Origin of the sequence: Pseudomonas sp. CAM1A (genome assembly GCF_047501685.1) — a bacterium.
Classification (GTDB): Bacteria; Pseudomonadota; Gammaproteobacteria; order Pseudomonadales; family Pseudomonadaceae; genus Aquipseudomonas.
On the sequence record NZ_JBFNXP010000006.1, the window covers coordinates 1 to 222,166 of the forward strand.

215 protein-coding genes, 5 tRNA genes, 1 pseudogene and 1 riboswitch (1 of these 222 cut by a window edge) are annotated in these 222,166 nt (G+C 65.1%); of the genes and pseudogenes, 105 read left to right on the forward strand and 116 right to left on the reverse strand.

The genetic code is table 11. The annotated features are described in order from the left end of the window. Positions 1-240 (forward strand): PAAR domain-containing protein (locus ABZO33_RS15485; RefSeq protein WP_414536749.1); only part of this gene is annotated, 240 nt, incomplete at its 5' end. A gap of 197 nt (positions 241-437) precedes the next feature. On the opposite strand, the gene ABZO33_RS15490 is transcribed toward ABZO33_RS15485, so the two are convergent. From ABZO33_RS15490 to ABZO33_RS15510, 5 genes are all read right to left on the reverse strand, one after another. Then, positions 438-513: transfer RNA gene (locus tag ABZO33_RS15490), tRNA-Gly, on the reverse strand. Between the two features lie 64 nt (positions 514-577). Continuing rightward, complete coding sequence (gene pgsA, locus ABZO33_RS15495) at positions 578-1,138, reverse strand: CDP-diacylglycerol--glycerol-3-phosphate 3-phosphatidyltransferase (RefSeq protein ID WP_198755769.1); 561 nt, start codon at positions 1,136-1,138, stop codon at positions 578-580. Between the two features lie 33 nt (positions 1,139-1,171). Continuing rightward, positions 1,172-2,995, reverse strand: a complete 1,824-nt coding sequence (gene uvrC, locus ABZO33_RS15500) for an excinuclease ABC subunit UvrC (RefSeq protein ID WP_414536750.1) — start codon at positions 2,993-2,995, stop codon at positions 1,172-1,174. 9 nt (positions 2,996-3,004) lie between these two features. Further along, complete coding sequence (gene uvrY, locus ABZO33_RS15505; protein ID WP_023631421.1) at positions 3,005-3,643, reverse strand: UvrY/SirA/GacA family response regulator transcription factor; 639 nt, start codon at positions 3,641-3,643, stop codon at positions 3,005-3,007. A gap of 63 nt (positions 3,644-3,706) precedes the next feature. Continuing rightward, positions 3,707-4,096, reverse strand: a complete 390-nt coding sequence (locus tag ABZO33_RS15510; RefSeq protein WP_046855102.1) for a helix-turn-helix domain-containing protein — start codon at positions 4,094-4,096, stop codon at positions 3,707-3,709. A gap of 615 nt (positions 4,097-4,711) precedes the next feature. Between ABZO33_RS15510 and ABZO33_RS15515 the strand changes: the two genes are divergently transcribed. The 11 genes from ABZO33_RS15515 (at position 4,712) to ABZO33_RS15565 (ending at position 18,934) form a co-directional block, all read left to right on the forward strand. Beyond that, positions 4,712-6,019: a nucleotide sugar dehydrogenase gene (locus ABZO33_RS15515; protein WP_414536751.1), complete on the forward strand. Its 1,308-nt coding sequence runs from the start codon at positions 4,712-4,714 to the stop codon at positions 6,017-6,019. 96 nt (positions 6,020-6,115) lie between these two features. Then, positions 6,116-7,606: a glycosyltransferase gene (locus ABZO33_RS15520; protein WP_414536921.1), complete on the forward strand. Its 1,491-nt coding sequence runs from the start codon at positions 6,116-6,118 to the stop codon at positions 7,604-7,606. A gap of 16 nt (positions 7,607-7,622) precedes the next feature. After that, entirely contained in the window at positions 7,623-8,771 is a 1,149-nt protein-coding gene (locus ABZO33_RS15525) for a PilZ domain-containing protein (RefSeq protein ID WP_414536752.1), read from the forward strand. Positions 8,772-8,780: 9 nt separating this feature from the next. Beyond that, complete coding sequence (locus ABZO33_RS15530) at positions 8,781-10,229, forward strand: tetratricopeptide repeat protein (RefSeq protein WP_414536753.1); 1,449 nt, start codon at positions 8,781-8,783, stop codon at positions 10,227-10,229. Beyond that, entirely contained in the window at positions 10,226-11,671 is a 1,446-nt protein-coding gene (locus ABZO33_RS15535; RefSeq protein ID WP_414536754.1) for an alginate export family protein, read from the forward strand. The genes ABZO33_RS15530 and ABZO33_RS15535 overlap by 4 nt, the downstream gene beginning before the upstream one ends. Before the next feature lie 12 nt (positions 11,672-11,683). Further along, the gene (locus ABZO33_RS15540) at positions 11,684-13,111 is read left to right on the forward strand and encodes an MBOAT family O-acyltransferase (RefSeq protein ID WP_414536755.1); all 1,428 of its coding nucleotides are present in this window, start codon (positions 11,684-11,686) and stop codon (positions 13,109-13,111) included. 9 nt (positions 13,112-13,120) lie between these two features. Beyond that, positions 13,121-14,215, forward strand: coding sequence for an alginate O-acetyltransferase (locus ABZO33_RS15545; RefSeq protein WP_414536756.1), 1,095 nt, complete (start codon positions 13,121-13,123; stop codon positions 14,213-14,215). Between the two features lie 18 nt (positions 14,216-14,233). Next, on the forward strand, positions 14,234-14,863 hold the full coding sequence (locus tag ABZO33_RS15550) for an alginate O-acetyltransferase AlgF (protein WP_414536757.1): 630 nt from the start codon (positions 14,234-14,236) through the stop codon (positions 14,861-14,863). Positions 14,864-14,889: 26 nt separating this feature from the next. Further along, positions 14,890-16,284 (forward strand): alginate O-acetyltransferase AlgX-related protein, encoded by a 1,395-nt coding sequence (locus tag ABZO33_RS15555; RefSeq protein ID WP_414536758.1) that lies wholly within the window; start codon positions 14,890-14,892, stop codon positions 16,282-16,284. A 92-nt stretch (positions 16,285-16,376) separates the two neighbouring features. After that, positions 16,377-17,486: a polysaccharide lyase gene (locus tag ABZO33_RS15560; RefSeq protein WP_414536759.1), complete on the forward strand. Its 1,110-nt coding sequence runs from the start codon at positions 16,377-16,379 to the stop codon at positions 17,484-17,486. A 14-nt stretch (positions 17,487-17,500) separates the two neighbouring features. Beyond that, on the forward strand, positions 17,501-18,934 hold the full coding sequence (locus ABZO33_RS15565; RefSeq protein WP_414536760.1) for a right-handed parallel beta-helix repeat-containing protein: 1,434 nt from the start codon (positions 17,501-17,503) through the stop codon (positions 18,932-18,934). A gap of 144 nt (positions 18,935-19,078) precedes the next feature. Here the strand turns inward: ABZO33_RS15565 and ABZO33_RS15570 are convergent, their stop codons facing one another. Both ABZO33_RS15570 and ABZO33_RS15575 read right to left on the reverse strand, forming a co-directional pair. Next, positions 19,079-19,510 (reverse strand): GNAT family N-acetyltransferase, encoded by a 432-nt coding sequence (locus ABZO33_RS15570; RefSeq protein ID WP_414536761.1) that lies wholly within the window; start codon positions 19,508-19,510, stop codon positions 19,079-19,081. Further along, positions 19,500-19,886, reverse strand: coding sequence for a DUF488 domain-containing protein (locus ABZO33_RS15575; protein WP_414536762.1), 387 nt, complete (start codon positions 19,884-19,886; stop codon positions 19,500-19,502). Before ABZO33_RS15575 ends, ABZO33_RS15570 begins: the two co-directional genes overlap by 11 nt. 131 nt (positions 19,887-20,017) lie before the next feature. Between ABZO33_RS15575 and ABZO33_RS15580 the strand changes: the two genes are divergently transcribed. Further along, positions 20,018-21,634 carry an inorganic phosphate transporter gene (locus ABZO33_RS15580; RefSeq protein ID WP_414536763.1) on the forward strand — a complete coding sequence of 539 codons (1,617 nt, stop codon included), beginning with the start codon at positions 20,018-20,020 and terminating at the stop codon, positions 21,632-21,634. Positions 21,635-21,736: 102 nt separating this feature from the next. Here ABZO33_RS15580 and ABZO33_RS15585 read toward each other — a convergent pair whose 3' ends face one another. The 5 genes from ABZO33_RS15585 to ABZO33_RS15605 form a co-directional block, all read right to left on the reverse strand. Then, positions 21,737-22,432, reverse strand: a complete 696-nt coding sequence (locus tag ABZO33_RS15585) for a glutathione S-transferase N-terminal domain-containing protein (RefSeq protein ID WP_414536764.1) — start codon at positions 22,430-22,432, stop codon at positions 21,737-21,739. A 114-nt stretch (positions 22,433-22,546) separates the two neighbouring features. Beyond that, positions 22,547-23,317 carry an OmpA family protein gene (locus ABZO33_RS15590; protein ID WP_414536765.1) on the reverse strand — a complete coding sequence of 257 codons (771 nt, stop codon included), beginning with the start codon at positions 23,315-23,317 and terminating at the stop codon, positions 22,547-22,549. A 13-nt stretch (positions 23,318-23,330) separates the two neighbouring features. Continuing rightward, on the reverse strand, positions 23,331-23,726 hold the full coding sequence (locus ABZO33_RS15595) for a DUF4398 domain-containing protein (protein ID WP_414536766.1): 396 nt from the start codon (positions 23,724-23,726) through the stop codon (positions 23,331-23,333). Between the two features lie 307 nt (positions 23,727-24,033). Beyond that, complete coding sequence (locus tag ABZO33_RS15600) at positions 24,034-24,549, reverse strand: N-acetyltransferase family protein (protein ID WP_414536767.1); 516 nt, start codon at positions 24,547-24,549, stop codon at positions 24,034-24,036. Between the two features lie 66 nt (positions 24,550-24,615). Next, on the reverse strand, positions 24,616-25,113 hold the full coding sequence (locus ABZO33_RS15605) for a PaaI family thioesterase (protein WP_414536768.1): 498 nt from the start codon (positions 25,111-25,113) through the stop codon (positions 24,616-24,618). Between the two features lie 188 nt (positions 25,114-25,301). Further along, a riboswitch (cobalamin riboswitch) is annotated at positions 25,302-25,507 on the forward strand. A gap of 106 nt (positions 25,508-25,613) precedes the next feature. Between ABZO33_RS15605 and ABZO33_RS15610 the strand changes: the two genes are divergently transcribed. The 3 genes from ABZO33_RS15610 to ABZO33_RS15620 all read left to right on the forward strand — a co-directional run bounded on the left by ABZO33_RS15610 (position 25,614) and on the right by ABZO33_RS15620 (position 30,361). Continuing rightward, on the forward strand, positions 25,614-27,731 hold the full coding sequence (locus ABZO33_RS15610) for a TonB-dependent receptor (RefSeq protein ID WP_414536769.1): 2,118 nt from the start codon (positions 25,614-25,616) through the stop codon (positions 27,729-27,731). A 238-nt stretch (positions 27,732-27,969) separates the two neighbouring features. Then, a complete protein-coding gene (locus tag ABZO33_RS15615) occupies positions 27,970-29,025 on the forward strand; it encodes a GlxA family transcriptional regulator (protein ID WP_414536770.1) in 1,056 nt (351 codons plus the stop codon). A gap of 130 nt (positions 29,026-29,155) precedes the next feature. Next, on the forward strand, positions 29,156-30,361 hold the full coding sequence (locus tag ABZO33_RS15620) for an NAD(P)/FAD-dependent oxidoreductase (RefSeq protein ID WP_414536771.1): 1,206 nt from the start codon (positions 29,156-29,158) through the stop codon (positions 30,359-30,361). A gap of 18 nt (positions 30,362-30,379) precedes the next feature. Here the strand turns inward: ABZO33_RS15620 and ABZO33_RS15625 are convergent, their stop codons facing one another. The 7 genes from ABZO33_RS15625 to ABZO33_RS15655 form a co-directional block, all read right to left on the reverse strand. Continuing rightward, positions 30,380-31,090 carry a DUF2063 domain-containing protein gene (locus ABZO33_RS15625; protein ID WP_414536772.1) on the reverse strand — a complete coding sequence of 237 codons (711 nt, stop codon included), beginning with the start codon at positions 31,088-31,090 and terminating at the stop codon, positions 30,380-30,382. A gap of 4 nt (positions 31,091-31,094) precedes the next feature. Continuing rightward, positions 31,095-31,916, reverse strand: a complete 822-nt coding sequence (locus ABZO33_RS15630) for a DUF692 domain-containing protein (RefSeq protein WP_414536773.1) — start codon at positions 31,914-31,916, stop codon at positions 31,095-31,097. Between the two features lie 97 nt (positions 31,917-32,013). Then, complete coding sequence (locus ABZO33_RS15635) at positions 32,014-32,505, reverse strand: EF-hand domain-containing protein (protein ID WP_414536774.1); 492 nt, start codon at positions 32,503-32,505, stop codon at positions 32,014-32,016. Between the two features lie 167 nt (positions 32,506-32,672). Continuing rightward, a complete protein-coding gene (locus tag ABZO33_RS15640) occupies positions 32,673-33,233 on the reverse strand; it encodes a DUF4174 domain-containing protein (RefSeq protein WP_414536775.1) in 561 nt (186 codons plus the stop codon). 184 nt (positions 33,234-33,417) lie between these two features. After that, positions 33,418-37,938 (reverse strand): NEL-type E3 ubiquitin ligase domain-containing protein, encoded by a 4,521-nt coding sequence (locus tag ABZO33_RS15645; RefSeq protein WP_414536776.1) that lies wholly within the window; start codon positions 37,936-37,938, stop codon positions 33,418-33,420. A gap of 76 nt (positions 37,939-38,014) precedes the next feature. Continuing rightward, positions 38,015-40,375, reverse strand: coding sequence for a DNA polymerase II (locus ABZO33_RS15650; RefSeq protein WP_414536777.1), 2,361 nt, complete (start codon positions 40,373-40,375; stop codon positions 38,015-38,017). Positions 40,376-40,468: 93 nt separating this feature from the next. Next, positions 40,469-41,674: an MFS transporter gene (locus tag ABZO33_RS15655; RefSeq protein ID WP_414536778.1), complete on the reverse strand. Its 1,206-nt coding sequence runs from the start codon at positions 41,672-41,674 to the stop codon at positions 40,469-40,471. 114 nt (positions 41,675-41,788) lie between these two features. On the opposite strand from ABZO33_RS15655, the gene ABZO33_RS15660 reads away from it, so the two are divergent. Further along, on the forward strand, positions 41,789-42,700 hold the full coding sequence (locus ABZO33_RS15660) for a LysR family transcriptional regulator (RefSeq protein ID WP_414536779.1): 912 nt from the start codon (positions 41,789-41,791) through the stop codon (positions 42,698-42,700). Here ABZO33_RS15660 and ABZO33_RS15665 read toward each other — a convergent pair. Continuing rightward, the gene (locus tag ABZO33_RS15665) at positions 42,681-43,601 is read right to left on the reverse strand and encodes a LysR substrate-binding domain-containing protein (protein WP_414536780.1); all 921 of its coding nucleotides are present in this window, start codon (positions 43,599-43,601) and stop codon (positions 42,681-42,683) included. The two genes, ABZO33_RS15660 and ABZO33_RS15665, sit on opposite strands and share 20 nt — an antisense overlap. A gap of 171 nt (positions 43,602-43,772) precedes the next feature. Here ABZO33_RS15665 and ABZO33_RS15670 point away from each other — a divergent pair, with 171 nt between their 5' ends. The 6 genes from ABZO33_RS15670 to ABZO33_RS15695 all read left to right on the forward strand — a co-directional run bounded on the left by ABZO33_RS15670 (position 43,773) and on the right by ABZO33_RS15695 (position 48,399). After that, entirely contained in the window at positions 43,773-44,549 is a 777-nt protein-coding gene (locus tag ABZO33_RS15670) for a YqcI/YcgG family protein (protein WP_046855075.1), read from the forward strand. 2 nt (positions 44,550-44,551) lie between these two features. Next, positions 44,552-45,184 (forward strand): LysE family translocator, encoded by a 633-nt coding sequence (locus ABZO33_RS15675; RefSeq protein ID WP_414536781.1) that lies wholly within the window; start codon positions 44,552-44,554, stop codon positions 45,182-45,184. Positions 45,185-45,210: 26 nt separating this feature from the next. Beyond that, positions 45,211-46,311 (forward strand): hypothetical protein, encoded by a 1,101-nt coding sequence (locus tag ABZO33_RS15680; protein WP_414536782.1) that lies wholly within the window; start codon positions 45,211-45,213, stop codon positions 46,309-46,311. Between the two features lie 167 nt (positions 46,312-46,478). Further along, the gene (locus ABZO33_RS15685; protein ID WP_414536922.1) at positions 46,479-47,144 is read left to right on the forward strand and encodes a sel1 repeat family protein; all 666 of its coding nucleotides are present in this window, start codon (positions 46,479-46,481) and stop codon (positions 47,142-47,144) included. 127 nt (positions 47,145-47,271) lie between these two features. Continuing rightward, positions 47,272-47,895 (forward strand): ferric reductase-like transmembrane domain-containing protein, encoded by a 624-nt coding sequence (locus tag ABZO33_RS15690; protein WP_414536783.1) that lies wholly within the window; start codon positions 47,272-47,274, stop codon positions 47,893-47,895. A 15-nt stretch (positions 47,896-47,910) separates the two neighbouring features. Further along, positions 47,911-48,399 (forward strand): DoxX family protein, encoded by a 489-nt coding sequence (locus ABZO33_RS15695; protein ID WP_414536784.1) that lies wholly within the window; start codon positions 47,911-47,913, stop codon positions 48,397-48,399. 72 nt (positions 48,400-48,471) lie between these two features. Here the strand turns inward: ABZO33_RS15695 and ABZO33_RS15700 are convergent, their stop codons facing one another. The 3 genes from ABZO33_RS15700 to ABZO33_RS15710 all read right to left on the reverse strand — a co-directional run bounded on the left by ABZO33_RS15700 (position 48,472) and on the right by ABZO33_RS15710 (position 54,151). Beyond that, entirely contained in the window at positions 48,472-51,618 is a 3,147-nt protein-coding gene (locus tag ABZO33_RS15700) for an efflux RND transporter permease subunit (protein WP_414536785.1), read from the reverse strand. A gap of 15 nt (positions 51,619-51,633) precedes the next feature. Next, positions 51,634-52,860, reverse strand: coding sequence for an efflux RND transporter periplasmic adaptor subunit (locus tag ABZO33_RS15705; RefSeq protein ID WP_414536786.1), 1,227 nt, complete (start codon positions 52,858-52,860; stop codon positions 51,634-51,636). An 88-nt stretch (positions 52,861-52,948) separates the two neighbouring features. Further along, a complete protein-coding gene (locus tag ABZO33_RS15710) occupies positions 52,949-54,151 on the reverse strand; it encodes a TolC family protein (RefSeq protein ID WP_414536787.1) in 1,203 nt (400 codons plus the stop codon). 213 nt (positions 54,152-54,364) lie between these two features. Here ABZO33_RS15710 and ABZO33_RS15715 point away from each other — a divergent pair, with 213 nt between their 5' ends. From ABZO33_RS15715 to ABZO33_RS15725, 3 genes are all read left to right on the forward strand, one after another. Continuing rightward, entirely contained in the window at positions 54,365-55,585 is a 1,221-nt protein-coding gene (locus tag ABZO33_RS15715) for a putative DNA modification/repair radical SAM protein (protein WP_414536788.1), read from the forward strand. Continuing rightward, complete coding sequence (locus tag ABZO33_RS15720; RefSeq protein ID WP_414536789.1) at positions 55,582-56,424, forward strand: TIGR03915 family putative DNA repair protein; 843 nt, start codon at positions 55,582-55,584, stop codon at positions 56,422-56,424. The genes ABZO33_RS15715 and ABZO33_RS15720 overlap by 4 nt, the downstream gene beginning before the upstream one ends. A gap of 149 nt (positions 56,425-56,573) precedes the next feature. Then, positions 56,574-58,742, forward strand: coding sequence for a TonB-dependent siderophore receptor (locus ABZO33_RS15725; protein ID WP_414536790.1), 2,169 nt, complete (start codon positions 56,574-56,576; stop codon positions 58,740-58,742). 96 nt (positions 58,743-58,838) lie between these two features. Here the strand turns inward: ABZO33_RS15725 and ABZO33_RS15730 are convergent, their stop codons facing one another. From ABZO33_RS15730 to ABZO33_RS15750, 5 genes are read right to left on the reverse strand one after another with little or no spacing between them, the layout of a single operon-like run. Then, positions 58,839-59,594, reverse strand: coding sequence for an ABC transporter permease (locus ABZO33_RS15730; RefSeq protein WP_414536791.1), 756 nt, complete (start codon positions 59,592-59,594; stop codon positions 58,839-58,841). Continuing rightward, complete coding sequence (locus tag ABZO33_RS15735; RefSeq protein ID WP_414536792.1) at positions 59,594-60,799, reverse strand: ABC transporter substrate-binding protein; 1,206 nt, start codon at positions 60,797-60,799, stop codon at positions 59,594-59,596. The genes ABZO33_RS15730 and ABZO33_RS15735 overlap by 1 nt, the downstream gene beginning before the upstream one ends. Beyond that, positions 60,786-61,607 carry an ABC transporter ATP-binding protein gene (locus tag ABZO33_RS15740; protein ID WP_414536793.1) on the reverse strand — a complete coding sequence of 274 codons (822 nt, stop codon included), beginning with the start codon at positions 61,605-61,607 and terminating at the stop codon, positions 60,786-60,788. Before ABZO33_RS15740 ends, ABZO33_RS15735 begins: the two co-directional genes overlap by 14 nt. Next, positions 61,604-62,668, reverse strand: a complete 1,065-nt coding sequence (locus ABZO33_RS15745; protein WP_414536794.1) for an acyl-CoA dehydrogenase family protein — start codon at positions 62,666-62,668, stop codon at positions 61,604-61,606. The genes ABZO33_RS15740 and ABZO33_RS15745 overlap by 4 nt, the downstream gene beginning before the upstream one ends. A gap of 48 nt (positions 62,669-62,716) precedes the next feature. Continuing rightward, positions 62,717-63,277, reverse strand: coding sequence for a carboxymuconolactone decarboxylase family protein (locus ABZO33_RS15750; protein WP_102684087.1), 561 nt, complete (start codon positions 63,275-63,277; stop codon positions 62,717-62,719). Positions 63,278-63,379: 102 nt separating this feature from the next. On the opposite strand from ABZO33_RS15750, the gene ABZO33_RS15755 reads away from it, so the two are divergent. Next, the gene (locus ABZO33_RS15755; protein ID WP_414536795.1) at positions 63,380-64,294 is read left to right on the forward strand and encodes an AraC family transcriptional regulator; all 915 of its coding nucleotides are present in this window, start codon (positions 63,380-63,382) and stop codon (positions 64,292-64,294) included. A gap of 7 nt (positions 64,295-64,301) precedes the next feature. Here ABZO33_RS15755 and ABZO33_RS15760 read toward each other — a convergent pair whose 3' ends face one another. The 4 genes from ABZO33_RS15760 to ABZO33_RS15775 form a co-directional block, all read right to left on the reverse strand. After that, on the reverse strand, positions 64,302-65,180 hold the full coding sequence (locus ABZO33_RS15760; protein WP_414536796.1) for a DMT family transporter: 879 nt from the start codon (positions 65,178-65,180) through the stop codon (positions 64,302-64,304). A gap of 176 nt (positions 65,181-65,356) precedes the next feature. Then, the gene (locus tag ABZO33_RS15765; RefSeq protein ID WP_414536797.1) at positions 65,357-65,857 is read right to left on the reverse strand and encodes a GNAT family N-acetyltransferase; all 501 of its coding nucleotides are present in this window, start codon (positions 65,855-65,857) and stop codon (positions 65,357-65,359) included. Between the two features lie 117 nt (positions 65,858-65,974). Then, entirely contained in the window at positions 65,975-66,394 is a 420-nt protein-coding gene (locus ABZO33_RS15770; protein WP_367858849.1) for a RidA family protein, read from the reverse strand. Between the two features lie 90 nt (positions 66,395-66,484). Next, complete coding sequence (locus ABZO33_RS15775; RefSeq protein WP_031315336.1) at positions 66,485-66,697, reverse strand: PLDc N-terminal domain-containing protein; 213 nt, start codon at positions 66,695-66,697, stop codon at positions 66,485-66,487. A 127-nt stretch (positions 66,698-66,824) separates the two neighbouring features. On the opposite strand from ABZO33_RS15775, the gene ABZO33_RS15780 reads away from it, so the two are divergent. Continuing rightward, entirely contained in the window at positions 66,825-67,574 is a 750-nt protein-coding gene (locus ABZO33_RS15780; protein ID WP_414536798.1) for an SIR2 family NAD-dependent protein deacylase, read from the forward strand. Between the two features lie 18 nt (positions 67,575-67,592). Here ABZO33_RS15780 and ABZO33_RS15785 read toward each other — a convergent pair whose 3' ends face one another. After that, positions 67,593-68,060, reverse strand: coding sequence for an FAD/FMN-containing dehydrogenase (locus tag ABZO33_RS15785; RefSeq protein ID WP_414536799.1), 468 nt, complete (start codon positions 68,058-68,060; stop codon positions 67,593-67,595). 61 nt (positions 68,061-68,121) lie between these two features. Next, a complete protein-coding gene (locus tag ABZO33_RS15790; RefSeq protein ID WP_414536800.1) occupies positions 68,122-68,736 on the reverse strand; it encodes a LysE family translocator in 615 nt (204 codons plus the stop codon). A gap of 112 nt (positions 68,737-68,848) precedes the next feature. Between ABZO33_RS15790 and ABZO33_RS15795 the strand changes: the two genes are divergently transcribed. Further along, positions 68,849-69,301: an Lrp/AsnC family transcriptional regulator gene (locus ABZO33_RS15795; RefSeq protein WP_414536801.1), complete on the forward strand. Its 453-nt coding sequence runs from the start codon at positions 68,849-68,851 to the stop codon at positions 69,299-69,301. 26 nt (positions 69,302-69,327) lie between these two features. Here the strand turns inward: ABZO33_RS15795 and ABZO33_RS15800 are convergent, their stop codons facing one another. Next, positions 69,328-69,678, reverse strand: coding sequence for a hypothetical protein (locus ABZO33_RS15800; protein WP_414536802.1), 351 nt, complete (start codon positions 69,676-69,678; stop codon positions 69,328-69,330). Between the two features lie 177 nt (positions 69,679-69,855). Between ABZO33_RS15800 and ABZO33_RS15805 the strand changes: the two genes are divergently transcribed. The 3 genes from ABZO33_RS15805 (at position 69,856) to ABZO33_RS15815 (ending at position 71,945) form a co-directional block, all read left to right on the forward strand. Beyond that, positions 69,856-70,035: a hypothetical protein gene (locus ABZO33_RS15805; protein WP_186733683.1), complete on the forward strand. Its 180-nt coding sequence runs from the start codon at positions 69,856-69,858 to the stop codon at positions 70,033-70,035. A 73-nt stretch (positions 70,036-70,108) separates the two neighbouring features. Beyond that, entirely contained in the window at positions 70,109-70,489 is a 381-nt protein-coding gene (locus tag ABZO33_RS15810) for a glycine zipper domain-containing protein (RefSeq protein ID WP_046855049.1), read from the forward strand. 205 nt (positions 70,490-70,694) lie between these two features. Continuing rightward, complete coding sequence (locus ABZO33_RS15815) at positions 70,695-71,945, forward strand: aspartate aminotransferase family protein (protein ID WP_414536803.1); 1,251 nt, start codon at positions 70,695-70,697, stop codon at positions 71,943-71,945. Between the two features lie 3 nt (positions 71,946-71,948). Here ABZO33_RS15815 and ABZO33_RS15820 read toward each other — a convergent pair whose 3' ends face one another. Then, positions 71,949-72,251 carry a hypothetical protein gene (locus ABZO33_RS15820; RefSeq protein ID WP_046855047.1) on the reverse strand — a complete coding sequence of 101 codons (303 nt, stop codon included), beginning with the start codon at positions 72,249-72,251 and terminating at the stop codon, positions 71,949-71,951. A 164-nt stretch (positions 72,252-72,415) separates the two neighbouring features. On the opposite strand from ABZO33_RS15820, the gene ABZO33_RS15825 reads away from it, so the two are divergent. Continuing rightward, positions 72,416-72,844 carry a hypothetical protein gene (locus tag ABZO33_RS15825; RefSeq protein WP_414536804.1) on the forward strand — a complete coding sequence of 143 codons (429 nt, stop codon included), beginning with the start codon at positions 72,416-72,418 and terminating at the stop codon, positions 72,842-72,844. Positions 72,845-72,912: 68 nt separating this feature from the next. Further along, positions 72,913-75,027, forward strand: coding sequence for an elongation factor G (fusA, locus tag ABZO33_RS15830; RefSeq protein WP_414536805.1), 2,115 nt, complete (start codon positions 72,913-72,915; stop codon positions 75,025-75,027). Positions 75,028-75,093: 66 nt separating this feature from the next. On the opposite strand, the gene ABZO33_RS15835 is transcribed toward fusA, so the two are convergent. Beyond that, positions 75,094-76,536: a SulP family inorganic anion transporter gene (locus ABZO33_RS15835; RefSeq protein ID WP_414536806.1), complete on the reverse strand. Its 1,443-nt coding sequence runs from the start codon at positions 76,534-76,536 to the stop codon at positions 75,094-75,096. A gap of 172 nt (positions 76,537-76,708) precedes the next feature. Here ABZO33_RS15835 and ABZO33_RS15840 point away from each other — a divergent pair, with 172 nt between their 5' ends. The 17 genes from ABZO33_RS15840 to ABZO33_RS15920 all read left to right on the forward strand — a co-directional run bounded on the left by ABZO33_RS15840 (position 76,709) and on the right by ABZO33_RS15920 (position 97,751). Continuing rightward, complete coding sequence (locus ABZO33_RS15840; protein ID WP_172670884.1) at positions 76,709-77,473, forward strand: secretin N-terminal domain-containing protein; 765 nt, start codon at positions 76,709-76,711, stop codon at positions 77,471-77,473. A gap of 490 nt (positions 77,474-77,963) precedes the next feature. Next, a complete protein-coding gene (gene aceA, locus ABZO33_RS15845; protein ID WP_023630475.1) occupies positions 77,964-79,289 on the forward strand; it encodes an isocitrate lyase in 1,326 nt (441 codons plus the stop codon). A gap of 211 nt (positions 79,290-79,500) precedes the next feature. Next, a complete protein-coding gene (locus ABZO33_RS15850) occupies positions 79,501-80,163 on the forward strand; it encodes a lysoplasmalogenase (protein ID WP_414536807.1) in 663 nt (220 codons plus the stop codon). A 380-nt stretch (positions 80,164-80,543) separates the two neighbouring features. Continuing rightward, entirely contained in the window at positions 80,544-80,957 is a 414-nt protein-coding gene (locus tag ABZO33_RS15855; RefSeq protein WP_028692461.1) for an NADH-quinone oxidoreductase subunit A, read from the forward strand. A gap of 9 nt (positions 80,958-80,966) precedes the next feature. Further along, on the forward strand, positions 80,967-81,644 hold the full coding sequence (locus ABZO33_RS15860; RefSeq protein ID WP_008096180.1) for a NuoB/complex I 20 kDa subunit family protein: 678 nt from the start codon (positions 80,967-80,969) through the stop codon (positions 81,642-81,644). Positions 81,645-81,723: 79 nt separating this feature from the next. Then, complete coding sequence (gene nuoC, locus ABZO33_RS15865; RefSeq protein WP_217869188.1) at positions 81,724-83,505, forward strand: NADH-quinone oxidoreductase subunit C/D; 1,782 nt, start codon at positions 81,724-81,726, stop codon at positions 83,503-83,505. Positions 83,506-83,507: 2 nt separating this feature from the next. After that, positions 83,508-84,005, forward strand: a complete 498-nt coding sequence (gene nuoE, locus ABZO33_RS15870; protein ID WP_012313767.1) for an NADH-quinone oxidoreductase subunit NuoE — start codon at positions 83,508-83,510, stop codon at positions 84,003-84,005. Then, the gene (gene nuoF / locus ABZO33_RS15875; RefSeq protein ID WP_194791141.1) at positions 84,002-85,363 is read left to right on the forward strand and encodes an NADH-quinone oxidoreductase subunit NuoF; all 1,362 of its coding nucleotides are present in this window, start codon (positions 84,002-84,004) and stop codon (positions 85,361-85,363) included. The genes nuoE and nuoF overlap by 4 nt, the downstream gene beginning before the upstream one ends. 133 nt (positions 85,364-85,496) lie before the next feature. Next, positions 85,497-88,211 (forward strand): NADH-quinone oxidoreductase subunit NuoG, encoded by a 2,715-nt coding sequence (gene nuoG, locus ABZO33_RS15880; protein ID WP_414536808.1) that lies wholly within the window; start codon positions 85,497-85,499, stop codon positions 88,209-88,211. Continuing rightward, entirely contained in the window at positions 88,208-89,215 is a 1,008-nt protein-coding gene (nuoH, locus tag ABZO33_RS15885; protein WP_414536809.1) for an NADH-quinone oxidoreductase subunit NuoH, read from the forward strand. The genes nuoG and nuoH overlap by 4 nt, the downstream gene beginning before the upstream one ends. Before the next feature lie 11 nt (positions 89,216-89,226). Beyond that, positions 89,227-89,775 (forward strand): NADH-quinone oxidoreductase subunit NuoI, encoded by a 549-nt coding sequence (nuoI, locus tag ABZO33_RS15890; protein ID WP_003251442.1) that lies wholly within the window; start codon positions 89,227-89,229, stop codon positions 89,773-89,775. 10 nt (positions 89,776-89,785) lie between these two features. Next, positions 89,786-90,286, forward strand: coding sequence for an NADH-quinone oxidoreductase subunit J (gene nuoJ, locus ABZO33_RS15895; protein ID WP_023631348.1), 501 nt, complete (start codon positions 89,786-89,788; stop codon positions 90,284-90,286). Between the two features lie 3 nt (positions 90,287-90,289). Further along, positions 90,290-90,598 carry an NADH-quinone oxidoreductase subunit NuoK gene (nuoK, locus tag ABZO33_RS15900; RefSeq protein ID WP_023631349.1) on the forward strand — a complete coding sequence of 103 codons (309 nt, stop codon included), beginning with the start codon at positions 90,290-90,292 and terminating at the stop codon, positions 90,596-90,598. After that, positions 90,595-92,448 (forward strand): NADH-quinone oxidoreductase subunit L, encoded by a 1,854-nt coding sequence (nuoL, locus tag ABZO33_RS15905; RefSeq protein ID WP_414536810.1) that lies wholly within the window; start codon positions 90,595-90,597, stop codon positions 92,446-92,448. Before nuoK ends, nuoL begins: the two co-directional genes overlap by 4 nt. A gap of 40 nt (positions 92,449-92,488) precedes the next feature. Continuing rightward, positions 92,489-94,021 carry an NADH-quinone oxidoreductase subunit M gene (gene nuoM / locus ABZO33_RS15910; protein WP_102685132.1) on the forward strand — a complete coding sequence of 511 codons (1,533 nt, stop codon included), beginning with the start codon at positions 92,489-92,491 and terminating at the stop codon, positions 94,019-94,021. 7 nt (positions 94,022-94,028) lie between these two features. Beyond that, entirely contained in the window at positions 94,029-95,498 is a 1,470-nt protein-coding gene (gene nuoN / locus ABZO33_RS15915; RefSeq protein WP_414536811.1) for an NADH-quinone oxidoreductase subunit NuoN, read from the forward strand. A 201-nt stretch (positions 95,499-95,699) separates the two neighbouring features. Beyond that, complete coding sequence (locus ABZO33_RS15920) at positions 95,700-97,751, forward strand: TonB-dependent receptor family protein (RefSeq protein WP_414536812.1); 2,052 nt, start codon at positions 95,700-95,702, stop codon at positions 97,749-97,751. 117 nt (positions 97,752-97,868) lie between these two features. Here the strand turns inward: ABZO33_RS15920 and ABZO33_RS15925 are convergent, their stop codons facing one another. Beyond that, a complete protein-coding gene (locus ABZO33_RS15925; protein WP_414536813.1) occupies positions 97,869-98,933 on the reverse strand; it encodes an AI-2E family transporter in 1,065 nt (354 codons plus the stop codon). Positions 98,934-99,056: 123 nt separating this feature from the next. Here ABZO33_RS15925 and yegQ point away from each other — a divergent pair, with 123 nt between their 5' ends. From yegQ to ABZO33_RS15955, 6 genes are all read left to right on the forward strand, one after another. Further along, a complete protein-coding gene (gene yegQ, locus ABZO33_RS15930) occupies positions 99,057-100,391 on the forward strand; it encodes a tRNA 5-hydroxyuridine modification protein YegQ (RefSeq protein WP_414536814.1) in 1,335 nt (444 codons plus the stop codon). A 79-nt stretch (positions 100,392-100,470) separates the two neighbouring features. Next, positions 100,471-102,207, forward strand: a complete 1,737-nt coding sequence (locus tag ABZO33_RS15935) for a copper resistance system multicopper oxidase (RefSeq protein ID WP_414536815.1) — start codon at positions 100,471-100,473, stop codon at positions 102,205-102,207. Next, positions 102,200-103,102, forward strand: coding sequence for a copper resistance protein B (locus ABZO33_RS15940; protein WP_414536817.1), 903 nt, complete (start codon positions 102,200-102,202; stop codon positions 103,100-103,102). The genes ABZO33_RS15935 and ABZO33_RS15940 overlap by 8 nt, the downstream gene beginning before the upstream one ends. 68 nt (positions 103,103-103,170) lie before the next feature. Continuing rightward, entirely contained in the window at positions 103,171-103,599 is a 429-nt protein-coding gene (locus ABZO33_RS15945) for a DUF411 domain-containing protein (RefSeq protein WP_414536818.1), read from the forward strand. After that, on the forward strand, positions 103,599-104,036 hold the full coding sequence (locus ABZO33_RS15950; protein WP_414536819.1) for a YqaA family protein: 438 nt from the start codon (positions 103,599-103,601) through the stop codon (positions 104,034-104,036). The genes ABZO33_RS15945 and ABZO33_RS15950 overlap by 1 nt, the downstream gene beginning before the upstream one ends. 70 nt (positions 104,037-104,106) lie before the next feature. Beyond that, complete coding sequence (locus tag ABZO33_RS15955; RefSeq protein ID WP_414536820.1) at positions 104,107-105,105, forward strand: alpha/beta fold hydrolase; 999 nt, start codon at positions 104,107-104,109, stop codon at positions 105,103-105,105. A gap of 21 nt (positions 105,106-105,126) precedes the next feature. Here the strand turns inward: ABZO33_RS15955 and ABZO33_RS15960 are convergent, their stop codons facing one another. The 11 genes from ABZO33_RS15960 to ABZO33_RS16010 all read right to left on the reverse strand — a co-directional run bounded on the left by ABZO33_RS15960 (position 105,127) and on the right by ABZO33_RS16010 (position 114,303). After that, on the reverse strand, positions 105,127-106,344 hold the full coding sequence (locus ABZO33_RS15960; protein ID WP_414536821.1) for a hypothetical protein: 1,218 nt from the start codon (positions 106,342-106,344) through the stop codon (positions 105,127-105,129). Positions 106,345-106,416: 72 nt separating this feature from the next. Further along, positions 106,417-107,238 (reverse strand): hypothetical protein, encoded by an 822-nt coding sequence (locus ABZO33_RS15965; protein ID WP_414536822.1) that lies wholly within the window; start codon positions 107,236-107,238, stop codon positions 106,417-106,419. 13 nt (positions 107,239-107,251) lie between these two features. Further along, positions 107,252-108,418: a type III secretion system translocon subunit SctE gene (gene sctE / locus ABZO33_RS15970; protein WP_414536823.1), complete on the reverse strand. Its 1,167-nt coding sequence runs from the start codon at positions 108,416-108,418 to the stop codon at positions 107,252-107,254. After that, positions 108,408-108,905: a SycD/LcrH family type III secretion system chaperone gene (locus ABZO33_RS15975; protein ID WP_414536824.1), complete on the reverse strand. Its 498-nt coding sequence runs from the start codon at positions 108,903-108,905 to the stop codon at positions 108,408-108,410. Before ABZO33_RS15975 ends, sctE begins: the two co-directional genes overlap by 11 nt. Before the next feature lie 8 nt (positions 108,906-108,913). Continuing rightward, on the reverse strand, positions 108,914-109,861 hold the full coding sequence (locus ABZO33_RS15980) for a virulence-associated V antigen (protein WP_414536825.1): 948 nt from the start codon (positions 109,859-109,861) through the stop codon (positions 108,914-108,916). A 162-nt stretch (positions 109,862-110,023) separates the two neighbouring features. Then, positions 110,024-112,123 carry a type III secretion system export apparatus subunit SctV gene (sctV, locus tag ABZO33_RS15985; RefSeq protein ID WP_414536826.1) on the reverse strand — a complete coding sequence of 700 codons (2,100 nt, stop codon included), beginning with the start codon at positions 112,121-112,123 and terminating at the stop codon, positions 110,024-110,026. Continuing rightward, positions 112,120-112,449, reverse strand: coding sequence for a tetratricopeptide repeat protein (locus ABZO33_RS15990; RefSeq protein WP_414536827.1), 330 nt, complete (start codon positions 112,447-112,449; stop codon positions 112,120-112,122). Before ABZO33_RS15990 ends, sctV begins: the two co-directional genes overlap by 4 nt. Before the next feature lie 4 nt (positions 112,450-112,453). Next, entirely contained in the window at positions 112,454-112,819 is a 366-nt protein-coding gene (locus ABZO33_RS15995) for a hypothetical protein (RefSeq protein ID WP_414536828.1), read from the reverse strand. Next, positions 112,816-113,187, reverse strand: a complete 372-nt coding sequence (locus tag ABZO33_RS16000) for a hypothetical protein (RefSeq protein ID WP_414536829.1) — start codon at positions 113,185-113,187, stop codon at positions 112,816-112,818. The genes ABZO33_RS15995 and ABZO33_RS16000 overlap by 4 nt, the downstream gene beginning before the upstream one ends. Before the next feature lie 2 nt (positions 113,188-113,189). Further along, a complete protein-coding gene (locus ABZO33_RS16005; protein ID WP_414536830.1) occupies positions 113,190-113,474 on the reverse strand; it encodes a TyeA family type III secretion system gatekeeper subunit in 285 nt (94 codons plus the stop codon). Beyond that, entirely contained in the window at positions 113,455-114,303 is an 849-nt protein-coding gene (locus ABZO33_RS16010) for an HrpJ domain-containing protein (protein ID WP_414536831.1), read from the reverse strand. The genes ABZO33_RS16005 and ABZO33_RS16010 overlap by 20 nt, the downstream gene beginning before the upstream one ends. A 204-nt stretch (positions 114,304-114,507) precedes the next feature. Between ABZO33_RS16010 and sctN the strand changes: the two genes are divergently transcribed. From sctN to sctU, 8 genes are all read left to right on the forward strand, one after another. Continuing rightward, entirely contained in the window at positions 114,508-115,836 is a 1,329-nt protein-coding gene (sctN, locus tag ABZO33_RS16015; protein WP_414536832.1) for a type III secretion system ATPase SctN, read from the forward strand. Further along, the gene (gene sctO / locus ABZO33_RS16020) at positions 115,827-116,297 is read left to right on the forward strand and encodes a type III secretion system stalk subunit SctO (protein WP_414536833.1); all 471 of its coding nucleotides are present in this window, start codon (positions 115,827-115,829) and stop codon (positions 116,295-116,297) included. The genes sctN and sctO overlap by 10 nt, the downstream gene beginning before the upstream one ends. Positions 116,298-116,725: 428 nt before the next feature. Continuing rightward, on the forward strand, positions 116,726-117,085 hold the full coding sequence (locus ABZO33_RS16025) for a type III secretion system needle length determinant (protein ID WP_414536834.1): 360 nt from the start codon (positions 116,726-116,728) through the stop codon (positions 117,083-117,085). After that, positions 117,082-118,005: a type III secretion system cytoplasmic ring protein SctQ gene (gene sctQ / locus ABZO33_RS16030; protein WP_414536835.1), complete on the forward strand. Its 924-nt coding sequence runs from the start codon at positions 117,082-117,084 to the stop codon at positions 118,003-118,005. The genes ABZO33_RS16025 and sctQ overlap by 4 nt, the downstream gene beginning before the upstream one ends. Further along, on the forward strand, positions 118,002-118,655 hold the full coding sequence (gene sctR / locus ABZO33_RS16035) for a type III secretion system export apparatus subunit SctR (RefSeq protein ID WP_414536836.1): 654 nt from the start codon (positions 118,002-118,004) through the stop codon (positions 118,653-118,655). Before sctQ ends, sctR begins: the two co-directional genes overlap by 4 nt. A gap of 1 nt (position 118,656) precedes the next feature. Beyond that, positions 118,657-118,923 carry a type III secretion system export apparatus subunit SctS gene (sctS, locus tag ABZO33_RS16040; RefSeq protein WP_414536837.1) on the forward strand — a complete coding sequence of 89 codons (267 nt, stop codon included), beginning with the start codon at positions 118,657-118,659 and terminating at the stop codon, positions 118,921-118,923. Further along, entirely contained in the window at positions 118,920-119,708 is a 789-nt protein-coding gene (gene sctT / locus ABZO33_RS16045; protein WP_414536923.1) for a type III secretion system export apparatus subunit SctT, read from the forward strand. Before sctS ends, sctT begins: the two co-directional genes overlap by 4 nt. Then, on the forward strand, positions 119,705-120,754 hold the full coding sequence (gene sctU / locus ABZO33_RS16050) for a type III secretion system export apparatus subunit SctU (RefSeq protein ID WP_414536838.1): 1,050 nt from the start codon (positions 119,705-119,707) through the stop codon (positions 120,752-120,754). Before sctT ends, sctU begins: the two co-directional genes overlap by 4 nt. Positions 120,755-120,793: 39 nt before the next feature. Here the strand turns inward: sctU and ABZO33_RS16055 are convergent, their stop codons facing one another. The 13 genes from ABZO33_RS16055 to ABZO33_RS16115 are packed head-to-tail and all read right to left on the reverse strand — an operon-like array spanning position 120,794 to position 127,978. Beyond that, positions 120,794-120,982 carry a hypothetical protein gene (locus ABZO33_RS16055; RefSeq protein WP_414536839.1) on the reverse strand — a complete coding sequence of 63 codons (189 nt, stop codon included), beginning with the start codon at positions 120,980-120,982 and terminating at the stop codon, positions 120,794-120,796. Then, positions 120,979-121,599, reverse strand: a complete 621-nt coding sequence (locus ABZO33_RS16060; RefSeq protein ID WP_414536840.1) for an HrpE/YscL family type III secretion apparatus protein — start codon at positions 121,597-121,599, stop codon at positions 120,979-120,981. Before ABZO33_RS16060 ends, ABZO33_RS16055 begins: the two co-directional genes overlap by 4 nt. Then, a complete protein-coding gene (locus tag ABZO33_RS16065) occupies positions 121,578-122,192 on the reverse strand; it encodes a SctK family type III secretion system sorting platform protein (protein WP_414536841.1) in 615 nt (204 codons plus the stop codon). Before ABZO33_RS16065 ends, ABZO33_RS16060 begins: the two co-directional genes overlap by 22 nt. Positions 122,193-122,194: 2 nt before the next feature. Then, positions 122,195-122,929, reverse strand: a complete 735-nt coding sequence (sctJ, locus tag ABZO33_RS16070) for a type III secretion system inner membrane ring lipoprotein SctJ (protein ID WP_414536842.1) — start codon at positions 122,927-122,929, stop codon at positions 122,195-122,197. A gap of 7 nt (positions 122,930-122,936) precedes the next feature. Continuing rightward, a complete protein-coding gene (sctI, locus tag ABZO33_RS16075) occupies positions 122,937-123,275 on the reverse strand; it encodes a type III secretion system inner rod subunit SctI (RefSeq protein WP_414536843.1) in 339 nt (112 codons plus the stop codon). Then, the gene (locus tag ABZO33_RS16080) at positions 123,272-123,499 is read right to left on the reverse strand and encodes a hypothetical protein (RefSeq protein WP_414536844.1); all 228 of its coding nucleotides are present in this window, start codon (positions 123,497-123,499) and stop codon (positions 123,272-123,274) included. The genes sctI and ABZO33_RS16080 overlap by 4 nt, the downstream gene beginning before the upstream one ends. Continuing rightward, entirely contained in the window at positions 123,496-123,846 is a 351-nt protein-coding gene (locus ABZO33_RS16085) for a YscG family type III secretion system chaperone (protein WP_414536845.1), read from the reverse strand. Before ABZO33_RS16085 ends, ABZO33_RS16080 begins: the two co-directional genes overlap by 4 nt. A 2-nt stretch (positions 123,847-123,848) precedes the next feature. Next, positions 123,849-124,109, reverse strand: a complete 261-nt coding sequence (locus ABZO33_RS16090) for an EscF/YscF/HrpA family type III secretion system needle major subunit (protein WP_414536846.1) — start codon at positions 124,107-124,109, stop codon at positions 123,849-123,851. Between the two features lies 1 nt (position 124,110). Continuing rightward, on the reverse strand, positions 124,111-124,308 hold the full coding sequence (locus tag ABZO33_RS16095; protein WP_414536847.1) for an EscE/YscE/SsaE family type III secretion system needle protein co-chaperone: 198 nt from the start codon (positions 124,306-124,308) through the stop codon (positions 124,111-124,113). After that, positions 124,298-125,200, reverse strand: a complete 903-nt coding sequence (locus ABZO33_RS16100; RefSeq protein WP_414536848.1) for an FHA domain-containing protein — start codon at positions 125,198-125,200, stop codon at positions 124,298-124,300. Before ABZO33_RS16100 ends, ABZO33_RS16095 begins: the two co-directional genes overlap by 11 nt. A 1-nt stretch (position 125,201) precedes the next feature. After that, positions 125,202-126,767, reverse strand: a complete 1,566-nt coding sequence (sctC, locus tag ABZO33_RS16105; protein WP_414536849.1) for a type III secretion system outer membrane ring subunit SctC — start codon at positions 126,765-126,767, stop codon at positions 125,202-125,204. Beyond that, entirely contained in the window at positions 126,755-127,192 is a 438-nt protein-coding gene (locus tag ABZO33_RS16110; RefSeq protein ID WP_414536850.1) for a CesT family type III secretion system chaperone, read from the reverse strand. The genes sctC and ABZO33_RS16110 overlap by 13 nt, the downstream gene beginning before the upstream one ends. Positions 127,193-127,216: 24 nt before the next feature. Next, positions 127,217-127,978 (reverse strand): AraC family transcriptional regulator, encoded by a 762-nt coding sequence (locus tag ABZO33_RS16115; protein WP_414536851.1) that lies wholly within the window; start codon positions 127,976-127,978, stop codon positions 127,217-127,219. Between the two features lie 375 nt (positions 127,979-128,353). On the opposite strand from ABZO33_RS16115, the gene ABZO33_RS16120 reads away from it, so the two are divergent. Then, complete coding sequence (locus ABZO33_RS16120; protein WP_414536852.1) at positions 128,354-128,722, forward strand: CesT family type III secretion system chaperone; 369 nt, start codon at positions 128,354-128,356, stop codon at positions 128,720-128,722. A gap of 7 nt (positions 128,723-128,729) precedes the next feature. Here ABZO33_RS16120 and ABZO33_RS16125 read toward each other — a convergent pair whose 3' ends face one another. The 6 genes from ABZO33_RS16125 to ABZO33_RS16150 all read right to left on the reverse strand — a co-directional run bounded on the left by ABZO33_RS16125 (position 128,730) and on the right by ABZO33_RS16150 (position 134,164). Then, positions 128,730-129,314, reverse strand: coding sequence for a DinB family protein (locus tag ABZO33_RS16125; protein WP_414536853.1), 585 nt, complete (start codon positions 129,312-129,314; stop codon positions 128,730-128,732). An 11-nt stretch (positions 129,315-129,325) separates the two neighbouring features. Continuing rightward, positions 129,326-130,426 carry a cell division protein ZapE gene (gene zapE, locus ABZO33_RS16130; RefSeq protein ID WP_414536854.1) on the reverse strand — a complete coding sequence of 367 codons (1,101 nt, stop codon included), beginning with the start codon at positions 130,424-130,426 and terminating at the stop codon, positions 129,326-129,328. Positions 130,427-130,491: 65 nt separating this feature from the next. Further along, entirely contained in the window at positions 130,492-131,640 is a 1,149-nt protein-coding gene (locus ABZO33_RS16135) for a PQQ-dependent sugar dehydrogenase (protein ID WP_401109350.1), read from the reverse strand. A gap of 21 nt (positions 131,641-131,661) precedes the next feature. After that, entirely contained in the window at positions 131,662-131,982 is a 321-nt protein-coding gene (locus tag ABZO33_RS16140) for a hypothetical protein (RefSeq protein ID WP_414536855.1), read from the reverse strand. Positions 131,983-132,095: 113 nt separating this feature from the next. Beyond that, positions 132,096-133,061 (reverse strand): agmatinase, encoded by a 966-nt coding sequence (gene speB / locus ABZO33_RS16145; protein WP_414536856.1) that lies wholly within the window; start codon positions 133,059-133,061, stop codon positions 132,096-132,098. Between the two features lie 23 nt (positions 133,062-133,084). Continuing rightward, positions 133,085-134,164 (reverse strand): extracellular solute-binding protein, encoded by a 1,080-nt coding sequence (locus tag ABZO33_RS16150; protein ID WP_414536857.1) that lies wholly within the window; start codon positions 134,162-134,164, stop codon positions 133,085-133,087. Positions 134,165-134,266: 102 nt separating this feature from the next. Between ABZO33_RS16150 and ABZO33_RS16155 the strand changes: the two genes are divergently transcribed. Together ABZO33_RS16155 and ABZO33_RS16160 are read left to right on the forward strand one after the other, a co-directional pair. Then, positions 134,267-135,163, forward strand: coding sequence for a LysR family transcriptional regulator (locus ABZO33_RS16155; protein WP_414536858.1), 897 nt, complete (start codon positions 134,267-134,269; stop codon positions 135,161-135,163). Between the two features lie 228 nt (positions 135,164-135,391). Continuing rightward, the gene (locus tag ABZO33_RS16160) at positions 135,392-135,862 is read left to right on the forward strand and encodes an LEA type 2 family protein (protein WP_414536859.1); all 471 of its coding nucleotides are present in this window, start codon (positions 135,392-135,394) and stop codon (positions 135,860-135,862) included. A 25-nt stretch (positions 135,863-135,887) separates the two neighbouring features. Here the strand turns inward: ABZO33_RS16160 and ABZO33_RS16165 are convergent, their stop codons facing one another. Continuing rightward, a complete protein-coding gene (locus ABZO33_RS16165; protein ID WP_414536860.1) occupies positions 135,888-136,829 on the reverse strand; it encodes a carbon-nitrogen hydrolase family protein in 942 nt (313 codons plus the stop codon). Positions 136,830-136,896: 67 nt separating this feature from the next. After that, positions 136,897-137,160, reverse strand: a complete 264-nt coding sequence (locus ABZO33_RS16170) for a hypothetical protein (RefSeq protein WP_414536861.1) — start codon at positions 137,158-137,160, stop codon at positions 136,897-136,899. A 131-nt stretch (positions 137,161-137,291) separates the two neighbouring features. Here ABZO33_RS16170 and ABZO33_RS16175 point away from each other — a divergent pair, with 131 nt between their 5' ends. Next, positions 137,292-137,612, forward strand: a complete 321-nt coding sequence (locus ABZO33_RS16175) for a DUF883 family protein (RefSeq protein ID WP_094011308.1) — start codon at positions 137,292-137,294, stop codon at positions 137,610-137,612. Between the two features lies 1 nt (position 137,613). On the opposite strand, the gene ABZO33_RS16180 is transcribed toward ABZO33_RS16175, so the two are convergent. Next, positions 137,614-138,231: a tRNA-(ms[2]io[6]A)-hydroxylase gene (locus ABZO33_RS16180; protein ID WP_414536862.1), complete on the reverse strand. Its 618-nt coding sequence runs from the start codon at positions 138,229-138,231 to the stop codon at positions 137,614-137,616. Positions 138,232-138,387: 156 nt separating this feature from the next. Between ABZO33_RS16180 and ABZO33_RS16185 the strand changes: the two genes are divergently transcribed. Then, on the forward strand, positions 138,388-139,251 hold the full coding sequence (locus ABZO33_RS16185; RefSeq protein ID WP_414536863.1) for a universal stress protein: 864 nt from the start codon (positions 138,388-138,390) through the stop codon (positions 139,249-139,251). Positions 139,252-139,330: 79 nt separating this feature from the next. Further along, positions 139,331-140,197: a LysR family transcriptional regulator gene (locus ABZO33_RS16190; RefSeq protein ID WP_046854993.1), complete on the forward strand. Its 867-nt coding sequence runs from the start codon at positions 139,331-139,333 to the stop codon at positions 140,195-140,197. Here the strand turns inward: ABZO33_RS16190 and ABZO33_RS16195 are convergent. The 5 genes from ABZO33_RS16195 to ABZO33_RS16215 all read right to left on the reverse strand — a co-directional run bounded on the left by ABZO33_RS16195 (position 140,171) and on the right by ABZO33_RS16215 (position 144,176). Beyond that, positions 140,171-141,328, reverse strand: coding sequence for an HPP family protein (locus ABZO33_RS16195; RefSeq protein WP_414536864.1), 1,158 nt, complete (start codon positions 141,326-141,328; stop codon positions 140,171-140,173). The genes ABZO33_RS16190 and ABZO33_RS16195 overlap by 27 nt on opposite strands. Positions 141,329-141,568: 240 nt before the next feature. Continuing rightward, positions 141,569-142,888, reverse strand: a complete 1,320-nt coding sequence (locus ABZO33_RS16200; RefSeq protein WP_414536865.1) for a sensor histidine kinase — start codon at positions 142,886-142,888, stop codon at positions 141,569-141,571. Then, complete coding sequence (locus ABZO33_RS16205; RefSeq protein WP_414536866.1) at positions 142,885-143,553, reverse strand: response regulator transcription factor; 669 nt, start codon at positions 143,551-143,553, stop codon at positions 142,885-142,887. Before ABZO33_RS16205 ends, ABZO33_RS16200 begins: the two co-directional genes overlap by 4 nt. Continuing rightward, entirely contained in the window at positions 143,554-143,868 is a 315-nt protein-coding gene (locus ABZO33_RS16210) for a PepSY domain-containing protein (RefSeq protein ID WP_414536867.1), read from the reverse strand. Further along, positions 143,868-144,176 carry a PepSY domain-containing protein gene (locus ABZO33_RS16215; RefSeq protein ID WP_046854989.1) on the reverse strand — a complete coding sequence of 103 codons (309 nt, stop codon included), beginning with the start codon at positions 144,174-144,176 and terminating at the stop codon, positions 143,868-143,870. The genes ABZO33_RS16210 and ABZO33_RS16215 overlap by 1 nt, the downstream gene beginning before the upstream one ends. A 188-nt stretch (positions 144,177-144,364) precedes the next feature. Between ABZO33_RS16215 and ABZO33_RS16220 the strand changes: the two genes are divergently transcribed. Together ABZO33_RS16220 and queD are read left to right on the forward strand one after the other, a co-directional pair. Beyond that, positions 144,365-145,444 (forward strand): patatin-like phospholipase family protein, encoded by a 1,080-nt coding sequence (locus ABZO33_RS16220; protein ID WP_414536868.1) that lies wholly within the window; start codon positions 144,365-144,367, stop codon positions 145,442-145,444. 53 nt (positions 145,445-145,497) lie between these two features. Next, on the forward strand, positions 145,498-145,854 hold the full coding sequence (gene queD / locus ABZO33_RS16225; protein WP_023630589.1) for a 6-carboxytetrahydropterin synthase QueD: 357 nt from the start codon (positions 145,498-145,500) through the stop codon (positions 145,852-145,854). Positions 145,855-145,899: 45 nt separating this feature from the next. Here the strand turns inward: queD and ABZO33_RS16230 are convergent, their stop codons facing one another. Then, positions 145,900-146,382, reverse strand: coding sequence for a DUF1289 domain-containing protein (locus ABZO33_RS16230; protein ID WP_110700908.1), 483 nt, complete (start codon positions 146,380-146,382; stop codon positions 145,900-145,902). Between the two features lie 407 nt (positions 146,383-146,789). Between ABZO33_RS16230 and acnB the strand changes: the two genes are divergently transcribed. Beyond that, a complete protein-coding gene (gene acnB, locus ABZO33_RS16235; protein WP_414536924.1) occupies positions 146,790-149,399 on the forward strand; it encodes a bifunctional aconitate hydratase 2/2-methylisocitrate dehydratase in 2,610 nt (869 codons plus the stop codon). A 74-nt stretch (positions 149,400-149,473) separates the two neighbouring features. On the opposite strand, the gene prpD is transcribed toward acnB, so the two are convergent. From prpD to ABZO33_RS16265, 6 genes are all read right to left on the reverse strand, one after another. Beyond that, positions 149,474-150,958 (reverse strand): 2-methylcitrate dehydratase, encoded by a 1,485-nt coding sequence (gene prpD, locus ABZO33_RS16240; RefSeq protein ID WP_414536869.1) that lies wholly within the window; start codon positions 150,956-150,958, stop codon positions 149,474-149,476. A gap of 68 nt (positions 150,959-151,026) precedes the next feature. Then, complete coding sequence (prpF, locus tag ABZO33_RS16245) at positions 151,027-152,217, reverse strand: 2-methylaconitate cis-trans isomerase PrpF (RefSeq protein WP_414536870.1); 1,191 nt, start codon at positions 152,215-152,217, stop codon at positions 151,027-151,029. Between the two features lie 108 nt (positions 152,218-152,325). Next, on the reverse strand, positions 152,326-154,914 hold the full coding sequence (acnD, locus tag ABZO33_RS16250; RefSeq protein WP_414536871.1) for a Fe/S-dependent 2-methylisocitrate dehydratase AcnD: 2,589 nt from the start codon (positions 154,912-154,914) through the stop codon (positions 152,326-152,328). Positions 154,915-155,018: 104 nt separating this feature from the next. Beyond that, positions 155,019-156,146: a 2-methylcitrate synthase gene (gene prpC / locus ABZO33_RS16255; RefSeq protein WP_414536872.1), complete on the reverse strand. Its 1,128-nt coding sequence runs from the start codon at positions 156,144-156,146 to the stop codon at positions 155,019-155,021. A gap of 113 nt (positions 156,147-156,259) precedes the next feature. After that, positions 156,260-157,150, reverse strand: a complete 891-nt coding sequence (gene prpB / locus ABZO33_RS16260; RefSeq protein ID WP_028692606.1) for a methylisocitrate lyase — start codon at positions 157,148-157,150, stop codon at positions 156,260-156,262. Next, on the reverse strand, positions 157,147-157,863 hold the full coding sequence (locus ABZO33_RS16265; RefSeq protein ID WP_414536873.1) for a GntR family transcriptional regulator: 717 nt from the start codon (positions 157,861-157,863) through the stop codon (positions 157,147-157,149). Before ABZO33_RS16265 ends, prpB begins: the two co-directional genes overlap by 4 nt. Positions 157,864-158,148: 285 nt before the next feature. Between ABZO33_RS16265 and ABZO33_RS16270 the strand changes: the two genes are divergently transcribed. The 5 genes from ABZO33_RS16270 to ABZO33_RS16290 all read left to right on the forward strand — a co-directional run bounded on the left by ABZO33_RS16270 (position 158,149) and on the right by ABZO33_RS16290 (position 163,578). After that, positions 158,149-158,685 (forward strand): ATP-dependent zinc protease, encoded by a 537-nt coding sequence (locus ABZO33_RS16270; RefSeq protein ID WP_023629916.1) that lies wholly within the window; start codon positions 158,149-158,151, stop codon positions 158,683-158,685. Between the two features lie 5 nt (positions 158,686-158,690). Next, a complete protein-coding gene (locus ABZO33_RS16275; RefSeq protein ID WP_414536874.1) occupies positions 158,691-160,226 on the forward strand; it encodes an inactive transglutaminase family protein in 1,536 nt (511 codons plus the stop codon). Next, positions 160,226-161,206 (forward strand): alpha-L-glutamate ligase-like protein, encoded by a 981-nt coding sequence (locus tag ABZO33_RS16280; protein WP_102683261.1) that lies wholly within the window; start codon positions 160,226-160,228, stop codon positions 161,204-161,206. Before ABZO33_RS16275 ends, ABZO33_RS16280 begins: the two co-directional genes overlap by 1 nt. Before the next feature lie 180 nt (positions 161,207-161,386). Continuing rightward, entirely contained in the window at positions 161,387-162,730 is a 1,344-nt protein-coding gene (gene pabB / locus ABZO33_RS16285; protein WP_414536875.1) for an aminodeoxychorismate synthase component I, read from the forward strand. Positions 162,731-162,843: 113 nt separating this feature from the next. Further along, complete coding sequence (locus tag ABZO33_RS16290) at positions 162,844-163,578, forward strand: phosphoadenylyl-sulfate reductase (RefSeq protein ID WP_050705067.1); 735 nt, start codon at positions 162,844-162,846, stop codon at positions 163,576-163,578. A gap of 99 nt (positions 163,579-163,677) precedes the next feature. Here the strand turns inward: ABZO33_RS16290 and cysB are convergent, their stop codons facing one another. The 3 genes from cysB to ABZO33_RS16305 form a co-directional block, all read right to left on the reverse strand. Continuing rightward, positions 163,678-164,652, reverse strand: coding sequence for an HTH-type transcriptional regulator CysB (gene cysB / locus ABZO33_RS16295; protein ID WP_011533140.1), 975 nt, complete (start codon positions 164,650-164,652; stop codon positions 163,678-163,680). A 127-nt stretch (positions 164,653-164,779) separates the two neighbouring features. Next, entirely contained in the window at positions 164,780-165,277 is a 498-nt protein-coding gene (locus ABZO33_RS16300; RefSeq protein ID WP_046854907.1) for a universal stress protein, read from the reverse strand. Positions 165,278-165,372: 95 nt separating this feature from the next. After that, positions 165,373-166,335, reverse strand: coding sequence for a putative 2-dehydropantoate 2-reductase (locus tag ABZO33_RS16305; protein ID WP_414536876.1), 963 nt, complete (start codon positions 166,333-166,335; stop codon positions 165,373-165,375). Between the two features lie 260 nt (positions 166,336-166,595). Between ABZO33_RS16305 and ABZO33_RS16310 the strand changes: the two genes are divergently transcribed. Further along, positions 166,596-167,672, forward strand: coding sequence for a 3-deoxy-7-phosphoheptulonate synthase (locus ABZO33_RS16310; protein WP_011533136.1), 1,077 nt, complete (start codon positions 166,596-166,598; stop codon positions 167,670-167,672). Between the two features lie 62 nt (positions 167,673-167,734). On the opposite strand, the gene ABZO33_RS16315 is transcribed toward ABZO33_RS16310, so the two are convergent. Beyond that, positions 167,735-168,016, reverse strand: coding sequence for a GNAT family N-acetyltransferase (locus ABZO33_RS16315; RefSeq protein ID WP_031315036.1), 282 nt, complete (start codon positions 168,014-168,016; stop codon positions 167,735-167,737). A gap of 491 nt (positions 168,017-168,507) precedes the next feature. On the opposite strand from ABZO33_RS16315, the gene oprI reads away from it, so the two are divergent. Then, a complete protein-coding gene (gene oprI / locus ABZO33_RS16320; RefSeq protein WP_003259780.1) occupies positions 168,508-168,759 on the forward strand; it encodes an outer membrane lipoprotei OprI in 252 nt (83 codons plus the stop codon). A 243-nt stretch (positions 168,760-169,002) separates the two neighbouring features. Here the strand turns inward: oprI and ABZO33_RS16325 are convergent, their stop codons facing one another. The 3 genes from ABZO33_RS16325 to ABZO33_RS16335 all read right to left on the reverse strand — a co-directional run bounded on the left by ABZO33_RS16325 (position 169,003) and on the right by ABZO33_RS16335 (position 171,018). Next, positions 169,003-169,977, reverse strand: coding sequence for a L,D-transpeptidase family protein (locus ABZO33_RS16325; protein ID WP_046854905.1), 975 nt, complete (start codon positions 169,975-169,977; stop codon positions 169,003-169,005). 95 nt (positions 169,978-170,072) lie between these two features. Beyond that, entirely contained in the window at positions 170,073-170,354 is a 282-nt protein-coding gene (locus ABZO33_RS16330; RefSeq protein ID WP_046854904.1) for a hypothetical protein, read from the reverse strand. A gap of 58 nt (positions 170,355-170,412) precedes the next feature. Further along, positions 170,413-171,018, reverse strand: coding sequence for an arylesterase (locus tag ABZO33_RS16335; protein WP_414536877.1), 606 nt, complete (start codon positions 171,016-171,018; stop codon positions 170,413-170,415). A 10-nt stretch (positions 171,019-171,028) separates the two neighbouring features. Between ABZO33_RS16335 and ABZO33_RS16340 the strand changes: the two genes are divergently transcribed. Beyond that, the gene (locus tag ABZO33_RS16340) at positions 171,029-171,712 is read left to right on the forward strand and encodes an ABC transporter ATP-binding protein (RefSeq protein ID WP_414536878.1); all 684 of its coding nucleotides are present in this window, start codon (positions 171,029-171,031) and stop codon (positions 171,710-171,712) included. Then, the gene (locus ABZO33_RS16345) at positions 171,712-174,219 is read left to right on the forward strand and encodes an ABC transporter permease (protein WP_414536879.1); all 2,508 of its coding nucleotides are present in this window, start codon (positions 171,712-171,714) and stop codon (positions 174,217-174,219) included. Before ABZO33_RS16340 ends, ABZO33_RS16345 begins: the two co-directional genes overlap by 1 nt. 19 nt (positions 174,220-174,238) lie before the next feature. Here ABZO33_RS16345 and ABZO33_RS16350 read toward each other — a convergent pair whose 3' ends face one another. Further along, positions 174,239-175,441, reverse strand: a complete 1,203-nt coding sequence (locus ABZO33_RS16350) for an MFS transporter (protein ID WP_414536880.1) — start codon at positions 175,439-175,441, stop codon at positions 174,239-174,241. 233 nt (positions 175,442-175,674) lie between these two features. Between ABZO33_RS16350 and ABZO33_RS16355 the strand changes: the two genes are divergently transcribed. Next, positions 175,675-177,135, forward strand: a complete 1,461-nt coding sequence (locus ABZO33_RS16355; RefSeq protein ID WP_414536881.1) for a PLP-dependent aminotransferase family protein — start codon at positions 175,675-175,677, stop codon at positions 177,133-177,135. Here ABZO33_RS16355 and greB read toward each other — a convergent pair. The 4 genes from greB to ABZO33_RS16375 form a co-directional block, all read right to left on the reverse strand. Further along, a complete protein-coding gene (greB, locus tag ABZO33_RS16360) occupies positions 177,111-177,596 on the reverse strand; it encodes a transcription elongation factor GreB (RefSeq protein ID WP_414536882.1) in 486 nt (161 codons plus the stop codon). The genes ABZO33_RS16355 and greB overlap by 25 nt on opposite strands. A gap of 89 nt (positions 177,597-177,685) precedes the next feature. After that, the gene (locus tag ABZO33_RS16365) at positions 177,686-177,994 is read right to left on the reverse strand and encodes a hypothetical protein (protein ID WP_046854898.1); all 309 of its coding nucleotides are present in this window, start codon (positions 177,992-177,994) and stop codon (positions 177,686-177,688) included. A 228-nt stretch (positions 177,995-178,222) separates the two neighbouring features. Further along, positions 178,223-178,657 (reverse strand): DoxX family protein, encoded by a 435-nt coding sequence (locus tag ABZO33_RS16370; RefSeq protein WP_414536883.1) that lies wholly within the window; start codon positions 178,655-178,657, stop codon positions 178,223-178,225. A gap of 112 nt (positions 178,658-178,769) precedes the next feature. Continuing rightward, the gene (locus ABZO33_RS16375; RefSeq protein WP_414536884.1) at positions 178,770-180,176 is read right to left on the reverse strand and encodes a transglycosylase SLT domain-containing protein; all 1,407 of its coding nucleotides are present in this window, start codon (positions 180,174-180,176) and stop codon (positions 178,770-178,772) included. A gap of 158 nt (positions 180,177-180,334) precedes the next feature. Between ABZO33_RS16375 and ABZO33_RS16380 the strand changes: the two genes are divergently transcribed. The 3 genes from ABZO33_RS16380 to ABZO33_RS16390 all read left to right on the forward strand — a co-directional run bounded on the left by ABZO33_RS16380 (position 180,335) and on the right by ABZO33_RS16390 (position 183,166). Then, on the forward strand, positions 180,335-181,141 hold the full coding sequence (locus tag ABZO33_RS16380; protein ID WP_414536885.1) for a TatD family hydrolase: 807 nt from the start codon (positions 180,335-180,337) through the stop codon (positions 181,139-181,141). Between the two features lie 86 nt (positions 181,142-181,227). Next, positions 181,228-182,706, forward strand: a complete 1,479-nt coding sequence (locus tag ABZO33_RS16385) for a methyl-accepting chemotaxis protein (protein ID WP_414536886.1) — start codon at positions 181,228-181,230, stop codon at positions 182,704-182,706. A 91-nt stretch (positions 182,707-182,797) separates the two neighbouring features. Beyond that, positions 182,798-183,166 carry an Mpo1-like protein gene (locus tag ABZO33_RS16390; RefSeq protein WP_414536887.1) on the forward strand — a complete coding sequence of 123 codons (369 nt, stop codon included), beginning with the start codon at positions 182,798-182,800 and terminating at the stop codon, positions 183,164-183,166. 92 nt (positions 183,167-183,258) lie between these two features. Here the strand turns inward: ABZO33_RS16390 and ABZO33_RS16395 are convergent, their stop codons facing one another. The 3 genes from ABZO33_RS16395 to ABZO33_RS16405 all read right to left on the reverse strand — a co-directional run bounded on the left by ABZO33_RS16395 (position 183,259) and on the right by ABZO33_RS16405 (position 185,199). Continuing rightward, positions 183,259-184,056 (reverse strand): acyl-CoA thioesterase, encoded by a 798-nt coding sequence (locus tag ABZO33_RS16395; RefSeq protein ID WP_414536888.1) that lies wholly within the window; start codon positions 184,054-184,056, stop codon positions 183,259-183,261. Positions 184,057-184,138: 82 nt separating this feature from the next. Then, positions 184,139-184,906, reverse strand: a complete 768-nt coding sequence (locus tag ABZO33_RS16400; RefSeq protein ID WP_414536889.1) for a CHAD domain-containing protein — start codon at positions 184,904-184,906, stop codon at positions 184,139-184,141. Between the two features lie 14 nt (positions 184,907-184,920). Then, positions 184,921-185,199, reverse strand: coding sequence for a hypothetical protein (locus tag ABZO33_RS16405; protein WP_414536890.1), 279 nt, complete (start codon positions 185,197-185,199; stop codon positions 184,921-184,923). Between the two features lie 158 nt (positions 185,200-185,357). On the opposite strand from ABZO33_RS16405, the gene ABZO33_RS16410 reads away from it, so the two are divergent. Continuing rightward, positions 185,358-186,401: a patatin-like phospholipase family protein gene (locus ABZO33_RS16410; RefSeq protein ID WP_414536891.1), complete on the forward strand. Its 1,044-nt coding sequence runs from the start codon at positions 185,358-185,360 to the stop codon at positions 186,399-186,401. A 77-nt stretch (positions 186,402-186,478) separates the two neighbouring features. Here the strand turns inward: ABZO33_RS16410 and ABZO33_RS16415 are convergent, their stop codons facing one another. From ABZO33_RS16415 to ABZO33_RS16465, 11 genes are all read right to left on the reverse strand, one after another. Next, complete coding sequence (locus tag ABZO33_RS16415; protein WP_414536892.1) at positions 186,479-188,338, reverse strand: SurA N-terminal domain-containing protein; 1,860 nt, start codon at positions 188,336-188,338, stop codon at positions 186,479-186,481. Positions 188,339-188,518: 180 nt separating this feature from the next. Continuing rightward, entirely contained in the window at positions 188,519-188,791 is a 273-nt protein-coding gene (locus tag ABZO33_RS16420; RefSeq protein ID WP_023629739.1) for an HU family DNA-binding protein, read from the reverse strand. Positions 188,792-188,944: 153 nt separating this feature from the next. Then, entirely contained in the window at positions 188,945-191,341 is a 2,397-nt protein-coding gene (lon, locus tag ABZO33_RS16425; protein WP_102683237.1) for an endopeptidase La, read from the reverse strand. A gap of 153 nt (positions 191,342-191,494) precedes the next feature. Then, on the reverse strand, positions 191,495-192,778 hold the full coding sequence (gene clpX, locus ABZO33_RS16430; RefSeq protein ID WP_414536893.1) for an ATP-dependent Clp protease ATP-binding subunit ClpX: 1,284 nt from the start codon (positions 192,776-192,778) through the stop codon (positions 191,495-191,497). Between the two features lie 108 nt (positions 192,779-192,886). After that, positions 192,887-193,528, reverse strand: coding sequence for an ATP-dependent Clp endopeptidase proteolytic subunit ClpP (gene clpP / locus ABZO33_RS16435; RefSeq protein ID WP_023629742.1), 642 nt, complete (start codon positions 193,526-193,528; stop codon positions 192,887-192,889). 91 nt (positions 193,529-193,619) lie between these two features. Next, positions 193,620-194,933, reverse strand: coding sequence for a trigger factor (gene tig, locus ABZO33_RS16440; RefSeq protein ID WP_414536894.1), 1,314 nt, complete (start codon positions 194,931-194,933; stop codon positions 193,620-193,622). A gap of 248 nt (positions 194,934-195,181) precedes the next feature. Further along, positions 195,182-195,481: a DUF6388 family protein gene (locus tag ABZO33_RS16445; protein WP_367858415.1), complete on the reverse strand. Its 300-nt coding sequence runs from the start codon at positions 195,479-195,481 to the stop codon at positions 195,182-195,184. 151 nt (positions 195,482-195,632) lie between these two features. Further along, positions 195,633-195,708 (reverse strand) — tRNA-His (locus tag ABZO33_RS16450). Positions 195,709-195,744: 36 nt separating this feature from the next. After that, a tRNA-Leu gene (locus ABZO33_RS16455) sits at positions 195,745-195,829 on the reverse strand. A gap of 56 nt (positions 195,830-195,885) precedes the next feature. Next, positions 195,886-195,961, reverse strand: a tRNA-His gene (locus ABZO33_RS16460). A 34-nt stretch (positions 195,962-195,995) separates the two neighbouring features. Then, positions 195,996-196,072 (reverse strand) — tRNA-Arg (locus ABZO33_RS16465). Positions 196,073-196,327: 255 nt separating this feature from the next. Here ABZO33_RS16465 and folD point away from each other — a divergent pair. The 9 genes from folD to ABZO33_RS16510 all read left to right on the forward strand — a co-directional run bounded on the left by folD (position 196,328) and on the right by ABZO33_RS16510 (position 208,088). After that, on the forward strand, positions 196,328-197,182 hold the full coding sequence (folD, locus tag ABZO33_RS16470; protein WP_160290970.1) for a bifunctional methylenetetrahydrofolate dehydrogenase/methenyltetrahydrofolate cyclohydrolase FolD: 855 nt from the start codon (positions 196,328-196,330) through the stop codon (positions 197,180-197,182). 208 nt (positions 197,183-197,390) lie between these two features. Continuing rightward, positions 197,391-198,308: a citrulline utilization hydrolase CtlX gene (gene ctlX / locus ABZO33_RS16475; RefSeq protein ID WP_414536895.1), complete on the forward strand. Its 918-nt coding sequence runs from the start codon at positions 197,391-197,393 to the stop codon at positions 198,306-198,308. 19 nt (positions 198,309-198,327) lie between these two features. Then, positions 198,328-199,374 (forward strand): ornithine cyclodeaminase, encoded by a 1,047-nt coding sequence (locus tag ABZO33_RS16480; RefSeq protein WP_414536896.1) that lies wholly within the window; start codon positions 198,328-198,330, stop codon positions 199,372-199,374. Between the two features lie 249 nt (positions 199,375-199,623). Beyond that, positions 199,624-200,406, forward strand: coding sequence for an ABC transporter substrate-binding protein (locus ABZO33_RS16485; protein WP_414536897.1), 783 nt, complete (start codon positions 199,624-199,626; stop codon positions 200,404-200,406). Between the two features lie 70 nt (positions 200,407-200,476). Further along, positions 200,477-201,184 carry an ABC transporter permease gene (locus ABZO33_RS16490; protein ID WP_414536898.1) on the forward strand — a complete coding sequence of 236 codons (708 nt, stop codon included), beginning with the start codon at positions 200,477-200,479 and terminating at the stop codon, positions 201,182-201,184. After that, complete coding sequence (locus ABZO33_RS16495; RefSeq protein ID WP_401109250.1) at positions 201,181-201,894, forward strand: ABC transporter permease; 714 nt, start codon at positions 201,181-201,183, stop codon at positions 201,892-201,894. The genes ABZO33_RS16490 and ABZO33_RS16495 overlap by 4 nt, the downstream gene beginning before the upstream one ends. A 4-nt stretch (positions 201,895-201,898) precedes the next feature. After that, positions 201,899-202,717, forward strand: a complete 819-nt coding sequence (locus ABZO33_RS16500) for an ABC transporter ATP-binding protein (protein ID WP_414536899.1) — start codon at positions 201,899-201,901, stop codon at positions 202,715-202,717. A gap of 13 nt (positions 202,718-202,730) precedes the next feature. After that, the gene (locus ABZO33_RS16505) at positions 202,731-203,222 is read left to right on the forward strand and encodes an Lrp/AsnC family transcriptional regulator (RefSeq protein ID WP_414536900.1); all 492 of its coding nucleotides are present in this window, start codon (positions 202,731-202,733) and stop codon (positions 203,220-203,222) included. Positions 203,223-203,300: 78 nt separating this feature from the next. After that, positions 203,301-208,088 (forward strand): dermonecrotic toxin domain-containing protein, encoded by a 4,788-nt coding sequence (locus tag ABZO33_RS16510; protein WP_414536901.1) that lies wholly within the window; start codon positions 203,301-203,303, stop codon positions 208,086-208,088. Positions 208,089-208,131: 43 nt separating this feature from the next. Here ABZO33_RS16510 and ABZO33_RS16515 read toward each other — a convergent pair whose 3' ends face one another. The 3 genes and pseudogenes from ABZO33_RS16515 to ABZO33_RS16525 all read right to left on the reverse strand — a co-directional run. After that, on the reverse strand, positions 208,132-209,850 hold the full coding sequence (locus ABZO33_RS16515) for a putative bifunctional diguanylate cyclase/phosphodiesterase (RefSeq protein WP_414536902.1): 1,719 nt from the start codon (positions 209,848-209,850) through the stop codon (positions 208,132-208,134). Positions 209,851-209,862: 12 nt separating this feature from the next. Beyond that, on the reverse strand, positions 209,863-210,972 hold the full coding sequence (locus ABZO33_RS16520; RefSeq protein ID WP_414536925.1) for a methyl-accepting chemotaxis protein: 1,110 nt from the start codon (positions 210,970-210,972) through the stop codon (positions 209,863-209,865). Between the two features lie 174 nt (positions 210,973-211,146). Continuing rightward, a pseudogene (locus tag ABZO33_RS16525) lies at positions 211,147-211,461 on the reverse strand (PAS domain-containing protein); the annotation flags it as partial. 243 nt (positions 211,462-211,704) lie between these two features. Here ABZO33_RS16525 and ABZO33_RS16530 point away from each other — a divergent pair. The 4 genes from ABZO33_RS16530 to ABZO33_RS16545 all read left to right on the forward strand — a co-directional run bounded on the left by ABZO33_RS16530 (position 211,705) and on the right by ABZO33_RS16545 (position 215,027). After that, positions 211,705-212,019 carry a helix-turn-helix domain-containing protein gene (locus ABZO33_RS16530; RefSeq protein ID WP_046854877.1) on the forward strand — a complete coding sequence of 105 codons (315 nt, stop codon included), beginning with the start codon at positions 211,705-211,707 and terminating at the stop codon, positions 212,017-212,019. A gap of 210 nt (positions 212,020-212,229) precedes the next feature. Beyond that, the gene (locus tag ABZO33_RS16535) at positions 212,230-213,540 is read left to right on the forward strand and encodes a C4-dicarboxylate transporter DctA (protein ID WP_046854876.1); all 1,311 of its coding nucleotides are present in this window, start codon (positions 212,230-212,232) and stop codon (positions 213,538-213,540) included. A gap of 70 nt (positions 213,541-213,610) precedes the next feature. Further along, complete coding sequence (locus ABZO33_RS16540; protein WP_094011278.1) at positions 213,611-214,312, forward strand: FadR/GntR family transcriptional regulator; 702 nt, start codon at positions 213,611-213,613, stop codon at positions 214,310-214,312. A 19-nt stretch (positions 214,313-214,331) separates the two neighbouring features. Next, a complete protein-coding gene (locus ABZO33_RS16545; RefSeq protein WP_414536903.1) occupies positions 214,332-215,027 on the forward strand; it encodes a GntR family transcriptional regulator in 696 nt (231 codons plus the stop codon). Here the strand turns inward: ABZO33_RS16545 and ABZO33_RS16550 are convergent. Then, the gene (locus ABZO33_RS16550) at positions 215,009-215,971 is read right to left on the reverse strand and encodes a GlxA family transcriptional regulator (protein WP_414536904.1); all 963 of its coding nucleotides are present in this window, start codon (positions 215,969-215,971) and stop codon (positions 215,009-215,011) included. The genes ABZO33_RS16545 and ABZO33_RS16550 overlap by 19 nt on opposite strands. A gap of 130 nt (positions 215,972-216,101) precedes the next feature. Between ABZO33_RS16550 and ABZO33_RS16555 the strand changes: the two genes are divergently transcribed. Then, positions 216,102-216,743, forward strand: a complete 642-nt coding sequence (locus tag ABZO33_RS16555) for an HD domain-containing protein (RefSeq protein WP_414536926.1) — start codon at positions 216,102-216,104, stop codon at positions 216,741-216,743. Here the strand turns inward: ABZO33_RS16555 and ABZO33_RS16560 are convergent. Next, positions 216,715-217,287, reverse strand: a complete 573-nt coding sequence (locus tag ABZO33_RS16560; protein WP_414536905.1) for an isochorismatase family protein — start codon at positions 217,285-217,287, stop codon at positions 216,715-216,717. The genes ABZO33_RS16555 and ABZO33_RS16560 overlap by 29 nt on opposite strands. A gap of 150 nt (positions 217,288-217,437) precedes the next feature. Between ABZO33_RS16560 and ABZO33_RS16565 the strand changes: the two genes are divergently transcribed. After that, positions 217,438-218,442, forward strand: coding sequence for a hypothetical protein (locus ABZO33_RS16565; RefSeq protein ID WP_414536927.1), 1,005 nt, complete (start codon positions 217,438-217,440; stop codon positions 218,440-218,442). 19 nt (positions 218,443-218,461) lie between these two features. Here ABZO33_RS16565 and ABZO33_RS16570 read toward each other — a convergent pair whose 3' ends face one another. Beyond that, entirely contained in the window at positions 218,462-218,890 is a 429-nt protein-coding gene (locus ABZO33_RS16570) for a PACE efflux transporter (protein WP_414536906.1), read from the reverse strand. Positions 218,891-218,990: 100 nt separating this feature from the next. On the opposite strand from ABZO33_RS16570, the gene ABZO33_RS16575 reads away from it, so the two are divergent. Together ABZO33_RS16575 and mcpA are read left to right on the forward strand one after the other, a co-directional pair. Further along, entirely contained in the window at positions 218,991-219,869 is an 879-nt protein-coding gene (locus tag ABZO33_RS16575; RefSeq protein WP_414536907.1) for a LysR family transcriptional regulator, read from the forward strand. Between the two features lie 150 nt (positions 219,870-220,019). Next, positions 220,020-221,906, forward strand: a complete 1,887-nt coding sequence (gene mcpA, locus ABZO33_RS16580; protein ID WP_414536908.1) for a methyl-accepting chemotaxis protein McpA — start codon at positions 220,020-220,022, stop codon at positions 221,904-221,906. Positions 221,907-222,017: 111 nt separating this feature from the next. Here mcpA and ABZO33_RS16585 read toward each other — a convergent pair whose 3' ends face one another. Next, positions 222,018-222,166: the 3' end of a RidA family protein gene (locus ABZO33_RS16585; protein ID WP_414536909.1), read on the reverse strand. 226 nt of this gene lie beyond the right edge of the window; the window shows 149 of its 375 coding nt (coding positions 227-375); its start codon lies off the right edge, out of view; the stop codon is at positions 222,018-222,020.

A 222,166-nucleotide genomic window follows, 5' to 3' on the forward strand; every position in this document is an offset into this window, starting at 1 on the left:
GTAGGCCACCTGCACGAGTGCCCGCTGCATGGCGCGGGTGTGGTGGAAACCGGCAGTGAAACCTATCAGTTCAATGGCAAACCCGTTGCCCGAGTCGGGGACCGTATCAGCTGTGGGGCGCTGATCGAGACAGGGGCTACGCACTTTCTAATCGATGGCAAGTGCGTTGCACGCCAGGGCGATCGCACCAGTCATGGCGGCACGCTTGTCGAGGGCGATTCGGGGTGGCTTCTCGACTGACGGGTTACTGCTACCTTGGGGCAAGAGCCGTCATGCACCTGACGAAAGAGGCTGACAGCGAGCACGGCCACAAGCACCCCCCCACTGTGGCCGGCCCAAACACAGGAATACACCTGCAACCACCAAATCCCGGGCACAAAAAAAGAGGCCTTTCGGCCTCTTCTTTGTGATCCCAGCGACGCACTGCGGATCGAATTTGGAGCGGGAAACGAGACTCGAACTCGCGACCCCGACCTTGGCAAGGTCGTGCTCTACCAACTGAGCTATTCCCGCGTCGTGATGGGTGCCATTCTAGCGAATTCCAGAACGGCGTCAACCCCTTGATTCAAAAAAACTTTTACTTCTGCTCCGAACCTTCGCGCAGGTGCGGCCAGGCGGCCACCAGGTAGTGCACCATCGACAACAGGGTCAGCCCCGCCGCCACCAGCAACAAGCCGTAGCCCAGCACCACCCAGAAGGTCAGCAGCGGCGGGTTGGCCAGCAGGATCACCAGCGCCAGCATCTGCGCGGCGGTCTTCCACTTGCCCAGGTTCGACACCGCCACATGGGCGCGGGCGCCGAGTTCGGCCATCCACTCGCGCAGCGCCGAGACCACGATCTCGCGGCCGATGATCACCGCTGCCGGCAGCGTCAGCCAGAAGTTGGCGTGCACCTGCACCAGCAGCACCAGGGCCACGGCGACCATCAGTTTGTCGGCCACCGGGTCGAGGAAGGCGCCGAACGGGGTGCTCTGCTGCAGCCGACGCGCCAGGTAGCCGTCGAGCCAGTCGGTGGCGGCGGCGATGGCGAACACCGTGCTGGCAGCCATGTAGCTCCAGTGATAGGGCACATAGAACAGCAGGATGAAGATCGGGATGAGCAGGACGCGTAGAACGGTGAGCAGGTTTGGAATATTCATCGGTACGACTGGCTGCGAGTTGAACCCGGCATTCTACTCGCTATGCAGGCTGGCATAAATCGACTCGGCAAGCTTTTTACTGATGCCGGGGGCTTTGGCGATCTCGTCGACACTGGCGCGGTTGAGCTCCTGCAGGCCGCCGAAATGTTTCAGCAGGTCGCGGCGACGCTTCGGCCCGACCCCGGCGACGTCCTCCAGGCTCGAGGTGCGCCGGGCCTTGCCGCGCCGGGCACGGTGGCCGGTGATGGCGAAGCGGTGGGCTTCGTCGCGGATCTGCTGGATCAGGTGCAGGGCCGGCGAGTCGCCCTTGAGGGTGAACTCATGGGCCACGTCGTTAAGGTAGAGGGTCTCGAAACCGGCCTTGCGGGTCACGCCCTTGGCCACGCCGAGCAGGGTGAGATCGGTCAGGCCGAGCTCCTGCATCACCTCGCGGGCCATGTTCAGCTGGCCCTTGCCGCCGTCCACCAGCAGCACGTCGGGCAGCTTGCCCTCGCCGTCCTTGATCCGCCCGTAACGGCGCATCAGCGCCTGGTGCATGGCGGCGTAGTCGTCGCCGGCAGTCACGCCTTCGATGTTGAAGCGGCGGTAGTCGGATTTGAGCGGGCCTTCGGGGCCGAACACCACGCAACTGGCCACGGTGGCCTCACCGCTGGAGTGGCTGATGTCGTAGCACTCCAGGCGCTGCGGCACTTCGTCCAGGCCCAGTACCTGGGCCAGCGCCTCGAAACGGGCGGCCATGTGCTGGCGGTTGGCCAGGCGGGCGTTGAGGGCCTGCTCGGCGTTGGTCACCGCCAGTTGCTGCCAACGCGCCCGGGTACCGCGCACCCGGTGGCTGATACTCAGCTCGCGGCCGCGCAGGGTCTGCAGCGCCTCGGTGATGGCGGCGAAGTCGTCATGCACCACGTTGACGATCAGCTCGCCCGGCAGCTCGCGTTCAGCGTTGCCGAGGTAGTACTGGGAAAGGAACGCGGCCATGACCTCGGCCACCTCCTCCTCGATGCCCACCTGGGGGAAGAAGTTCTTGCTGCCCAGCACCCGGCCGCCACGCACGCTGATCAGGTGCACGCAGGCGCCGCCCGGGTTGACGAAAGCCGCCACCACGTCGACATCGCCGGAGCCGCCTTCCATGTACTGCTGGTCCTGGACGCGGCGCAACAGGGCGATCTGGTCGCGCAGCTCGGCGGCCTTCTCGAAGTTCAGGGCCATGGCGGCCTTTTCCATCTCGGCGTTGAGCTCGTTGCCCAACTGCTGGCTGCGGCCCTCGAGGAACATCACCGAGTGACGCACGTCCTCGGCGTATTCCTCGGGCGCCACCAGCCCCACGCACGGCCCCTTGCAGCGCTTGATCTGGTACTGCAGGCACGGGCGGGTGCGGTTGGCGTAGTAGCTGTCCTCGCACTGGCGCACCGAAAACGCCTTTTGCAGCAGGCTCAGGCTTTCGCGGATGGCTCCTGCGCTGGGGTACGGGCCGAAATAGCGGCCCTTGGCCTTCTTCGCGCCGCGATGGATACCCAGGCGTGGGAATTCCCCGTCGGACAGGAACACGTATGGGTAGGACTTATCGTCGCGCAGCAGGATGTTGTAGGGCGGCCGCCATTCCTTGATCAGCGTCTGCTCGAGCAGCAGCGCCTCGGTTTCGTTGGCGGTGATGGTGGTCTCGACCTGGGCGATACGCCCCACCAGGGCAGCCGTCTTCGGCGCAAGACCGGTCTTGCGAAAATAGCTGGCCAGGCGTTTCTTGAGGTTCTTGGCCTTGCCCACGTACAGCAGGCGGGCCTCGCCGTCGAACATCCGGTAAACACCCGGGCGACCGCTGCAGGTCGCCAGGAACGCACTTGCATCAAAAGGTTGTGACATGAGGTGTGCTTAAAGACTTGCGTCGACCATACCGTGACGGACAGCCAGCAAGGTCAGTTCGACGTCGCTGGTGACCGAGAGTTTTTCGAAGATTCGATAACGGTAAGTATTGACGGTCTTGGGCGACAGACACAACTTGTCAGAGATGATCTGCACCTTCTGGCAGCCGACGATCATCAGCGCAATCTGGATTTCCCGCTCGGACAGCGCATCGAACGGCGACCCTTGGGGCTGGAACGACTTGAGCGCCAGCTGCTGGGCGATCTGCGGGCTGATGTAGCGCTGGCCGGCGAAGGCCAGGCGGATGGCCTGGACCATCTCGTCGAGCCCGGCGCCCTTGGTCAGGTAGCCCGCGGCACCCGCCTGCAACAGGCGGGTAGGAAACGGGTCTTCCTCGCACACAGTCACCGCGACCACCTTGGTGTCCGGGTGGCTGCGCAGCAGTTTGCGCGTAGCCTCCAGGCCACCGATCCCTGGCATCTTCACGTCCATCAGGACCACGTCCGGCTTGAGCTCGCGAGCCAGTTTGAGGGCGGACTCGCCAGAGTCTGCCTCCCCCACCACCTGCAGCCCGTCGATGTCGGCCAGCATGCGTGTGATGCCGGTACGCACCAGATCGTGATCGTCGACCACCAGGACCCTAATCAAGCAGACACCTCGTCAGTGGGGCGATTGGATCCCGCCACCTTAACAAAATTTTTCACAACGAACCTAGCGCAAAGCGTCATGGAAATATGCCTGCCGGTCAGGCCGGCGCATGCGCAGCCCTTCATGGCCACCTTCTTCACCCGCGAGGCGGTTGAGCAGGTGCCACACCGCAGCCTGGTCGGCCGACGGCAGCCGGCGAAAGGCGCCTAGCAGGCGGTTCTCATCCGAGGTCAGGCTGTCCAGGGGCGCAGGGGTATGCACGCCGCTGAGCACATACAGCGCATCCACGCCGCGGCTTGCGACCGCCGCGAGGTAGTCCATGCGCGGCGTGCGTTCGCCGCTCTCGTATTTGCCCTGGGCGTTGGGCTCGACACCGCCGATATCGCCAAAAATGCGCTGGGTCAGCCCCAGGCGTTCGCGCTCTTCTCTGAGTCGCGGACCAAATCCGTTCATCTGCTTGCCTCCTTTGCATGAATGGAAGACGGGTGCATCCCGCACCCGAGTGAATGTCTGCACAATCGTCCGGCACTATGCCAATTGGATCCAATCGTTGCAAGCCATCATTGCGCCACGCGCTGGATCAGGGGGACAGAAGACACGCCATCACAGTGGGTTCAGCACTGCCGTCTGCAGGACTTGCACCGCCCGCGCAAGGGGTTTGCCGACGATGGTGGACAACTCGAAAAATACGTGACTGACATTAAACAGCCAGCAGAAACCGCGCAGAAAAAGACGCTGCAAAAGTCACGAAAACCATCGTTTTGACGCCATTATATCGACACTCATTAGATGATCATTTTTTTGACGCCCAACTTAAATTAAACTTTATCCTATTGTTTTAAAAGGGTTTTTTAACTAACGATTCAAACCTTAAGAAAATTCCAAACAAACTAATCAACAACCCTTGCCGCACTATCAGAAAACTCCTTAGGATGTAAAAAGACCACCACGAAACAGCCTGCACCGCTACCTATCTAGCGCGGCTTGATCCTGCGCGTCTGGCATTTGCATAACTTCTTGAACTGAGTATCTCGGCCGGCCTTGCGCCGCGCCTGGGGAGAGGGATCTATGAACATCAGTATCTTCGGACTTGGCTATGTGGGAGCGGTTTGCGCCGGCTGCCTGTCGGCACGCGGACACCAGGTGCTGGGGGTGGACGTCGCCCAGGCGAAAATCGACATGATCAACCAGGGTCGCTCGCCCATCGTCGAGCCGGGCCTGGAGCAACTGCTGCTCGACGGCGTGCGCCAGGGCCGCCTGCGCGGCACCACCGATGTGCAGGCGGCGATCCTCGCCACCGAACTGTCGCTGCTGTGCGTCGGCACGCCGAGCAAGGCCAATGGCGACCTCGACCTGGTGTACATGGAGGCAGTGTGCCGGGAGATCGGCGCAGCCCTGCGCGACAAGGCCAGCCGCCACACCGTGGTGGTGCGCAGCACGGTACTGCCGGGCACGGTGAAGAACGTGGTCATTCCACTGCTCGAGCAGGCCTCGGGCAAGCAGGCCGGGCGCGACTTCGGCGTGGCGGTCAACCCGGAGTTCCTGCGCGAGAGCACGGCGATCCAGGACTACGACTTCCCGGCCATGACCGTGATCGGCGAACTCGACAGCCGTTCGGGCGACCTGCTCGCCTCGCTGTACCAAGGCCTGGACGCGCCGGTGATCCGCAAGTCGATCGAGGTCGCCGAGCTGATCAAGTACACCTGCAACGTCTGGCACGCCACCAAGGTCAGCTTCGCCAACGAGATCGGCAACATCGCCAAGGCCTCGGGGGTCGATGGCCGTGAAGTGATGGACGTGGTCTGCCAGGACTACAAGCTCAACCTGTCGCGCTACTACCTGCGCCCTGGCTTCGCCTTCGGCGGTTCGTGCCTGCCCAAGGACGTGCGCGCCCTCACCTACCGCGCCAGCCAGCTCGACGTGTCGCACCCGTTGCTGGCCTCGATCATGGACAGCAACCGCAACCAGGTGCGCAACGCCTTCGACCTGGTGACCCGGGCCGGCAAGCGCCGCATCGCCCTGCTCGGGCTGGCATTCAAGGCCAACAGCGACGACCTGCGCGAGAGCCCACTGGTGACGTTGGCCGAGCAACTGATCGGCAAAGGCTACGACCTGCGCATCTTCGACGCCAACGTCGACCACGCCCGTCAGTTCGGCGCCAACCGCCAGTACATCGAACAGCAGATCCCCCACGTCAGCGCCCTGCTGCGCAGCGACCTGCAGCAGGTGATCGACGAGGCCGAGGTGATCGTGCTGGGCAACAACGACGAGCGCTTCGTCCAGGCCCTGGACGTCGGCAACGGCAAGCAGGTGATCGACCTGGTCGGTTTCATGGCCGGCAGCAGCGACACCCAACGCCACGGCATCTGCTGGTAAGGCACGCCGCCGCCCGCCGTCACGGCGGGCCCCGACCCAAGGAGCTTCAACGCCATGGAACGACAGCAACAGCGGCCTTTCGCGGCCCCGGGGCCTATGCGCGCTGCAGCCGGTTTCTGCGCCTGGGCAATGCTCGCCGGGCTCATCGCCCTGGCCGCGCAGATGGTCGCGCCGCAGTACCTGGACCCGAGCCACCACCAGTTTATCTTCATCATCGGCACCCTGGGCATGTGGCGCTACGGCAACGCCATCGTTCATTACCTGCGCGGCATGTACTTCCTGCATTGGCGCTTCCCACGCCTGCGCCGCCAGGTCGAGCGCCTGGGCGACGCGGCATTGCCATCGCACATGTTCATGGTGGTGACCAGCTTCCGCATCCCCACCCACACCACCTTCAAGGTCTACCAGTCGGTGTTCCAGGAGGTACAGCGCCTGAAGGTGCCGTGCACGGTGATCGTCTCGATCGTCGAGAAGGGCGACGAGCAGTTCATCAAGGACATCATGCGCGACGAGGTGCAGGGCCGCGACGACATCCGCCTGGTGATCGTCCGCGCCCGCGGTACCGGCAAGCGTGACGGCCTGGCCCACGCCTTCCGCGCGCTGTCGCGGCAAATGCCGCTGGACGATGCGGTGGTCGGCGTGGTCGACGGCGACACCATGATGCTGCCCGGCTGCGTCGAGCGGGCGGTCAAGCTGTTCGCCGTGCTGCCCGACGTCGGCGGCCTGACCACCAACGAGTTCTGCGAGGTCGAGGGCAGCCGCTGGATGCGCCAGTGGCACTCGATGCGTTTCGTTCAGCGGCACATCAACATGTGCTCGATGGCCCTGTCGCATCGGGTGCTGACCCTGACCGGGCGGCTGTCGTTCTTTCGCGCCGGGGTAATGACCGACCCGGACTTCATCCGCGACGTCGAGGCGGATTTTCTCGAGCACTGGCGCCTGGGCCGCTTCCAGTTCCTCACCGGCGACGACAAGTCCAGCTGGCTGAGCCTGATGCGCGCCGGCTGGGACACCTTCTACGTGCCCGACAGTCACACCCTGACCGTCGAGCACCCGCCCAGCGACAGCTTCTGGGTCGCCACCCGCCAACTGATGTTCCGCTGGTACGGCAATTCGCTGCGGCAGAACTTCCGTGCCACCGCCCTGCTCGGCCGCGCGCGCCTGGGGCTGTTCACCCTGTACGTGCTGCTCGATCAGCGGGTGTCGATGTGGACCTGCCTGATGGGCCTGACCGGCTCGGTGGTGGCCGGCCTGGTGTTCGGTATCCAGTACCTGCTGGTGTACCTGTTCTGGGTGCTGGTCTCGCGCAGCATGGTGACGGTGCTGTTCGTCTTCGCCGGGCACCCGGTCAGCCCGATGTACCCCTTCGTTCTCTATTACAACCAGATCGTTGGCTCGCTGATGAAGGTCTACGCGATGTTCCACATGGACCAGCAACGCTGGACGCGGCAGAAGACCACCCTCGCCACCGGCAGCGTCGACTTCGACGCCAGCCTCAACCGCTGGTCCTCGAAGGCGATGCTGTGCTCCTCGATCGCCATCTTCTTCGGGGTCATCACTGTGCTTCTAGAACTCTCGCAACGTTAAGGAAAGGCGCCTGCACATGAGTACCTCCAATACCCCCGCGGCCCCGGCCAGTATCGTCCACGAAGCCATTGACGAGCGTCAGTACGTGCGCACCCGCATGCACGCCCGGGTACGCCTGACCGGCGCCGGGCGCGAGCCGTTCGAGGCGGACCTGGCCGACATCTCGCTGGGCGGCATCGGCCTGCTGCACGAAGCGCCGTTGACCATCGGCGCGCTGTACGACGCCTCGATCCAGCTGCGCCTGAACCAGGTCGACCTGTCGATCGACGGCAAGGTGCGCATCGTCTCCCAGCGCGGCAAGGAGGTCGGCGCGCAGTTCGTCGACCTCGACGCGCAGAAGCGCGACATCCTGCGCTACCTGATCAGCGCCTACCTGTCGGGTGAGGTCGCCGATATCAACGGCCTGTTCAATGTGATGCAGCGCGAGAACTACATCAAGGCACGCAAGCAGCAGCAGGCCAGCGCACGCACCCCGGGCGAGCGCCTCAAGGCGCTGGCCGGCACCGCGCTGTACACCGCCGCAGGCCTGGCAGCACTGGGCTTCGTCGGCTACAAGGGCTACCTGCTGTTCTTCCGCATCCCGGCGGTGCAGGCCACAGTGGCGAGCAATGCCCAGGTCATCAGCATGCCGGACAACGGCTACGTGAAGTACCTGCTGCCGGCCGGTGCCACCGAGGTGCAGGCCGGCCAGCCGCTGGCGAACATCTCCACCCAGCTGGCCACCAGCTTCACCAGCCCTGCGGACATGAAGGCCCTGGCCGACCTTGTCCCGGGCGACCTGCAAGCATTACTGGGCCGCGCCAGCGTCGAGACGGTGATCAACAGCCCGTGCGACTGCCAGGTCTGGTACCCGTCGCAACCGCTGGACGGCTATGGTTACAAGGCCGCGCCGATGATGCACCTGCTGCCCAAGGGCGAGGCCATGTTCGTGCGCGCCAACGTGCCGTTCGACAAGCTCGCCGATGTCAGCCGCGTGCGCTCGGTGGACATGCAGGTGTTCGGCCTCGACCAGCACTTCAGCGGCAAGGTGGTGGACGCCCGCTCCGACGAGCTGAACCACAACCTGGCGCTGACCATCCAGCCGGACAGCCCGCTGCCGGCAGCGGCCTACCAGAAGGCCGTGGCGGTCGACCTGTACCTAGGTCTGCCGTTCGGCAGCAACTGAGGGCCGGTCATGAACGCCAAGAACGCCCCGCGCCTGCTGCTGGCAGGCCTCGGCCTGGTCTGGGCCGGCAGCGGCTGGGCCGGGCAGAGCCTGGAGCAGATCCGCTACGCGCTGTACAAGGACCCAAGCGCCGACGTCACGAGCGATCTGCGCGCACTCGCCGTGCGTGGCGACCTGGCCTCCAAGCAGCTGCTCGGTGACGTGCTGGCCAACAGCGACAGTGCCAGCCGCCAGGAAATCGTGAGCCTGTACCAGCAGGCCTTCGCCGACGGCCACGGCCAGATCCCGGCGCTGGCCTCGCTGGCGCGCCTGCTCGACCGCACCCCGCGCCTGCAGCGCAGTCAGGAGGCGTGGGTACGCCAGGCCCTGGGCCGCTACCCCAACGACCGTGATCCGCGCAGCACCAGCACCAGCCTTGAGGTGTTTCTGGTCTATCCGCAGCTGTTCCCCGGCGAGCGCGCCGCCGAACTGCTGGCGCTGTACGAACAGAGCTGCCTGCTCAACTGTCGCCCCGAGCTGTACCGCGCCGTGGTCGCCGAACGCCAGGGTAACCGCGCCGAGGCCGAGCGCTGGTACCAACAGGCGGCGCGCATCGACCCACGCGGCATCGAGCGCTACTACCGCTTCCTCGGCGAGCGCCAGGACCCGGCCTTCCTCGCCTTCGCCCGCAGCCTGGAGCCGGAGATGGCCAGTCTGCCGGTGGAGGTCGTGCAGCGCATCGGCGCGCTGCTGGACAGCATCCACGGCACCACCCGCGCCGAGCTGGACGCCGAGCGCGAGCAGCGCCTGAGCAGCGCCATGGGCCCAAAGGTCGAGCCGACGCCCGAGCAACTGGCCCGCGACAAGGCCAACGACCAGCTGCGCGCCGACGGCATCGCCGAGGCCCTGCGCTGGCTGGACAACGCCGTCGCCCGTGGCTACCTGCCGGCGCAGGTGTCCAAGGCCAACTTCATGATCTCCAACCCCACCGAGCACAACGCCGAGCAGACCCAGGCGCTGATCGCCCAGGTGCGGGCCAAGGACCCGACCCGGGGCAAGGCGCTGGATGCGGCGTTCTACATGGTCAACAACTGGCTGACCCTGGATCCGCAAAAGTCCCAGGCGCTGATCGACGAGCTGACCGCCGCCCATTACCCCGACGCGCAGTTGCTGCTGGGCGACCTGTACAGCAAGGGCGGCCTCGACCAGCCCGACCAGGAACGCGCCCTGGCCATCTGGCAGCGTCAGGCCGAGCAGGGCTCGACCGCGGCCTGGTACCGCATGGCCACCGTGCACCTGCGCGGCCGGGCCATCTGCCACGACCCGGTCAAGGCCTACACCTACGCCCGCATCGCCCTCGACCTGGGCGAGACCCGTGCCCGTGGCCTGATCAAGCGGCTGGACAAGACCTTGCCCAAGGATGACATCGAGCGTGCCCTGGCCGCGCGCAACGATCTGTTGAAGGAGGCCACCCTGTGAAAGCGCACCCACCCCTGCTCGGCGCCCTGCTCGCCCTGGCGCCACTCACGGCGCTGGCGGCCGAGGAAGTCACCGGCCCCGAGGCCGACAGCACCGCGCCGGTCCGCGTGACGGCCGTTGACGGCAGCGAACCGGTGATCACTTCGGAGTTCTTCAACAAGCTCACCCTGCAGACTGGCTACGGGCCGCAGGACTCCCAGGTCGGCCGCGACCGCGAGAGTTTCTACAGCCTGCGCTACGAGCCGTCGTTCGCTTGGTACTCGCCGGAAAAACGCTGGGCCAGGTGGATGGTCTATGGCCGCCTGTGGCTGAACTACGACTCCAGCCAGTCGAGCAACCTGGCCAACGAATCGACCAACAACAACGCGCGCGAACAAGCCGAGGGCTGGTACGCCGAACTGCGCGAGCTTTACGTCAAGCGCAACCTGATCGGCGACGACCCGCGTTTCTCGCTGTCGTTCGGCCGCCAACGTTTCGCCGACGACTACGGCATCTGGTGGGACGACAGCCTGGAGTCGGTGCGCTTCGACTACCAGGACACCTTCTCCGACGCTTTCGTCGCGCTCGGGCAGAAGTTCCACAACTACAACACCGACGTCAATTCGCTGGCCGCGAGCGAAGCGCGCACCCTGTACCTGATGGGCCAGTACGCCTATCGCTGGAACCCGAACAACCAGATCGGGGTGCGCCTGATGCAGGAGAACGACCGCAGCGACCACGACGTCGACGATCGCTACGACTTCAAAGGCTGGCGCTACGGACTGTTCTTCAAGGGCGACAACCTGCCCCTGGCCAGCGACTACCACCTGGAGCTGGCGGCGCTGGACGGCACGATGGACAACACCGCCGGCAACGGTGTCACCAGCACCGGCAACACCAGCCGCGGCTGGGCGGCGCTGGGCGAGGTCGGCAAGCGTTTCGAGACGCTGCCCTGGACACCGCGCGTGGCCTTGCGCGGCGGCCTGACCGACAAGCCGGACGACGACAACGACGGCTTCCGGCTCAACCCGATCCAGTCCGATCGCATCACCCGCCAGGGTTCCTACAGCACGCGCCTGACCAGTGCGTTCGTCGCCCTCGACCTGCGCAACCTGAGCTACTACGGCTTCGCCGTGGAAACCCGCCCCACCGCGCGCAGCGCCCTGGACCTGCGGGTGACCCAGCTCAATCTGCGCGACGAGGCCGGCGCCCTGCCGATCCGCATGGCCGCCGATGCCCGCGCCCGGCGCCAGAGCGAACTGAACGTCGGTTTGCACGGCAAGGGCGACAACGTCGGCCAGATGATCGACCTCAACTACTACTGGAAGATGTTCCCGGTAGCCCTCGACGGCAAGCACCTGGACGTCAACACCCTGGTCAGCGCCAGCTACCTCAACGCAGGCAGCGCGCTGGAGACCGGTGACGACTACCAGCTGAGTGTCGGCGTGGTGATCAGCTACTAAGGACCGGCCCGCATGATCTTCGCCTCCAATGTATTCCTGTTCCTCTACCTGCCGCTGTTCCTGGCCATCTACTACCTGGCCCGGCCACAGTGGCGCTCGCTGGTGATCGTTGCCGCCAGCTACGTGTTCTACGCCTGGTGGCGCCCGGACTTCTTGTTGTTGTTCGTCGCCATCACCGCCTGGAACTACGGCTTCGGCCTGTTCATCAAGGCGCGCCTGGACGCCGGCGACAAGCGCCGCGCCCTGCGCCTGCTGTGGCTCGGCGTAACCGGCAACCTGGCCACGCTCGGCTACTTCAAGTACGCCAACTTCGGCGCCGAGGTGCTGGCGCTGCTGCTGGTGCCGCTGGGCATCAACACCTGGACCCTGGAGAACATCTTCCTGCCGCTGGGCATCTCGTTCTATGTGTTCCATGCCCTGAGCTACATCGTCGACATCTACCGCAAGGATGCCACGCCCACCCGCAGCTTCATCGACTTCGCCGCCTTCGTCGCGCTGTTCCCGCACCTGGTGGCGGGGCCGATCCTGCGCTACAGCCAGCTCGCCCCGCAGCTGCGCCAGCGCAGCCACTCGCTGGAGCTGTTCTCGCTGGGGGTGTGCCGCTTCATGCTCGGTTTCATCATGAAGGTGCTGATTGCCGACCGCCTGGCGCCGATCAACGTGCTGTTCGTCGGCGAAGGCACCCTGCAGTTCAGCGACGCCTGGTTCGGCCTGGTGGTCTCGACCCTGCAGCTGTACTTCGACTTCGCCGGCTACAGCCACATGGCCCTGGGGCTTGCGCTGATGATGGGGTTCCGCTTCCCGGAAAACTTCAACCAGCCCTATGTGTCGCAGAGCATCACCGAGTTCTGGTCGCGCTGGCACATGACCCTGGCGCATTTCCTGCGCGACTACGTGTACATGCCTCTGGTGCGCAAGCGCGTGGCCGGCGCCCTGCCGGCGCTGGTGTGGACCATGCTGCTGTCGGGCCTGTGGCACGGGGCGAGCTTCGCCTTCATCTGCTGGGGGCTGTTCTTCGGCATCGGCATGGTGCTGGAGCGCAAGTTCGGCCTGGCCACCAAGGTCAGCACGCCGTACCGCCTGGGCCGCAACCTGCGCACCGCGCTGCTGATCATCCTGAGCATGCCGCTGTTCTTCACCATGGACCTGCGCCACAGCCTCGACATCTACCGAGCGCTGCTGGGCTTCAACGGCTTCGGTTCGCTGGAGCTGTACGTGCTCGGCGCCTCGAAGATGGCCATGGCCTTCGCCCTGGTGGCAGTCACCTGGCTGATCCTGGCCGGGATCAACAACGTGCGTTTCTACGCCGGCAACAAGGAAGGCTACTTCATGCGTCACGTGGGCGTGCTGCACAGCCTGCTGCTGTGGGCGGGCTTCCTGCTGGCGCTGAGCAGCCTGGCGGCCAGTTCGTTCTCGCCGTTCCTGTATTTCCAGTTCTAGGAGAGTGCCGTGTACCCCGTGATGAAGACGGCCAGCAAGGCCAACGGTGTGATCTTCGCCCTGGCGTTGGCGGCGATGTTCGTCTACTCGCTGCCGCCAGTGCTGAGCTTCGCCCGCGCCCAGAGCGACAGCTGGAACCTGTTCGTCGACGGCAAGCTGTTGCGCAAGTTCGAACAGGTCTACGACAAGCGCCTGTTCCTGCGCGAGCCTTCGCAGCGACTGTGGGCCGACGCCCAGTTCCAGCTGTTCGGCGAGGGCACCAAGGGCGTGGTGCTGGGCAAGGACGGCTGGCTCTACACCAACCAGGAATACCGCGTGCCCAACGATCTGGACGCCAGCCTGGCAAGCCAGCTGGAGCAGATCGTCAAGGTCCAAGGGCAGCTGGCCGCGCACGGCAAGCACCTGGTGCTGCTGCCGCTGCCGATGAAGCTGGATATCTATGCCAGCCACGCCGAGCGCGCCTTTGACCCGCGGGTGCACAGCCTTTACGACCGCTTCGTCGCCGACCTGCAGCTACGCCGGCTGGATGTGGTGCCGTTGCGCGAAGCCTACCTGCGCAACCTGGCCGGCCCACGGCTGTTCCTCAAGTCCGACACCCACTGGAGCCCGGACGGTGCGCGCCTGTCGGCCTACGAGCTGGCACGCCAGCGCCCGCAGTTGCTTGGCGATCAGGTGTACGTGTCGCGCAAGGCCGGCGACAAGACGGTCAAGGGCGACCTGATGAACTACCTGCAGTTCGACCATGCCCGCCTGGCGCCGCAGTTCGGTGCCAACCCGATCGAGCTGTACGAGACCCTCCAGGCCGAACAGGACAGTGGCGCGCTGTTCGCCGAGCAGACGCAAAGCCTGCTGCTGGTGGGTACCAGCTACAGCAAGATCGACGACTGGAACTTTGTCGGGTTCCTCAAGGAGGCGCTCAACCGCGACCTGCTGTCCATCGCCGTGGAGGCCCGCGGGCCGTTCGAAGCGATGGACCAGTTCCTCGCCGGCGACCAGTTGCACAACCCGCAGATCGACACCGTGGTCTGGGAATTCCCCCTGCGCACCCTGTTGGCCCACCGTCCCGGGGCGCTGACCCGCAGCGCCCAGCCCGGGCATTTCTGACGTCCCTAGGAGAACCTGATGAAGCTTTTGCCCCTGCTCACCGCCCTGGCCCTGGCCAGCGCCAGCCACGCCGCCCTGGCCGCCGAAGGCAATGCCGACCTGTACGACGCCGTGGCCCCGGCCAACTCGGCGTTCGTGCGCGTGCTCAACCTGTCCGACGGCAACGTCGAGGTGGCCCTCAGCGGCAAGCTCAACCCGCAGAAGGTCGCCCCGGGCCAGCTCAGCGGCTACCGCTTCGTGCCGGCCGGCGTGCACAGGATCGGCATCGGCGCCAAGGCCATCGAACCGACCCTGGCGGCCAACGCCGCCAGCACCGTGGTGTACGACGGCAAGCAGCTACAAGTGATCGCCGACCAGTACGTCAATGAGCCGAAGAAGGCCCAGGTGGCCTTCTACAACCTGACCCCGGCCCAGGCCACGCTGCGCACCGCCGACGGCAAGCACGAGGTGGTCAAGGCCCTGGCCAGCGGCCAGACCGGCGCACGCATGGTCAACGAGATCAAGATCGACTTCGCCGCCTATGTCGGCGGCCAGGAAGTGGCCAGCTTCGACGAACTGTTCCTCAAGAAGGGCCGCTCGTACAGCTATGTGCTGCTGCCAGGCAATCGCAGTCTGAGCCTGGCCAACAGCATCGACCCGACCGAGTGACACACCGCCGCAAGGATGACTGGCCCATGAACACCTTCCTCCCCCTTGGCCTGGCGGCCACCCTGGCGCTGACGGCCCTGCCCGGCCTGGCCGCCGAGCCCGCCCGGCCCGGTTGCGAGAACCTGCAGTGCATGGTCTGCCCGGCCCTGGCCGAACCGCAGCGCTATGCCGAAGGGCGCATGAAGCTGATGCGCCAGATCGTTCCCGGCAAGGAGCGCTGGCTGTTCCGCTCGATGGTCGACCTGACCAACGACTTCGGCATTCCCGCGCCCATGCGCCCGGAGTTCGCCCGGCTGATGGACGCGTTCCACCGCCAGGGCATCCAGGTGGCCATGGCGATCCAGCCGACCCGCGGCCTGATGCACCGCGACAAGCTCTACGCCGACCAGTTGTACGGGTTCGACTTCGAGCGTGCCAGCCGCAACCTCGACAGCTACCTGGGGCAACTGCGCCAGGGCGGCGCGGTGGTGGCGCCGATGATGCAGCTGGTGCGCCAGCCGCCCCAGGGCGAGTACTTCTTCCGCCGCGACCACCACTGGACCCCGACCGGCGCCGAGGCAACGGCCAGGCTCATGGCCGAGGAGATCCGCCGCCAGCCGTTCTACGAAGGCCTGACCAGGAAGCGCTACAGCACCGAGCCCGGCGTGATGGTGCCCAAGGACGGTACGCTGAACCTGGCCCTGAGCTACATCTGCGGCAACAACTACGGGTTCCAGTACGTGCGCGGCTACCAGACCGTGCCGGTGGCCGACAGCAGCGACGCCCTGTTCGACGAGGCGCCCGACCCCGAGGTGATCCTGGTCGGCGACAGCAACGCCGCGGCCCGCGAGGACGAGAGCAAGCAGTTCAACTTCGACGGCTACCTGAAACAGTACCTGGAGGCGGATGTCCTCAACTACGCCCTGCCCGGCGTGGGTGAGGACGGCTCGCTGCTGGAATACCTGCTGTCCGCCGACTACAAGCCCGAGGCGCCGCCCAAGCTGATCGTCTGGGAACTGCCGGCCAACTACCGCCTGGACTCGCCGTTGATGTATCGCCAGTTGGTGCCGGCGATACACGGCGGCTGCAAGGCTTCCCGGGAGATATTGGGCACGAAGCTGCAGCGTCCGGCACTGCGGGCCGGTGAGCGCATCGAACTGCTGAGCAATGCCGGCAGTGCCCGGCAGGCCGTGTCCAAGGGCTTTCTCGATATCCGCCTGAGCGACAGGAACGTCAAGGACTTCTACATCATCGTCTATTACGACAACGGCGCCCGCGACAAGGTGTGGTTCCGTCGCGAGGCGGCGGTTGGTGGCGGCCAGTACTACCTGGAACTGAGCCGGGCGCCCGAGTTCGCCGGTGCCAACCTGCTCTCGGTGTTCCTCGAACCGACCAAGGCCGGCACCGCCGCCACCGATGTGGAGACGCGCCTGTGCCTGTGAAATCGATAATAGGGGCTGCTGCGCAGCCCATCGCCGGCAAGCCGGCTCCCACAGAGGAATGCGCGGCACTTGTGGGAGCCGGCTTGCCGGCGATGGGCCGCAAAGCGGCCCCAGGGTTGCCCCTGCTGCTTGCAATCGCCCTGCTGCCCCTCCCCAGCCATGCTGCGCAAACCCTCTGGCCCGCCCGCGCCACCGCGCAGTCGGCCATGATCGCCGACTACCGCAGCCTGACCTGCAGCAAGCAACCGCCACCCCCCTATACCGGCAGCCTGCACCTGCAGAGCAAGTACGATCAGCGCGATGCCAGCAAGTCGACCTTGCGCGCCGCGCCCGACGCCGACAGCGAGCGCATAGCCCGGCAGGTCAAACAGTTCATCGCAGGCGTGATCCAGGCCGGCAAGCGCTTCCAGAAGGCGAAGAAGCCCCAGGAGGCCAACATGGCCCTGGCCTGCCAGGACCAGTGGCTGGAGCATTGGGCGCAAGCCGGAGCCCTGCTCGACCCGCACGCCAGCAACACCGGCATGGCGGCACGCAAATGGGCACTGGCGGCCATGGCCGGCGCGGTGCTACTGACCCAGGCGGCGGCCGACGGCAAGGCACCGCTCAGCCCTGTGCAACGACGCTGGTTCACCCAGCTCGGCGAACAGGTGATCCGCGAGTACGACCCGCGCCGCCAGTCCACCACGGTCTACTTCAACAACCACGACTACTGGGCCGCCTGGGCGGTGGCCGCCGCCGGCATGCTGGTGGGCCGCGACGATTTCATCCGCTGGGCCGACGGCAACCTGCGCCGGGGCCTGACCCAGGCCGTGCGCAGCGGCGACCAGGCCTACCTGCCGCTGGAGGTGGCGCGCAGCAGGCTGGCTGCCAACTACAGCCAGTACGCCCTGGTGCCGCTGGTGCTGCTGAGCGAATCGGCGCGCGCCAATGGTCTGGCCTGGAGCGACGACGACCAGCGCACCCTCGACCAGTTGGCCACCTTCGCCGCCCGCAGCGTACTCGCCCCGGACACCCTGCCGCAGCTCAAGGGTCAGCGCCAGGCCGACGTCGCGCCGTACAAGCTAGCCTGGCTGATCCCGTTCCTGGCCCGCCGCCCCGGGCATGCCCTCGCCCGCCAGCTGTACGACAGCGAAGACGGCGAGGTGGACAACTACAGCCAGATCGGCGGCCCGCTCAAGCCGGCCTACCCCAACCTGCCTTGATCAAGGACGCTCCCATGGCACCGTTCAGCCGCTTCTCCCTCACCTGCCTGGCCGCCCTGCTGCTGGCGACGACCGCCCAGGCCGCGCCGGTGATGGACACCCTGCCCCAGGCGCAGCACCAGCAACAGCTGGAGCAACTGCGCCGCCAGGCCCGCCAGGCGGTGGCCTTCGAGCAGACGCGCCGCCCGCCACCGGCGGGCCGTGCCAGCGTCAGCCTGCAACCGATGTTCTCGTCCCAGGCCGGCAGCTGGCCGTTCGAGCCGTTCGTCAACAATGGCCTGTTCCGCGCCATCGCCGGCTACCAGGCGCATCACCCGCAGGCCGTGGTACTGCGCGGTGGCAGCATCACCCTGGCGCAGCTGCACGATGCGCTGCACGACCCACGGGTCCTCAAGCGCTACAAGGATGGCTACCTGCTCAGCTACCCGCTGATGATCGGCGCCGATGCCGGGCTGGTGCTCGAGGGCGCCCATCTCTACCTGTACAGTTTTTCCGGCACCGCGCTGATCAACCAGGGCTGGTTGGGCCTGGAACGTTCGACATTGGAGAGCGTGGCCGGCGACAAACCGGGCAACACCGATCGCGCCTGGCGCCCCTTCGTGGTGGCCTGGGCCGGCAGCCATACCGAGGTGATCGGCTCGACGCTCAAGCGCCTGGGCTACAACGCCAACCTGTCCCGGGGCCTGAGTACCGCGCTGAGCACCCAGCAACCCGCCGGTACGCGCCCCGCCACGCTGCTGATCGAGGCCAGCCAGTTCAGCGAACTGTCCAGCGCGGTGGAGCTGCAACACAGCCAGGCGACCATCGCCGGCAGCCGCTTCGCAGGCTCGCAGCAATACGCCATCGACGCCCGCGACAGCCAGTTGCACCTGCACGACAACCAGGTGCAGGGCATCGACAACAACAGCGGCGTGCGCCTGCGCGGCCAGACCCGGGCACTGGTCGAGAGCAACCTGATCCTCGGCGCCGCCAAGGCCGCCATCGAAATCAGCGACCAGCGCGGCGCCGTGCTGCTGGCCGGCAACCGCATCGGCGACAGCCGTGGCCATGGCATCCAGCTGCGCAACCTCGCGCCCACGCCCGAGGCGCCGCTGCTGATCGACGACAACCTGCTGGCCAGCAGCCAGGGCAGCGCGGTGGACGCCAGCGAGGTGGCGGCCCTGGCCCTGGTCGGCAATCGCATCGGCAACACCCCGGAGTATGCAATCAGCCTGCGCAATGCCACGCCCCTGCCGGGCCCGCTGCTGCTCAGCGGCAATCGCCTGGGACAGGTGGGCAAGGCGGTGGTGCGGGTCGAGGGTGTGCGGGAGGTCGAGCTGGGGCACAATAGCTTCGACGGCAAGGCACTGTTGCAGAACCTGCTGGCCGGTGACCTGCTGGCGCTGCAGGGGCAGGTGCTGGAGGCGACGCTGGTCCAGGGGCAAGTGGTAAGGGTACGCCTGCAATAGTGCCAGCCATTTTCGGTTTACCTGAATCCTGTGGGAAATGCGTGGGAGCGGGCTTGCCCCGCGAACACCGGCAACGCCGGTGCCATGCTCCGCGCAGGCCGCATCGCGGGGCAAGCCCGCTCCCACGCAGCCCGATACATGTGCTCAGGCGACCGGGCGCTGCATCCGTACGAAACACTCATCCATACCCACTTCGACGAAGCCCCGGCGCTGGTACAGGCGCCGCGCCGGGTTGCTGCCGAACACCATCAGTCGCAGCCATGGCAGCCGGCGTTGCGCCGCCCAGCCGGCCAGTTCCTCCAGCACCCAGCCGCCAACGCCGCGGCCACGATACTCGGGCAGCAGGTGCAACTCGCGAATGAACAACGCCTGGCGATCCTGGCTGAGGCTGCAAAACCCAAGCACCTGCTCGTCCTCGACCACCAGCCACTGTTCGCGCCAGCCCCAGGCCTCGTCGAAGGCTTCCTCGATCCACAGCAGGTCGAACTCGCGGTAGTACGGCAGCATGGCGCGACGGGTGAGGTCGCGGGCAAACGTCAGGTAGTCATCACTGGCGGGGATCAGTTCAAGGGGCATAGCACACCGGTGAACTGGCCGGGCCACGGCGCTCCAGCTCATCCTCCAGCCACCGGGCCAGGACCTGGGCATTGTTGTGCTCGGTATCCTTGCCGGCGTACAGCAAAGTCAGGTTGCCTTTGCCAGCCAGGTCCAGCAGCGGGTACCAGTGTTCGGGATGGGCGGCCAGTTCCTGCTGGTAGCACTGGGTGAATCCGGCAAAGTCGATCTCGCCGGCATGCAACGCCTTGCGCAGTGCGTCGGACGGTGCCACTTCGCGCAGCCACTGGCCATGCAGGTCTTCCTTGCGCTTGTTGCGAGGCCACAGGCGATCGACCAGCACCCGCTGGCCATCGCTGGCCGCAATCGGATCGTACACGCGCTTGCAACAAATCATCGGCAACTCGCTTGGCAATTGCGAAGTGCCTTCTAGACTAGAGGTTCCGTTGACCGAGGTCACGTGGCAGTAACAGATTGTTTCTAGGATAGGAAACCTTCCCTTCTCCGTCGAAACACCCCGGAGCCATCATGACAACTCCCTTGCTGGCCAGCCAGGACGCGCTGCCCAAGCTCGACTCCCGCCCCCACCTGTCCCACCGCCCCGGACGCGCCACCCTCACCCTGTTCTTCGGCCTGCTATTCGCCGGCCTGGCCTACACCTTCTGGAGCCTCAAGCAGGATGTCAGCGCCAGCGGCACCGTGGTCACCACCGTCACCCCCTTCCTGCTGCTGGGCCTGGCCCTGTTGATCGCTCTGGGCTTCGAGTTCGTCAATGGCTTCCACGACACCGCCAACGCCGTGGCCACGGTGATCTATACCCATTCGTTGCCGGCGTCGGTGGCGGTGGTCTGGTCGGGTTTGTGCAATTTCCTCGGGGTGCTGCTCTCCAGCGGCGCGGTGGCCTTCGGCATCATCGCCTTGCTGCCGGTGGAACTGATCCTGCAGGTCGGTTCGTCGACCGGCTTCGCCATGGTCTTCGCCCTGCTGCTGGCAGCAATCATCTGGAACCTCGGCACCTGGTGGCTGGGCCTGCCGGCGTCGTCCTCGCACACGCTGATCGGCTCGATCATCGGCGTGGGCGTGGCCAACGCGCTGATGCACGGACGTGACGGCACCAGCGGCGTGGACTGGGCCCAGGCCAGCAAGGTCGGCTATGCCCTGCTGTTCTCGCCCCTGATCGGTTTTGCCTGCGCCGCCCTGCTGCTGCTCGCCCTGCGCGCACTGGTCAAGCGCCGCGAGCTGTACCAGGCACCGCAAGGCCAGACGCCACCGCCCTGGTGGATCCGCAGCGTGCTGATCCTCACCTGCACCGGTGTGTCGTTCGCCCATGGCTCCAACGATGGTCAGAAAGGCATGGGCCTGATCATGCTGATCCTGGTCGGTACGCTGCCGATGGCCTATGCGCTGAACAAGACCATGCCCAACGAGCAGGCGCTGCAGTTCTCGGCAGTCGCCGAAGTCACCCGCCAGGCTCTGGTACGGACCGCCCCCACGCCCGCCCCGGCCGATCCACGCCAGGTGCTGACCGCGTTCGTCGCCACCCCTGAAGCCAACCCCGAGCTGCTGCCGGCGCTGGCCGCGCTGACCGGCATGATCGGTGAGGAAGTCAAAGGCTACGGCTCGCTCAAGCGCGTGCCGGCCGAGGCCATGGCCAACGTGCGCAACGACATGTACCTGGCCAGCGAAGCCATCCGCCAGATCGACAAGCACCAGCTGGCCCACTACGACGCCGACACCGCCCGCCATGTGCAGCTGTTCAAGCGCCAGCTGGACGACGCCACTCGCTATATCCCGCTGTGGGTCAAGGTGGCGGTGGCCATCGCCCTGGGCCTGGGCACCATGGTCGGCTGGCGGCGCATCGTGGTGACGGTGGGCGAGAAGATCGGCAAGACTCACCTGAGCTATGCCCAGGGCGCTTCGGCCGAGGTGGTGGCGATGTGCACCATCGGCGCGGCGGACATGTTCGGCCTGCCAGTGTCGACCACCCACGTGCTGAGCTCGGGCGTGGCCGGGACCATGGTGGCCAATGGTTCGGGCATTCAACGCAAGACGCTGGTCAACCTGCTGATGGCCTGGGTGTTGACCCTGCCGGCGGCGATGTTGCTGGCGGGGTGTCTGTACTGGCTGCTCAACCAGCTCTTCTGATCCTGTAGGAGCGGCTTCAGCCGCGATCACCCGCAAATCGGGTGCCAGGCTCCGCGTTGCCTGCATCGCGGCTAAAGCCGCTCCTACAGAGGTAAGGAGCGATCAAACGGGAATTTTCAGGCCGCGCTGTACGGCCGGGCGCTCGAGGAACTGCGCCAGCACCCGCTGCACTTCCTTGAACTTGTCGAACTCCACCAGCTCCCGCGCGTTGTAGCGCTCCACCAGGTTACGCACCCAGGGGAAGATGGCGATATCGGCGATGCTGTACGCATCTACCATCCACTCACGACCCTGCAAATGGCGATCGAGCACCGCCAGCAAGCGCTTGGACTCATTGACGTAGCGGTCCCGCGGACGCTTGTCCTCGTACTCCTTGCCCGCGAAGAAATGGAAGAAGCCCACCTGGCCGAACATCGGCCCGATGCCGCCCATCTGGAACATCAGCCACTGCAGAGTCTGGTAGCGCTGGGCCGGGTCCTGGCTCAGCAACTGGCCGCTCTTCTCGGCCAGGTACTGCAGGATCGCCCCCGACTCGAACAATGGCAAAGGCTGGCCCCCCGGCCCATTGGGGTCGAGGATCGCCGGGATCTTGTTGTTGGCGCTCAGGGAGATGAACTCGGGGCTCAACTGGTCTTCGCTTTCGAAGCTGACCTTGTGCACCTCGTAGGCCAGGCCGATCTCCTCCAGCATGATCGAGACCTTGACCCCGTTGGGCGTGGCCAGCGAATACAGTTGCAGACGCTCGGGGTGTCGCGCCGGCCATTTGCCGGTGATGGGAAACGCGGAAAGTTCAGTCATGGGTGTGCCTTGCAGCGTTGAGGTTGTCGGGCATCCGGATCACCCCGACAATGCCAGCCCTGCCCAGGCGCTGCAAATGAAAAGGCGACCCGCGCATGCGGGTCGCCCACACGATCAACGCGACTTCACGGCATCCGCCCCCCGCGAGACGACCACCTCGACCCGCCGGTTGAGCTGACGCGACTGGGCGTCGCGGTTGCTGGCCACCGGATACTCCTTGCCATATCCGACGCTGACGATGCGCGCCGGATCTATCCCCTGCTGGCGCAGGGCATGGGCCACCGCCGCGGCGCGGTTCTCGGACAGGCGCTGGTTGAAGGCGTCGCCGCCGGTGGCATCGGTGAAGCCCTCGACCAGCACCTTGCGCTCGGGATTGTCTCGCAGGAACCGCGCCAGCTGCTGGATATCGCCCTGGCTGCGCCCACGCAGCTCGGCACGGCCGGTATCGAACAGCACATCGCCGAAGGTCACGACGGTGCCGCGTTCGGTCTGCTGGCCGTTGAGCGCTTTCAGCGCATTGAGCTGGGCGGTACGCACCTGAAGGCGCGCTTCGGCGCGTCGGGCCTCGATGCCCCGCATGCCGGCCTCGGCCTGGCGCAACACGATGGTCTGCTCGGCCGTCTCGATCTCGCGGTTGGCCAGGTAGGCGAGCTGCTCGACCTCAGGCGATTTGCGATTGGTCAGCGAAGCCGCCTCTGCCTTGGCCAGCGCGGCTTGCGCTTCTTGGGTTTGCAGGGCGGCCAGGCGGTGCGCCTGTGGCTTGGCCTGCAACGCCGAAAAGGCTTCGCGAGCCTCCAGCAGGTGCGGATTTTCAGGGGTGGCGGCGCAACCGGCAAGCATCAGGGCAAGCACCGACAGCGCTGGCAGCAGGGTAGGTCTGTTCATGTTCGGCTCCTTGTCATTGGCCAGGCTGGGTGGGGGCGGCATCAGGCTCGCCGAGCATTTCCTGCTTGAGCACTTCGATCCCTTGCTCTTCGATCTTCAGTTGCTCCTGGGTCTTTTGCGCCCGCGCCTTGGTTTCGGCCAGGCGGGCATCGGCCTCGGCCTGCTGGGCCAGGAGCCGGACCTGGCCGAATCGCTTCTCGCCCAAAGCGCGATCCAGGGCGCCCAGCTTGTCCTGGGCGGCGCGCATTTCCACTGGAGCGTACTGGGTTGCATCAGCGGCCACGGCACGGTTGATGGCGCTACGGGTAAGTTCGATCTGTTCGGTGGGCACCACCACGGTGGTACAACCGCCCACCATCATGAGCAGGCCGACCAGCGGCAAGGTCTTGCGGTTGAAACGGACATGCATGGAAAGCTCCTGGGCTGTGCTCGCGATCCTGTGCCGGGTAGAACTTGGCACGGGATCCTGCGGGAAATAGCTGTTGCTCATCGTCAATGACCACGGCAGCGGGTCAGTGCTGGTACTGCACAAGGAAAACGAGAGCTCAGATGTCAGACTGTCGCGAAAGCGGCGTAAGACTATTTCCAGCACGCACACAGCAGAAGAGGACTGGTCCACAGTCTGCATGAGGTCCGTCTGCATTTGATGTAGGGCCTGTCAGCGATCCCCTGAAACGTGGCGTTCCTTTCCTCGCCCGATGGCCAAGGCAAGCCTTCTAGCAGCCCGCAGGTACCCTGATCATCACCCAGTCACGGTGTCGCTCGTCACCGCAAGGGAAGATCGCCTCTCCCACCTTGCGAAAGCCGTTGCGCTGATAGAAACGGATCGCTCGGGCGTTCAGTTCATTGACGGTAAGCCGCGCCTGGCCATCAACCTGGGCGAGGGTCATGGAGAGCAATAGTTGGCCGGCGCCCGTGCCATGAACGCAAGGCAGTACATAGCAGCGGGAGATTTCCGCCAGTTGATCGGCTTCGGCAATACCCAGCTCGCCGGGCGCCAGATCGAGCATGCTGTAGCCCAGCACCTGGCCATCCCGTTCGACCACCAGCAACCGCTTGTGCGCGTGCTCCAGGTGCGCCCGGAAATGTTCAGGCTGGAGATGCTGGGCGATGTAGTGCTGCTGGGCGCTGACCGCGCTATCGGGCGGGCTGGCCAGGGCGAAGGTCGCTTGGCCGACGAGGCTCAGGGCCACGCAGTCTTCGTCACGGGCCGGGCGAATCTGGTAGGGCATGGCAACATCCTGTCGGGCAGCCGGGTCACATTCGACAATGCCAGCCACTCCCTGCCGACGCAAGGTTCAGGCGTCGCCATGGGCCAGCCGCTTGAGCTTTTCGGTATCGACCCGCACGAACACCGAATCGGCGGTGACGGTCAGTACATCCCCGGCCCAGACTTCGCAGATCACCCGTGTCTTGCGCCCCAGCTCACCCTCGACCCGGGCCTTGAGCAGCAGCTCGACGCCCATGGGCGTGGGCTTGAGGTAGGTCAAGCCAAGCTGGCCGGTGACGCAGTCGATGCGCGGCAGGCTGCCAGGTTCGCGGCCTTCGGCACGGTAGTGGCAGGCCATGGCAGTCCAGTTGGAATGGCAGTCGACCAGCATGGCCAGCAAACCACCGTAGACCAGGCCGGGCCAGCCGGTGAAGGTCGGATCGGGGGTATGCCGGCACCACAGGTGGACGCCGTCGGCGTCCCAGTGGCTCTGCACATGCAGGCCGCTGGGGTGGGAACAGCCGCAGCCGTAGCAGATGCCTTCGGGGGCGGCGAGTTGTTGCAGGGACAGGGCTTGCTCGGTCATACGCGTCCTTGGCTTGTTGGTGTTGGATAAGGAGGCTGGCTGCCGATGGTAGCGCCCTGCGCGGCCTGCGCCAATGCACGGGGCCTGCCCGCAGACATTACCTGCCTGACGGCAACCGCTCTGAACCGCGATTCAGCCACAATCAGCCCGCCCATCCAGACGATTGACTCCCTGCCCGTTCGGTGGTCAGATGCGCGCCAGTTTCAGGTGCCCTGCGCCGCCGCGCGCAAGGTGAAACGGGAAGCCGGTGAGTCGCTACCACGACAAGTCCGGCGCTGCCCCCGCAACGGTAAGCGAGCGAACCCTTCGACAGACCACTGTGCACACGCATGGGAAGGTGAAGGTTTCATGCCCCTCGCAAGCCCGGAGACCGGCCTGAGGCTTCACTTGGCAACCCGCGGTGGGCGGGCGCAGGCCGGTATTCGCGTGCGCGCCTGCGCGCGCTTCGCCGTTGCGTGTTTTCCACCGGGATCCATTCTTTCCTGCAGCAGTGGAACGACATGTCCCGTATCAACAAGCTTCACACCCTGGCGGCCTGCCTGGCCGTGTCCCTGCCGGCGCTGGCCGACGAGCAGCCCAGCCCTGCGCTCACCCTGCCGTCCACGGCGATCACCGATAGCCGCGACCCGCAGGCCGTCGACCTGGCCACCCCCACCCAGGCCGGTTCGCGCCTGAACCTCAGTGCCCTGGAAACCCCGGCGAGCACCAGCAGCATCACCGCCGCGCAGATCCAGCAACGCAACAACACCACGGTGCAGGATGCCGTGACCCGCTCGCCGGGCATCACCTTCATCGGTACCCCTGGCGATGGCGGTACCGGCTTGTCGGCGCGCGGTTTCACCGGCCAGAGTTCGGTGATGACCCTGTTCGACGGGGCGCGCCTGTACGCCGGCGCCGGCACCCTCACCTACCCGGTCGACCCCTGGATGGTCGAGCGTATCGATGTGATCCGTGGGCCTGCCTCGGTGCTGTATGGCGAAGGCGCCACCGGGGCAACGGTCAACGTGATTCCGAAAAAGCCCTTCAGCGGTGATATCCGCAATCACCTGCGCCTGGGCTATGGCTCCTGGGACCGCCAGCAACTGGGGCTGGACAGCGGCGGCAGCCTGAGCGAGCGCCTGAGCTACCGCGCCACCCTGAACCAACAGGCAGGCAACGGCTGGGTCGACCGCACCGATTCGCGCAGCCTGGCGTTCTCCGGCGCGCTGCGCTTCGATGCCAGTGACGACCTGAGCTTCACCCTGTCCCACGAACGTGGCGACGCGCAACCTGCCAACTACTACGGCACGCCGCTGATCGACGGCCATCTGCGCAGCAGCGTGCGCAACAAGAACTACAACGTCAGCAATGACCAGCAGCGCTACCACGATGAGTGGACACGGCTGACCAGCGACTGGAACATCAGCGACAGCATCAGCGCCAGCAACCAGCTGTACTACATCAAGAGCCGTCGCCACTGGCGCAATGCCGAGGAATACGCCTGGGATGCCGGTGTGATCCAACGCGGCAGTTTCCTGGAGATCAAGCACAACCAGGAGCAGATCGGCGACCGCCAGAGCTTCACCTTCGATCACTCGCTGTTCGGCCTGGCCAGCAAGACCGTGGTGGGCGCCGAGTACAACAAGATCCGCTTCAACATCGACAGCAACTCGCCCTACGAAGATGGCTACACCGACCCGCTCGACCCTTGGCGGCCGGCCCCCGGCGGGTTCCACAGTGCCGATCCGACGCGCCCGCAGACGCTGTCGAAAACCAGCACCTTCTCGCTGTTCGCCGAAAACCGCACGCAACTTACCGAACGCCTGTCGCTGGTCACGGGCATACGCCGCGACCAGAACCACATCGACCGCAACGACCTGGTGAAGGACACTCGCGAAGACCAGAGCCTGCGTGGCGGCAACTGGCGCGCCGGCCTGGTGTACGCGCTGACTGACGACCTGTCCGTGTACGGCCAATACTCCACCAGCGAGGATGGTGTCGGTGACCTGCTGACCTTGCGCCCGGAGCAACGCCTTGAACTGACCGAAGCCAAGCAGACCGAGTTCGGCCTCAAGCAACGGTTCTGGGACGGACGCGGTGAATGGACGGTGGCGGCCTACCACATCGTCAAGAAGAAGCTGCCGGTGTACGACGTGGTCTCCAAGCGCAGCCAGCAGGCAGGCCAACAGACCTCCGACGGCCTGGAGGCAAGCCTGGAGCTGGCTCTGGGCAACCAATGGCAGCTGTCGGGCAATGCAGCCTTGGTGCGCGCCAAGTACGATGATTTCACTCAACTCAGCCGAGGCGTTTCCTACGACCGGTCTGGCAACCACCCGCAGGACGTCCCACGTCGGACCGCCAACCTGTGGCTGAGCAAAGGCTTCGGGCAAAGCGTCGACACCGGTATCGGCCTGCGCTACGTAGACGCCCGCTATTCCAGCGCCGCCAATGACCAGCGCGTGCCGGGCTACACCGTGGTCGATGCCAACATCGGCTGGCAGGTGCTGCCCGACGTGCGCCTGGGCCTGCAGGTGAACAACCTGTTCGATCGCGCGTATGCCCAGTCGAGCTACAGCGGCGAACAGTGGCTGCTGGGCGCGCCGCGCTCGTATTTCGCCACGGTGGACTACAGCTTCTGAGGCAGGCGTTGCGCACTCAGGCTCAAGAACGTAGATCATTGATCTAACTGGGGCTGCGTGGGAGCGGGCTTGCCCCGCGATGCGATGCATGGCACCGGCTCAGCCGGTGTTCGCGGGTCAAGCCCGCTCCCACGCTGTTCGTGCATAGCCTCGACGCCTGCGCCTGTCGCGCGGTGCTTGATCGGCGCCGCGTCAGATGCTCGACTTAGCTCTACGCCTCCGTTACAAGCAGCGTGCCATGACCGACATCCCGCAGATTCCCACAGCACCCGTGCACGCGCTTGACCAGCCGCGCACCCTGCTGTTCCTCGCCTACCCGCAGATGGGCCTGCTCGACCTCACCGGCGCGCAGACAGTGTTCTGGGCCGCGACCAAGGCCCGCGCCGCGCGTGGCCTAGCCGGCTACCGGGTGGTCACCGCCAGCCTCGAGGGGGGCCTGGTGGCCACCGCCGAGGGCCTGGCCGTCGCCACCGAGCCACTGGCCCCCTGGCTGCACGAGCCCTTCGATACACTGGTCGTACCCGGCGCGCCGGAAATCGTCCGCACCCTCCCCGATCACACCGAGCTGGTCGCCTGGCTGGCCCAGGCTGCCCAACGCGCCCGACGCACCGCTTCGGTGTGCAGCGGCACCTTCTTGCTGGCCGCCGCCGGCCTGCTCGATGGCCGCCGCGCCGCCACCCACTGGGCGATGTGCGATGCCCTGCACCGACGCTTCCCGGCCATCGAGGTGGATGCCGAGTCGATCTTCGTGCAGCAGGATCAGGTGTGGACTTCGGCCGGAGTCAGCGCCGGCATCGACCTGGCGCTGGCCCTGGTCGAAGCTGACTGTGGCCGCGAGGTGGCGATGCAGGTGGCTCGCGAATTGGTGGTATTTCTCAAGCGCCCCGGCGGCCAGGCGCAATTCAGCGAACTGCTCAAGGCCCAGGGCGAGGACAGCGACACCTTCGAAACCCTGCACCTATGGCTCAGCGAGCACCTGGGCGACCCGCGGCTGACGGTCGAGCGGCTGGCCGAGCAGGCGCGCATGAGCCTGCGCAATTTCACCCGGGTGTACAAGCACAAGACCGGGCGCACCCCGGCCAAGGCCATCGAGGTGTTCCGCCTGGAGGCGGCGCGCCGCTTGCTGGAAAACGCCGACCAGCATATCGAGCAGGTCGCCCGCCAGTGCGGGTTCGGCAGCGAGGAGCGCATGCGCCTGGCGTTCCAGCGCCACCTGGCGGTGACCCCGCGGGACTATCGGGCACGCTTCGCCCGCAGCGTGCCGCTGGCCGAAATCCAGGGTTCTTTGGCCTAGGGGCAGACCAAGGGCGCGCTTAGCATCTGCACACGCCTGTCGGGCCACAATCCAGGCTCACCCACAAGGCGTACCCTTTTTCCACTGCCGCAGCGACAACATCGACAATCGCGGCATCCAGGAGCCCCTCATGAAACAGATCCTGATCATCGGCGCAGGCTTCGCCGGGCTGTGGAGCGCCCTCGGCGCCGCCCGCCTGCTCGACCTGCACAAACGCGACGACGTGCTGATCACCGTGCTCGCACCCCAGGCGGAGCTGCACATCCGCCCACGCTTCTACGAACCCGACGTACACACCATGGCCGCGCCCTTGCAGGCGGTATTCGACGCGGTCAACGTGCGCTTCGTCAAAGGCACGGCCTACCACATCGACCAGGCCAACCAGCAGGTGGCCTACCGGCAAGCGGGTGGCATCGAGGCCAAGCTGGGTTACGACCGCCTGATCATGGCCTGCGGCAGCCTGCTCAACCGCCCGGCGCTGGAAGGCTTCGACCAGCACGCCTTCGATGTGGACAAGATCGACTCGGCCACCCGCCTGGAAGAACACCTCAAGTCCCTGGCCGCCCGCCCCGACAGCCCCGCGCGTAATACCGTGGTGGTGGCCGGTGGCGGTTTCACCGGGATCGAGACCGCCACCGAGCTGCCCAGCCGGCTGCGGGCGATCCTTGGCGACAAGGTCAAGCCGCGCATCGTCGTGATCGACCGCGGCGCGAAGATCGGCGCCGCCCTGGGCGACGGCATCCGCCCGGCCATCGAACAGGCCTCGGCGGCGCTGGGGATCGAGTGGGTCTGCGGCGCCACGGTGGCCTCGGTGGATGGCGGCGGCGTGCTGCTGGACAACGGTGAACGCATCGCCGCCAACACCGTTGTGTGGACGGTCGGCTTCAAGGCCAACCCGCTGACCGAGCAGATCAGCGGCGAACGCGACCGCCAGGGCCGCCTGCACGTGGACGGCCAGCTCAAGGTCATCGGCAACCCGGATGTGTATGCCGCAGGCGATGTGGCCTATGCGGCCTGCGACGAAGTCGGCAACTTTGCCGTGATGTCCTGCCAGCACGCCATCCCGCTGGGCCGCTACGCCGGCAACAACGCCGCCGCCGAGCTGATCGGCGTGGCGCCGATGACCTACAGCCAGCCCAAGTACGTCACCTGCCTGGACCTCGGCGCCTGGGGCGCGGTGTATACCGAAGGCTGGGAGCGCACCGTCTCGCCGCCGACGGACAAGGCCGAGGCCAAGCAGCTCAAGCAGCAGATCAATTCGGTATGGATCTATCCGCCGGCCGCGGATCGCGCGGCAGCGCTGGCGGCGGCCGATCCGTTGATCCCGGTGGCCTGACGTTACATCTGCGCGCACCTACAGGGCGTCTCGAGTACCGACGATGATGCCCTGCTCACGCAACTGTTGCAGCATCTGCAGCCCCTGCCGCAGGTGCTGCTCCCCCAGCGCCCGCAAGCGCTCGCTCCCGGTGCCGGGCAAGCCCGCCAGCAGTTGCCAGGCCAAAGGCGCCAACCGGGCGAAGCGCACCTGCAGGTCGGCGTCGCGGTACACCAGCAACAAGGTGGGCTGCTCCGGCGCCTCGTCGGGCTGATACTCGGGGCCGATGTGCTCCACCGGCCAACGATAGGCCAGCACCCGGGCCACGCACGACAGCAGCGGCTCGCCGGCCAGCAGGTCGCCGTCCGGGTCGTGGGGCGGATCCTCGGCATCGCTCAGGTACAACTGCGCCTCGATCCATTCGTAGTGCGCCAGCTCCAGCTGCCAGGGGGCGTCCGGCGCGACGCCCTGCAGGTAGTCGATGAAGGCTTCGGCTACTTCGGTGAACAGCGGCGTCTGGCTACGGTAATGGGCGTAGAAGTCACGCACCCGCGCATGCCAGCGCTCATCGCCAAGGGTCTGGCGCATCACCGGAAAACTGCCGGCCAACAGCCCTTCGATGGCACCGTAGAACAATTCGCGGTAGACCTTCAGGCGCCGCGCCTCGATACCGGGCGGCGGCGGGTTGCCGACCGGGTCGCGCAGGTGGCGGGCCAGGGTGAACTGCTGGTGGCGCAGGGTTTCGGTCATGCTCTTACGCTCCATGGGCACGTTGCACGTCGCGAATGCGCGCCGTCTCGGCCAGCAACTCGGCCAGCGGCGGGTAGTTGAAGTCGCGCTCGAGCACGGTGGGTTGCGCGCCGAAGCGCTGGCAGGCGTCGGCGAACAAGGCCCAGACATCCTCCTTGACCGGCGCACCATGGGTGTCGACCTTCAGGTCCGGTGCCTCGTCGTAGTGACCGGCCACGTGCATGCCCACCACCCGCTCGCGGGGAAGGCCGGCGAGGAAGGCCCGGGCGTCGTAACGGTGGTTGCAGGCGTTGACGAAGACGTTGTTGACGTCCAGCAGCAGGTCGCAGTCGGCCTCGTCGAGCACGGCGCGGACGAAATCCAGCTCGGCCATCGCCTGGTACGGTGCGGCGTAATAGCTGATGTTCTCCACGGCGATACGCCGGTCAAGCACGTCCTGGGCCTGGCGAATACGTGCCGATACATGGTGGACGGCCTCTTCGGTGAACGGAATCGGCATCAAGTCATAGAGATGACCGTCGTCGCTGCAATAGCTCAGGTGCTCGCTGTACATCCGCACCTGATGGTGATCGAGGAACTGCCGGGTGCGCTGGAGGAAGCCGAGATCCAGCGGCGCGGGGCCGCCCAGTGACAACGACAGGCCGTGGCAGGCGATGGCGAAGCGTTCTGCCAGGCGCGCCAGGCCCTGGCCGAAGGCGCCGCCGACACCGATCCAGTTCTCCGGGGCGCATTCGAGGAAGTCCACCGCACCCGCCTCCAGGGTCAGCAGGTCGGGCAGCAGGCCGCGGCGCAGGCCAAGACCGGTGTGCAAGATATGTTGGGTCATGATCGGAAGGGTCCGTATGGCAGGGATCGGCATCGCGGGACCAGCCCGCCCCCACAAGGCAAATGCCGGTGGGAGCAGGCTGGCCCCGCGACAGGCTTCAGGACTCGCCGGTCAGGTGGCTGAACAGCCCGTCGGGCATCGCCTTGCCGTTGGCCTTGTAGATCGCCGCCAGGTGATCGTGGGCCTCCTGCTCGGAAATGAAGCCATCGTGGTTGCGGTCGATCTTGTCGAAGTCGGCCGCGCGGTCCTTGGCCACCGCCAGGAACTCCTCGCGGGAGACCTTGCCATCATGGTTGCTGTCGGTGCGGGCGAACGAGGCGTCGCCGCACTTGCCCTCACCGCATTTGCCCTCGGCACCGGCCTTGGCGCTGGCACCACACTTGCCCTCGCCGCATTTGCCTTCGCTTTGCGTGGCCTTGCCGCTGGCACCGCACTTGCCCTCGCCACACTTGCCTTCGCCAGGGGTCTTGGCAGCGGCCAGCTGGTAGCCCTGGGCCAACGGTTCTACCGCGAAGGCGCTGTTGCCCAGGACCATGCCGCCGAGCAGGGTGGCGCCGAGCAGGCCGAGGGTTTGACGGGTCGTTTTCATGGTGTCGCTCCACTGTGGTTGGAAAGTGGAGCCATTGAGCCGCAGCGGTGTGTCGCCGATGTATCGGACAGGGCGATGTTTTGTATGGCAGTGGGTCGGGGTGATGCGCAGATACACAGTGATACACGAAAGGCCCCCTGCTGGCGCAGGAGGCCGTGACAGAGGTTTCAGTCCTCCAGCGGCTTGGGCGGCGCGGCGGGTTTGCCGGGCTTGCTCGGCTTGACCTTGCTGTCCTTGGCCTTGGGCTCGGCTGGCGCCGCTGCCACGGGCTCTGGCGCGGTCACCGCCTGCTCGCTGGCCGGCAGCTCATCTACTGCCTTGAAAATCACTTTGGGGTCGAGTTTTTCGCCTTTGTCGTCGTCCTTGAGCACATGGCGCTCGCCGTCCTTGCCCACCAGGATCACCTTGGTGCCCTTGCTCGCCCCCAGCTTGAGTTCGCGGATCAACGCCATGGTGGTCTGCTGCTCGAGATTCTTGTCCTCGCGCTTGCCCATCATGTTGGCGACGCTGTACAGCACCAGGCCACGCTCCTTGAACCCGGCCTGGGTGGCGGAGTCTTTCAGCGCCTCTTCCAGGCCGCGCAGGGTCGGGTCGGCGGAACTCGGGGCAATGACCACCAGTGGCCTGGCCTTGCCCAGTTCCTTGGCCAGGGGCGCGTCGCTGTCGGCGGCGTACAGAGGGCCGGCGACGGCGAGCAAAGTGGCGAGGGTCAGTGACCGGACGAGCATGCGTATCTCCTTGTGTTCTCGTTAAACCAAAAGACTACGGATCAGGGAGAAAGATCCGGCGTGGGAGCCTAAACCAGCTGGCCAGCCACCGCTGTGAGCAAAAGGTTACTGGCCATTACCAGCCCCGCTGCAACGCCGTTTACGCAATGAGCATAGTCCAGATGACCGCGCTGGGATCGCGCCCCTAGGGCCACTGGTTCAGCGCTTCGACCGTCAGATCGAACTTTCTCTGGTACGCCCACTGCTCGGCTTCCTCCTGCAAGGCAGCAAATTGTGCGGCCGACGCAGACTCCGCCTGCAACACATCCAGCCTGACGTGATAGGACGCAGGGAGCTGCAGGCGGCTCTTGCAGGTGTCGGCGACATACGTCTGCCAGAACTCCCGTTCAAGCATCCACACCGCGAGGGTGTCCGCCGTCTCAGCGCTGAGGACCAGTTGCCGGGTCCTGGCGACGTCTTCAGGCAATACCTGGACGACACCGGCAAAGCGCATGGTGCGCACACCAATAGGCAGATCCAGCGCGTCGCGCAGCCCCAAGCAATAGGCCAGCGCCACTTCCAGCGATTCCCGCCGGCCCTGCTCGGTGCGCGAGGCATCCTGCCAGGCGTGGTACTTGACCTGTTCGAGCCGCCACAAACGCCTCGCCAGCCTGACCAGGGATGCTCCACGTTCAGCCTTGGGCGTATGGTGCACGGTCTGCCACAACAACTTGCGCACTTCCAGGTCGCTGAGTACTGCGGTCGCGTTGTCCGCGCAGTTTTCCACTACCGCGTTGTCGAGCAGCTCTCTGGCGAGTTCGGCGTCGTCCATCATGCTTTCCATCAGGTCAAGCACGCGGGCTGACAAGTAGTTGAAGGTGCCAATCCCCTTGAAGTCGGCCGAGCGCGTCAGCGCCGCCAGCAATTGGATGAAGTTGGCCGATCCATCCATGATATCCACACCCGACCAGGCAGTTGCCATGCTGTCACGCAGTTCACCATCCATGCGGTCCAACCAGCGCAGATGATGAGGTACCTGGCTATCGTAGGGCGTTTCCCACTCTTCCTGCCAACTGATGCTCTGCCGTTCAGCTATCGGGTTGCCGGTCAAGTCCACACACCCTTCGCGCCATAGCTCAGATTGCAAAAAACCTTCGGGCAACCGCCCGATGGCGTTGTCGGTCAAGTCGAGCAAATACAATTGAGGGATCTGTAATACACCAAAAGGTACAGCTTCAAGCTGTGCACGGCGCACGTGCAGTTCGCTCAACTGGGTCATGGTCAGCACTGAAAGTGAGCCGCCCAGTGGATTGCCCGAAAGGTTCAGATAAACCAGCGACCGACAAGTGCTGAGCGTTGCCGCCTGAGCGGAATCCAGGGTGATTCGATTATCAGAGAGATCCAGAACCCGCAGCGTGGTTTTCAACGCCAGGGCGAAAGGCAAACGCTGCAATTTGCTACCTGTCACTTCCAGCGCGCGTAAACAAGGGAAAGCCCGCAGGAACTCGTCGGGCAACGCCTTGAGTTTCAATGCGCGCAAGGCGAGGCTTTGCACATGCGGAAAACTGACCTGTGCCGGCAAGGGCGGCAGCGAACGCAGCGGCTCTCCGGTGAAGGTCCAAGTGATATCCAACTGCTGACCCGCGGGGTCGATATGAACCGGGACAACTTCTCGCCAGCACGCCAACATCGCCGACCTGAAACGGCCCCGCGCCTGTCGATCACCGGCCAGAAGCCCACCCTGCTCCCACTGTTTCAAGCTGTCCCCCAGCAGCTGCGCCTGTTGCTCGAGCACAGCCAGCTCCTCACTGACCGGGCGCCCTGCCAGATGCATCCTGAGCAGCCAATCCTGAACCTGTGCATCGCTGAACACCGGATAGAGATCGCGCAACCGGGCAACCAGCGAACGCGGCCGGGTAGTCGACCTGGGCAAACTACTCATACTATTACCGCCCAGGGGGTAACCGATCCGGCCATCATCGAGCCGGTGTGGCGTGATCAAACCCGTGCCTCTCTCCCCCATACCCAGCAGTCGGGCAATCAGTCTTCTCTGCGCCGAGGCCTGCCGCGCCAGCATCGCACGCAAGCTGGGCGCATAGGGCTCGACGAGCCCCAACGCGTCAATATCCTCAGGTTCCAGGGCCTCGACCAGCACACCGAACAACTCCCCCGGCCCCGTCAAGCCAACCCCCAGGGCATCCTCCAGCATAAACTGTCCATCCCGGTGAACCAGCCTGAAGCTGCGCCCATCGCCCCCGGTCGTCAACAGCGGCCTGAGGGCATCGCCATCGAACAGCCGCCAGTGCGGCCTTTTCCCCCAGCCGCCGATCTCCTCCAGCATGGCCAGGGCGACCCTGGCCAGGTCGAGGTCCTGTGGTGTATCGAAGAACAATGCCTCGCAGGCACGGGCAATCCGGATGCGCAACATACTGACCCTTGCGGCCTGCACCAGCTGGAACGGCAAGCGATGTGTCCGTGCCAGGTAATCGCGATCGGCCTGGGTGGCCGTGCCCAGCAACTGCTTGGCGGCAAAGCGATGCAAGCGTGGAAATACCTTGCGTATTGCCAGGACCGACGCGTCGTCGGTGACCTGCGTCTCATCGTACAGTTGCCGCAGCACGGCCCGTCGCTGCGCCCAGACTTCGTCGGCCAAGGCCTGCCCTGTCTTGCCTGCCGCACCCGGCAACGCCTTGACCTTGCCCAGCAGTCCATGGTAGTCAGTCCCCTGCGCCGTGCGCAAAGCGCTGACCAGATCCCGAATGCGCCGCTCGATCAACAAACGACTCACAGTGTCAGCCAACTCGGGCTCTGGTGCCTTGCCGTAAACATGCAAAGCCCGCAGGTGGTCGGTATTCAGGCCATGGATACTCATCGCTTGATCGATCTGGGCATCGTCCAGCTGACGAAACGGACCCTCGAGGCGGCGAAACATGCAATAGGGGTCCTCCCACTCAGCCGGTTGCTCGCTCCATACCCGCCAGGCCCCGGCCCCGTTGCTACGCAGCACTGGCCCATGCCCCTGGCGCGGCAGCAGTTGCCACTGCTCGTCGCTCGCGCGCTGACGTACCTCGAAGTAATGCCCCTCCATGCTCACCCAACTACGCTCACCGAGCCGATACACACCTTGCTCGTCGAGGCTGGCAAACGCTGGCGGCGCGGCACCGCGAAACGGCGTCACATCGCCGTTCCAGAGTTTGTCACCGCCCTTTTCCAGACGCGCAGGCACCAGCTTGTCCAGCGCATTCCAGGCTCGGCTCACGCCACCGGCCACTGCGGCGGTCGCACCGATAACAGCCACCGTCTTGGCGATACTCAGCACATGATCCAAAGCGGCGCTGGTATCGCCGTCACGCCAGTCCTCAACTGCATGGAACAGCTCATCGAGCAGATCCCAGACCATGACTGCCAGCAACAGGGCGCCCAAGGCCGGTACGAAAAACGCGGCCAGGCTCAGGAACGTCCAACCCTCGGCCTCCAACTGCTGACGATATTCGCGCTGAAGCTGCCGATCGATCTTCCGTGCGGGCACGGCGATCACCTCGGCATCGTCCTTGATCTGCTTGATATGGGCCTGGGCCAGCTCATCGAACAGCGGCAGCGCATAAGCCGCCATATGCTGGTCCATCTCTCGGGTGGCGAAGTCGGCGACACCCTCCAGTTTCGCCGCCACCTTGGCGAAGAACCGATGGCTGTCACGACGACGCACGAAACGGCTGAAGAACTGCTGGTAGGGCTTCTTGCGCAGGCGCCTGCCCAGTATCCTGCGGGTGAACGCCTCAAGATCGACGCCCACACTCCAGGGGCCATGCGGGTCGCCTGGAATGTAGACCAGCACCCGCCGGCTGAAGTTGAACAACCAGCCTTCGTGGATCACGTCGAGTACCACGATCTGTTGCAGGTCGCACCCAAACGCTTGCATCTGCCTGGCAATCACCGGGGCTTCACCCAACGTGCCTGACGTGCCCTTCTGGTACAACTCGATGACCAGCGCCAGTTCGCCGGCATTCAACACACCTTCGGCTTTGGCCTTGCACGCAGCGATCAACATCTCGCTGCGGTAACGGTCCTTCAAGGTTGCACTGACGCCATGGCCGCTGGCGGTATCCTTGGCTGGCGCCTTGAGGATGCTATCCAGATGCTGCTGGTAGCGCGTGCCCAGATCCAGCGTTCGACACAGCCCGGCAAACTCGACGGCGGTTGGGCGCCGGAGCTTTTCGCCCTTGAGATCGACAACTGCGTTGTCGCGCGGCTGACCGCTCGAAACGGTCTCGGCCTCGGAAAAGTTGTACAGCGCCGCTTCGAGCAGGGGGATGTCGTAATAGCTTTTTACCATCTGTGGCTGGCGTCCGGCAGCCCCTGCAGGTTTGGGTGACACCGCAAAGTAATAGACGCGAAAAAACAACTGATCGATAAGTGCACTGGTTCCGAACGCTTCGCGCATTGCTCGTTGCAGCAAGGGCCTGGCAAACAGGTCGATGCCCTGTATCGGGGTAAGATCGGCACTCAAGCGCTGGCGACAGCACAGGCTGGTCTTGAATGCTTCGTGCAGCGCCGTGTGTTGTGACTCGTAAAGACCGCTGGCTGGGATGTCCTGGTCCGTTGGTTTGACCACCTTCAGCTTGCCGATCCAGTCCGGTAAGCGCTCGGCGATCAAACCGTCCTGATAGGCCTGCTCCAGTGCGAGCGTGTCCACGGCCCCGCGCTGCTGATCGAGAGTGTTGTCCATTTCACGCTCCTCAATGATTGAGGCGCGAAGCTAGTCGTTCGGCGGCCGCCCTTTGCGCTAGGTGATTACCACCCGCTCAAAAAAGCGGCAGTTGCCGGTTGATCAAGGCACTGAAATCGTCACCCACGAACGGCAAAATGGCATCCGCCACGGGTTGCAGTTGGCGGCTCAAGTAATGCTCGTAGTCGATCGGCGCCTGCAGGTTCTCCAGTGGCTCGGGCCCGGCCGTGGTGATCAGGTAGCTGATCCAGCCGCCACGCTGATACTGCCTGGGCCGCCCGAGGCGGCTGTTGTAGTCGTCCGCCAGGCGCGCGGCGCGCACATGCGGTGGCACATTGCGCAGGTAGTCGGCCAGTGGCCGGCGCAGGCGCTTGCGGTACACCAGCAGCGCGTCCTGTTCACCGGCCAGGGTGCGTTGCACATACTGACGCACATAGTCACGGTACGGCTGGCCGCGGAAGATCCGCCCATAGAGCTCCTGCTGGAACTGCCGAGCCAGCGGTGACCAGTCGGTGCGTACCGACTCCAACCCCTTGAAGACCATGTCGTCGCGGCCATCGGCGCGCTCCACCAGGCCGGCATAGCGCTTCTTGCTGCCCTCATCGGTGCCACGGATGGTGGGCATCAGGAAACGCCGATAATGGGTTTCGAACTGCAGTTCAAGGGCGCTCTCCAAGCCCATGGTCTGTAACAGGTGGCCACGCCACCACTGGTTGACTTCGGCCACCAGTTCACGCCCGATGCGCGCTGCATCCCCTTCGCCATGGGCCTCCTTGAGCCAGACGAACGTCGAGTCAGTGTCGCCATAGATCACGTCATAGCCCCGCGCTTCGACCAGCGCCCGTGTCTGGCGCATGATCTGGTGCCCGCGCAGGGTGATCGACGAGGCCAGGCGCGGGTCGAAGAAGCGGCAACCACTGGAACCGAGCACACCGTAGAAGGCGTTCATGATGATCTTCAGTGCCTGTGAAAGCGGCGCATTGCCTGCACGCTTGGCCGCCTCGCGGCCCTGCCAGACCCGCTCGACAATGGCCGGCAGGCAATGCTGGCTGCGCGAGAAACGCCCGCCGCGAAAGCCCTCCACCGAGTACGTGTCGTCCGGCTGGTGCAGGCCTTCGATCAGCCCCACCGGGTCGATGAGGAAGGTGCGGATGATCGAGGGGTACAGGCTTTTGTAATCGAGCACCAGCACCGAGTCGTACAGCCCGGGCCGCGAGTCCATGACGAAGCCGCCTGGGCTGGCCTCACCCTCGACACTGCCCAGATTGGGCGCGACATAGCCCAGGCGGTGCATGTGCGGGATGTACAGGTGGCAGAACGCGGCCACCGAACCGCCGCTGCGGTCCACGGCAAGGCCGGTGACCGAGGAGCGTTCGAGCAGGAACTCCAGCAGGCGGGTATGGGCGAAGATCCGCGTGACCAGTTCGCAATCCTTGAGGTTGTAGCGGGCCAGGGCCGGCTTGTCCTCGGCAAAGCGACGGTTGATCTCGTCCATGCGCTGGTACGGTGTGTCGATGGCCTTGCCCTCGCCCAGCAACTGTTGCGCGACGCTTTCCAGGCTGAACGAGGAAAAGTTCCAGGTCGCCGAGCGCAGGGCCTCGATACCGTCGATCAACAACCGGCCAGGCGCCTCGGCGAAGAAATGGCTGCGGCTGCCATGCTCGCGCAGGTGCAGCGGCGCGCCGTCGCGGCCCAGGCACAGCGGCACATTCAGGCGCTGGGCATGCTCGTGCAGCAGGCGCAGGTCGAACTGCACCAGGTTCCAGCCGATGATCGCATCGGGGTCGTGGCGGGCCAGCCACTGGTTGAGGCAGGTGATCAGTTCAGCGCGGTCGCTGCAGTATTGCAGGTCGAAATCCACCTCTGCGGCCTCGCCGTTGGCCGGGCCCAGCATATAGACCTGACGCTGGCCGCAGCCTTCCAGGGCGATGCTGTACAGCTCGCCACGCTCGCTCGTCTCGATATCCAGCGACACCAGGCGCAAGGCCGGGCGATAGCTGGAGTCGGGCTTGAGCTGGGCATCGAGCAAGGTGCCCTGATCGTCGGCGCGGCCATCGAAACGCACCGGCGCGGTGATGAAGCGCTCCATCAGGTAGCGATCCGGCGGGCGGATATCGGCTTCGAACACCTCGATGCCAGCGCCGCGCAGGCGCTTTTCCAAGGCGATCAGCTGGCGGTGCTGGCGGCAGTACAGGCCCATGACCGGGCGCAAGTCGAAGTCACGCAGTTGCAGCGGCTTGAGTTCGACGCCTTGCTCATCGGCCAGCAGCAAGCGCGCGTGTTCAGCCTGGGCGGCGGGCAGGAAAGCCACCGAGGGCTGCGGGGCCAGGCGCACGCGCCGGGGCCCCTGGTCGGTGGCCAGCCAGAACTCCACGCAGGTGCCTTCGGGCGTGTCATGCCAGTGGCGGGTCAGGACGAAGCCTTGTTGCAATTGCACTGCGGGGAAACCTCGGATCGCTGCGTTGTTCGCACCCGCTAATTGTAACTGTCCTGTCGTCAGAAATGCTGCTTAGCGGATACGGACGTCGGGCTAACGGGCGCCGGCGGCGAACCCGGCTCGGCGCCCGCCCAGCACCAGCAACCATGCCAACCCCACCAGTGTCAGCACCACCACGCCAAACGCCCCGACCCCGGCGCCCACCAGCAACAGCCCGCCGATGATGCCACCCAGGGCGATGGCGCTGTTCCATACCGTCACCAGCATCGACTGCGCCACATCGCCGCCTTCGCCCGCCGCATCGGCGCAGGCCGTTTGCAGCAGCGTCGGCGCGCCGCCGTAGGTCAGCCCCCACAGCGCCACGCTGACGTGCACCAGCCAGGGTGCGCCTTGCACCTGTCCCAGGGCCAGGGTCGCCAGGGCGAAGCCGGCCAGGCACAACAGCACCAGCCCACGCAGATGCCGATCGACTCCCAGGCCGATCAGGGCGATGCCGGCCAGCGAAGCCAGGCCGAAGGTCATCAGCACCTGGCCGACCGCGTCGGCCATGCCCACTGCGGCCAGCAACGGCACGATGTAGGTGTAGAGAATGTTATGCCCGAGGATCCACGCCAGAATCACCAACAAAACCCGTGCCACGCCCGGGGTGCGCAGCACCGCCAGTGCTGCGGGGCGCTTGCCGGCGGCCTGTCCGGGAAAGTCCGGCACCGCCCGCAGCACCCAGGCGACCAACAGCAATGCAGCCAGGGTCACCATCACGAAGGTTGCCCGCCACCCCATCAATGCCCCCAGCCAGGTACCGATGGGCAGCCCCAGCGACAAGGCAATGGGCTGCCCCAGCATCGCCACCGCCATGGCCTTGCCCTGCTGGGCCGGTGCCACCATGCGCCGCGCATGGCCGGCGATCAGGCCCCAGGCCAGGCCGGCGGCGGCACCGGTGCAAAAACGCAGGAGCAAGGTGAGCATGTTGTCCGAGGACAACGCGGTCAGCCCGTTGAACACGATGAAGCCGCCAATGGCCAGCAGCAATGCCCGACGGCGCCACCAGCCTTGGGTCAGCGTCACCAGCGGGATGGCCGTGAGCAACGAACCCAAGGCATAGGCCGTGACCCATTGTCCGGCCATGGCCTGGCTGATCTGCATGCCGTCGGCGATCTGGTCGAGGAGGCCGGCTGGCAAAGTCTCGCTGAGGATGGCGATGAAGCCGGTCAGGGCCAGCGCCAGCAAGCCGCTCAGGGGCAGGCGCGTGGCGCTGGCGGCGGATGCGTCGGCGCAGGCCGCCGGGGAAGGTGAATGCATGATGGTCTCCGGATTGTCGAACAGGCAGGCATCTTGCGCCGCCGGGTTATTGCGGAAAAAGCCGGGTACAATTCCGCTCAGCAAGGACATCAATGTCCGCAATCGGAGCGCAGCATGGACAGCCTCAGTGGCTTCATGGTCTTCATCCGGGTCGCCGAAGCCCGCAGCTTCGTCGCCGCCGGCCAATCGCTGGGGATCAGCGCGTCAGCCGTGGGCAAGCGCGTGGCTCGGCTGGAGGAGCGGCTGGGGGTGCGCCTGTTCCACCGCAGCACGCGCAGCATCACCCTGACCGCCGAGGGTACGCTGTTTCTCGAACGCAGCCGGCGCATCCTGGCCGAGATCGAGGCCACCGAGCAGGCACTGTCCCAGGCCAGCGGGGCGCCGCGCGGGCGCCTGCGGGTGAGCCTGCCGCAGGTGACCGGGCTGGTGATGCCGGCGCTGGCCGAGTTCATGGCGCGCTACCCGGAGATCGAACTGGACCTGGACTTCAGCGACCGCATGGTGGATATCGTCGGCGAGGGTTTCGACGTGGTGATGCGCGGCGGCCAGCCGCTGGATTCACGGCTCAACGCCAAGTTCCTCGGGCACTTCCAGCATCGCCTGGTGGCGTCCCCCGAATACCTGTGCGAACGCGGCACGCCGCAGCACCCCCGAGAACTGGCCGGACACAGCTGCCTGCACTATCGCTTCCCCAGCAGCGGCAAGCTGGAAACCTGGCCGCTGCGCCGGGAACACCCCGAACAGGACTACACCATTCCCATCTCGATGGTCTGCAACCACGTCGAGACGCGCATCTGCTTCGCCCTCAACCACCGTGGCATCACCTGCCTGCCGGACTTCAGCGTGCGCCGGGAGCTGGCGGCCGGCAGCCTGGTCAGCGTGCTCGACCCCTTCATGGAGCGGCGCGGCAGCTTCTACCTGCTGTGGCCCTCGGGGCGGCAGATGCCGCCCAAGTTGCGGGTGTTCATCGACTTCATGCTCGAGCGGGTGCTGCCGGCCACCGACCTCAGCCGTACAGGTAGCTGATGTCCTTGTGCGACAGCGGCGGCACCTGCGCCACCAGGTAGTCGCGCAACTTGTGCATCTGGTGGGCCTTGGGGCTGGACTTGAGCCAGGTCATGTAATAGCCGTCGCCGGTGGCCACGGCGTGGGGGAACGGCGTGGCCAGGTTGCCGGCGGCGAGATCGGCGCTGGCCAGCACCAGGTCGACCACCGAGATGCCCAGCCCTTGCTGAGCGGCTGAAATACCCTGATCGAGAGTGTCGAACACCTGGCCCTGGTCGATGCTGATGTCCAACGCGTCCATGCGCGCCAGCCAGCGTCGCCAGTCGCGACGGTCCGGCGAGGGGTGGAGGAATTCGCAACTGGAGAGCACCGACAGTTCCGGCCGCGCCTGCTCGAGGTAACTCGGGTGGCACACCGGGATCAGCCATTCATCGAACAGCTTGAGGCTCTCCACATCGGCCGCGAAACGCCCGTTGCCCAGCAGGATGGCGCAATCATAGGGTTCGGAATAGAAGTCCACCGCATCGATGTCCATCCACACGCTGGACAATTGCACCGAACAGCTGTTGTCGACCTTCTTGAAACCGTCCAGGGCCCGGAGCAGCCAGCGCACGGTGAGCGTGGACGGCGCCTTGAGCCGCACGCCGTAGCGATCCTGGCGCAACAGCGCACAGGCATTCTCGATGATCTTGAAGCCGACCTTGAGTTCCTGGGCCAGCAGGCGGCCAGGCTCGGTCAGGCGCAGCTTTGGGCCGCGGCGCTCGAACAGGTCGCAGCCGAACAGGGCTTCGAGGGTCTTGATGTGGTGGCTGACCGCGCCCTGGGTAAGGGCCAGTTCCTGGGCCGCGCGGGTGAAAGAGCCATAGCGCGAGGCCACTTCGAAGGCGCGCAAGGCGTGCAAGGCTTGAATCCGTTCCGACATGGCGCCTTCCAGAGCATGAGTGAAGCTAATAGTAGGTCATAGATCCAGGCGTTTTACAACGCAGGACCCATCTCCGAAAATGCCGGTAAATAACAATTATATATAACCAACCTGCACGGATATGACGAAAAAGTTCTATTAACGCTGCATTCGGATCTACCTGGGGAAATCATGTTTACGGGTTATGGAATCTGCTATCGCCTGGATGCGCTAGAGCTCGCCGACGAACATGTCCAGAACCGCCACCACTGGACACACAAGACCATAGAACACTTCAAGGAAACCCTGGCCAACCCTGACTTCCCCTGCCTGTTCGGGCGCAAGGCAGTCACGGCGCGCACCTGCCATATCGTTTTCGCCCGCGCCGCACGGCTGGCCGAGGATATCGCCGGGGGCCTGGCCGACTACATCGCCACCATCACGCCGATCCCGCTCAAGCAGCGCATCGGCAACCCGTTGCTGGTGTTTCTCGAAACGGCCGCCGACTCCTCGCTCGAGGCACAGCAGGCGCTGGCCTGGGATGTGCTACGCGAGGTCCACGCCCGCGATACGCTGCCATGGCCCGAGGAGATCCCGCAGGACCCGCATGACACACGCTGGTCATTCTGCTTCGCCGGCATGCCGCTGTTCATCAACATGAGCTTCCCCGCCCATCGTCTGATGAAAAGCCGCAACCTGGGCCCGCACATTGCCTTCGTCATCAACCCGCGAGAGAGCTTCGACGAGGTCGCCAGCGCCGGTACCGAGAGCGGCCAGCGCATCCGCGCGCGGATTCGCGAGCGGGTGCGCCACTACAACGACGGCGTCATGCCCCAGACGCTTGGCTTCTTCGGCCAGGACGACAACTTCGAATGGAAGCAGTACCAGTTGCAGGAGCCCGGCTCGCCAAGCCCGGCACGCTGCCCGTTCCATACCCACGCAACAGCTGAACCCCTTACCGAGAACTGAACGTGAATACCGCACTGACCGCCACCTATGCCCTCACCGTCCTGCTGCTGATCGCCACGCCCGGCCCGGTGGTGGCCCTGATCGTCAACACCGCCGCCGCCTCGGGCTCGCGCAAGGCCCTGTTCACCGCGGTCGGCACCAACTGGGCCTCACTGGTGCTGATCGGCGCGGCCGCCTGGATCATCCTGACCAGCGCGGCCATCGACAAGGCCTGGCTCAGCGGCATGAGCCTGCTGGGCTGCCTGTTCATCGGCTACATCGCCCTGGGTACCCTGCGCGAAGCGCTGCAGGCCCCGGCCGAGGGCGACACCCAGGCCGCAACCGCCGTGCAACCGGGCCGTGGCGGCCTGCTGCAGGGCTTCATGGTGGGCATCTCCAACCCCAAGGACATCATCTTCTTCATCGCTTTCTTCCCGCAGTTCATCCAGATCACCGAGTCGTTCGGCAAGAGCATGGTGGTGCTGTCGCTGCTGTGGATCGCCATCGATTTCGCCGTGCTCAGCCTGTACATCTTCGCCATTGGCAAGATTGCCTCGCCGCGCAGCAACCGCCTGATCAGCCTGGCCTCGGGCGTCGCCCTGCTGCTGATCGCCGCTGTCGGCCTGGCCTACAACATCAGGGAACTGGCCGCCTGAGCCTGCCCTCACACCAAGGAGCGCCCATGACACCGACCGACAGCGCCACTCCCGGCAGCATGGGCACGCCCGACCCCCTGGCAGAGGATTACCAGCGTTTCCTGCAACTGGGCAGCCGCCGGGCGCCGCACACGCTGTACGTGCATGAGCGCGGCTACCGTTCTGGCACCATCAACACCGACGCCCTGGGCATGCGCTACAGCCATTGCGCCGGCAAGCGCTTCTCGGTGGCCGAGCGCGGCGGCGCGGCGCGGGTCAACCTGCTGGTGGGCGGTTCCACCGCCATGGGCATCGGCGCCAGCTCCGACGAGCACACCGTGGCCTCGTACCTGTCGATGCTGACCGGTGAGATCTGGCTGAACCTGACCGGTTGCGGGCTCAATGCCACGCAGGAACTGCTGATGTTCCTCACCCACCAGCACCGCTTCGGCCAGATCGGCCATGTGGTGGTGCTCAGCGGCCTCAACTCGCTGGCCCAGGAGGCCCTGGCCGAGGTACTGGCCGGCGCGCAGGACCCGCATCGGGCACAGGCCTATCAGGACTTTCTCAATCGCTTCAACGAAGGGGTGCAAGCCACCGGCGAGGCACGCCGAGAGTCGCTCTGGCAGCGCCTGGGCCAGGTTCTGGCGCCAGCACGGCAACCGCGCTGGCCGGACATCGAACCGCTGTCCAGCCCCGACAAGCGTCTGATCCGCGCCGCCGATTGCGTCGGCCGCACCCTGCGCCAGTGGGACCGCCTGCTGGCCGACGGCCACACCACCCTCACCTTCATCCTCCAGCCACTGCTGCCCTGGTGCCGCGAGGTCGTACCCAGCGCCGAACAGGCCATGCTCAGCGAACTCGAGCGCCAGCCGTCGAATTTCGATCGCCTGCTCGGCGACACCTTCGACAGCCAACTGCACATGGCTTTCTTCCGCCGTATCAAGAACCAGGCCGAGCCGGTGCCGTGCTATGACATGAACAGCATGCTCAGCAGCTCGCCGGTGTTCAGCGAACACCTGTTCGTCGACCGCCTGCACTTCAACGACCTGGGCAACAACGCGCTGGCCAAGGTGATCACCGCCAAGCTGGGGCTGGCCCAGGAACGACAGGCCCTGCGCAAGGTCGCGCCGATCAAGCTGGTCTGATGGCCGTACGCCGGGCTTTCGGCGAAGGGGCGCGGATGGATAGAATACGCTGTCGTCGCTCCTGATTTGCCCGAGGCAACCGCGTAACTGCCATGACCATCCCTGCCGTCTCTTCGTTTCCGGCCCGCCGTCAGGGTCGCAGCCATCGCGCCAACCTGGCCGTGGCAATGCCGTTGCTGCTGGCCGCCGCCGGCGCCCCGGCCCTGGAAGTGAACATCGACCCGCATGCCGACCTGCTCTACCGCCAGGCATTGCCCCTGCTGGAACAGGCCGACAACCAGGACGACAGCGCCAGCCCGCTGCGCACCGCCATTGGCGACCCCGAGCTCAGCCGCCAGGGCCAGGCCATGGCGCACACACTGCCCACGGCCGTGGCGCTGCTGAAAAAATCCGTCGCCCTCGGCCACCCGGTGGCCCAGTACCGCCTGGCGCTGTACTACACCACCTATTTGCCGGCTAACCAGATCGCCGAGGCCGCCTGCCCATTGCTCGAAGCCAGCCTCAAGCAAGGCTTCGCCCCTCCCGCGCTGGCCATCGCCCACTGGTGCACGCCCTACAATGCCAGCACGGCGTACCGCGAGGCCCTGGAGGCAGTCCCGAGCATGGCCACGCTGTATGCCGCCTACTATCCGCAGCCGGCCACCCGCCTGGCCTGCAATCGCAGCCGGCCGCCTGGCCTGCAACTGCAGTGGGGGCGTCAGCGTGACTACCAGGCCGAGATCTACCGGCTGCTGGGCGAACTCGACCCGCGCCAGCGCCAGGCCTTCCTGCAAAAGGCGGTGGAGATCAATGGTTGCGCGACGGCGCAGCAGCGTCTGACCAGTAATCGCTGAGCGCCGCTACACAGCGATACACAACCCCGCCCTCCTCGACATACTGTCGATACCCCGCCAGCACAGACTTCCGGCCACACAGCGCGACGGCAACCCGCCGTCGCCGAGTACGCCGGGAACCCTGCCCATGAAAGCGTTACCACTGCCCTCTGGCTGGAAGCTGTTCCACGCCCTCGCGGCCCTGACCCTGCTAATGACCGCTGTGGTGCTCATCACCCATCCGCTGGGGGCCGACGGCCTGCGCAGCGCCATTCGCGCCACGGCACGCAGTTCCTTCGCACTGTTCCTGCTGACCTTCCTGGCCTCGACGCTGGTCACCCTGCTACCCGGCCAGGCCAGCCGCCAGTTGCTCCGCGAACGGCGCTACCTGGGCCTGGCCTTCGCCTTCTCGCATACTGTCCATGGCATGCTGATCTACCTGTATGCGCAGCGCTACCCGGAGTTGTTCTGGGCCGGGCGCAGCGCGGTGGCAAATATCCCGGGCTCGGTGGGCTACCTGTTCATCCTGTTGCTGACCCTGACTTCGTTCAAGGCACCTATGCGCCTGCTCGGCCCACGCCTGTGGAAAGGCCTGCACAGCACCGGCACCTGGGTGCTGGCGGCAGTGTTCTGCCTGTCGTTCTACAAGCGCATCCCAATGGGCGGTTGGTACCCACTGGCGTTCGCCCTGATGTTCGCCGCCATCACCCTCAAGCTCATCGCCAAAAAGGCCCAGCGCTCACGCCGGGCCGCCCCTGCCCTGTCGCACTGACACAAGGAGATCACCATGCTGACAAACACCTTGACTCGCCCGTTCATGGTCCTCGACCGGGCCGGCAGCTGGAGCGCCGACCTGCCGCTGCGCCTGTTCCTGGCCTGGGAATTCTTCGAATCGGGTCTGGAAAAATTCAACGGCAGCAACTGGTTCGCCGACCTGCAAAGTAGTTTCCCCTTTCCGTTCGACCTGCTGCCGGCGGGCCTGAACTGGCAACTGTCGATGTGGGCCGAGCTGCTTTGCCCGTTGCTCCTGCTGCTCGGCCTCGGCACCCGGCTGGCCTCGGCGGTGCTGATGGTGGTGACCGTGGTGGCGATCGCGGCGGTGCACTGGCCAAGCCAGTGGTCGAGCCTGGCGGAACTGGGGCGGGGGTATGCGATCACCGACCAGGGGTTTGGCAGCTTCAAGCTGCCGCTGATCTACCTGGTGGCGTTGTTGCCACTGCTGTTGAAAGGCTCTGGAAGGTTGAGCCTGGACCACTGGCTGTGGCGTCGGCGTTGAAGCATCGCGGGGCAAGCCCGCTCCCACGCAGGCATTCACGTAGTGGGAGCGGGCTTGCCCGTTGATAGAGACTCACACAGTCTCGGCCTCATCGCGCCGGTGCGCCCACTGGTACAACGCGGGCAGCACCAGCAAGGTCAGCGCCGTCGACGACAGGATGCCGCCGATCACCACCGTCGCCAACGGTCGTTGCACCTCGGCACCGGTGCCGGTGGCCAGGGCCATCGGGATGAAGCCGAGCGATGCCACCAGCGCGGTCATCAGCACCGGTCGCAAGCGAGTCAAGGCGCCCTCCTCGACTGCGGCGCGCAGGCCGCGCCCTTCTTCGCGCAGGTTGCGGATGAAGGCGATCATCACCAGACCATTGAGCACCGCCACACCGGAAAGCGCGATAAAGCCCACGCCCGCCGAGATCGACAGCGGAATGTCGCGCAGCCACAGCGCCAGCACGCCACCGGTGAGGGCGAAGGGAATCCCGGTGAACACCAGCAGACCGTCCTTGAGGTTGTTGAACATCATCAGCAACAAGGCCATGACCAGCAGCAACGACACCGGCACCACTACGCGTAGGCGCTCGGCCGCCGATTGCAACTGCTCGAACTGGCCGCCCCAGCGGGTCCAGTAGCCCGGTGGAATCTGCACCTGGTCGATCAAGGTCTGCGACGCCTCCTCGACGAACGAGCCCAGGTCACGCCCGCGCACGTTGGCACTGACCACCACCACGCGTTTGCCGTCTTCGCGGCTGACCTGGTTGGGGCCCAGCTGCAGGTTCAGCGTGGCCACCTGGGACAACGGGATGAAACCGATCTGCGCAGCGCCCGCGGCGGCACTGGCCGGTACCGGGATAAGCAGGCTCGACAACCCGTCGACATCGGTACGCAGCGCCTCGGACAGGCGTACCACCATGTCGAAGCGGCGATCGCCTTCGTACAGGGTACCGGCGGTACGGCCCCCCACGGCGATGGCGATGGCATCCTGTACATCGCCCACGTTCAGACCGTGGCGGGCGGCCTTGTCGCGGTCAATATCGATAGTCAGCACCGGCAAGCCGGTCGTCTGCTCGACCTTTACCTCGGAGGCCCCCGTCACTTGCTGCAAGCTGGCGGCGATCTGCGCGGCGGTGCGGTTGAGCACTTCCATGTCGTCACCGAACACCTTCACCGCCACGTCGCTGCGCACCCCGGAAATCAGCTCGTTGAAGCGCAACTGGATTGGCTGCGACAGTTCGTAGTTGCTACCCGGCACGCTGGCCGCCGCCTGCTGTACCTCGGCGATCAGTGCGTCACGCGATTTATCCTGATCCGGCCACTGCTCGCGCGGCTTGAGCATCACGTAGGCGTCGGAAATGTTCGGCGGCATCGGGTCGGAGGCGATCTCGGCGGTGCCGGTGCGCGCGAACACTCGCTCGACTTCCGGCACCCGCTCGATGATGGTCTTCTCCAGGCGCTGCTGCATGTCCACCGACTGCGACAGGCTGGTGCCCGGCACGCGCAGGGCCTGCAGGGCGAAGTCGCCTTCGCTGAGGCTGGGGATGAACTCGCTGCCCATGCGGCTGGCCAGCACGCCGGACAGCAGCACCAGGGTGGCGGCGCCGGCAAAGGCCAGGTTGCGCCGGCCCAGCACCCATTCCAGCACCGGGGCATAGCGGCGGCGGGCGGTGCGCATGACCACGCCCTCTTCTTCCTTCACCTTGCCGGTGACGAACAGCGCGAGTGCCGCCGGGACGAAGGTCACCGAAAGGATCATCGCCCCGAGCAACGCCATCACCACAGTGAAGGCCATGGGGTGGAACATCTTGCCCTCGACCCCGGTCAGGGCAAAAATCGGCAGGTATACCACCATGATGATCAACTGCCCGTAGATCAGCGGCCGGCGCGCCTCGCGGGCGGCGGCAAACACTTCGTGGAAGCGCTCGGAACGGGTCAGCATGCGGCCATGATGCTGCTGGGCATGGGCCAGGCGGCGAATGGCGTTTTCGACGATCACCACCGCGCCGTCGACGATGATGCCGAAGTCCAGCGCCCCCAGGCTCATCAGGTTGGCGCTGACCTTGTTGCTGAACATGCCGGTGAAGGTGAACAGCATCGACAATGGGATGACCATGGCGGTGATCAGCGCGGCGCGGATGTTGCCCAGGAACAGGAACAACACCGCGATGACCAGGATCGCGCCCTCGATGAGGTTCTTCTTCACCGTGGCGATGGCTTTTTCCACCAGGTTGGTGCGGTCATAGACGGTGATCGCCACCACGCCCTTGGGCAGGCTGCGGTTGATCTCCTCGAGCTTGGCCGCCACCGCCTGGGACACCGTGCGGCTGTTCTCGCCGATCAGCATGAACACCGTGCCCAGTACCACTTCCCGGCCGTTCTCGGTGGCGGCGCCAGAGCGCAGCTCCTGGCCCAGGCCGACCTGGGCCACGTGGCTGACGCGGATCGGCGTGCCGTCGACGCTGGAGATGACGATGCTGGCGATGTCCTCGGCCGAAGCCACCTGGCCCGGGGCGCGGATCAGCAATTGCTCGCCATTGCGTTCGATATAGCCGGCGCCGACGTTGGCGTTGTTGCGCTCCAGGGCGGCGATCAGGTCGTTGAGGGTCAGCTTGTAGGCTGCCAGGCGCTTGGGCTCCGGGGCGATCAGGTACTGCTTGGCGTGGCCGCCGATGCTGTTGACTTCGGCCACGCCAGGCACATTGCGCAGCTGCGGCTTGATGATCCAGTCCTGGATCACCCGCAGGTCGGTGGCGGTATAGGGTGTGCCGTCGTCCTTCAGCGCGCCTTGCGTGGCCTCGACCGTCCACAGGAAGATCTCGCCAAGGCCGGTGGAGATCGGCCCCATGGCCGCCTCGATGCCCTCGGGCAACTGCTCGCGAGCCACCTGCAGGCGCTCGTTGACCAGTTGCCGGGCGAAGAAGATATCGGTGCCGTCATCGAAGATCACCGTCACCTGCGACAAGCCCGAGCGCGACAGCGAGCGGGTCTGCTTCAGGCCCGGTAACCCGGCCATGGCGGTCTCAATGGCGAAGGTGATGCGCTGCTCGGTCTCCAGCGGCGAATAGCCGGCCGCGGCGGTATTGATCTGCACCTGCACGTTGGTGATGTCGGGCACGGCGTCGATGGGCAGTTTCTGGTAGCTGTGGATGCCCACGGCGGCCATCAGCACCACGGCGAGCATTACCACCAGGCGCTGCTCGATGGCGAATTGGATCAGGCGTTCGAACATGGAAGGCGTCCCCGGTCAGTGGCTGTGTTCGGCCGAGCCTTTGCCCAGCTCGGACTTGAGGACGAAGCTGCCGGCGGCGGCCACTTCGGTACCGGCGGCCAGGCCTTCACGGATCTCCACTTGGCCGGCATCACGCCGGCCGGGCTTGACCGGGCGGGCCGCGAACCCTTCATCGGTGCGGGCGAACACCACGGTCTGCGCCTCCCAGGTCTGCAGGGCGCTTTCCGGGACCACCACCGCAGCGTCGAAACGCTCGACCGTAACCGCGATATTGACGAACAACCCGGGGCGCCAGGCGCCATTGGGGTTGGCCAGGGTGGCGCGCACGGTGGCGGCGCGGTTCTGCTCGCCGAGCAGGCTGCCGACGTAGTTGACCTTGCCCTCCACCTGGGCGCCGAGGTCCGGCGCGCTGACGCTGACGCCACGGCCACTGACCACCTTGTCCAGGTCACGCGGGGCCACGGCGAAGGTAGCCCAGACCCGGCTCAGGTCGGAGAGGGTGAAGGCATTGCTGGTCTCGTCCACCACCTCGCCCACGGTCAGGTGCTTTTCCACCACCACCGCGTCGAACGGTGCGCGCAGCTCGTAGCGGTTGCCCTTGCCGGCCGGCGCCACCGCGGCGACCTTCTGCCCGGCGTTGGCGGCGGCGATTTCGGCCTCCTGCAGCGCCTGGCGGGCCAGCAGGTAGTCCTGCTCGGCACTGATGCGCTCCTGCCACAGCTGTTTTTCACGCGTGAAGGTCAGCCGGGCCAGCTCCAGGCGCCGTTGCGCCGCCTGCTGTTCGCTACGCAGCTCGGAGATCTGCTGGCTGGCGATCACCGCCAGCACCTGGCCGCGCTTGACCGCCTGGCCCAGCTCGGCCTGCACCGACTCGACCACGCCAGGAACCCGTGGCACCACATGGGCGGTGCGATCTTCATCGAAACGGATTTCACCGGGGAAGCTGATGGCGGTGCCCAAGGTGCGCGGACCGGCGGTGGCCAGCTGCACGCCGGCGGCGCGGATCTGCTCGGCAGTCAGGTGCAGCTGGCCCTCCTCCTCGCCATGCCCCTCGCCTGCGGACTCGCCGTGGCCATGGCCGTCGTCCTTCTCTTCGTCATGGCCGTGGCCGGCTTCGCCGTGGTCGTCATGTTGGGCCTGGCCGCTGCCGGCCTTGCCGAGGGTGCCGGTCCAGGCCGCGCCACCGAGGCCGATAACGGCCAGGGCAGCGGCGAGGATGGCGAGCTTGCGTGGGTTGGTCATTGTTGCTCCTGCTGGAAAAGTCGTTGCAGTTCTGGGCCCATCGCGGGGCAATGCGTGGGAGCGGGCTTGCCCCGCGATGGGACGAGGCTCAAAGCTCGCCGTAGATGCGTTCCACCTGCGCCCGGGCATCAGTGGCCTGGGCCAGCGCCTCGAGGTACAAGCCCCGCGCCTCGATCAGCGTGCGCTGGGCATCGAGCACATCGAGGAAGGCGAACTTGCCCATCTCGAAACCTCGGGTGGCGGTGTCCACTGCCTGCTGGGCGGCGGGCAGGATGGTGCGGTCATAGGCCTGCACCTCGCCCATGGCCGTGCCCCACTGCGCCAGGGCGCTGCGGGTATCGCTGCGCAGGCGCAGTTCAACGGCGTTGCGCAGGTCGCGGGCCTGGTCGGCGCGGCGCGCGGCGGACAACACGTTGCCCTGGTTGCGGTCGAACAGCGGCAGCGGCATCGACAACCCGACTACGTTGACCCGCTCACGGTCCTCGCGGCTGTACTGGCTCCCCAGGCTGACGGTCAGGTTGGGGATGCGCTGGGCCTTTTCCGAACCGAGGCTGGCGTCGCCGCGCTCGATCTGCGCCGCGGCCAGGCGCCATTCGGCGGTCTGCTCGACCGAGGCCAGCAGGCGCTCGGCCTTGGGCGCCGGGCCTGGTGAGAGCGAGGTGGCGTCAAGTTGGTCGAAGCCGGCCTCGGCGCTGCCGGTCAGCCGCGCCAGGGCTTGATTGGCCACCGTGCGTTCGGTTCGCGCCCGGCGCACCGCCGCTTCGGCCTGGGCCAACTGCACCTGGGCACGGGTGGCCTCCACCGGCGAAGACTGCCCTGCGCGCACCCGCCCCTCCACCACCCGCAGCCCGCGCTCGGTCAGCGCCTGTGACTGCTGCGCCAGCTCCAGCGCGGTCTGCGCCCGCAAGGCGGCATGGAAAGCCTGGATCACATCGGCGCGCAGGCTGTTGCGCTGGCGCTCGAGCTCCAGGCGGGCGACCGCCTGGCCGGCCTCGGCGACCTCGATCCGCGCACCGCGCTTGCCGCCCAGCTCCAGGGCCTGGCTGAGGGTCACGGTGGTGGTACTGGTGTCGCGGCGGGTGTCCTCGACCTCCCACGACAGCTCGGGGTTGGGGATCAGCCCGGCCTGGCGGCGCTCGCCTTCGGCGATACCGATCTCGCGGCCGATGGCGGCGAAGTCCGGGTTCTGGGCAAAGGCGGCGTCGAGCGCCTGGTCCAGGCTCAGGCCCTCGGCGCCGGCAGGGCCGGCCAGCAACAGGCAGAGCAAGGCTATCTTGCGGGGGATGGGCACGGTGGAAGTCCTCGTCGACAAGCGGCGGAATGCTTTGGCGAGGGACTTTAGGGAGCCTTGGTTATCTGGGGGGTGGCGTGAAGATTACAATTCTGTAATCGAGCATTGCGGCGCTCCGCGGGGACCTGGCGGATCAGAAGCCCTCGGCAAAGGCTTGCCATCAGGCTAATCCCGAAATACTGTATGAATATTCAGTATTCAGCGGACCACCCCATGCAACTCATCGCCAAACTCGGCATCCTCGCCGACGCCGCCAAGTACGACGCATCCTGCGCCAGCAGCGGCGCGCCCAAGCGCAGCTCGCGTGGCCGCGACGGCCTCGGCGCCACCGATGGCATGGGCATCTGCCACAGCTACACCCCCGATGGCCGCTGCGTGTCGCTGCTCAAGGTGCTGCTGACCAACTTCTGCCTGTACGACTGCCAGTACTGCGTCAACCGCCGCTCGAGCAACGTGCCGCGGGCACGCTTCAGCCCCGAGGAGGTGGTGCGCCTGACCCTGGACTTCTACCGGCGCAACTGCATCAGCGGCCTGTTCCTCAGCTCAGGCATCATCCGCTCGGCCGACTACACCATGGAGCAGCTGATCCGGGTAGCGCGCCTGCTGCGCGAAGAACACGCCTTTCGCGGCTACATCCACCTCAAGACCATCCCCGACGCCGACCCGCTGCTGATCGAGGAGGCCGGGCGTCTGGCCGACCGGCTGAGCGTGAACATCGAGCTGCCCACCGACGCCAGCCTGCAGCGCCTGGCCCCGGAAAAGCGCGCCAGCACCATTCGCCAGGCCATGGGCGTGATCCACCACGGCCAGCAGGCCGTCGCCGGCGAGCCGCGGGCACCGCGCTTCACCCCCGCCGGACAGAGCACCCAGGTGATCGTCGGCGCCGACGCCACCGACGACAGCACCTTGCTGCGCAATGCCGAATCGCTGTATCAGGGCTATGGGCTCAAACGGGTCTACTACTCCGCCTTCAGCCCGATCCCCGACAGCCCTTCCAGCGTACCCCTGGCCGCGCCGCCGCTGCTGCGCGAGCACCGCCTGTACCAGGCCGACTTCCTCCTGCGCGGCTACGGCTACAAGGCCGGCGAACTGTTGGCCGAGGCCGGTAATCTGGCCCTGGACATCGACCCCAAGCTGGCCTGGGCGCTGGCCAACCGCGAGGTGTTCCCGCTCGACGTCAACCGCGCCGAGCCGGCGTTGCTGGCGCGCATCCCCGGTATCGGCCTGCGCAGCGTGCAGCGCCTGGTCGCCCTGCGTCGGGAGCGGCGCATCCGCTACGACGACCTGATCCAGTTGCGCTGCGTGCTGGAGAAAGCCCGCCCGTTCATCGTCACCAGCGACTACCACCCGGCCCAGGCCGAGCTGCGCAGCGGCCTGCTGCGCGCCCGCCTGCGTGAACCCCAGGCGCCCGTGCAGATGGGGCTGTGGGGATGATCGCGCTGGATTGCGGCGATGATTTCGCCACCTGGCGCGACCAGGCCCGGCAACTGCTCGGCCACGGCATCGACCCGGCCACGGTGACCTGGGGCCAGGGCTGGATGGACGACCTGCTGGCTGTGCCCACGCCCCTGCCCGCAGGCCCCGGCCCGTTCCACGCGCGGGTGCCGGCGGCGCTGCTGGCCCAACTGGAACAGGCCGGGCGCTACCGCGGCGAACAGCGCTGGAACCTGTTGTACGAGGTGCTGTGGCGCGTCGCCCACGGCGACCGCACCGCGATGCTGGCCGGCGACCGCCTGGGCAGTGAACTGCAACGGCGCATCCGCCAGGTCGGCCGCGAGGCTCATCACCTGCATGCCTTCGTGCGCTTCGTGCCACTGCCCGAGGCGCTGGCCGAGCAGTTGCAACTGGACCTGGTGGCCTACCACGAACCCGCGCATGACATCCTCGACAGCGCCAGTGCGCACTTCGCCGAACGCCTGGGCCGCCAGCGCTGGCTGATCGCCACGCCGCGTGACGGCATCCGCTACGACGGCGCGCAACTGGACTACCGCCGCCAGTGCCCGGAAGACTGGCGGCAATGGGCGCGCAATGCCGACGACCCCGGGGCCGAACTGTGGCTGGCCTACTACCGGCACACCTTCAACCCTGCCCGGCTCAACCCCGGCGCGTTGCGCCAGCATCTACCCGGACGCTTCTGGCGCCACCTGCCCGAAGGGCCCCTGATCCCCGAGCTGGTGGGCCAGGCGCGGCACGGCAAGCAACGCGACGGCCAGGCACTGGAAATAGGCAGGCAACAAGGTAAACGGATTGGCGCAGGAGGCACTGACCGATAGGTACGGCTCTAGGCAAACCAATCCATTCGAATAGAAAATGTGAAAATTTCATCATTTTCAATGCATACGCCCTGTTCTTGACTGGGCAATCCCGACATACTTATTGCTAATCGTTCTCATAAGCGCTAGTAATAAGGATAAAGCTCGGCATGTCATCGCTTCCCTCGACCCACCGCTTCGTGCCCGCCCGCAACCTGCTGGCCATGGCCATCTGCATGGCGATCCTCACCCCCGCGCTGGCAGCCGAACAGGCCCCCGCCGTGATCGAACTGGGTGCCACAGCCATCGACGACAGCAGCCTGGGCAGCACCACCGAGGGGTCGAAGTCGTACACCACCGGTGCCATGTCCACCGCCACCAAGCTGCCGTTGACCATGCGTGAAACGCCTCAGGCGGTGACGGTGATCACCCGCCAGCGCATGGATGACCAGGGCATGACCAGCATCAACGACGTGGCCAAGTACACGCCGGGGCTGTTCCTCAACCAGTCCAATGGCCCGGGCCGGCAGACCTACAAGGCCCGTGGCTTCGACGTCGACAACATCATGTATGACGGCATCCCCAGCGCCTACACCGGCTGGGTGGTCGGTGCCCAGCCGAACCTGGCGATGTTCGATCGAGTGGAAGTGGTGCGCGGCGCCACCGGCCTGGTCACCGGTTCCGGCACGCCCTCGGCGGCGATCAACCTGGTGCGCAAGCGCCCGCTGGCGGAGCAGAAGGTCACCCTCACCGGTGCCGCCGGCAGCTGGGACAACTACCGCGGCGAGCTGGACGCCTCCAGCCCGCTCAACGACAGCGGCACCCTGCGCGGCCGCGTGGTGGCCTCGTACCAGGATGCCAACGGCTTCCGTGACGGCCAGCAGGAGGACCACGGGCTGTTCTACGCGATCACCGAGGCCGACCTGGGCGAAGACACCACCCTCACCCTCGGCCTTTCCCACCAGAAGGACAAGACCAACGTGTTCTGGGGCGCGATCCCCACCGCCCTGGACGGCCATCACCTGGACCTGCCGCGTTCCTACAACCCGGCCACCGACTGGGAGGTCAAGGACCAGGAGATCAACACCCTGTTCGCCGAGGTGCGCCAGCGCCTGGCCAATGACTGGAAGCTGCAGGTCAACGCCACTTACAGCGAGCAGAACGCGCTGTTCCGCGGCTCCTACCAATCGCGCTGGGACTTGGCCAAGCCCCTGAGCCGGACGGTCTACCAGGCAGCCCACGACGAGAACCAGCTGGGCCTGGACACCTTCGCCAGCGGCCCGTTCGAAGCGTTCGGGCGCACCCACGAGCTGGTGGTCGGCGCCAGCAAGCGCATCTACGACATGACCGAGCGCAACTACAGCCCCTACGACATGGACTACCCCATCGACGGCGGCAAGCCCGACTTCCTGCACACCGGCAGCAGTCGCTACCTGATCAACCAGGAGGGCGTATACACCACCACCCGCCTGAGCCTGGCCGACCCGCTCAAGCTGATCCTCGGCGGGCGCCTGGACTGGTACGACTACGACAAGCGCGGCAGCAACGATGGCGACTACAAGGTGACCCGCAACGTCACCCGCTATGCCGGCCTGATCTACGAGCTGGACGAACACCACTCGGTCTACGCCAGCTATACCGATATCTTCCAGCCACAGGACAGCCAGGACAGCAGCGGCACCCCGGTACGGCCGATCGAAGGCAAGAACTACGAGGTAGGCATCAAGGGTGAATACTTCGATGGCGCGCTCAATGCCAGCCTTGCCGTGTTCCGCATCGACCAGGAAAACCGCGCGGTCGAGGTGGACGACAAGAGCGTCTGCCGAGCGGGCCAGTTCACCTGCTACGAAGCCTCCGGCGAGGTGCGCAGCCAGGGTATCGACTTCGAGGTGCAAGGCGCGCTGACCGAGCAATGGCAGATCGGTGCCGGCTACACCTACGCCCGCGTGCACACCATCAAGGACGCCAAGAACCCCGCCAACGTCAACAAGCCGCTGTCCTCCGACACCCCCGAGCACCAGCTCAAGCTGTTCACCACCTACCGCTTCCAGGGTCCGCTGGAGAAACTGCGCGTCGGTGGCGGCATCACCTGGCAGAGCCGTATGTACAACGATTTCAGCGTGGCCGATGGCGGCCGCTACCGCCTCGAGCAAGGCGCTTATGCGGTGACCGACCTGATGGCCGGCTACGCGGTCAACCAGCACCTGGACCTGCAGCTCAATGCCAACAACGTGTTCGACAGGAAGTACTACTCGTCGATTTCCAGCTCGGTGAACTACGGGGGCGACACCTTTGGCGATCCGCGCAACCTGATGCTGACCGCCAAGTACAGCTTCTGACCTGCTCAGGCGCAGGGATGCGCTTGATACCCTGATTGAATGCGGATTTTGTGGGCGCTGCGTTATGCCGCCCCCACAAATCCGCGCCCTCTTTCCTCAGGCATGCACCCAGCGTCGATGCAGCGCCCGCGCCAAGGCATCGAGCATGAACCCCAGTGCGCCGATCAGCAGCACCATCGCCATCAGTTCCGAATAGGCCAGGCGGTCGCGGGTGTCGAGGATGAAGTAGCCAAGGCCGGCACTCACTCCGAGCATTTCGCACGGCACCAGCACGATCCACAGAATGCCGATGGCCAGGCGCACGCCGGTCAGCACATGGCCGATCACCCCGGGGATGATCACCTTGCACAACGTCTCCCAGCGCGTGGCGCTGAGGCTGCGGCTCAACTGCAGCCAGCGCGGGTCGAGCTGGCGCACCCCGGCGGCGGTGTTGAGCAGGATCGGCCACAGCGCGGCAAAGGCCAGCAGGAAGTAGATCGGCTGGTCGCCCACGCCCATCAGCATCACCACCACCGGCATCCACGACAGCGGCGAGATCATGCGCAGGAACTGGAACGCCGGCGTGGTCGCCGCCTCCAGGTGGCGATAGCTGCCCACCAGCAGACCCAGCGGCACGCCGATCAGCAGCGCCAGCAGCAGGCCGACGAGGATGCGCTCGAGGCTCACCCAGATATGCCCGTAGACCTCGCCCTGCCCCAGCAGCTCGACCAGGCTTTGCAGCGTGGCCTGGGGCGCGAAGCGCGCCGACAGGCCATCGGCGGCGCCGAACAGGCGCACCCCCGCCCACCACAGCAACAGCAACGCCGCCAGGCCCGCCAGGCCCAGGGCGCAATGCACGACATGCCTGCGCATCAGACCGCAAACTCCTCGCTACGCTGGAAGTTCTCGGCAATGCCGAACGCCGCCGGCCCACCCACCGCGGCAATGGCGTTGCGTACGAAGCGATCATCCACCAGGTCGCGAGCGGCCTGGGCCGGGTCGAGGGCGGCGAGAAAATCGCTTTCGCCGACGATCAGGGTGTTCTTCAGGCGCTTGACCAGTTCTTCGGTGTAGCTGGGGAACGGGTAAGGCTGGAAGTCGATACGCTTCTCGTCCCACTGCTGGTGCTGGATCGCGCCGCTGGCGATGTAGCCGGCACGGTCTTCGGCAGAAGGCGCCAGCACCTTGGTCAGCACCGCCGGCTCGTGCGGGGTGTACTTGTTGGGGCCGGCCTTGGACAGCAACGCCGCGGCCTCGGCACGGTGCTCGCGGGTCCACTGCTGGGCCTTGACGATGGCGTTGACGACCTTCTGCGACCACTCCGGGCGATTGTTCAGGTCGTGCTCGTGCATGAACACCACGCAGCAGGCATGGTTGCGCCAGACATCGCCGGTGAAGCGCTGCACGCGGCCGACCTTGAGGTTCTCGGCCAGGGCGTTGAACGGCTCGGCGACGATATAGCCGGCGATGCGCTTGCTGGCCAGGGCCGGCGGCATATCCGACGGCGGCAGCACCAGCAGGTTGACTTCGTTGGCCGCCAGCTGCGCGGTGGCGGGCTTGGACACCGGTTTGAGGCCGTTGTCGGAGAGCATCTGCTGCAGCACCACATTGTGGATCGAGTACCAGAACGGGATGGCCACGGTCTTGCCACCGAGCTGCTTCATGTCGGTGATGTCCGGGGCCACGGTCAGGCCCGAGCCGCCGACATGGTTCCAGGCCACGACCTTGGCCGGCACCTTGCTGCCGTAGCGCGCCCACACGGTCATCGGCGACAGCAGGTGGATGACGTTGACCTGGCCGGAGATGAACGCCTCGATCACCTGCGCCCAGCTGCGCAGCAGCACCGGGCGCTCGGCCTTGATGCCCTCGGCCTCGAACAGGCCGTTGTTGTGCGCCACCAGCAGTGGCGTGGCGTCGGTGATCGGCAGGTAGCCGATGCGCACCGGCGCGTCCGGCTCGGCGGCGGCGCGAGCCTGCAGGCTCGACAGCAACGGCACGGCGCCGGCGGCAGTGAGCATGGCGCTGAGCTTGAGAAAATCGCGGCGGGACGTGGTGGAACAGCAGTCATCCATGCACATGGACAGCCTCCGAGGGCAAGGGGGATGGAGTAGGTTCGGCTGTGCGGCTTGCCCGCCGAAGGGTCTTGAGGATTTCGATGCGCAGCGCGCCCAGTTCCTCGACCCGCTGCGCGCGGGGCTGCGGCAGGTCGATGTGCCACTGGCCGAGGGTGCGCGCCGGGTGGTTGCCCAGTAGCAGCACGCGATCAGACAGCAGCAAGGCTTCGTCGATATCGTGGGTAATCAGCACGGCAGCGGTATTGTGGGTGGCGATCAGTTGCAGCAGCAGTTGCTGCATGTCGGCGCGAGTCACCTCGTCCAGCGCGCCGAACGGCTCGTCCAGCAACAGCACCTCGGGCTGGCGCGCCAGGCAGCGGGCCAGCGCGGTGCGCTGGGCCATGCCGCCGGACAACTGCGCCGGGTACTGGCCACGGGCGTGGGCCAGGCCCACCGCGTCGATCGCGTGGTCGATCCGTGCGCGCCGCTCGGCCGCCGCCAGCTTGGGCTGGCGGGCGAAGTCGAGGCCGAAGGCGACGTTCTTCTCCAGGCTCAGCCAGGGCAGCAGGCTCGGGTCCTGGAACGCCACCGCCAGGCGCGGGTGCGGCCCCTGCAGTGGCTCACCGCGCAGCCGCACGCTGCCGCCACGGGGCTGCTGCAGCCCGGCCAGCACGCGCAACAGGCTGGACTTGCCGACCCCGCTGGGGCCTAGGATGGTCACCACCTCGCCCGGCGCCAGCGCCAGGTCGAACTGCTCCAGCACCGCCTGCCAGCCACCGTCGCGCGGGTAGCCCAGGCTGATGTCACGGGCTTCGAGCAGCACCTCGGTCATGCGCTGGCCGCCTGGCGTTGCAGTTCGGCGCGCAGCTGCACCAGGCTCGGGGTGACGATCGGCACGAACGCCGACTCGCGCCAACGGCGGGCGAAGCCTTCGCCATAGGCGGTCAGGTAGGCCTTGCCACCGCTGGCCTGAAGCTCCATCTGCACAGCGTCGGCGGCGCACTCGGCGAGGGTGATGCGCAACTTGAACAACGCGGCCGGTTGCCCCTGGAAACGCCCGTCGAGCAGGCCCTGCTTGAGCTCGCCGACGGTATTCTCCAGGCGCTCCTTGAGCACCTGGCGGGCCTCTTCGAGGAACGAGCCACGACCTTGCAGATGCTCCTGCACTTCATCCAGCGCACGCCGGGCGAGGCCCATGGCCATACCGCACTGCAGCGCCAGGAACGCCGGGCGCACCTTGGGCAGGAACTCGCGGGCGTTGTCATGCAGCAGCCAGTCGCGGGCCAGGGGCACCTGGTGGAACGCCAGCGCCGCGGTGTTGCTCGACTGCAGGCCCATCAGTTGCAGATCGTCGGAGCGCTCCAGGCCCGGCGCATTGGAGGGAATGGCGACCACGAACGGTGCGCCGCCGGCGTCATCCTCGATGGCCGCCGCCACCACGAAACCGCGCTTGCGCAGGTTGGTCACCCAATGCAGACGGCCTTCGAGGTTCCAGCCATCGGCCGCGGGGCGGCCACGCACCTGCAGGGCCTCGATGCCGGAGAGGAACTTCATGGCATTGGACAGGCCGGTGGCCCCGGCGAGTTCGCCCTTGAGCAGGTCGGGCAGCAGCCGTTTGCACAGCTCACGGTTGGGGCTTTGCAGCAGGTATTCGATGAAGGCGCGCTGGCCCCAGCAGACGAAGGCCGCGGCCAGCGAACGGCTGGCGATGGCGGCGATGGCCTCGACCGCCTCGCTGACGTCGCCGCCCGTGCCACCCAGGGCCGGGTCGACGCCGATGCGCAGCAACTGCGACTCGGCGATCTGCGCCAGCACCAGGTGCGGATCGCACTGGCCCTGGTCGATGGCCTCGGCATTGGCATCCAGCCATTGTCGAAATGCATGGTCAAGCATGTCCCTAACTCCTTGTGAAACGCCGGGCACGCCGGCATCAGGCCTCGGTCAGGCCGAAGGCTGCCAACGGTATTTGCCGAGCTCGTCGTTGAGCGGCGTCTGGGCGAACACATTAGCAAAGTTGCACAGGGTTGCGAGGCTGATACCGAGAATCACTTCCAGCGCGTTGCCTTCGCTGAAACCGGCTTCACGGAAGGCCTGGTAGGTGGCGTCGCTGACGTTGCCGCGGGTGGCGATCACTTCGCGGGCGAACGCCGCCAGGGTCTCGTAGCGGGCGTCGGGCAGCTCGCCGCGGGCGCGCAGGGCATCGACCACTTCCTGGGGCAGCTTGGCCTTGTTCAGGGCTACGGCGGTGTGGCCAGCGACGCAGAAGTCGCAGCCGTGCTGGGTGGCGGCGATCAGCTGCACCACTTCGCGCTCGGCCAGGGTCAGCTCGGACTTGCCGTTGAGCGCCGAGACGGTGACGTAGGTTTCCAGCGCCGCCGGGGCGTTGGCCAGGATGCCCAGCAGGTTGGGGATGAAGCCGGAGTTCTTCTGTGCGTTCTCGAGGAACGGGCGGGCGGCTTCCGGGGCGGTCTGCAGGCTGTGTAGAGTAATGCGCGCGGACATGGAGTGGTCTCCTTTGATGTAGGTCGCTACAGTCTGTTGGTTATAAGAAGTAGCATCCATATTCATCAGTCGCCTTTCCTTGCTCCAGAGTCCTTGCATTAGATGATTTCTTCCAGCCCCCTTGTCGATTGGTTATTAGAGAGCCTGGAGCTCGATGCCAGCCTGTTCCATGTGGGCCGCTACTGCGGCGGCTGGCACGCCAGCACACAGGGCCTGGGCCGGGCCAGTTTCCACCTGGTGGTGCAGGGCCATTGCTGGCTGCACATCGATGGCCAGGCGCAGCCGCTGCGCCTGGAGAGCGGCGATGCGGTGTTCCTCTTGCGTGACCTGGCCTATCGATTGTCCGGCGACGAGAATGCCGCCGACGCCTGTGCCCAGCCGCGCCGGAGCATGCAGGCGCTGGACCTGGAAGCCGGGGACGGCGTGGGGCTTGTGTGCGGCTTCTTCCACTTCCAGTCGGGGCTGTCGTCGTTGATCGTCGACGGGCTGGCGGACTGGATCCTGCTGCGCGCCTGCGACCCCGCCGGCAGCGCGGCGCGGGCGCTGTTCGGGCTGATCCTCGAGGAGTGCCGGCGCCCGCAACCGTCCCAGGCGCTGCTCGAACGCCTGACCCACCTGTTGTTCCTCTATGTGCTGCGCCAGCAGGCACACGACGGCCAGGCGCTGGGCGGGCTGGTCGCCCTCGCCCGCCAGCCGGCCTTCGCCGGCTTGCTGGAGCGTTTGATCGAGGCACCAGGCCAGGCCTGGACGCTGGAGGCCATGGCGGCCTGCGCGGGGTTGTCACGCTCGGCGTTCTTCAAGCGCTTCAACGAACTGGCCGGGCAATCCCCCGGGCAGGTGCTGCTGGCGCTGCGCATGCGCCATGCCTGCCAGTTGCTCAAGGCCGGCAACACCGTCGAGCAGGTAGGCGCACAGGCCGGGTATCAGTCGGTGGCGGCATTCACCCGGGCCTTTGCCAAGGCCGTCGGAGTGCAGCCGGGGGCGTACCGCAAGCAGCACGAAGGACGCGCGGGGTAAGGGCCTTTCAACGCCGCCGCTGCATCCAGGCAGCCCCCAGCCCGCTGAGGCAGATTATCGCGATCCCCGCCAGGCTCGTGCCGTCCGGCACCTGTGCGAACACCACCCACCCCAGCAACCCGGCGAACACGATCTGGCAATAGCTGAACGGCGCCAGCAACGCCGGCGCGGCATGGCGGAACGCCTGGGTCAGCAGCAGGTGCGCGGTCATCCCGCAGCCGCCCAGCGCCAGCATCAGCGGGACATGCGGCCACTGCGGCGTCTGCCAGAAGAACGGCACCAGCGCCGTCATGATCAGCGTGTTGCACAAGCCCGCGTAGAAGTTGCTGGTGGTCGGGCTGTCATGGGCCGCCAGCTTGCGCGTCAGCAACTGATAGAAGCAAAAGCCCAGGGCCGAACCGAAGGGGAACAGGATCGCCGGGGTGAACATCGCCCCTCCCGGATGCACCACTACCAGCACGCCGACGAAGCCCATGACCACCGCCAGCCATTGTCCCGGGGTCACCCGCTCCCCGAGCAGCGGCACCGACAATGCGGTGACCAGCACCGGGGCGAGGAAGTTGACCGAGGTGGCTTCCGCGAGCGGCAGGTATTGCAGCCCGGCGGTGAACAGCAGGCTGGTGCTGAGCAGGCTCAGCGCACGCAAGGTCTGCAACAGCGGCCGGCGGGTGCGCAGTACCGCAAGGCCGGCCTTGGGCAGGAAGATCCCGGCCATCAGCAAGGTGTGCACCAGGTAACGGACCCACACCACCATGATCACCGGATAGATCCCGCCGAGGAATTTCGACAAGCCGTCGTGGCTGGCGAACAGGAAGGTGGCCACCACCACCAGGGCGATACCGCGCAGCGGCTGGTTGACTCCGGACAACGGTGTACTGGAACTCATGGGGCTCTCGGGCGATTGCCCCGGCATCGCGCCCGGGCATGGGCGGATTCTAGAAGAGAAGCCAGAGGGTGGACAAAGCATTGTGGTCCAATCAGTACATTCCGTTCGCTGATCGGCCACTTTCCCACATCCCTTCGCTGCCTGCGAGGGCGCAAACCCTGCTGGTGCTCGCCCTTTCAGTGCAATCGCCGGGTCACCAGGAAGTTGCGCAACGACGGCTCGTCATCCAGGGCAATCTCCCGCACCGTACGGGGCAAGTCGGCCACTACCGCCTGACAGAACGCCAGGGCCGGGGCATCCTCGCCGTAGCACCGCACCAACCAGTCGCCTTGACCCTCCCACAGCGTGCGCCGCGCGACCGCCAGGCCCACGCCCTGGCGGCGATACTTCTTGAGCACGAACAGGTCGGCCAGCTCCCAGGCGTCAATGCCGGGCAGCTCGCTGCGCTCGATAAGCAGGAAGCCGGCGATGAAACCGTCCACCAGTATCAGGCTGGCGCTCCAGCCCGGGGTTTGCCAGTAGCGGCTGAAGTGCGGCTCGTGGAGGTAGAAGCGCCCATCCGCCTCGACATCTTCCTGCTCCCAGTCAGAGGACTCGTAGGCGTAGAACTGGTAGAGGTTGCGCACCAGGTCGGCATGCTCGGGGCCGGTCTGGAGCAGTTCGACAGGGAGGGTCATGGAACAGGCTCGATGAATGCGGGAGCGCGAGTCTACCTCGGCGCTCAGGCGTTTGCAGCGCGGCGGCGGCGCATCCATCCTCGCGGCTCGTTGCCACGACGATGGATGCGGGTTTTGTCACGCCTGCGGCAGGGCCGCCACCGCGTCCACTTCCACCAGCATGCCGTCCAGCGCCAGGCGCGGCACCGGGATCAAGGTGCAGGTCGGGGTCATCCTGCCGCCCCAGGCACGCTCGGCCTCGGCCACCCACTGGCGCAGCCGTGCCTCGGAATGGTCAACCACCAGCAGGGTGAGCTTGCACACGTGCTCCAGCGTTGCCCCACGGGAAGCCAAGGCGATCTTCAGGTTCACCAGGGCCTGACGCGCCTGCTCGTCGAAACGTGCCGACAACTTGCCCTGCAGGTCCTCACCGCCTTGACCTGCGATATACAGCAGGCGGCTGCCGGCGCGTACCTCGGCGACGTGGGAATAGGCATTGCCACTGGGGTCGTAGAGGCCCTCGGGGTTGCTCAGGGCAAAGGCGGCTGGCTGGGTCATGGTATCGCTCCATCGATGGAAAGAGTGGCCGAGTATCAAACCTCAGGTTAAGTCGAGGTCAAGCCCCGCCCGCCACACCTTGATCGGCGCCTATTTTTCCTGCAACACCGCCCTGCCCTTCACCGCGCGCGGCCCACGCCAGGCCCAGAACAACAGGCCCGGGAACGGCGCGTAGACGACGAACACCACCCATAGCATTTTGCGTTCGGCGCGCCGGTCGCTACCGATGATGTGCCAGATGGCCCAGATTTCCAGAAGGATGACGACGAGCGCGACAACGAACCAGATTGTTCCGATTTCCATGAGTCTTCTCCTATTGGCTGTACTGGCTTGGGTTGTCGCGCGCGCCGAGGGTTCACTCGGATCTTGTCCGGCCCATGGCCCACTGGCACAGTGATCGGCCGCCCTGCACCGCACCCTGGGAGCCCTCATGCCATTCGATCCGACGCTGCTTGCCCAGGCCCGCCACGTGGTGGTGTTCACCGGAGCCGGGGTGTCCGCGGAAAGTGGCATCGCCACGTTTCGCGACAAGCTGACCGGCCTGTGGGCGCGCTTCGACCCGGCGCAGCTGGCCAGCGCCGAGGGCTTTCGCGCCGACCCGGCGCTGGTCTGGGGCTGGTACCAGATGCGCCGCGCCGGGATCGCCAAGGCCACGCCCAACGCAGGCCACCTGGCCATCGCCGCGCTGGCGGCGCAGGTGCCGAAACTGACCCTGATAACGCAGAACGTCGATGACCTGCACGAACGCGCCGGCAGCCGCGCCGTGCTGCATCTGCACGGGCGGCTGGATGCCTTTCGCTGCCTGGACTGCGCGCGCCCGGCGGATGAGCCCGTGGCGCTGCCCGAGGAGGCCACTCACGGCTGCCGTATGGAACCACCGCGCTGCGCTTGCTGCGCCGGGCCGCTGCGCCCCGGTGTGGTGTGGTTTGGCGAGATGTTGCCCGAGGCGGCGCTGGAGCAGGCATTCACCGCCGCGCAGCAGTGCGATGTACTGCTGTCGGTAGGCACCTCAGGCCTTGTACAGCCGGCGGCCTCGATACCTCGCATGGCACTGGCGGCAGGGGCAACGGTGGTGCATGTCAATCCGCAGCCTGTGCCCTGCGAGCACCCGCGGGCGTTCATGCTGCCCGGCAAGGCGGGCGAGGTCCTGCCGCAACTGCTGCGCCAGGCCTTCGCCTGAGCTACCGGGCAGGCCGGTTCAGCGGCCAGCCTGGTCCAGCGCAGCCTTCAAGGCATCGGCATCGGCGTAGCTGTTGCGCGCTGCCATCACGCCGTGATCCAGCGCCAGCCACAGCACCTTGCCTTCGTCCCCGGCATAGCGGCTGGCGACCCGGCCTTCGCGGTCGAGCAGTACCCGATAGCTATAGTCGCGCATGGCCGGGATGGCGAACAGCTTGCTGATCAGCGCCGGCATGCGCTGGATATCCGCGACGAACACGGCATGCCGCGCCTCCAGGTAGCCTTTGGGCTGCTCGGCCAGGGCCGCATTGACCAGCTTGGCACCATCCATGTCGCGGGCGACCAGCAGGATGCGGGTGTCGGCCCCCAGGCTGTAGGGCTGGTCGTACTGGTCGAGCAAAGTCCAGGGCGCGAGGGTTTCGCCAGGTTGCGCGGCGTGGGCCACGAGCGCCAGCAGGCTGAGCAGAAGTGCGGCGGCGTATTTCATGAGGGTCGAGTCCGGTTCGTGAGGGCCGTCAGCATAGCCCAAGCCGCCGCCGTTGACAGGCTCAGCGCAATTGCCCGGCAATCAGCCCCACGGCAATCAGGATCATCACCGCGCCAGACAAACGCCCCACTGCCTGCGCCGCGGCGGGCCGGGTGCGCAACACAGCCTTGGCACCAAAGCCGACCATCAGGTAGATCACCAGCGAACTGCCCAGGTGCACCAACCCCAGCAGCAGGATCTGCAGCGGCAACGGCCAGCTCGACTGCGGGTCGGTGAACTGCGGCAGCAAGGCCAGGAACAGCAGGAACACCTTGGGGTTGAGGCCGCTGACGCACAGGCCCTTGAATGCCCAGCGCGACCCCGAGTCCTGTTCACCACCCGCGCCCGCTTCGGGTACTGCCGGGCTCAGCAGCAGGTTGCCGCCCAGCCACAGCAGGTAGATGCACCCCGCCAAGGTCAGCAAGGTCAGCGCCAGCGGGTGACCGGCAATCAGGCTGCCGACCCCGGCAGCCACCACCAGGGTGACGAGCAGATGCCCCGACAGCATGCCCGCCACCGCCGGCACGACCCAACGCCCGCGCATGCCGGCCGAGATGGCGTAGGCCCAGTCGGCGCCGGGGGTGATCACGAACAGCAGGGAAACGGCCCAGAACGCCGTCAGTACACTCATGGCCATTTCGAGCCTTCCTTTCACACAGGTTTCGGTGAAAGAAAGACTACGGATATCGCCCAGGGATTTTCTTTCGTATATTCCCCGGAACAAGCCAAACATTGGAAGAATCTTCCCCATGGATCGAACCGATCGAAAGATCCTTGCCGAGCTGCAAAAAGATGGGCGCCTGTCAGTGACCGACCTGGCCGAGCGTGTGGGCTTGAGCCTGTCGCCCTGCCACCGGCGCCTCAAGGCGCTGGAGGACTCAGGCGCCATCCTCGGCTATCACGCCCGCCTGGCCCCAGCAGCTCTGGGCCTGAACTTCGCCGCGCTGGTGTTCGTGACCCTGCGCGAGGTGACCCGCCAGCCGGTGGCGGACTTCGAGGCGGCGCTGGGGGAGATACCGCAGATCGTCGAGGCCCAACGCCTGTTCGGCGACCCCGACTACCTGCTGCACGTGGTGGCCAGGGACCTGCCGGCCTTCCAGAAGCTGTATGACGAGCAACTGACCAGCATTCCCAATGTGAAACGCCTGAGTTCGACGCTGGTGATGAAGGAAGTGATTCAGGACCGGCTGCTGCCGATGTGACCCCGGGGCCACTGTCCGGATGCGGCCTACAGGCAGGTGGCGGCTGCCGCGCGCCGGCGCAGGGCCATGCCGTCGTTCTTCTGCGCGTAGTAGTCGACCCGCGTGCCGCCGGCCTGGGCGTAGACGTCGACGAACGACTCGGCCTCGCGGGTGTACACCGTGAAGCCGCCTTGCTTGCGGGCCTCCAGGTAGCCGCTGGCGTCGACCCCGAAGGTGTTCTCTTCCTGCCAACTGAACTGGATGCACTGGGCCACCAGATCCGGCGTCTTGTGCGAATCCAGCTGCGCGGTGGGTGCGCCGCTGCGCGCCGCTTCCATGGTCGACGATGCACAGCCCGCCAGCAGCAGCGCCACGGTGATCGGCAGAATTGCTCGCATGTTCCATCCTCGGGACAAAAAAAGAAGGTGACTCTAGCACTGCCGGGGCATCAGGTGAATCACCGCCGCCGTTCATCGCCGCCGCAATAAAATCTTGCGCGACAAAGAACCAAATTGACCGCCTCGTGTCTCAGGATGTACCGCGTAAACCCTTGCGGATCAAGGACCTATAACGTGATGAAACGCTTTGCAAGCCTTTCCATGGTCGCCACCCTGCTGCTGCTCGGTGGCTGCTACAGCAACCATTACCACGACGATGACGATGGCTGGCGCGACCGTGACCGCGGCCACCGTCACCACCATCGCCATGACCGCGACGATGACGACCGCCAGTACCGTGACCGCTACTACCGCTGAAACGTCCTTGCAACCCTGACTCGCCGCGACCGTGCGGCAATCTACCCCTGATGACTCCCCTGAGGTTCATAACATGCGTCTGACTCTGCCTTCCCTCGCCCTCGGCCTGCTGCTCTGCCAGGGCGCTTTCGCCGGTGACGGCACCGCAGCCATCGGCGGCGGCCTGGGTGGCGCCCTCGGCAACGTGGTGGGCAAACAGATCGGCGGCAGCACCGGTGCGGCCATCGGCGCCGGCCTCGGTGGCGCGGCCGGCAGCGCGGTGGGCGCGCGCAAGGGCAACCGTACCGAAGCGGCCATCGGCGGTGGCCTGGGCTCGGCGGGCGGTTCGCTGATCGGCGGCAAGCTCGGCGGCTCCAACGGTTCGACCATCGGTGCCGGCCTGGGCGGCGCGGCCGGTGGCGCCATCGGCAACCACATGGGCGACAACAACCGCAAGCACAAACGTCGCCACTGATCCCGACGGTCGACGGCTCGAAGCCAAACAGCAAAAGGCGGCTGCCCCTAAGGGACAGCCGCCTTTTGCTTTGGCGCGATTCCAGCGCTAGCCAGCGCCCCGCAGAAATTCATGAATCAAAGGAATGACAGCAATCCAATAAATCGTTTGCGGATAACCCGGCACGCTTCGATATTCACGCCATCGAATCACAGGCGCCGCGCACATGAATCAGCCAAGCATCAGCCAGTCCATTGCCATCGTTCACCCGATCACGCTTTCCCATGGTCGCAATGCCGAAGTCTGGGATATCACCGGCAAGCGCTACATCGACTTTGTCGGCGGCATCGGCGTGCTCAATCTGGGCCACTGCAATCCGGCGGTGGTCGAAGCGATCCAGCAGCAGGCCACGCGCCTGACCCACTACGCCTTCAACGCGGCGCCCCACGGCCCCTACCTGGAGCTCATGGAGCGCCTGCGTGAATTTGTCCCGGTCAGCTACCCGTTGGCCGGCATGCTCACCAACAGCGGCGCGGAAGCGGCGGAAAACGCGCTGAAGGTCGCCCGCGGCGCCACCGGCAAGCGCGCCATCGTTGCCTTCGACGGCGGCTTCCATGGCCGCACCCTGGCCACCCTCAACCTCAATGGCAAGGTTGCCCCATACAAGCAACGCGTGGGGGAACTGCCAGGCCCGGTCTATCACCTGCCCTACCCCAGCCCGGATACCGGGGTGAGCTGCGAACAGGCGCTCAAGGCGATGGAGCGCCTGTTCAGCGTGGAACTGGCGGTGGAGGACGTGGCGGCGTTCATCTTCGAGCCGGTGCAGGGTGAAGGTGGTTTCCTCGCCCTTGATCCGAGCTTCGCCCAGGCCTTGCGCCGCTTCTGCGACAGTCACGGGATACTGATCATCATCGACGAGATCCAGTCCGGCTTTGGCCGCACCGGGCAGCGTTTCGCCTTCCCCCGATTAGGTATCGAGCCGGACCTGCTGCTGCTGGCCAAGAGCATCGCCGGTGGCATGCCCCTGGGCGCGGTGGTCGGCCGTCAGGAGATCATGAACGCGCTGCCCAAGGGCGGCCTGGGCGGTACCTACTCGGGCAATCCGATTGCCTGTGCGGCGGCCTTGGCGAGCCTTGCGCAGATGACCGATGACAACCTCGCCACCTGGGGCGAACGCCAGGAACAGGCCATCGTCGCACGCCATGCACGCTGGAAAGCTGCAGGATTGTCCAGTTCGCTCGGCCGCCTGACCGGTGTCGGCGCCATGCGCGGGCTGGAGTTCGTCAACGGCGATGGCAGCCCGGCACCGGCGCAGTTGGCCAAGGTGCTGGAGGCGACGCGTGCCAAGGGGTTGCTGCTGATGCCCAGTGGCAAGGCGCGGCATATCATCCGCCTGCTGGCGCCGCTGACCATCGAGGCCGAGGTGCTCGAGGAAGGGCTGGATATCCTCGAGCATTGCCTGGCTGAGCTGGGGTAAGGCTTACAGGCCCAGCTCTTCGGGGGTGGGCATGTCGCATTCGAAGGCGATCCAGCCGCCTTCGAGTTCGGCGTGACCGTTGACGATCAGGCCGTAGTAAGTGAGGCCGTTCTCCAGCGTGACGCAGATGTGCGTGGCGCCTTTTTCCGGTGCCGCGAGCGTTCCGACGAAATGCACCTTCTTCAGCACTTCGGTTACCGCCTCGAGGCCCACGCGCATGTTGCTGTTTTCCGAAGCCTCGGTGTCGCCCCCACGGTCTTCGGCGCTGACGGTTACGGTGGCGATGTAGGGGTACTTGCTGCTCAAGCGGGGTTACCTCGGGGTATTGGGGCGGATAGTGGCGCCAAGGGTACGGCAGACGACCGTGGTTGTCTCTAGCGCCCTCATCGCGAGGCCTGCAAAAGGTGATCTGAATGCCCCGATCTGTTAGGGTGCCCGCCGATGCACGCCAGACCACGCGAGGATACCGAGTGAGCGCCGAACAACCCCTGATCGCCGACCTGTTCGAGGTCGACAAACGCCTGACCCTCAAGCCCGTCGTGGACTTCAACGCCTACCTGCGCAACGCCTTCGGCGACGGCCCCTGCCGCTGCCACCGCTGCGTCGAGGGCAATGGCGACGAGAGCACCTACAGCCACCGCCACAGCTTCGAACTGGAAGGCCGCACCCTGCACCGGCGCTTCGCCAGCACCGCCGGCAGCGACGTGCTGATGGTGCTGAAGAAGGCCTGGCTGTCCTACACCAAGGCCGAACTGATCACCGTCGGCGCACTGGACATGGCCACCCTCAAGGCCTTCACCGACGCTGCCCTGCACGAACGCCTGCTGGCCCTGCTGCCGGCCAGCGGCCTGGCCCGCGAAACCGACGGCCAGTGGCAGTTGCAGGTGCTCGCCGACTGACGGTCGCCCCGGCAGGATTCTCCCGCTCTGCTACCGTGGGAGAATCCTCACCCCGCAGGTGACCCGCCATGGCCCGCACGACCCCCATCGAGCTGTACCGCAACATCGGCATTGTCGCTCACGTGGATGCCGGCAAGACCACCACCACTGAGCGGATCCTGTTCTACACCGGGGTCAACCACAAGATGGGCGAGGTGCACGACGGCGCCGCGACCATGGACTGGATGGCTCAGGAGCAGGAGCGCGGCATCACCATCACCTCGGCGGCCACCACGGCCTTCTGGCAGGGCTCGACCAAGCAGTTCGAGCACAAGTACCGTTTCAATATCATTGACACCCCCGGCCACGTCGACTTCACCATCGAGGTCGAGCGCTCGCTGCGCGTGCTCGACGGCGCGGTGGTGGTGTTCAGCGGCGCCGACGGGGTCGAGCCACAGTCCGAGACGGTGTGGCGCCAGGCCAACAAGTACCATGTGCCGCGCCTGGCCTACATCAACAAGATGGACCGTCAGGGCGCGGATTTCCTGCGTGTGGTCAAACAGATCGACCAGCGCCTGGGCCACCATCCGGTGCCGATCCAGCTGGCCATCGGCAGCGAGGAAAATTTCATCGGCCAGATCGACCTGGTGAAGATGAAAGCCATCTACTGGAACGATGCCGACCACGGCACCAGTTACCGCGAAGAAGAGATCCCCGCCGAACTGCAGGCGCTGGCGGACGAATGGCGCGCGCACATGATCGAAGCCGCCGCCGAAGCCAATGACGAACTGACCATGAAGTTCCTCGAAGGTGAAGAACTGACCGTCGACGAGATCAAGGCAGCCCTGCGCCAACGCACCATCGCCAACGAGATCGTGCCGACCATCCTCGGCTCATCGTTCAAGAACAAGGGCGTGCCGCTGATGCTCGACGCGGTGATCGACTACCTGCCCGCCCCGTCCGAAATCCCGGCGATCAAGGGCACCGACCCGGACAACGAAGAGAAGCATCTGGAACGCCACGCCGACGATAACGAACCGTTCTCGGCCCTGGCCTTCAAGATCGCCACCGACCCGTTCGTTGGCACCCTGACCTTCGCCCGGGTGTATTCCGGCGTGCTCAGCTCCGGCAATGCGGTGCTCAACTCGGTCAAGGGCAAGAAGGAGCGCATCGGCCGCATGGTGCAGATGCACGCCAACCAGCGCGCCGAGATCAAGGACGTGTGCGCCGGCGATATCGCCGCGTTGATCGGCATGAAGGACGTGACCACCGGCGACACCCTGTGCGACATGGACAAGCCGATCATCCTTGAACGCATGGATTTCCCCGACCCGGTGATCTCGGTGGCGGTGGAGCCCAAGACCAAGGGCGATCAGGAGAAAATGGGCATCGCCCTGAGCAAGCTGGCCCAGGAGGACCCGTCGTTCCGGGTCAAGACCGACGAGGAAACCGGCCAGACCATCATCTCCGGCATGGGTGAGCTGCACCTGGACATCATCGTTGACCGCATGCGCCGCGAGTTCAACGTCGAGGCCAATATCGGCAAACCTCAGGTGGCCTACCGCGAGAAGATCCGCAACACCTGCGAGATCGAAGGGCGTTTTGTTCGCCAATCGGGCGGGCGCGGCCAGTACGGCCATTGCTGGATCCGCTTCGCCCCGGGCGACGAAGGCAAGGAAGGGCTGGAGTTCGTCAACGAGATCGTCGGCGGCGTGGTGCCGCGCGAGTACATCCCGGCGATCCAGAAAGGCATCGAGGAACAGATGAAGAACGGCGTGCTCGCCGGCTACCCGCTGATCAACCTCAAGGCGGCGGTGTTCGACGGCTCGTACCACGACGTCGACTCCAACGAGATGGCCTACAAGATTGCCGCCTCCATGGCCACCAAGCAGCTGTCGCAGAAAGGTGGCGCGGTGCTGCTGGAACCGGTGATGAAGGTCGAGGTGGTGACGCCCGAGGAGTACCAGGGCGATATCCTCGGCGACCTGAGCCGGCGCCGGGGCATGATCCAGGATGGCGACGAGACCCCGGCCGGCAAGGTGATCCGTGCCGAGGTGCCGTTGGGCGAGATGTTCGGCTACGCCACCTCGATGCGCTCGATGACTCAGGGCCGGGCGAGCTTCTCGATGGAGTTCACCCGCTACGCCGAGGCGCCGGCGAGCATTGCCGATGGGATCGTCAAGAAGAATCGCGGGGAGGCATAACGCAAATCGCGGGGCAAGCCCGCTCCCACCAGACGTCACGTGGGAGCGGGCTTGCCCCGCGATGCGTCAGTGCTGCTCCCCTGCCCGCTTGAGCAGCTTCTTGCAGCGCTCGGAAAGGTGCACCACCCGCAAATGCTTGCCCGCCTTGGCATAGCGCTCACGCAGGGTCTTGAGCGCCGCGATCGCCGAGTAGTCGACAAAACTCAGGTGCTGGCAATCCAGCGTGACCTTGGCCGGATCGTTGGCCGGATCGAACTGGTTGAGAAACGGCGTCGTCGATGCGAAGAACAGCGTGCCATGCACCTGGTAATGCTTGCTCCCCTCGGCGTCCTCATGACTGTCGGCATACAGCTCGCGCGCGTGCTGCCAGGCAAAATTGATGGCCGCGATGACGATGCCGAACAGCACCGCCGTGGCCAGGTCGGTGAACACCGTGACCACGGTCACGGCGATGATCGCCAGCACATCGCTCACCGGCACCTTGTGCAGCACCCGCAGCGACGCCCAGGCGAAGGTCTGCTGGGCCACCACGAACATCACCCCCACCAGCGCCGCCAGCGGAATACGCTCGATCAACGGCGACAGGAACAGCACGAACAGCAGGATCATCACCCCGGCCACCACGCCCGACAGTCGGCCACGACCATTGGAGCTGAGGTTGATCACGGTCTGCCCGATCATCGCGCAGCCGCCCATGCCACCGCACAGGCCCGAGACCATGTTGGCCGCGCCCAGGGCCACGCACTCGCGGTCCGGGTAGCCGCGGCTCTCGGTGACCTCGTCGGTGAGGTTCAGGGTCAGCAGGGTTTCCAGCAGGCCGACCATGGCCATCAGCACCGCGTAGGGCGCGATGATTTTCAAGGTCTCGAGGTTCCAGGGGATGTCCGGCAGCGCCAGTGTCGGCAGGCCGCCGGCGATGTGCGCCATATCGCCGAGGGTGCGGGTTGGCAGACCCAGCAGATAGACCAGCAGGCCGACGCCGAGGATCGCCACCAACGCTGGCGGCACGGCGCGGGTCAGCCTGGGAAGCACGTAGACCACCAGCATGGTCAGCGCCACCAGGCCGATCATCAGGTACAGCGGCGCGCCGCTGAGCCAGTGCTCGCCTTCCTTGAAGTGCTCCAGCTGGGCCAGGGCGATGACGATGGCCAGGCCGTTGACGAAGCCGAGCATCACCGGGTACGGCACCAGGCGCACCAGTTTGCCCAGGCGCAGCGCGCCGAACAGGATCATCACCAACCCGCCCAGCAGCACCGTGGCCAGCAGGTATTGGACGCCGTGCTGCACCACCAGGGCGACGATGACCACCGCCATCGAGCCGGCGGCGCCGGAGATCATCCCCGGGCGGCCGCCGAACAGCGCGGTCAGGGTGCAGATGATGAAGGCGCCGTACAGGCCCATCAGCGGGTTGAGGTGGGCCACCAGGGCGAAAGCGATGCACTCCGGTACCAGGGCGAACGAAGTGGTGAGGCCGGCGAGCAGGTCGGCGCGTAGGCGTGCGGGTTTCATGGGGGTCCTGTAAGCAGCCCCGGCGCAGAACGTTGTGTGGGAGCGCCTGAGGAGTGAGCCTGAAGTCGAGGGCCGCGATGTTACGGAATTTGCCTGACTACAACCACTGAAAAGCCGACCTGTGCCTGCCGCTGTGATCCACAACCAGCAAGATGCCAACAAATTTGCCATCATGTCCATTCCACCCGCGGAGATCATGGACATGCCGCTACGCCCCCTCCTCGCCTCGCTGCTGCTGGCCGCCAGCCTTACCGCCCAGGCCGCCACCGAGGTCATTCCCCTGCAACACCGCAGCAGCGCCGAACTGCTGCCCGCCGCCCAGTCCTTCCTCGGCAAGGACGGCAGCGTCAGCACCTTCGAGGACAAGCTGATCGTCAACGCCAGCCAGGAACGCATCGACGACCTGCGCGCCCTGCTGCAACAGCTCGACACGGCGCCCAAACGCCTGCTGATCAGCGTCGACAACAACGACAGCAACTTCCAGGACAACCGCGGCAATGCCCGCGTGATCCACTACGGCACCGCCAACCGCGAAGGCGGCATGCAGCAGGTGCAGGCCAGCGACGGCCAGCCGGCGCTGATCCAGGTGGGCCAGAGCATCCCCGTCACCAGTAGCTCCACCGACGGTTACGGGCGCATCCAGAGCAACACCGAATACCGCAACGTGACCCAGGGTTTCTACGTCACGCCACGCCTGAGCGGCGACACGGTTCGCCTGCAAATCAGCACCAATAATGATCGAATGAGCCAGGAACGTGCCGATGTAGTGAAAGTGCAGAGCACCGACACGACCGTCACCGGCAAGCTCGGCGAGTGGATCACCCTGGCCGGGTTCAACCAGCAGAGTCAGTCCGAACGCAGCGCGTCAAGCCTCAGTTACAGCACCCAGCGCGGTGAAAACATGACTTTGCGGGTCAAAGTCGACCTTCTCGACTGACCCCAGACAATTCAAGGCCTCGACCAAGGGCCTTGAAACTGACCGCCAAGTCGCATTAGACCAAATATGTAGTAAGCCGAAAAAAGCACTACAAAGTGTTTGACAGGCTCTTTTCGCCAAGGGCATGATGGCCTCGCTCCCGCTAATCAGAGGCCCTGGCAAGGGTCTTCGAGGTGCGTTTCTCCCACCGTGGAGGCACCTCGTGTCCATACGGCCCACAAGGCGGTTCGACGGGATTGCGACTGCAACGAAGAAGTTGTCCCGAGGGACGGAAGCGCATCACCGCAGTTCTGGCAATCGCGTCGCACCGCAGCAAGGCATCCACGAGCCAACCTGCAGGGCACACCTTCGCCTGGCCTGCCCACCCTTCCCCTTCGCACTTCCCCGTTCGCCGCCGCACTCCCCCGGACAGCACAGCCTGGCCCTCTGACCCGCGTATCCGAGCATCAGCACAATTACACTCAAGATCGATGCGACGAGGTTTATTTCCATGGCACTGACACGCGAACAGCAAATTGCAGCCCTCGAGAAAGACTGGGCCGAAAACCCGCGCTGGAAAGGCGTGACCCGTACCTACACCGCCGCCGATGTCGTTCGCCTGCGTGGCTCGCTGCAACCGGAGCACACCCTGGCTCGCCAGGGCGCAGAAAAACTGTGGAAGCTGGTCACCCAAGGTGCCCACCCGTCCTTCCGCCCAGAAAAAGATTTCGTCAACTGCATGGGCGCCCTGACCGGCGGCCAGGCAGTGCAGCAGGTCAAGGCCGGCATCCAGGCCATCTACCTGTCCGGCTGGCAGGTTGCCGCCGACAACAACTCGGCCGAGTCGATGTACCCCGACCAGTCGCTGTACCCGGTTGACTCGGTGCCGACCGTGGTCAAGCGCATCAACAACTCGTTCCGTCGCGCCGACCAGATCCAGTGGAAAGCCGGCAAGAACCCAGGCGACGAAGGCTACATCGACTACTTCGCACCAATCGTGGCTGACGCCGAAGCCGGTTTCGGCGGCGTGCTCAACGCCTACGAGCTGATGAAGAACATGATCGAAGCGGGCGCCGCCGGCGTGCACTTCGAAGACCAGCTGGCCTCGGTGAAAAAATGCGGCCACATGGGTGGCAAGGTACTGGTACCGACCCAGGAAGCCGTACAGAAGCTGGTGGCTGCCCGCCTGGCCGCCGACGTTGCCGGTGTACCGACCATCATCCTGGCCCGTACCGACGCCAACGCCGCCGACCTGCTGACCAGCGACTGCGACCCGTACGACCAGCCGTTCGTGATCGGCGACCGTACCCGTGAAGGCTTCTACAAAGTCCGCGCCGGCCTCGACCAGGCGATCTCCCGCGGCCTGGCCTACGCGCCGTATGCCGACCTGATCTGGTGCGAAACCGCCAAGCCGGACCTGGACGAAGCCCGTCGCTTCGCCGAAGCGATCAAGAAGGAATACCCGGACCAACTGCTGTCGTACAACTGCTCGCCTTCCTTCAACTGGAAGAAGAACCTGGACGACGCCACCATCGCCAAGTTCCAGCGCGAACTGTCGGCCATGGGCTACAAGCACCAGTTCATCACCCTGGCCGGTATCCACAACATGTGGCACGGCATGTTCAACCTGGCGCACGACTACGCCCGCAACGACATGACCGCCTACGTGAAGCTGCAGGAGCAGGAATTCGCCGACGCCAGCAAAGGCTACACCTTCGTGGCGCACCAGCAGGAAGTGGGCACCGGCTACTTCGACGACATGACCACTGTGATCCAGGGTGGTGCTTCGTCGGTGACCGCTCTGACCGGTTCGACCGAGGAAGAACAGTTCCACTGAGTTTGCTGAACTGTTGAAAAAAAAGGCCCGGGGCTTGTGAAAGCCCCGGGCCTTACTTATTGCCTGCGCCTCCCTCATCGCGGGGCAAGCCCGCTCCCACGCAGGTTCCACGACCGCAACGTGGGAGCGGGCTTGCCCCGCGACAGCGCCGGTACAGGCAATACCGCAGATCAGGTCTATGCTTGTGGCTACCCAGCAGCAAGGACCGCCCATGCCTCGTCCAAGCCACCTGATCCTGATCGCCACCGCAGCCGCCGCCCTCTATTTATATGCGCTGGCCAGCGACAACGCCCTGCTTGGCCTGCTGGTCAAACCCATTCCGGTACTGGCCCTGATCGCCTGGCTGGCCAGCACGCCCACCACGCCCTACCGTCGCTGGATCATGATCGGCCTGGCCTTCTCGGTACTCGGCGACATCCTCCTGGCCATCCCCCGTGATCTGTTCGTGTTCGGTCTGGCCGCGTTCCTCTGCGCCCACCTGGCGTACCTTCGCGGTTACTGCAGCCTGACCCAGCGCCCAGCCTACCCCTCACTGACCCTCGCACTGCTGGTGGGCGCCTCGCTGTTCGGCCTGCTAGCCAGCCATGGCCTGGGCCCACTGCTGATCCCGGTGGCGCTGTATGCCCTGGCGATCGGCTGCATGCTCTGGCGCGCACTGGCCTGTGGCGGTGTCGCCGCACTGGGTGCCTGCGCCTTCGTCTTCTCTGACAGTTTGATCGGCATCGACCGCTTCGTCAGCCCGTTCGCCGCTGCCGAGTACCTGATCATCCTTTTCTACTGGCTCGGCCAATGGCTCATCGCCGCGTCGGTCAGCCGCAGCGCAAACGTCAAAGTATTGATCCAGAGCGGTACGCGCAGCGTCGGAAGCTGCTAGAACGAGAGTTTTTCGCATTTGCAAGTAGGCAAATCGGCAGATGAACTTTGCAAGGCCCAGAACAGCTAAAACAGTGCAGTCCAGGTTAAATGATATTAATTATCATTACGCAACTAGCCAGTCATTACGCGGGGTAAGAAACATAATTAACAAATCCGCGTGCAATGCCCGAAACTCAAGGGTTTCAGCCAGTTACGAAAGATTTTTGTTCTTAAAACTACGAATAAATTTGCAACGGAAATTTTACTTGCACTGGGTTTACCCATAAAATCAGCGCGATTGATTCAGCTGCGACATTTGGTCACTGCGTCTGCGACACCACGTCGCCGCTCTACTTATTTCAGACTGCAGAGCTGGGTCTCTGTATAAGGATTTCTAGCATGTCCGATTCGGCAGGACTCATCGCCCACAACTGGGGCTTTGCCATCTTCCTCCTGGGTGTCGTCGGCCTGTGTGCCTTCATGCTCGGCCTGTCCAGCCTGCTCGGTAGCAAGGCCTGGGGTCGCGCCAAGAACGAACCCTTCGAATCCGGCATGCTGCCCGTCGGCAGCGCCCGCCTGCGCCTGTCCGCCAAATTCTATCTGGTCGCGATGCTGTTCGTGATCTTCGATATCGAAGCCCTCTTCCTGTATGCATGGTCTGTGTCCGTCCGCGAAAGCGGCTGGACCGGATTCGTCGAAGCTCTCATTTTCATAGCAATTCTGTTGGCAGGTCTTGTCTACCTATGGCGCGTCGGGGCGCTCGATTGGGCTCCCGAAGGTCGCCGCAAGCGGCAAGCGAAGCTGAAACAATGAGGCTTTGGCATGCAATACAATCTCACCAGAATCGATCCGGACGCACCCAACGAGCAGTATCCGGTCGGTGAGCGGGAAACCGTCACCGATCAACTGCTGGAAGACCAGGTCCACAAGAACATCTACATGGGGAAACTCGAGGATGTGCTGCGTGGCGCGGTCAACTGGGGTCGCAAGAACTCCCTCTGGCCGTACAACTTCGGCCTGTCCTGCTGCTACGTGGAAATGACCACGGCCTTCACGGCGCCCCACGACATCGCCCGCTTCGGCGCCGAAGTCATCCGGGCCTCGCCGCGTCAGGCCGACTTCATGGTCATCGCCGGTACCTGCTTCGTGAAGATGGCGCCGATCATCCAGCGCCTGTACGAGCAGATGCTCGAGCCCAAGTGGGTCATCTCCATGGGTTCGTGCGCCAACTCCGGCGGCATGTACGACATCTACTCGGTCGTTCAGGGGGTCGACAAGTTCCTCCCCGTGGACGTGTACGTGCCTGGCTGCCCGCCGCGCCCCGAAGCGTTCCTGCAAGGCTTGATGCTGCTGCAGGAGTCGATCGGCCAAGAACGACGCCCGCTGTCCTGGGTGGTTGGCGATCAAGGCATCTACCGTGCCGAAATGCCAGCCCAGAAGGACCTGCGTCGCGAACAGCGCATTGCGGTAACCAACCTGCGCAGCCCCGACGAAGTCTGATCCAGCGACCTGCCGCCCGCTCCCGAAGGAGCCGGCGGCCTGGCTTCATTCTTAACGCTGACCCAAAGCGACCGAGACCATGACAGCGGACAACGCTATTTATATTCCGCCTTACAAGGCTGACGACCAGGATGTGGTCGTCGAACTGCACAACCGATTCGGCGCCGACGCTTTCGTCGCCCAGGAAACCCGCACCGGCATGCCGGTACTGTGGGTAAAGCGTGCCCAGCTCAAGGAAATCCTCACCTTCCTGCGCAACGTCGCCAAGCCGTACAGCATGTTGTACGACCTGCACGGCGTCGACGAGCGCCTGCGCACCCAGCGCCGCGGCCTGCCTGCCGCCGACTTCAGCGTGTTCTACCACCTGCTGTCGGTCGAACGTAACAGCGACGTGATGATCAAGGTGTCGCTCAGCGAAGGCGACCTGAACCTGCCGACCGTCACCGGTATCTGGCCCAACGCCAACTGGTACGAGCGTGAAGTGTGGGACATGTTCGGCATCGACTTTGCCGGCCACCCGCACCTGAGCCGCATCATGATGCCGCCGACCTGGGAAGGTCACCCGCTGCGCAAGGACTACCCGGCCCGCGCCACCGAATTCGACCCCTACAGCCTGACCCTGGCCAAGCAGCAGCTTGAAGAAGAGTCGGCACGTTTCAACCCCGAAGCCTGGGGCATGAAGCGTTCGGGCGCCAACGAGGACTACATGTTCCTCAACCTCGGCCCCAACCACCCTTCGGCCCACGGTGCCTTCCGTATCGTTCTGCAGCTGGACGGCGAAGAGATCGTCGACTGCGTACCGGACATCGGCTACCACCACCGTGGTGCCGAGAAGATGGCCGAGCGCCAGTCGTGGCACAGCTTCATCCCCTACACCGACCGTATCGACTACCTCGGCGGGGTGATGAACAACCTGCCGTACGTACTGGCGGTGGAGAAGCTGGCCGGCATCCAGGTGCCGCAGAAGGTCGACGTGATCCGCATCATGCTCGCCGAGTTCTTCCGCATCACCAGCCACCTGCTGTTCCTGGGTACCTATATCCAGGACGTCGGCGCCATGACCCCGGTGTTCTTCACCTTCACCGACCGCCAGCGCGCCTACACCGTGATCGAAGCGATCACCGGTTTCCGCCTGCACCCGGCCTGGTACCGCATCGGTGGCGTTGCCCACGACCTGCCGCGCGGCTGGGACAAGCTGGTCAAGGACTTCGTCGAATGGCTGCCCAAGCGCCTCGACGAGTACACCAAGGCCGCCCTGCAGAACAGCATCCTCAAGGGCCGGACCATCGGCGTCGCCGCCTACAACACCAAGGAAGCCCTGGAATGGGGCACTACCGGTGCCGGCCTGCGTTCCACCGGTTGCGACTTCGACCTGCGTAAAGCCCGCCCTTACTCCGGCTACGAGAACTTCGAATTCGAAGTGCCGCTGGCCCACAACGGCGATGCCTACGATCGCTGCATGGTCCGTGTCGAGGAGATGCGCCAGAGTATCCGCATCATCGACCAGTGCCTGCGCAACATGCCGGAAGGCCCGTACAAGGCGGACCACCCGCTGACCACGCCGCCACCGAAAGAGCGCACCCTGCAGCACATCGAGACCTTGATCACCCACTTCCTGCAAGTCTCGTGGGGCCCGGTCATGCCGGCCAACGAGTCGTTCCAGATGATCGAGGCGACCAAGGGCATCAACAGTTACTACCTGACGAGCGACGGCGGCACCATGAGCTACCGCACCCGGATCCGTACCCCGAGCTACCCGCACCTGCAGCAGATCCCTTCGGTGATCAAGGGCAGCATGGTCGCGGACCTGATCGCGTACCTGGGCAGTATCGACTTCGTTATGGCTGACGTGGACCGCTAAGCATGAACAGCACGCTTATCCAAACCGACCGTTTCGCCCTGAGCGAAACCGAGCGCTCGGCCATCGAGCACGAGATGCACCACTACGAGGACCCGCGCGCGGCGTCCATCGAAGCCCTGAAGATCGTCCAGAAAGAGCGCGGCTGGGTGCCGGACGGCGCCATCTACGCCATCGGCGAAGTGCTGGGCATCCCCGCCAGCGACGTCGAAGGCGTGGCCACCTTCTACAGCCAGATCTTCCGCCAGCCGGTCGGCCGCCACATCATCCGCGTGTGCGACAGCATGGTCTGCTACATCGGCGGCCATGAATCGGTGGTCAGCCAGATCCAGAGCGAGCTGGGCATCGGCCTCGGCCAGACCACCGCTGACGGGCGTTTCACCCTGCTGCCGGTGTGCTGCCTGGGTAACTGCGACAAGGCCCCGGCGCTGATGATCGACGACGACACCTTTGGCGACGTGCAGCCCGCTGGCGTCTCCAAGCTGCTGGAGGGTTACGTATGACCATCACTTCCTTCGGCCCGGCCAACCGCATTGCGCGTTCGGCCGAAACCCACCCGCTGACCTGGCGCCTGCGTGATGACGGCGAGCCGGTCTGGCTGGCCGAGTACGAATCGAAGAACGGCTATGCCGCCGCGCGCAAGGCGCTGGCCGACATGTCCGCCGACGACATCGTGCAGAGCGTCAAGGACTCCGGCCTCAAAGGCCGTGGCGGCGCAGGCTTCCCCACTGGCGTGAAGTGGGGCCTGATGCCCAAAGACGAATCCATGAACATCCGCTACCTGCTGTGCAACGCGGATGAAATGGAGCCGAACACCTGGAAGGACCGCATGCTGATGGAGCAACAGCCCCATCTGCTGGTCGAGGGCATGCTGATCAGCGCCCGCGCCCTGAAGGCCTACCGTGGCTACATCTTCCTGCGTGGCGAATACACCACTGCGGCGAAGAACCTCAACCGCGCCATCGACGAAGCCAAGGCCGCTGGCCTCTTGGGCAAGAACATCCTCGGCAGCGGTTTCGACTTCGAGCTGTTCGTGCACACCGGTGCCGGGCGTTACATCTGCGGTGAAGAGACCGCGTTGATCAACTCGCTCGAAGGCCGTCGCGCCAACCCGCGCTCCAAGCCGCCCTTCCCTGCCGCCGTCGGCGTGTGGGGCAAGCCGACCTGCGTGAACAACGTCGAGACCCTGTGCAACGTGCCGGCCATCGTCGCCAACGGCAACGACTGGTACAAGTCGCTGGCCCGCGAAGGCAGCGAAGACCACGGCACCAAGCTGATGGGCTTCTCCGGCAAGGTGAAGAACCCGGGCCTGTGGGAACTGCCGTTCGGCGTCACCGCCCGCGAGCTGTTCGAAGACTACGCCGGTGGCATGCGCGACGGCTTCAAGCTCAAGTGCTGGCAGCCTGGCGGCGCCGGTACCGGCTTCCTGCTGCCCGAGCACCTCGACGCGCAGATGTATGCCGGCGGCATCGCCAAGGTCGGCACCCGTATGGGTACGGGCCTGGCCATGGCGGTCGACGACAGCGTCAACATGGTCTCGCTGCTGCGCAATATGGAAGAGTTCTTCGCCCGCGAGTCGTGCGGCTGGTGCACCCCATGCCGTGACGGCCTGCCGTGGAGCGTGAAGATGCTGCGCGCACTGGAGAACGGCCAGGGCCGCGCCGAAGATATCGAGACCCTGTTGGGCTTGGTCAACTTCCTCGGCCCAGGCCGTACCTTCTGTGCTCACGCACCGGGTGCCGTCGAGCCATTGGGCAGTGCCATCAAATACTTCCGCTCGGAGTTCGAGGCCGGTGTGGCGCCAGAAAGCGCTGGCACCCTGCGCCCGAACCTGGCGAAGCCGATTGTAGTCGGCGCATAAAAAGATAGAACGCGGGTGGTCCGTGCCACCCGCCGGCCTTGCAGGCTCGCCGTAAAGATTGGCGATGAGCCGCAGGCCCACCGATTTCCATTAGCCACGCCCGCTCACGCGGGCCAACGAAGAACTTTGAACAATGGCCACTATCCACGTAGACGGCAAAGCGCTCGAAGTCAACGGTGCAGACAACCTGTTACAGGCGTGTCTGTCACTCGGCCTCGACATCCCCTATTTCTGCTGGCACCCGGCGCTCGGTAGCGTCGGCGCCTGCCGGCAGTGCGCGGTCAAGCAGTACACCGACGAGAACGACACCCGTGGTCGTATCGTCATGTCCTGCATGACCCCTGCCTCCGACGGCACCTGGATCTCCATCGAAGACGAAGAGTCCAAGGCGTTCCGCGCCAGCGTCGTCGAGTGGCTGATGACCAACCACCCGCACGACTGCCCGGTGTGCGAGGAAGGCGGTCACTGCCACCTGCAGGACATGACGGTAATGACCGGCCACAACGAGCGCCGCTACCGTTTCACCAAGCGTACCCACCAGAACCAGGACCTCGGCCCGTTCATCGCCCATGAGATGAACCGCTGCATCGCCTGCTACCGTTGCGTGCGCTACTACAAGGACTACGCCGGCGGCACCGACCTGGGCGTGTACGGCGCCCACGACAACGTGTACTTTGGTCGCGTCGAAGACGGCGTGCTGGAAAGCGAGTTCTCCGGCAACCTCACCGAGGTCTGCCCGACCGGTGTGTTCACCGACAAGACCCACTCCGAGCGCTACAACCGCAAGTGGGACATGCAGTTCGCCCCGAGCATCTGCCATGGCTGCTCCAGCGGTTGCAACATCAGCCCCGGCGAGCGCTACGGCGAACTGCGCCGCATCGAAAACCGCTTCAACGGCTCGGTAAACCAGTACTTCCTGTGCGACCGTGGCCGCTTCGGCTATGGCTACGTCAACCGCAAGGATCGCCCGCGCCAGCCACACCTGGCCGATGGCACCAAGCTGTCCCTCGACGCCGCCCTGGACAAAGCCGCCGACCTGCTGCGCGGCCGCACCATCGTCGGCATCGGCTCGCCACGCGCCAGCCTCGAGAGCAACTACGGCCTGCGTGAGCTGGTCGGTGCCGAGTACTTCTACTCCGGTATGGAAGCTGGCGAACTGGCCCGCGTACGCCTGGCCCTGAACGTGCTGAACAACAGCCCGCTGCCAGTGCCGACCCTGCGCGACATCGAAGACCACGACGCCGTGTTCGTGCTCGGCGAAGACCTCACCCAGACCGCCGCCCGCGTCGCCCTGGCCGTGCGCCAGGCCACCAAGGGCAAGGCCGAGGCCATGGCCGACGCGATGCGCGTGCAGCCTTGGCTGGACGCCGCGGTGAAGAACATCGGCCAGCACGCGCTGTACCCGCTGTTTATCGCTTCGCTGGCTGAAACCAAGCTGGATGACGTTGCCGAAGAGTGTGTCCACGCCGCCCCTGCGGACCTCGCCCGCATCGGTTTCGCCGTGGCCCATGCCATCGACCCGAGCGCGCCTGCCGTCGCCGGCCTGGACGACGAGGCCAAGGCCCTGGCCCAGCGCATCGCCGACGCCCTGGTCGCCGCCAACCGCCCACTGGTGGTCGCCGGCACTTCCCTGGCGGATCCTGCGCTGATCGAAGCCGCCGCCAACATTGCCAAGGCCCTGAAGCTGCGCGAGAAGAACGGTTCGCTGAGCCTGGTCGTGCCTGAAGCCAACAGCATCGGCCTGGCCATGCTCGGTGGCGAGTCCGTCGATGCCGCGCTGGACGCGGTCATCAGCGGCAAGGCCGACGCCATTGTCGTGCTGGAAAACGACCTGTACGCCCGCGTTCCCGCCGCCAAGGTCGACGCAGCCCTGGCCGCGGCCAAGGTGGTGATCGTTGCCGACCACTCGAAGACCCCGACGGTCGACCGCGCCCATCTGGTGCTGCCTGCCGCCTCGTTCGCCGAAGGCGACGGCACCCTGGTCAGCCAGGAAGGCCGTGCCCAGCGCTTCTTCCAGGTGTTCGACCCGCAGTACCTGGACAGCAGCATCCAGATCCACGAAGGCTGGCGCTGGATGCACGCCCTGCGTGCCACCCTGCTGAACAAGCCGGTGGACTGGACCCAGCTCGACCACGTCACCAGCGCCTGCGCCGAAGCCGCGCCGCAACTGGCCGGCATCGTCAACGCAGCGCCTAGCGCCGCGTTCCGCATCAAGGGCATGAAACTGGCGCGTGAACCGCTGCGCTACTCCGGCCGTACTGCCATGCGCGCCAACATCAGCGTGCACGAGCCGCGTACCCCGCAAGACAAGGACACCGCGTTTGCCTTCTCCATGGAAGGCTACTCGGGCTCGGCCGAACCGCGCCAGCAAGTGCCGTTCGCCTGGTCGCCGGGCTGGAACTCGCCGCAGGCCTGGAACAAGTTCCAGGACGAAGTCGGTGGCCACCTGCGTGCCGGTGACCCAGGCGTGCGCCTGATCGAGTCGCAAGGCGACCGCCTGAGCTGGTTCAGCGCCATCCCTGGCGCGTTCAACCCGGCTCGCGGCACCTGGACCGCGGTACCGTTCTTCCACCTGTTCGGCAGCGAAGAGTCCTCCTCCCGCGCCGCCCCGGTGCAACAGCGGATCCCGGCCGCCTATGTCGGCCTGGCCAAGTCCGAGGCTGACCGCCTGGGCGTCAACGACGGCGCGCTGCTGAGCCTGAACGTGGCCGGCGTGTCGCTGCGCCTGCCGCTGCGTATCAATGAAGAACTGGGCGCTGGCCTGGTTGCGTTGCCCAAAGGCCTGGCCGGCATTCCGCCCGCCATCTTCGGTGCAGCCGTCGAAGGCCTGCAGGAGGCAGCACAATGAGCTGGTTCACCCCCGAAGTGATCGACGTGATCATTCAGGTCGTCAAGGCCATCGTGGTGCTGCTGGCCGTGGTGGTCTGCGGCGCGCTGCTCAGCTTCGTCGAGCGCCGCCTGCTGGGCTGGTGGCAGGACCGCTACGGCCCGAACCGGGTCGGCCCGTTCGGCATGTTCCAGATCGCCGCCGACATGCTGAAGATGTTCTTCAAGGAAGACTGGAACCCGCCCTTCGTCGACAAGATGATCTTCACCCTGGCGCCTGTGGTGGCCATGAGTGCGCTGCTGATCGCCTTCTCGATCATCCCGATCAGCCCGGGCTGGGGCGTTGCCGACCTGAACATCGGCCTGCTGTTCTTCTTCGCCATGGCCGGCCTGTCGGTGTACGCCGTGCTGTTCGCCGGTTGGTCGTCGAACAACAAGTACGCCCTGCTCGGCAGCCTGCGGGCGTCGGCGCAGACCGTGTCGTACGAAGTGTTCCTGGGCCTGGCGCTGATGGGCGTGGTGGTGCAGGTGGGTTCGTTCAACATGCGCGACATCGTTGAATACCAGGCCAACAACCTGTGGTTCATCATTCCGCAGTTCTTCGGCTTCTGCACCTTCTTCATCGCTGGCGTCGCCGTGACCCACCGTCACCCGTTCGACCAGCCGGAAGCGGAACAGGAACTGGCCGACGGCTACCACATCGAATACGCCGGCATGAAATGGGGCATGTTCTTTGTTGGTGAGTACATCGGCATCATCCTCATCTCGGCGCTGCTGGTAACCCTGTTCTTCGGTGGCTGGCACGGTCCGTTCGGCATCCTGCCGCAAGTACCGTTCCTGTGGTTCGCCCTGAAGACCGCGTTCTTCATCATGCTGTTCATCCTGCTGCGCGCTTCGATCCCGCGCCCACGCTATGACCAGGTGATGGACTTCAGCTGGAAGTTCTGCCTGCCGCTGACCCTGATCAATTTGCTGGTGACCGCTGCGATCGTGCTCTACAACACGCCAGCCGTCGCGGCCCAGTGAGGATTTGACCCATGTTCAAGTATATCGGCGACATCGTTAAGGGCACCGGCACCCAGCTGCGCAGCCTGGCAATGGTGTTCTCCCACGGGTTCCGCAAGCGCGACACCCTGCAGTACCCCGAAGAACCCGTGTACCTGCCGCCGCGCTACCGCGGCCGCATCGTCCTCACCCGCGACCCCGATGGCGAGGAGCGCTGCGTGGCGTGCAACCTCTGCGCGGTGGCCTGCCCGGTCGGCTGCATCTCGCTGCAGAAGGCCGAGACCGAGGACGGCCGTTGGTACCCCGAGTTCTTCCGCATCAACTTCTCGCGCTGCATCTTCTGCGGCCTGTGCGAGGAGGCGTGCCCGACCACCGCGATCCAGCTGACTCCGGATTTCGAAATGGCCGAGTTCAAGCGTCAGGACCTCGTGTACGAGAAAGAAGATCTGCTGATCTCCGGCCCCGGCAAGAACCCTGACTACAACTTCTACCGTGTTGCGGGTATGGCGATCGCTGGCAAGCCGAAGGGCTCTGCACAGAACGAAGCCGAGCCGATCAACGTGAAGAGCTTGCTCCCATAAGGACAGAAAGATGGAATTCGCTTTCTACTTCGCATCCGGTGTCGCCGTTGTCTCCACGCTGCGCGTGGTGACCGGCACCAACCCCGTGCACGCCCTGCTGTACCTGATCATTTCGCTGATCTCCGTGGCGATGATCTTCTTCTCCCTCGGTGCGCCGTTCGCTGGCGCCCTGGAAGTGATCGCCTACGCCGGCGCCATCATGGTGCTGTTCGTCTTCGTGGTGATGATGCTCAACCTCGGGCCGGCCTCGGTTGCCCAGGAGCGTGGCTGGCTCAAGCCGGGCATCTGGGCGGGGCCGGTGATCCTCGCCGCGCTGCTGCTGCTGGAGCTGCTCTACGTGCTGTTCGTCACCCCGTCGGGCGCTGCCATCAGCGGTACCACCGTCAGCGCCAAAGAGGTCGGCATCAGCCTGTTCGGCCCTTACCTGCTGGTGGTCGAACTGGCCTCGATGCTGCTGCTCGCGGCAGCCGTCACCGCCTTCCACCTGGGCCGCAACGAGGCGAAGGAGTAAATCATGGGTGCTATCCCTCTCGAGCATGGTCTGGCGGTCGCCGGCATCCTGTTCTGCTTAGGTCTGGTTGGCCTGATGGTCCGCCGCAACATTCTCTTCGTGCTCATGAGCCTGGAAGTCATGATGAACGCCGCTGCCCTGGCGTTCATCGTCGCCGGTGCCCGTTGGGTCCAGCCCGACGGCCAGGTGATGTTCATTCTGGTGATCAGCCTGGCAGCCGCCGAGGCCAGCATTGGCCTGGCGATCCTGCTGCAGCTGTATCGCCGCTTCCACACTCTCGACATCGATGCTGCCAGTGAGATGCGCGGATGAACCTTATCTTCCTGACGTTCGTATTCCCCCTGCTCGGCTTCCTGCTGCTGTCGTTCTCGCGCGGCCGCTGGTCCGAGAACCTGTCGGCGCTGGTCGGCGTCGGCTCGGTCGGCCTGTCGGCGGCCACCGCCGCCTACGTGATCTGGCAGTTCAACGTCGCCCCGCCTGAAGGCGGCGCGTACAGCCAGCTGCTGTGGCAGTGGATGTCGGTGGACGGCTTCGCGCCGAACTTCACCCTGTACGTGGATGGCCTGTCGGTCACCATGCTGGGCGTGGTCACCGGTGTCGGCTTCCTGATCCACCTGTTCGCTTCCTGGTACATGCGTGGCGAAGCCGGCTACTCGCGCTTCTTCTCGTACACCAACCTGTTCATCGCCAGCATGCTGTTCCTGGTGCTGGGCGACAACCTGCTGTTCATCTACTTCGGCTGGGAAGGCGTGGGCCTGTGCTCGTACCTGTTGATCGGTTTCTACTACAGCAACCGCAACAACGGTAACGCGGCACTCAAGGCCTTCATCGTCACCCGTATCGGCGACGTGTTCATGGCCATCGGCCTGTTCATCCTGTTCGTCCAGCTGGGTACCCTGAACGTGCAGGAACTGTTGGTGCTGGCGCCGCAGAAGTTCCAGGCGGGTGACATCTGGATGGTCCTGGCGACCCTGATGCTGCTGGGTGGCGCGGTCGGTAAATCGGCCCAGCTGCCACTGCAGACCTGGCTGGCCGACGCGATGGCCGGCCCGACCCCGGTTTCCGCGCTGATCCACGCCGCGACCATGGTGACCGCAGGCGTGTACCTGATCGCCCGTACCAACGGCCTGTTCCTGCTGGCGCCGGACGTGCTGCACCTGGTTGGCGTCGTGGGTGGCGTGACCCTGGTCCTGGCCGGCTTCGCCGCCCTGGTCCAGACCGACATCAAGCGTATCCTCGCCTACTCGACCATGAGCCAGATCGGCTACATGTTCCTGGCCCTGGGCGTCGGCGCCTGGGACGCGGCGATCTTCCACCTGATGACCCACGCCTTCTTCAAGGCTCTGCTGTTCCTTGCCTCCGGTGCGGTGATCGTCGCCTGCCACCACGAGCAGAACATCTTCAAGATGGGCGGCCTGTGGAAGAAACTGCCGCTGGCCTACGCCAGCTTCGTGGTCGGTGGCGCTGCCCTGGCCGCCCTGCCGATCCTGACCGTGGGCTTCTACTCCAAGGACGAGATCCTCTGGGAAGCCTTCGCCAGCGGCAACAGCGGCCTGCTGTACGCAGGCCTCGTGGGCGCGTTCATGACCTCGCTGTACACCTTCCGCCTGATCTTCATCGCCTTCCACGGCGAAGCCAAGACCGAAGCCCACGCCGGCCACGGCATCAGCCACTGGCTGCCGCTGGGCGTGCTGATCGTGCTGTCGACCTTCGTCGGCGCCTGGATCCACCCGCCACTGGCAGGCGTGCTGCCTGAAAGCGCCGGCCACGCCGGTGGCGAAGCCAAGCACTCGCTGGAAATCGCTTCGGGCGCCATCGCCATCGCCGGTATCCTGCTGTCGGCCCTGCTGTTCCTGGGCAAGCGTCGCCTGGTCACCGCGATCGCTAACAGCGGTATCGGTCGCGTCCTGTCGGCCTGGTGGTTCGCCGCCTGGGGCTTCGACTGGATCTACGACAAGCTCTTCGTCAAACCTTACCTGCTGATCAGCCACATCCTGCGCAAGGATCCGGTTGACCGTAGCATCGGCCTCATTCCTCGCCTGGCTCGCGGCGGTCACGTCGCCATGAGCAAGACCGAGACCGGCCAGCTGCGCTGGTACACCGCTTCGATCGCCGTCGGTGCCGTACTGGTACTCGGTGCCGTGGTAGTGGCCGCGGTATGACCATGAATCTTGCGACTTTGCCAAAGGAAACCAACCCGTCATGATTTTGCCTTGGCTGATCCTGATCCCCTTCATCGGCGGCTTCCTGTGCTGGCTGGGTGAGCGCTTCGGCTCCACCCTGCCGCGCTGGATCGCGCTGCTGACCATGTCCCTGCTGCTCGGCATCGGCCTGTGGCTGTGGGCGAACGGCAACTACACCCTGGCCCCGGCGCCGGGCGCCGAACCGGCCTGGGCCCTCGAATACAAGGTCGAGTGGATCAAGCGCTTCGGCATCAGCATCCACCTGGCCCTCGATGGCCTGTCGCTGCTGATGATCCTGCTCACCGGCCTGCTCGGTGTACTGTCGGTGCTGTGCTCGTGGAAAGAGATCCAGCGTCACGTCGGCTTCTTCCACCTCAACCTGATGTGGATCCTCGGCGGCGTGGTCGGCGTGTTCCTGGCGCTGGACCTGTTCCTGTTCTTCTTCTTCTGGGAAATGATGCTGGTGCCGATGTACTTCCTCATCGCGCTCTGGGGTCACAGCTCCTCCGACGGCAAGAAGACCCGGATCTACGCGGCGACCAAGTTCTTCATCTTCACCCAGGCCAGCGGCCTGATCATGCTGGTGGCGATCCTCGGCCTGGTGCTGGTCAACTACAACAGCACCGGCGTGATCACCTTCAACTACAGTGACCTGCTCAAGGCCGAGCTGCCGGCCGGTGTCGAGTACATCCTGATGCTGGGCTTCTTCATCGCCTTCGCGGTGAAGCTGCCGGTGGTGCCGTTCCACTCCTGGCTGCCTGACGCTCACGCCCAGGCGCCGACCGCAGGCTCCGTGGACCTGGCCGGTATCCTGCTGAAGACCGCGGCCTACGGCCTGCTGCGCTTCGCCCTGCCGCTGTTCCCGAATGCTTCGGCCGAGTTCGCGCCGATCGCCATGACCCTAGGCCTGATCGGCATCTTCTACGGTGCCTTCCTGGCCTTCGCGCAAACCGACATCAAGCGCCTGGTAGCCTTCTCCAGTGTCTCGCACATGGGCTTCGTACTGATCGGCATCTACTCCGGCAGCCAGCAGGCCCTGCAGGGCGCGGTGATCCAGATGCTGGCCCACGGCCTGTCGGCCGCCGCGCTGTTCATCCTGGCCGGCCAGCTGTACGAGCGCCTGCACACCCGTGACATGCGCGAGATGGGTGGCCTGTGGCACCGCATCGCCTACCTGCCGGCCATCAGCCTGTTCTTCGCTGCCGCATCGCTGGGCCTGCCGGGCACCGGCAACTTCGTCGGCGAGTTCCTGATCCTGATCGGCAGCTTCGCCCACGTCCCATGGATCACCGTGATCGCCACCACCGGCCTGGTGTTCGGCTCGGTGTACTCGCTGATCATGATCCACCGCGCCTACTTCGGTCCGGCCAAGGCCGACACCGTGCTGGCCGGCATGGACAGCCGCGAGCTGATCATGGTGCTGGGCCTGGCTGGCCTCTTGATCCTGCTGGGCGTGTATCCGCAGCCGTTCCTGGACACCTCTGCCGCCACCATGAGCGGTGTGCAGCAGTGGCTCGGTTCCGCTTTCACTCAACTCGCTTCGGCCCGGTAAGAGCGCTATGGAATTCACCACTCAACACTTCATCGCATTGGCGCCGATGCTGATCACCACCCTCACCACGGTAGTGGTGATGCTGGCGATCGCCTGGAAGCGCAACCACTCGCAGACCTTCCTGCTGTCCACCGTGGGCCTGAACCTGGCCCTGCTGTCGATCCTGCCGGCGCTGAAGGTCGCGCCGCTGGCGGTCACCTCGCTGGTGACCATCGACAAGTTCGCCTGCCTGTACATGGCGATCATCCTGGTGGCCACCCTGGCTTGCGTGACCCTCGCCCACGCCTACCTCGGCGAAGGCTCCAAAGGCTTCCCGGGCAACCGTGAAGAGCTGTACCTGCTGCTGCTGATGTCGGCACTGGGTGGCCTGGTGCTGGTCAGCGCCAACCACCTGGCCGGCCTGTTCATCGGTCTGGAGCTGCTGTCGGTGCCGGTCTACGGCCTGGTGGCGTATGCGTTCTTCAACAAACGCTCGCTGGAAGCCGGCATCAAGTACATGGTGCTGTCGGCCGCCGGTTCCGCCTTCCTGCTGTTCGGCATGGCGCTGCTGTATGCCGACGCCGGCGCCCTGACCTTCGACCAGCTGGGCAAGGCCCTGGCCGCCACCAGCATGCCCAGCCTGCTGGCGCAGCTGGGCCTGGGCATGATGCTGGTTGGCCTGGCCTTCAAGCTGTCGCTGGTGCCGTTCCACCTGTGGACCCCGGACGTGTACGAAGGCGCCCCGGCGCCGGTGGCCGCGTTCCTGGCCACCGCAAGCAAGGTCGCGGTGTTCGCCGCGGTGGTGCGCCTGTTCATGCTCTCCCCTGCCGCCAGCAGCGGCGTGCTGAGCACCGTGCTGGCAGTCATCGCCGTGGCCTCGATCATCATCGGCAACCTGCTGGCGCTGACCCAGAGCAACCTCAAGCGTCTGCTCGGTTACTCGTCCATCGCCCACTTCGGCTACCTGGTCATCGCCCTGGTCGCCAGCAAGGGCCTGGCCCTGGAAGCCATGGGCGTGTACCTGGTCACCTACGTGATCACCAGCCTCGGCGCCTTCGGCGTGATCACCCTGATGTCCTCGCCGTACGCCGGCCGTGACGCCGACGCCCTGTACGAGTACCGCGGCCTGTTCTGGCGCCGTCCGTACCTGACCGCGGTACTGACCGTGATGATGCTGTCGCTGGCCGGTATCCCGCTCACCGCGGGCTTCATCGGCAAGTTCTACATCATCGCCACCGGTGTCGAGTCGCACCTGTGGTGGCTGGTCGGCGCCCTGGTGATCGGTAGCGCCATCGGCGTGTACTACTATCTGCGCGTCATGGTCACCCTGTACCTGGTCGAACCGAACCTGCGTCGTCACGACGCCCCGCTGAAGTGGGAACAGCGCACCGGCGGCGTGATGCTGCTGGCCATCGCCATCCTCGCCTTCGTGCTGGGTGTGTACCCGCAGCCACTGCTGGAGATGGTGCAGCAGGCTGGACTGCAACTGATTGGTTGATCATTACCATGATGTGAAAAACACCCCGCCCCGGCGGGGTGTTTTTTTATGCGGCCCTATCGCGGGGCAAGCCCGCTCCCACGCCATTTTGCTCGGCGTGGGAGCGGGCTTGCCCCGCGATTGCGTTTACAGATCGAGCACTGTGCTTCGTCTGCCCTTTGCAGCGTCAGACTCCCGCACCCGATCTGGAACCCCGTCCCCATGCGCCCCACCCTCCCCTACTCCCTGCTGGCCCTGTTCGTCGCCGGCACCGCCCAGGCCGCCAATCGCGTCGAACTCGACCAGGTACTGATCCAGGACCGGCAACAATCCGAACTGGAAGCCGCCGCCGATCACCTGCGTGAAATCCCCGGCGCCAGCAACCTGGTGGACATGGACAAGGTGGGCCAGGGCCGGGTGGCCAGCAACCAGGACGTGCTGGCCTACCAGCCGGGGGTGTTCGCCCAGTCGGCGGGCAACGACGGCATCAAACTGTCGATCCGTGGTTCGGGCATCAACCGCGCGCCGGGCGCCCACGGCTCGGGCGTGTACACGATGTTCGACGGTTTGCCGCTGACCGGCCCGGGCGGCACGCCCTACGAGCTGTTCGAACCGTTGTGGCTGAGCCGCGCCGAAGTGCTGCGCGGTGCCAACGGTTTCGACCAGGGCTCGCTGGCCCTGGGCGGCGCGATCAACTACGTGACCCACACCGGCTACGATGCCGCGCCATTGCAGGTGCGCTACGAAGTCGGCAGCCGGGGCTACCAGCGCCGGCACATCAGCTCCGGGCAAGTGCTGGGCAACCTCGACTACTATGTGGCCCTGACCGATGCCGAGTACGACGGCTACCAGGACCACAGCAGCGGCAGCGCCAAGGGCATCGCCGCCAACGTCGGCTACCGCTTCAACCCGAACCTGGAGACGCGCTTCTACCTGCGCTACCGCGAGACCGAGAACGACCTGGCCGGGCGCCTGACCAAGGACCAGATCAAGCACCATCCCCGCGCGGCCAATCCAGCGTACCTGGCCCGCGACGACAGCCGCCCGCAACCGGGCAGCACTTGGGTCGGCAACAAGACCACCTTCTTCCTGGATGACGATTCGCGCCTGGAGGCGGGGCTGGTGTATCACGACTACCCGATGGACCTGCGCGAAGGCCCGATGCGCCTGAAGGTCGCCTACACCGATGTCAGCGGCACGCTGAACTACTTGCGTCGTGACACCCTGTTCGGCCATGAGAGCAAGACCACGCTAGGCTGGCGCACCACCAAGCACCTGCCCAACAGCGGCGCCTCGCAGTTCGCCCGACCCGGCGGCGACAATTTCGGGGCCCGCAGCCGCGACTTCAGCTACCAAGGTTCGGACACTGTGTTGCATGCAGGCAACGATCTGGAGCTGATCCCGAACCTGTGGCTGACTACGGGCCTGGCAATGATCTACACCCGCCGCGAAAGCGACGTCACCTATCCAAGCAGTGGCGGCAAGGTCAGCCAGCATGACTGGGACTATGCCCCACGCCTGGGCCTGCGCTACGACATCCGCCCGGACCTGCAGGTCTACGGCAACCTGAGCCGCTCGGTGGAGCCGCCGCACCCGTGGTCGCTGGTCTGGAGCGCGCCGGTAAACAACCAGCCGATGAAAATGCAGAACCAGACCGCCACTACCCTGGAACTGGGCGCCCGCGGCGACTCGGCACTGGGGCGCTGGGACCTGGCCTGGTACTACGCCCAGGTACGTCATGAGCTGCTGAACGTGGAAGTCGTGCAGGGTCTGCCATTCAAGGAGTTCAACGCCAGCCCCACCGTGCACCAAGGCATCGAGGCCGGCCTGGACAGCCTCCTCTGGGAGCAACCCGGCACCGGCAAGCTCAGCCTGCGCCAGGCCTACACCTTCAGCGACTTCCACTACCGCGACGACGACAAGTTCAACGACAACCGCCTGCCCGGCATCCCCATGCACTACTACCAGGCCGAACTGCGCTATGACTGGCCGAGCGGCTTCTACGCCGGGGTGAACACGCAGATGGCCTCCAAGGTGCAGGTGGACTACGCCAACAGCTACCACGCCGACGCCTACGCACTGCTCGGCGCGCGCCTGGGCTGGGATTCGCCCAAGCGCGACTGGCAGACCTGGCTGGACCTGCGCAACCTGACCAACAAGCGTTACGCGGCGACGGTGACGCCGGGGTACAACGATGGCGGGCAGGACATCGCCCGCTCGACGCCGGGGGAAGGGTTCGGGGTGTATGCGGGGGTTTCCTACAGCTTCCGATAATCGCAAATCGCGGGGCCAGTCGCATCGGCGCACCGCCGCTCCCACGCCGTCTCCATAGGGTTGGAGATCTGGAAGTCACTTATCGTGCGTGGGAGCGGGCTTGCCCCGCGATGGCCCTCATGAAGGCAACTGCACCTGCGGCTTGGTCGAGGCAAAGATCGCCCAGCTGGAAATGAACAGCGCCGCGATCAACGGCCCGATCACAAACCCGTTGAGCCCGAACACCGCCAACCCGCCCAGGGTCGAGATCAGCACCAGGTAATCCGGCATGCGCGTGTCCTTGCCCACCAGGATCGGTCGCAGCAGGTTGTCCACCAGGCCGATCACCAGCACCCCGAACGCGGTCAGCACGATCCCCTTCCACAGCGCCCCGACCAGCAGGAAATACACCGCCACCGGCGCCCAGACGATCCCAGCGCCCACCGCCGGCAGCAACGACAGGAAGGCCATCAGCACCGCCCACACCAGCGCACTGGGGATATCCAGTATCCAGAAGATCAAGCCACCCAGCGCACCCTGGGTGATCGCCACCAGCAGGTTGCCCTTGACCGTGGCCCGCACCACGCGCTTGAACTTCAGCTGCAGGCGGCGTTTCTGCTGCTCGGGCAGTGGCACCGCCTGGCGCACCTTGCGCGCCAGCTCCGCGCCCTCGCGCAGGAAGAAGAACAGCAGGTACAGCATGATGCCGAAGCTCACCAGGAACTCAAAGGTGCCCTGGCCGAAGCTGAACGCCTGGCTGGCGAGGAACTGGCTGCCCTGAGTCGCCCACTTGGTGATCTTGTCGCGCAGGCCATCGAGGTTGCCCATGCCCATGCGGTCGAGGAAATGCTGGGCATAGGCCGGCAACATGTCCTTGCCCCGTTCAATATAGCCGGCGATATCCAACTGGCCGCTCTCGATGCGCTGGTACAGCGCGGTCCCTTCCTGCACCAGCAGGGCGCTGATGATGATCACCGGCAGCACCGCCACCAGCAGGCAAGTGCCTAGGGCCGCCGCCGTGGCCAGGTTGCGCCGCCCGCCGCACCGCAACAGCAGATAACGTTGCAGCGGTGCGAAAAGGATGCCAAGGATCACTGCCCAGAAGATTGCGCCGGAATACGGCAACATGATCCAGATGAAGGCGATAGTCACCAGTGCCAACAACACGGTCAGGGCTTTGTTCTGCAATACGGTCTCGTTCATCGGCATTCCTCGAGGGCTCAACCATTTAGTGCGCTGCGCATCGGTAAAAGTGCCGTTGACCCAGATCAATACCTGCACGGCGCCGCCGCCTTAGCATCCGCGCCTTTTGCCCCGGTGCGCACCATGACCTCTCTCGCCACGCCCGAACTGCTCGCCCCCGCCGGTACCCTCAAGACCATGCGCTACGCCTTCGCCTATGGCGCCGACGCGGTCTACGCCGGCCAGCCGCGCTATAGCCTGCGGGTGCGCAACAACGAATTCGACCATGCCAACCTGGCGCTCGGCATCCAGGAAGCCCAGGCCCAGGGCAAGCGCTTCTACGTGGTGGTCAACATCGCCCCGCACAACGCCAAGCTCAAGACCTTCCTCAAGGACCTGGCGCCGGTGATCGAGATGGGCCCGGATGCGCTGATCATGTCCGACCCTGGGCTGATCATGCTGGTGCGCCAGCACTTCCCGCAGATGCCCATCCACCTCTCGGTGCAGGCCAACACGGTCAACTGGGCCAGCGTGAAGTTCTGGCAGGGCATGGGCCTGACCCGGGTAATCCTGTCGCGAGAGCTGTCGCTGGAAGAGATCGAGGAGATCCGCCAGCAAGTGCCGGAGATGGAGCTGGAGGTGTTCGTGCATGGCGCGCTGTGCATGGCCTACTCCGGGCGCTGCCTGCTGTCGGGCTACCTGAACAAGCGCGACGCCAACCAGGGCTCCTGCACCAATGCCTGCCGCTGGAAGTATGAGGCGACCCCGGCCACCGAGAACGCCACCGGCGACATCGTCCGCGAATTCGAACCCACGCTGGGCATCGGCGCCCCCACAGACCAGGTGTTCCTGTTGCAGGAGTCCAACCGCCCGGGCGAAGAAATGCCGGCATTCGAGGACGAGCACGGCACCTACATCATGAACGCCAAGGACCTGCGCGCCATCCAGCACGTCGAGCGCCTGGCACAGATGGGCGTGCATTCGCTGAAGATCGAAGGCCGTACCAAATCGCACTTCTACTGCGCCCGCGCCGTGCAGTCCTACCGCCAGGCCATCGACGACGCAGTGGCCGGGCGGCCATTCGACCGCGGCTTGATGGTCAACCTCGAATCCCTCGCCCAGCGTGGCTACACCGAAGGCTTCCTGCGCCGCCACGTGCACGACGAGTACCAGAACTACCAGCGCGGCAACTCGGTGTCCGAGCGCCAGCAGTTCGTCGGCGAGCTGACCGGGGTGCGCGTGGACGGACTGGCCGAAGTGAAGGTGAAGAACCGTTTCGCCGTGGGCGACCATCTGGAACTGATGACTCCGCGCGGCAACTACCACTTCGACCTGCACCGCCTGTGCGACCGCCAGCAGCAGGCCATCGAGGTGGCGCCGGGCGATGGCCATGTGGTCTACCTGCCGATCCCCGAGCAGGTGTCCCTGGAGTTCGGCTTGCTGATGCGCGACCTGGAAGGCGCCGAGGCCGCTGCCTGACAAATCTGTAATCCGCACCTCAGGTGGCTGACAGGCGCTGGCGGCGAGGATGGTGGCAGTTTCGTAGCGAGAGCACGCCATGCCACCGACTCCAACCCGCCGCACCTTCGTCAAGGGCCTGGGTGCCGCCACTGCCCTGGCCGGCCTCGGCCTGTGGCGCCCGCTGGCCCAGGCAGCAGAGGGGCGCTTGCCGCTGCACGACCTGAGTGGCCAGCAGTTCGAACTGTTCATTGGCCAGACCCCGGTCAACATCACCGGCCGCCCGCGCACCGCGCAGACCATCAACGCCAGCCTGCCCGGCCCGCAGCTACGCTGGCGCGAGGGCGACACCGTGACCCTGCGCGTGCGCAACCGCCTGGACCAGCCCACCTCGATCCACTGGCACGGCATCATCCTGCCGGCCAACATGGACGGCGTGCCGGGCCTTAGCTTCGCCGGCATCGAACCGGGCGGCGACTATCTCTACCAGTTCACCCTGCGCCAGAGCGGCACCTACTGGTACCACAGCCACTCCGGATTGCAGGAGCAGGCCGGCGTGTACGGCGCCATCGTCATCGAACCCCGTGAACCTGAACCGCATAACTACCAGCGCGACCATGTGCTGCTGTTCAGCGACTGGTCGGACCAGGCGCCGGAAGTGCTGATGGCCACCCTGAAGAAACAGTCCGACGCCTTCAACTACCACAAGCGCACGGTGGGTGACTTCATCGACGATGTCGCCGAAAGCGGCTGGCGCAACACCCTCGACAACCGCTGGGCCTGGGCGAAGATGCGCATGAGTCCCACCGACCTCGCCGACATCAGCGCCGCCGGCTATACCTACCTGCTCAACGGCCAGCCACCGGACGGCAACTTCACCTGCCTGTTCGAGCCCGGCGAGACCGTGCGCCTGCGCCTGATCAACGCCTCGGCGATGACCTATTTCGACTTCCGCATTCCCGGCCTGAAGCTCACGGTGATCGCCGCCGATGGTCTGCCGGTGACCCCGGTGACCGTGGACGAGCTGCGCATCGCCGTGGCCGAAACCTATGACGTGCTGGTCACCGTGGGCGACCTGCCCGCCTACACCTTGTTCGCCCAGAGCATGGACCGTACCGGCTTCGCCCGTGGCACCCTGGCCCGCGCCGCTGGATTGCAAGCTCCAGTACCCGAGCCGGATCCACGCCCGGTGCTGAGCATGGACGACATGGGGCATGGCGGCATGGGCGAGGTGGACCATTCGAACATGCCAGCGATGGACCACGGCAGCATGGCGGGCATGGACCACGCGGCCATGGCCGGCATGACCATGATGCAAAGCCACCCCACCAGCGAGACCGACAACCCGCTGGTGGACATGCAGACCATGGCCCCCCGCGCCAACCTGGCCGACCCTGGCATCGGCCTGCGCGGCAATGGTCGCCGGGTGCTGACTTACGCCGACCTGCGCAGCCCCTACCCCGACCCGGACGGCCGCGAGCCATCGCGGGACATCGAACTGCACCTGACCGGGCACATGGAACGCTTCGCCTGGTCGTTCGACGGCATCAAGTTCAGCGATGCTGAGCCGCTGCGCCTGAAATACGGTGAGCGAGTACGCATCACTCTGGTCAACGACACCATGATGACCCACCCCATCCACCTGCACGGCATGTGGAGCGACCTGGAGGATGAACAGGGCCGCTTCCTGGTGCGCAAGCACACCCTCGACATACCGCCCGGCAGCCGCCGTAGCTACCGTGTGACCGCCGACGCCCTGGGCCGCTGGGCCTACCACTGCCACCTGCTCTACCACATGGAGACCGGCATGTTCCGCGAGGTACGGGTCGATGAATGAGAACCGCAATCGCCGCATCGTCACCGCTGTCGCGCTGCTGGCCCTGGCCAGTGAACGGGCTTTGGCCGCGACCATGGACCACATGAAGCATGGTGGCATGCCGATGGACCACGGCCAGATGGACCATGGCGCCATGCCCATGGACCACAGCCAGATGAACCACGCGGCGGCACCTCCCAGCCAACCGCGCACGCCCCTGCCGGTGATCACCGACGCCGACCGCCGCGCCGCCTTCCCGCCGCTGCCGGGGCATCAGGTGCACGACCGGGCAACCAACTGGGCAGTGATCGTCGACCAGTTGGAGTACCAGAACTTCGAAAACAGCGGCGCCCTGAACTGGAACGCCAGCGCCTGGGTTGGCGGCGATATCGACCGCTTGTGGCTGCGCAGCGAGGGTGAACGCGAACAGGGCAAGACCCACAAGGCCGAGCTGCAGGCCCTCTGGGGCCACGCCATCAGCCCCTGGTGGGAACTGGTCGGCGGCGTGCGCCAGGACTTCAAGCCCGCCAGCGGCCAGGCCTGGGCAGCCTTCGGCATCCAGGGTACGCCGCTCTACGGCCTGGAGCTGGAAGCCACCGCCTATGCCGGCGAGCGGCAGCAGACTGCGCTGCGCCTGGAGGCTGGTTACGCTATATTGCTGACCAATCGCTGGATCCTCGAACCGACCGTCGAAGCCAACTTCTTCGGGCGCAGCGACGCCGGGCGCGAGCAAGGCTCGGGGTTGGCCGAAAGCGAAGTGGGCCTGCGCCTGCGCTACGAGATCACCCGTGCGTTCGCGCCCTATGTCGGCGTCAGCTTCAACCGCCTGCACGGCAGCCGCGCCGACCAGGCCCGGGAGGATGGCGAGGATATCGGTCAGACCCGGCTTGTAGCCGGGGTCCGCCTGCGTTTCTAGCGTTTGACGCCGCGTCCACAAGGCCGCGCTGATCAACCCGATGTGTTCTGTTCCACAGGAGCTTCACCATGCTGCGCAAACACCTGCTCACGCTCGGCCTGCTGGCCATCACCGGCCTGGCCCAGGCCGCCGAGACCATCGACGTCTTCCGCGACCCCAACTGCGGTTGCTGCAAGGAATGGATCAAGCACCTGAGCGACAACGGCTTCACCGTCAACGACCATGTCGAGCCGAACATGAGCGCGGTCAAGCAGCGCCTGGGCGTGGCGCCACGCCTGGCCTCGTGCCACACCGGGGTAATCAACGGCAAGTTCGTCGAAGGCCACGTACCCGCCGAGCAGGTACGCCTGCTGGCCAACCGCGCCGACCTCAAGGGCCTGGCCGTGCCCGGCATGCCCATGGGCTCGCCAGGCATGGAGATGGGTGACCACAAGGACGCCTACCAGGTCATCGGCGTGACCCAGGACGACCGGGACACCGTGGTCGCCAACTACTGATGCTCAGCCTCTGGGCGCTGTTCCTCAGCGCCTTCGGCGCCGCGACCCTGCTGCCACTGCAATCGGAGGCGGTGCTGGTCGGGCTGCTGCTGCGCGACCCGCAAGCCTGGGCAACCCTGCTGCTGGTCGCCACGCTCGGCAATGTGCTCGGTTCCATCGTCAACTGGCTGCTGGGCCGGGCCATCGAGCACCTGCGTGACAAGCGCTGGTTCCCGTTCAGCGCCGGCCAGCTGGAGCGCGCCCAGCAGCGCTACCAGCGCTGGGGGCAATGGTCGCTGTTGCTGAGCTGGATGCCGGTGATCGGCGACCCGCTGACCCTGATCGCCGGGATCATGCGCGAACCCTTCTGGCGCTTCCTGCTGCTGGTCACCCTGGCCAAGGGTGGGCGCTACATCGTGGTGGCGATCATCACCCTGGGCTGGTTTCATACCGGGTAACACCTTTCACGACGGGTAACCGCCAGCGGCTGCTACAGTCGCACTTTTCCTACCTGGACGGAGTGCTCCCATGCTGCGCGCAACTGCACTGGCCTTGGCCTGCCTCATCAGCGGCGCGGCCATCGCCGCCGAACCGCCTACCTATGGCAAGCAACTCGAAGGCTTCGCCTACCCATACCCGTTGCAGCACTTCGACTTCCAGTCCCAGGGCCAGGCCTTGCAGATGGGCTACATGGACGTGCCCGCCAAGGGCAAGGCCAACGGCCACAACGTGGTGCTGATGCACGGCAAGAACTTCTGCGCCGCCACCTGGGAAACCAGCCTCGATGCGCTGAGCCAGGCCGGCTACCGGGTCATTGCCGTGGACCAGGTCGGCTTCTGCACCTCGAGCAAGCCAGCGCACTACCAGTACAGCTTCCAGCAACTGGCCGACAACACCCATGCGCTGTTGGCCAACCTGGGGGTGGACAAGGCCATCGTACTCGGCCACTCCACCGGCGGCATGCTCGCCACCCGCTATGCCCTGATGTACCCGCAACAGGTGGAGCGCCTGGCCATGGTCAACCCCATCGGCCTGGAGGACTGGAAGGCCCTGGGGGTGCCCTACCGCACCGTGGATCAATGGTACGCCCGGGAGCTGAAGCTCGACGCCGAGGGCGTGCGCAATTATGAGCGCGCCACCTACTATGCCGGGCGCTGGAAGCCCGAGTACGAGCGCTGGGTGCAGATGCTGGTGGGGCTGAACAAGGGCCCGGGGCACGAGGCGGTGGCATGGAACTCGGCGCTGATCTACGACATGATCTACACCCAGCCGGTGGTGCACGAGTTCAAGGACCTGAAGATGCCGACGCTGCTGCTGATCGGTGACCAGGACACCACGGCCATCGGTAGCGATATCGCCTCGCCCGAGGTCAAAGCCATGCTGGGCAGGTACAAGACCCTGGGACCGCAGGTGGCCGGGTTGATTCCGAAGGGTGAACTGGTGACATTCGAAGGGCTCGGGCATGCGCCGCAGATCGAGGAACCCGGGCGGTTCCACAAGGCGCTGATCGACTGGCTGGGGCGCTGAGGCCCCAGGCCAGTACTGACGCTAGGCCCCGCGAGCCACAGGCAGCGCCTCGAGTTGGCGAACGGCGGAGCTACATCGTCTCTCCAGCGTATCGGTCATCGCGATCGCCCGGAAACCTGCAAGCGGCGCGGGCTCCTGCTTCAGATGCCCGAAAATTTCGCCGAAGGTATGGCTCTGCCCCAGCGCGGTGTGGTTCAGCACCATCGCGGCGACCTTCTGCTCGGGCACACTGCCCTGCCCGGCCAGCGACTCGAAATGCCCGAACAGTCGAGACAGCGGGCCCACAGGATCCTGCAGCGACTTCATCACCGAGTGGAAGTCATCGAGCTTCGGTAGTTTGCCGTCAGCGCCGAAGCCGAACTTCACCTCTTGCAAAACCTTGGCAGGATCAATACCGCCATCGGCCAGTACCTCGGATGGCGCAACCCGTTCGATAGCCTGTGCCTGTGCCTGTACCGCATCGCCCTCGCCACTGGCGACCAGTGCCGACCCCGTAACCCGCGCCGCGCCATTCGCCTCTTCGCTCTTGCTTGCCGCTGGCGGCGCAGGCTGTTGCGCAAACCGCTCGATGAACTGTGTTTCGACATCCTTGACGAAGGTGACCACTGCGGCGGCCCCCACCTGATCAGGATCAGGGAACTCGGCGAATCGCGCGGCAAGGAACCCTACCGCATCGAGGACCTTGCCAGCGGCCTGTCGATCATTACGCATCAGTTCGATGTTGGCCGGGGACTGCGATTCGATGAACGAATAGCCGTTGCTGATATCGAGCTTGTTGATGCTTATATCTATCCGCAACTCGGCGACGAGCTGCCCAAGCATGGCGACATTCGAGAACAGGCAACTGGTGTTGCGCATGACATTGCTGCCAGTCAGCTGCTCTGTATAAGTGGCCATGAACTGTTCAAGCGAGAGCTTTTCCAGCTTGGCCGTTATTCCGCTGGCTTGCGACCTCATGACCTCAGGCAGCCCCTTGACCATCCCCGCGTTCAACGAATTCATCACACCCGGCGCCGACGCCGTGGCCTGTTTGGTAACCGTCGCCATACCTGTGCGAAAGCCAAGAAACTCGGCAACGGCAATGAACAGCCGCATCAGGATGCCATGTTTCTGCGGCTCCTCGTGACGGGCCAGGCGCTGCGCGGACTCCGTGGTCTTGACCTGTGCGCAGTCACTGCACTCGTTGAGTGGGTTCAGGCTGGCACCCAACACCCAACCTGTGGAAACCGAATCAATCACTCTGCAAACCTCTTTCAAAATACGGGTAAAAAGGACCGCGTCCTCAGTCGATATGCATGCTTCTCGACACGCTCAAGCCATAACACCCGCGGCTCTGAAACCCTGGTTGTCGTTACGCAGGATCTCCTGGATGAGCTGACGCACCTGGTCGATCACTTTCGCCAGGTCATCGGTGTAGCGCTGGAACAGTTCCTTCTGGTTGCCGGCAACCGTCGCTTCAAGCTCCTGCTCCTTGGCCCACACGTCCTGCAGCGACTTGATGGCGTGGGCGATGCCGGTGCCGAACGCAGCCCCGCTTTGCGCCACACCATTGAGCGTGTGCAGGGTGGTGTTGCGGGTATCGATACCGTTCTGCAGATGCCTGACCTCGATACGATTCGAGTCGATCTGTTTCTTCGAGGCCATTGCCACCTCGCCAGGCTGACCATACCTGGCTGTATGGCTGGCCTGCTCCAGGCTCTTGATCGTGCGCGCATCACCCAGGTTTCGGAGCATGCCGGTGGTGCCACTGGCCAACGTGAAAACACTCAAGGCACCACTGACAGCCGCCGAGGCGAACAGCGCATTGCTGGCGGTTCTCATCCAGCCGATCTGTTCCTTGCTCGCCTGCACGCTGACTTCAGCCTGGGTTCTGCGCCCTTGCGCGTTACCGTCGCGTACCTGCATGGCAGCGCGCAGAATAGCCAGCAGGCTCTGAAGATCCTGACTGCAGGGCATCGACTGTGGCGCATCCAGGCCGACTTGCCCTGGTGGCGCGCCGATCTTCGCGTTCGCTGCCGGACAGGGCATGGCCAGCATCGCCCACAAAGGTTGAGCGGCCTTCTGTCCCTCGATGAGCGGAGATGGAGAACCCAGGGCGGGCAAATGATCGATGTTGCTGATAGACAGACTCATGATTGCTCCTTGATCAAGCGATGACGTTTCGACAGGCGATATCCGCGCAGGCTTTGTGGCGTGCGCTCAGCATTTCCAGCAGTTGCTCGAAGCGTTGCTGCTTCTTTGCCAGTAGTTGTTCAAGTTCCTTGGCCAGTTGCTCGAGATAGCCGTGGCCCTGTTCCAGCACCAGGCGCATTTCGCCCAGTTGCGCCTCGCTGCGCAGCGCCAGCCCTTGCATGACCGAACTGGCCGCCTCAGCCGCGCCCGACAGCGTAGCGGTCGCCATGCTGGCGCCGGTCATGGTCATCTGCAGCCTGGCCCGGGTGCCCGCGCTGGCAACCGACGAGCCCCCGCTGGAGGCGACACTCTGGATTTTCTGGCCCACCGACAGGGCAACCTGTGCAGCCTTGCCACTCACCTTGCCGGCCAATTTGGCCGCGACCACCGCAAGGCTGCCACCACAGGTCAGCACTACCGAGGCAAGGGCCAGGGCGACTTCCACCGCCATCAGCACAGGCCCGAGGTACTTCATCACATCTTTTGAGATATGCCCGTCCTCGGCCGCCTGGTTCAACGACATGGACACTATCCCCATGACGCCACCGGCGATCATCAGGGCGCCCGCCACGGCGCCCAGCCCCGTCGCAACCATCACCGTGCCGACCACAATGGACACGATGGCCGCCGCCCAGCCGAAGACTTTGGCAAACACGCTCGCCGTGCCGGCATCCTGGTGGCTCTGGGTCACTTCTGCCATTTTCTGCGCGTTGAGCGTCATCTGCTGGCGGTTCTGTTCGGTCATCTGCCGAACCTGCTGCAGGTTGAGTTCGGTCTGGCGGGTGCCCAACCGGCTCAGCAGTTCAGTGAGACGGATATCCAGCTCGGCATCGGAGATCTCTCCGGCGAGCTGCCCGAGTAACAATGCTCCGACATCGGGAACCGTGGCCAATACCGGCTGCATGAGGCGCCCGGGGTCGACACTTTTATCGAGCAGGCCGTGGAGGTCCTTTCCTGTTGCCAAGGATTCCTGCATTACAGGAGGGTCCAACCTGACACAGCGCTCAGGGCGGGATGGCGTGTCTACCGAGGCCATGCCGGTATCGCCTGGCAAGCGGACGGCAGTGCCCGTCATCGGCGTTTCCATCTCGCTTGCAGCCGCGATCGTCCGCGGTTCAGCGATGAAATATTCAGTTCGCATGGCTCGCAGCCTCCCTCTGTCGCAATGCCTCAAGCAGCGCCTGCGCCCTGCTCGCCAAGCTGCCCTGTTCACCGCTCTCTGCCAGGGCCTGCGCATGTTCGTAGCCGCTGCGCGCCGAAACCAGGTCACCCAGATGCTGCTGGCATTCCGCGGCATGCAAGCAGAAGCGTGGATCCTGCGGCGCGAGCATTGCGCCGTAGGCGTAGGCCGGCAACGCCTCCTGATAACGCTCCAAGGCCTGGTAGCTGGCTGCCACCCCGAGAAATGCCCGGGCGTCGTAGTGGTCGAGCGCCACCAACCCCTTGAACATCGTCAAGGCATCCTCCAGCCGTCCTGCCTGGTAGAAGCCGTATGCCTGGGCATAGAGCGTTTCAAGCTGTGCCGCGCCAACCCCGCGCAACATGGCGAACGTGCCGCCCTCGGTGAAGAAGCTTTCAATCGCTTCGGCCTCGATGGCATCGGCGCCTGTCTGTTGTGCTGCAGTCATCAATCACCTCAGTTCTGCATAATCTTCGACAGCATCGAGAACCACGTCTCGACGAACTTCATCATCACCTCGGTGGAGGTGGTGTACCGCGACCCCACGTCATTGAGCAGGGTGGTCTGCTCGGTCACCTTGTCGTTGACGATACGGGTGCGATCGCTCAAGGCCTGGGAGAAGTTGGCCAGCGGGTTGTTGTCCTTGTCCCAGGTGTATTGCGATTTCAGGTCGTTCATCGGTCCGCTGACCTTGTGCAGAAGGCGATCATTGCCATGCTGCGAAATGCCAAAGGGCGTGCCAGCCAGGAACTGCCGCACCGTCACGGCTGCATTGCCGTACAAAGCAAGCAATCGGCGTTCAGCGCTGGTTTCCCAGGCAGCCGCATCCAGGTCGTACAACTTCGGGTCGAAGAGGTTGAAGCCCGGATCCTGAAGATCGAAAGTGCCCTTGTCCGCCATGACCACGTTGACCTTGGACTGGATCACGCTGAAGATTTTCAGCTCCGCAGTGAGGCTCTTGAGTTGCTCGCTGAGCTCGCTGCGCTCGGTTTTCTGCTTGCGCATGCGCAAGCCCATCGCTGCCATCACCAGCTCGTCCATGCGCAGCCGTTCGCCCAGGTTCACCAGCTGCAGGGGTGCGCCCGGCAACCACGCCGCATAGGCTTCCAGCAACTGGATCAGCGCATCGACTGGCTGGTCGGGCAGCGGATGCGGCAGCAGGCTGTCGAAGTAGGGCCGGCTCTGCGCCAGTCGCGCCTGCCCCTCGGGGCCCAGCAAGGTCTCGATGACCTGCCGCCGGTGCTCGCGGCTCAAAGGCAGGCCTTGATCATCCGCAGCCGTGATCGCTTTCTGGTCGAGAAACCGCTCCACCCTCTGAATGTCGACCCAGATCTGCGGGGGGGCCACGCGATCGACTGGCGGCAAGGGGGCTGGGCGATTGAATGCGTCGATAGAGCTGTTCATCATCTGTTCCCGGTTGGCTGGATACCCCGTCTCGAGGTGAGGCTGGCCATGACCAGGCTGAGGTACCGACAGATGAAGTCTATTGGGACGGTGGCGGTCGTTCCGTCAGGCTCGGCCGCGATTTTGTAGTTCAGGGGTACGATTTCTGACGCCAGAATGGCGTCAGCCAATGCGCCCTAGTGGCTGGATGTTGATCTGCGTGGTGAGTTCCTGAAAGGACAGCACGGGCAGGTCGGCATAAACGCCTTCGACCAACTTGCGCACATAGCGCCGGATGTCCATGGACACGACCAGCACGGGCCGTGCCTGGGCTTCATGCAGGTTGCCCACCGCAGCCTTGACCTGGGCGAGAAAGGCATCGCTCTGCGCAGGTTCCAGGGCCAGGTAGCTGCCGGCGCTGGTCTGGCGGATGCCGTTGCGGATCATCTCCTCGACCGCCGGGTCGAGCAGGTAGGCCGGCAGCAGGTTGTGGCCACTGGCGTACTTGTAGCAGATGTAGCGCTTGAGGCTGCTGCGCACATATTCGGCGAGCTGCACCACGTCCTTTTCCTTCTGCCCCCATTCGACCAGGGCCTCGAGGATCGAGCGCATGTTGCGGATCGAGATGCCCTCACTCACCAGCCGCTGAAAGACCTCGGTGATTCGCTGCAACGGCAGGATCCGCTGTACTTCCTTGACCAGCTCGGCATAGCCCTGCTCCATCTGCTCCAGCAGGTAGCGGGTCTCCTGGATGCCGACGAAATCCCCGGCGTATTCACACAAGACATGGGACAGGTGCCAGGCTAGTACCTGGTCGACTGCCAGGAAGGCACAGCCGGCACGCTCCAGACGATCACGCAGGTCCCGCTCCACCCAAAGGCTCGCACGCCCAGGCAAGAGCGCCTCGCCCTCTACGTAAGGCACGCCGACAAGCTCCAGCTGGCTGAGCCTCTCCTGAACCAGAAGACACCCAGGCATCAGCTTGCCTCGCGCCACCGGCACTTCCTGCAACAGGATGCGGTACTCCCCGGGGCCGAGCGCGCTGTTGAAACGCAGGCGGATACCTGGGAACGGCACGCCATGGTCCAGATAGAGCGCCTGCCGGACCCGTGCCAGTTCATCGTTCAACGAGGCGGCCTCCAGGGCGGCTTGCAAGCCGCTGTCCACATCGATGAGCAAGGGCACCGTCAGGGCAAAGAACTGCGGGTCGGTACCAGACTTCGCCTTGCCTGCGGGTTTCAGCGCTGGCGCGCCGGCACCATTGGCCAGCAACGCCGGCAGGCCGCCAATGCCCTGCCGGACTGCCTCTTCGGCACATCGCTGGCGGATCGCCCACCAACCACCGCCGCCGACCATCAACGCGAGAATGAAGAACGTGACTGTCGGGAAGCCCGGGATAATCCCGAACAACCCCAGCAACGCCCCACCGATCAGCAGCGCCTTTGGCTGCGCCATGACCTGGCTGCCGATATTCGCCCCCAAGTCGTGGGCGCCTTGACCGTCGCGGGTGACGATGATTCCCGCGGTGATGGCGATCAACAACGCCGGCACCTGGCTGACCATGCCGTCGCCGACGGTGAGTACCGCGTAGAGCTGCAGCGCATCACCCGCGCTCATGCCCTTCTGCATCACGCCGATGGCCAGCCCTGCCAGCAGGTTGACGATGATGATCACCAACCCGGCGATGGCATCACCCTTGACGAACTTCATCGCGCCATCCATGGCACCGAACATCTGGCTGGCCTTCTCCACCTCGCCACGGCGCTCACGGGCTTCGTTGACGTCGATGACCCCGGCGCGCAGGTCGCCGTCGATGCTCATCTGCTTGCCCGGCATGGCGTCGAGGGAAAACCGCGCGCTGACTTCCGCCACCCGCTCGGCGCCCTTGGTGATGACCAGGAACTGCACGATGGTGATGATCAGGAACAGGATGCACCCCACCACCAGGTTGCCGCCCACCACGAAGTCGCCGAAGGTCTGCACGATCTGCCCGGCATCGGCCTCCAACAGGATCATCCGCGTGGTACTGATCGACAGCGCCAGGCGAAACAGCGTGGTGACCAGCAGCACCGAGGGGAACACCGAGAAATGCAGCGGCGAGACCACGTACACCGACATCATCAGCAGCACCACGGCGATGGTGATGTTCAGGGCGATCAGCAGGTCCAGCAGCAAGGGCGGCAGCGGCAGGATCATCATGAACACTACCGCCAGCAACATTACGGCCAGCATCAGGTCCTTGCGCGCGCCGATCTGGCCGAGTATCCGGGTCAGCTGCTTCATGGGCGTGCCTTGCGACGCTGGTACTCGGCATAGGTGGCCTGGGCCTGCGCCAATCGGCCAGCCATTTGCTGTGCCTGGCTCAGGCACAGCCACAAGGGCGGCCGCAACTCGCCTGCCTCACGCAGCGCCAGGCACTGCCGCTCGGCGCCCGCCCAATCGCCCAGTTCCAGCGCCACCACCACGGCGGCCCGACACCCGGCGCGATGCCGGGGATCGGCGCGCAACAGCACCTCCAGCAACACCCGCGCCCGCTCGGGCCGACCGCATTGCAGATGCAACCAGGCCAACAGCTGCAAGACATCCTGCTGTTCGTTCGACAATCTCATGTGTTCACACCTTGAGCAGGAAGTTAACGCAACACTCCAGCGTGCGCCGTTCGGCCAGCAGCGCTTGCACCAGTGCCGCCGCCTCTGGGTCCCCGGGAATCTGCGACGCAAGCAGCTGCTCCGCCAACGAGCCCAGCGCATGGGTGAAACTTTGCGGGTCGTACAGCCTGCGCAGTTCATGCTCGGGCCTGGCGTACGCCAGCCGCAGGCGTGCCGCCTGATGCTGCGGGTAAAGCTCATGCAAGTGCGCCTGCACCGGCTGCCCCTGCATAGGAAACGCGTCGCACCCTGGCTGGGCGAGCGCCGCATCGGCTGGCGCCCATGGCAGCCAGGAACCGTCGACCTGCCGAGCCGGCTCTATAACGCTCATGCCGCCAACACCTCGGTGCGTACCCGCGTCAGCAAGCGATAGGCCCGATGCAAGGCCTGCTCGGTCAAACCGTGTTCGTCGAGACCTGCCAGCAACACCAGACGATCGTCGCCAAGCAGCCCACAGCGCAGCAGGCAGCCGCAGCCCTGGTGTTCGTACACCTGTCTGAGCGCACACTGCATGGCGCGCTCGAACAGCGCCCCGTGCACGGAAAAATCCAGCCACAGCGTCAACTGCCCCGCTAACCGTTCGAGCTGCAGAACGTCGGCACCTGGCAGCTCCAGGCGCAGCAACGGTTCCTGCGGATGCGCGGGCGCCACACCCAGGTCGCGACAGAACCGGGCAACGGCTGCCGTGCACAGATCCATGCTCATGCCTCCCGCGCGCCGCACAGCAACGCCTCCTCATCGTCGACGGCCTGATCCATGGCCAACTGCCAGAGCGCCAACAGATGCTCGCGTTGCGCCTCGTCGTTGAAGACTTGCACGGGCAGCAGACGGAAGATCCGCTGCAACTCCCGCAGGCAATGGATACGTTGCACCTGCGGGCCAAGCGGCAACGCCGCGAGCAGGCGCTGGATGTCCTGCACCGTCGCCCAGCGTTTGTCGATCAACGCCAACAGGTCGCTGACCAGGTCAGAAGGTCCGTACGCCACTGGGCTCTCCGGCAAGCTGGCGGAACAACGCGACAGTGTCGCCTTCCAGTTTCTTGAGCGCCTGCACCAGCTTCATGTCGCTGATGACCTGTTGCAGCCGGTTGCTGTCCAGGCTCGAGGACGCCCCATTGATATGGCTTGCCAGGCCGTTGAGCATGAACTGCGCGATATCACCGATGGCGGCATCGCCAAAACGCGCACGCAGCTCGTCCCAGGCATGCCTGAGCCCGCGATAGTCGCACAGGAAATCGCAGTACACGCGGCGCAGCGCCCCAACTTCTGCCACCCCCTGCGCCTGCGTCGCCTGGGCCAGCGGACCGATCTCGATACCCAGCTCGATCGCCTGGCCGTCGCTCTGCGTCATGCTTGCCATGGCCTGGTCCAGTTTGTCGGCCAAGCCATGCCCATCGACCGACGTGCCCAGCGCGTCACGGGCATAGGCCAACGCCAGGTAGCGATGACAGGCCGGCGCGGAAAATCCATCCAGGCGGGCCTGCAGCTCACCCGGGGTCAACTGAGGGTGCTGGCGCAACCAGGCCACCAGCTCATCCAGTGACCGACGCTGCACATCCGGCACCTTGGCCAGCATGGCCTCGGCCTCCTGTCCCGCGCGCAATCCCAACTGGCGCGCATCGGTGATGCGGCTGCGGGTACTGAGCCGCGCGTTGGCCAGTGACGAGAACGCCATGGATACCTCCTCCACCATGCTCGCCTGCTGCGCCATCGGTGCCACCTGCCGCGCTTGCAAGGCCGGCTGCCCCTGCGCCTCCCAACCGGACACCATGGCCAGCGCTGGTTCACTGCGTAAAAAGCCGACGCCTTCGCTCATCCCCACCTCCTCGTCGCATCAAAGAATGAGCACCATGCTAGAGGCAAGCTCAGCGCCCCACTGTTGCCGCTGGCCGCTTCTTTTTAGCCTGTCGCCAGGCGCGACAAGGGTCGACCGAAAACTAAAAACATGCGCCTCACAGTGAAATCCGCTGCCGGGCAGGCTACCTAGAATGGCGCCCATCTTCGTGCCGCAACCTTTCCCATGCCGCCATCGCTGCTCCAGACTCCCCAGGCCCTGCTGGCCGCCGTGAACAACGCCACCTTGGTGCAGGTCAACGGCAAGGTCACCCAGGTCACCGGCACCCTGATCCGCGCTTTGGCGCCCGGTGTACAGGTCGGTGAGCTGTGCCGGCTGCGCAGGCCGGGCGGCCAGCCTGAACTGCTGGCCGAAGTCATCGGCCTGCAGCAGGACCAGGCGTTGCTCGCCCCGCTGGGCGACATGCAGGGGCTGTGCACGCGCACCGAGGTCTGCCCCACTGGCGGCATGCACCGCATAGGAGTAGGCGAGCACTTGCTGGGGACGGTGCTGGACGGCCTGGGCAACCCTCTCGACGGCAGCGCGCCGGCTACACCACAAGCCTGGTACCCCGTGCATCGGGACGCGCCATCGCCACTGAGCCGCAAACTGGTCGATACCCCCTTGAGCCTGGGCGTGCGCTGTATCGATGGCCTGCTCACCTGCGCCGAAGGGCAGCGCACAGGCATCTTCGCCCCCGCCGGTGGCGGCAAGAGCACGCTGCTGGCCACGTTGCTGCGCAACGCAGAGGCGGACGTGATCGTGCTCGCCCTGATCGGCGAGCGCGGCCGCGAGGTAGGTGAATTCATTCACCACGAACTCGGCGAACACGGCCTGCGCCGTGCGGTGCTGGTGGTCGCGACCTCTGACCGCCCGGCCATGGAACGCGCCCGGGCGGCCTTCGTCGCCACCAGCGTCGCCGAATATTTCCGCGACCAGGGCAACAAGGTCCTGTTGCTGATGGATTCCCTGACCCGCTTCGCCCGGGCCCAGCGGGAGATCGGCCTGGCCGCGGGCGAACCGCCGACCCGGCGCGGCTTCCCGCCTTCGGTATTCGCCCAGTTGCCGCGCCTGCTGGAGCGCGCAGGGCAATCGGCCAAGGGGTCGATCACCGCGCTTTACACGGTGCTGATGGAAGGCGACGACCTGAACGAGCCGATCGCCGAGGAAACCCGCTCGATCCTCGATGGCCATATCGTCCTGTCCCAGGCCCTGGCAGCCGCCAACCACTACCCGGCCATCGACGTGCTGCGCTCGGTCAGCCGGGTCATGAACCAGGTCGTCAGCCCGGAACACAGTGCCGCCGCCGGGCAACTGCGCGAATGGATGGCCCGGTATGAGGAGGTCGAACTGCTGCTCAGGATCGGTGAATACACGCAGGGTCAGGACCCGCTCGCGGACCAGGCCATCGGCAAACGCGAAGCCATCCGCGCCTGGCTGTGCCAGCCTTGCGAAGAAAACGTCTCGCTGCGACAGAGCCTCGACCAACTGCTGGAGATCACCCGATGCCCCTGACCGCCCTTGCGAAAATCAAGCAACGCAGGCTTCAGCGAACCGAGCGTGAAGCGCGAAGCCAACTGGCCCTGCTACAGGCGGCAGAAAGAGCCAAGGCACAATCCGTCGAGTCGTACCTGGCGTTTCAACGCAGGTCTCGCGAAGAACAACAGCGCCTGTTCGCCGCGCATGTCGGCCAGTTGATCGACTGTCGTGCCTTGGAGCACTGGCGCCGGCAGGTCGGCCTGCTCGGTGAGCGCGAAGCGAGCCTGCATGGGCAAGTCGTTGCCTGCGAGGAGGCACTGACGCGCCGGTACACGGCACACCAGCAGGCCCAAGCGCAGCTCGCCAAGACTCGGCAAACAAGGGACAGCTTCGTCCAACTGCGGGACGAGGCAAACCAGCATGCCACGCAATTGGCGGAGTGCAGGCAGGAGCTCGAGTTGGAGGAACACTTTTTCCACGGAGGCTTGCAACCATGAAGACCCTGCCTGTGGCTGCATTACTGCCCCCCTCGACTGACACGCCTCGCTCACCGCCCCGGCACAGCCAGCGGCTGTTGTTCGAACAGCTGCTGCTACCGCCGCCAGACAGGCATGGCATGCCTCGAGAACCTGGCCATCTGGGCCCTGGCTATCCATGGGTGCCCGCCCTGCCCCGGGCAGACCATTATCCACCTGCGCCTGAACCACCTGCGCTAACCGAGGACTCAGTCAGTCATCCGCTCACCTCGACGGCGACCGAAGAAACCGAGGCGCTCCGGCCCACTGGCCCAGGCTTGCCCGAGGCCAGGCATCAAGACGTTTGCGAGCACACCGACAGCCTGCCGGGGCGGCTGCAACCACACGAAAGCGCCATGCCGGCCCCGGTTCATGCCATGACCTGTGAGCGTGCAGTGGTAGACAGGGCAATGTCCTCCCCAGGCTTCACACTCAGCGAAGACCTGCAGACACTGGTGGATCGCCTGCAGCTGCAACTGCTCGGTTGCAAGGCCGACAACCGCGAACTGGCCCTGCTGCGTGCTCGCTTGCCGCAGCTCGGCCCAGTCGAGGTGCACATGCGCCATGTGGGAGCAAGCTTGCAGGTGGAGATCCAGGCCGCGCCAGCGAGTCTTCGGCAGTTGCAAGTGGCCTGCGCGGACCTGCTCGATCGCCTGCAACGGCTTGATCCTGCGCAGCAGGTCAGCCTCGGTTTTGCCGCCAACGGCGGCGGCGAGCAGGGTTCACGCAACCGGCGCCACGTGCTCGACGAGTGGTGGCCCGAACCATGAGCCCAGCGAGCTTCCCACCCGCCACCCCACAGGAGCTGCACCTGCAACGACTGCTGAGCCATCGCCAACGCAATTATGTCGACGCAGAGCGCCAGGCCTTGCTGGATATCGCCGCTTGCGAGGGCGACCCCGACCTGGCCGTACTGGTCGATTGGCAGGGCTTGCCGGCGCGCCTGCTGTGCCGTCGGCAACAGCTGGCGCAATGGCTGGCGCCGCAATTGCAGGACGCCGATTTCGCCAGCCTGCCGGCGCCATTGCAACTGGCGTTGCTGCAACGGGACAGCCCTTGGCTTCCTGGCCTGCAATGCCTGGGTATCGAACAGGCAGGTGTCTGCCAGGGCACGGCGTGCCTGCAAGTATCGCTGAAGAATGGCGCAAGCGCGCTGACCTGCTGGGTGCAGGGCAATTCCGAGCGCCTGCTGGCCACCTTGCCGCGACGCCCGTTGCGCGAACGCCTGAACATCGCGCTGAACCTCTCGCTGCAATGGCGCCCCCTCGAACTGTCGCTGCACGCGCTGCGTGGCCTCGGCATGGGCGACATCCTGCTGCTGCCCCCCGCCACGCCAGTGCCACCCCGATTGCTCGGCGTGCTCGACGGCCACCCCTGGGCAGAACTGCTGCTCGACGACACACATCTGGAGCTAGTCCGCATGCACGATTCGTTACCGCTGCCCGATACCGCACTGGGGGAACTGGAGCAACTGCCGATTGCGGTCAGTTTCGAAGTCGGTCGCCAGACCCTCGACCTGTACACGCTGTCGACCCTGCAGCCAGGCGCCCTGATCGAGCTGCACAGCCCAGTGACGGCCGAGGTGCGCATTCTCGCCAACCAACGCTGTATCGGCAGCGGCCTGCTGGTGCGCATCGACGACCGCCTCGGGGTGCGCGTGACCCGGCTGCTGGAAAACGACCCGACATGATCCAACTGCCGGACGAACTGAGCCTGATCCTTGGCCTCGCGCTGCTCTCGCTGGCCCCCTTCATCGCGGTCATGGCCACCTCGTTCCTGAAAATGACCGTGGTCTTTTCGTTGCTGCGCAATGCCTTGGGTGTGCAGCAGATCCCACCCAACATGGCCCTGTATGGCTTGGCGATCATCCTCAGTATCTACGTCATGGCGCCGGTGGGCATGGCTACCTACGACTACCTGAATGCCCATGAGACGACCCTCGGTGATGCCCACTCGATCGAACGTTTTCTCGACGAGGGCCTGGCACCGTTTCGTGGGTTTCTCGACAAACATGTCAACGAACGCGAGCGCACCTTCTTCCTCGACAGCACTCGCCAGTTGTGGCCCAGCCACCACGCCGAACAGGTCGACGGCAACAGCCTGCTCGTCCTGCTGCCCGCGTTCACCATCAGCGAACTGACCCGGGCCTTCGAGATCGGTTTCCTGATCTACCTGCCGTTCATCGCCATCGACCTGATCATTTCCAACATCCTGCTGGCCATGGGGATGATGATGGTGTCGCCAGTGACCATCTCGCTACCCTTCAAGCTGTTGCTGTTCGTCCTGCTCGATGGCTGGGGGCGCCTCTCCCATGGCCTGGTGCTGAGCTACGGGGGCTGAGATGAGCAGTACCGAAGTCCTGCACTTCGCCAGCCAGGCGCTGTGGCTGATATTGATCCTGTCACTGCCGACGGTGCTCATGGCCGCGGTGGTGGGCACCCTGGTGTCGCTGGTCCAGGCCCTGACCCAGGTGCAGGAACAGACCCTGGGCTTCGTCGCCAAACTGGTCGCGGTGGTCGTTACCCTGTTCGTCACCGCCGACTGGATGGGCAGCGAGCTCTACCGCTACACCGACCTGGTGCTCGAGCGAGTGTTGTGGGTGCGATGACTGTCCAGGCGCTTGAACAGGCCCTGCTGAACTTCAGCCTGATCCTGCCCAGGCTGTTCAGCTGCTTCATCGTGCTGCCGATCCTCGGCAAGCAGGTACTGGGCGGCGCGTTGGTACGCAATGGTGTGGCGTGCTCGCTGGCGCTGTTCATCTACCCCTGCGTGGCGGGCACGCTGCCGCCAGGCCTGGATGGGCTGCAACTGGGGCTGCTGATCGGCAAGGAAGTGCTGCTCGGCTTGCTGCTCGGTTTCGTCGTGTGCATCCCGTTCTGGGCACTGGAGGCCTGCGGCTTTCTCATCGACAACCAACGCGGCGCGACCCTGGCGTCCATCCTCAACCCGTTGCTGGGCAGCCAGACCAGCCCCACCGGAGCGCTGCTGCTGCAGACCCTGGTCACCCTGTTCTTCACCGGTGGCGCCTTCCTGGGACTGCTCGGCGCATTGCTGGGCAGCTACGCCAGCTGGCCGGTGGCAAGCTATTACCCTCAGATCAGCGACCAGTGGAACGCGTTCTTCCTGGCCCAGTTCGGCTACCTGATGACCCTGTGCATACTGTTCGCCGCCCCCCTGCTGATCGCCATGTTCCTCGCCGAGTTCGGCCTGGCACTCATCAGCCGTTTCGCCCCGACGCTGAACGTGTTCATCCTGTCCATGCCGGTCAAGAGCCTGGTCTGCAGCGCGTTGCTGGTGCCCTACCTGTACCTGCTGATGGAGCAGGCCCAGGATCAGGTGTTCAGCGCGCTGTACGCGGTACGCCTGCTCGGCCCTTTGCTGGAGCAGCCATGAGCGCGGAGAAGACCGAACATCCCACCCGCGCCAAATTGCGCGATGCACGACGTAACGGCCAGGTGGTCAAGAGCAAGGAGCTGGTATCCAGCGTGCTGATCCTGAGCCTGGCCGTATTGCCCCTGGGCTTTCCCGACTATTTCCTCGGACACCTGCGAGCGCTGATGCTGCTGCCCGAGCCCTTGCTCCACCTGCCGTTTCGCCAGGCATTGGAGGTGATGCTGCAGCAGTTGCTGCACGCACTGCTGTGGCTCACCCTGCCGTTCCTGCTGACCACATTGATTGCCGCCAGCGCGGGCAACCTGCTGCAGACCGGTTGGGTTTTCAGCACGCAATCGCTCTCACCCGACCTGAAGAAGGTCAGCCCGGCAGAGGGGTTGAAGCGAATCTTTTCGGTCAGGAACCTGCTCGACTTTTGCAAATCTTCGCTCAAAGTGCTGTTGCTCGGCGCACTGGTGCTCGGCCTGCTCAGCGATAACCTGCACGCGTTGCTGCGGGTACCACTGTGCGGCATCGCCTGCATCCTGCCCGTGTTGGGCAGCCTGCTGGGCCAGCTGATCGGCGTCTGTGCCGTTGGTTTCATGGCGATTTCAGCGGTCGACTACGGCCTGGAGCGCAGGCAGCATCACCGGCAGTTGCGCATGAGCAAGGATGAGGTCAAGCGTGAGCACAAGGAGCAGGAAGGCGCGCCAGAGCTCAAGCGCGAGCGCCGCAAACGCCACCGTGAACTGCAGCAAGGGACGTTGCGGGCGGACGTCAGGCGTTCGTCGGTCATCGTCACCAACCCGACCCACATCGCCGTGGGCCTGCGCTACCAGGCCGGGGAAACCCCGTTGCCGCTGGTCACCCTGAAGTACACCGACGAGCAGGCCCTGCGGGTGCGCCGGATCGCCGAGGAAGAAGGCGTGCCTGTGCTGGAACGCATCCCCCTGGCCCGGGCGCTGTTCGCCGACAGCCTGGAGGAGCAATACATCCCCGGCGAGCTGATACAGCCGGTCGCCGAGGTGATCCGCTGGTTGCAGGCGCAAGAGAAGACGCCGGTCTGAATAGGTTTTGCTTGTTTCTGCAGGCCTGGGGGCCAAGTGCTACACCAAGATCCCACGCTGCGGCAATGGCCGGCGCACGGGCAAGATGTCCTCCCGCACAGACGGTCGAGCAGGCTGACGAAGCTGCGCCCAGAAGACCAGGAGCTGCGCATCGCGCTCCTGGTCATTGCGGATGACCCGCGAAGCGGCGGCCAGCACCGCCTCATGGCCATGTTCGAGCGGGCTCATGCGGATCCAGCTCCTTGCAACAACACTCGCTGCAAAGCGCTCAACTGCCCTTCGATGCTGGCGTCGATGACGCAGCCTTCGGTTTCCAGCCGACAACCGCCGCGTGCAAGCCGAGCATCAGCGCAGATTTCCAGGGGGCCCGTGTCGGGATACTGCTCGAGTATTTCATCGATACGCAGTCGCACCTCGAGTACCTGGTCAGGGTGCACGTGCAGGATCAGCTCCTCCCGTGAGCGAACCTGCGCCAACGCCTGACGTGTGGCCGCGAGCGTCAGCTCGATGTCCGGGTATGCCCCCAGCACCTTGGCCACCGCCTGGTACACCACCTCGCTCATCTGCCGGTCGGCCCGGCGATAGAATTCGTCACAGCGCAATCGCACACTGTGCACCAGCGCCGCCTGCTCGACCGCGGCCATTTCCAGCCCGACCTCCCGCCCAAGTCGATGCTGCGCCTCGAGCACCGCATCAGCCTGGGCATCGATGTCGCTGGCCCGCTGGCGGGCGCTTTCGATCAAGGCAGCGGCCTCAAGAAAACGCTGGTAGTCAGCGCCGCGCAACACGGTACAGCCTGGTTCGACCATCGGCCGGCAATCATTCAGTTCAATAAATGGCAACATTCCGGGCTCCTGTCTCGGGCCACTTTCAGGCAAAGGGTGCGCGCCAGGGCGCGCTGGTCGTCGCTCATCGGCCAGGTCGGCAATGCCCCGATGCCAGGCAGCCGCAGGGCCAGGCGCCGGGCAAAACCGGGATCGATTCCACCGCAGGCCTGTAGCCAGAACGCCAGGCCCTGCACGGGCAATTCCACGTCCAGCGCGCCGCTTGGCAGCGCCTGCTGCCAGCCTGGTGGCCATGGGCCGATGATCAGCCGCCATTTCTCCAGGCAATAGCGCCGGCCCTGGTCGCCGAGCGCCTGACGCAAGCGCGCCTGGCCGGCCCGGTCGAGCAGTCGCACGATGGCCTGGCCATGCAACAACCCGCCAACAGTGGCCAGAACACGTTCGAATGCTGGCTGCGGATAGAGGGCCAGCCCACCCAGCCGTTCCGGTATGTCAAAGGGTTCGGCCAGGTCCAGCGCCGACAGCAACCAACCATTGATCGAACTGTCCCCACGCCAGTGTGGCAAGGCCTGGGCCACCTGCCGCAACGGTTCAGGGCAATGAGCCTGGTGCAGGTAACGCGCTGGGCAGTAGCGAAGCTGAAACGGGGTCATGCTCATGCCCGCTGGCGCCACCACAGGTACTGCGCAAGATTGCTCAATACCAGCATTCCCAGCAAAGCCCCGACCAGCCCCAGAAGACGCAGGCGCGAACTCTCCAGTACGTGAATCGACAACAGCGTTGCATGACGCTCCCCAGGCCACAGCTGACGAGCCTGCGTGGAAGGCACCAGCACCACACTGATGCGGTCGTAGTCGAGGCCTTCGATGCTGTTGCTCAACAGCTGTTTCATCTGCCCGATGTACAGGTCCAGCGCAGCGTCCGCCGCATGCTTGATGAAGATCGACGCCGAAGCCGCACGGGCCGATGCCCGCAGGCTGTCGCGGGGCTCGGGCAACACCACATGCACCCGCGCCACCAGCACGCCATCGATTTCCGACAGGGTGCGCGACAACTCCTGGGACTTCACATAGGTCAGCCGCGCGTGCTCCTCCAGCGGCGACGAGATCAGGCTGTCCCGGGGGAACACATCACTGACCGTGGAGAACATCTCCCGTGGATAGCCCTGGCGCTTGAGCGCAGCTACCGCGTGGCCGATGTCGGCCTCGCCGATCAGGATCTTCACCTTGCCGTCCTTGTCCTGCGCCTTCACCGCATCGATGCCCTCGGCATCCAGCACCGCAAGCATTTCATTGGCTTCGCGCTGGCCGAGGCCCAGGTACAACTCGACCTTGCACCCGCCCAGCAGCAGTACCGTCACAAGCAGCAAGCACTGCCATGGATTCTTCACAGGGCACCTACTGGGCTTTCATCAGGGTTTCGATGTTCTGCGTGGTGCGCCCCACGCCCTTGGCAATCAGCTCGACCTGGAGGTTGGTGCGTATCAGCGCCCAATGGGCATCCATCAATGCCAGCGGATCACCCACGCCCGCGACCAGGCTGGCATGCGTGCCCTGCCTGGCTTCGGCATGTTGCTGGCCGAGCTGTGCGACCTTGTGCAGCAACCCCTCCTCAGGGCTGCCGGCACTGCTGGATAGCGCCTGCTCGAACTCGGCCACCTGACGGGAGTCGACGTCCGGTGCCGCCAGGGACTGCAGATCGGCGACCACACGGGCCACCTCGGCAATGCCATTCATGTGTCGCTCTCCACTGTGAAGGAATCGTTGAGCAGCTCCATCGCCATGGCCAGCACTTGCAGACGCTGTTGCTCTGCCACTGCCGGACCCCGCATATGCTCCGGGGCGCCTGGCGCCTGCTCGATCAGGCAGGCCTGAAATGCAGCAGCGTCCCGAGCCGCAGGAGCGGGCTGCGGGATCGAAGCTGTTTGCGCACTCGTCAGCAACATGGTCAACCCGTTCATGCCACCACCTGGGCACGCATACACTCGGCAAATCGGATCAGATCGCAATCCTCGCTCTGCGCCATGCGCTCAAGCCGCCGTTCCAGCGCCGCCATGTAGCCCAGCTGGCGCTCGCACAGCGCCAGCCACGGGCCGAGGGATGGCCAGGGCGCCTGATTGCCTTCTGCCAGGGCCTCCTCGCAGCGTCCCGCCCCCATCAGGCCGGCGATGCGTATCGCACAGGCGGCTTCCATGGTTTGCGGCTGCCGGGCAAGCCAGCGCGCAATCGCCATCGCTTCGTCATGGTGATGGTGCTCAACACCCAGCAAGCCCAGGCGCGCCATCAGATTATTCACCGAGTACTCCATGCTCAGAACTTCTGCAGGATGCTGCTGATGGTGTTCTTGAAGGTCTGGCCCAAGGTCGCATCGACCTGGAACACGTTGGACCAGATGTTCGAACGGTGGCGCATGTCGGCCAGCAACGCGGGGTCGTCGCTTTTCTCGTTGAGTTTCCTGAGCGACTCGAGGACGGCCTTGTTGGCCTCTCGCGCTTGCTTGACCATGCCGTCGTGGACCATGTCCATGGTGTTGCTGTTGCCGTCGTGGAATCCGCTGCTGATGCCTGTCATTTCAATGTTCCTTCAGTTTTTCCAGGATGTTCAAGGCCGCTTCAAGGGCCGTTCGCTCGTCGTGCAACGCCTGGAATGCCGTGGGCGGCAAGGGGCGCGACATCTGCTCGGCGCGGGCCTGCCGCGCTTGCTCCAGCACCCTGTACATCCAGGCGCGCGTTAGTGGGTCACGTGTTTCCTGCAACAGCTCATCCATCATCGACGGGGGGCTCCTTCAGATTGATCGAGTAGTCCTGCCTGCCCTTGCGCAATGTGATCGCCTGACCATCGATCGCCAGGATGCGGATACCGGAAGGCATCAGCGCGCCTACCGGATAGCGGCGGTTGTCCGTCAGCGTCACGTAGGGCACGCGCCCCAGTGACACCGCGCGCAGCGGGAAATCGAGTTTCCCGGGTACAGGTGCCCTGCCCTCATCGACCAGCTTCAACAGCGGATGCTCGCCGAATGCCCGGCGGAACTGGCGTTGCAGGTTGAGGAAGTCCTGATGCTGGCTGCCCTGCAGTGCCCCACGCAGTACCAGGGTGTCACCGCGGTCCTCCAGGGTCAGCGCATCCTCCAGTCGCCATTCGCGCAGCAGTTGCGCCAGCCGCGTCCGGGCCTGTGGAACGGGCAGGCTGTGTGGCACGACCTGGGGATCGGCTGTGCCCGCTGTGCCCTGGGCTTCGGCCTCTGGAATCAGCAATCGTGTGAGCAGCGCCAGCAACAGCAGCAAACCGGCGCCCGGGATCATGAACCAGCCAGCCCGCAATCCAGGCCGGGATACCGATTCGGGAAGCCGCTCGGCAAATACCTCGCCTTCTGTACAGAATGCCCAGCACAACGGGCCACAACGCTGAATGGCCAGTGCTTGCAACTCGACATCCGCGGCTACCGTCACCCCGGCCTGTGTAGGCGGTTCGGTGGTTCCCCATTCCAGCAGGCGTACTCCGCCAGGCTCTACCATCAGCACCAGGTGAATGGCGGCGATCCCCGCGTCCACCAGCACCAGATCGGCTTGCGCCGGGTCGGCGCCGATGACCACCCGGCCGGGCGCCAGGGACACTTCGGCCCCCGCATTCAGGCCACTGTAGACCCGCAGCTTGCAACTCATCTCAAGAGCGCTCATCACGGGCAGGGCCTGCCTTCAAGCCATTGCCGACACTTGCAAGCCCAGAATCAATCAGCTTCGGCTCGATCAGGAACAGCCGAACCGATCGGCGTGTGCTGCTGGACTGATAGCGAAACAACGCCCCCAGGAACGGAATGTCTCCCAGCAGCGGGACCTTGCGCAGGCTTTCACTCGTCTCGTCGCGGTGGATGCCACCAATCATCAGGCTCTGCCCCAGGTCGACCCGGGCCAGCGTGTCGATGACCGTGCGACTGATCGTGGGTATGCCATCGGGGCCCGTGCTGTTTGGCTTCTGGCTACCGTCCTCGATATGCAGGCTCAGGCTGATTTCCGGCCGGTCCGCACTGCGGATCAGGCGTGGGGTCATCTTCAACAGAGTGCCGTAGGTGATCGCCTTGAGCTCGGCGACGCGTTCGCCCAGCACCCGGACATAATAGGTTTCGCTGTGGTCGAGCACCGCCAGGGTGTTTTCCTGGGTCAGCAAGGTCGGCCGCGACACCACCTGGGCGCGCCCTTCTCCCTGCATCAGCATCACCTTGGCCAGCAGCCGGTCCACACCCCGACTGTCGACCAGGCTGCCGGCCAGCGCCCCCTGCGCCAGGCCTGCGCTGGTGCGGATGTCGATCAGCTGGTGCTTGCCAGTGCCAATGCCGACCTGCCACTCCACCCCCAGCTCAGCCAGATGCTCCGCGTTGATGTCGAGGATCGTCAGCCCAACCTCGATGCGTGCCGCCGGGCGGTCCAGCGCCGCCACCAGGCGCCGGTACATGGGCATGCGCTCGGCGTGGTCACGCACGATGATGGCATTGAGCGATGCTTCGGCCTGGACAACGGCTTGACCGGAGCGTACTGGCGCCTCCTGCGCCACAGCCTGGCCTTCGACCGCCCGCACATCGGCGTTCGTCAGCACCCGAGAGAGGAGCGTGGCCACGCCGGGTACCGCCACCTTCTGGTCGCGGTAGTCGATTTCACGGTCTTCGGCGACCGCATGCCTGAGCGCGATCACCTCGACGCTCAGGCTGCCACCGCGTTCGTCTTGCAACACAGCCTGCTGCTCCAGCGCCTTGGCGGTCTGCTCGACACGGTCGAGATAACGCGGCGGGCCCGAGACATACACCAGCCGTCCACCCGCCGCGGCGCGCCAGGCGAAGCGCGACGTCCAGCCGCCACCCTCCTGCAGGGCGGCGCGCAATTGCGGCTCGCGCACTTTGTCCAGGTGGACAAGGCGGGTCTGTAGTTCACTGGACTTGTCGACATAGAGCACCGCGCCGTCGTAGTACCAGGCCAGGTTGAACAGCACGGCGACCTGTTCGAGAAACGCCTCCGGGTCCGGCTGCTCGAACGTGGCGCTCACCTGGTCCCTGACCTTGTCGCTGACCACCACCGCCCCCTGATAGGTGGCGGCGAAGTTGCCCAGCAGGTCACGCAGGCTCTCGCCCTGGGCAACGTAGTGGAACGGCTCCTGGGGCCAATCCAGTGGCTCGCCCTGGGCTGCAAGGCTGGCCAGCAGCGCCGTCAAGCCGGCGGCAAGCGACCTCAAGGCAACCATACGCGAGCGCCTCTGTGGGTCACAGGCACTGGATCAGCCTGTTGCTCGCACAGGAGGGCGAGCAGGTCGACCTGAGCACCCAGCACATGATCCAAGGTGTCAAGATTGGCCTGGGGCAGATCTACCTGCGCCTCAAGCAGCGGCTCTCTCGCGGGTGTAAGCACCAGCCTCTGCGGACAGTGCCGCGCCCACACCGTCAGCATGCCCATCAAGCGGCGCAAGACTTGCGGGTCGAGTGTGTCGCCTTGGCCAGCGAGCGACGACAGCGAACTGCGAATCAACAGTTGTGTGCCTTGCGGTTCGAGGTACAGGGTGTGCCCCTCGATGCACAGGTGGAAGTCACCGCGCTCATTGGCCAGCCAGGGTGGCATGCCCAGTTGTCGGGCCAATCGGTTCAAAAGTGTGTTCATGCGGGCATCGTCCATGCAGCTTCAGGGGCAGAAAGGTTGTCAGCCACGGCGAGCATCGCTGGGGGTACGGCCGAACCGCCGGCGGTAGCTCTGGCTGAAATACGACTGGCTGGAAAAGCCGCTTTCCATGGCGATGTCGACAATGCTCATGCGCGTGTTAAGCAGCAGATGGTGCGCGTGGACGATCCTGCGCTCGGTGATCCAGGCCCGTGGCGAGCAGTTGTAGAGGGTGTTGAACAAACTCTTGAACGCCGTCAGGCCCAGGCCGAAGGCCTGGGCGTACTGGTCCAGGTGCCACTCGCGCAGATAGTGCTGTTCCATGAATGCGTGCAGCCGATCGACATTGCGGTTGCCCTGTTGCCGCAATGCCGCCAGCAAGCTGCGCCCCTGCGGCCCGAAGATGAGCAGCAATAACAGCTCCTCCAGGCGCAGCATCGCCAGCATCGACGAAGTGCCTTCGCCACCGAGCGCCGACAGGCGAATCACGCACTCCTGTGCCATCGTGCAGGGTCGAAGCCGGAGGGTGTTCACGCCCACCTCGTCACGGCGTTCGAGGTGCGCAAGGTCTTTGCCATGGCGCTGAACGAACGCCTGCACGAAGTTCACGTCCAGCGGCAACCACAGCACTTCGCATGCCTGCCACTGGGTCGCCACCAGGTAGGTGCCACGCTTGACGAACAGCAGCTCGCCTGCCTTTAGGTGAATGATGTCGTCCTTTTCGCGAAGCGCCAGCTCACCCGCCACCACTGCGTAGAAGCCTTCGTGCCCCTGGGACGCGAACCCCGCCCCGACAACATCCAACTGCCGACCTTGCACACACCAGCCCTCAACTGGAGAAATCCCTATCACGCGAGGCCCTGCTTCCCGTAGGACCCTTTACGCATCGTCGGGCGGCAGATCGTGCAAGATTCGAATGACCGTGCAGCCCTTGCCTCGGCGATGCAGACAGAGGCACAGACTACGGCGCCTTCCCACGAATGAACGCAGGGATTGTCCTCACCAAAGGGGAGGCTATTCGCCATCACTTGTAGGAAATTCATCAGACCTGTAAGGCAATGCGAAGTACGCCGTGGCCGAACAGCAGCAAGTCCAGCAGCTAAAAAATGGCGACTACACCCGGTATCTTGCAGGATATGCACTGACTACCGTGGCAAGCCCTTTGATCGAGAGCTCGCCATGTCAGGCACGAACTATGACTATGCATTGACCCAGCTGTACGCTGCCCTGAAGCTGGAGCCCCCATTGACCTTCGAGCCGGTGATCAGCCTGCGGGTGGGTTCTTTTGTGTGCAATGTCACCGAGCACCCGGCGGACCACTTGCTGATGTTCATCGAACTGCCCGCAATCGACGACATACGCTGGGGCGAACAGAACCTGTTCTGCCAGGACACCTGCAAGCCTGTGATCGGTGTCGACCCGCTCACCGACATGCAAATACTGTGGAATCGCCAGCCCCTGGTGCAGCTGGACCGCGCCATGGTGCATCACCAGCTGGAGCAACTGGTGCAGGCCGCCCACGATCTGGTGGGTGACAAAACAGCCTGAGCGCCGCTCAGCGCTGCCCCCAGACCTGTGCCTCACTCCAACCCAGCGCGGCAAAATCCGCGGATCGCAGTGAGGCCTCTTCTTCGCAGAAGAATTCGTCCAGCTGCGGTGGCCTGATCGCCGTGTCGCTGAGCATCGCGTGGACCTGGCCGCGATGGTGGATCTGGTGCTCGAACAGGTGTGACAGCAAGCGCAAACGTTGCTCCTGTTGCACCCGGTCCGGTCGCACGATGCTCACATAGCGCCGCAACTGGTCGTCGCGCAATTGCCGGCAATAGGCGATCAGGCGCTGGTCGGCCTGGGCCTGCTGGGCCTGCAGGTCGGTGCAGGTGGCGAAAGGCTGCTCGGGTTGGAAGAAGCGCTCACCGTCCGGGTCCGGCGTTTGGCCGCGCTGCTCGCACTCCAACGCGTCCAGGTAGAACCAGTCCACTGTCAGCAGGTGGTTGAGGGTAGCCTTGATCGACGGGAAGAAACTGCAGCGGGGGGCGACGAACTCGTCCTGGGTCAGTTGCATGCAAGCCTTGTACAGGCGGTGGTTGGCCCAGCCATTGTTGTAGGCCTGGGTCAGCAGATGATGCGACAGCGGCTCCATGGTCGGCTCCTTCAGGCGAAGCGTTGCAGTTGCATCTCCCGTAGCCGGCTCAGGGTCCGTTGGTACGGGAACGCCAGATACCCTTGAGTGTAGAGCGCTTCCAGCGGCACCTCGGCCTCCAGGTACAACAACACCCGACGGTCGTAGCATTCGTCCACCAGGGCAATGAAGCGCCGCACGCTGTCATCCTTCGGCGCCAGCATTGGCAACTGGCGATCACCGGCCTCGACGCGGGCGGCCCCGTCCTCGGTACCGCGGGCAATGCGCCCGGCCTGCTGGACGCCACCCAGCGCCGGAATGCCGCTGACCAGAATCGCCGCAAAGCCGTCGCACAAGGCCATGAAGTCCATGGCGGCCAGGGGCTGCTCGCACAAGTCGCCGAAGCGGCACCAGATGGCCTGCTTGCTGCGACGAAGCACGCCGATACGCCGGGAGCCAAGCTGCAGCGGCTGATCACTGCCTGGATCGTCCGGGCTCAACTGCTGGAACACCGCCTCGAGCGCGCTCGGCCACCCCGGCTTGCTGACCCAATAGCGTTGCTGTTGCAGGCCGGGATGCAGGCGGTGGTCCTGCTCCCCCGCCACCGCCAGCACGCGCATGTGCCGCTCGATGGCGGCGATGGCCGGCAGGAACCGCTCACGGTTGAAGCCGTCGCGGTACAGTTGGTCAGGCGGCTGGTTGGACGTGGCGACGATCACCACACCGTGATCGAACAACACCTGGAACAGACGGCCGAGGATGATCGCATCGCCAATATCGCTGACGAACAGCTCGTCGAAACACAACACCCGTATCTCTTCGGCCAGCGCTCGGGCCAGGGCCGCGAGCGGGTCGGCGGTGCCATTGAGCTGGAACAGGCGCTGATGCACCCAGGCCATGAAGTGGTGGAAATGCTGGCGCCGGGCCGGCAGTTGCAGGCTGCGATGGAACAGGTCCATCAGCCAGGTCTTGCCCCGACCGACCGGGCCCCAGAGGTACAGGCCTTGCGTCGGCTTACCCTGATGCAGGGCATCGAAGCAGGCCTGCAAGGCAGCCACAGCCACTGCCTGGGCCGGGTCCGGGAAGAAGCCACGCTCGGCGAGCGCCTTGTGATAGAGGGATTCGGGAGTCATGCCGCGCATGGTACGCCATCGCGAGGCAAACCCGCGCCCCCGACCTTGCTCCAGGCGAGGGACAATCAGCCCTCTGTCAGCCCCACCTTCAGCAAGGCGCCATCCTTGGCATCGGTCAGCACGTACAGATAGCCATCCGGCCCAACCCGCACGTCGCGAATCCTGGCCTTCAGATCACCCAACAGCCGTTCTTCATGCACGACCTTGTCGCCATCGAGCTTCAGCCGGATCAACTCCTGTGTCGCCAGCGCGCCGATGAACAGGTTGTGGTCCCAGGCCTTGAACGTGGGGCTGTCGTAGAACGCCATACCGCTGATACCCGGCGACTTTTCCCACACATGGTGCGGGTCGACCATGCCGTCGACGTGCTTGCCCTTGGCCTCTGGGATCGGCAGCAACGAGTAGTTGATGCCGTGGGTGGCGATCGGCCAGCCATAGTTCTTGCCCGCCTTGGGGATGTTGATCTCATCGCCGCCACGCGGGCCGTGCTCGTGGGTCCACAGCTTGCCGGTCCAGGGATTCAGCGCCGCACCCTGCTGGTTGCGGTGGCCGAACGACCAGATCTCCGGGCGCACGTTGTCGCGGCCGACGAAGGGGTTGTCCTTGGGTACCTCGCCGTCGGGCAGAATGCGCACGATCTTGCCCTGCAGCTTGTCCAGGTCCTGCGACGTGGCACGCTGGTTGTTCTCGCCCAGGGCGATGAACAGGTAGCCGTCACGGTCGAACACCAGCCGCGAGCCGAAGTGGTTGCCTTCGGACAACTTGGGCTGCTGGCGGAAGATCACCGTGAAGTTCTCCAGGCGCGACTGGTCCTGGGTCAGCTGGCCACGGCCGACGGCGGTACCGGCCTTGCCATCGCTGCCCTCCTCGGCATAGGACAGGTACACGGTTCGATCCTTGGCGAACTCAGGCGAGAGCACCACATCGAGCAGGCCGCCCTGCCCCTCGGCCCAGACCTTGGGCACGCCGGAGAGCGGCGGCCCGACCTTGCCCTCGGCGTTGACGATACGCAGGTTGCCGGGGCGTTCGGTGACCAGCATGTCCTTGCCGCCGGGAAGGAACGCCAACGCCCAGGGATTACGCAGGCCGTCGGCAACAGTGCTGACGGTCAGCCGGCCCTCTTCGCTGGGGTACTGCTGCTCGGCGGCGGCCTGCGCCAGCAACGGCAGCAGGCTGGCGGCGGCCAGGGTGGTCAACCAGGTGCGTGGGGTCATGCTCGCTTCCTTTGCAAGGGCTCACGGCACGCGCGGTGAATCGCGTGGCGGCCGGGTGGGTTCCAGGTTCGGGGTCTGCTGCTCGCGGCGCAGGTTTTCGCCGTTGCCGATACCACGGTTGTCGAGGGTGGGCGGACGCGGATTGGGTTGCGTGGACGGGCCGCGCACGGGCGGTGTTGCCGGCACGCTGCCCTGCCGACTGTTGGGGTTGGCGCGCATGATCGGGCTGTTGTAGGGGTTGTTGCTGTCGTTGGCGGCAATCAGTGGCGGCGCCAAGGGCGCGGCCTGGAGTGGCAACGCCAGCAGCAGGCCGAGGCCCAGGATTGGCAGTGTGGGATTCATGCTTCACCTCCGGTACGAAAAGGCGCGCTCGAAGGTTGGATAGCCTACGGCGCGCAGGGTTCGACGCAAAAGGATGAATTTGGGTCCTGATGTTTCAGTATGCGCCCCTGGCGTTACCCGGCGCTATCCACCTTGTGCCGCGCCGCATACAGGCACAGCATCTCCATCGCCAGGGTCGCGCCGGCCAGCGCGGTGATATCGGCATGGTCATAGGCCGGCGCCACCTCGACCAGGTCCATGCCCACCAGGTTGATCCCGCGCAACCCGCCGAGTATCTCCAGCGCCTGCACCGTGCTCAGGCCGCCGCATACCGGCGTGCCGGTGCCGGGTGCGAAGGCCGGGTCCAGGCAGTCGATATCGAAGGTCAGGTACACCGGCCGGTCGCCTACCCGCTGGCGGATCGCCGCGACAATCGCCTCGGTGCCCTGGCGATGCACCTGGCGGGCGTCGAGAATGGCGAAGCCCTGGCTGTCGTCGTTGGTGGTGCGCAGGCCGATCTGCACCGAGCGCGCCGGGTCCACCAGCCCCTCCCGCGCCGCATGCCAGAACATCGTGCCATGGTCGATGCGCTTGCCCTCCTCGTCCGGCCAGGTGTCGCTATGCGCGTCGAAGTGAACGAGTGCCAGCGGCCCATGGCGACGGGCATGGGCCTTGAGCAGCGGATAGCTGATGAAGTGGTCGCCACCGAGGGTGAGCATGGCGCAGCCGGCCTCGAGAATGTGCTCGGCGTGGGCCTCGATGCTTTGCGGCACCGAGGCCGGTGTGCCACTGTCGAACGCGCAATCACCGTAGTCGATCACCGCCAGGTGGTCGAACGGATCAAACGCCCAGGGCCAGTGCCGGGCCCAGGCCTGTTGCACCGAAGCGGCGCGGATCGCCCGCGGACCGAAGCGCGCGCCGGGGCGATTGCTGGTGGCGGTGTCGAACGGCACGCCGCTGACCACCACGTCGACACCGCGCAGGTCGCGACTGTAGCGGCGCCGGGAAAAACTGGTGATACCGGCGTAGGTGCTCTCGGCGGCGGTGCCGTAGAGGCTGTCACGGGTCATGGCCTGGTCGTTGTCCTGGGCGAGTTCCACGGTCTGTCTCCTGTCGTTGTTGTTCACTGGCGGCTGCGGAAGGTGGTCCACAGGCGGTTGCGCTGGCGCAGGTCGGCCAGCGCCATGCTGCGGTCGGCGAACAGGCGCTGGCGCACCTCGGCCGACGGATAGATGTCCGGGTCGTTGCGGATCGCCGCGTCCACCAGCGGGGTAGCGGCCTGGTTGGCGTTGGCGAAGAACAGCGTGTTGGTCAATGCCGCCACCGAGTCGGGGCGCAGCATGAAAGCGATGAAAGCGCGGGCCGCCTCGGGATGCGGTGCGTCCTTGGGGATCACCAGGTTGTCCTGCCACACCAGCGTGCCCTCGCGGGGGATGCGGTAGATCAGCTCGAACGGCTTGCCGGCACGACGGGCCTGGTCGGCGGCCATGGCCGCGTCACCGTTGTAGGTCAGCGCCAGGCACACGCTGCCGTTGGCCAGGTCGTTGATCTGGCGGCCGTTGGCCACATAGCTGATCGACGGCTGCAACTGCTGCAACAGCGCCTGGGCGGCGTCCAGGTCGGCCTTGCTCTGGCTGTACGGGTCCTTGCCCAGGTAGTTGAGGGTCAGGCCGATCACTTCCTGGGGCGAGTCCGGCATGGCGATGCCGCAGTCTTTCAAGCGGCTGGCGTACTCAGGCTTGAACAGCAGGTCGAGGCTGTCCAGCGGCACGTCGCCCAGGCGCTGGCGCACGGCCTCGACATTCACCCCCAGGCCCAGCGTGCCCCAGGTGTATGGCACGGCGTGGCGATTGCCGGGGTCGGCCTCGGCCAGCTTGGCCAACAGGTCCGGGTCGAGGTTGGCGTAGCCAGGCATCGCCTGCGCCTCGAGCGGCTGCAGGGCACCGGCCTTGAGGGCCCGGGCCAGCACCGTGGCCGACGGCACCACCACGTCGTAGCCGCTGCCACCGGTGAGCAGCTTGGTCTCCAGCACCTCGGTGGTGTCGAAGGTGTCGTAGCGGACCTTGTAGCCGGTCTCCTTCTCGAAACGTTCCAGGGTCTGCGGGGCGACATAGTCGGCCCAGCTGTACAGGTTGACGACCTTCTCTTCGGCCTGCAGCGGCAGGGCGATCAGCAATGAAAGCAGGCACAACGTCGAACGCATGGCGGACACCTCGGCATAGGGGTGGATGCCGCCAGCATGCCTGCCGGGTTACATTGCAAAAATGGCAACTTTGCTAAGCTGACATTCACCAGGAGCAATGTGATGCTCGGACAATTGCACGACCCGGACCTGCACCTGCTGCGGCTGTTCGTCACTGTAGTCGAGGCCGGCGGCTTCAGCGCCGCCCAGGGAGTGCTCGGGCTCAGCCAGCCCAGCATCAGCCAGCAGATGGCGAAACTGGAGACCCGCCTGGGTTATCGCCTGTGCAGCCGGGGCAAGGGCGGCTTCCGGCTGACCGAGAAAGGCGAGTTGCTGTTGCAGGCCACCCGCGGCCTGCTGCTGCAGATCGAGCAGTTCCGCCAGCAGGCCAACGGTGTTGCCGGGCGCTTGCTGGGCAGCGTGCGCATCGGCCTGGCCGAGAACCAGGACCGGGACGTCAGCCTGCGCCTGGCCCAGGCCATCGCGCGGTTTCGCCAGCGTGACGAGAGCGTGCGCCTGGAACTGACCAGCGCGCCACCGGCCGAACTCGAACGCTTGCTGCTGGAGCAGCGCCTGGACTGCGCCATCAGCTACTTCTCCGGCAACCAGGCGGCGTTCGACTACCTGCCGCTGTTCGAGGAGCGCCAGAGGCTTTACTGCGGCCAGGGGCACGTGTTGTTCAGCCAGGCCCAGGTAACCCGCGAGCAGTTGCTCGAGGCCGACCAGGTGAGCCACCCCTATCGTTTTCTCAAACAGGGCGAGCCCTTCCAGAGCCGCCACAGCATGGCGGTGGCAGAGCAGATCGACAGCGCGCTGACATTTATCCTGTCAGGGCGACATATCGGCTTTCTGCCGTGTCACTGCGCCGCGCCCTGGGAAGCCCAGGGCCTGTTGCGGGCGCTGGATACCGCGCTGGATTTCGTGGTGCCGTTCACCCTGGCCAGGCATCGCGGGCAAACACCCGGTGAGGCGCAGCAAGCCTTCATGGAAGACCTGCGCATGACATTCGGCTCGCGTTAGGGTCTGTACGAAATGTGTCTGCGCGAAGGCCAGACAAGGCGAAACGGGGGGAGGAAGCGGAGTGTACTGGAGTACATGAGCATTCCGAGCCCCGTTTCAACGCAGTATGGGCGAGTGCAGATACATTTCGGACAGAGCCTAGGCCCGGAACGTCGGCAGGACCGGCTTTCATCGCCGCCACGCATTTGCGACACTGCCGACTCGCCCGTGCCACAAGGCCAGATCCCCATGTATGCCCGCGTCTGCCTGATCCTGCTGCTGACCCTTGGCCTGAACGCCTGCGCCCTGTTCCAGGGCCGCGACCCGCTGAACATCAGCGTGATCGGTATCGATCCGTTGCCTGGCCAGGATCTGGAACTGCGCATGGCGGTGAAGATTCGCGTACAGAATCCCAATGAAACCCCGGTGGACTTCAACGGCGTCGCCCTCAACCTGGAGGTCAACGACCAACCCCTGGCGGCCGGGGTGAGCGACCAGCGCGGGCATATCGGCCGCTACGACGAGGCGGTGCTGGTGGTGCCGGTGAGCGTCACTGCCTTCGCCTTCCTGCGCCAGGCCTATGGCCTGAGCCGGGTGGACTCGCTGCAGGGCCTGCCCTATGTATTGCGCGGCAAGCTGGCGGGAGGGCCGCTCGGTACCGTGCGCTTTACCGACAAAGGCACGCTTGACCTGCCAACGGCCGCAGGCCCCGCCCGGTAATCAGCTTTACCGGCAGACTGGCAGATCACTCGCCTGCGCTGGATAAACCGACGAAACGTACTCCGGGCCGCGGAGTCTCGTCCACGCTGAGCTCGAACACATCCGGCCGCGCATAGTGGCCGACCACGTCGAAGTCGTAGCGCGCACGCACCAGTTCATCGGTATCGACCTCGGCGCAGAGCAGGCCACGCTCGCCCACCAGCGGCCCGGCCAGCACCTCGCCGAGCGGGCCGACGATCACGCTGCCGCCGTTGATCAATGGTCGCTCGGCCGGCCAGTTGGCCACCTCCAGGCCCAGTGCGGCGGGCGAATCCTGCACCTGGCAGGCGCTGATGACAAAGCAGCGCCCCTCGGCGGCGATATGGCGCATGCTCACCTGCCACAGCTCGCGCTCGTCCACTGTCGGCGCGCACCACAACTGCACTCCTTTGGCGTACATCGCGGTGCGCAGCAGCGGCATATAGTTCTCCCAGCACACCGCCGCGCCGATGCGCCCGGCACGGCTTTCGATTACCGGCAGCGTGGAGCCGTCGCCCTTGCCCCAGATCAGCCGCTCGGTGCCGGTGGGCATCAGTTTGCGGTGCTTGGCCACCATGCCGGCATGCGGCTCGAAGAACAGCACCGTGCAATACAGGGTATTGCCGCTGCGCTCGATCACGCCAATCACCAGGCTCGCCCCGGTACGTACCGACAAGCCGGCCAAGGCGTCGGTCTCGGGCCCCGGTACATCAATGGCGTTGGCGAAATAGCGGGCGAAGGCTTCACGCCCCTCTGGCAGGCGATAGCCGAGCTGGGTGCCGAACCCTTCGCCTTTCGGATAGCCACCGAGCAAGGCCTCGGGCATCACCACCAGGTTGGCACCGGCGTCGCGGATGGCCTGCTCGTAGTCGAGGATCTGCGCCAGGGTGGCGGCCTTGCCGCCAGGCAGCGAACCGATCTGCAGGGCGGCGACGATGGACTTGGGCATCGAGGGAACTCCAGTCAGGAAGGTCTGTTGGATTCTCCAGCGCAGGCGTTCGGGGTGTTCGTCTGGCTCAGCGGTTGGCGCTGGCAGCGGCCATCATCTTGTTCACTTGGCTGCGTACCAGCTGGTTGAATTCCGGCGGCGACATGCCGTCGAGTTCAGCACGCACCCACTCGGCCCACTTGCCCTTGCGCCGCGGCTTCTCGGCGATCAGACGCGCCGCCTCGCCCTTGGCCTTGCCCAGGTTGTTCTGCCAGTAGTCGAACAAGCGGGCCTTTTCTGCCTCGATCTGCGCCCGTTCCTGGAAGCTCATGTTGGCCAGATTGAAACTCATCGGGTATTACCTGCCGCTGGAAAATGGGCGCTATCTTACACTGCGTCGACGCGCCACCGGTACGCCGCTGCAACTTTCCCGGCAGCGTGGCATCCATTGTTCAACGCCCAACCCTTCACGAGGATGTGTACATGGCCAGGAAAACCGCTGCGCAAGGCAACAACGACCAGATCAAGGATCAGGTGTTCAGCGAACTGCAGGCATTGATCGAGGAATCCGAGAAGTTGCTCAGCGACAGCGCGTCGCTGGTCGGCGAGGAAGCCGAAGGCATGCGCGCGCAGTTGGGGCTCAAGTTGCGCCAGGCGCGCGATGCCACCAGCCGCCTGGGCCAGAAGGCGCAGCCGGTGGTCGAGGCGACCCAGGAGTACATCGGTGGCCACCCTTGGCAGACCGTGGCGGTTTCTGCAGGCTTCGGCCTGGTGGTCGGGCTGCTGCTCGGTCGCCGGCAATAACTCAGGCGGCTTGCGCCTGGGGAATACCGCTGTGGAAGCGCAGTTCCTGGTCGGGCGAGGTGATCAGCCCGACCTCCGCTTCGCGCACCTGCTCCACCACCTGGGCAATGTCCGCTTCGTCGCCATACTGGTGGGCCAGTTTCAAATAGCCTTGATAGTGCCGCGCCTCGCTCTTGAGCAGGCCGTGGTAGAAGGTGCCGAGCTCTTCGTCCAGGTGCGGCACCAGGGCGGCAAAGCGCTCGCAGCTGCGCGCTTCGATGAAAGCCCCGACCACCAGGGTGTCCACCAGTTTCACCGGCTCATGCGCCCGCACCAGCCGCCGCAGGCCCGAGGCATAGCGCCCCGCCGACACCGGCCGTAGCGGCACGCCGCGACGTTTCATCAGGCGCAGCACCTGCTCATGGTGCACCAGCTCCTCGCGGGCCAGACGCGACATCATGTTGATCAGGTCGAGGTGGCTGTTGTACTTGGCGATCAGGCTCAGCGCCGTGCTGGCGGCCTTGAACTCGCAATTCTTGTGATCGATCAGCAGGGTTTCCTGGTCGGCCAGTGCCGCCTCGATCCAGGCGTCAGGGGTACGGCAACCGAGGAAGGCGTCGATTTCAGGAATCAGGGACATGGTACTCACAATCACACAGGACATCGGCAGGACCGGCGATTATACCGGCGAGCGTGTCGAGTACCAGTGACTATGCTTGATACATATCAAGCGGCGGCGTGAGCGGCGCCGTCTATAGTCAGGCATTGGCCGCCATCCTGAAGGGAGCTCACGCCCATGCAAGCCGTACGCAGCATCCTCGTCGTCCTCGACCCCGAGCACGCCCACAGCCGTGCCCTGACTCGGGCCAAACTGATTGCCGGGGTGACCGGTGCGCGCCTGCACCTGCTGATGTGCGACAAGAAGCAGGACCACAGCGCGCTGTTGAGCCTGCTAAGCAGCCAGTTGCATGACGACGGCTATGACAATGTCACCCATGAGCAGAAGTGGAAGGACAGCCTGCACCAGTCGATCATCCATGTGCAGCAAGCGGAAGGCTGTGAACTGGTGATCAAGGAGCACCGCCCGGACAATCCCTTGCGCAAGGCACTGCTGACCCCCAGCGACTGGAAGCTGCTGCGCGAGTGCCCCTGCGCGGTGCTGATGGTCAAGAGCGAACGCCCCTGGACCGGCGGCGTGATCCTTGCTGCGGTGGATGTGGGCAACCAGGACGAGGCCCACCGCCTGTTGCACGCCAGCATCATCGACCACGGCTATGACATCGCCAGCCTGGCCAAAGGCCAACTGCACGTGATCAGCGCCCATCCATCGCCGATGCTGTCGGCTTCCGACCCGGTCTACCAGCTCACGGAAACCATCGAAAAGCGTTATCGCGAAGCGTGCTCGGCGTTCCAGGCGGAGTTCGATATTACCGATGACAGGCTGCATATCGCCGAAGGTCCGGCCGACGTACTGATTCCCTATACCGAGAAAAAACTCGACGCCGTGGTGACCATCGTCGGTACCGTGGCCCGCACCGGCATCTCCGGGGCGCTGATCGGCAACACGGCGGAAGTGGTCCTGGATGCGCTGGAAGGCGATGTGCTGGTGCTCAAGAGCGAAGAGGCCACGGCACACCTGGCTGAGCTGGCGCGTGGCTGAACAACCCAGACATCAGCCCCGCCCCAAACCGGTGCAATGTCTCTAGAATAGGCTGCCTCCCCGTCACAGAAGCAGCACCATGGACATCGATCAGGCCCGCACCTTCCTGGAAATCGTCCGCTGCGGCAGCCTGGTCGCCGCCGCCGAACGCCTGTTCGTGTCGCAGACGGCGATCAGCGCCCGGGTCCAGCGTCTGGAACAGCAGCTCGGCTGCCAGCTGTTCGTGCGCAGCCGCAACGGTGCCAGCCTGACCGCCGATGGCGAGGCGTTCGTCAGCTATGCCAACCAACTGGTGCAGACCTGGGAAGCCGCGCGCCGTGACCTGCCGCTACCCCAGGGCTGCCAGCAGGTACTGCATGTGGGCGCCGAGGTGAGCCTGGGCAACCCGATGCTGCTCGATTGGGTCAGCGCCCTGCATCAGGAACTGCCCAGCCATGCCATCCGCAGCGAGGTCAGCGATGGCGAAGCGCTGCTGCGCAAGGTTGAGATGGGCTTGCTCGACGCCGCGCTGGTCTACCAGCCGACCTATGGCCCCGGCCTGCAGGTCGAACAGCTGATGGAAGAGAAGTTGATCCGTGTGCGCCGGGTCGATGCGCCCGATCCGTACATCTACATCGACTGGGGTGAAGCGTTCCGCCGCCAGCATGATGCCGCCCTGCCCGACCTGTCACGCCCGGCCCTGAGCTTCAACCTCGGGCCCCTGGCCCTGCAGTTCATTCTCGAGCACGGCGGCAGCGGCTATTTCCGCACCCGGGTGGTCCAGGCCTACCTGCAAAGCGGGGTGTTCGAGCGCGTGCCCCAGGCGCCGGAGTTCACCTACCCGACCTTCCTGGTGCATGCCCGCGAACGCGACAGCGAGGCGTTGCAGCAGGCCTTCAGCGTGTTGCGCCGGCTGGTGGCCGCTGGCGAAAGCGACTGGTCACAGCGCTGGGACCCGGTGATCTGAGCCCTGCGCCGCGGCCGTGAGCAGGTGCCGCTTGAGGCCAGCGATCAGGTCGGTCTGGGTGATCACCCCCACCAGTTTTTCGTCGTCGAGCACCGGCAGGCAGTGCAGCCCCTGTTCACTGAGCAACGGCAACAGGCGCTCCAGCGGATGCTGGCTGCCGACACTCACCACCCGGCGGCTCATCACCTGCTCCAGGCGCACCACCTTGCGCCGGAACAGGCCGCGCCAGCTGAAACGCCCACGGGCCATGGCCGGGCCGACCAGGTCGCTGAGGCTGACGATCCCCACCAGGCGCCCCTCTTCCAGTACCGGCAGGGTCTTGAGGTGATGGCCGGACAACAGCTTCCAGGCCTGTTCGAGGGTGGTGCGCGGTGTTGCCCACTGCACGTCGCGGGACATCACCGAACTGGCGGTGATGCCGCCCAGGCTGCGGTGCAGGGCGTGCTGCTCGGTGGCCAGGATGATCCGCTCCAGCTCGTCACGGGTGACATCGACGAACTCGCCGATCTCCTCCAGGGCCTGGTCCAGGTCCCCGGCACTGATGCCGACCCGCTCGCCCGGCAGCGGGTCGTGGGTGTGGTGCAGGTCGCGGCGCGGGGTCGCGCCCTTGGGGTAGCGCACGCCGGTCAGACGGTTGTAGAGCACGGCCACGCCGACCAGGATCAGCGCATTGAGCAATACCGGCTCGAGCAGGTGATCACCCATGGCCACCAGCCCCGGATCGGCCAGCACCGCGCTGGCCGCCACGCCGCCACCGGGCGGGTGCAGGCAGCGCAGCAGGCACATTGCCAGGATGGCGATGCCCAACGCCGCCGCCGCGACCCACAGCCCATCGCCGAAGGCGTGGCGCATGGCCAGCCCCACCGCAGCCGCCAGCGCATAGCTGCCCAGCACGGGCCAGGGTTGGGCCAACGGGCCGGAGTGCACGGCGAACACCAGCACCGCCGAGGCTGCGAGCGGGCCCAGCAGATGCAGGGCGATCGATGGCCCATAGGCCAGGCTGCACAGGTAGCCGGCGAGAAACAGGCCGAGCAGCCCGCCAAGGCCTGCGCGCAACCATTCTCGGGGAGGGATGTTCAGCGGCGCCGGGAGCAGGCGCTGCAAGCGGGATTCGGGACGCGAGGCAGACATCGAGGTGATTGGATCGTGTTCTTCTGATTGTAAAAAGAAAGCCCAGCGCGACCGGCCTGGGCCCTGTGTTGCGCAATGCAGTGGCGCAAGGGGGCTCCGTCCTTGGAGAGATGGAAACCGCAAGGTTTCGTGGCCGGCATTGTGCCGGGCGCGGGTGGCGCTGGGCCAATTCAAAAAACTGCGGCTGTACTGCAATTTTTTTGCAGGTTTGATCTGCTCCCCCAGCAGGAGCGGCTTGATTCAGCGGACCTTGCGGGGCAGCTCGATACTCACCCGCAATCCGCCCAGCGGGCTTTCCAGCAGCGCGATGCGCCCACCCCAGGCCTCGACGATGTCGCGCACGATGCCCAGCCCCAGGCCATGGCCATCGACCTGCTCGTCCAGCCGCGAGCCGCGCTCGAGCACTTGCAGGCGTTGCCCCTCAGGGATGCCCGGGCCATCGTCATCGACCCACAACTGGTAACCCTCGGTGGTTGGCGCGATGCCCAGGCGCACCTCGCTGTCGGCCCATTTGCAGGCGTTGTCCAGCAGATTGCCGAGCAGCTCCAGCAAATCCTCGCGGTCCCAGGGCAGCAACAGGCCTGGAGGCACGTCGCGCTCGAGCAGCAGGCCTTCGCCATGGATCATCCCCAGCGTCGCCAACAGCCCGGGCAGTTCGGCATCGCAGTCGAACTGCGCGCCGGGCAAGGCATCGCCGGCCAGGCGCGCGCGGTTGAGTTCGCGGGCCAGGCGTTGCTGGATCTGCTCCAGTTGTTCGCGCATCTGCGCGCGCACCTCGGGCAGCGCCTGCAGGCGTTCGCTGGCAGCCAGGCTGACAAGTACCGCCAGCGGCGTCTTCAAGGCATGACCGAGGTTGCCCAGGGCATTGCGCGAACGGCGCAGGCTGTCCTCGGTGTGGGCCAGCAGGTGGTTGATCTGGTCCACCAGCGGCTGCAGCTCGCTTGGGACCTCGGCGTCCAGTTGCGAGCGCTGGCCCTGCTGCAACTGGGCGATCTGCTGGCGCGCCCGCTCCAGCGGGCGCAACGAGCGGGTCACGGTGAGGCGTTGCAGCACCAGTACCAATACCAACGCCACCAGGCCCAGGCCCAGGCCGATCTGCTGCATGTGCCGAAAGCCCTCGCGCACCGGCGAATAGTCCTGGGCCACGCTGATGGAGATGTCCTGCCCCAGGCGTCGGTAGTCGCCGCGATAGGCCAGCAACTGCTGGCCCTCGGGGCCCAGTTCGTGGCCATCGTCCAGCCCCGGCTTACCCGGCTTGGGCATGTCCAGGTCCCACAACGAGCGCGAGCGCCAGGTGCCCTGGTCGAAATCGATGCGGAAGTAGTAGCCCGAGAACGGCTGCTGGTAGGCCGCCGACAACCGTCGCTCGTCCAGTTGCAGACCAGACGGGCCGCGCACCAGCGCCACCAGCAGGTTCTCGCTCTCCTTGCGCAGGCCGGCTTCAAGGTAGCGCTGCAGGCCGGCCTCGAACAGCCACAGGGTCAACTGCGCCAGGGCCAACCCCACCACCACCAGCACCGCCACCAGGCCCAGGCTCAGGCGCGCCTGGATCGACTTCACGCGGCGCTCCCGGCGTACACGTAGCCCTGGCCGCGACGGGTCTCGATCACGCTGCGGCCGAGCTTGCGCCGCAGGTGGTTGACGTGGACTTCCAGCACGTTGGAATCGCGTTCGGTTTCGCCGTCATACAGGTGCTCGGCGAGATGGCTCTTGGACAGCACCTGCCCCGGGTGCAGCATGAAATAGCGCAATAGGCGGAACTCGGCGGCGGTGAGCTGGACCTCGACACCCTCACGGCTCACGCACTGGCGCGATTCGTCCAGGTGCAGGCCGGCCGCTTCCAGTTTCGGCTGGTTGGCCAGTCCCTTGGCCCGGCGCAACAGGGCCTGGATGCGCAGTTGCAGCTCCTCGGGGTGGAAAGGCTTGCTCAGGTAATCGTCGGCCCCGGCCTTGAGGCCTTCGATTCGCTCAGCCCAGGAGCCACGGGCGGTGAGGATCAGCACCGGGGTGGCCAGGCCGCTCGCGCGCCATTGCCCCAGCACTTCGAGCCCCGGCAGCCCGGGCAGGCCCAGGTCGAGGATGATCAGGTCGTAGGGTTCGCTCTGGCCCTGGTACACCGCATCGCGGCCATCGGCCAGCCAGTCGACGGCATAACCCTGGCGCTGCAGGGTGGCGGTCAGTTCATCGGCCAGGGGGACATTGTCCTCGACAAGCAGCAGGCGCATTCAGTCGTCTTCCTCGTCTTTGAGCAACTCGCCGGTACGGGCGTCGAGCTTGATCTCGCGTACCACGCCGGCCGGGGTCAGCAGTTCGACCTCGTACTCGTAGCGCTCGTGCTTCTCTTCCAGTTCCGCCTCCAGCAGTCGCGCCCCGGGGTAACGCCCCAGGGCGGACTCAAGCAATTGCTCCAGCGGCAGGATGATGCCCTTTTGCCGAAGCTCCAGGGCTTCATCCTGGTCCAGGTCGCGCGCGGCGGCCAGCGAACAGACGGTCAACAGGGCCAAGGCCAGGTAGCGTGCCGTTCGCGGTAATGCAGGCATCAGTTGTCTCGCTCGTCCTTCAGGACTTCACCGGTCTTGGCGTCCAGGGCCACGTCCCATTCGACGTTCTGGGCATCACGCAGGTCGACCTTGTAGATGTAACGGCCATACTCGTCCTCGAGCTCCGAGTCGGTCACAGTGGCGCCGGGGTGCTTGGCCACGGCGGCAGCCTTCAGTTCGTCCAGCGACTTGATGGTCTTGGCATTCACCAGCTTGACCACTTCGTCGGGCTGCACATCCTTGGCGAAGGCGGCATTGGCACCGAAAGCGAGGGCGGCGGCGGTGAACAGGGCAGTCAAAGTTTTCATGAGGTTCTCTCCAGCGAGATGTGTAATTTGTCTACGGGGTTAAGATTAACCACCGGTCCTTAACTCAACCTGAAAACAGCGCATGATAGCGCAGCTTGCGGCCTTGTCGCGGCCACCTAGGGCGGTGATGGCATCGCGCCTCGCGGTAAAGCCCTATACTGCCCGCCTGCCCTGCCCGAGACCCCGCCATGAGCGCCATCCACATCAAGTACCCCGCTCTGACCTTCAAGGCCGGCCAGCGCGCCCTGCGGCAGATCCGCGAGCGCGGCCTGCAGGCCGCCGATGTCGGTGTGCTGCCGGGCGCCGCCGGTGGCCCCAAGCCGCTGGGGATCCAGGGCCTGGACCTGGCGTTGTTTGGTGAGTGGCTGCCCACCGCGCCACGCCAGCGCGCGCTGATCGGCGCCTCGATCGGCTCCTGGCGTTTCGCCAGTGCCTGCCTCGACGACCCGGTGGCCGGTATCCGCCGCCTTGGCGAGCTGTATACCGAGCAGGATTTCGCCAAAGGCGTGACCCCCAGGGAGATCAGCCAGAGCTGCCAGCGCATGCTCGACGACCTGCTGCAGGGCCGCGATGGGCAGATCCTCGCCAACCCGCACTATCGCCTGAACATCCTGGTGGTGAAGAGCCACGGCCAGCTTGCCCACGACCACCGCGGCCGTCTGGGCGTGGGGCTGGGCTCGGTGATCGCCAGCAACCTGCTGGGCCGCTCACGCCTGGGCCGGCATTTCGAGCGGGTGATCCTGCATGATGAACGTGCCGCGCCACCGCTGGAGGCGCTCACCGACTTCCCCTCGCGCAGCCTGCCGCTGGACCTGGCCAACCTGCGCCACGCCCTGCTCGCCTCAGGTTCGATCCCGATGGTCATGGAAGGCGTACGCGACATCCCCGGCGCGGGTGCCGGCACTTACCGCGACGGTGGCTTGCTCGACTACCATCTGGACCTGCCCTACCGCGGCGACGACCTGGTGCTCTACCCGCACTTCTCCGACAAGGTGGTGCCCGGCTGGTTCGACAAGGCCCTGCCCTGGCGCAAGGGCGATGCCACGCGCCTGCAGAACGTACTGCTGATGACCCCGTCGCCGCAGTACCTGGCCGCCCTGCCCTACGGCAAGCTGCCGGATCGCAACGACTTCAAGCGTTTCATGGGCGATGCGCCGAGCCGCAAGCGTTACTGGTACAAGGCCATCGCCGAAAGCCGGCGCCTGGGCGACGAACTGCTGGAGCTGATCGCCACCGGGCGGTTGCAGGATCGGTTGCAAGCCTTGTAGCGGGCATGCTGGTAGACTGCGCGCATCGTTGATTCACACAGAGTTATGCCAGCGTGGAAATCTTTAAGGAATTTACCTTCGAATCGGCTCACCGCCTGCCCAACGTCCCTGCCGGCCACAAGTGCGGCCGCCTGCATGGCCATTCGTTCAAGGTCGCCCTGCACCTGACCGGCCCGCTCGATCCGCACACCGGCTGGATCCGCGACTTCTCCGAGATCAAGGCGATCTTCAAGCCGATCTACGAGCAGCTGGACCACAACTACCTGAACGATATTCCCGGACTGGAAAACCCCACCAGCGAAGTGATCGCCAAGTGGATCTGGGACCAGGTCAAGCCGCTGCTGCCCGAGCTGTCCAAGGTGCGCATCCATGAGACCTGCACCAGCGGGTGCGAGTACACCGGCGACTGATCGAATGCCCTGTCGCGGATAAATCCGCGACAGAGCCGCAAGACCTCAGCCCTGCTGCCCGCTCTCCAAGGCATCACGCAGAAAGCTCGGGGCGATATAGCGTTGATAATGCGCCTCGGAGAGCAAAAAGAATTCCCGGTCGATGGCATCGCGCAGCTGTGGCAGCTCCCAGTCGCGGAACTCCGGCAGCAGCGCCATCCCGTAGGCCTCCAGGTCGCGAATCATCCGCGCCCCGCGGGCGATCAGCTGGTAGGCCCAGCAATATTCCGACTGCTGTGCCACATAGCGGATCGAACGCTGTTCGAGCTGCTCGCGCAAGCGCGCTTTGTCGAACACTTCCAGCTTGGCCATCATCACCTGCACCAGCAGTTGCTCCAGGCGCAGCCACACGGCGCGCTTCTGCTCGTCGTCGTAGCCGTTCCAGTGGATCACTTCGTGGTGGAAGCGCTTGCAGCCGCGGCAAACCAGGTCTCCGTAGACGGTGGAGCAGAGGCCGACGCAAGGCGTCTTGATGGATTGGTTGGACATGTAAAAACAACGGCTTGGCGGTGGAACACGGCCCCATGTTAGCCCTTTGTCTAACCAGGGTCACCCGTTAAAGTCTTCTTCGCCGCCTTACTTTCGGCTAATTTTTGCCGTAGAATCACTCCGCCTTTTCAAGGCAACCATGTCCGTTGGAAGCTGTTTTCAAAGCGTCACGAGCACAGTTCATCCGGTAGAACGGCGTTGGCCCTGTCCATGCGAGCGCATGGCCACGGCCAACCCCTCATCAGCCTTCCGTTCTACAGGCGTAAAACTTTGAAAACAGCTTCTGTAAGGATTCTCTGCGACCCTGGCTTGCCGGCTCAAAAAGCCGTCTTCAGCGCATGGGTGCAGAAGAATGCTGGATGAGCGTCCCGGACTCCCTTTAGGGACCACTGATGAGGGTAATAACTGTGCTTGAAGCCTACCGCAAACACATCGAAGAGCGTGCCGCTCTGGGTATCGTGCCCCAGCCGCTGAACGCCGAACAAACTGCAGGCCTGGTCGAGCTGCTGAAAAACCCGCCGGCCGGCGAAGAAGCCTTCCTCGTAGACCTGATCACCAACCGCGTTCCGCCTGGGGTGGACGAAGCCGCCTACGTCAAGGCTGCCTTCCTCTCCGCCGTGGCCAAGGGCGAGACCAAGTCCCCGCTGATCGACCGCAAGCACGCCACCGAGCTGCTGGGTACCATGCAGGGCGGCTACAACATCGAAACGCTGGTCGCGCTGCTGGACGACGCCGAACTGGGCGCCGTCGCGGCCGAACAGCTCAAGCATACCCTGCTGATGTTCGATGCCTTCCACGACGTGGCCGAAAAAGCCAAGGCGGGCAATGCCCACGCCAAGGCCGTGCTGGAATCCTGGGCTGCCGGCGAGTGGTTCACCTCGCGCCCGGCGATCGCCGACAAGTACACCCTGACCGTGTTCAAGGTGCCTGGCGAAACCAACACCGACGACCTGTCCCCCGCCCCAGACGCCTGGTCGCGCCCTGATATCCCGCTGCACGCCCTGGCCATGCTGAAGATGGCCCGCGACGGCATCGAGCCTTCGCAGCCAGGTTCGGTCGGCCCGCTGGCCCAGATCGAAGCCGTGAAAGCCAAAGGCTTCCCGGTCGCCTACGTCGGTGACGTGGTCGGTACCGGTTCCTCGCGTAAGTCCGCCACCAACTCGGTGCTGTGGTTCTTCGGCGACGACATCCCGTACGTGCCGAACAAGCGCGCCGGTGGTTTCTGCTTCGGCACCAAGATTGCCCCGATCTTCTACAACACCATGGAAGACGCCGGCGCCCTGCCGATCGAGTTCGACTGCACCAACCTGGCCATGGGCGATGTCATCGACGTCTACCCGTTCAAAGGTGAAGTGCGCCGCCACGACAGCGACGAACTGGTCACCAGCTTCGAACTGAAGACCGAAGTGCTGCTCGATGAAGTCCGTGCTGGTGGCCGTATCCCGCTGATCGTCGGCCGTGGCCTGACCGAGAAGGCCCGTGCCGAACTGGGCCTGGGTGCTTCCGACCTGTTCAAGAAACCCGAGCAGCCCGCCGCTTCGACCAAGGGCTTCACCCTGGCGCAGAAGATGGTCGGCCGTGCCTGCGGCCTGCCGGAAGGCCAGGGCGTGCGCCCGGGCGCCTACTGCGAACCGAAGATGACCACCGTCGGCTCCCAGGACACCACGGGCCCGATGACCCGCGACGAGCTGAAAGACCTGGCTTGCCTGGGCTTCTCCGCCGACCTGGTGATGCAGTCGTTCTGCCACACCGCGGCCTACCCGAAGCCGATCGACGTCACCACCCACCACACCCTGCCAGACTTCATCCGCACCCGTGGCGGCGTGTCGCTGCGCCCAGGCGACGGCATCATCCACAGCTGGCTGAACCGCATGCTGATGCCTGACACCGTCGGCACCGGTGGCGACTCGCACACCCGCTTCCCAATCGGCATCTCGTTCCCGGCCGGCTCGGGCCTGGTGGCCTTCGCTGCCGCCACCGGCGTCATGCCGCTGGACATGCCGGAGTCGATCCTGGTCCGCTTCAAGGGCAAGCTGCAGCCTGGCATCACCCTGCGTGACCTAGTGCATGCCATCCCTTACTACGCCATCCAGAAGGGCCTGCTGACCGTCGAGAAGAAAGGCAAGAAAAACGCCTTCTCCGGCCGCATCCTGGAAATCGAAGGCCTCAACGACCTGACCGTCGAACAAGCCTTCGAGCTGTCCGACGCCTCGGCCGAACGCTCCGCCGCCGGTTGCACCATCAAGCTGCCGGAAAAGGCCATCGCCGAGTACCTGCAGTCCAACATCACCCTGCTGCGCTGGATGATCGGCGAAGGCTACGGCGATGCCCGCACCCTGGAGCGCCGCGCCCAGGCCATGGAAGCCTGGCTGGCCAAGCCTGAGCTGCTGTCGGCCGACGCCGATGCCGAGTACGCCGAAATCATCGAAATCGACCTGGCCGACGTCAAGGAGCCTGTGCTCTGCGCGCCGAACGACCCGGACGATGCCCGCCTGCTGTCCTCGGTACAGGGCGAGAAGATCGACGAAGTGTTCATCGGCTCGTGCATGACCAACATTGGTCACTTCCGCGCTGCCGGCAAGCTGCTGGACAAGGTCAAGGGCGGTATCCCGACCCGTCTGTGGCTGGCCCCGCCAACCAAAATGGATGCTCACCAGCTGACCGAAGAAGGCTACTACGGCATCTACGGCAAGGCTGGCGCGCGCATGGAAATGCCAGGCTGCTCGCTATGCATGGGTAACCAGGCACGTGTGCAGACCGGTTCGACCGTGGTCTCCACCTCGACCCGTAACTTCCCGAACCGTCTGGGCGACGCCACCAACGTGTACCTGGCCTCGGCCGAGTTGGCGGCTGTCGCTTCGATCATCGGCAAGCTGCCGACCGTCGAGGAGTACATGCAGTACGCCAAGGACATCGACAGCATGGCTGCCGACGTCTACCGCTACCTGAGCTTCGACCAGATCGCCGAGTTCCGCGAAGCCGCGGCCAACGCCAAGATCCCGGTGGTTCAGGCGTAAGCTGAGCAGTACGTTGTAGAAGAAAGCCCCGGTAGCGATACCGGGGCTTTTTTGTTGGATCTACGACCTTGTCGTCAGATCACGAACAGATCGACGAACCTGTGCACCGGCATGGCCTCCAGAGCCTGCTGATCCTTGCACACAGCCAAGATTTGCTCGCACCGCTGCCGCGCAAACCGCGTCGCCAGGTTCTCCCTGAACTTCGCCTCCAGCAACGGCATCCCCTCCTCCCGCCGGCGCCGATGCCCGATCGGGTACTCCACCACCACCTGCGGCGTGTGCGAGCCATCCTTGAAGAACACCTGCACGCCATTGGCGATGGAGCGCTTGTCGGCCTCCAGGTACTCACGGCTGAAGCGCGGCTCCTCGACGATCACCATTTTCTCGCGCAGACGGTCGATGCTCGGGTGCGCGGCATGGAAGGCATCCTCGTAATGCTCGGCCACCAGGTCGCCGAAGATCAACGGCACGGCGGTCATGTACTGCAGGCAGTGGTCACGGTCCGCGGCGTTGGCCAGCGGCCCCTCCTTGGAAATGATGCGAATCGCCGACTCATGGGTGGTGATGACGATCCGGTCGATCTCGTGCAGGCGGTTGCGCACCTGCGGGTGCAGGGTCACCGCGGCCTCGCAGGCGGTCTGGGCGTGAAACTCGGCGGGGAAGCTGATTTTGAACAGCACATTTTCCATCACGTAGCTGCCCAACGGCTGCGGCAGGCGCAGTTCACGCAGCGGCTCAGGCTTGAGCGCCAGGTCCTTGTTGGTGTGGCTGAACGACACATCGTAGAAGCCCCACTGCCTGGCGGTCAGCGCACCGGGCACGCCCATCTCGCCACGCAGGGCGATATCAGCCAGGCGCACGCCGCGGCTGGAAGCATCCCCCGCCGCCCATGACTTGCGCGAACCGGCGTTGGGCGCATGGCGGTAGGTGCGCAGGGCCTGGCCATCGACGAAGGCGTGGGACAGCGCCGACAAAAGTTGCTCGCGATTGGCGCCCATGAGCTTGGCACACACTGCTGTCGAGGCGACCTTGACCAGCAGCACATGGTCCAGGCCAACCCGGTTGAAGGCGTTCTCCAGCGCCAGCACGCCCTGGATCTCGTGGGCCATGACCATGGCATCGAGCACCTCGCGCATGGCCAGGGGCGCCTCGCCGTTGGCCACGCGCTTTTGCGACAGGTGATCGGTGACCGCCAGGATGCCACCGAGGTTGTCCGAGGGATGACCCCACTCCGCCGCCAGCCAGGTGTCGTTGTAGTCCAGCCAGCGGACGACGCAGCCGATGTCCCAGGCCGCCTTGACCGGGTCGAGGCGGTAGCTGGTGCCCGGCACGCGGGCGCCATGGGGGACGATGGTGCCTTCGACCAACGGGCCAAGATGCTTGGTGCATTCGGGGAAGCGCAGGGCCAGCAGGCCGCAGCCCAGGGTATCCATCAGGCAGTGGCGGGCGGTGCTCAGCGCCTCGGGGGATTCGACGCAGTAGCCGAGCACATAGTCGGCGAGGGTCTGCAGGACCTGGTCGTAGTCGGGGCGGGTGTTGAGGTCTACGTTTGCGCTCATTCGTGGCTCCTTGATAACAGGGGCCGCAAAGCGGCCCCGCTCAACGAATGCCGAGCACTACTGATGCCTTAGAAACTGTCACCGGGCACGCGTACCCAGCCCTCCATCAGCACCCGAGCGCTGCGGCTCATGATTGCCTTGGTCACGGTCCACTGCCCGTCCACCTGGCGCGCCTCGGCCCCGACCCGCAGTGTCCCGGACGGATGACCGAAACGCACCGCACTGCGTTCTCCGCCACCGGCAGCCAGGTTGACCAGCGTCCCGGGAATCGCCGCGGCGGTACCGATAGCCACCGCTGCGGTGCCCATCATCGCGTGGTGCAGCTTGCCCATCGACAACGCACGCACCAGCAAGTCGATCTCTTCGGCAGGCACGGCTTTGCCACTGGAGGCAGTGTAGGTGCTCGGCGCCGCGACGAAGGCCACTTTCGGCGTGTGCTGGCGCCCGGCGGCCTGGTCGATATGTTCGATCAGCCCCATGCGCACCGCGCCATGGGCACGGATCGCCTCGAAACGCTGCAATGCGGCGGCATCGCCATTGATGGCGTCCTGCAACTCGCTGCCGGCATAGCCGATATCGGCGGCATTGACGAAGATAGTCGGGATACCGGCATTGATCAGGGTCGCCTTGAAGGTACCAACGCCCGGCACCTCGAGGTCGTCGACCAGGTTGCCGGTGGGGAACATTGCCCCGCCCCCGCCATCCTCGTCGGCGGCCGGGTCAAGGAACTCCAGCTGCACCTCGGCGGCCGGGAAGGTCACACCGTCGAGTTCGAAGTTGCCGGTTTCCTGCACCTCGCCCTCGGTGATCGGTACATGGGCGATGATGGTCTTGCCAATGTTGGCCTGCCAGATCCGCACGGTAGCGATGCCATTGCGTGGAATGCGGCTTGCATCGACCAGCCCACCGCTGATGGCGAACGAGCCGACCGCGGCGGACAGGTTGCCGCAGTTGCCGCTCCAGTCGACGAAGGCCTTGTCGATCGAGACTTGGCCGAACAGGTAGTCGACGTCATGGTCGGCCTTGAGGCTTTTCGACAGGATCACCGTCTTGCTGGTGCTGGAGGTGGCGCCACCCATGCCGTCGATCTGCTTGCCGTACGGATCGGGGCTGCCGATCACCCGCAGCAGCAGGGCGTCGCGGGCCGGGCCTGGGACCTGCGCGCGCTGAGGCAAGTCTTGCAGGCGGAAGAACACGCCTTTGCTGGTGCCGCCACGGATGTAAGTGGCGGGGATTTTTACCTGTGGTGCATGTGCCATGGTTATTGTTCCTTTTCCGTCCGTGGGAGCGGGCTTGCCCCGCGATGGCGACGTCTTGGCCATCGCGGGGCAAGCCCGCTCCCACGAGCCGCTATGCATTCATCTGCGTTATGCGGCGCCTTCCAGGAAGTCCTGGGCAAAGCGCTGCAACACCCCACCCGCCTCATAGATCGATACTTCTTCGGCGGTATCCAGGCGGCAGGTCACCGGCACCTCGACGCGTTCGCCGTTGCGCCGCGTGACCACCAGGGTCAGCGTCGCCCGCGGCTTGCGCTCGCCCAGTACGTCATAGGTCTCGCTACCGTCCAGGCCCAGGGTGTTGCGGTCGGTGCCCGCCTTGAACTCCAGCGGCAGCACGCCCATGCCCACCAGGTTGGTCCGATGGATGCGCTCGAAACCTTCGGCGACGATGGCCTCGACGCCCGCCAGACGCACGCCCTTGGCCGCCCAGTCACGGGACGAACCCTGGCCGTAGTCGGCACCGGCGACGATGATCAGCGGCTGCTTGCGCTGCATGTAGGTCTCGATGGCCTCCCACATGCGGGTCACCTTGCCTTCCGGCTCGATGCGCGCCAGCGAACCCTGCTTCACGCTGCCGTCATCCTTGCGCACCATCTCGTTGAACAGCTTGGGGTTGGCGAAGGTGGCGCGCTGCGCGGTGAGGTGGTCGCCACGGTGGGTGGCGTAGGAGTTGAAGTCCTCCTCGGGCAGGCCCATCTTCGCCAGGTACTCACCCGCAGCGCTGTCGAGCATGATCGCGTTGGAAGGTGACAGGTGATCGGTGGTGACGTTGTCCGGCAACACCGCCAGCGGTCGCATGCCGCGCAGGGTGCGCTCACCGGCCAGGGCGCCTTCCCAGTACGGCGGGCGGCGGATGTAGGTGCTCATCGGACGCCAGTCGTACAGCGGCGCGACCTTCGGTCCCTTGTCTTCCTCAATGGCGAACATCGGGATGTACACCTGACGGAACTGCTCGGGCTTGACCGAGGCACGCACCACGGCGTCAATCTCTTCATCGCTCGGCCAGATGTCCTTGAGGCGGATTTCCTTACCGTCGACCACGCCCAGCACGTCTTTCTCGATGTCGAAACGGATGGTACCGGCGATGGCATAGGCCACCACCAGCGGCGGCGACGCGAGGAACGCCTGCTTGGCGTAGGGGTGGATACGCCCGTCGAAGTTGCGGTTGCCCGACAGCACGGCGGTGGCGTACAGGTCGCGATCGATGATCTCCTGCTGGATCACCGGGTCGAGCGCGCCGGACATGCCGTTGCAGGTGGTGCAGGCAAAGGCGACGATGCCGAAGCCCAGTTGCTCCAGCTCCTGCTCCAGCCCTGCTTCCTTGAGGTACAGCTGTACCGCCTTGGAGCCTGGCGCGAGCGACGACTTGACCCACGGCTTGCGCACCAGGCCAAGCTTGTTGGCGTTGCGTGCGATAAGGCCAGCGGCGATCACGTTGCGCGGGTTGCTGGTGTTGGTGCAGCTGGTGATGGCAGCGATGATCACCGCGCCATCCGGCATCTGCCCCGGCACTTCTTGCCATTGCCCGGCAATGCCCTTGGCCGCCAGGTCGCTGGTGGCCACGCGCGCATGCGGGTTGGACGGGCCAGCCATGTTACGCACCACGCTCGACAGGTCGAAGCTCAGGGTGCGCTCATACTCGGCCTTGGCCAGGCTGTCGGCCCAAAGGCCTGCGACCTTGGCGTAGGTTTCTACCAACTGCACCTGCTGGTCATCACGGCCGGTCAGCTTGAGGTAGTCGATGGTCTGTTGATCGATGGCGAACATCGCCGCCGTGGCGCCGTACTCCGGGGCCATGTTGGAGATGGTGGCGCGGTCGCCCAGGGTCAGCGCACTGGCGCCGGCACCGTGGAATTCGAGGTAGGCGCCGACCACCTTCTGCTTGCGCAGGAACTCGGTCAAGGCCAGTACCAGGTCGGTAGCGGTGATGTTCGGCGCCAGGCGTCCGGTCAGCTCGACGCCGACGATCTCTGGCAGGCGCATCCACGAGGCGCGGCCAAGCATGACGTTTTCCGCCTCCAGGCCACCGACACCGATGGCGATCACGCCCAGGGCATCCACATGCGGGGTGTGGCTGTCGGTGCCGACGCAGGTGTCGGGGTAGGCCACGCCGCGGTCGTTGTGGATCACCGGCGACATCTTCTCCAGGTTGATCTGGTGCATGATGCCGTTGCCCGGCTGGATCACGTCGACGTTCTTGAACGCTTGTTTGGTCCAGTTGATGAAGTGGAAACGGTCTTCATTGCGGCGATCCTCGATGGCGCGGTTCTTGTCGAACGCCTGCGGGTCGAAGCCTCCGCATTCCACTGCCAGCGAATGGTCGACGATCAGTTGCACCGGCACCACCGGATTGACCGCGGCCGGGTCGCCGCCTTTGTCGGCGATGGCGTCGCGTAGGCCGGCCAGGTCGACCAGGGCGGTCTGGCCAAGGATGTCGTGGCACACCACGCGGGCCGGGAACCAGGGGAAGTCGAGGTCGCGCTTGCGCTCGATCAGTTGCTCGAGCGATGCGTCGAGGGTGGCCGGATCGCAGCGACGCACCAGGTTTTCGGCCAGTACGCGGGAGGTATATGGCAAGCCGTCATAAGCGCCGGGCTTGATCGCCTCGACCGCGGCACGGGCGTCGAAGTAGTCCAGGGCAGTGCCTGGCAGGTTCTTGCGGAATTGGGTGTTCATATCGTTATCAGGCTCGGTCACGGTTTACCTGGGCAGGCATCGGCAGATTTGTGGGAGCGGACTTGCCCCGCTCCCACAACAGACCTACGGCCTGTCTCTTCTGATCAGCGCAGCTCGATCGGCACGAACTGACGCTGCTCGACGCCGACGTACTCGGCGCTCGGGCGGATGATGCGGTTGTTGGCGCGCTGTTCGAACACGTGCGCGGCCCAGCCGGTCAGGCGCGAGCAGACGAAGATCGGGGTGAACAGCTTGGTCGGGATGCCCATGAAGTGGTACGCCGAGGCATGGTAGAAGTCGGCGTTGGGGAACAGGCGCTTCTGCTCCCACATGGTCTTGTCGATGGCCTCGGAAACCGGGTACAGGACCTTGTCGCCCACCTCGTCGGCCAACTGCTTGGCCCAGCCCTTGATCACCTCGTTGCGCGGATCGGACTCTTTATAGATCGCATGACCGAAGCCCATGATCTTGTCCTTGCGCTCGAGCATGCGCAGCAGCTCGGCAGTGGCTTCCTGCGGGCTCTGGAAGCGCTCGATCAGCTCCATGGCCGCCTCATTGGCACCACCGTGCAGCGGACCGCGCAGCGAGCCGATGGCGGCGGTCACGCAGGAGTACAGGTCGGACAGGGTCGAGGCGCAGACCCGGGCGGTGAAGGTCGAGGCGTTGAATTCGTGCTCGGCGTAAAGGATCAGCGAAACGTTCATCACCTTGACGTGCAGCTCGCTCGGTTTCTTGCCGTGCAGCAGGTGCAGGAAGTGGCCGCCAAGGGTGTCTTCGTCGCTGCTGCAGTCGATACGTACGCCGTGGTGGGTGTAGCGGTACCAGTAGCACATCACCGCCGGGAACAGCGCCAGCAGGCGGTCGGTCTTGTCGCGCTGGGCGTCGAAGGTCAGCTCCGGCTCCAGGGTGCCGAGCACCGAGCAACCGGTACGCATCACGTCCATCGGGTGTGCATCGCGCGGGATGCGCTCGAGCACTTCTTTCAGCGCTTGCGGCAGGTCGCGCAGCCCCTTGAGCTTGCGCTTGTAGTCGGCAAGCTCGGCCTTGCTCGGCAGCTCGCCGTAGAGTAGCAGGTAGGCCACTTCCTCGAACTCGGCGCCTGCGGCCAGGTCGCGCACGTCATAGCCGCGGTAGGTCAGGCCGGCGCCGGCCTGGCCGACGGTCGACAGCGCGGTCTGGCCGGCCACCTGGCCACGCAGGCCCGCGCCACTGAGTACTTTTGCTTCGGCCATGGTGTTTCTCCTTTCTTGAATTTGTTATCGAAGTCTTGCTGGCTAATCCTGGTGAGTCGTACCGGGCCTATTGCGGGCAAGCCCGCTCCCACGAGCCCGGTACTGGCATTCGCTTACCCTTTCTTCTGCGCGAACAACGCGTCGAGGCTCTGCTCGAAGGCGTGGTAGCCGATGGCATCGTAGAGCTCCATGCGGGTCTGCATGGTGTCGATCACGTTCTTCTGCGTGCCGTCGCGGCGCAGCGCGGTGTAGACGTTCTCGGCCGCCTTGTTCATGGCACGGAAGGCCGACAGCGGGTAGAGCACCAGCGACACATCGACCGAGGCCAGTTCCTCGGTGGTGTACAGCGGCGTGGCGCCGAATTCGGTGATATTGGCCAGGATCGGCGCCTTCACCCGGTCGGCGAAGGTCTTGTACATCGAAAGCTCGGTGATCGCCTCGGGGAAGATCATGTCGGCGCCGGCCTCGATGCAGGCGGCAGCGCGGTCCAGCGCGGCATTGAGCCCTTCCACCGCCAGGGCGTCGGTGCGCGCCATGATCACGAAGCTGTCGTCACTGCGGGCATCCACGGCCGCCTTGATGCGGTCGACCATCTCCTGCTGCGAGACGATCTCCTTGTTCGGGCGATGGCCACAGCGCTTGGCGCCGACCTGGTCCTCGATATGAATGGCCGCGGCGCCGAACTTGCTCATCGACTTGACGGTGCGGGCGACGTTGAAGGCCGAGGCGCCAAAGCCGGTGTCGACATCCACCAGCAGCGGCAGGTCGCAGACGTCGGTGATGCGCCGTACGTCGGTGAGCACGTCGTCCAGGCCACTGATACCCAGGTCCGGCAGGCCCAGGGAGCCGGCAGCGACACCGCCGCCGGAGAGGTAGATGGCCTTGAAGCCGGCGCGCTTGGCCAGCAGGGCGTGGTTGGCGTTGATGGTCCCGACCACCTGCAGCGGATGTTCGGCGGCGACCGCGTCACGGAAACGCTGGCCGGGCGTGCTCTTCACTGTCATGACTCACCTCGTGGGCTATTGTTGTCGGCACCCTGGTAGTGGCGCTCGATATTGCGTTTGGACGCGCCGATGTGGCGGCGCATCAGGAGTTCTGCAAGCTCACCGTCGCGGGCTTCGATGGCATCGAGGATACGGTGGTGTTCGGCGAAGGCCTGGCGCGGGCGGTTGGGCGTGGAGGAAAACTGAATGCGGTACATGCGCACCAGCTGGTACAGCTCGCCGCAGAGCATCTTGTACAAGGTCTGATTGCCGCTGCCCTGAATGATCCGGTAGTGGAAGTCGTAGTCGCCTTCCTGCTGGTAATAGCCCTGCCCGGCCTGGAACGCGGCATCGCGCTCATGGGTATCGAGTACATGGCGCAGTTCGTCGATGGCGGCCTGGCTCATGCGCTCGGCGGCCAGGCGGCAGGCCATGCCTTCCAGCGACTCACGGATTTCATACAGCTCGATCAGCTCGGCATGGCTCAGCGACACCACCCGGGCGCCGACATGCGGCACGCGCACCAGCAGGCGCTGGCCTTCGAGGCGGTGGATGGCTTCGCGCAGCGGGCCGCGGCTGATGCCGTAGGTACGCGCAAGCTCTGGCTCGGAAATCTTGCTGCCGGGGGCGATCTCGCCCTTGACGATGGCGGCCTGGATACGCCGGAAGACATGCTCCGAGAGGGTCTCGGTCTCGTCCTGCGGCACTGCCACGGCCTGGGATGCATCCAGCATAATTGTCGACACCTTGCAAATCAATGACGGCAAAACTAGCTAAATAGAGAGCGGCAGTCAAAGACAAAAAGAACATTGTCGACAATCGTCTAATAACGAACTAACCAAGCTCACCCGCGGTCAGATCGCGGGCGCGCTGGCGTCAAGGCACCGGCGTGATAGAATGCCGCGCTCCTTCGGGAGCATGGATAGTGTGTCTGTCATCATTTCATGCCCATGACAGATCAATGAGGACGCTTGGCCAGTCGCCTTGCCCTGAACTTTGCACAGCACCGCGCCAGGATTATGAGACTCAAACCCGCTTCATTGCTGCTCTGCCTGACCCTGCTGCCGGCACTCGCGCCCGCGGCCGAAAAGACCGTGTACGGTCTCAACGAATACGCCCGCCTGGGCGACCTTGACCTGGAAGTGGCAGCCAAGCTCGATACCGGCGCCAAGACCGCCTCGCTCAGCGCCCGCGACATCAAGCGCTTCAAGCGCAACGGCGAGAGCTGGGTGCGCTTCTACCTGGCCATCGACGCCGCGCACAAGCACCCCATCGAACGTCCCCTGGCCCGCGTCAGCAAGATCAAGCGCCGCGCCGGGGACTATGACGCCGACTCGGGCAAGGCCTACACTGCCCGTCCAGTCATCGAACTCGACATCTGCATGGGCCAGACACGACGCACCATCGAGGTCAACCTCACCGACCGCAGCGCCTTCCAGTTCCCGCTGCTGATCGGTTCCGAGGCCCTCAAGCACTTCGGTGCGCTGGTCGACCCAAGCCTTAAATACGCGGCCGGCAAACCTGCCTGTGCCACCGAAGCTCCCAAAGCAGAGTAATTCCGATGCGCTCTCTTACCCTCCACCTGAAAGTCCTGATCACCGTCCTGGTGGTGCTGGGCATCGCGATCACGGCCTACCAGATCTTCGCCCTCGGCATCCCGGTGACCGAGGACGAGACCGATGACCTGTGGAACATCGACGCCAAGGTCGAGTTCGTCGCCAGCGCCAAGGACCCGGTCAAGGTGCAGATGTTCGTGCCCCCGCTGAACCGTGACTACGTGAGCCTCAACGAGAGCTTCATCTCCAACAACTACGGGGTCAGCGTCAACCGCGCCGACGGCAACCGCAAGGTCACCTGGTCAGCCCGTCGCGCCAGCGGCAACCAGACCCTCTATTACCGCCTGGTACTGACCAAGCGCTACAGCAACGAGAAGGCCAAGATCAAGGGCCCGACCTTCCGCGACAGCCTCGCGGTCGAAGGCCCGGAGAAGATCGCCGCCGAAGCACTGATGGCACCGATCCGCCAGCACTCGGCCGACGTCGAGACCTTCGTCAGCGAGACCATCAAGCGGGTCAACAACGCCAACGACGACAACGCCAAGCTGCTGCTGGCCGGCGACAACTCGCCGCTGAAGAAAGCCCAGGTCATCGACCTGCTGCTGTCCATCGCCCACGTCCCGCTGGAGAAGGTCCACACCATCCGTCTGGTGGCCGACACCCCGCAAAGCCCTGAATTGTGGCTGCGCAGCTTCAACGGCAACGACTGGCTGTACTTCAACCCGGAGACCGGCGAGCAAGGCTTGCCCAGCGATCGCCTGCTGTGGTGGACCGGCGACGACAACCTGATCAGCGTCGATGGCGGCAAGAAGGCCACCGTCACCTTCAGCATGAACAACAGCGAGATGAACGCCATCCGCCTGGCCAAGCTGACCGACGAGAACACCGACGCCGACTTCCTCGAATACTCGCTGTACGGCCTGCCGTTGCAGACCCAGCAGACCTTCATGATCATGGTGATGATCCCGATCGGCGTGCTGGTGATTCTGGTGCTGCGCAACCTGATCGGCATCCAGACCCTCGGCACCTTCACCCCGGTGCTGATCGCCCTGGCCTTCCGCGAGACGCAACTGGGCTTCGGTATCATCCTGTTCACGGTGATCACCGCCCTGGGCCTGTCGCTGCGCTCGTACCTGGAACACCTCAAGCTGCAGATGCTGCCGCGCCTGTCGGTGGTGCTGACCTTCGTCGTGGTGCTGATCGCCGCCATCAGCCTGTTCAGCCACAAGCTGGGCCTGGAACGCGGGCTGTCGGTGGCGCTGTTCCCGATGGTGATCCTGACCATGACCATCGAACGCCTGTCGATCACCTGGGAAGAACGTGGCGGCGGCCATGCCATGAAGGTAGCGATCGGCACCCTGTTCGCCGCCTCCATCGCGCACCTGCTGATGACCGTTCCGGAAGCCGTGTACTTCGTCTTCACCTTCCCGGCGGTGCTGCTGATCCTGGTGGGCTTCATGCTGGCGATGGGTCGCTACCGCGGCTACCGCCTGACCGAGCTCGTGCGCTTCAAGGCATTCCTGAAGAAGGCAGACGCCTGATGTTCGGCCTGATCAAGACGTGGAAAGCCCTGGAGGCCCGGGGCATCATGGGTATCAACCGGCGCAACGCGGACTACGTGTTGAAGTACAACAAGCGCCACCTGTACCCGATCGTCGACGACAAGATCATCACCAAGGAGCGCGCCCTGGCGGCCGGCATCCATGTGCCGGAGATGTACGGCATCATCGAGACCGAGAAGCAGATCGAGAAGCTCGACGAGATCATCGGCGGGCGCAGCGACTTCGTCATCAAGCCGGCCCAGGGCGCCGGCGGTGACGGCATCCTGGTGATCGCCGACCGCTTCGAAGACCGCTACCGCACGGTCTCGGGCAAGATCATCAGCCATGAGGAGATCGAACACCAGATCTCCAGCATCCTCACCGGCCTGTACTCGCTCGGCGGGCACCGCGACCGTGCGCTGATCGAGTACCGGGTCACTCCGGACCAGATCTTCAAGAGCATCAGCTACGAGGGCGTGCCTGATATCCGCATCATCGTGCTGATGGGCTACCCGGTGATGGCCATGCTGCGCCTGCCGACCCGCCAGTCCGGCGGCAAGGCCAACCTGCACCAGGGCGCCATCGGTGTCGGTGTGGATCTGGCCACCGGCCTGACACTGCGCGGCACCTGGCTGAACAAGATCATCAGCAAGCACCCCGACACCACCAACGCAGTGGATGGCGTGCAACTGCCGAACTGGGACGGTTTCATGAAGCTCGCCGCCAGCTGCTACGAGCTGTGCGGCCTGGGCTACATCGGCGTGGACATGGTCCTGGACCAGGACAAGGGCCCGTTGATCCTCGAGCTCAACGCCCGCCCCGGCCTGAACATCCAGATCGCCAACGACTGCGGCCTGACCCAGCGCACCCACGCCATCGAAGCGCACCTGGAGATGCTGGCCAAGGAAGGTCGCAGCGAGGATGCAGAGCAACGCGTGAAGGTCTCGCAGGGCCTGTTCGGACACGTTCATCCAGGCTGACAGCTCGTGGGAGCGGGCTTGCCCGCGATTGGCATCAAGGCAGCCTGCGCTATCGCGGGGCAAGCCCGCTCCCACGACACTCGTCTTGGCGCAACATCTAAATGTCGTTGCCAGCGCTAGGCGCATCCCCCCCACAGGTCTACAATCGCCTCCCTCGCTTTTTCATCGCCGTCCACTCTGATGCCGACCTGTACGCTGCACCCCCTGCCCTACCAGCCCGACCCCGCCTTCTACTTCGAACGCCTGCGCCGCGCGCCCGGCGCGATCCTGCTCGACAGCGCCCGTCCGGGTGCCGAGCGCGGCCGCTATGACCTGCTCAGCGCCTGGCCCCTGCAACAGCTGCAGGCACGCAGCGATGAAGACGGCCAGGCTTACCTGCAACGCCTGCGCCAGGCACTGGCAGACCTTGGGGAAGCGCAACTGCCCGAGGGCTTCGAGCTGCCGTTCGCCGGAGGCCTGATCGGCTACCTGAGCTACGACTTTGGCCGGCGCCTGGAGCAATTGCCGACGCACGCGGTCGACGACCTCGGCCTGCCCGACGCCCGCCTGGGGCTGTATGCCTGGGCACTGGTGTCCGACCATCGGCTGTGCAGCAGCCAGCTGGTGTTCCACCCGCGCCTGCCCGAGGACGAGCGGCAACGGCTCATCGCGCTGTTCGAGGCCAGCACCCCGGACGCTAGCGCTGACTTCCACCTGCTAGCGCCCATGACCGGCGATCTTCGCCCCGAGCAGTACCGGGCGGCGTTCGACCAGGTACAGCGCTACATCCAGGCCGGCGACTGCTACCAGATCAACCTCACCCAGCGCTTCCGCGCCCCCTGCCAGGGCGACCCATGGCGCGCCTACCAGGCCCTGCGCGCCGCCTGCCCGACGCCGTTCTCCGGCTACCAGCAGCTGGATGAAGGCACGGCGCTGCTGAGCTTCTCGCCCGAGCGTTTCATCCGTGTCAGCCAGGGCGAGGTCGAGACCCGCCCGATCAAGGGCACCCGCCCGCGCTCAGCCGACCCGCATGAGGACGCCCGCAACGCCGCCGAGCTGCTGGCCAGCCCCAAGGATCGCTCGGAAAACCTGATGATCGTCGACCTGCTGCGCAACGATATCGGCCGTACCTGCCAGACCGGCTCGGTGAAGGTGCCGGAGCTGTTCAGCCTGGAGAGCTACCCCAACGTCCACCATCTGGTCAGCAGCGTGGTCGGCCAGCTGGCCGCCGGCAACGACGCCCTGGACCTGATCGCCGGCAGCTTCCCCGGCGGCTCGATCACCGGCGCCCCGAAGATCCGCGCCATGCAGATCATCGACGAGCTGGAGCCGACGCGCCGGGCGCTGTACTGCGGCTCGCTGCTGTACCTCGACGTGCGCGGCGAGATGGACAGCTCAATCGCCATCCGCAGCCTGCTGGTCAAGGACGGCCAGGTCAGTTGCTGGGGCGGTGGCGCGGTGGTGGCCGATTCGGATTGGCAGGCCGAATACGAAGAGTCGATCGCCAAGGTGCGGGTGCTGATGGAAACGCTGCAAGCCTTGTAACACTCCGTGGGAGCGGGCTTGCCCCGCGATCGCCAGGCGTCTGCCCCGCCATTTTTTGTTACCATCTGACCACTACGAGCGCACAGCGCCACTCACCCGATGGAAACCGCCTGATGAGCCAACCCTTCGACGTCGCCGCCCTGGCCGCGACCTACGCCAGCAAGTCCCCGCAGGAGATCCTCAAGCTCGCCTTCGAACACTTCGGCGACGACCTGTGGATCTCCTTCAGTGGCGCCGAGGATGTGGTGCTGGTGGACATGGCCTGGAAGCTGAACAAGCAGGTCAAGGTGTTCAGCCTCGATACCGGTCGCCTGCACCCGGAAACCTACCGCTTCATCGATCAGGTGCGCGAGCAGTACAACCTGCCGATCGAAATCCTCAGCCCGGACCGCGACAAGCTCGACCCGTTCGTCAAGGAAAAGGGCCTGTTCAGCTTCTACAAGGACGGTCACGGCGAGTGCTGCGGCATCCGCAAGATCGAGCCGCTGCGCCGCAAGCTGGCCACCGTCAGCGCCTGGGCCACTGGCCAGCGTCGCGACCAGAGCCCCGGCACCCGCAGCCAAGTGGCGGCCCTGGAGATCGACAGCGCCTTCTCCACCCCGGAGCGCACCCTGTACAAGTTCAACCCCCTGGCGCAGATGACCAGCGAGGAAGTCTGGGGCTACATCCGCATGCTCGAGCTGCCCTACAACAGCCTGCATGAGCGCGGCTTCATCAGCATCGGCTGCGAGCCGTGCACCCGCCCGGTGCTGCCGAACCAGCATGAGCGCGAAGGACGTTGGTGGTGGGAAGAGTCGACCCAGAAGGAATGCGGGCTGCACGCGGGCAACCTGATCAGCAAGGCTTGAATCCAGCGGCAAGCTTCTAGCTGCAAGCTACAAGAAAAGAGCAGACCGCGTACGGACTGCTCTTTCTTGTAGCTTGCCGCTTGCCGCTTGCAGCTGCTTTCAGTGCACCGGCAGCTCGACACCCTCAAACAGCTCTTCGAGTTCCTGCTTGTTATGGCACTGGATCGCCTTGGCCATCACCTCACGGGTCAGGTGCGGCGCGAACTTCTCGATGAAGTCGCACATGAAGCCACGCAGGAAGGTGCCGCGACGGAAGCCGATCTTGGTGATGCTGGCCTCGAACAACTCGCTGGCATCCAGGCACACCAGGTCGCTGTCGAGTTTCGGGTCCACCGCCATCTTGGCGACGATACCCACGCCCAGGCCCAGGCGCACATAAGTCTTGATCACATCGGCGTCGGCGGCGGTGAACACCACCTTCGGCGTCAGGCCACGGTGGTTGAACGCCTCGTCGAGCTTGGAACGGCCAGTGAAGCCGAATACATAGGTGACGATCGGGTACTCGGCCACTGCCTCCAGGGTCAGCTTCGGCAGCTTGGTCAGCGGGTGCCCCTGAGGCACTACCACGCAACGGTTCCACTTGTAGCACGGCATCATGATCAGGTCGCCGAACAGCTCCAGCGCCTCGGTGGCGATGGCGAAATCGACGGTGCCGTCAGCCGCCATCTCGGCGATCTGCATGGGCGAGCCCTGGTGCATGTGCAGGGCGACTTCCGGGTACTGCTTGATGAAATTGCTGATCACCGGCGGCAGCGCATAGCGCGCCTGGGTGTGGGTGGTGGCGATCGACAGGGTGCCCTTTTTCTCGTTGGAGAATTCCTGGGCGATCTGCTTGATGCTTTCGACCTTGCGCAGGATCTCGCCGGCGGTATTGATGATGCGCTCGCCCGCCGGGGTGACGCGGGTCAGGTGCTTGCCGCTGCGGGCGAAGACTTCGACGCCAAGCTCGTCCTCGAGCAGGCGGATCTGCTTGCTGATCCCGGGCTGGGAGGTGTACAGGCTCTGCGCCGTCGCGGAAACGTTGAGGTCATGGTGCGCCACTTCCCAGATGTAGCGCAGTTGCTGAAGCTTCATAGATATCCCTCAAAGGCGGTAGGTCACCGGCGCGCCGGCAGCAACGAGTTATAACTATATTAGTGGCTAGAGAAATAAATCTAGAACTATTTTGTTACGTCCGTAGGAAAAAGCCCTACCGCCAGGTTCACACTTTCCTACGCCCAAGATGCTGGGCCAACGGCACCATGTACACCGGCACCGGCGACAGCTGCAGCAGCCGCACCGCCGTGCGACCGATCGGCACGTCCACCCCTGCCCCCGCGCTGTGGCTGCCGAAGATCAGCAGGTCGACCGCCAGGCGCTGGGCCTGCTCGAGGATCACCTGCGCCGGGTCGCCTTGACGCACCCGTACCGCACGGATCAGCGCCAGGTCGGCGACCTCGCCCAGCTCTTCGCGAAAGTTCTCCAGTACCCGTTGCTCGATGTTGGCCATGACCGTCGTCACGCCTTCACTGTGCAATGCATCGAGGGTCTGCTCATCGAGGTAGCTCTGCAGCAAGGATTCGGCGAACTGGCCCATGGGCTCCACGGCATGGATCACATACAGCTCCGCGTTGAAGGTCCGCGCCAGGGCCAAGGCGTGCTGCATGACGAAGGGCGCGTAAACACCGAGGTCTGTAGCGAACAGCATGGAACGGATCATTCGACCTCCTCGACTGCCGCTTCGGCAGAGCAAGCTTGAGCTTAGCAGCGCCATGGGCCGTCGCCTGGCCGTCCGGCGCACAGCCGCCGCGGCTTTCAGGCCTGCCGGTTACGCCGGTCGAGAAACGCCAGTGCCTGGTACAACGCCTCCATGCGCGGCAACTCACACCCCGCCGCGCGTGCGCGGGCCAAGGGTTCGGCGTAGATCGCCTGCAGCTCCAGCGGCCGCTGCAAGGCATGGTCGTGGTACATGCTCGGCCAGTAGTCCGGCATCTTCTCGGTGACGCGGAACAGGTGCTCGGCATAGCCCGCCGGCAGCTCACGGCCACAGGCCTTGGCGCCCGCCACCACTTCGGCCATCAGCGCCTGGATCAGCGCACGGCTGTCGGCATCGCCCATCAAGGGTGTGGTGCTGGCCTGCAGCAGCACCGAAAGGCCGTTGTAGGGCACGTTCCACACCAGCTTCTGCCAACGCGCCTGGTCGAGGTCGGCCATGGCCTGGGAGTCGATGCCCGCAGCCCGGAACAGGGCCGCGCCCTCCTCCACCACGACCGCTGCATCACCTTGTGCGGGCCCACTGTGATAGCCCAGGTTCACCGCGCCCAACGACTGGTGACGGATCACGCCGGGGCGCTCGCGGTTGACACAGATGAAGCACAGCCCGCCCAGCAGGTGCATGTCCGGGCGCAAGGCCGGACGCAGTTGCTCCTCGACCCCAAGGCCGTTCTGCAGCAACACCACCCTGGCCTGCGGCGCTGCGGCTTGCACGATCAAGGGCGCCAGCTCGGCATTGCTGGTGGCCTTGGCCCCCACCAGCAGCCAGTCGCAAGGCGGCATGTCGGCGGCAGAGGCGTAGGCCTGCACGGGCATGCGCACCTGGCCATGCACGGCGCTGTCGAGCTGCAGCCCCTGCTCATGCACGGCCTGGTATTCACTGCGCAGCAGAAAGTGCACGTCGAAACCGGCGCGGGCCAGCATCAAGCCATAGAAGCCACCGATTGCGCCGCTGCCGATGATGCCGATGCGGGGATTGCCAGCCTGAGGGTCGAGGGATGCCATGCCGTGCTCCTGGTCAAGCGTCATTGTTATTGGTCAGCCACTATACCCAGGTGTCGCCGCCACGGTGAAATCGTCCCGCCAGGCAGCGAGCTCGCGCGCAAATGCCGCCTGGCAGGCAAAAACCCCGTATCGACGGGGCCCAGCCCATTGTCGCGCCCCCGCTAACGCGCTAAGGTTCGGCCTCCCCGCTGCGAACAATCTGCTGCTGGGCCGCACGGGGATTGCTGGCGGCCGGCACCCGTGACCTGACGAGTAACACGATGGCTGATTTACCGATCGATGACCTTAACGTTGCCTCCAACGAGACCTTGATCACCCCTGATCAGCTCAAGAAGGAAATCCCCCTCAGCGCCAAGGCCCTGCAGACCGTGACTGCCGGCCGTGAAGTGGTGCGCAATATCCTCGACGGCAAGGACCATCGCCTGTTCGTGGTGGTCGGCCCGTGCTCGATCCATGACATCAAGGCCGCCCACGAGTACGCCGAGCGCCTGAAAGTACTGGCCGAGGAAGTTTCCGACACCCTGTACCTGGTCATGCGCGTGTATTTCGAGAAGCCGCGCACCACCGTCGGCTGGAAAGGCCTGATCAACGACCCGTACCTGGATGACTCGTTCAAGATCCAGGACGGCCTGCATATCGGCCGCCAGTTGCTGCTGGACCTGGCCGAGAAAGGCCTGCCCACTGCCACCGAAGCGCTCGACCCGATCTCCCCGCAGTATCTGCAGGACCTGATCAGCTGGTCGGCCATCGGCGCGCGCACCACCGAATCCCAGACCCACCGCGAGATGGCCTCCGGCCTGTCCTCGGCGGTCGGCTTCAAGAACGGTACCGATGGCGGCCTGACCGTGGCAATCAACGCCCTGCAATCGGTGTCCAAGCCACACCGCTTCCTGGGCATCAACCAGGAAGGTGGCGTGTCCATCGTCACCACCAAGGGCAACGCCTACGGCCACGTGGTACTGCGCGGCGGTAACGGCAAGCCCAACTACGACTCGGTGAGCGTCGCCCTGTGCGAACAGGACCTGGCCAAGGCGAAGATCAAGCCGAACATCATGGTCGACTGCAGCCACGCCAACTCCAACAAGGACCCGGCCCTGCAGCCACTGGTCATGGAGAACGTGGCCAACCAGATCCTCGAAGGCAACCAGTCGATCATCGGCCTGATGGTCGAAAGCCACCTGAACTGGGGCTGCCAGGCCATTCCGAAGAACCTCGACGAGCTGCAGTATGGGGTGTCGGTCACCGACGCCTGCATCGACTGGGCCGCCACCGAGAAGACCCTGCGCAGCATGCACGCCAAGCTCAAGGATGTGCTGCCCAAGCGTCAGCGCGGCTGAGAAATCGCGCAAACGAAAACGCCGGGCAATGCCCGGCGTTTTCATGTGTGCGTGCTGCCAGGTCAGGCCTTGCTCGAATGACGCTGCTGGCGCTCCATGTAGCGCTCGACATAGGAGCACGACGGGATGACCGTGTAGCCCATCTGCTCGGCGTACTCCAGGGCCTTTTCGGTCAGCGCGGCGGCAATCCCGCGCCCGCGCAGGGCGTTGGGAACGAAGGTGCGATAGATGTCCAGCGTCTGCTTGCCCAGGTCCATGTACGTCAGGTAAGCCCGGTGACCGTCCACGGTGGTCTCGAACTGATGACCGGCCTGGTCATGGTGGATGGTCAGCGTTTCGCTCATCACTACTCCTCGCAGGTCTTTTCGGCAGACCCTTACCTTACCGATGTGGTTTATCCGGCGGAGGAACCTCCACGCCACCTGTTGCCCCTTGGACAGCAGCACGACCTGGATCGTTCTGCGCCGATGGCACCCTCAAATAGTAGGCGGCGCCAGCAAGAATGCTCAAGCCGCCCTGAATGAAAATGCTGACAGCAACGTCTGCAGCGCCGGGCAACAGCAACCGGATGTTGTAGGGCTAAGACGCTGACCGACAGTTAAAGTCACCCTTAGTTCAACAAAAAAGTTCCTGTACTACAATCGCTTGCGAACGCTGGCCAGGGTTTTCACAGTTTGTTTACAAACCCCGTCACCGGAGGCCTCGGCAGCATTTTTTTTGCAGTTCTTGCGCTCAGTCAGTTTACTTACTACAAGTAATGGGTACTATGTACGCCGGCCAGTTTCTCTTTTCCGAGAGATGGCTATTTAATAGAAAGTCCTTGAAGGGGAACACGATGAACAACGTTCTGAAATTCTCTGCTCTGGCTCTGGCCGCAGTTCTGGCTACCGGTTGCAGCAGCGTATCCAAAGAAACCGAAGCTCGCCTGACTGCTACCGAAGACGCAGCAGCTCGCGCCCAGGCTCGTGCAGACGAAGCCTACCGCAAAGCTGACGACGCTCTGGCAGCTGCTCAGAAGGCTCAGCAGACCGCTGACGAAGCCAACGAGCGCGCTCTGCGTATGCTGGACAAAGCCAGCCGCAAGTAATAATCCTCACGGATTGTTATGGAGCCGACCCACTTGTGGGTCGGCTTTTTTATTGCCTCGAAGAAAGCCTGTTGCTGCGAGGCCAAACAACAGGGGCCGCTTTGCGACCCATCGAAGGACTCGCCCACTCCTACAGCGCAGCGCACGACCTGTAGGAGCGGGTCTTTCCCGCGATGGACCGCAAGGCGGCCCCTGGAATTGTACGAAAAGTGCCCTGCTAGTTAGTTACCCGTGGGCAATCGCTTACTGCAATTCCGGTGGAATGCTCGACACCATCGGCGCGCTTGCACCATTGGTGGGCACGGCGATCTCGACCGGCATGCCATCTTCGGCGGCAACCACATCGCGAACCATGTCCCAGTTCATGCGCAAGTTGTTGGCCAGGTCTTCACGCTTGAGCAGCGCGTTGATGACGGCGGTGTGCTTGTCGACCACCGACGGATTGCCGTGATCGTCCAGCGGCGTGTGGGCTTCCAGATAGACTTTGCCCGCACTGATACCGAACTTGTACGGCTCGTTGATGATGCGTACCGGCGTGCCCACCGGGACCATCTTCGACAGCGTCAGCACATTGTTGTTGAGCATGCGGAAGCAGCCGTGGCTGGTGCGCATGCCGATACCGAACTTCTTGTTCGAACCATGGATCAGGTAGCCCGGCACCCCAAGGGTGAACTTGAACGGACCCAGCGGGTTGTCCGGCCCGGCCGGCACCACGGTCGGCAGAATGTCGCCATCGGCGGCGTGCTCGGCACGGATCGAGGCCGGCGGGGTCCAGGTCGGATTAGGCGTCTTGGCGGTGATCTTGGTGTTCGCGATCGGCGACCCCCAGCCCTCGCGACCAATACCCAGCGGGAAGGTATGCACCACGTTCTGCCCTTTCGGGTAGTAGTAGAGGCGGTACTCGGCCAGGTTGATGACGATGCCTTCGCGCGGCCCCGGTGGCAGGATATAGCGGGTCGGCAGGATGATCTCGGTACCGGCGCCCGGCAGCCACGGGTCGACGCCGGGGTTGGCGGCGATCATTTCCAGGTAGCCCAGGTCGTTGGCGGTGCCGATGTCGGCGAAGGTGTCTTCGTACTTGGCCTGGATGGTGTGGACCTGGCCGACGACGTCCTCACCGGGGGGTGGCAACGGCAGTTCCAGCGCAACAGCGGGGCCTGTCGCCAGCAAGGCGGCCAGGGTCAGGCTACGGGTGACGGCGGGAAAGCGCGGCAACATCCGGGAAATCCTTCGAAAGGTCAGTCAAGGGAATCGATTGTACACCCGCGCCGAAACAAGCGGGAGGCGCAAGCATTTCAGATGATGAAAGGCGCTCAGAGTTCCGGCCACACCGGACGCATGCCACGCCGCTGGGCATCGAGGATTGCCTTGCACAGCTCACACAGGCGCTCGTCACGGTAGATGGCCCGCTCGACGCCCGACCAGCGCGGCTGCGCGGGCAGCAGGCCACCGCACAAGGTGCGGTCGACAGGCACGCCGAGCTCGAGCTGGCGGGCGGCGAGGTGGATGCGCACTTCCTGGCAGGCAAACAGGTCGAGCTGCTCGTCGGGCTCGATCAGTTGGTAGGCGTACAGGGACCAGGCAGGGCGCGGCATCGGGGGCACTCGAAACGGGGGGCGCAACATTAGCCGAAAGCGGCCCCCGATAAAAGCGTCACAGCAAGGGTTTTATCGCCGGCCAGGCATTTTCCAGCAAGCGCTGCTGGGCGGTGGCTGCAGGGTGGATGCCATCGGCCTGCATCAGCTCCGGCACCCCGCCCACGCCTTCGAGGAAAAACGGCACCAGCGGCACCTTTTTCTCCGTGGCCAGTTGCTCGTAGACCTGGGCGAACGCCGTGGTGTAGCGCACACCGTAATTGGGGGGCAGGCGCATGCCCAGCAGCACGACCTTGGCCCCCGCGTCGCGGGACTGGTCGATCATTGCTGCAAGATTCTGTTGCAATTGCTGCGGTGGCTGCCCGCGCAGGCCATCGTTGCCACCCAACTCCAGCACCACCAGGTCCGGCTTGTGCGCTGCAAGCAGCGCCGGCAGCCGCGCCTGGCCACCCGCGCTGGTGTCGCCACTGATGGAGGCATTGACCACCTGGTCGTCAAAACCCTCCTTGCGCAGTTGCTGTTGCAGCAGGTTGACCCAGCCCTGGCGGGTATCCAGGCCAAAACCGGCGCTGATACTATCGCCCACGACCAACACTGTTCCCGCCGCCGCGCCCTGGGCCAGGCAACACAGGGCCAGACCGGCACTCAACCACCACATTCGCATCGGATTCTCCATGGGCCCCAGCATTCTCGTTGCGCAGAACCTTAGCAAAGTGGTCCCCAGCGCGGAAGGCGACCTGACCATCCTCCACGCGCTCTCCCTCGACCTCGCCCAGGGCGACAGCCTGGCCATCGTCGGTGCCTCCGGTTCCGGCAAGTCCACGCTGTTGGGCCTGCTCGCCGGGCTCGACCGCCCCAGCGCCGGCAAGGTGATCCTCGCCGGCCACGATCTCGGCCCCCTCGACGAGGACCAGCGCGCCCGGGTACGCGCCGAGCACGTCGGCTTCGTGTTCCAGTCGTTCCAGTTGCTCGACAGCCTCAACGCCTTGGAGAACGTCATGCTGCCGCTGGAGCTCGACGGTCGCCGCGATGCCCGCGAGCACGCTCACGGCCTGCTCGAACGGGTCGGCCTGGGCAAGCGCCTGAGCCACACCCCGCGCCAGCTTTCCGGCGGCGAGCAGCAGCGGGTGGCGATCGCCCGCGCCTTCGCCGCGCAACCGGCCGTGCTGTTCGCCGACGAGCCCACCGGCAACCTCGACAGCCACACCGGCGAGCGCATCAGCGACCTGTTGTTCGAACTGAACCAGGAGCGCGGCACCACCCTGGTGCTGGTGACCCACGACGAACGCCTGGCCAAGCGCTGCCGCCGCCTGATCCGCCTGGATGCCGGACGCCTGGTGGCGCCCCTGGAGCCCTGATGACCCGCCTATCGTTCCCACGCCTGTGCACCCTTGCGCTGCGCCAGTTGCGGCGTGACGCGCGCGCCAGCGAAGTACGCGTGCTGTTCTTCGCCCTGCTGGTGGCGGTGGCGGCCAGTACCGCCATCGGCTACTTCGGCGCGCGCCTCAACGGCGCCATGCAGTTGCGCGCCAGCGAGTTCCTCGGCGCCGACCTGGTCCTCCAGGGCAGCGCCCCGCCGAGCACGCAGCAGATCGCCGATGGCACGGCGCTGGGCCTGCGCCATGCGCGGGTGGTGGAGTTCACCAGCGTGGTTGGCGGCGACAGCGGTATCCAGCTTTCCAGCATCAAGGCGGCCGACCCCGCCTATCCGCTGCGCGGCCAATTGCGTAGCGCCCCGGCGCCCTACGCCGAGGAAGCGCACGGCGGCGGGCCGGCGCCGGGGGAAGCCTGGGTCGAACCGCGCCTGCTCGCGGCGCTGGGCCTGGCCATCGGCGACAGCATCGACGTCGGCATGAAGACCCTGCGCATGAGCCGTGTGCTGACCTACGAGCCCGACCGCGCCAACAATTTCTACAGCCTGACGCCGCGGGTGCTGATGAACCTCGCCGACCTGGACGCCACCGGCGTGATCCAGCCCGGTAGCCGGGTCAGCTACCGCGACCTGTGGCGCGGTGATATCGACACCTTGCAAAAGTACCGGCAGACGGCGGAAAAAAGCCTGGCCACCAACCAGCGTCTGCTCGACACCCGCGACGGTAACCGGCAGATCGGCGGCGCACTGGGCAAGGCCGAGCGTTACCTGAACATGGCGAGCCTGGTGGCGGTGCTGCTGGCCGGCGTCGCCGTGGCCCTGTCGGCCAGCCGCTACGCCGCGCGGCGCCTGGATGCCAGCGCCCTGCTGCGCTGCCTGGGCCTGTCCCGGCACCAGGCCCTTGGTCTTTACAGCCTGCAACTGGCAATGCTCGGTGTCGCCGCAGCAGTCATCGGCGCGCTGCTCGGCTGGATCGCCCAGCTGGGGTTGTTCCGCCTGCTCGAAGGCCTGCTGCCCAGCCAGGTGCCACCCGGCGGCCTCACCCCGGCGCTGGCCGGCATCGGCACCGGATTGGTAGCCCTGGCCGGCTTCGCCTTGCCGCCACTGGCAGCCCTGGGTCGCGTGCCGCCGCTGCGAGTGCTGCGCCGCGATCTGCTGCCACTGCCACCGAGCAGCTGGTTGGTGTACGGCGCTGCACTGCTCGCCCTGGGTCTGATCATGTGGCGCCTGAGCCTGGACCTGCTGCTGACCTTCGCCCTGCTCGGCGGGGGGCTGATCGCCGCCTTGCTGTTGGGTGGATTGCTGTTGCTCGGCCTGCGCAGCCTGCGCCGGTTGCTGGCCGGCGCGCCGCTGGCCTGGCGGCTCGGGCTCGGGCAGTTGCTGCGTCATCCGCTGGCCGCCGCCGGCCAGGCCCTGGCCTTCGGCCTGATCCTCCTGGCAATGGGCCTGGTCGCCCTGCTGCGGGCGGAACTGCTCGACACCTGGCAGGCACAGTTGCCCAAGGATGCACCCAATCATTTCGCCCTGAACATCCTGCCCGACGAGCGCCAGCCGTTCGCCGAGCGCCTGGCCCAGATCAACGCCACCGCCGCGCCACTGTACCCGGTGATTCCCGGGCGCCTGACCCATATCAACGAGCAGCCGGTGCGCCAGCTGGTCAGCAAGGAGTCCACCGGCGAACGCGCCGTCCAGCGCGACCTCAGCCTGACCTGGGCCGCCGAGCTGCCCCAGGGCAACGCCCTGAGCGCCGGCCAATGGTGGCAGCAGGCACCCGCCAACGATGAAGCCCCCGGGGTTTCGGTGGAGGCGGAGCTGGCGCAGAGCCTGCACCTGCAACTGGGCGACCTGCTGACCTTCGACATCGGCGGCCAGCAACGCCAGGCCCGGGTCAGCAGCCTGCGCAGCGTGCACTGGGACAGCTTCCAGCCCAACTTCTACATGATCTTCCAGCCGGGCACCCTGCAAGGCCTGCCCACCACCTACCTCACCAGCTTCTACCTGGCGCCGGGCCACGACCAGGAGATCGTCGCGCTGTCCCGGGCGTTCCCGGCGGTGACCGTGCTGCAGGTCGATGCGCTGCTCGCCCAGCTGCGCAGCATCCTCGCCCAGGTCACCCTGGCAGTGGAGTACGTGCTGTTGTTCGTGCTGGCCGCAGGGCTGGCGGTACTGTTTGCCGGCCTGCAGGCGACCCTCGACGAACGCATCCGCCAAGGTGCCCTGCTGCGGGCGCTGGGCGCGGCACGCCCGCTGCTGGTAAAGGCAAGGCGCATCGAGTTCGGCCTGCTCGGCGCCGCCAGCGGCCTGCTCGCGGCACTGGGCTGCGAGCTGATCACCTTCGGCCTGTACCGCCATGCCTTCGACCTGGCCTGGGCACCGCACCCGGCGCTGCTCCTGCTGCCGCTGCTAGGCGCGCTGCTGATCGGTGCCGCTGGCGGCTATGGCACCCGGCGGGCACTGAACAGCAGCCCGCTGGCCGTGCTGCGCGAGGGTTGAGCCCTGCACAGGCCAGGGTTCAGGGCTGGCTGGCCTGCAAGCGACCGCGCAGGCGCTGTCGGCCCACCACCCCCGCCATGCACACTACCGGGGCAGCGACGGCGATCGCCAGATGGTTCAGGTCCAGCGGCGGGATACAGCTGAGGAACAGTGAGTACAGGGCGCCGGCCATCATCTGCAGAAAGAAGAACTGCCCCGACGACATGCCGATGTCCTGGCTGACGCAACGCAACAACCCTGCCTGCGTGATCGGAATGACCATGCCGGTACAGACCAGCAGCGCGCTCATCGGCAGCAGGAACACCAGCGTCCCCGGCCCCACCAACAGCAGCCCCAGGGACAGGCCGATGCAACCTCCCAAGCCGATCATCGCGGCGAGCGCCAGCAGCGCGTCCAGGTCGTGGGTCTGGCTCAGGCGCCTCGCGATGGTGCTGCCTGCCACATAGCCACAGGCACAGGTGCCGATCAGCGCGCCATACTCCAGTTCACTGAAGCCCAGCACCTGCTGGAAGGCATGGGACGACGACGACAGCAGCGCGAAGTAGCTCATCCACACCAGGCTGATGCAGGCCGCATTGCGCCGATAGTCAGGGTTGCCCATGTTGCGCCGGTACACGCGCCAGATGGCGCCAACCGAGCCGATCGGCTGCCCGCCGCCTGCCGTGGGCCGGGTCAGGCCGACGAACACCAGCAACACCAGCAGGTTGAATGCACCGGCACACAGCAGCACCCCGCGCCACCCCAGCTCAGGCAGCACAGCACCGGCCAGCAATGGCACCACGCAAGGCGTGACGGCAATGGCCGAGGCCAGGGTGCTCAGAACCGGCAGACGCTGCGCTTCGGGGTACACCTCCCTGGCGACCAGGCGTGTGGTCACGGTACTGACGCAGCCGCCCAGCGATTGCAGCAAACGGCCGAGGATGAACAGGGTGAAGCCCTCGGCGCTGGCCGCCAGCAAGGCGCCGACCATCGCCAGTGCCAGACCGCCCAATTGCACGGCCCTGGGGCCGAACCGATCGGAAAGCAACCCGGCCATGATCACCGATATGGCGTAGCCGACCATGTACACCACCAACGTGTTCTGCACGCTCGCCATCCCCACATGGAGATCCTGGGCTAACCGCGTCGATGCCGGCACCATCACGCCCAGCCCCACCTGCGGCACCACGACGGCGCTCAACAGCGCCAAGGTCAACCAGGGACTCGCACTCGGCGCACTCATGCCAGCATCACCTGTTCGTAGTGCGGGGCCAGCAACATGGGCAACAACTGCAGAACCGTCATGAATCGTAGACTCCTTATAAAGAATGAGTACCGGTTCAGCCTGCGCCTGAAAGCACAACGGAATCGGGCGCGCCTCTATGCGCACCGCAACAAAATGTTACGTGGATTGAGCTTAGGGACTGCGCTGGCTACCATGAAGGTCCATTAAGCCTTCCTGCATGTGGACCACTTATGGCCAGAGGCAAACAACCCCTTGCCCTTGACCTTGCCCTGCCGTTCGAGCTGTCCGCCAAACCTTCGGCCCGCAAGCACCAACTGCTGTATGCCTTTCTGCAAGATCTGCTTGCCTGTGGCCATCTGGCGCCCGGCACACGCCTGCCTTCCACCCGCACCCTCGCCCTGCGGTGGGGAGTGGCGCGGGGCACTGTCGAGCTGGTTTTCGAACAACTCGCCCTGGAAGGTTGCATCCTGCGTCGACAAGGCGTGGGCTCAGTGGTCGCACCGCTGCGTCCCGACACGCTGATCGCGGCCAACGACCAGCCCCTGGCCCCGTTCCCTTGCCCCCGTGAACCCGCGCCCTGCGCCAGCCCTGCCCCCCTGCCAGAAGCCCGGCTGCAGACGGGCGTGCCCTTCGTCGCCCGGCTGGCAGACCCGACGCTGCTTGAACAGCGTCATCTGCAACTGGCTGCCGATGCCCTTGCGACAATCACCGAGAGCGTTCCGCACGCAGGTGACATGGTGCTGCGCAAGGCTATCGCGACACACATCCGTCTCTATCGGGGCATCGAGTGCGACGTCGAGGATATCGTCGTGACCCAGGGCATTCGCCACACCCTGCACTTCATCAGCCAGTGGCTGGAACAGGACGACGCCATCGCCCTTGAGGATCCGGGCTACTCCTGGGCCGCACGCCTGTTCGAACAGACCGGCAGGCGTGTGATCTGCGTCGCCGTGGACCAGGCAGGCCTGGACGTCGAACAACTGGCCAGGCACGACAACGTCCGCGCGGTGCACACCACCCCCGCGCACCAGGCTCCGCTAGGCATCTGCATGAGCGTCCAGCGACGCCAGGCGCTGCTGGACTGGGCACAGGCCCGCGATGCCTACATCGTCGAGGATGATTACGACAGCGAATACAATTATGCCTGCGCGCCACTGCCGGCGATCAAGGCGCTCGACCAGCATGACCGGGTGCTGTTCTGCGGCAGCTTCAACAAGACCTTGTTCAGCGGGCTGAGGCTGGGCTTCGCGGTTGTACCGCGAACCTTGCGCGCACGGTTCATCGACTGGCTGGCGGCAACGGGGCAGACACCGGGGATCATCGCCCAGCGGACGGTGCGCCAGTACCTGCTGCGCGGTCACTATGAACGGCACCTGCGCATCGCAAGACAGACCTACCAACGCCGCCGAGACCTCTTGCTCGAACGTCTCGCAAAAGAGCCAGGCATGACCGTCAGCGGCGAGCAATCCGGCCTGCACTTCGTCCTCTGGTTGCCCTATGGCGTCAGTGAGCAGGCGTTCTGCGAGCAGGCCCGGCAACGCGGGCTGGTGTTGCAGCCGATCGGCCTGTTCTGCCGCAGGCACACCTGGCCCGCCGGCGTGCTGATCGGTTATGCAGCGCTCACCGACGAACAGATCGCAGCAGCGGCACAGGTGCTGGTAGAGGTCTATCGGGCATCGCTGCCCGGGTAGCTGATGCGGTTGACGTACCAGGTCGCCTCACCCGTGGGGGTGTGCACCACCACCTCGTCGCCCTCCTCCTTCTTGAGCAGCGCCCGGGCCATGGGCGAGTCGATGGAGATATAGTCGTTGCGCCCGTGGATCTCGTCATAGCCGACGATGCGAAAGCGCAACTGCTCACCGTCATCGTTCTCGATGTCCACCCAGGCGCCGAAGAACACCTTGCCCTCCTGCTGGGGCGAGTACTCGACCACCTTGACGTCTTCCAGGCGCTTGCGCAGGTAACGCACGCGGCGGTCGATCTCGCGCAGCAGCTTCTTGTTGTACTGGTAGTCGGCGTTCTCGCTGCGGTCGCCCAGCGAGGCGGCCCAGGTGACCTTCTGGGTGATTTCCGGGCGATAGACCCGCCACAGATGATCGAGCTCCTTTTTCAGGGCCGCATGACCTTCGGTGGTAATGATATTGGTGCTCAACAAATGTCTCCTCAGCGCATCCACAGCAGGCGCAAGGCGCCCACCGAGAGACCGAGCTTAACGAAAAACGCCTGGCCGCGACACGCCGCTCAACGGCGGGTGATCAGCCCCTGGCGGGCGATGCGGGTGAGCTGGCCGATGACCTCGTCGGCATCCTGCGCCGCGGGAGCCTGGATCACGGCCAGGTCGAAGCGGTCGTTGCCGTACTGATCGAGCTGGTCACAGCTGTCGGAGAACTGGATGAGGAAGGCACAGGCCTGGCCCTTGCGTCGGGAGAAGCCATCGAGATTGCGCAAAAGCGTGGGTTGATGCTGGCCGCCGAGCAGGATGCGCGGGGTACGGGAAGCCTGGTTCTTGGCCAGGGGGGTCAAGCAGACACTGGTACGTGGGCAACTCATGGAGTCTCTCTCCGCCTCGCTGATCCCGCTGGGCAGCGGTGGGAGGCGTCACCGAACCAGCGCTTTAGCGGTATTTCGGAAGACCCGTCGAGGGCCCTTCCTGCGCCCCGCAAGTAGCTGTTTAAATCGGCGCAATCGGTATGCTAGAGGGACACGCCGCAAGTTACAAGCTGCAAGTCGATCGCGTTGACCACTTGCAGCTTGAGGCTTGAAGCTTGCAGCTTTGTTTCAGCGTGCGATCACACGGTCCAGCGACAGGCGACCCGCGCCTTCGATCAGCACCGCCACGGTGCCGGCCAGCAGCGCCAGGGCGAATTCATAACCGTTGTTGGACATGAACAGGCCGTTGCCGATATGCACCGAGAAGATCGCCACTACCAGGGTCACGCTTAGCGCCAGCGCAGCCGGGCGGGCCAAAAGTCCGACCACCAGCGCCAGGCCGCCAAAGAACTCGGCGCTACCGGACAGCAGGGCCATGAGGTAGCCCGGAGCCAGGCCGATGCTTTCCATCCATTGGCCGGTGCCTTCCAGGCCGTAGCCACCGAACAGGCCGAAGAGTTTCTGCGCGCCGTGGGCCATGAAGATGACACCGACCAGGATGCGCACGACGCTCAGGCCGTAGCCGGCGCGGGTGGTGAAAAGGGCTTTCAGGGAGTGGTTCATGAGGTGCTTCCTTGTTTGAGCAGGTGTGTGTTGGATGGGCGCCATAATAATCAAATCATCGAATAATAAAATCGCAATAATCGCGTAAATCATATCGAATAATTAGATTCGATTAGCGCTTGGCCACCCGCTCCAGGGAGGCACGCTCGCGGTTGAACGCAAGGTAGTACTTGTTGACGCTGTTGACGAAGTTCACCGGCCCCATGCCCACCTGCTCCATGGCGATGCGCTCGGTCTGGAAGAACCACTGGTTGCCATTGAGCCCCCGTCGCCGGGCTTCGGCGCGCATGGCCTGGACCCGCTCCGGCCCGAGGTTGTAGGCGGCCAGGATGAACGCCATGCGCTCGCGCTCGTTGAGCTGGGGGCTGGCGAAGAACTTGCGGCGGATCAGCGCCAGGTAACGGGCACTGGCCTGGACATTGCCATCCACCGTGGCAGTGTTGCTCACGCCTACCCGCTGGGCCGCCGACGGCGTGATCTGCATCAGCCCGTGGGCGCCACCGGTGCCCCGCGCCTTGGGATCGAGGGTGGACTCCTTGAACGCCAGGGCGGCCAGGTTGAGCCAATCGAACTGCTGGTCGCCGCCATGTTTCTGCAGCACCGGGCGCAACGCGGCCAGGCGTTGGCGGTCCTGGCGGGCCAATGGATTGTGCACCCGATACTGGCGCCGGTAGATACGCTCGAACGCCGCGTCCTGGTTGTCGGGCGCGCGATAGGTGGCCAGGAAGCTGTCCACCGCCGTGCGCAACATCGGCGCATCCTTACGCAGATACCAGCGCATGGCCTGGGGCGGGGCCAGTTGCAGCTTGCTGTCGACCCGCAGGCGCGGCATCACCCGTGCCCAGCGCTGGGCGATGGGGCGCTCAACCACGGTCAGCGGATAGATGCCAGCCTGGACCATCTCCAGCACATCCTCCACCGCCAGCGTCGGGTCGACCCACTCCACCTTGATCGGTGCCCGCTTGCGCAGTGCCAACTGCTGGTTGATCGCCTCGATCGCCGGCCCCGCGGCACTGGCGGTGGTCAGGGCGATGGTGCGCCCGGACAGCTGTTCGGCACGGTTGTAGCCGCGCTCGCCCTTGCGCCCGACCAGTTGCAGGGGAACCTGGTCGAGCACGGGTGCGCTGGCCTCGACGCCGCGCACCACGCCAGGGTCGAGCAGTTCACCGGGCGCGGCAAGATCGCCCTCGCCGCGCTGCAACGCACCGACTAACTGCTCCTTGGCGCGGGGGATGATCTTCAGGGTGATTTCCTGGCCGTCGGCGACCCGGGCATTGAGCGCGTGCTCCAGGGCCCGCAGGCGGTAGTACTCGATCCCGACCGGTTCACCCTTTACCTCGCCGGAACTGTTGCGGCTCTGATTGACCAGCACCCGAAGCACCTTGCTCGAGCGGATCTGCGCCAGGTCACGGGCCTGGCTGGCAGGCACATGCTGTTGCGGCCCCGCTTCGCCGGCAACGACCGGCCCGGCTGCCAGCAACCCGGACAGCAACAGGCTGGTGAAAAGGGTTCGCACCATGGCGGTAAGGGTCCGAGGGCGGTTGGCAGGCACCATGCGCTGTAATCGATCCGTGATAAATGACCGCAACAGACCACGGCAAACGTTTGAAGTTCTTGGTTTTTTCGCGATATCGCGGTTTTTGCTATGCTGGCCGCCCCGCGGCAAGAGGTAGCACCATGCAACTGATCGATATCGGCGTCAACCTGACCAACAGCAGTTTCCGCGACCAGCAGGCCGCTATCGTCGAGCGTGCCGTGGAAGCCGGCGTGGCACAGATGGTCCTTACCGGCACCAGTCTGGATGTCAGCGCCGAGGCGCTGGAACTGTGCCAACGCCTGGACCAGCCCGGCCAGCGTCTGTTCAGTACTGCCGGCGTGCACCCCCACGATGCCAGCCACTGGAGCGCCGACAGCGAACGTCAGCTGCGCGATCTGCTCGCCCAGCCGCGGGTCGTGGCCGTGGGCGAATGCGGCCTGGACTTCAACCGCGACTTCTCCCCTCGCCCCGCCCAGGAAAAGGCCCTGGAGGCGCAGCTGGCGCTGGCGGTCGAGTTGCGCCTGCCGGTGTTCCTTCACGAGCGCGAGGCCAGCGAGCGCCTGCTGACGATCCTCAGGAGCTACCGCGACCACCTGAGCGCGGCAGTGGTGCACTGCTTCACCGGTGAACGCCAGGCACTGTTCGCCTACCTCGACATGGACCTGCACATCGGCATCACTGGCTGGATCTGCGACGAGCGCCGTGGCACCCACTTGCACCCGCTGGTCGGCAACATCCCCGCAGGCCGCCTGATGCTGGAAAGCGACGCGCCCTACCTGCTGCCACGAAGCCTCAGGCCCAAGCCGAAGAACGGCCGCAACGAGCCCGCGTTCCTGCCCGAAGTGCTCCGCGAGGTGGCGCTGCACCGCGGTGAAACGGTGGAACACACCGCCGCCCACACCAGCGCCTGCGCCCGCGCGTTCTTCGGCCTGCCTGAGGTTTCTTGACGCATATCAACGAGGTCCCTGGCCTTGGCGGGCACAATGATGGCACCTTGCCAATAATGTTTCCGCCAACTCAGAGAAGACCTACCATGGGTGCCTGGCTTAGCAACGTTTCCCTCAAATACAAGTTCTGGGCCGTCAACGCAGTGGCCTTCGTCACCACGCTGATGCTGGTGCTCTATGCCGTGCACCTGGAGCAGCAGGCCCGCGCCAGTGGCGCCCAGGCGCAAGCGCAGGCCCAGGCCGAACTGCTCGCGGCCTGGCCCGCCGGACAGGCGCTGCCCACCCAGGCCAACCTGATCACCTGGCGCAACGGCCAGACACCGCAGTTTGCCGACGAACCACTCGAGGCCCTGCGCGATGCCCAGGGCTGGGTCGAGCTGCCCAGTGCCTGGATCCTCGGCGACAACCCGCTGCGCGGCGCCCAGGTACTGCGCCGGGACGAGCAGCACATCGCCGTGCTTGCCCAGTCCGCCAGCCTGCGCCAGGTCTTTTTCGACCGTTTCAGCAACTATGCCGTGTGCGTGCTGATCCTGATGCTGGCGATGCTTTGCGCCTCGCAGTTGCTGATCCGCTTCCTGCTCAGCCAGCTCAACACCCTCAAGGACGTGATGCTGCACGTGGAAAAAACCGGCGACCTCTCGGCCCGGGTGCCGCTGGCCTGCGGCGACGAGGTCGGGCAGATGGCCGGTGCCTTCAACGCCATGCAGACCACTTACCACCGCGTGGTCAGCACCGTCGCGCGCACCGCCGCGCAGCTGGACTCGGGCGCCGCGCGCCTGGCCGGCAGCATGGACGAGGTGCGCCACGGCATGATCGGCCAGCAGAGCGAGACCGACCAGGCGGCCACCGCGATCAACGAGATGACCGCCACGGTGCACCATATCGCCCAGCACGCCGGCGCCACCCGCGACCTGTCGCAGACCGCCGACACCCTGGCCGGTAGCGGCCAGGCCGTGGTCAGCCGCGTGCAGGACTCGATCGCCGGGCTGTCCAGCGGTGTGCAGCAGACTGCCGAGATGATCCGCCAGCTGGCTGACGACAGCCAGAAGATCAATGGCGTGGTGGGGGTCATCCACAGCATTGCCGAACAGACCAACCTGCTTGCCCTCAACGCCGCCATCGAGGCCGCCCGGGCCGGCGACCTGGGCCGCGGCTTCGCCGTGGTCGCCGACGAAGTGCGCAACCTGGCCAAGCGTGTGCAGACCTCCACCGACGAGATCACCACCATGGTCGCCGACCTGCAGGCCGGCACCCGCGACGCGGTGGATTTCATGCAGGAAAGCTCGTACAAGGCCGACGATTGCGTCAAGCAGGCGCGCGAGGCCGGCGAGGCCCTGGCCGAGATCACCAGCGCGGTGGCGCAGATGCGCGAAAGCAACACCCAGATCGCCGTGGCCGCCGAGCAGCAGAGCCAGGTCGCCGAGGAGATGAACCGCGCCGTCGTCAGTATCCGCGACGTGACCGAAGAGACCGTGCAGCAGACCGTGGGCTCGGCCACCACCAGCAGCGAACTGGCGACCCTTGCCGGCGAACTGAACAAGGCCATCGGCCAGCTCAAGCTCTGACCCTTACTGGCTATGGTCACCATAGCCAGCCTCGATTGGCCCCGCTGCGGGGGCCGCACTAAGCTTTGGACAGGCCCCTGAGGATCTGTCCATGAGCAAACGACTGCCCAACCTGCCCGCCTGGCAATGGCGCGGCTACCACCACAATCACCGCCACCCCACCAACCTGGTGCTGCATCTGATCGCCGTGCCGCTGTTCATTCTGGGCGCGCTGCTGGTGTTGTCGGGGCTGTTCGCGCTGGACCTGTCGCAGATCGCCGTGGGCGTCATCGCCCTGGTGGCCGGGCTGGGCCTGCAACGCCAAGGGCATCGCCTGGAAGCCGAGCAGCCCGAGCCGTTCAGCGGCCGCAAGGATGCCGTGCAACGCCTGCTTACCGAGCAGTTCATCACCTTCCCGCGCTTCGTGCTGAGCGGCGCCTGGTGGCGGGCCTGGCGCGAACGCAACAAGCATCGTCACTGACCGATAGACATCGCGGGGCAAGCCCGCTCCCACGCCATGCAATGACACTTGTGGGAGCGGGCTTGCCCCGCGACTGACTTGATGAAGATGGCTCAGGCGAACACCGTCACCGTCTGCCGGCTCAACGCCAGCAATTCTCCTTCGGCCGTCCACAACGCCGCGGCCGCATGCCCATAGCCATCACGGGCATACTCGGTCTCGACCACATAACGGCACCAGTCGAGGGTCGACAGCTGCGGCGTGGGCTGCACGAACTCGATGGTCCAGGTCAGCGTGCTGCCGGCGGCGGGCTGTTTGAGATACGGCAGCAGGCTGGGCGGCCAGGCATCGACCAGTGCCAGCAGGTGCGCCACCTCCACAGGGCCCTCGGCGATATCACGCAGGCGTACCCAACCGCCCATATGCCGTGAGTCGTTGCCACTGAACGGCAGGCCGCCCACCGCCCAGCGAAACGCCACGTGCTGCATGAATTCCGGCGTAATGCCCTTGATGAAGGGCAACTCCGGTGCCGCCTCCTGCAGCGGCTTCATCGGCATCGCGGCTGGCGCCTCGACGGCCACCACGGAAGGACGACCGGCACCGAAACTGCCCTGCACCAGGGTCACCACCTGGCCATCCTGCACGGCGCGTCCGAGCAAGGTGCTGACCGCCTTGCCCTCGCGCAGCACCTCCACCTCCAGGCTTATCGGCACATCCGGCGCCGCCGGGCCGACGAAGGTGATGGCCAGCGAACGCACCGGGCGGTTGTCGCCGAGTTTCTGGCGCATCGCCTCATGCACCAGCGCCGCCATCAGACCGCCGAACGCGGCGCGCCCCTGGGCCCAGCTGGCCGGCACGCTGACGGCTTCGGGATGCGCGCGTGCCGCGGCCAGCAATTGAGTGAAGTTCATGTGCCTGGGCTCCTGCGGGAAAAGCCCGATAGTAACCAGCGCGCGCGCCAGCGGCAGCCCGCATATCGGTCATTTGCCGGAACTAACGGCGCGTGACGGCCTTGCGCAGGGCTTCCAGAGTGATGTCCGACTTGCCTTCGGCGGCGTGCAGTTCGTGCTCCCAGGCTACCTTGCAACCTGCCAGGTCGCTGTGCTCACGCACCTGCAGCAACCACTGCACCCGATCATGCCAGTCGCCCAGGTCGCCCTGGGCTTTCTTCAGCAGGCGCTGGAGCTTGCGACCGGCATGATCAAGCTGCGGATAAGCCTCGTCGCCATAACGCACCCGCTTGATCAGCAGACGCAGGCGGTGGCGGTCGTGGGCCGGATCGGCCAGCGCCTTGGCAAGCTTGTGCCACTGCTTGCCCAGTCGTTTGTCGATGCGCTTTTCCAGCCCTTGCGCCAGGCCTTCACGGTCGGCGGCGCGCAGGAACAGGGGAAAGGCATCGAGAATCGCCAACACCCGACTCAGTTGCGGGCAGGTCGCGACACTGGCGAAGGTCCGCGCCCCGCCCTCCTGGCGGCGCTCACCAGCCTGCACGTGGCCGCGCCCGATCAATTGTGCAGCCAACACCTCACGGTCGCGCAGCGGCGTGGTGAGCGTGCCGAGCGCCCCCGCCGCGTCTTCCAGTTGCTCCACGCCCGGCAGGCCGCGTAGCGGCCGCAGCAGGCTGCGCAGGCGCCGCAGCGTGGTACGCAGGTCGTGCAGCGCCTCGCTGTCGGTATCGGCGGCAAGGCGCTCGCGGCAGGCCAGCAAGCCCACCTGCAAACAGAACACCCGGGAAACCACATGATCGAGCATGGCGGACATCTGTCGCTCCTTGGTCAACGCCCGGCGCGGGACTCACGAATGTAGAAGCGCGCCTTCTCGGCTTTGCTGGTACAACCCTCGAAGCCCTCGAACTGCTGCTGGGTCTTGGCACCGGTCAGCAGCGACAGCGCCTTGGAATAGCTCACGGTGCCGGCGAAGCCCTCGGCCTTGGCCAGGTCCAGTTCCTTCCAGGCGGCATCTAGCTGGGTTGCGCAACTGTCGCGATAGGCCGTCTTGCCCGCACAGCCGGCCAGGGCCAGGGCAATCAGAGGAAGGGTGATCCAGGCTTTCATCGGTGATACCTCGAGGGTGAAAAACTAAGGTGGCCGTTCGACGGCAAAGCAAACGAAAAGTGCCCTGCTCAGCGTAGTCCAGCACGGACTACATTGAAGCACAGGCGGCATTGGGTGCATTGTTGGACCATGGTTGCACAGGCGCAGGGAGAAAGATCATGGGCAAACGCGTGGCATTGGTGCTCGGCTCCGGTGGGGCACGAGGATACGCGCACATCGGCGTGATCGAAGAGATCGAACGACGTGGCTACGAGATCGCCTGCATCGCCGGTTGTTCCATGGGCGCGGTGATCGGCGGCATCTACGCCGCTGGCAAGCTCGACGAGTACCGCAACTGGATCGAGAGCCTGGATTACCTCGACGTGCTGCGCCTGGTCGATGTCAGCTTTCGCCTCGGCGCCATTCGTGGCGACAAGGTGTTCGGGCAGATCCGCAAGATCGTCGGCGAGATCAACATCGAGCAGTTGCGCATTCCCTATACGGCAGTCGCCACCGACCTGACCAACCAGCAGGAAATATGGTTCCAGGAGGGTTGCCTGCACCAGGCCATGCGCGCCTCGGCGGCCATTCCCAGCCTGTTCACCCCGGTGGTGCAAGGCAATCGCATGCTGGTCGATGGCGGCATTCTCAATCCGCTGCCGATCGTCCCGGTGGTGTCCAGCCACTGTGACCTGATCATCGCCGTCAACCTCAACGCCACCAACCAGAAGCAGTATCAGTTGCCGGTGATCGAGCGCCCGGCGGCGTTCAAGATGCGTTTCGACGCCTTGATCAGCTCGCTGGGGTCGCGCCTGCCGTTTCGGCGCAAGCCGGCCGAACAGCTGATCCGCCTGGAGCAGGAGATCGTCGCCGAAGGGCTCGCCGCAGCCAACCCCTGGCTGGGCGAGAGCGCCGAACCGCAAGGCCAGCAGCCGGCGGCGGCGCCGCAGAGCGAAGGCGCGCCCAAGTCGGCCACCGGCTCGTTCATCGTCGACAACGTCGGTCCGGCGTCCTTGCTGGACCTGATCAACCAGAGTTTCGAAGTGATGCAGACGTCGTTGGCGCAGTACAAGATCGCCGGGTATCCGCCGGATGTACTGATCAACGTTCCCAAGCGGGTATGCCGCTTCTTCGAGTTCTACAAGGCGCCGGAGCTGATCGCCCTGGGGCGGGAAATTGCCCGGGATACGCTGGACAATCATGAGGGGGTTCGGCGCTCCTGAGGCCATCGCGATGGCGCCATCAAGCACACAAACGAAACAGGCCGCATAAGCGGCCTGTTTCGCGATCAGCACACGACTCAGTAGCGGGTGATGTCGGCACTGCCTTCAAGCAGCTTGCGATAGGCCGCGAAGTCCTGCGAGCCGGCACGCGATGCGAGGTAGCGACGGATCTGCGCTTTCTCTTCATCGGTGGCGGCGGCACCTTCGTTGACGCCCTTCAATTGCAGGACCACCAGGCTGCCATCGCCCAGCACTACGCTGCCGTAGACCGGCTTGTCCTTGGCCGCTGGCTTGCCGAGGCGGAACACCGCCTGCAGCTCGGCCGGGTCGATGCCGTCCTGGCCACGGGTGACCGCTTCATGGAGCTTCCAGCCCTGGCCCTCGGCCTTGACCGAGCCATCGCGCAGGCCGGCGATCAGCTTGCCAGCCTTGGCCTTGAGCTCGGCAATCGCCTTTTCTTTGGCCAGGTGCTCGCTGATGTTCTTGGCCACGGCCTCCAGCGGCAATTGCTCAGGCTTGCGGTGCTCCTTGACACGCAGGACCACCACGGTCTCCGGATCCAGCTCGATGGCGTTGCTGTTGGCGCCCTCTTCGAGCACCTGCTCGCCAAACGCGGCCTGGATCACCGCACGGTTGGCGGTGATGCCTTCACCGCCCTCGCGACCGAAGGCCGCCGAGGTGTGCACCTTCAGGTTCAGATCCTGGGCCGGCTGGGCCAGGTCGGAGGCTTCGAAGGCGGTGTCTTCGAGCTGCTTAGTGGCCTCTACGAAGCGCTGCTCCACCTGCTGGGTCTTCAGCTCGTGGGTCAGCTTGTCCTTCAGGCTGGCGAAGCTCGGTACGTCCGGCGCCTGCACGCCCAGCAGCTTGATCAGGTGGTAGCCGAACTCGGTGCGCACCGGTGCCGATACCTGGTCCTTGTTCAGCTTGTACAGCGCGTCCTCGAAGGCCGGGTCGTATACGCCAGGGCCGGCGAAGCCGAGGTCACCACCGGTGTTGGCCGAACCTGGATCCTGGGAGAATTCCTTGGCCAGTTTGGTGAACTCCTCACCCTTGTCCAGGCGCTGCTGGATCTCTTCGATGCGGGCCTTGGCCTTGGCATCGTCAGTCTTGTCGTTGACCTCGATCAGGATGTGCGCGGCATGACGCTGCTCGCCGAGATTGGCGATTTCCTTCTCGTACAGCGCCTTGAGCTCGCCGTCGTCGACCTTGACCTGGTCGAAGAAGGCCGACTTCTTCAGCTCGAGGTAATCGATGACCACTTGATCCGGGGTCATGAATTCCTTGGCGTGCTGGTCGTAGTGCGCCTTGACCTCGTCATCGCTGACCTTGACCGCGGCCGGATCGGCCTTGAAGGTCTGCGAAGCGAAATCACGGGTCTGCCTCTCGAGGCGGGCGAAGGCCTCGACCTGCTTGTCGGTGACGAAGCTGCTGCCGGCAAGGCCGGTGCGCAGCTGGCCGATGAGCATTTCCTGGGCGAGCATCTCGCGGAACTGCATGCGCCCGTAGCCCATCTGGCGGATGACCGAATCGAAGCGCTCGGCGCTGAACTTGCCATCGACCTGGAATTCAGGCGTCTGCAGGATCAGCTGATCCAGCGCGGCCTCGGAAAAAGCGAACTTGGCGTCTTCGGCACCCTGCAACAGCAGCTTGCGATCGATCAGCCCCTTGAGCGCGGCTTCGCGCAGCATCTTCTCGTCCAGCAGCGCAGGGTCGAAATCCTTGCCCAACTGTTGCATCAGCTGGCGGCGCTGCATGTCCACGGCCTGGCTCAGCTCGTTCTGGCTGATGGTCTGGCCGTTCACCTTGGCGGCGTCCTGGCTATGGCTGGCGGCCTGGAAAATGGCCTCGAAACCGGTCAACGCCATCAGTACGACGATGAGGCCGATGATGGTCTTGGCAATCCAACCTTGTGAATTGTCCCTGATATTCTGCAGCATGCGTCCCCCAGAAACGGCTGTACCACTGCGTCGACAACCGCGGAGCGTGGGTAGAATCCTGATAGAAGAAAGGCGCATCCAGTGGATGCGCCTTTTCGAAGCGAGCGTGCCAGCGGGAACGTTTGCGACCCGCCGTCACGCGGTCGGCCCTGGCGAGGCCCGGGCCGGCTGAAAGACGACTTAGTTGACGGCGTCTTTCAGGCCCTTGCCAGCTTTGAAGCCAGGAACCTTGGCGGCAGCGATCTTGATCGCCTTGCCGGTTTGCGGGTTACGGCCGGTGCGCTCTGCGCGCTCCTTGACCGAGAAGGTGCCGAAGCCAACCAGGACAACATCGTCACCGGCTTTCAGGGCGCCTTGAACGGATTCGATCACTGCGTCCAGCGCACGGCCGGCTACAGCTTTCGGGATGTCAGCGGATGCGGCGATAGCGTCAATCAGTTCCGACTTGTTCACTCTAAGTCCCCTTATTTCTCTATTGAGTTTGTTTCTAAGTATGTAATGAAAAGCTTATGAAACGAGCGCTGGGTGGCCTGTTGACACTGGCGTGCCGCTTTATAGCAAGGGGCCGAAAATGCTGTCAACCAAAGCCCCCCAGCGAAATACGTACTAGTGCGTGCTGATTCTTTCCTTAGCATCGCCGTCGCGCTTCTCATCTTTCGCGACAATCTCCGGAGCCACATCTGGCAAGGGCTCCGGGGCGTATTGCAGCGCAATTTGGAGGACTTCGTCAATCCATTTGACCGGTTTGATCTGAAGATCCTGTTTGATGTTTTCCGGAATCTCCTTCAAGTCGCGAACATTCTCTTCCGGAATGATCACCGTCTTGATCCCGCCACGGTGTGCCGCCAGGAGTTTTTCCTTGAGCCCGCCAATGGCCAGGACCTGACCACGCAAGGTGATCTCACCGGTCATTGCGACGTCGGCACGAACCGGGATCTGGGTCAGGGCCGACACCAGCGCGGTGCACATGCCAATACCGGCGCTCGGGCCATCCTTGGGCGTGGCACCTTCGGGCATGTGGATGTGAACGTCGCGCTTTTCGTGGAAGTCTGCAGCGATCCCCAGGCTTTGAGCGCGGCTGCGCACCACCGTCTGCGCGGCAGTGATCGACTCGACCATGACGTCGCCGAGCGAACCGGTCTTGATCAATTGCCCCTTGCCGGGAATGACCACGGCCTCGATGGTCAGCAGTTCGCCACCCACCTGGGTCCAGGCAAGGCCGGTCACCTGGCCGATCTGATCCTGCTGCTCGGCCAGGCCGTAGCGGAACTTGCGCACGCCCAGCAGCTGCTCGAGCTGCTCGCCGGTCACCTTGACCTTCACCTGCTTGGCGCCGGTGTGCTCCTTGACCACTTTGCGGCAGACCTTGGCAATCTGGCGCTCCAGGCCACGCACGCCGGCCTCGCGGGTGTAGTAGCGAATGATGTCGCGGATGGCCGAGACGTCGACCTCCAGCTCATCCTTCTTCAAACCATTGGCCTTGACCTGCTTGGGCACCAGGTACTTGACCGCGATGTTGATCTTCTCGTCCTCGGTGTAGCCCGGCAGGCGGATGACTTCCATGCGGTCAAGCAGCGCCGGCGGGATGTTCATCGAGTTCGAGGTGCACAGGAACATCACGTCCGAGAGGTCGTAGTCGACCTCCAGGTAGTGGTCGTTGAAGTTGTGGTTCTGCTCGGGGTCGAGCACCTCCAGCAACGCCGAGGCCGGGTCACCGCGCATGTCGCTACCCATCTTGTCGATCTCGTCGAGCAGGAACAGCGGATTGCGTACACCGACCTTGGTCATTTTCTGAATCAGACGACCGGGCATCGAACCGATGTAGGTACGACGGTGGCCACGGATCTCGGCTTCGTCCCGCACGCCCCCCAGGGCCATGCGCACGAACTTGCGGTTGGTGGCGGCGGCGATCGACTCGGCCAGCGAGGTCTTGCCCACGCCAGGTGGACCGACCAGGCACAGCACCGGGCCACGGATCTTCTTCACCCGCTTCTGCACGGCGAGATACTCGAGGATGCGTTCCTTGACCTCTTCCAGGCCATAATGGTCCGCGTCGAGAATCTCCTCGGCCTTGGTCAGGTCCAGGCGCACCTTGCTCTGGGCTTTCCACGGCACCTGCACCAGCCAGTCGAGGTACGAGCGCACTACGGTGGCTTCGGCCGACATCGGCGACATCTGCTTGAGCTTGTTCAGCTCGGCCTGGGCCTTGGCCAGGGCGTCCTTGGGCAGGCCTGCGGCGTCGATGCGCTTTTTCAGCTCCTCGACTTCGTTGTGGCCTTCGTCGCCATCGCCAAGCTCCTTCTGAATGGCCTTCATCTGCTCATTCAGGTAGTACTCGCGCTGGCTGCGCTCCATCTGCTTCTTCACCCGACCACGGATGCGTTTCTCGACCTGCAGCAGGTCGATCTCGGCATCGAGCAGCGCCAGCACGTGCTCGACGCGGGCCTGCAGGTCGACGATCTCGAGGATTTCCTGCTTCTGCTCGATCTTCAACGCCATGTGCGCGGCCATGGTATCGACCAGGCGACCAGGCTCTTCGATGCTGTTGAGCGAGGACAACACTTCAGCTGGGACTTTCTTGCCCAGTTGCACGTATTGCTCGAACTGCGACAGCAAGGTGCGCACGAAGACCTCGGACTCGCGCTCGGCGGTCTCGACTTCGTCGATCAGGCTGACTTCGGCACGGATATGGCCATCGACTTCGTTGAAGCGCTCGACAGCGCCACGCTGCTCACCCTCGACCAGCACCTTGACGGTGCCATCGGGCAGCTTGAGCAGTTGCAGCACGGTAGCGACGGTGCCCACGCGATACAGGGCGTCTTCGCCTGGATCGTCGTCGGCAGGATTCTTCTGGGCCAGCAGGAGGATCTGCTTCTCGCCCGTCATCGCGGCCTCGAGGGCCTCGATGGACTTCTCACGCCCCACGAACAGTGGGATGACCATGTGCGGGTAGACGACAACGTCGCGCAATGGCAAAAGAGGCAAGTCGAGGGTGGTCTTCATGATTTCGCCTCTACAGCGGCCATGTGGCCGGAAACCGTTGGAAATGGTGCTTGGGGCTAATGTGGGGGCAGCCCTGGGAAATTACAAGCGCCCAGGCCATGAAATGCAAAAAGGGGCCAAAAAGGCCCCTTCCTGTTGCTACCCCGTTCCCGATCAGGCGTCGGGAGCGGCCTTGGCTTGCGGCTCGCTGTTCTCGTAGATCAGCAGCGGCTGCGAAGAGCCTTCGATGACGCTCTCGTCGATCACCACTTTGCTGACATCCTTCTGCGAAGGAATCTCGTACATGGTGTCGAGCAGCACGCCCTCGAGGATCGAACGCAGGCCACGGGCGCCGGTCTTGCGCTCCAGAGCTTTGCGCGCAACGGCCTTGAGTGCATCGCTGCGGAACTCGAGGTCGACGCTTTCCATCTCGAACAGCCTGGCGTATTGCTTGGTCAGCGCGTTCTTCGGCTCGGTGAGGATCTGCATCAGCGCAGCCTCGTCCAGCTCGTCCAGCGTCGCCAGAACCGGCAGACGGCCGACGAACTCCGGAATCAGGCCGAACTTGACCAGATCGTCCGGCTCGACCTCACGCAGCGACTCGCCGACCTTCTTGCCCTCTTCCTTGCTGCGCACTTCGGCACTGAAGCCGATGCCGCCCTTGGTGGAGCGGTTCTGGATGACCTTTTCCAGGCCAGAGAACGCGCCACCGCAGATGAACAGGATGTTGCGGGTATCAACCTGCAGGAACTCCTGTTGCGGGTGCTTGCGACCGCCTTGCGGCGGCACCGAGGCAACAGTGCCCTCGATCAGCTTCAACAGCGCCTGCTGCACGCCCTCGCCCGAGACGTCACGGGTGATGGACGGGTTGTCCGACTTGCGCGAGATCTTGTCGATCTCGTCGATGTAGACAATGCCCATCTGGGCCTTTTCCACGTCGTAGTCGCACTTCTGCAGCAGTTTCTGAATGATGTTCTCGACGTCCTCACCGACATAACCAGCTTCGGTCAGGGTGGTGGCATCGGCAATGGTGAACGGTACGTTCAGCAGGCGCGCGAGTGTCTCGGCCAGCAGCGTCTTGCCCGAGCCGGTCGGCCCGATCAGCAGGATGTTGCTCTTGCCCAGTTCGACTTCGTCGCCCTTCTTGTCACGCTGGTTCAGGCGCTTGTAGTGGTTGTACACCGCTACCGCCAGCACCTTTTTCGCGCGTTCCTGACCAATCACGTACTGGTCCAGGATACCGCTGATTTCTTTCGGCGAGGGTAGCTTGTGCGCGTTGCTCTCGGCCTGGGCTTCCTGCACCTCCTCACGGATGATGTCGTTGCACAGGTCGACGCACTCGTCGCAGATAAATACCGAGGGGCCGGCAATCAACTTGCGCACTTCGTGCTGGCTTTTGCCGCAGAAGGAGCAATAGAGCAATTTGCCGTTGTCCTCGCCGTTACGGGTGTCAGTCATTCGATCGATCCAATCCGGTAGGCTTGAAACACAAGATGAAGGCAATCGCTGGCTTTTTCAAGTCCGCGGGTAGGCGCAATCTGCACCTACCCGCTCTGGCGCATTGCTTCAGGATGCCAGTTGCCGCTTGTCGTAGACCGAGTCGATCAGGCCGTACTCGGCCGCGCGCGCAGCGCTCATGAAGTTGTCACGCTCGGTGTCGCGCTTGATGGTTTCCAGCGGCTGGCCGGTGTGATGGGCCAACAGCTCGTTCAGGCGCGCCTTGATGTTGAGGATTTCCTGGGCGTGGATCTCGATATCGGTCGCCTGGCCCTGGAAGCCGCCCAGCGGCTGGTGAATCATCACCCGCGAGTTGGGCAGGCAGTGGCGCTTGCCGGCTGCACCAGCGGCGAGCAGGAAGGCGCCCATGCTGCAGGCCTGGCCGATACAGATGGTCGAGACGTCCGGCTTGATGAACTGCATAGTGTCGTAGATCGACATGCCAGCCGTCACGGAACCGCCTGGGGAGTTGATGTAAAGATGGATATCCTTGTCCGGGTTTTCCGCCTCAAGGAACAGCAGTTGCGCCACTACCAGGTTGGCCATGTAGTCCTCTACAGGGCCAACCAGGAAGATCACGCGCTCCTTCAGGAGGCGCGAATAGATGTCGTAGGCGCGTTCGCCACGGGCGGACTGCTCGATAACCATCGGGACCAGGCCGCCCGCGGCCTGGATGTCAGAGCTCTGCTGAATATAAGAATTGCGGGACATGTCCTGCACTCACTCCCAAATAGTCATGGCTTGAATACGCACAAGCCAGCGCGAAGGCTGGCTTGTGGGGGTTTCCTACGAGAGTAGCCTGTTACTCAGCGTCGGCGGCTGCCTGGGCTGGCTTCACGGCTTCTTCGTACGAGACCGATTTGTCGGTCACAGTCGCTTTCTGCAGGACAGTATCTACAACTTGTTCTTCCAGTACAACCGAACGCACTTCGTTCAGTTGCTGGTCGTTCTTGTAGTACCAGGCGATGACCTGCTCAGGCTCCTGGTAGGCCGAGGCCATCTCTTCGATGACTTCGCGAACCTTGGCTTCGTCCGGCTTCAGGTCGAACTGCTTGACCACTTCGGCAACGATCAGACCCAGGACCACGCGGCGCTTGGCCTGCTCTTCGAACATCTCGGCTGGCAGCTGCTCAGGCTTGATGTTGCCACCGAACTGCTGAACGGCCTGCACGCGCAGACGGTTGACTTCGTTTTCCAGCAGGGCTTTCGGCACGTCGACCGGGTTGGCGGCCAGCAGACCGTCCATGACCTGGTTCTTGACCTTGGTCTTGATGGCCTGGCGCAGTTCACGCTCCATGTTCTTGCGAACTTCGGCGCGGAAGCCTTCCAGGGTCGACTCCTTGATGCCGAACTGGGCGAAGAAGGCTTCGTTCAGTTCTGGCAGCACAGGAGCCGAAACGCTGTTGACGGTAATGGTGAACTCGGCGGCCTTGCCTGCCAGGTCCAGGTTCTGGTAGTCCTCTGGGAAGGTCACGTTGACCACGCGCTCTTCGCCAGCCTTGGCGCCAACCAGGCCTTCTTCGAAGCCTGGGATCATGCGGCCAGAACCCAGCACCAGCTGGGTGCCCTTGGCCGAACCACCGGCGAAGGCTTCACCGTCGATCTTGCCGACGAAGTCGATGTTGACCTGGTCGTCGTTCTGCGCGGCGCGCTCGACGGCTTCGAAGCGGGTGTTCTGCTTGCGCAGGACTTCCAGCATGTTGTCCAGATCGGTGTCAGCCACTTCGGCGCTCAGGCGCTCGACGGCGATCGAATCGAAACCGGCAACGGTGAACTCAGGGAAGACTTCGAAGATGGCGACGAACTCGAGGTCCTTGCCTTTTTCGAACGATTTTGGCTCGACGGCAGGCGCGCCGGCCGGGTTCAGCTTCTGCTCGACGATGGCTTCGTAGAAGGACGCCTGGACCAGGTCACCGAAGGCTTCCTGACGGGCATCGGCCTCGAAACGCTGGCGGATCACGCTCATCGGCACCTTGCCCGGGCGGAAGCCCGCGATCTTGGCGCGCTTGGCAGTCTGCTGCAGACGCTTGTTGACTTCGTTCTCGACGCGCTCGGCCGGAACGGCGATGGTCATGCGGCGCTCGAGAGCGGAAGTGTTTTCAACAGAAACTTGCATGGATATTCCTCGTTGCACAGACGTTAGCCGGCGATAACCCGACTCCAGAATCAAGGGCAAACATTCTAGTGACTCGCGCACCAGAAGTCACCCCACCCGGATTGTCGGCGAAACACGCCGGTCGATTTCCTTGGAAGGCCCGCACGACGGGGCGTCGAGCCTATTCATGTAACGACCGCGCGCCACCTCGAATGCCGCGCAGTTGTAAAACCTTGTCAAACAAACAACAGCCTGGGCGATCGCCAGTTTTATTGCGGTTCGATCTCGTTGAACTGGCAGTATTCTTCCCAAGCCAGGCCCAACGCCTCGGCCACCTCGCGGTGCACCTCCAGGCGCATGGCCTGCAACTGCTCCGGCGATTCGGCGATCAACTGCAACGCGTACTCCCAGGGCTGGACACCCTGCTCCTGGGCTGCATCCTCGAACGCCCATTCGATCTGCTGGGCCTGCTCGCGGGCATCCAGCTCACGGACTTCTTCGAGCAACTGCGGATTGGCCTCGGCGAAACGCTGCAGCGCCAGGGCCTGGCGCGCCTCTTTTGCAATCATTTGCGCAACTCCTCTGGCAGCCTGTTCGGCCAGGTATTCAACCGGCTGAAATCTAACAGCTTTTATCGCCTGACCACCAGTAGCCACAGGCACTGGATGGCAGAAACAAAAAAGGCGCCCGATCATTCGATCTGGGCGCCTTCTTCAAATATGGGGTGGACGATGGGAATCGAACCCACGACAACCGGAATCACAATCCGGCGCTCTACCAACTGAGCTACGCCCACCATAATGCAGTGTTGCGGTACAGCCTTACAGAAACATGGTGCGGACGAAGAGACTCGAACTCTTACAGCTTGCGCCGCTGGAACCTAAATCCAGTGTGTCTACCAATTTCACCACGTCCGCATGAAACGCTTAGAACAAGGGCGCCGGATCATTAATCGAGGCGCCCCTGAAAAATCTGGGGTGGACGATGGGAATCGAACCCACGACAACCGGAATCACAATCCGGCGCTCTACCAACTGAGCTACGCCCACCATAACGCGCTGCTGCTTACTTGCCCGAGCCTAATGGCGCACCCGGCAGGACTCGAACCTGCGACCATCCGCTTAGAAGGCGGATGCTCTATCCAGCTGAGCTACGGGCGCTTAAGCTTCCAGCCAAACCGAACAAGCGAATCACTTATTCTGCCCGGCTTTGCCAACCCGTGCCAGGCAGTGCCCGACAAGTGCGGCGAATCTTATAGGCGACCCTGAGAGGCGTCAACACCTTTCGCAAAAAAATTTAAATTATTGAAGGGGTTAGGGGATTTGCCCGACCACCCGCCTTTGCCCTTGGGCCATGTCGTGCGAGAATGTGCGCTTCTTATATATGTTCCCTTCTCGATGGTTAATCACGCGTCTATGACTGCACACCTTATCGATGGCAAGGCGATCGCCGCCAACCTGCGCCAGCAGATCGCCCAACGTGTCGCCGAGCGCCGCCAGCAGGGCCTGCGCACGCCAGGCCTGGCGGTGATCCTGGTCGGCAGCGACCCGGCCTCCCAAGTCTATGTCTCGCACAAGCGCAAGGACTGTGAAGAGGTCGGCTTCATTTCCCAGGCGTTCGACCTGCCCAGCGATACCACGCAGCAAGCTTTGGCCGATCTGATCGACCGGCTCAACGACGACCCGGCAGTCGACGGCATTCTCCTGCAACTGCCACTGCCGGAGCATCTGGACGCCTCGCTGCTACTCGAGCGCATCCGCCCGGACAAGGACGTGGACGGTTTCCACCCCTACAACATCGGCCGCCTGGCCCAGCGCATCCCGCTGCTGCGCCCGTGCACCCCGAAAGGCATCATGACCCTGCTGCACAGCACCGGCCAGGACCTGTACGGCATGAACGCGGTGATCGTCGGCGCGTCCAACATCGTCGGCCGGCCGATGGCCATGGAGCTGCTGCTGGCCGGCTGCACCGTCACCGTCTGCCACCGTTTCACCAAGGACCTGGCCGGCCACGTCGGCCGCGCCGACCTGGTGGTAGTCGCTGCCGGCAAGCCGGGCCTGGTCAAGGGTGAGTGGGTCAAGGAAGGCGCCATCGTCATCGACGTCGGCATCAACCGCCAGGAAGACGGCAAGCTGGTCGGCGACGTGGTCTACGAGACCGCCCTGCCCCGCGCCGGCTGGATCACCCCGGTGCCGGGCGGCGTGGGCCCGATGACCCGGGCGTGCCTGCTGGAGAACACCCTGTATGCGGCTGAAGAGCTGCACAAGTAATTAAGGTGTTCCGGCAATAAAGAAAACGGCGCCCTTCGAGGCGCCGTTTCTCTTTGACTCCCGCCCCACCAAAACCGCATACAGCCGATTTGGCTGCCAGCCCATCCACTTCAGCTGTTTCTGGCTGCCCCCCACTCACGCTTCAGCCGGGATCTCTTCCCGATCCCCCCGACAATGGTCACACAGCCCACCTGTGGATGCGTGCCCAATGCAAACAACAAATACCGTCCTCATGATTCGCCCGGCGCGGTTCGCCTTCAACCCCGACACCGCCGCCAACAACCGCTTCCAGCAAGCGCCGCTGGACCCTGAGACCGCCAGCGCAAAGGCCCTGGAAGAGTTCGACGGGTACGTCGACAGCCTGCGCCAGCACGGCGTCGACGTACTGGTGGTGCAGGACACCCCGGAGCCCCATACCCCTGACTCGATCTTCCCCAACAACTGCTGGAGCAGCCATGCCGACGGCAGCCTGGTGCTCTACCCGATGGAGGGCAAGAACCGCCGCCTGGAACGCAGCAAGGGTGTACTGGGCGTGCTGAGCGAACGCTTCGCCATCCAGCGCACCATCGACCTGAGCCCGCTGGAGCAGCAGAATCTGTTCCTCGAAGGCACCGGCAGCATGGTCCTGGACCGCGAGCACCGCATCAGCTACGCCTGCCACTCCGGGCGCACCCACGAACGCGCCCTGCGCCAGTTCGCCGAGCACCTGGACTACCGCCTGTGCCTGTTCCACGCCATGGACCGCCAGCAGGCGCCGATCTACCACAGCAACGTGATGATGAATGTCGGCCGCCAGCTCGCCGTGGCCTGCCTCGATGCCCTGCCCCACCCAGACGAACGCCGCGCACTGGAGCATTCGCTGCGCGACACCGGCAAACAGGTGCTGGCGCTGAACTTCGATCAGCTGGAGAACTTCGCCGGCAACATGCTCGAGGTCCACGACCGCGACGGCCGCTCGCTGCTGGTGATGTCGCGCAGCGCCTGGCGCTCGCTCGGTGCGCAGCAGCGCCGCCAGGTCGAGCGCCACAGCCATCCGCTGGTGGTGAACATCGACCATATCGAACGCATCGGCGGCGGCAGCGCCCGCTGCATGCTCGCCGAAATCCACCTGCCCTCGCGCCACTGACCCGCCAAGGAGAACCATCATGACCCGCTACATCGACGTAAATGACCTCGCCCGCCTGGTCAACCGCAAGGGCCTGCCCACCTGCCTGGCCGAGATGGCCGAGTACATCCGCCAGGACTACCTGCGCTGGCACGACTTCGAGAAATGCGCGCGCCTGGCCAACCACTCGCCGGACGGGGTGATCGAGCTGATGCCGGTGTCCGACGCCAGCCTGTACGCCTTCAAGTACGTCAACGGCCACCCGAAGAACACCCACAACGGCCTGCTCACCGTGATGGCCTTCGGCGCCCTGGGCGATGTCGATACCGGCGCACCGGTGCTGCTCAGCGAGATGACCCTGACCACCGCGATCCGTACCGCCGCCACCTCGGCCCTGGCCGCCCGCTACCTGGCGCGCCCGGACAGCAAGCGCATGGCGCTGATCGGCAACGGCTCGCAAAGCGAGTTCCAGGCCATCGCCTTCCACACCCTGCTGGGCATCGAGGAGATCCACCTGTTCGACATCGACCGCGGCGCCTCTGAAAAGCTGGCAGCCAACCTGGCCGGCTACCCGCAACTGAAGCTGACCATCGCCGGCAGCGTGGCCGAGGCAGTACACGGCGCCGACATCATCACCACGGTCACCGCCGACAAGGCCTACGCCACTATCCTCACCCCGGAGCTGATCGAGCCGGGCATGCACCTCAATGCCGTGGGCGGCGACTGCCCGGGCAAGACCGAGCTGCACCGCGACATCGTCGAGCGTGCCCGGGTGATCGTCGAGTACGAACCGCAGAGCCGGATCGAAGGCGAGATCCAGCAGATGCCCGCCGACTCGCCGACCACCGAGTTCTGGCAGGTGGTCGAGGGCAGCGCCGCAGGCCGTGAGAACGCCGGGCAGGTCACGTTGTTCGACTCGGTCGGCTTCGCCCTGGAGGACTACTCGGCGCTGCGCTATGTGCTGGACGTGGCCCGCGCTCTGGACATCGGGCATGACATTGCGCTGGTGCCTGAACTGGAGAACCCGAAGGATCTGTTTGCCTTGCTGCAGCCAAAAGGGCTTGAGCGCAAGGCCAGTGCTGCCTGACCGAACATGCGGGGCCGCCTGGCGGCCCCAATCACCGAAACGGCTGTCGCACATCCATAAATCTTTGTCGGAACAGCCGTTTCGGCTGCAAGTAGCCCACCAACAGCCGAATCCGGCCTCCCATGCGCTGGCAAACGACACAAAAAACCTGTCTATCTCGCGCATTCTGAGCGCGACCAATGAGTCACCGACGGACCTACACGCATCAACCGCCCTACTACCAATAACAACACCCAGGGACCCAAGACCATGTTCTCCATGCGAAAACGCCTCGGCGTGCTGCTGTTCTCGTTGTGTGCCACCAGCGCTGCCCAGGCCAAGGAGTGGACCGAGATCCGCTTCGGCGTCTTCCCCGAATACCCACCTTTCGAATCCGTCGCCGCCGATGGCAGCCTGCAAGGCTTCGACATCGACCTGGGCAATGCCATCTGCGCCAAGCTGCAGGTCAAGTGCACCTGGGTGCACAACGAGTTCGACGGCATGATCCCGGCCCTGCGCGCCCGCAAGTTCGACGCCATCATGTCCTCCATGGCCGTCACCCCGGCACGCCTGAAGCAGATCGACTTCACCAGCCGCTTGTTCCTCAGCCCCACCTCGGTGATCGTGCGCAAGTCGGCCGACTTCGGCGACACCACCGAATCGCTCAAGGGCAAGCAGGTCGGCGTGCTCCAGGGTTCGCTGCAGGAAGCCTACGCCCGTGCCGTGCTGGCGCCGCAGGGCGCGCAGGTCAAGGCCTACCAGAGCCAGGACCAGAACTACGCCGACCTGATCAATGGCCGCCTCGACGCCACCGTCACCGACAAGCTCGAAGCCCAGCTCAACTTCCTCTCCAAGCCCGAAGGCGCCGACTTCAGGAGCGGTCCGGCGATCAAGGACCCAACCTTACCGCTGGACATCGCCATGGGCCTGCGCAAGAGCGATCCCGAACTCAAGGCCCTGCTCGACAAGGGCATCGCCATGATCCATGCCGACGGCACCTACGCCGAGATCCAGAAGAAGTACGTCGGCGACGTGGATATCTACAACGAGTGACCCGGCGGGCCGCCTGCCTCCCTGTGGGAGCGGGCTGGCCCCGCGATAGCCTCCCCGCGAGATCCCTCCTATGCACGACTTCCTCACAAGCGGCCTGCAAGGCTTCGGCCCGCTGCTGGCTCAGGGCACCTGGATGACCCTCAAGCTGGCCCTGCTGTCACTGGCACTGAGCCTCACACTGGGTCTGGTCGGTGCCAGTGCCAAGCTGTCGCGATCCAGGCTGCTGCGCCTCCCGGCCACCCTCTACACCACGCTGATCCGCAGCGTCCCCGACCTGGTGCTGATCCTGCTGATCTTCTACAGCATGCAGATCTGGCTCAACGACCTGACCGAGATGCTGGGCTGGGACTATGTCGAAATCGACCCGTTCAGCGCCGGGGTAGTCACCCTGGGCTTCATCTACGGCGCCTACTTCACCGAGAACTTCCGCGGCGCCATCCTCAGCGTACCCACCGGGCAGCTGGAGGCCGCCACCGCCTATGGCCTGAGCCGGGCACAGCGGTTTCGGCTGGTGCTGTTCCCGCAACTGATGCGTTTCGCCCTGCCGGGGCTGGGCAACAACTGGCTGGTATTGCTCAAGTCCACCGCGCTGGTGTCGATCATCGGCCTGGCCGACCTGGTCAAGGCCGCGCAGAACGCCGGCAAGACCACCAATGACATGCTGTTCTTCCTGTGCCTGGCGGGCCTGGTCTACCTGGTCATCACCACCTTGTCCAATCGCCTGCTCAAGCACCTCGAGCGGCGCTACAACACCGGCATCAAGGAGCTGGCGCGATGATCGAACTCCTTCAGGAATACGGCCTGGCCTACCTCTATAACGATGGCACTGGTCTGTCGGGCCTGGCCATGACCCTCTGGCTGTTTCTGGCCAGCATGGTGCTGGGCTTCGCCTTGTCGCTGCCCCTGGCCCTGGCGCGTACTTCGCGTCATGCCTGGCTGCGCCTGCCGGTGCAGCTTTACACCTTCGTATTCCGCGGCACGCCGCTCTATATCCAGCTGCTGATCTGCTACACCGGGCTCTACAGCCTGCAGGTGGTACGCGACCACGCCCTGCTCGACCAGTTTTTCCGCAACGCGCTCAACTGCACCTTGTTGGCGTTCGTGCTCAACACCTGCGCCTACACCGTGGAAATCTTCGCCGGGGCCATCCGCAACCTGCCGGCCGGCGAGCTGGAGGCGGCCCAGGCCTATGGCCTGCGCGGCTGGAAGCTCAACCTGTTCCTGGTGCTGCCCGCCGCCCTGCGCCGCTCGCTGCCGGCCTACAGCAACGAGCTGATCCTGATGCTGCATGCCACTTCGCTAGCCTTTACCGCCACCGTCGCCGACATCCTCAAGGTCGCCCGCGACGCCAACGCCGCAACTTTCCTGACCTTCCAGGCCTTCGGCGTGGCCGCCCTACTGTACATGCTGCTGTCCTTCGCCCTGGTCGGTCTGTTCCGCGTGGCCGAACGGCGCTGGATGCGCTTCCTTGACCCTGTACGAGGCTGAACCCATGAACGCTACCGCACTGCCACTCACCACCTTCGAACAGGCACCTACAGCCCGTGCCCATGCCGGCACCCTCAAGCTCAGCGTCGAGGGCCTGCACAAGTACTACGGCGAGCACCAGGTGCTCAAGGGCGTCTCGCTGCAGGCGCGCAAGGGCGACGTGATCAGCCTGATCGGCGCCAGCGGCTCGGGCAAGAGCACCTTCCTGCGCTGCATCAACTTCCTCGAGCAACCCAATGCCGGCAGCATCACCCTCGACGGCCAGACCCTGCAGATCAACCCCGGCACCCGCACCCCGCCGCCGGCCCAGTTGCAGAACCTGCGCACACGCCTGGCCATGGTGTTCCAGCACTTCAACCTGTGGAGCCACCTGACGGTGCTTGAGAACATCTGCCTGGCGCCGCGCAAGGTGCTGGGTGTCAGCGCCGGCGAAGCCGAGGCGCGGGCGCGCAAGTACCTGGACAAGGTCGGCCTGCCGGCCCGCGCCGCCGACCAGTACCCGGCGTTTCTCTCCGGCGGCCAGCAACAGCGCGTCGCCATCGCCCGGGCGCTGGCCATGGAGCCGGAAATCATCCTGTTCGACGAGCCCACCTCGGCACTCGACCCGGAATTGGTCGGCGAAGTGCTCAAGGTGATACAGACGCTCGCCGAGGAAGGACGTACCATGCTCATGGTCACCCATGAAATGGGGTTCGCCCGCCAGGTGTCGAGCCAGGTGCTGTTCCTGCACCAGGGCCTGGTCGAGGAAAACGGCAGCGCCGAGATCCTCGACCGGCCACAGAGCGAGCGCCTGCGGCAGTTCCTCTCCAACCGTCTCAAGTGAAGTCAAGCCGTATATGGATAGCAAGGCCATCAGCTCCACCGCGGCACCGCTGGATCGCATCGACGAAGCGATCATCGACGTGCTGCGCCACCACGGAAGGATCACCTACGAAAAGCTCTCCACCCTTGTGCACCTGACCCCCAGGCCCTGCCTGGAGCGGGTGCGCAAGCTGGAGCGGCGCGGGGTTATACGCGGATACGGGGCGATCATCGACCTGCAGCAGGTTTCCCCTGGGCTGTCGCTGCTGGTACTGGTGGCCTTGTCCAACCAGAGCGGGCGCTCGGCGCAACGGGCCTTCGAAGCCACCGTGCGCGCCTGCCCGCAGGTCTACGAGTGCCAGCTGATCAGCGGGCACTTCGACTACAGCCTGCGCATGCGTTGCCGCGACATGGAGCATTACCGGGTGCTGACCGAGACCTGGATGAACAACGACGAGCTGCATATCGACAAGCTGGTGGCGCACCCGGAACTGGCGGCGGTGAAGAGTACCGCGCCGCAGGTGTAACACCGCGGCGGTACCCGGCTACCCCGCTGCGCGGCATCCCCTTCGCTAGCCTCGCTGCTTTCCCCACAGGAGAGCAGCATGCTTTTTTCGTCGCACCTGAGCGTCATCCCCCAGCGCCACCCAGACTGGCACAGGCAGGCCAGCCCCGGGCAACGCGCCTACCTGCGACAACGCGTTCTCGCCAGCTACCGCGCCAGCCGCAATGTGGCCCAGGCGCTAAAGCCGGTAAAGGCCATCGATGCCTTTTGCCGCCCATTGCTGGAAACCGCCCTCGCCCACTGGTTCCCCGGGGCCGCGCTGCCAGCGCTGGACGATGCCGTGCTCTGGAATGTCGCCGAGGGACGCCAGATGCCCTGGCTGGAGGCCGCCCTGCAGAACTTCGAGGCGCACGCCAAGGTGCGACTTTACCGCGCCGGTCATACCAACCATCAGCTCCCGCTCGACAGCGCACGCTTCGTCAGCGGTGTGCGCAACCTCGACCTGGGCCAGCGCTACCTTGACCACCTGGGGGCGCAGGTGGACACCGACGTCTTTCGCGCCCTGCTGCGCAGACAGGACCGCGCCGCGTTTGCCGCCGAGCTGACCGAGGCACGGCTGCGTGGCCGGATCGACAGTCGCGGCGAATGCCTGGGCGAGGTGGTGCTGTCCGGCGCCTGCGCGCTGACATTCGATGACGGTGTACGCCATGTGCAATGCGGGTATCTCAGCCTGTTCGGCATCCCGCTCGGCGGCCCCCTGCTGGTGCGCCTGGAGCCCGTGCAGGCGCAGGAGCCCTGCCTGCTGTACCTCCCCGGCCATGCCCAGGCGATCCGCCAGTACCCCTCCCTGCAGGCCCTCGGCCAAGCGCTGACCGAGGCGCTGTGGCAACACCAGGAGCGCGCCTTCTTCAGTCGCTATGTCAGCCAGGCGCAGCAGGCGCAGTTCGTGTCGCGGCTGCGCGCCACGCTCTACCCCCGCTACCCCTATGCCGGCCTGCAGGCCGGGCCCCTGGTACTGGAAAAAGGCCAGCGCTTCGATTGGCTCAATCGGATGTTCCCGTCCCCCACCGACCTCTGGCAGGAGACCCTGGACAAGAACGCGCGATTGCCGATGACCTTCACCCCCTGGCCGGGCAACGCCTTCGAGGCAAGGGCACGCACTCAGGTCCAGCGCCAGCTGGCCGATGCCGCCTGCCTTGCGGTGCCCGTCGCGCAACGCGATGCCACGGCATTGCGGACACGCATCGAAGGCTGGCTGGGGCTGGGGATGACAGTGCTCAATATCGCCGCGTTCTTCGTGCCGATGCTGGGCGAGGTGATGATGGTGATCGGTGGCGCGCAGTTGGTCGGGGCATTCCTCGACGGCGTGCACGCGGCAAACGAGGGCGATGTCGAGGGCGCCATCGCGCACCTGTTCGATGTGCTGGAAAACCTCGCCCAAGTGGCCGCATTGGGCGCCGCCGGCGTGACTGCCCAACGGCAGGGGTTACTGCATGAATGGATACCGGTCGAGCGAGCAGGGCAACGGCGCCTGTGGCAAGGCGACCTCACCCCGTTTACCCGGCCGCGCCCCTGGCCAGCGGGCGCCCGGGCGGGCCGCGACGGGCTGTTTCACTGGAACGCAAAACACTGGCTGCAGCACGATGGGCAGGCCTTCCCTCTCGAACCCGCCGGCAAGGGTGGCTGGCGTCTGGCCAAGGCCCGTGGCGTGCAGCATCGGCCGGTACTGCACGGCGACGGCTACTGGTTGCTGGACCACGAACAACCCCTGGGCTGGAATGAGCAGCAACTGCTGGAGCGCGCCTGGCCGGCCGGCGCAGGCCTCGAACCACAGGCCCGGGCACTGCGTTGCAGTGGCTACGACAGTGCCGTGATTCGACGGGCACTGACCAACCGTCGGGCCTTGCCAGCGCTGCTCGCCGATAGCTTCGAAGCCTTCAGCGGCCAGGCTGGTGAAGGCCAAGCTAGCGCGCTGCCAGGTAGCGAGGTGCTGAGCCGCGACTTCCCCGGGCTCAGCCCTCGAGCCTGCAACGAAATCCTGGCCGAGGCCGCCCCCACTGATCTCAGCAGGCTCGCCACCCTCTCGCGGGTGCCCCTGGCGATCGCCGAAAAGGCCCGCCTGTACCTGCGCGAGATCCGCATCAACAAGGCGCTGGCACGCCTGCACCTGGAAACGGGCAGCGCGCTGGACCGCGACGCCCTGGTGTTCCGTGCCCTGGAGCGCCTGCCCGGCTGGTCCGGCGAGGTGCGCCTGGAACTTTGGGAAAACGGCCAGCTGCAGGAGGCCGCCGGCAAGCCGGGGCAGTCGGTCAAATCGTTATGGCGATCGTCCGCGCGCTATGAGCCCCGCGATCAACAAGGCCAGCCGCTGGCCAGCGCCGGCGACCTGTTCCAGGCCATCCTGCAGGCCCTGCCCGACAGCGAGCGCCAGGCGCTGGGGCTGCAGATCCACGATGCAGCCCGATTGCGTGAAACGCTGTTCGAACTGGCCGCCGGCAACCGTCGGCAAACGGCCCTGGACCTCGGTATGGCGCCCGTGCGCCCGCTGTATCGCCTGCCAACGCGCCTGCCTGGTAATGGCCGCCTGGGGTACCGGCTCAGCGGCCATGGCCGTCACGGATGGCTCAGCGCGGATGAACTGTTCGATCAACTCTACCCGTCCACACAGGAGGGCGACCGCGAGCTGCTGCGCACCGCCTTGCGGCAACAGGCCGGCCCCCGGCCAGGCGCCTTCACGCAACTGCTCGAGCGTTTGCGGGCCGAGTATTCCCAGCTGGACGAAAGCCTGCGGCGCTGGGTACACGATGCCGATGGCATTGAAGTAGGCGGCCTGGAGCAGCGACGCGTGCATCGCGGGGTCATGGCCGAGCGCATCCGCACGGCCTGGCGCCGCGACAACCCGCCTGACACCCTCGCCAACTTCGACTACGTGGTCCTGCTTGTGCACGGCCTGCATGTGGGCGATTTGCCTACCCTGCCCGTGCAGTTGCCCCATGTCAGGCAACTGACCGTGAACGGCCTGGCGGGTGGTGAAAGCACCAACCTGAACGGTTTCCTCCACGCCTTCCCCCAGGCGCGCTACCTCGACCTCTCGGAAAATGCCCTGAGCGGCCTGCCTCCGTTTCTCGGCGAACTGTCCGCCCTGGAGACCTTGGACCTGTCGGAAAACCGCCTCGACCTCGACGGTGACGACGCTCTCGCCACGCTGGCACGGCTGACCCGCCTGGTGCACCTGAACCTCACGGCTGCGATCGACACCCTGTCGGTGCGCACCCTCGAACAACTCGGCAGGCTGCCTGCACTGAGCACCCTCCAGGCGGATGTCAACGAGCTGGAACTGGGCGCCGCCCACTTCCTCGCACTGCAACGCTGGCCCTCGCTGCGCGTGCTGTTGCTGGGCCAGAACCAGATCGAGCTGGACGAGGCCGCGCGCACCGCGCTTGCCGGACTGAATCGCCTGAGCCGCCTGTCATTGAGCGAAAACCCGCTGGAGCTGGCACCGGACGTCAGCGGCTGGACAGCGCTGGAAGAGCTGGACCTGGAAAGCACCGGCATCGTCGAATGGCCGGCCGGCCTGCAGCAACTGCTTGAACAGCACCCTCTGGCACTGCGCGAACTGGACCTTAGCCGCAACGGCCTGACCGAGGCGCCCGACCTGACCGGCAGCAGCTTCGCCAGCGCCATCCGCGCGGGAGAAACCGATCTGTTCTATTCCTTCCTGGGCAACCCGTTCACCGACGCGGCCCTGGAGCGCCTAAATAGCGCAGGCCTGGACACCCCTGCATACGCCGGTCCCCCCCCGCAATGGTCCGAGGACTGGCCGCAGGTGCTGCTGGACCACATCGCCGAGACCGCGCCGGAACCACAGTGGGCGCCCTTGTACGAGCTGTTCCAGCGCCTGCCCGACACGGTTGACTTCCAGCGCAACCCGGCCGCCCTGCGCCAGCGCATGCAACAGGTGCTGCAAATACTCGTCGATGCCCAAGCACCCGGCGATACTTGGGGCCAGGCGCAATTGCAGCAGCAGATCAATGACCTGCTCAACGATGCCGGCCAGGCTTGCGTCGACCAGACCAGCCTGCTGTTCCAACAGGTCGAGACAGAGGTCATCGTCTGGCGCGCCGCAAGCCGCGCCAATCCAGGCACCGCTGATGAACAGGTCGCCGTCGGCTGCGCCAGGGGCATGCTCCGCCAACACCTGCTCGACGCCAGGGTCGGCGACCTTTACAACGCTCGGCTCGCCCGGCGCCAGGCACTGCGTGAGGGGCAAGCCGCCGTGCCGCCGCTGCTGGCGGGAGACGATATCAGTGACGCGAGCCTGAGCGAGGCAGACTACCTGCTCGACGAAGTGGAAATGGCCCTGCATGCACGGATGCACCTGCGTGACGCCCTTGGGCTGCCGCCACAACCCCAGGACATCGCCTTCGACTACCTGGCACGAATGAGCGAGGGCACCTTGCAAGGTTTGGCCAACACCGTGCAGGCCGCCAGCGATGGGCCGCACCTGGTCGATTGGGTGGTTGACCAGCCGTTCTGGCGCGCCTGGCTGCAGCGCCTGCAGCCGCAGGCGTTCGAACAGTTCGAACACACCTGGGCGGGCGCCTCGGAGTATTTCGACACACTCAGCGAAGCCAGCACGACATTCGGCGCCTATGTCGGCTCGACGGTCCCACCCATCTTTGTGCAGGCACTGGAGCGGGAGGTACCCGAGCTGACCTGGCGCATCGAAGGCGTGCTGCAACGCATCGACCTGGTGTCGAACCGCTATGCGAACGAGAGCGCGCTGTACCAGCGCATTGCCGCGCTGTTGCTGAACAGCCGCGATGGCGCCAGGCAAACCTTGCTGCGACAGCTGACCACGACCATGGTCCAGGCCAATCCGCGGTAACTTGGCAGGCCTGGTGAACGCGGCCACACAAAGGCTGTGTCGATCAGCTAGCCGAGAGCGCCGGCTCTGCCGGCGCTACACCACACCACTGCGCTGGCTGGCGGTACGCGGCCACCCACCCCGCCACCGCCTCCACCGGCATCGGCCGGGCGATCCCGTAGCCCTGCGCCAACTCGCACCCCAACTCCATCAGCACCCGCCCGTGCTCGATCGTCTCCACCCCCTCGGCCACCACCTCGCGACCGAACGCCCGCGCCAGACCAATCACCGCACCGGTCAGGGCCAGGTCGTCATGGTCATGGAGGATGTCGCGCACGAAAGACTTGTCGATCTTGATGGTCTGCGCCGGCAGGCGCTTGAGGTAGCTCAGCGAGGAGTAGCCGGTGCCGAAATCATCCAGCGAGAAACGCACGCCCAGAGCCCGGCAGGCATCCAGGCAGCGGCCGACCCGCGGCAGGTTGTCGATCGCTACCGACTCGACGATCTCCAGGTCCAGGCGCCCTGGCGACACCCCGGGATGGCTCGCCAGCAACCGCTCCAGGCGCTGGGCGAAGTCGCCGCGCTGCAACTGGCGGGCGGCGATGTTGACGCTCAGTGACCAGTCGCGCCCGGACAGCTGCCACTGCTGCAACTGGGTCAGGGCCTGGTCGATGACCCACTCGCCCAGCTCGACGATCAGGTCGGTCTGCTCCACGAAAGGCAGGAACTCCCCCGGCGGCACCGGCCCCTTGGACGGGTGCATCCAGCGCAGCAAGGCCTCGAAGCCCACCACCTGGCCACTGCACATGTTCACCTTGGGCTGGTAGTGCAGGCACAGTTCGCCCAGGCGCAAGGCCTGCCGCACCCGCGCCACGGTCTGATGGGTGGCCTTGAGTTCGAGTTCCTGGGACACGTCGAACAGGTGGTAGCGATTGCGTCCACGCTGCTTGGCCACGTACATGGCCTGGTCGGCGTGGCGCACCAGGGTGTCGGCGTCCTCGTCATCCTGCGGGAACAGAGTGACGCCGATGCTCGCGCTCAGGCTCAGCGCGTGATCGCGCACCACATACGGAGCGGCCAGCGCCTGGAGGATGCGCCGTAACGCGGCGTCGAGCTGCTGCGGACCTTCGATATGCCGCAGGATCAGCACGAATTCGTCCCCCGACAGGCGCGCCACCGCATCACCACCGCGCAGGATGTTCTGCAGGCGTTGGGCGACCTCCACCAGCAGCAGGTCGCCGGTGGCATGGCCGTAGCCGTCGTTGACCGCCTTGAAGCCATCGAGGTCGAGCATGCAGACAGCCAGGGGAATGCTTTCGCGCCGGGAGAACGCCAGGGCCTGGTTGAGCAGGTCGGACAGGTAGGCACGGTTGGGCAGGCCGGTCAGCACGTCGTGCCCCACGCGCCACTGCAGGGTGTGCAGCAACTGGCGCTTCTCGGTGACGTCGAAGCGGATCGACACGTACTTGCGCACCTTGCCGGTGTGCGGGTCGATCAGCGGCACCATGGTGCTGTCCACCCAGTACAACGAGCCGTCCTTGGCCCGGTTGCAGATCTCGCCCTTCCACACCCGGCCGGCGGCCAGGGCGCGCCACATCTCGAGGAAGAAGGTCGGTTCGTGCAGCCCGGAATTGAGGATGCGGTGGTTGGCCCCCAACAGCTCCTCGCGGCTGTAGCCGGAGATGCTGCAAAACTGCTGGTTGACGTAGGTAATGCAACCGCGCAGGTCGGTTTCGGAAAAGATCGCGGCCGCGTCCACGGCCGCGCGGTAGTTGTCGTCCATAACCTTGGCAACCTAGCGGTTGAAGCGTTCCACCAGGGCGCGCAGCCCGGCGCACACCTGCTCGAGCTCCGCGCCGCGCACGGCGGCGGCATTGGCGTGGCGCGCGCTTTGCTGGACCGTGCCCGCCACCCCGTTGATCTGCCGCGAGACATCCTCGGCAACGCTGGATTGTTCGTGCGACGCCGCGGCCATCTGCTGGCTCATGTCACTGATGCGTTGTACCGCGTGGCGAATGCCTTGCAAGGCTTCCTGGGTCAGGGCGACCTGGGTCACGCCCTGTTGCGCACCCTCGATACCCTGGCTGGCGATGTTCACCGCCTGCTCGGCGCCACCGCGCAAACTGTCGATGATCGCCTGGATATGCAGGGTGGATTGGCGGGTCTTGTCAGCCAGGGCGCGGACTTCATCGGCGACCACCGCAAAACCGCGGCCCTGCTCGCCAGCCCGGGCGGCTTCGATGGCAGCGTTGAGCGCCAGCAGGTTGGTCTGCTCGGCGATGGCACGGATCATCCCGGCCGCCTCGGCTATGGCACCGGTCTGACCGGCCAGGTCGTTGACCGCCTGGTTGATCTGCCCGACCGTGCCGGCCAGGCTCTGGATCGCCGCCCCCGTGGCGTCGGCCACCTGGCTGCCCTGCCCGGCCAGCAGGTACGCGGTCTGCGCCTGCTCGGCAGTCAGTTGCACGTGGCCGGCGACCTCGCCAATCGAGGCCGCCATCTCGGTCATGGCGGTTGCGGTCAGGTCGGTCTCGGCGCGCTGTTCGAGCAACGCCGATTCGGTGTTGCGCGACAGCCGCCCGGCATCCTGGGCAGCGCCGGCCATCTGCGCGGCTAGGTCACTCAGGCGGGTAAGCGCGGTTTTCAGGCGCGCCTCCTCGCTGATCAGGATCAGTTCCAGCTGCCCGGCGGCGCCCGGCAGGTCGCTGTAGGTCAAGGCCGCGACCGGGTCGCTGAAGGTGTTGTCCGCCACCTGGACGATACGCCGCAAGTGGCGCCTCATACGCCTTTGTGCCCACAGGCCGACACCCGCGAACAGCGCCAGTGTCAGGCCTTGGGCAGGCAGCTCGGGCAGCAGCTGGTTGCCGGCGATGGCCACGGCTCCCGCCAGCAGCGGCAGCGCCATGGCCCGACCGAGCAATGCCAGGCGCCGGGCCGGCGACAGCGCCGCCCTGCCCTCGCGCAAGCGGGCATACAACGCTTCGGCACGGGCCACCTGTTCGCGGGTCGGGCGCACGCGCACTGACTCGTAGCCAATTACCTTGCCATTCTCGAGCATCGGCGTGACGTAGGCGTTGACCCAGTAGAAGTTGCCGTTGCGGCAGCGGTTCTTGACGATACCCATCCAGCTGCGGCCGGCCTTGAGGTACTGCCACATCAACTCGAACACCGCCTCGGGCATGTCCGGATGGCGCACCAGGTTGTGCGGGCTGCCGATCAGCTCGTCGTGGCTGTAGCCGCTGATGGCGGCGAACTCGGCATTGCAGTAGGTGATCAGGCTGGCCGTGTCGGTCGCCGAAATCAGCCGCTGGTGCTCGGGAAAGCTTTGCTCGACCGGATTGACCGGCAGGTTCAGACGCACGATGTGACTCCATTCATACACAGCCCGACGCATGACCTGACAGGAGGCCAGGGGCGCCGGAACCGTTCATCCTGGATCAGTTCCAATGTCCGACAACGCTTGCACACGGGCCGGCAGATGGCCGGATCGCCCTGGACAACTACTTGAATGACTGATCAATCAAAGCGGCGAATTCTACGAATTCCATCACATTTTGCAAATAAAGGTGACGAATCATGGCGTTGCGCCATATCGACATATATCGTTAAGTGCTTGATTCTAAATGGGAATTGAGCGATGACGAGAACAGGTCTAGGTCCAGCCCTGCGCCGCTACCGCAAACTGGCGGGCTTCACTCAGGCGCAACTGGGCGAGCGAACCGGCTTCGACCCCAAGACCATCAGCCGCTTCGAAACCGGCACCTACACCCCTAGTATCGAGTCGTTGGTGAGCTTTGCCGAGGCGCTGGGGGTCAAGCCAAAAGCGTTTTTCACCGACCCCGATGACGTGGAAGAACAACGCGCGTACCTCTTCGGCGTCATTCACAACGCGCCACCAAAAGACCTCGGCAAGCTGATCGCCGCCGTCGATCAGGTGCTCGCCAAACCGTGAAATCCCCCCCCGCACCACGCTAGAGCAGACTGCCCGTCCGCGCACCACAACCGGTCAGACCGGTAAGGCCAAAAACCCTTGCAATGTCGGAAAAATCGGCGTTTTATAGCCCTCGCAGTGAACAAACCGGTAAGACCACAATAATTAAGTCCTGCACTCTTTCGCTCCGTGTGGCTTGGGGGGCAAGGACACCGACCAGAGACTCCTCCCATGCTCAAATGGTGTTCGCGTTCGATTTTCCTCCAGGTTGTACTCGGCCTCGCCCTCGGCGTGATCTGCGGCCTGAGCTTCCCCGACCTGTCCCTGCAACTCAAACCCCTGGGTGACGGCTTCATCAAGCTGATCAAGATGCTTATCGGCCTGATCGTGTTCTGCGTGGTGGTCAGCGGCATTTCCGGCGCCGGCGACCTGAAGAAGGTCGGGCGCATCGGCCTGAAATCGGTGATCTACTTCGAGGTGCTGACCACCCTGGCGCTGGTCATCGGCCTGGTGTTCGCCTTCTCAACCGGCATCGGCAGCGGCGCCAACATCCACCTCGACCAGCTGTCCAGTGCCGATGCCGGCGCCCTGGCCGACCGTGGCGCGCATATCCACGGCACCACCGCCTTCCTCATGGACCTGATCCCCACCTCGGTGGTGGGTGCCTTCGCCGACAACAACATCCTCCAGGTACTGCTGTTCTCGGTGCTGTTCGGCAGCGCCCTGAACCTGGTCGGTGAGTCGGCCTCGGGCATTTCCCGGCTGATCAACGAACTCAGCCACGTGATCTTCCGCATCATGGGCATGATCGTGCGCCTGGCCCCCATCGGCGTATTCGGCGCCATCGCCTTCACCACCAGCAAGTACGGCCTGAGCTCGCTGCAGCACCTGGGTGGCCTGGTGGCGCTGTTCTACCTGACCTGCGCCGGCTTCGTGCTGATCATCCTCGGCACGGTGATGCGTCTGTCCGGGCTCAAGCTGCTGCCGTTCATCAAGTACCTGCGCGAAGAACTGTCCATCGTCCTCGGCACCGCCTCCTCCGACGCCGTGCTGCCGCAGGTGATGCGCAAGCTCGAGCACCTGGGCATCGGCAGCTCCACCGTCGGCCTGGTGATCCCCACCGGCTACTCGTTCAACCTCGATGGTTTCTCGATCTACCTGACCCTGGCCATCGTGTTCATCGCCAACGCCACTGGCACGCCGCTGGCCATGACCGACCTGCTGACCATTCTTCTGGTGTCGTTGGTGACTTCCAAGGGCGCCCACGGCATCCCAGGCTCGGCCCTGGTGATTCTCGCCGCCACCCTGACCGCAGTCCCGGCGATCCCGGTGGTCGGCCTGGTGCTGGTGCTGGCCGTGGACTGGTTCATGGGCATCGGCCGGGCGCTGACCAACCTGATCGGCAACTGCGTCGCCACCGTGGCCATCGCCCGCTGGGAGAAGGACATCGACCTGGAACGCGCCAACAATGTGCTGGCCAACAAACCCGGCTTCGCCCCGGCCACCCGCAAACAGGGCCAACCCCATCAACAGGAATTCTAAGCCCAAGGCCGCCGGCGCCCCGCGCCGGCCCAGCAAGGGCAAAGATGCAGCGTCAACCAAGGAGCGAACCGTGATCAGCTCTTCGACCGTAGTCAATTCAGTGGTGGAGAAACTCCGCCAGGCCCTGGCCCGTGGCCAGTGGCGCAGCGGCGACATGTTGCCCGGCCAGCGCGAGCTGGCCGAACAGCTGGGCATCAGCCGGCCCAGCCTGCGCGAGGCGGTGATCGTGCTGGAAACCCTGGGGCTGGTGCGCTCGATGCCGGGCAAGGGCGTGCTGGTGCTCGATGCCGACGCCAGCCAGGCGCAAGAGCCGGACACCATCGCCGAGGCCAGCCTGGCCGACGTGCTCGAGCTGCGCTACACCCTCGAGCCCTTCATTGCCGGCCTGGTGGCGCAATCAGCCGGCAGCCAGGACATCGGCCAGTTGCGCCTGACCCTGATGGACATGCGCGAAGCCCTCGATGCCGGCGACAGCGAGGCCGGCATCAATGCCTACATCGCCTTCCACGAGGCGCTGTTCGCGCTGACCACCAATCCGATCTTCCAGAGTGTTGTGCAGCAGACCGGCAACGCCCTCAAACAGAGCGCCGACATGCTGCGCAACTCGCCCGAGCACCTGGCCGCGCGCCTCAGCGAAAACGAGGCGGTGGTACGCGCCATCCGCGAGCGCAACAGCGCCAAGGCCAGCCAGCAGATGCGCCAGCACATCCTCGCCGAGGGCCAGCGCATGGGCATCGCCCTGAATATCCCGGACGACCAACCAGGCAACTGAACAAAGAAGGAGAGCGACCATGACCGCCTGCGCCCAAGCCGCCCCCCGCCTGCCTGCCCTGCTCGGCGCCGGCGAGACCCGCCTGTCGGCGGAGCAGATCTACCCCCGGCTGTTCGATGCCATCCTCGAACAACGCCTGCCACCCGGCAGCGCCCTGCCCGAGCAAGCGTTGGGCAATGCCTTCGGCGTCAGCCGCACGGTGATCCGCCGGGTGCTCGGGCGCCTGTCCGACCAGCAGGTGGTGGTGCAGCGCCCCAGCCATACCGCGCACCTGGCCGCCCCCGACCCTGAACAGGCGCGCCAGGTGCTTAGCGCCCGGCGCCTGGCCGAGACCACGCTGATCGGCCTGGCCACCCAACGCGCCCGCCCGGCGCAGATCCGGCAGTTGCGCCAGCTGGTCGAGCGCGAGCGCCAGCACCATGAACGCGGCGAACGCTGCACGGCGATCCGCCTGGGCGGCGAGTTCCACATGAAGCTGGCGCAGATGGCCGCCAACGCGCCGCTGGCGCGCTTTCTCAATGGCCTGGTACCGATGACCTCGCTGATCATCGCCCGCTACGAGTCACCGTGCTGCGAGCACTGCGCGTGGCAGGAGCACGCGGCGATCATCGATGCGGTGGAAAGCGGCGACGGCCAGGCCGCGCTGGGCCTGATGCATGAACATCTGGACCGCCTGGAAGCCAAGCTCGACCTGGATCAGACCGGCCGAGCATAGCGCTTGCGGTATTCGGCGGGGGTCACCCCGACATGCCGCATGAAGGCCCGCCGCAGAGTGTCAGCATTGGCGAAGCCGCACAGCGCCGCCACTTGCTTGGGCGCTTCCAGCCCGCCTTCCAGGCGTTCGCGCGCCGCATTGACCCGCGCCAATTCCACCCAGGCCGCCGGGGTCATGCCTACGTCGGCCTGGAACAGCCGGGCGAAATGCCGCGGGCTGAGGCCGACCCGCGCCGCCAGCTGGGCGACAGCATGATCCAGAGCCGGATTGGCCGCCACATAGCGCTGCAACCCCTGTAACGCCGAACGCCCCGCCGTCGACGTGGCGCCCTGGCGGCTGAACTGCAGCTGCCCGCCGGGGCGTTTGAAATACATCACCAGCTGGCTTGCCACCTGCTTGGCGACCTCGCGGCCCAGGTCTTCCTCCACCAACGCCAGGGCCAGGTCGAGCCCTGCGGTGACGCCTGCGGCGGTGCGCACCTTGCCGTCGTGCACCTGGATCGCGTCGGGCTCCACCGTGACCTGCGGATAACGCTGTGCCAGCGCCTCGGCCACCGCCCAGTGCGTGGTGATGCGCCGTTCATCGAGCAGGCCGGCAGCGGCCAGGGCGAAGGCGCCGGTACAGACCGAGCCGTAGCGCCGGCTGCTGTCGGCATGCTCGCGCAACCAATCGAGGATGCCGCTGCGCAGGTGCTGCCCGGCGGCGAGGGGCGTGCCGGCAATCAGCAACGTGTCGAAGGGGCCAAGGGCATCGCCGATCCAGCCGTCGGGCAACAGCCTGGCACCCGACGAGCTGACCAGCGGCCCGGGCTCGCACGCCAGAAGCGACAGGCGATAGGCCTCCCGCCCGGTCTGGCGGTTGGCCTCGGCAAACACGTCGAGGGGACCGCAGGCGTCGAGCAACTGCACGCCGGGCATGGCGAGGATGGCAAGGGTGATGGGCACACAAACTCCTGCGCACTGTACGCTCAAGGCACGTCTGAAGACAGCCGACAATGGCAGAATTTGATGCTTTACGTCAATTGAGGACATTCGCATGGCGCGGCAAGCTGGCCACCTCACCCACGAAGGAGCCATCACCATGTCTATCGCCGGCATCCACATCCCCGACACCGCCATGACCCGCGAGATCACCGAGCTGGTCCGCGACAGCGCTTCGCCGCTGCTGTTCCACCATTCCAGCCGCGTCTACTATTTCGCCGCCCTCGCCGGCCGGCGCCTGGGCCTGGAATACGACGCCGAGCTGCTGTACTGCGGCTGCATGTTCCACGACATGGGCCTGACCCACACCCACAGCAGCGACTGCTGCCGCTTCGAGGTCGATGGCGCCAACGCCGCCCGCGACTTCCTGCGGCAGCACCGCATCGACGAACGCGACATCGAACGGGTCTGGACGGCCATTGCCTTGCACACCACGCCGGGCATCCCCGAGCACATGCACCCGCTGATCGCGCTGGTCACCGCTGGCGTGGAAACCGATGTGCTCGGCCTGCACCACGAAGGCCTCGTCGCAGGCGAGCGCGACGCCGTGGTGGCGGCGCATCCGCGCGGCGAGCGCTTCAAGGAAGCAATCATCCAGGCTTTCTACGACGGTATCCGCGACAAGCCGCAGACCACGTTCGGCAACGTCAAGGCAGACGTCATCGCCGACAAGGAGCCGTCATTCCTCCCGGGCAATTTCTGCAGCATCATCCGCCAGTCGTGCTGGCCAAGCTGAACGCCACGGCCTCGACACCGGGCAGGATCTGCACCTCATCTCCCAGCGACCACTCCGCCGCCCGGGCTGCCAGGGCGGCGGGCACTCCCGGCGAGCCGCCAGGGCCGGGTGGCACGTCGTAGGTGGCGTGGGCATCGTGTGGCAACAACACCTCGAAGCCTCTTCGCAGCGCGGCTCGGGCGGTGGCCGCCAGGCACATCTCCGAGAGCAGGCCGCCCAGGGCCAGGTGGCGGACCCCAAGTTCATCGAGCAAGGTTTGCAACCCGGTTTCGAGGAAGCCATCGTCCTCGGTCTTGAACAGCACGTGCTCAGCCCGCGCCGGCGGGAAATACAACTGCCAGCCGGCACTGTGCGGGGCATCCGGGCTGCCCGGCGCACCGTCGTTCTGCAGGAAGATCACCGGCACCCCGGCCTGGCGGGCGCGGCCGAGCAAGCGGGCGATGCTCTGCTGCAGGGCCAGGTGGCCAGGTACCGCATCGGCGCCCTCCATGAAAGCGCACTGCACATCCACCAGCAGCAAGGCATCGGCCTCGGCACCCTTCATCAGCAGCTCTCCTGTTCGCGAACGCAATGCCGAGCATAGCGCAATGAACATGTCATCCAGCCCGCGATGAGGTCCTCAAGACAAACCTATACTTCGGATAATCACCAGCCTCTCGTCAAGGGGGCAGTCCGCGTGAAGTCGATCCTCGCGATGGTTCCGCTCTGCCTGCTGCTGGCCGTCGCCGGCTGCGCCGGCAAACGCCCACCTGCCCCGCCCCCGCCGCAGAACCTGCCACCAGCCGTCTGGCAGCGTATCGACCAGGACATCATCGAGGCCTCGGTCGCCGCAGCGGGCTCGGCCAACGACTACGCCCGGCGCTCGATGCGCGTGTGGAAAGAGCAAGTGCAGCAACGCACCGAAAACGACTTCATCCCTTGGTTCACCGGTTACTGGACCCAGCAATGGCTCACGCTCAAGGTCGCCTGGTACAAGATGAACAGTGGCAATGGCCAGGAACCCGCTGAAAAACGCCTGGGCCTGTATCTGCAGGAACAGTACCGCGAGCGGGTCATCGACCCGGTGGCCGAACAGATCAACCCCGAGGGTATCCGCGACCGCGCCAGCGAGCTGTACCTGCAACTGCTCGGCCAGCAACTGCCGACCATCATCCAGCGCTACAACGCCCCGCCCGAGCAGTTCAGTCAGCGCCTCAACCGCATCCCGATCATCGCCCTGGGCCCGCCGGATGCACGCAACGCCTCGCTCTACCAACTGCTGCGGGCCAAGTCGCTGGACCAACAGCTGGCCTGGCAGTCGCTGCGCCAGCACCTGCACCAACAGGCCGCCAAGGCCCCCGGGCAGACCGAGGCAGGGTTGTCGTCGGTGGCCACCCAGGCCAGCGAGAAACTCGGCGCCACCCTGGCGCCACGCGGTGCCGCCAGTGCCATCGCGGCGGCGGTGGGCAAGGCGGCGGGGGCATTGATCTCAGTGGCTGCAACCGGCTACGGCATCATCACCCACGACCGTGAACAGCCGCAGATGGTCGAGCAGCTGCGGGTGATCCTCAATGTGGCGCTGAACCAGGAATGGCAGGAGCTGATGGAGAATCGCCAGAGCGGCGCCATGGCCGGGGTGTATTACCTGTCAGGGCAGGTGGAGGACAGCTTGCTCGGGAGCCGGTCGCAGGAACCGTTGCTGATTCGCCTGCCGCCATGACCCCGCGCAAGTGGCTCGTTCAGGCAGTCGCCAGCGCCGAAGTCGGCAGCCCGAAGATGCGGTCGAACGCCCAGTTGTAGACGAAGGTGTAGCACGGCACCAGGATGATGAATGCCAGATCCACCATCAACGCCTCCAGAAGGGTCATGTCCAGCCACCAGGCAATCAGCGGGATCAGGTACACCACCAGGGTCAGCTGGAAGCCGATGGCATGCGCCACCCGCCGCCCGAGGCTGCGCCCGCGGGTGGCCTGGCGGCTCTCCCACCACTCGAAGAGGCTGTTGTAGATGAGGTTCCAGGCCATGGCGATGGTGGTGATCATCACCGCCAGGGGCCCGGTGTGCGAAGCCTGGGTGTCGGACAGGTAGGCCAGGCCCAGGGTCGACATGCACAGGCCGATCAGTTCATAGAAGGTCACGTAGACCAGTTTGCGTTTGAGTCCTTGCACGGGATTACCTTGTTGCGGATATGACGAAGGCGCGCAGAATGCATCAACAGGCTTGACAGAAAAAGTCGGCAGCTTTCAGATTTACTGAAAGGAGACTGCCATGAACTTTTCCAGCGATACCATCCTGCTGTTTCTCGCCGTGCTCGACCGCGGCTCGTTCTCGGCTGCCGCGCGAGCGCTCGGGCGTGTCCCCTCGGCGGTGAGCATGGCCATCGGCAACCTCGAGGCAGAGCTTGGCTACCCGCTGTTCGAGCGTGGGTCACGGGAGGCACGCCCGACCGCCCAGGCCCAGGCCCTGGAACCCCATGCCCGGTTGATCGCCGAACAACTGGGGCTGTTGGAGGTACATGCGTTGGAGCTTTCGCGTGGGCTGGAAAGCAGCCTGGCCATCGCCGTAGTCCCGGATATCGACCAGCGCCCGTTGCTCGGGGCCATCACCCGCCTGGGCGAGCGCTACCCGCTGCTGGACATCGAACTGCTCGCCGCCCCGCAGGAAGAGGCCCTGCAACTGCTCGACAGTGGCCGGGTGCATCTGTGCCTGGCCTTCGCCGGGCTGCAGGTGGACCCGCGACGCAGCTTCCAGCACATCGCCCTGGAGTCGCTGGTGGCCACCCTGTCGCCACACCACCCCGCGCTGCGCGAAGGGCGCATCCGCAACCTTGAAGACCTGGTCAACCTGCGCCAGATACTGGTGTGCAGCCGCGACCTGCCGTTGAGCGATCCCCGCTCGCTGATCGGCACCTCGCACTGGCGCACGGACAGCCTGGACCTGGCCCTGCAGATGGTCGAGGCTGGCCTGGGCTGGGGCGACCTGCCACTGGCGCGGGTGGCGCCGCTGCTTGCCGACGGACGCCTGGTGCGCCTGCAATTCCAGAACACCCGCAACGAACTGCAACTGCCGGTGAACGCCTTCTGGCTCAAGCAGCAACCCCTCGGCCAGGCGGCCAGGACGTTGGTGAGCCTGTTGGCTTCGAAATGATTTGTCACCCTGGCAGGCCAATTCGGCCAACTACTGCGACATTTAGTCTTTCAACATTTTTCAGAATCGGCCGATAGCGTTGCAACAGGCTCCGCCACTCGTGCCACAAGCACGCGGCGCCCTCCTTTCACTGGCTCAAGGTCTCGAAACATGAACCTGAAATTCCGCCACAAGATCCTGCTCAGTGCCTGCGCCGTCGTCGTACTGGCCTTCGCCCTGTTCACCCTCTACAACGACTACCTGCAACGCACCACCATTCGCCAGAACATCGAGTCGTCGGTGCGCCAGGCCGGCGCGCAGACCGCCAGCAGCGTGCAGAACTGGATGAGCGGGCGCATCCTGGTCCTGGAAAACCTGGCCCAGGACATCGCCCAGCAAGGCGCCGGCAGCAACGTGCCGGGCCTGGTCGACCAGCCGTCGTACACCAGCAACTTCCAGTTCACCTATTTCGGCCAGAACACCGGCCTGTTCACCCAGCGCCCCGACGCCAAGATGCCTGACGGCTACGACCCGCGTCAGCGCCCCTGGTACACCCAGGCCGTGGCCGCCAGCCAGACCATGCTGACCCCGCCCTACATGGCCGCAGTGGGTGGCCTGGTGGTGACCATCGCCATGCCGGTCAAGGCCAAGGGTAGCGGCGAGCTGATCGGCGTGGTCGGCGGCGACCTGAGCCTGAACACCCTGGTCGACATCATCAACGCCGTCGACTTCGGTGGCCTTGGCCACGCCTTCCTGGTCGACCGCAATGGCCAGGTGATCGTCAGCCCGGACAAGGACCGGGTGATGAAGAACCTCAAGGACATCTACCCAGGCTCCCCGCTGCGTGTCGAGTCCGGCATCCAGGAAGTCAGCCTCGATGGCAAGGACCGCATCATCTCCTTCGCCCCGGTGGACGGCCTGCCGTCGGCGCAGTGGTACATCGGCCTGTCGATCGATAAAGAAAAAGCCTACGCCCCGCTGAGCCAGTTCCGTACCTCGGCCATCATCGCCATGCTCATCGCCGTGGCCGTCATCGCCGGCCTGCTCGGCCTGCTGATCCCGGTGCTGATGCGCCCGCTGACCACCATGGGCCGCGCCATGCAGGACATCGCCGAAGGCGAAGGCGACCTGACCCGCCGCCTGACCGTCGAGCAGAAGGACGAGTTCGGCGAGCTGGCCACCTCGTTCAACCGTTTCGTCGAGCGTATCCACGCCTCGATCAGCGAAGTGTCCTCGGCCACCCGCCTGGTGCATGACCTGTCGGAAAAGGTCGTGGTCGCCTCCAACGCCTCGCTCACCGGCTCCGAAGAGCAGAGCATGCGCACTAACAGCGTCGCCGCGGCGATCAACGAACTGGGCGCCGCCACCCAGGAAATCGCCCGCAACGCCGCCGACGCCTCGCAGCACGCCAGCGGCGCCAGCGAACAGGCCAACGGTGGCCGCCAGGTGGTCGAAGAGGCGATCAGCGCCATGACCGCCCTGTCCGAGCGCATCAGCGAGTCCTGCGAGCAGATCGAGACCCTCAACGCCAGCACCGACGAAATCGGCAAGATCCTCGACGTGATCAAGGGCATCTCCCAGCAGACCAACCTGCTGGCGCTCAACGCCGCCATCGAGGCCGCCCGTGCCGGTGAAGCCGGGCGTGGTTTCGCCGTGGTTGCCGACGAAGTGCGCAACCTGGCCCACCGCACCCAGGAATCGGCCGAAGAGATCCACCGCATGATCACCAGCCTGCAAGTCGGCTCGCGTGAGGCGGTGCACACCATGAACACCAGCCAGGTCTCCAGCGAAGAGACCGTGCAGGTGGCCAACGAGGCCGGTGAGCGCCTGGCCAGTGTCACCCAGCGTATCGGCGAGATCGACGGCATGAACCAGTCGGTGGCCACCGCCACCGAAGAGCAGACCGCCGTGGTCGAGAGCCTGAACCTGGACATCACCCAGATCAACGCACTGAACCAGCAAGGGGTGGAGAACCTCAACGACACCCTGCGCCACTGCGACGCCCTCAGCCAGCAGGCCGGGCGCCTGAAGCAACTGGTGGGCAGCTTCCGCATCTGACCTGCCGCCCGCTCCTGTACGCGTTACAGGAGCGGGCTCACTTCGCGATCACGACCTTCGATCACAATCGGCAAATGCGCAGACGCGCTTCAGCTACTCGCCAAAGCCCCCTCACTCGCCAACGAACGCCTGCACCTCGATCTCCACATCGACCCCCAATGCCAACGCCGATGCCACCGTCGAACGCACCGGCAGCGCCGCGCCAAAGAACTCTTTGTAGGCCTCGTTGAAGCCGGCGAAATGGCTCATGTCCGACAGCC

What these genes read in the sequence shown, in the direction of transcription:
- pgsA (WP_198755769.1), bottom strand. Translation starts at nt 1,138, where the DNA reads ATGAATATTCCAAACCTGCTCACCGTTCTACGCGTCCTGCTCATCCCG.
- uvrC (WP_414536750.1), bottom strand. Translation starts at nt 2,995, where the DNA reads ATGTCACAACCTTTTGATGCAAGTGCGTTCCTGGCGACCTGCAGCGGT.
- ABZO33_RS15510 (WP_046855102.1), bottom strand. Translation starts at nt 4,096, where the DNA reads ATGAACGGATTTGGTCCGCGACTCAGAGAAGAGCGCGAACGCCTGGGG.
- ABZO33_RS15515 (WP_414536751.1), top strand. Translation starts at nt 4,712, where the DNA reads ATGAACATCAGTATCTTCGGACTTGGCTATGTGGGAGCGGTTTGCGCC.
- ABZO33_RS15520 (WP_414536921.1), top strand. Translation starts at nt 6,116, where the DNA reads ATGCGCGCTGCAGCCGGTTTCTGCGCCTGGGCAATGCTCGCCGGGCTC.
- ABZO33_RS15525 (WP_414536752.1), top strand. Translation starts at nt 7,623, where the DNA reads ATGAGTACCTCCAATACCCCCGCGGCCCCGGCCAGTATCGTCCACGAA.
- ABZO33_RS15530 (WP_414536753.1), top strand. Translation starts at nt 8,781, where the DNA reads ATGAACGCCAAGAACGCCCCGCGCCTGCTGCTGGCAGGCCTCGGCCTG.
- ABZO33_RS15540 (WP_414536755.1), top strand. Translation starts at nt 11,684, where the DNA reads ATGATCTTCGCCTCCAATGTATTCCTGTTCCTCTACCTGCCGCTGTTC.
- ABZO33_RS15550 (WP_414536757.1), top strand. Translation starts at nt 14,234, where the DNA reads ATGAAGCTTTTGCCCCTGCTCACCGCCCTGGCCCTGGCCAGCGCCAGC.
- ABZO33_RS15555 (WP_414536758.1), top strand. Translation starts at nt 14,890, where the DNA reads ATGAACACCTTCCTCCCCCTTGGCCTGGCGGCCACCCTGGCGCTGACG.
- ABZO33_RS15560 (WP_414536759.1), top strand. Translation starts at nt 16,377, where the DNA reads ATGGGCCGCAAAGCGGCCCCAGGGTTGCCCCTGCTGCTTGCAATCGCC.
- ABZO33_RS15565 (WP_414536760.1), top strand. Translation starts at nt 17,501, where the DNA reads ATGGCACCGTTCAGCCGCTTCTCCCTCACCTGCCTGGCCGCCCTGCTG.
- ABZO33_RS15570 (WP_414536761.1), bottom strand. Translation starts at nt 19,510, where the DNA reads ATGCCCCTTGAACTGATCCCCGCCAGTGATGACTACCTGACGTTTGCC.
- ABZO33_RS15575 (WP_414536762.1), bottom strand. Translation starts at nt 19,886, where the DNA reads ATGATTTGTTGCAAGCGCGTGTACGATCCGATTGCGGCCAGCGATGGC.
- ABZO33_RS15580 (WP_414536763.1), top strand. Translation starts at nt 20,018, where the DNA reads ATGACAACTCCCTTGCTGGCCAGCCAGGACGCGCTGCCCAAGCTCGAC.
- ABZO33_RS15585 (WP_414536764.1), bottom strand. Translation starts at nt 22,432, where the DNA reads ATGACTGAACTTTCCGCGTTTCCCATCACCGGCAAATGGCCGGCGCGA.
- ABZO33_RS15590 (WP_414536765.1), bottom strand. Translation starts at nt 23,317, where the DNA reads ATGAACAGACCTACCCTGCTGCCAGCGCTGTCGGTGCTTGCCCTGATG.
- ABZO33_RS15595 (WP_414536766.1), bottom strand. Translation starts at nt 23,726, where the DNA reads ATGCATGTCCGTTTCAACCGCAAGACCTTGCCGCTGGTCGGCCTGCTC.
- ABZO33_RS15600 (WP_414536767.1), bottom strand. Translation starts at nt 24,549, where the DNA reads ATGCCCTACCAGATTCGCCCGGCCCGTGACGAAGACTGCGTGGCCCTG.
- ABZO33_RS15605 (WP_414536768.1), bottom strand. Translation starts at nt 25,113, where the DNA reads ATGACCGAGCAAGCCCTGTCCCTGCAACAACTCGCCGCCCCCGAAGGC.
- ABZO33_RS15610 (WP_414536769.1), top strand. Translation starts at nt 25,614, where the DNA reads ATGTCCCGTATCAACAAGCTTCACACCCTGGCGGCCTGCCTGGCCGTG.
- ABZO33_RS15615 (WP_414536770.1), top strand. Translation starts at nt 27,970, where the DNA reads ATGACCGACATCCCGCAGATTCCCACAGCACCCGTGCACGCGCTTGAC.
- ABZO33_RS15620 (WP_414536771.1), top strand. Translation starts at nt 29,156, where the DNA reads ATGAAACAGATCCTGATCATCGGCGCAGGCTTCGCCGGGCTGTGGAGC.
- ABZO33_RS15625 (WP_414536772.1), bottom strand. Translation starts at nt 31,090, where the DNA reads ATGACCGAAACCCTGCGCCACCAGCAGTTCACCCTGGCCCGCCACCTG.
- ABZO33_RS15630 (WP_414536773.1), bottom strand. Translation starts at nt 31,916, where the DNA reads ATGACCCAACATATCTTGCACACCGGTCTTGGCCTGCGCCGCGGCCTG.
- ABZO33_RS15635 (WP_414536774.1), bottom strand. Translation starts at nt 32,505, where the DNA reads ATGAAAACGACCCGTCAAACCCTCGGCCTGCTCGGCGCCACCCTGCTC.
- ABZO33_RS15640 (WP_414536775.1), bottom strand. Translation starts at nt 33,233, where the DNA reads ATGCTCGTCCGGTCACTGACCCTCGCCACTTTGCTCGCCGTCGCCGGC.
- ABZO33_RS15645 (WP_414536776.1), bottom strand. Translation starts at nt 37,938, where the DNA reads ATGGACAACACTCTCGATCAGCAGCGCGGGGCCGTGGACACGCTCGCA.
- ABZO33_RS15655 (WP_414536778.1), bottom strand. Translation starts at nt 41,674, where the DNA reads ATGCATTCACCTTCCCCGGCGGCCTGCGCCGACGCATCCGCCGCCAGC.
- ABZO33_RS15660 (WP_414536779.1), top strand. Translation starts at nt 41,789, where the DNA reads ATGGACAGCCTCAGTGGCTTCATGGTCTTCATCCGGGTCGCCGAAGCC.
- ABZO33_RS15665 (WP_414536780.1), bottom strand. Translation starts at nt 43,601, where the DNA reads ATGTCGGAACGGATTCAAGCCTTGCACGCCTTGCGCGCCTTCGAAGTG.
- ABZO33_RS15670 (WP_046855075.1), top strand. Translation starts at nt 43,773, where the DNA reads ATGTTTACGGGTTATGGAATCTGCTATCGCCTGGATGCGCTAGAGCTC.
- ABZO33_RS15680 (WP_414536782.1), top strand. Translation starts at nt 45,211, where the DNA reads ATGACACCGACCGACAGCGCCACTCCCGGCAGCATGGGCACGCCCGAC.
- ABZO33_RS15685 (WP_414536922.1), top strand. Translation starts at nt 46,479, where the DNA reads ATGCCGTTGCTGCTGGCCGCCGCCGGCGCCCCGGCCCTGGAAGTGAAC.
- ABZO33_RS15690 (WP_414536783.1), top strand. Translation starts at nt 47,272, where the DNA reads ATGAAAGCGTTACCACTGCCCTCTGGCTGGAAGCTGTTCCACGCCCTC.
- ABZO33_RS15695 (WP_414536784.1), top strand. Translation starts at nt 47,911, where the DNA reads ATGCTGACAAACACCTTGACTCGCCCGTTCATGGTCCTCGACCGGGCC.
- ABZO33_RS15700 (WP_414536785.1), bottom strand. Translation starts at nt 51,618, where the DNA reads ATGTTCGAACGCCTGATCCAATTCGCCATCGAGCAGCGCCTGGTGGTA.
- ABZO33_RS15705 (WP_414536786.1), bottom strand. Translation starts at nt 52,860, where the DNA reads ATGACCAACCCACGCAAGCTCGCCATCCTCGCCGCTGCCCTGGCCGTT.
- ABZO33_RS15715 (WP_414536788.1), top strand. Translation starts at nt 54,365, where the DNA reads ATGCAACTCATCGCCAAACTCGGCATCCTCGCCGACGCCGCCAAGTAC.
- ABZO33_RS15720 (WP_414536789.1), top strand. Translation starts at nt 55,582, where the DNA reads ATGATCGCGCTGGATTGCGGCGATGATTTCGCCACCTGGCGCGACCAG.
- ABZO33_RS15725 (WP_414536790.1), top strand. Translation starts at nt 56,574, where the DNA reads ATGTCATCGCTTCCCTCGACCCACCGCTTCGTGCCCGCCCGCAACCTG.
- ABZO33_RS15730 (WP_414536791.1), bottom strand. Translation starts at nt 59,594, where the DNA reads ATGCGCAGGCATGTCGTGCATTGCGCCCTGGGCCTGGCGGGCCTGGCG.
- ABZO33_RS15735 (WP_414536792.1), bottom strand. Translation starts at nt 60,799, where the DNA reads ATGTGCATGGATGACTGCTGTTCCACCACGTCCCGCCGCGATTTTCTC.
- ABZO33_RS15740 (WP_414536793.1), bottom strand. Translation starts at nt 61,607, where the DNA reads ATGACCGAGGTGCTGCTCGAAGCCCGTGACATCAGCCTGGGCTACCCG.
- ABZO33_RS15745 (WP_414536794.1), bottom strand. Translation starts at nt 62,668, where the DNA reads ATGCTTGACCATGCATTTCGACAATGGCTGGATGCCAATGCCGAGGCC.
- ABZO33_RS15750 (WP_102684087.1), bottom strand. Translation starts at nt 63,277, where the DNA reads ATGTCCGCGCGCATTACTCTACACAGCCTGCAGACCGCCCCGGAAGCC.
- ABZO33_RS15755 (WP_414536795.1), top strand. Translation starts at nt 63,380, where the DNA reads ATGATTTCTTCCAGCCCCCTTGTCGATTGGTTATTAGAGAGCCTGGAG.
- ABZO33_RS15760 (WP_414536796.1), bottom strand. Translation starts at nt 65,180, where the DNA reads ATGAGTTCCAGTACACCGTTGTCCGGAGTCAACCAGCCGCTGCGCGGT.
- ABZO33_RS15765 (WP_414536797.1), bottom strand. Translation starts at nt 65,857, where the DNA reads ATGACCCTCCCTGTCGAACTGCTCCAGACCGGCCCCGAGCATGCCGAC.
- ABZO33_RS15770 (WP_367858849.1), bottom strand. Translation starts at nt 66,394, where the DNA reads ATGACCCAGCCAGCCGCCTTTGCCCTGAGCAACCCCGAGGGCCTCTAC.
- ABZO33_RS15775 (WP_031315336.1), bottom strand. Translation starts at nt 66,697, where the DNA reads ATGGAAATCGGAACAATCTGGTTCGTTGTCGCGCTCGTCGTCATCCTT.
- ABZO33_RS15780 (WP_414536798.1), top strand. Translation starts at nt 66,825, where the DNA reads ATGCCATTCGATCCGACGCTGCTTGCCCAGGCCCGCCACGTGGTGGTG.
- ABZO33_RS15785 (WP_414536799.1), bottom strand. Translation starts at nt 68,060, where the DNA reads ATGAAATACGCCGCCGCACTTCTGCTCAGCCTGCTGGCGCTCGTGGCC.
- ABZO33_RS15790 (WP_414536800.1), bottom strand. Translation starts at nt 68,736, where the DNA reads ATGGCCATGAGTGTACTGACGGCGTTCTGGGCCGTTTCCCTGCTGTTC.
- ABZO33_RS15795 (WP_414536801.1), top strand. Translation starts at nt 68,849, where the DNA reads ATGGATCGAACCGATCGAAAGATCCTTGCCGAGCTGCAAAAAGATGGG.
- ABZO33_RS15800 (WP_414536802.1), bottom strand. Translation starts at nt 69,678, where the DNA reads ATGCGAGCAATTCTGCCGATCACCGTGGCGCTGCTGCTGGCGGGCTGT.
- ABZO33_RS15805 (WP_186733683.1), top strand. Translation starts at nt 69,856, where the DNA reads ATGAAACGCTTTGCAAGCCTTTCCATGGTCGCCACCCTGCTGCTGCTC.
- ABZO33_RS15810 (WP_046855049.1), top strand. Translation starts at nt 70,109, where the DNA reads ATGCGTCTGACTCTGCCTTCCCTCGCCCTCGGCCTGCTGCTCTGCCAG.
- ABZO33_RS15815 (WP_414536803.1), top strand. Translation starts at nt 70,695, where the DNA reads ATGAATCAGCCAAGCATCAGCCAGTCCATTGCCATCGTTCACCCGATC.
- fusA (WP_414536805.1), top strand. Translation starts at nt 72,913, where the DNA reads ATGGCCCGCACGACCCCCATCGAGCTGTACCGCAACATCGGCATTGTC.
- ABZO33_RS15835 (WP_414536806.1), bottom strand. Translation starts at nt 76,536, where the DNA reads ATGAAACCCGCACGCCTACGCGCCGACCTGCTCGCCGGCCTCACCACT.
- ABZO33_RS15840 (WP_172670884.1), top strand. Translation starts at nt 76,709, where the DNA reads ATGTCCATTCCACCCGCGGAGATCATGGACATGCCGCTACGCCCCCTC.
- aceA (WP_023630475.1), top strand. Translation starts at nt 77,964, where the DNA reads ATGGCACTGACACGCGAACAGCAAATTGCAGCCCTCGAGAAAGACTGG.
- ABZO33_RS15850 (WP_414536807.1), top strand. Translation starts at nt 79,501, where the DNA reads ATGCCTCGTCCAAGCCACCTGATCCTGATCGCCACCGCAGCCGCCGCC.
- ABZO33_RS15855 (WP_028692461.1), top strand. Translation starts at nt 80,544, where the DNA reads ATGTCCGATTCGGCAGGACTCATCGCCCACAACTGGGGCTTTGCCATC.
- ABZO33_RS15860 (WP_008096180.1), top strand. Translation starts at nt 80,967, where the DNA reads ATGCAATACAATCTCACCAGAATCGATCCGGACGCACCCAACGAGCAG.
- nuoC (WP_217869188.1), top strand. Translation starts at nt 81,724, where the DNA reads ATGACAGCGGACAACGCTATTTATATTCCGCCTTACAAGGCTGACGAC.
- nuoE (WP_012313767.1), top strand. Translation starts at nt 83,508, where the DNA reads ATGAACAGCACGCTTATCCAAACCGACCGTTTCGCCCTGAGCGAAACC.
- nuoF (WP_194791141.1), top strand. Translation starts at nt 84,002, where the DNA reads ATGACCATCACTTCCTTCGGCCCGGCCAACCGCATTGCGCGTTCGGCC.
- nuoG (WP_414536808.1), top strand. Translation starts at nt 85,497, where the DNA reads ATGGCCACTATCCACGTAGACGGCAAAGCGCTCGAAGTCAACGGTGCA.
- nuoH (WP_414536809.1), top strand. Translation starts at nt 88,208, where the DNA reads ATGAGCTGGTTCACCCCCGAAGTGATCGACGTGATCATTCAGGTCGTC.
- nuoI (WP_003251442.1), top strand. Translation starts at nt 89,227, where the DNA reads ATGTTCAAGTATATCGGCGACATCGTTAAGGGCACCGGCACCCAGCTG.
- nuoJ (WP_023631348.1), top strand. Translation starts at nt 89,786, where the DNA reads ATGGAATTCGCTTTCTACTTCGCATCCGGTGTCGCCGTTGTCTCCACG.
- nuoK (WP_023631349.1), top strand. Translation starts at nt 90,290, where the DNA reads ATGGGTGCTATCCCTCTCGAGCATGGTCTGGCGGTCGCCGGCATCCTG.
- nuoL (WP_414536810.1), top strand. Translation starts at nt 90,595, where the DNA reads ATGAACCTTATCTTCCTGACGTTCGTATTCCCCCTGCTCGGCTTCCTG.
- nuoM (WP_102685132.1), top strand. Translation starts at nt 92,489, where the DNA reads ATGATTTTGCCTTGGCTGATCCTGATCCCCTTCATCGGCGGCTTCCTG.
- nuoN (WP_414536811.1), top strand. Translation starts at nt 94,029, where the DNA reads ATGGAATTCACCACTCAACACTTCATCGCATTGGCGCCGATGCTGATC.
- ABZO33_RS15920 (WP_414536812.1), top strand. Translation starts at nt 95,700, where the DNA reads ATGCGCCCCACCCTCCCCTACTCCCTGCTGGCCCTGTTCGTCGCCGGC.
- ABZO33_RS15925 (WP_414536813.1), bottom strand. Translation starts at nt 98,933, where the DNA reads ATGAACGAGACCGTATTGCAGAACAAAGCCCTGACCGTGTTGTTGGCA.
- yegQ (WP_414536814.1), top strand. Translation starts at nt 99,057, where the DNA reads ATGACCTCTCTCGCCACGCCCGAACTGCTCGCCCCCGCCGGTACCCTC.
- ABZO33_RS15935 (WP_414536815.1), top strand. Translation starts at nt 100,471, where the DNA reads ATGCCACCGACTCCAACCCGCCGCACCTTCGTCAAGGGCCTGGGTGCC.
- ABZO33_RS15940 (WP_414536817.1), top strand. Translation starts at nt 102,200, where the DNA reads ATGAATGAGAACCGCAATCGCCGCATCGTCACCGCTGTCGCGCTGCTG.
- ABZO33_RS15945 (WP_414536818.1), top strand. Translation starts at nt 103,171, where the DNA reads ATGCTGCGCAAACACCTGCTCACGCTCGGCCTGCTGGCCATCACCGGC.
- ABZO33_RS15950 (WP_414536819.1), top strand. Translation starts at nt 103,599, where the DNA reads ATGCTCAGCCTCTGGGCGCTGTTCCTCAGCGCCTTCGGCGCCGCGACC.
- ABZO33_RS15955 (WP_414536820.1), top strand. Translation starts at nt 104,107, where the DNA reads ATGCTGCGCGCAACTGCACTGGCCTTGGCCTGCCTCATCAGCGGCGCG.
- ABZO33_RS15965 (WP_414536822.1), bottom strand. Translation starts at nt 107,238, where the DNA reads ATGAGTCTGTCTATCAGCAACATCGATCATTTGCCCGCCCTGGGTTCT.
- sctE (WP_414536823.1), bottom strand. Translation starts at nt 108,418, where the DNA reads ATGCGAACTGAATATTTCATCGCTGAACCGCGGACGATCGCGGCTGCA.
- ABZO33_RS15975 (WP_414536824.1), bottom strand. Translation starts at nt 108,905, where the DNA reads ATGACTGCAGCACAACAGACAGGCGCCGATGCCATCGAGGCCGAAGCG.
- ABZO33_RS15980 (WP_414536825.1), bottom strand. Translation starts at nt 109,861, where the DNA reads ATGAACAGCTCTATCGACGCATTCAATCGCCCAGCCCCCTTGCCGCCA.
- sctV (WP_414536826.1), bottom strand. Translation starts at nt 112,123, where the DNA reads ATGAAGCAGCTGACCCGGATACTCGGCCAGATCGGCGCGCGCAAGGAC.
- ABZO33_RS15990 (WP_414536827.1), bottom strand. Translation starts at nt 112,449, where the DNA reads ATGAGATTGTCGAACGAACAGCAGGATGTCTTGCAGCTGTTGGCCTGG.
- ABZO33_RS15995 (WP_414536828.1), bottom strand. Translation starts at nt 112,819, where the DNA reads ATGAGCGTTATAGAGCCGGCTCGGCAGGTCGACGGTTCCTGGCTGCCA.
- ABZO33_RS16000 (WP_414536829.1), bottom strand. Translation starts at nt 113,187, where the DNA reads ATGGATCTGTGCACGGCAGCCGTTGCCCGGTTCTGTCGCGACCTGGGT.
- ABZO33_RS16010 (WP_414536831.1), bottom strand. Translation starts at nt 114,303, where the DNA reads ATGAGCGAAGGCGTCGGCTTTTTACGCAGTGAACCAGCGCTGGCCATG.
- sctN (WP_414536832.1), top strand. Translation starts at nt 114,508, where the DNA reads ATGCCGCCATCGCTGCTCCAGACTCCCCAGGCCCTGCTGGCCGCCGTG.
- sctO (WP_414536833.1), top strand. Translation starts at nt 115,827, where the DNA reads ATGCCCCTGACCGCCCTTGCGAAAATCAAGCAACGCAGGCTTCAGCGA.
- ABZO33_RS16025 (WP_414536834.1), top strand. Translation starts at nt 116,726, where the DNA reads ATGTCCTCCCCAGGCTTCACACTCAGCGAAGACCTGCAGACACTGGTG.
- sctQ (WP_414536835.1), top strand. Translation starts at nt 117,082, where the DNA reads ATGAGCCCAGCGAGCTTCCCACCCGCCACCCCACAGGAGCTGCACCTG.
- sctR (WP_414536836.1), top strand. Translation starts at nt 118,002, where the DNA reads ATGATCCAACTGCCGGACGAACTGAGCCTGATCCTTGGCCTCGCGCTG.
- sctS (WP_414536837.1), top strand. Translation starts at nt 118,657, where the DNA reads ATGAGCAGTACCGAAGTCCTGCACTTCGCCAGCCAGGCGCTGTGGCTG.
- sctT (WP_414536923.1), top strand. Translation starts at nt 118,920, where the DNA reads ATGACTGTCCAGGCGCTTGAACAGGCCCTGCTGAACTTCAGCCTGATC.
- sctU (WP_414536838.1), top strand. Translation starts at nt 119,705, where the DNA reads ATGAGCGCGGAGAAGACCGAACATCCCACCCGCGCCAAATTGCGCGAT.
- ABZO33_RS16055 (WP_414536839.1), bottom strand. Translation starts at nt 120,982, where the DNA reads ATGAGCCCGCTCGAACATGGCCATGAGGCGGTGCTGGCCGCCGCTTCG.
- ABZO33_RS16060 (WP_414536840.1), bottom strand. Translation starts at nt 121,599, where the DNA reads ATGTTGCCATTTATTGAACTGAATGATTGCCGGCCGATGGTCGAACCA.
- ABZO33_RS16065 (WP_414536841.1), bottom strand. Translation starts at nt 122,192, where the DNA reads ATGACCCCGTTTCAGCTTCGCTACTGCCCAGCGCGTTACCTGCACCAG.
- sctI (WP_414536843.1), bottom strand. Translation starts at nt 123,275, where the DNA reads ATGAATGGCATTGCCGAGGTGGCCCGTGTGGTCGCCGATCTGCAGTCC.
- ABZO33_RS16080 (WP_414536844.1), bottom strand. Translation starts at nt 123,499, where the DNA reads ATGAACGGGTTGACCATGTTGCTGACGAGTGCGCAAACAGCTTCGATC.
- ABZO33_RS16085 (WP_414536845.1), bottom strand. Translation starts at nt 123,846, where the DNA reads ATGGAGTACTCGGTGAATAATCTGATGGCGCGCCTGGGCTTGCTGGGT.
- ABZO33_RS16090 (WP_414536846.1), bottom strand. Translation starts at nt 124,109, where the DNA reads ATGACAGGCATCAGCAGCGGATTCCACGACGGCAACAGCAACACCATG.
- ABZO33_RS16095 (WP_414536847.1), bottom strand. Translation starts at nt 124,308, where the DNA reads ATGATGGATGAGCTGTTGCAGGAAACACGTGACCCACTAACGCGCGCC.
- ABZO33_RS16100 (WP_414536848.1), bottom strand. Translation starts at nt 125,200, where the DNA reads ATGAGTTGCAAGCTGCGGGTCTACAGTGGCCTGAATGCGGGGGCCGAA.
- sctC (WP_414536849.1), bottom strand. Translation starts at nt 126,767, where the DNA reads ATGGTTGCCTTGAGGTCGCTTGCCGCCGGCTTGACGGCGCTGCTGGCC.
- ABZO33_RS16110 (WP_414536850.1), bottom strand. Translation starts at nt 127,192, where the DNA reads ATGGACGATGCCCGCATGAACACACTTTTGAACCGATTGGCCCGACAA.
- ABZO33_RS16120 (WP_414536852.1), top strand. Translation starts at nt 128,354, where the DNA reads ATGTCAGGCACGAACTATGACTATGCATTGACCCAGCTGTACGCTGCC.
- ABZO33_RS16125 (WP_414536853.1), bottom strand. Translation starts at nt 129,314, where the DNA reads ATGGAGCCGCTGTCGCATCATCTGCTGACCCAGGCCTACAACAATGGC.
- zapE (WP_414536854.1), bottom strand. Translation starts at nt 130,426, where the DNA reads ATGACTCCCGAATCCCTCTATCACAAGGCGCTCGCCGAGCGTGGCTTC.
- ABZO33_RS16135 (WP_401109350.1), bottom strand. Translation starts at nt 131,640, where the DNA reads ATGACCCCACGCACCTGGTTGACCACCCTGGCCGCCGCCAGCCTGCTG.
- ABZO33_RS16140 (WP_414536855.1), bottom strand. Translation starts at nt 131,982, where the DNA reads ATGAATCCCACACTGCCAATCCTGGGCCTCGGCCTGCTGCTGGCGTTG.
- ABZO33_RS16150 (WP_414536857.1), bottom strand. Translation starts at nt 134,164, where the DNA reads ATGCGTTCGACGTTGTGCCTGCTTTCATTGCTGATCGCCCTGCCGCTG.
- ABZO33_RS16155 (WP_414536858.1), top strand. Translation starts at nt 134,267, where the DNA reads ATGCTCGGACAATTGCACGACCCGGACCTGCACCTGCTGCGGCTGTTC.
- ABZO33_RS16160 (WP_414536859.1), top strand. Translation starts at nt 135,392, where the DNA reads ATGTATGCCCGCGTCTGCCTGATCCTGCTGCTGACCCTTGGCCTGAAC.
- ABZO33_RS16165 (WP_414536860.1), bottom strand. Translation starts at nt 136,829, where the DNA reads ATGCCCAAGTCCATCGTCGCCGCCCTGCAGATCGGTTCGCTGCCTGGC.
- ABZO33_RS16170 (WP_414536861.1), bottom strand. Translation starts at nt 137,160, where the DNA reads ATGAGTTTCAATCTGGCCAACATGAGCTTCCAGGAACGGGCGCAGATC.
- ABZO33_RS16175 (WP_094011308.1), top strand. Translation starts at nt 137,292, where the DNA reads ATGGCCAGGAAAACCGCTGCGCAAGGCAACAACGACCAGATCAAGGAT.
- ABZO33_RS16180 (WP_414536862.1), bottom strand. Translation starts at nt 138,231, where the DNA reads ATGTCCCTGATTCCTGAAATCGACGCCTTCCTCGGTTGCCGTACCCCT.
- ABZO33_RS16185 (WP_414536863.1), top strand. Translation starts at nt 138,388, where the DNA reads ATGCAAGCCGTACGCAGCATCCTCGTCGTCCTCGACCCCGAGCACGCC.
- ABZO33_RS16190 (WP_046854993.1), top strand. Translation starts at nt 139,331, where the DNA reads ATGGACATCGATCAGGCCCGCACCTTCCTGGAAATCGTCCGCTGCGGC.
- ABZO33_RS16195 (WP_414536864.1), bottom strand. Translation starts at nt 141,328, where the DNA reads ATGTCTGCCTCGCGTCCCGAATCCCGCTTGCAGCGCCTGCTCCCGGCG.
- ABZO33_RS16205 (WP_414536866.1), bottom strand. Translation starts at nt 143,553, where the DNA reads ATGCGCCTGCTGCTTGTCGAGGACAATGTCCCCCTGGCCGATGAACTG.
- ABZO33_RS16210 (WP_414536867.1), bottom strand. Translation starts at nt 143,868, where the DNA reads ATGCCTGCATTACCGCGAACGGCACGCTACCTGGCCTTGGCCCTGTTG.
- ABZO33_RS16215 (WP_046854989.1), bottom strand. Translation starts at nt 144,176, where the DNA reads ATGAAAACTTTGACTGCCCTGTTCACCGCCGCCGCCCTCGCTTTCGGT.
- ABZO33_RS16220 (WP_414536868.1), top strand. Translation starts at nt 144,365, where the DNA reads ATGAGCGCCATCCACATCAAGTACCCCGCTCTGACCTTCAAGGCCGGC.
- ABZO33_RS16230 (WP_110700908.1), bottom strand. Translation starts at nt 146,382, where the DNA reads ATGTCCAACCAATCCATCAAGACGCCTTGCGTCGGCCTCTGCTCCACC.
- prpD (WP_414536869.1), bottom strand. Translation starts at nt 150,958, where the DNA reads ATGAGCGCAAACGTAGACCTCAACACCCGCCCCGACTACGACCAGGTC.
- prpF (WP_414536870.1), bottom strand. Translation starts at nt 152,217, where the DNA reads ATGGCACATGCACCACAGGTAAAAATCCCCGCCACTTACATCCGTGGC.
- acnD (WP_414536871.1), bottom strand. Translation starts at nt 154,914, where the DNA reads ATGAACACCCAATTCCGCAAGAACCTGCCAGGCACTGCCCTGGACTAC.
- prpC (WP_414536872.1), bottom strand. Translation starts at nt 156,146, where the DNA reads ATGGCCGAAGCAAAAGTACTCAGTGGCGCGGGCCTGCGTGGCCAGGTG.
- prpB (WP_028692606.1), bottom strand. Translation starts at nt 157,150, where the DNA reads ATGACAGTGAAGAGCACGCCCGGCCAGCGTTTCCGTGACGCGGTCGCC.
- ABZO33_RS16265 (WP_414536873.1), bottom strand. Translation starts at nt 157,863, where the DNA reads ATGCTGGATGCATCCCAGGCCGTGGCAGTGCCGCAGGACGAGACCGAG.
- ABZO33_RS16270 (WP_023629916.1), top strand. Translation starts at nt 158,149, where the DNA reads ATGAGACTCAAACCCGCTTCATTGCTGCTCTGCCTGACCCTGCTGCCG.
- ABZO33_RS16275 (WP_414536874.1), top strand. Translation starts at nt 158,691, where the DNA reads ATGCGCTCTCTTACCCTCCACCTGAAAGTCCTGATCACCGTCCTGGTG.
- ABZO33_RS16280 (WP_102683261.1), top strand. Translation starts at nt 160,226, where the DNA reads ATGTTCGGCCTGATCAAGACGTGGAAAGCCCTGGAGGCCCGGGGCATC.
- pabB (WP_414536875.1), top strand. Translation starts at nt 161,387, where the DNA reads ATGCCGACCTGTACGCTGCACCCCCTGCCCTACCAGCCCGACCCCGCC.
- ABZO33_RS16290 (WP_050705067.1), top strand. Translation starts at nt 162,844, where the DNA reads ATGAGCCAACCCTTCGACGTCGCCGCCCTGGCCGCGACCTACGCCAGC.
- cysB (WP_011533140.1), bottom strand. Translation starts at nt 164,652, where the DNA reads ATGAAGCTTCAGCAACTGCGCTACATCTGGGAAGTGGCGCACCATGAC.
- ABZO33_RS16300 (WP_046854907.1), bottom strand. Translation starts at nt 165,277, where the DNA reads ATGATCCGTTCCATGCTGTTCGCTACAGACCTCGGTGTTTACGCGCCC.
- ABZO33_RS16305 (WP_414536876.1), bottom strand. Translation starts at nt 166,335, where the DNA reads ATGGCATCCCTCGACCCTCAGGCTGGCAATCCCCGCATCGGCATCATC.
- ABZO33_RS16310 (WP_011533136.1), top strand. Translation starts at nt 166,596, where the DNA reads ATGGCTGATTTACCGATCGATGACCTTAACGTTGCCTCCAACGAGACC.
- ABZO33_RS16315 (WP_031315036.1), bottom strand. Translation starts at nt 168,016, where the DNA reads ATGAGCGAAACGCTGACCATCCACCATGACCAGGCCGGTCATCAGTTC.
- oprI (WP_003259780.1), top strand. Translation starts at nt 168,508, where the DNA reads ATGAACAACGTTCTGAAATTCTCTGCTCTGGCTCTGGCCGCAGTTCTG.
- ABZO33_RS16325 (WP_046854905.1), bottom strand. Translation starts at nt 169,977, where the DNA reads ATGTTGCCGCGCTTTCCCGCCGTCACCCGTAGCCTGACCCTGGCCGCC.
- ABZO33_RS16330 (WP_046854904.1), bottom strand. Translation starts at nt 170,354, where the DNA reads ATGCCGCGCCCTGCCTGGTCCCTGTACGCCTACCAACTGATCGAGCCC.
- ABZO33_RS16335 (WP_414536877.1), bottom strand. Translation starts at nt 171,018, where the DNA reads ATGCGAATGTGGTGGTTGAGTGCCGGTCTGGCCCTGTGTTGCCTGGCC.
- ABZO33_RS16340 (WP_414536878.1), top strand. Translation starts at nt 171,029, where the DNA reads ATGGGCCCCAGCATTCTCGTTGCGCAGAACCTTAGCAAAGTGGTCCCC.
- ABZO33_RS16345 (WP_414536879.1), top strand. Translation starts at nt 171,712, where the DNA reads ATGACCCGCCTATCGTTCCCACGCCTGTGCACCCTTGCGCTGCGCCAG.
- ABZO33_RS16350 (WP_414536880.1), bottom strand. Translation starts at nt 175,441, where the DNA reads ATGAGTGCGCCGAGTGCGAGTCCCTGGTTGACCTTGGCGCTGTTGAGC.
- ABZO33_RS16355 (WP_414536881.1), top strand. Translation starts at nt 175,675, where the DNA reads ATGGCCAGAGGCAAACAACCCCTTGCCCTTGACCTTGCCCTGCCGTTC.
- ABZO33_RS16365 (WP_046854898.1), bottom strand. Translation starts at nt 177,994, where the DNA reads ATGAGTTGCCCACGTACCAGTGTCTGCTTGACCCCCCTGGCCAAGAAC.
- ABZO33_RS16370 (WP_414536883.1), bottom strand. Translation starts at nt 178,657, where the DNA reads ATGAACCACTCCCTGAAAGCCCTTTTCACCACCCGCGCCGGCTACGGC.
- ABZO33_RS16375 (WP_414536884.1), bottom strand. Translation starts at nt 180,176, where the DNA reads ATGGTGCGAACCCTTTTCACCAGCCTGTTGCTGTCCGGGTTGCTGGCA.
- ABZO33_RS16380 (WP_414536885.1), top strand. Translation starts at nt 180,335, where the DNA reads ATGCAACTGATCGATATCGGCGTCAACCTGACCAACAGCAGTTTCCGC.
- ABZO33_RS16385 (WP_414536886.1), top strand. Translation starts at nt 181,228, where the DNA reads ATGGGTGCCTGGCTTAGCAACGTTTCCCTCAAATACAAGTTCTGGGCC.
- ABZO33_RS16390 (WP_414536887.1), top strand. Translation starts at nt 182,798, where the DNA reads ATGAGCAAACGACTGCCCAACCTGCCCGCCTGGCAATGGCGCGGCTAC.
- ABZO33_RS16395 (WP_414536888.1), bottom strand. Translation starts at nt 184,056, where the DNA reads ATGAACTTCACTCAATTGCTGGCCGCGGCACGCGCGCATCCCGAAGCC.
- ABZO33_RS16400 (WP_414536889.1), bottom strand. Translation starts at nt 184,906, where the DNA reads ATGTCCGCCATGCTCGATCATGTGGTTTCCCGGGTGTTCTGTTTGCAG.
- ABZO33_RS16405 (WP_414536890.1), bottom strand. Translation starts at nt 185,199, where the DNA reads ATGAAAGCCTGGATCACCCTTCCTCTGATTGCCCTGGCCCTGGCCGGC.
- ABZO33_RS16410 (WP_414536891.1), top strand. Translation starts at nt 185,358, where the DNA reads ATGGGCAAACGCGTGGCATTGGTGCTCGGCTCCGGTGGGGCACGAGGA.
- ABZO33_RS16415 (WP_414536892.1), bottom strand. Translation starts at nt 188,338, where the DNA reads ATGCTGCAGAATATCAGGGACAATTCACAAGGTTGGATTGCCAAGACC.
- lon (WP_102683237.1), bottom strand. Translation starts at nt 191,341, where the DNA reads ATGAAGACCACCCTCGACTTGCCTCTTTTGCCATTGCGCGACGTTGTC.
- clpX (WP_414536893.1), bottom strand. Translation starts at nt 192,778, where the DNA reads ATGACTGACACCCGTAACGGCGAGGACAACGGCAAATTGCTCTATTGC.
- clpP (WP_023629742.1), bottom strand. Translation starts at nt 193,528, where the DNA reads ATGTCCCGCAATTCTTATATTCAGCAGAGCTCTGACATCCAGGCCGCG.
- tig (WP_414536894.1), bottom strand. Translation starts at nt 194,933, where the DNA reads ATGCAAGTTTCTGTTGAAAACACTTCCGCTCTCGAGCGCCGCATGACC.
- ABZO33_RS16445 (WP_367858415.1), bottom strand. Translation starts at nt 195,481, where the DNA reads ATGATTGCAAAAGAGGCGCGCCAGGCCCTGGCGCTGCAGCGTTTCGCC.
- folD (WP_160290970.1), top strand. Translation starts at nt 196,328, where the DNA reads ATGACTGCACACCTTATCGATGGCAAGGCGATCGCCGCCAACCTGCGC.
- ctlX (WP_414536895.1), top strand. Translation starts at nt 197,391, where the DNA reads ATGCAAACAACAAATACCGTCCTCATGATTCGCCCGGCGCGGTTCGCC.
- ABZO33_RS16480 (WP_414536896.1), top strand. Translation starts at nt 198,328, where the DNA reads ATGACCCGCTACATCGACGTAAATGACCTCGCCCGCCTGGTCAACCGC.
- ABZO33_RS16485 (WP_414536897.1), top strand. Translation starts at nt 199,624, where the DNA reads ATGTTCTCCATGCGAAAACGCCTCGGCGTGCTGCTGTTCTCGTTGTGT.
- ABZO33_RS16490 (WP_414536898.1), top strand. Translation starts at nt 200,477, where the DNA reads ATGCACGACTTCCTCACAAGCGGCCTGCAAGGCTTCGGCCCGCTGCTG.
- ABZO33_RS16495 (WP_401109250.1), top strand. Translation starts at nt 201,181, where the DNA reads ATGATCGAACTCCTTCAGGAATACGGCCTGGCCTACCTCTATAACGAT.
- ABZO33_RS16500 (WP_414536899.1), top strand. Translation starts at nt 201,899, where the DNA reads ATGAACGCTACCGCACTGCCACTCACCACCTTCGAACAGGCACCTACA.
- ABZO33_RS16505 (WP_414536900.1), top strand. Translation starts at nt 202,731, where the DNA reads ATGGATAGCAAGGCCATCAGCTCCACCGCGGCACCGCTGGATCGCATC.
- ABZO33_RS16510 (WP_414536901.1), top strand. Translation starts at nt 203,301, where the DNA reads ATGCTTTTTTCGTCGCACCTGAGCGTCATCCCCCAGCGCCACCCAGAC.
- ABZO33_RS16515 (WP_414536902.1), bottom strand. Translation starts at nt 209,850, where the DNA reads ATGGACGACAACTACCGCGCGGCCGTGGACGCGGCCGCGATCTTTTCC.
- ABZO33_RS16520 (WP_414536925.1), bottom strand. Translation starts at nt 210,972, where the DNA reads ATGGCGCTGCCGCTGCTGGCGGGAGCCGTGGCCATCGCCGGCAACCAG.
- ABZO33_RS16530 (WP_046854877.1), top strand. Translation starts at nt 211,705, where the DNA reads ATGACGAGAACAGGTCTAGGTCCAGCCCTGCGCCGCTACCGCAAACTG.
- ABZO33_RS16535 (WP_046854876.1), top strand. Translation starts at nt 212,230, where the DNA reads ATGCTCAAATGGTGTTCGCGTTCGATTTTCCTCCAGGTTGTACTCGGC.
- ABZO33_RS16545 (WP_414536903.1), top strand. Translation starts at nt 214,332, where the DNA reads ATGACCGCCTGCGCCCAAGCCGCCCCCCGCCTGCCTGCCCTGCTCGGC.
- ABZO33_RS16560 (WP_414536905.1), bottom strand. Translation starts at nt 217,287, where the DNA reads ATGAAGGGTGCCGAGGCCGATGCCTTGCTGCTGGTGGATGTGCAGTGC.
- ABZO33_RS16565 (WP_414536927.1), top strand. Translation starts at nt 217,438, where the DNA reads ATGGTTCCGCTCTGCCTGCTGCTGGCCGTCGCCGGCTGCGCCGGCAAA.
- ABZO33_RS16575 (WP_414536907.1), top strand. Translation starts at nt 218,991, where the DNA reads ATGAACTTTTCCAGCGATACCATCCTGCTGTTTCTCGCCGTGCTCGAC.
- mcpA (WP_414536908.1), top strand. Translation starts at nt 220,020, where the DNA reads ATGAACCTGAAATTCCGCCACAAGATCCTGCTCAGTGCCTGCGCCGTC.